Source organism: Tenacibaculum profundicola (genome assembly GCF_057220795.1).
This window is the reverse complement of record NZ_CM170137.1, coordinates 588,872-819,557: the sequence shown is the minus strand read 5'-3', so window position 1 is coordinate 819,557 and position 230,686 is coordinate 588,872. Positions and strand designations below refer to the sequence as shown.

170 protein-coding genes, 2 tRNA genes and 2 pseudogenes (2 of these 174 cut by a window edge) are annotated in these 230,686 nt (G+C 32.0%); 115 read left to right on the top strand and 59 right to left on the bottom strand.

The features are described 5' to 3' along the window. Positions 1-414: the 5' portion of a tyrosine-type recombinase/integrase gene (locus AC2TDS_RS03370; protein ID WP_484737694.1), read on the bottom strand. The gene continues 3 nt to the left of window position 1, outside the view; only the first 414 of its 417 coding nucleotides appear in the window; the start codon lies at positions 412-414; its stop codon lies off the left edge, out of view. A 730-nt stretch (positions 415-1,144) separates the two neighbouring features. Here AC2TDS_RS03370 and ltrA (AC2TDS_RS03365) point away from each other — a divergent pair. The 7 genes from ltrA (AC2TDS_RS03365) (at position 1,145) to AC2TDS_RS03335 (ending at position 7,250) form a co-directional block, all read left to right on the top strand. Then, on the top strand, positions 1,145-2,515 hold the full coding sequence (ltrA, locus tag AC2TDS_RS03365) for a group II intron reverse transcriptase/maturase (RefSeq protein ID WP_484737713.1): 1,371 nt from the start codon (positions 1,145-1,147) through the stop codon (positions 2,513-2,515). A 156-nt stretch (positions 2,516-2,671) separates the two neighbouring features. After that, positions 2,672-3,337 (top strand): DUF7832 domain-containing protein, encoded by a 666-nt coding sequence (locus AC2TDS_RS03360; protein ID WP_484737712.1) that lies wholly within the window; start codon positions 2,672-2,674, stop codon positions 3,335-3,337. Positions 3,338-3,496: 159 nt separating this feature from the next. Beyond that, entirely contained in the window at positions 3,497-5,011 is a 1,515-nt protein-coding gene (locus tag AC2TDS_RS03355) for an IS1182 family transposase (protein ID WP_484737691.1), read from the top strand. Positions 5,012-5,167: 156 nt separating this feature from the next. Next, on the top strand, positions 5,168-5,665 hold the full coding sequence (locus tag AC2TDS_RS03350) for a DUF2975 domain-containing protein (RefSeq protein ID WP_484737711.1): 498 nt from the start codon (positions 5,168-5,170) through the stop codon (positions 5,663-5,665). A 3-nt stretch (positions 5,666-5,668) separates the two neighbouring features. Continuing rightward, entirely contained in the window at positions 5,669-5,878 is a 210-nt protein-coding gene (locus AC2TDS_RS03345) for a helix-turn-helix domain-containing protein (protein WP_484737710.1), read from the top strand. Positions 5,879-5,967: 89 nt separating this feature from the next. Next, a complete protein-coding gene (locus AC2TDS_RS03340) occupies positions 5,968-6,426 on the top strand; it encodes a hypothetical protein (protein WP_484737709.1) in 459 nt (152 codons plus the stop codon). Between the two features lie 152 nt (positions 6,427-6,578). Next, on the top strand, positions 6,579-7,250 hold the full coding sequence (locus AC2TDS_RS03335) for an acyl carrier protein (RefSeq protein WP_484737708.1): 672 nt from the start codon (positions 6,579-6,581) through the stop codon (positions 7,248-7,250). A 54-nt stretch (positions 7,251-7,304) separates the two neighbouring features. Here the strand turns inward: AC2TDS_RS03335 and AC2TDS_RS03330 are convergent, their stop codons facing one another. After that, entirely contained in the window at positions 7,305-8,276 is a 972-nt protein-coding gene (locus tag AC2TDS_RS03330) for an IS110 family RNA-guided transposase (RefSeq protein WP_484737689.1), read from the bottom strand. 1,166 nt (positions 8,277-9,442) lie between these two features. Here AC2TDS_RS03330 and AC2TDS_RS03325 point away from each other — a divergent pair. From AC2TDS_RS03325 to AC2TDS_RS03260, 14 genes are all read left to right on the top strand, one after another. After that, entirely contained in the window at positions 9,443-9,919 is a 477-nt protein-coding gene (locus AC2TDS_RS03325; protein ID WP_484737707.1) for a hypothetical protein, read from the top strand. Positions 9,920-9,925: 6 nt separating this feature from the next. After that, positions 9,926-10,339 carry a hypothetical protein gene (locus tag AC2TDS_RS03320; protein ID WP_484737706.1) on the top strand — a complete coding sequence of 138 codons (414 nt, stop codon included), beginning with the start codon at positions 9,926-9,928 and terminating at the stop codon, positions 10,337-10,339. Between the two features lie 127 nt (positions 10,340-10,466). Next, complete coding sequence (locus AC2TDS_RS03315) at positions 10,467-10,814, top strand: hypothetical protein (RefSeq protein ID WP_484737705.1); 348 nt, start codon at positions 10,467-10,469, stop codon at positions 10,812-10,814. Between the two features lie 46 nt (positions 10,815-10,860). Next, entirely contained in the window at positions 10,861-11,208 is a 348-nt protein-coding gene (locus AC2TDS_RS03310) for a VOC family protein (protein WP_484737704.1), read from the top strand. Positions 11,209-12,084: 876 nt separating this feature from the next. After that, a complete protein-coding gene (locus tag AC2TDS_RS03305) occupies positions 12,085-12,606 on the top strand; it encodes a hypothetical protein (RefSeq protein ID WP_484737703.1) in 522 nt (173 codons plus the stop codon). 157 nt (positions 12,607-12,763) lie between these two features. Continuing rightward, on the top strand, positions 12,764-13,288 hold the full coding sequence (locus AC2TDS_RS03300; protein ID WP_484737702.1) for a hypothetical protein: 525 nt from the start codon (positions 12,764-12,766) through the stop codon (positions 13,286-13,288). Between the two features lie 72 nt (positions 13,289-13,360). Then, entirely contained in the window at positions 13,361-14,332 is a 972-nt protein-coding gene (locus AC2TDS_RS03295; protein ID WP_484737701.1) for a thioredoxin fold domain-containing protein, read from the top strand. Between the two features lie 161 nt (positions 14,333-14,493). Next, complete coding sequence (locus AC2TDS_RS03290) at positions 14,494-15,177, top strand: hypothetical protein (protein WP_484737700.1); 684 nt, start codon at positions 14,494-14,496, stop codon at positions 15,175-15,177. Positions 15,178-15,235: 58 nt separating this feature from the next. Continuing rightward, entirely contained in the window at positions 15,236-15,547 is a 312-nt protein-coding gene (locus AC2TDS_RS03285) for a transposase (protein WP_484735911.1), read from the top strand. A 41-nt stretch (positions 15,548-15,588) separates the two neighbouring features. Continuing rightward, the gene (locus AC2TDS_RS03280; RefSeq protein WP_484738915.1) at positions 15,589-16,443 is read left to right on the top strand and encodes an IS3 family transposase; all 855 of its coding nucleotides are present in this window, start codon (positions 15,589-15,591) and stop codon (positions 16,441-16,443) included. Positions 16,444-16,701: 258 nt separating this feature from the next. Next, the gene (locus AC2TDS_RS03275) at positions 16,702-17,649 is read left to right on the top strand and encodes a hypothetical protein (protein ID WP_484737699.1); all 948 of its coding nucleotides are present in this window, start codon (positions 16,702-16,704) and stop codon (positions 17,647-17,649) included. Positions 17,650-19,487: 1,838 nt separating this feature from the next. Further along, a complete protein-coding gene (locus AC2TDS_RS03270; protein ID WP_484737698.1) occupies positions 19,488-19,844 on the top strand; it encodes a hypothetical protein in 357 nt (118 codons plus the stop codon). Between the two features lie 146 nt (positions 19,845-19,990). Then, on the top strand, positions 19,991-21,505 hold the full coding sequence (locus AC2TDS_RS03265; protein WP_484737691.1) for an IS1182 family transposase: 1,515 nt from the start codon (positions 19,991-19,993) through the stop codon (positions 21,503-21,505). A 95-nt stretch (positions 21,506-21,600) separates the two neighbouring features. After that, a complete protein-coding gene (locus tag AC2TDS_RS03260) occupies positions 21,601-22,377 on the top strand; it encodes a hypothetical protein (RefSeq protein WP_484737697.1) in 777 nt (258 codons plus the stop codon). Positions 22,378-22,664: 287 nt separating this feature from the next. Here AC2TDS_RS03260 and AC2TDS_RS03255 read toward each other — a convergent pair whose 3' ends face one another. Genes AC2TDS_RS03255 through AC2TDS_RS03245 form a run of 3 tightly spaced genes read right to left on the bottom strand, consistent with a single transcriptional unit; the run spans position 22,665 to position 24,579 of the window. Continuing rightward, positions 22,665-23,813: an IS91 family transposase gene (locus AC2TDS_RS03255; protein WP_484737696.1), complete on the bottom strand. Its 1,149-nt coding sequence runs from the start codon at positions 23,811-23,813 to the stop codon at positions 22,665-22,667. Positions 23,814-23,818: 5 nt separating this feature from the next. Then, complete coding sequence (locus AC2TDS_RS03250) at positions 23,819-24,157, bottom strand: tyrosine-type recombinase/integrase (protein ID WP_484737695.1); 339 nt, start codon at positions 24,155-24,157, stop codon at positions 23,819-23,821. Positions 24,158-24,162: 5 nt separating this feature from the next. Further along, on the bottom strand, positions 24,163-24,579 hold the full coding sequence (locus AC2TDS_RS03245) for a tyrosine-type recombinase/integrase (RefSeq protein ID WP_484737694.1): 417 nt from the start codon (positions 24,577-24,579) through the stop codon (positions 24,163-24,165). Positions 24,580-25,309: 730 nt separating this feature from the next. Between AC2TDS_RS03245 and ltrA (AC2TDS_RS03240) the strand changes: the two genes are divergently transcribed. The 5 genes from ltrA (AC2TDS_RS03240) to AC2TDS_RS03220 all read left to right on the top strand — a co-directional run bounded on the left by ltrA (AC2TDS_RS03240) (position 25,310) and on the right by AC2TDS_RS03220 (position 29,990). Continuing rightward, positions 25,310-26,680, top strand: a complete 1,371-nt coding sequence (gene ltrA, locus AC2TDS_RS03240) for a group II intron reverse transcriptase/maturase (RefSeq protein WP_484735906.1) — start codon at positions 25,310-25,312, stop codon at positions 26,678-26,680. A gap of 297 nt (positions 26,681-26,977) precedes the next feature. Further along, positions 26,978-27,415 carry a hypothetical protein gene (locus AC2TDS_RS03235; protein ID WP_484737693.1) on the top strand — a complete coding sequence of 146 codons (438 nt, stop codon included), beginning with the start codon at positions 26,978-26,980 and terminating at the stop codon, positions 27,413-27,415. Further along, a complete protein-coding gene (locus AC2TDS_RS03230) occupies positions 27,415-27,627 on the top strand; it encodes a helix-turn-helix transcriptional regulator (protein WP_484737692.1) in 213 nt (70 codons plus the stop codon). Before AC2TDS_RS03235 ends, AC2TDS_RS03230 begins: the two co-directional genes overlap by 1 nt. A gap of 169 nt (positions 27,628-27,796) precedes the next feature. Then, positions 27,797-29,311, top strand: coding sequence for an IS1182 family transposase (locus AC2TDS_RS03225; RefSeq protein WP_484737691.1), 1,515 nt, complete (start codon positions 27,797-27,799; stop codon positions 29,309-29,311). Between the two features lie 115 nt (positions 29,312-29,426). Next, entirely contained in the window at positions 29,427-29,990 is a 564-nt protein-coding gene (locus AC2TDS_RS03220) for a hypothetical protein (protein ID WP_484737690.1), read from the top strand. Between the two features lie 48 nt (positions 29,991-30,038). Here the strand turns inward: AC2TDS_RS03220 and AC2TDS_RS03215 are convergent, their stop codons facing one another. Next, positions 30,039-31,010 carry an IS110 family RNA-guided transposase gene (locus tag AC2TDS_RS03215; protein WP_484737689.1) on the bottom strand — a complete coding sequence of 324 codons (972 nt, stop codon included), beginning with the start codon at positions 31,008-31,010 and terminating at the stop codon, positions 30,039-30,041. 731 nt (positions 31,011-31,741) lie between these two features. On the opposite strand from AC2TDS_RS03215, the gene ltrA (AC2TDS_RS03210) reads away from it, so the two are divergent. The 8 genes from ltrA (AC2TDS_RS03210) (at position 31,742) to AC2TDS_RS03175 (ending at position 38,940) form a co-directional block, all read left to right on the top strand. Next, positions 31,742-33,112, top strand: coding sequence for a group II intron reverse transcriptase/maturase (gene ltrA / locus AC2TDS_RS03210; protein WP_484737688.1), 1,371 nt, complete (start codon positions 31,742-31,744; stop codon positions 33,110-33,112). Positions 33,113-33,262: 150 nt separating this feature from the next. After that, positions 33,263-33,925 (top strand): hypothetical protein, encoded by a 663-nt coding sequence (locus AC2TDS_RS03205; RefSeq protein WP_484737687.1) that lies wholly within the window; start codon positions 33,263-33,265, stop codon positions 33,923-33,925. A 285-nt stretch (positions 33,926-34,210) separates the two neighbouring features. Beyond that, positions 34,211-35,314 carry a serine hydrolase domain-containing protein gene (locus tag AC2TDS_RS03200; RefSeq protein ID WP_484737686.1) on the top strand — a complete coding sequence of 368 codons (1,104 nt, stop codon included), beginning with the start codon at positions 34,211-34,213 and terminating at the stop codon, positions 35,312-35,314. Between the two features lie 600 nt (positions 35,315-35,914). Then, a complete protein-coding gene (gene ltrA, locus AC2TDS_RS03195; protein ID WP_484737685.1) occupies positions 35,915-37,030 on the top strand; it encodes a group II intron reverse transcriptase/maturase in 1,116 nt (371 codons plus the stop codon). After that, on the top strand, positions 37,031-37,285 hold the full coding sequence (locus AC2TDS_RS03190; protein ID WP_484738914.1) for a group II intron maturase-specific domain-containing protein: 255 nt from the start codon (positions 37,031-37,033) through the stop codon (positions 37,283-37,285). A gap of 153 nt (positions 37,286-37,438) precedes the next feature. Next, complete coding sequence (locus AC2TDS_RS03185; protein WP_484737684.1) at positions 37,439-37,798, top strand: hypothetical protein; 360 nt, start codon at positions 37,439-37,441, stop codon at positions 37,796-37,798. Between the two features lie 68 nt (positions 37,799-37,866). Continuing rightward, positions 37,867-38,187, top strand: a complete 321-nt coding sequence (locus AC2TDS_RS03180) for a hypothetical protein (protein ID WP_484737683.1) — start codon at positions 37,867-37,869, stop codon at positions 38,185-38,187. 84 nt (positions 38,188-38,271) lie between these two features. Further along, positions 38,272-38,940, top strand: a complete 669-nt coding sequence (locus AC2TDS_RS03175; protein WP_484737682.1) for a tetratricopeptide repeat protein — start codon at positions 38,272-38,274, stop codon at positions 38,938-38,940. A gap of 287 nt (positions 38,941-39,227) precedes the next feature. Here the strand turns inward: AC2TDS_RS03175 and AC2TDS_RS03170 are convergent. Further along, positions 39,228-40,034: pseudogene (locus AC2TDS_RS03170) on the bottom strand (IS91 family transposase); the annotation flags it as partial. 260 nt (positions 40,035-40,294) lie between these two features. Between AC2TDS_RS03170 and AC2TDS_RS03165 the strand changes: the two are divergent. The 13 genes from AC2TDS_RS03165 to AC2TDS_RS03105 all read left to right on the top strand — a co-directional run bounded on the left by AC2TDS_RS03165 (position 40,295) and on the right by AC2TDS_RS03105 (position 54,705). Then, positions 40,295-42,844, top strand: a complete 2,550-nt coding sequence (locus tag AC2TDS_RS03165) for a T9SS type A sorting domain-containing protein (protein WP_484737681.1) — start codon at positions 40,295-40,297, stop codon at positions 42,842-42,844. A 2-nt stretch (positions 42,845-42,846) separates the two neighbouring features. Then, a complete protein-coding gene (locus AC2TDS_RS03160; RefSeq protein ID WP_484737680.1) occupies positions 42,847-43,284 on the top strand; it encodes a hypothetical protein in 438 nt (145 codons plus the stop codon). 584 nt (positions 43,285-43,868) lie between these two features. After that, positions 43,869-44,630, top strand: a complete 762-nt coding sequence (locus AC2TDS_RS03155; protein ID WP_484737679.1) for an RDD family protein — start codon at positions 43,869-43,871, stop codon at positions 44,628-44,630. Between the two features lie 375 nt (positions 44,631-45,005). Beyond that, positions 45,006-46,037: an alpha/beta fold hydrolase gene (locus AC2TDS_RS03150; RefSeq protein ID WP_484737678.1), complete on the top strand. Its 1,032-nt coding sequence runs from the start codon at positions 45,006-45,008 to the stop codon at positions 46,035-46,037. A 230-nt stretch (positions 46,038-46,267) separates the two neighbouring features. After that, entirely contained in the window at positions 46,268-46,981 is a 714-nt protein-coding gene (locus AC2TDS_RS03145) for a DNA alkylation repair protein (protein WP_484737677.1), read from the top strand. Positions 46,982-47,411: 430 nt separating this feature from the next. Beyond that, positions 47,412-47,900, top strand: coding sequence for a DUF7000 family protein (locus AC2TDS_RS03140; protein WP_484737676.1), 489 nt, complete (start codon positions 47,412-47,414; stop codon positions 47,898-47,900). A gap of 942 nt (positions 47,901-48,842) precedes the next feature. Beyond that, positions 48,843-49,868 (top strand): T9SS type A sorting domain-containing protein, encoded by a 1,026-nt coding sequence (locus AC2TDS_RS03135; protein WP_484737675.1) that lies wholly within the window; start codon positions 48,843-48,845, stop codon positions 49,866-49,868. A gap of 1,237 nt (positions 49,869-51,105) precedes the next feature. Then, complete coding sequence (locus AC2TDS_RS03130) at positions 51,106-51,504, top strand: hypothetical protein (RefSeq protein ID WP_484737674.1); 399 nt, start codon at positions 51,106-51,108, stop codon at positions 51,502-51,504. A 316-nt stretch (positions 51,505-51,820) separates the two neighbouring features. Next, entirely contained in the window at positions 51,821-52,414 is a 594-nt protein-coding gene (locus AC2TDS_RS03125; RefSeq protein ID WP_484737673.1) for a hypothetical protein, read from the top strand. 131 nt (positions 52,415-52,545) lie between these two features. Further along, a complete protein-coding gene (locus tag AC2TDS_RS03120; protein WP_484737672.1) occupies positions 52,546-52,911 on the top strand; it encodes a SecDF P1 head subdomain-containing protein in 366 nt (121 codons plus the stop codon). A gap of 291 nt (positions 52,912-53,202) precedes the next feature. After that, a complete protein-coding gene (locus tag AC2TDS_RS03115) occupies positions 53,203-53,721 on the top strand; it encodes a hypothetical protein (RefSeq protein ID WP_484737671.1) in 519 nt (172 codons plus the stop codon). Between the two features lie 566 nt (positions 53,722-54,287). Then, a complete protein-coding gene (locus AC2TDS_RS03110; RefSeq protein WP_484737670.1) occupies positions 54,288-54,491 on the top strand; it encodes a hypothetical protein in 204 nt (67 codons plus the stop codon). Between the two features lie 13 nt (positions 54,492-54,504). Continuing rightward, positions 54,505-54,705, top strand: a complete 201-nt coding sequence (locus AC2TDS_RS03105) for a hypothetical protein (RefSeq protein WP_484737669.1) — start codon at positions 54,505-54,507, stop codon at positions 54,703-54,705. Positions 54,706-55,112: 407 nt separating this feature from the next. Here the strand turns inward: AC2TDS_RS03105 and AC2TDS_RS03100 are convergent. Beyond that, a tRNA-Leu gene (locus tag AC2TDS_RS03100) sits at positions 55,113-55,195 on the bottom strand. 37 nt (positions 55,196-55,232) lie between these two features. Further along, positions 55,233-55,305, bottom strand: a tRNA-Lys gene (locus tag AC2TDS_RS03095). 109 nt (positions 55,306-55,414) lie between these two features. On the opposite strand from AC2TDS_RS03095, the gene AC2TDS_RS03090 reads away from it, so the two are divergent. Further along, a complete protein-coding gene (locus AC2TDS_RS03090) occupies positions 55,415-55,933 on the top strand; it encodes a shikimate kinase (RefSeq protein WP_484737668.1) in 519 nt (172 codons plus the stop codon). Here the strand turns inward: AC2TDS_RS03090 and AC2TDS_RS03085 are convergent. Further along, positions 55,925-56,428, bottom strand: a complete 504-nt coding sequence (locus AC2TDS_RS03085) for a phosphoribosyltransferase family protein (RefSeq protein ID WP_484737667.1) — start codon at positions 56,426-56,428, stop codon at positions 55,925-55,927. The genes AC2TDS_RS03090 and AC2TDS_RS03085 overlap by 9 nt on opposite strands. Positions 56,429-56,476: 48 nt before the next feature. Continuing rightward, a complete protein-coding gene (gene hslR / locus AC2TDS_RS03080) occupies positions 56,477-56,848 on the bottom strand; it encodes an Hsp15 family ribosome-associated heat shock protein (RefSeq protein WP_484737666.1) in 372 nt (123 codons plus the stop codon). 81 nt (positions 56,849-56,929) lie between these two features. On the opposite strand from hslR, the gene bamM reads away from it, so the two are divergent. Further along, positions 56,930-57,805, top strand: a complete 876-nt coding sequence (gene bamM / locus AC2TDS_RS03075; RefSeq protein WP_484737665.1) for a beta-barrel assembly machine lipoprotein BamM — start codon at positions 56,930-56,932, stop codon at positions 57,803-57,805. Positions 57,806-58,851: 1,046 nt separating this feature from the next. Further along, positions 58,852-59,952, top strand: coding sequence for an adenylate/guanylate cyclase domain-containing protein (locus AC2TDS_RS03070; protein ID WP_484737664.1), 1,101 nt, complete (start codon positions 58,852-58,854; stop codon positions 59,950-59,952). Between the two features lie 1,921 nt (positions 59,953-61,873). Here AC2TDS_RS03070 and AC2TDS_RS03065 read toward each other — a convergent pair. After that, the gene (locus AC2TDS_RS03065; protein WP_484737663.1) at positions 61,874-62,083 is read right to left on the bottom strand and encodes a hypothetical protein; all 210 of its coding nucleotides are present in this window, start codon (positions 62,081-62,083) and stop codon (positions 61,874-61,876) included. Positions 62,084-62,788: 705 nt separating this feature from the next. On the opposite strand from AC2TDS_RS03065, the gene AC2TDS_RS03060 reads away from it, so the two are divergent. After that, positions 62,789-63,409 carry a hypothetical protein gene (locus tag AC2TDS_RS03060; protein WP_484737662.1) on the top strand — a complete coding sequence of 207 codons (621 nt, stop codon included), beginning with the start codon at positions 62,789-62,791 and terminating at the stop codon, positions 63,407-63,409. Between the two features lie 126 nt (positions 63,410-63,535). Continuing rightward, a complete protein-coding gene (locus AC2TDS_RS03055; protein ID WP_484737661.1) occupies positions 63,536-63,949 on the top strand; it encodes a hypothetical protein in 414 nt (137 codons plus the stop codon). A gap of 431 nt (positions 63,950-64,380) precedes the next feature. Here the strand turns inward: AC2TDS_RS03055 and AC2TDS_RS03050 are convergent, their stop codons facing one another. Beyond that, a complete protein-coding gene (locus tag AC2TDS_RS03050; protein ID WP_484737660.1) occupies positions 64,381-64,554 on the bottom strand; it encodes a hypothetical protein in 174 nt (57 codons plus the stop codon). 1,114 nt (positions 64,555-65,668) lie between these two features. Between AC2TDS_RS03050 and AC2TDS_RS03045 the strand changes: the two genes are divergently transcribed. From AC2TDS_RS03045 to AC2TDS_RS03020, 6 genes are all read left to right on the top strand, one after another. Continuing rightward, positions 65,669-66,244, top strand: a complete 576-nt coding sequence (locus AC2TDS_RS03045; protein WP_484737659.1) for a Crp/Fnr family transcriptional regulator — start codon at positions 65,669-65,671, stop codon at positions 66,242-66,244. A 58-nt stretch (positions 66,245-66,302) separates the two neighbouring features. Further along, on the top strand, positions 66,303-66,731 hold the full coding sequence (locus tag AC2TDS_RS03040; RefSeq protein WP_484737658.1) for an SRPBCC family protein: 429 nt from the start codon (positions 66,303-66,305) through the stop codon (positions 66,729-66,731). 5,192 nt (positions 66,732-71,923) lie between these two features. Further along, positions 71,924-73,312, top strand: a complete 1,389-nt coding sequence (locus AC2TDS_RS03035; protein WP_484737657.1) for a S41 family peptidase — start codon at positions 71,924-71,926, stop codon at positions 73,310-73,312. Positions 73,313-73,654: 342 nt separating this feature from the next. After that, positions 73,655-75,487: an ArnT family glycosyltransferase gene (locus AC2TDS_RS03030; protein WP_484737656.1), complete on the top strand. Its 1,833-nt coding sequence runs from the start codon at positions 73,655-73,657 to the stop codon at positions 75,485-75,487. Beyond that, on the top strand, positions 75,474-76,199 hold the full coding sequence (locus AC2TDS_RS03025; protein WP_484737655.1) for a glycosyltransferase family 2 protein: 726 nt from the start codon (positions 75,474-75,476) through the stop codon (positions 76,197-76,199). Before AC2TDS_RS03030 ends, AC2TDS_RS03025 begins: the two co-directional genes overlap by 14 nt. Before the next feature lie 733 nt (positions 76,200-76,932). Then, a complete protein-coding gene (locus AC2TDS_RS03020) occupies positions 76,933-77,484 on the top strand; it encodes a hypothetical protein (protein ID WP_484737654.1) in 552 nt (183 codons plus the stop codon). Between the two features lie 723 nt (positions 77,485-78,207). On the opposite strand, the gene AC2TDS_RS03015 is transcribed toward AC2TDS_RS03020, so the two are convergent. Next, positions 78,208-79,350, bottom strand: coding sequence for a N(5)-(carboxyethyl)ornithine synthase (locus AC2TDS_RS03015; RefSeq protein WP_484737653.1), 1,143 nt, complete (start codon positions 79,348-79,350; stop codon positions 78,208-78,210). 630 nt (positions 79,351-79,980) lie between these two features. Here AC2TDS_RS03015 and AC2TDS_RS03010 point away from each other — a divergent pair. The 3 genes from AC2TDS_RS03010 to AC2TDS_RS03000 all read left to right on the top strand — a co-directional run bounded on the left by AC2TDS_RS03010 (position 79,981) and on the right by AC2TDS_RS03000 (position 82,229). Beyond that, positions 79,981-80,412: a hypothetical protein gene (locus AC2TDS_RS03010; protein ID WP_484737652.1), complete on the top strand. Its 432-nt coding sequence runs from the start codon at positions 79,981-79,983 to the stop codon at positions 80,410-80,412. A gap of 516 nt (positions 80,413-80,928) precedes the next feature. Continuing rightward, a complete protein-coding gene (locus AC2TDS_RS03005) occupies positions 80,929-81,420 on the top strand; it encodes a glycine-rich domain-containing protein (protein ID WP_484737651.1) in 492 nt (163 codons plus the stop codon). Continuing rightward, positions 81,420-82,229 carry a hypothetical protein gene (locus AC2TDS_RS03000; RefSeq protein ID WP_484737650.1) on the top strand — a complete coding sequence of 270 codons (810 nt, stop codon included), beginning with the start codon at positions 81,420-81,422 and terminating at the stop codon, positions 82,227-82,229. Before AC2TDS_RS03005 ends, AC2TDS_RS03000 begins: the two co-directional genes overlap by 1 nt. Before the next feature lie 430 nt (positions 82,230-82,659). On the opposite strand, the gene AC2TDS_RS02995 is transcribed toward AC2TDS_RS03000, so the two are convergent. Both AC2TDS_RS02995 and AC2TDS_RS02990 read right to left on the bottom strand, forming a co-directional pair. After that, complete coding sequence (locus tag AC2TDS_RS02995; RefSeq protein ID WP_484737649.1) at positions 82,660-83,202, bottom strand: acyl-CoA thioesterase; 543 nt, start codon at positions 83,200-83,202, stop codon at positions 82,660-82,662. Then, positions 83,195-83,584, bottom strand: coding sequence for a DUF8785 domain-containing protein (locus AC2TDS_RS02990; RefSeq protein ID WP_484737648.1), 390 nt, complete (start codon positions 83,582-83,584; stop codon positions 83,195-83,197). The genes AC2TDS_RS02995 and AC2TDS_RS02990 overlap by 8 nt, the downstream gene beginning before the upstream one ends. Before the next feature lie 99 nt (positions 83,585-83,683). Here AC2TDS_RS02990 and AC2TDS_RS02985 point away from each other — a divergent pair, with 99 nt between their 5' ends. Further along, on the top strand, positions 83,684-84,859 hold the full coding sequence (locus AC2TDS_RS02985) for a GlmU family protein (protein ID WP_484737647.1): 1,176 nt from the start codon (positions 83,684-83,686) through the stop codon (positions 84,857-84,859). Between the two features lie 27 nt (positions 84,860-84,886). Here AC2TDS_RS02985 and AC2TDS_RS02980 read toward each other — a convergent pair whose 3' ends face one another. After that, positions 84,887-85,663 (bottom strand): class I SAM-dependent methyltransferase, encoded by a 777-nt coding sequence (locus tag AC2TDS_RS02980; protein ID WP_484737646.1) that lies wholly within the window; start codon positions 85,661-85,663, stop codon positions 84,887-84,889. A 5-nt stretch (positions 85,664-85,668) separates the two neighbouring features. Beyond that, a complete protein-coding gene (locus tag AC2TDS_RS02975; protein ID WP_484737645.1) occupies positions 85,669-88,698 on the bottom strand; it encodes a protein O-mannosyl-transferase family in 3,030 nt (1,009 codons plus the stop codon). An 865-nt stretch (positions 88,699-89,563) separates the two neighbouring features. On the opposite strand from AC2TDS_RS02975, the gene AC2TDS_RS02970 reads away from it, so the two are divergent. The 4 genes from AC2TDS_RS02970 to AC2TDS_RS02955 all read left to right on the top strand — a co-directional run bounded on the left by AC2TDS_RS02970 (position 89,564) and on the right by AC2TDS_RS02955 (position 103,316). Further along, the gene (locus AC2TDS_RS02970; RefSeq protein WP_484737644.1) at positions 89,564-94,873 is read left to right on the top strand and encodes a phage tail-like protein; all 5,310 of its coding nucleotides are present in this window, start codon (positions 89,564-89,566) and stop codon (positions 94,871-94,873) included. A gap of 799 nt (positions 94,874-95,672) precedes the next feature. Beyond that, complete coding sequence (locus AC2TDS_RS02965; protein WP_484737643.1) at positions 95,673-99,674, top strand: phage tail-like protein; 4,002 nt, start codon at positions 95,673-95,675, stop codon at positions 99,672-99,674. Between the two features lie 438 nt (positions 99,675-100,112). Next, entirely contained in the window at positions 100,113-101,135 is a 1,023-nt protein-coding gene (locus AC2TDS_RS02960) for a hypothetical protein (protein ID WP_484737642.1), read from the top strand. A 600-nt stretch (positions 101,136-101,735) separates the two neighbouring features. After that, entirely contained in the window at positions 101,736-103,316 is a 1,581-nt protein-coding gene (locus AC2TDS_RS02955) for a hypothetical protein (protein ID WP_484737641.1), read from the top strand. A gap of 937 nt (positions 103,317-104,253) precedes the next feature. Here AC2TDS_RS02955 and AC2TDS_RS02950 read toward each other — a convergent pair. The 7 genes from AC2TDS_RS02950 to AC2TDS_RS02920 all read right to left on the bottom strand — a co-directional run bounded on the left by AC2TDS_RS02950 (position 104,254) and on the right by AC2TDS_RS02920 (position 113,535). Beyond that, complete coding sequence (locus AC2TDS_RS02950) at positions 104,254-104,781, bottom strand: lipocalin-like domain-containing protein (RefSeq protein WP_484737640.1); 528 nt, start codon at positions 104,779-104,781, stop codon at positions 104,254-104,256. A 612-nt stretch (positions 104,782-105,393) separates the two neighbouring features. After that, positions 105,394-106,047 (bottom strand): DUF2306 domain-containing protein, encoded by a 654-nt coding sequence (locus tag AC2TDS_RS02945; RefSeq protein WP_484737639.1) that lies wholly within the window; start codon positions 106,045-106,047, stop codon positions 105,394-105,396. 387 nt (positions 106,048-106,434) lie between these two features. Further along, a complete protein-coding gene (locus tag AC2TDS_RS02940; protein ID WP_484737638.1) occupies positions 106,435-106,992 on the bottom strand; it encodes a DUF3575 domain-containing protein in 558 nt (185 codons plus the stop codon). A gap of 543 nt (positions 106,993-107,535) precedes the next feature. Then, positions 107,536-108,252: a YebC/PmpR family DNA-binding transcriptional regulator gene (locus AC2TDS_RS02935; RefSeq protein ID WP_484737637.1), complete on the bottom strand. Its 717-nt coding sequence runs from the start codon at positions 108,250-108,252 to the stop codon at positions 107,536-107,538. 57 nt (positions 108,253-108,309) lie between these two features. Next, entirely contained in the window at positions 108,310-110,310 is a 2,001-nt protein-coding gene (locus tag AC2TDS_RS02930) for a toxin-antitoxin system YwqK family antitoxin (protein ID WP_484737636.1), read from the bottom strand. A gap of 29 nt (positions 110,311-110,339) precedes the next feature. After that, positions 110,340-111,968 carry an acyl-CoA carboxylase subunit beta gene (locus AC2TDS_RS02925; RefSeq protein WP_484737635.1) on the bottom strand — a complete coding sequence of 543 codons (1,629 nt, stop codon included), beginning with the start codon at positions 111,966-111,968 and terminating at the stop codon, positions 110,340-110,342. Positions 111,969-112,053: 85 nt separating this feature from the next. Beyond that, the gene (locus AC2TDS_RS02920) at positions 112,054-113,535 is read right to left on the bottom strand and encodes a helix-turn-helix domain-containing protein (RefSeq protein WP_484737634.1); all 1,482 of its coding nucleotides are present in this window, start codon (positions 113,533-113,535) and stop codon (positions 112,054-112,056) included. A gap of 127 nt (positions 113,536-113,662) precedes the next feature. Between AC2TDS_RS02920 and aceB the strand changes: the two genes are divergently transcribed. Together aceB and aceA are read left to right on the top strand one after the other, a co-directional pair. Further along, positions 113,663-115,258, top strand: a complete 1,596-nt coding sequence (gene aceB / locus AC2TDS_RS02915; RefSeq protein ID WP_484737633.1) for a malate synthase A — start codon at positions 113,663-113,665, stop codon at positions 115,256-115,258. Between the two features lie 80 nt (positions 115,259-115,338). After that, positions 115,339-116,616 (top strand): isocitrate lyase, encoded by a 1,278-nt coding sequence (aceA, locus tag AC2TDS_RS02910; protein WP_484737632.1) that lies wholly within the window; start codon positions 115,339-115,341, stop codon positions 116,614-116,616. A gap of 125 nt (positions 116,617-116,741) precedes the next feature. Here the strand turns inward: aceA and AC2TDS_RS02905 are convergent, their stop codons facing one another. The 3 genes from AC2TDS_RS02905 to AC2TDS_RS02895 all read right to left on the bottom strand — a co-directional run bounded on the left by AC2TDS_RS02905 (position 116,742) and on the right by AC2TDS_RS02895 (position 121,641). Beyond that, entirely contained in the window at positions 116,742-120,638 is a 3,897-nt protein-coding gene (locus AC2TDS_RS02905; RefSeq protein ID WP_484737631.1) for a T9SS type B sorting domain-containing protein, read from the bottom strand. A gap of 51 nt (positions 120,639-120,689) precedes the next feature. After that, entirely contained in the window at positions 120,690-121,163 is a 474-nt protein-coding gene (locus AC2TDS_RS02900) for a GNAT family N-acetyltransferase (RefSeq protein WP_484737630.1), read from the bottom strand. Positions 121,164-121,449: 286 nt separating this feature from the next. Further along, positions 121,450-121,641: a hypothetical protein gene (locus tag AC2TDS_RS02895; protein WP_484737629.1), complete on the bottom strand. Its 192-nt coding sequence runs from the start codon at positions 121,639-121,641 to the stop codon at positions 121,450-121,452. A 162-nt stretch (positions 121,642-121,803) separates the two neighbouring features. Here AC2TDS_RS02895 and AC2TDS_RS02890 point away from each other — a divergent pair, with 162 nt between their 5' ends. The 13 genes from AC2TDS_RS02890 (at position 121,804) to AC2TDS_RS02830 (ending at position 154,536) form a co-directional block, all read left to right on the top strand. Then, positions 121,804-122,160 carry a DoxX family protein gene (locus AC2TDS_RS02890; RefSeq protein WP_484737628.1) on the top strand — a complete coding sequence of 119 codons (357 nt, stop codon included), beginning with the start codon at positions 121,804-121,806 and terminating at the stop codon, positions 122,158-122,160. Then, complete coding sequence (locus AC2TDS_RS02885; RefSeq protein WP_484737627.1) at positions 122,153-122,560, top strand: OsmC family protein; 408 nt, start codon at positions 122,153-122,155, stop codon at positions 122,558-122,560. Before AC2TDS_RS02890 ends, AC2TDS_RS02885 begins: the two co-directional genes overlap by 8 nt. Before the next feature lie 28 nt (positions 122,561-122,588). Beyond that, positions 122,589-123,119 carry an NADPH-dependent FMN reductase gene (locus tag AC2TDS_RS02880; protein WP_484737626.1) on the top strand — a complete coding sequence of 177 codons (531 nt, stop codon included), beginning with the start codon at positions 122,589-122,591 and terminating at the stop codon, positions 123,117-123,119. A gap of 247 nt (positions 123,120-123,366) precedes the next feature. Next, positions 123,367-123,618: a glutaredoxin family protein gene (locus tag AC2TDS_RS02875; protein WP_484737625.1), complete on the top strand. Its 252-nt coding sequence runs from the start codon at positions 123,367-123,369 to the stop codon at positions 123,616-123,618. Between the two features lie 25 nt (positions 123,619-123,643). Continuing rightward, positions 123,644-124,081 carry a MarR family winged helix-turn-helix transcriptional regulator gene (locus AC2TDS_RS02870; RefSeq protein ID WP_484737624.1) on the top strand — a complete coding sequence of 146 codons (438 nt, stop codon included), beginning with the start codon at positions 123,644-123,646 and terminating at the stop codon, positions 124,079-124,081. A gap of 53 nt (positions 124,082-124,134) precedes the next feature. Beyond that, on the top strand, positions 124,135-125,013 hold the full coding sequence (locus AC2TDS_RS02865) for a pirin family protein (protein ID WP_484737623.1): 879 nt from the start codon (positions 124,135-124,137) through the stop codon (positions 125,011-125,013). Positions 125,014-126,726: 1,713 nt separating this feature from the next. Next, entirely contained in the window at positions 126,727-133,266 is a 6,540-nt protein-coding gene (locus tag AC2TDS_RS02860) for a hypothetical protein (protein ID WP_484737622.1), read from the top strand. A gap of 67 nt (positions 133,267-133,333) precedes the next feature. Then, entirely contained in the window at positions 133,334-139,336 is a 6,003-nt protein-coding gene (locus tag AC2TDS_RS02855; RefSeq protein ID WP_484737621.1) for a leucine-rich repeat domain-containing protein, read from the top strand. Then, positions 139,323-140,063 (top strand): LolA3 family protein, encoded by a 741-nt coding sequence (locus tag AC2TDS_RS02850; RefSeq protein ID WP_484737620.1) that lies wholly within the window; start codon positions 139,323-139,325, stop codon positions 140,061-140,063. The genes AC2TDS_RS02855 and AC2TDS_RS02850 overlap by 14 nt, the downstream gene beginning before the upstream one ends. 10 nt (positions 140,064-140,073) lie before the next feature. Then, positions 140,074-150,570: a DUF6443 domain-containing protein gene (locus tag AC2TDS_RS02845; RefSeq protein WP_484737619.1), complete on the top strand. Its 10,497-nt coding sequence runs from the start codon at positions 140,074-140,076 to the stop codon at positions 150,568-150,570. 556 nt (positions 150,571-151,126) lie between these two features. Further along, positions 151,127-151,888 (top strand): RHS repeat-associated core domain-containing protein, encoded by a 762-nt coding sequence (locus tag AC2TDS_RS02840; RefSeq protein ID WP_484737618.1) that lies wholly within the window; start codon positions 151,127-151,129, stop codon positions 151,886-151,888. Positions 151,889-152,196: 308 nt separating this feature from the next. Then, positions 152,197-154,140: an RHS repeat domain-containing protein gene (locus AC2TDS_RS02835; protein WP_484737617.1), complete on the top strand. Its 1,944-nt coding sequence runs from the start codon at positions 152,197-152,199 to the stop codon at positions 154,138-154,140. A gap of 12 nt (positions 154,141-154,152) precedes the next feature. Beyond that, positions 154,153-154,536: a hypothetical protein gene (locus tag AC2TDS_RS02830; protein WP_484737616.1), complete on the top strand. Its 384-nt coding sequence runs from the start codon at positions 154,153-154,155 to the stop codon at positions 154,534-154,536. Positions 154,537-154,829: 293 nt separating this feature from the next. On the opposite strand, the gene AC2TDS_RS02825 is transcribed toward AC2TDS_RS02830, so the two are convergent. From AC2TDS_RS02825 to argS, 9 genes and pseudogenes are all read right to left on the bottom strand, one after another. After that, positions 154,830-155,024, bottom strand: a complete 195-nt coding sequence (locus AC2TDS_RS02825) for a hypothetical protein (protein ID WP_484735489.1) — start codon at positions 155,022-155,024, stop codon at positions 154,830-154,832. Next, positions 155,025-155,096, bottom strand: a pseudogene (locus AC2TDS_RS02820) (helix-turn-helix domain-containing protein); the annotation flags it as partial. It abuts the gene before it with no gap. 815 nt (positions 155,097-155,911) lie between these two features. Beyond that, entirely contained in the window at positions 155,912-156,358 is a 447-nt protein-coding gene (locus AC2TDS_RS02815) for an RDD family protein (protein ID WP_484737615.1), read from the bottom strand. Continuing rightward, positions 156,355-156,744, bottom strand: coding sequence for a thiol-disulfide oxidoreductase DCC family protein (locus AC2TDS_RS02810; RefSeq protein ID WP_484737614.1), 390 nt, complete (start codon positions 156,742-156,744; stop codon positions 156,355-156,357). The genes AC2TDS_RS02815 and AC2TDS_RS02810 overlap by 4 nt, the downstream gene beginning before the upstream one ends. 126 nt (positions 156,745-156,870) lie before the next feature. Further along, positions 156,871-157,773: an HTTM domain-containing protein gene (locus tag AC2TDS_RS02805; protein ID WP_484737613.1), complete on the bottom strand. Its 903-nt coding sequence runs from the start codon at positions 157,771-157,773 to the stop codon at positions 156,871-156,873. Continuing rightward, positions 157,761-158,402 carry a hypothetical protein gene (locus tag AC2TDS_RS02800; RefSeq protein WP_484737612.1) on the bottom strand — a complete coding sequence of 214 codons (642 nt, stop codon included), beginning with the start codon at positions 158,400-158,402 and terminating at the stop codon, positions 157,761-157,763. Before AC2TDS_RS02800 ends, AC2TDS_RS02805 begins: the two co-directional genes overlap by 13 nt. 60 nt (positions 158,403-158,462) lie before the next feature. Beyond that, entirely contained in the window at positions 158,463-158,801 is a 339-nt protein-coding gene (locus AC2TDS_RS02795; protein WP_484737611.1) for a hypothetical protein, read from the bottom strand. A gap of 462 nt (positions 158,802-159,263) precedes the next feature. Further along, entirely contained in the window at positions 159,264-160,652 is a 1,389-nt protein-coding gene (gene lpdA / locus AC2TDS_RS02790; protein WP_484737610.1) for a dihydrolipoyl dehydrogenase, read from the bottom strand. Between the two features lie 116 nt (positions 160,653-160,768). Next, positions 160,769-162,544 (bottom strand): arginine--tRNA ligase, encoded by a 1,776-nt coding sequence (gene argS / locus AC2TDS_RS02785; RefSeq protein WP_484737609.1) that lies wholly within the window; start codon positions 162,542-162,544, stop codon positions 160,769-160,771. 175 nt (positions 162,545-162,719) lie between these two features. Between argS and AC2TDS_RS02780 the strand changes: the two genes are divergently transcribed. From AC2TDS_RS02780 to AC2TDS_RS02770, 3 genes are all read left to right on the top strand, one after another. After that, a complete protein-coding gene (locus tag AC2TDS_RS02780; protein ID WP_484737608.1) occupies positions 162,720-163,220 on the top strand; it encodes a YkgJ family cysteine cluster protein in 501 nt (166 codons plus the stop codon). 83 nt (positions 163,221-163,303) lie between these two features. Beyond that, positions 163,304-164,149, top strand: coding sequence for a sterol desaturase family protein (locus AC2TDS_RS02775; RefSeq protein WP_484738913.1), 846 nt, complete (start codon positions 163,304-163,306; stop codon positions 164,147-164,149). Positions 164,150-164,392: 243 nt separating this feature from the next. Further along, positions 164,393-164,797 carry a response regulator gene (locus tag AC2TDS_RS02770; protein ID WP_484737607.1) on the top strand — a complete coding sequence of 135 codons (405 nt, stop codon included), beginning with the start codon at positions 164,393-164,395 and terminating at the stop codon, positions 164,795-164,797. A 1,596-nt stretch (positions 164,798-166,393) separates the two neighbouring features. On the opposite strand, the gene AC2TDS_RS02765 is transcribed toward AC2TDS_RS02770, so the two are convergent. From AC2TDS_RS02765 to AC2TDS_RS02745, 5 genes are all read right to left on the bottom strand, one after another. Next, positions 166,394-167,161, bottom strand: coding sequence for a GLPGLI family protein (locus tag AC2TDS_RS02765; RefSeq protein ID WP_484737606.1), 768 nt, complete (start codon positions 167,159-167,161; stop codon positions 166,394-166,396). 225 nt (positions 167,162-167,386) lie between these two features. Next, positions 167,387-167,533, bottom strand: coding sequence for a hypothetical protein (locus AC2TDS_RS02760; protein ID WP_484737605.1), 147 nt, complete (start codon positions 167,531-167,533; stop codon positions 167,387-167,389). A 945-nt stretch (positions 167,534-168,478) separates the two neighbouring features. After that, positions 168,479-169,207 carry a hypothetical protein gene (locus tag AC2TDS_RS02755; protein WP_484737604.1) on the bottom strand — a complete coding sequence of 243 codons (729 nt, stop codon included), beginning with the start codon at positions 169,205-169,207 and terminating at the stop codon, positions 168,479-168,481. 346 nt (positions 169,208-169,553) lie between these two features. Next, entirely contained in the window at positions 169,554-170,138 is a 585-nt protein-coding gene (locus AC2TDS_RS02750; RefSeq protein WP_484737603.1) for a hypothetical protein, read from the bottom strand. A 129-nt stretch (positions 170,139-170,267) separates the two neighbouring features. Then, entirely contained in the window at positions 170,268-170,591 is a 324-nt protein-coding gene (locus AC2TDS_RS02745; protein ID WP_484737602.1) for a helix-turn-helix domain-containing protein, read from the bottom strand. Positions 170,592-171,153: 562 nt separating this feature from the next. Between AC2TDS_RS02745 and AC2TDS_RS02740 the strand changes: the two genes are divergently transcribed. From AC2TDS_RS02740 to AC2TDS_RS02730, 3 genes are all read left to right on the top strand, one after another. Beyond that, on the top strand, positions 171,154-173,676 hold the full coding sequence (locus AC2TDS_RS02740; RefSeq protein WP_484737601.1) for an XrtN-dependent VIT domain-containing protein: 2,523 nt from the start codon (positions 171,154-171,156) through the stop codon (positions 173,674-173,676). Continuing rightward, positions 173,592-175,007, top strand: a complete 1,416-nt coding sequence (gene xrtN / locus AC2TDS_RS02735; RefSeq protein WP_484737600.1) for an exosortase N — start codon at positions 173,592-173,594, stop codon at positions 175,005-175,007. The genes AC2TDS_RS02740 and xrtN overlap by 85 nt, the downstream gene beginning before the upstream one ends. Positions 175,008-175,514: 507 nt before the next feature. Continuing rightward, entirely contained in the window at positions 175,515-177,119 is a 1,605-nt protein-coding gene (locus tag AC2TDS_RS02730) for an alpha/beta hydrolase (protein ID WP_484737599.1), read from the top strand. Positions 177,120-177,121: 2 nt separating this feature from the next. On the opposite strand, the gene AC2TDS_RS02725 is transcribed toward AC2TDS_RS02730, so the two are convergent. Continuing rightward, the gene (locus tag AC2TDS_RS02725; RefSeq protein WP_484737598.1) at positions 177,122-177,691 is read right to left on the bottom strand and encodes an adenylosuccinate lyase; all 570 of its coding nucleotides are present in this window, start codon (positions 177,689-177,691) and stop codon (positions 177,122-177,124) included. 47 nt (positions 177,692-177,738) lie between these two features. Here AC2TDS_RS02725 and AC2TDS_RS02720 point away from each other — a divergent pair, with 47 nt between their 5' ends. The 5 genes from AC2TDS_RS02720 to AC2TDS_RS02700 all read left to right on the top strand — a co-directional run bounded on the left by AC2TDS_RS02720 (position 177,739) and on the right by AC2TDS_RS02700 (position 183,283). After that, positions 177,739-178,437, top strand: a complete 699-nt coding sequence (locus AC2TDS_RS02720; protein WP_484737597.1) for a toxin-antitoxin system YwqK family antitoxin — start codon at positions 177,739-177,741, stop codon at positions 178,435-178,437. A 90-nt stretch (positions 178,438-178,527) separates the two neighbouring features. Next, on the top strand, positions 178,528-179,730 hold the full coding sequence (gene mnmA, locus AC2TDS_RS02715) for a tRNA 2-thiouridine(34) synthase MnmA (RefSeq protein WP_484738912.1): 1,203 nt from the start codon (positions 178,528-178,530) through the stop codon (positions 179,728-179,730). Between the two features lie 38 nt (positions 179,731-179,768). After that, entirely contained in the window at positions 179,769-181,376 is a 1,608-nt protein-coding gene (locus tag AC2TDS_RS02710; RefSeq protein WP_484737596.1) for a S8 family serine peptidase, read from the top strand. A 180-nt stretch (positions 181,377-181,556) separates the two neighbouring features. Further along, on the top strand, positions 181,557-182,498 hold the full coding sequence (locus AC2TDS_RS02705) for an NAD(P)H-dependent flavin oxidoreductase (protein WP_484737595.1): 942 nt from the start codon (positions 181,557-181,559) through the stop codon (positions 182,496-182,498). A gap of 374 nt (positions 182,499-182,872) precedes the next feature. Continuing rightward, a complete protein-coding gene (locus AC2TDS_RS02700) occupies positions 182,873-183,283 on the top strand; it encodes a hypothetical protein (RefSeq protein ID WP_484737594.1) in 411 nt (136 codons plus the stop codon). A 394-nt stretch (positions 183,284-183,677) separates the two neighbouring features. On the opposite strand, the gene AC2TDS_RS02695 is transcribed toward AC2TDS_RS02700, so the two are convergent. Then, positions 183,678-183,902 carry a hypothetical protein gene (locus tag AC2TDS_RS02695; RefSeq protein WP_484737593.1) on the bottom strand — a complete coding sequence of 75 codons (225 nt, stop codon included), beginning with the start codon at positions 183,900-183,902 and terminating at the stop codon, positions 183,678-183,680. A gap of 529 nt (positions 183,903-184,431) precedes the next feature. Between AC2TDS_RS02695 and AC2TDS_RS02690 the strand changes: the two genes are divergently transcribed. Next, positions 184,432-185,766 carry a receptor L domain-containing protein gene (locus tag AC2TDS_RS02690; RefSeq protein ID WP_484737592.1) on the top strand — a complete coding sequence of 445 codons (1,335 nt, stop codon included), beginning with the start codon at positions 184,432-184,434 and terminating at the stop codon, positions 185,764-185,766. A gap of 368 nt (positions 185,767-186,134) precedes the next feature. Here AC2TDS_RS02690 and AC2TDS_RS02685 read toward each other — a convergent pair whose 3' ends face one another. Continuing rightward, on the bottom strand, positions 186,135-186,839 hold the full coding sequence (locus AC2TDS_RS02685; RefSeq protein ID WP_484737591.1) for a LytR/AlgR family response regulator transcription factor: 705 nt from the start codon (positions 186,837-186,839) through the stop codon (positions 186,135-186,137). Next, positions 186,836-187,960: a sensor histidine kinase gene (locus AC2TDS_RS02680; RefSeq protein ID WP_484737590.1), complete on the bottom strand. Its 1,125-nt coding sequence runs from the start codon at positions 187,958-187,960 to the stop codon at positions 186,836-186,838. The genes AC2TDS_RS02685 and AC2TDS_RS02680 overlap by 4 nt, the downstream gene beginning before the upstream one ends. Before the next feature lie 214 nt (positions 187,961-188,174). Between AC2TDS_RS02680 and AC2TDS_RS02675 the strand changes: the two genes are divergently transcribed. From AC2TDS_RS02675 to AC2TDS_RS02665, 3 genes are all read left to right on the top strand, one after another. Next, positions 188,175-189,437: a S41 family peptidase gene (locus AC2TDS_RS02675; protein ID WP_484737589.1), complete on the top strand. Its 1,263-nt coding sequence runs from the start codon at positions 188,175-188,177 to the stop codon at positions 189,435-189,437. Position 189,438: 1 nt separating this feature from the next. Further along, positions 189,439-190,482, top strand: a complete 1,044-nt coding sequence (locus AC2TDS_RS02670) for a WD40 repeat domain-containing protein (protein ID WP_484737588.1) — start codon at positions 189,439-189,441, stop codon at positions 190,480-190,482. Positions 190,483-190,710: 228 nt separating this feature from the next. After that, a complete protein-coding gene (locus tag AC2TDS_RS02665; RefSeq protein WP_484737587.1) occupies positions 190,711-191,604 on the top strand; it encodes an SMP-30/gluconolactonase/LRE family protein in 894 nt (297 codons plus the stop codon). A gap of 521 nt (positions 191,605-192,125) precedes the next feature. Here AC2TDS_RS02665 and AC2TDS_RS02660 read toward each other — a convergent pair. Next, entirely contained in the window at positions 192,126-192,923 is a 798-nt protein-coding gene (locus AC2TDS_RS02660) for a hypothetical protein (protein ID WP_484737586.1), read from the bottom strand. Continuing rightward, the gene (locus AC2TDS_RS02655; protein WP_484737585.1) at positions 192,920-193,474 is read right to left on the bottom strand and encodes an RNA polymerase sigma factor; all 555 of its coding nucleotides are present in this window, start codon (positions 193,472-193,474) and stop codon (positions 192,920-192,922) included. Before AC2TDS_RS02655 ends, AC2TDS_RS02660 begins: the two co-directional genes overlap by 4 nt. A 146-nt stretch (positions 193,475-193,620) precedes the next feature. Here AC2TDS_RS02655 and AC2TDS_RS02650 point away from each other — a divergent pair, with 146 nt between their 5' ends. Then, complete coding sequence (locus AC2TDS_RS02650; RefSeq protein ID WP_484737584.1) at positions 193,621-194,889, top strand: S8 family peptidase; 1,269 nt, start codon at positions 193,621-193,623, stop codon at positions 194,887-194,889. A 198-nt stretch (positions 194,890-195,087) separates the two neighbouring features. Further along, positions 195,088-197,601, top strand: coding sequence for a CHAT domain-containing protein (locus AC2TDS_RS02645; protein ID WP_484737583.1), 2,514 nt, complete (start codon positions 195,088-195,090; stop codon positions 197,599-197,601). Positions 197,602-197,832: 231 nt separating this feature from the next. Here the strand turns inward: AC2TDS_RS02645 and ribB are convergent, their stop codons facing one another. From ribB to tpx, 6 genes are all read right to left on the bottom strand, one after another. After that, positions 197,833-198,975 (bottom strand): 3,4-dihydroxy-2-butanone-4-phosphate synthase, encoded by a 1,143-nt coding sequence (gene ribB / locus AC2TDS_RS02640; RefSeq protein ID WP_484737582.1) that lies wholly within the window; start codon positions 198,973-198,975, stop codon positions 197,833-197,835. After that, positions 198,972-200,426 carry an LptF/LptG family permease gene (locus tag AC2TDS_RS02635; protein WP_484737581.1) on the bottom strand — a complete coding sequence of 485 codons (1,455 nt, stop codon included), beginning with the start codon at positions 200,424-200,426 and terminating at the stop codon, positions 198,972-198,974. The genes ribB and AC2TDS_RS02635 overlap by 4 nt, the downstream gene beginning before the upstream one ends. 80 nt (positions 200,427-200,506) lie before the next feature. Further along, the gene (gene lolA1, locus AC2TDS_RS02630; RefSeq protein WP_484737580.1) at positions 200,507-201,160 is read right to left on the bottom strand and encodes an outer membrane lipoprotein periplasmic chaperone LolA1; all 654 of its coding nucleotides are present in this window, start codon (positions 201,158-201,160) and stop codon (positions 200,507-200,509) included. Between the two features lie 31 nt (positions 201,161-201,191). After that, positions 201,192-203,615, bottom strand: a complete 2,424-nt coding sequence (locus AC2TDS_RS02625) for a DNA translocase FtsK (protein ID WP_484737579.1) — start codon at positions 203,613-203,615, stop codon at positions 201,192-201,194. Positions 203,616-203,642: 27 nt separating this feature from the next. Next, the gene (locus AC2TDS_RS02620) at positions 203,643-204,023 is read right to left on the bottom strand and encodes a diacylglycerol kinase family protein (protein ID WP_484737578.1); all 381 of its coding nucleotides are present in this window, start codon (positions 204,021-204,023) and stop codon (positions 203,643-203,645) included. A 5-nt stretch (positions 204,024-204,028) separates the two neighbouring features. Then, the gene (tpx, locus tag AC2TDS_RS02615; protein WP_484737577.1) at positions 204,029-204,526 is read right to left on the bottom strand and encodes a thiol peroxidase; all 498 of its coding nucleotides are present in this window, start codon (positions 204,524-204,526) and stop codon (positions 204,029-204,031) included. 118 nt (positions 204,527-204,644) lie between these two features. Here tpx and AC2TDS_RS02610 point away from each other — a divergent pair, with 118 nt between their 5' ends. Then, positions 204,645-206,033: an MATE family efflux transporter gene (locus AC2TDS_RS02610; protein WP_484737576.1), complete on the top strand. Its 1,389-nt coding sequence runs from the start codon at positions 204,645-204,647 to the stop codon at positions 206,031-206,033. Continuing rightward, positions 206,020-206,244 carry a DUF8828 family protein gene (locus AC2TDS_RS02605; RefSeq protein ID WP_484737575.1) on the top strand — a complete coding sequence of 75 codons (225 nt, stop codon included), beginning with the start codon at positions 206,020-206,022 and terminating at the stop codon, positions 206,242-206,244. The genes AC2TDS_RS02610 and AC2TDS_RS02605 overlap by 14 nt, the downstream gene beginning before the upstream one ends. Positions 206,245-206,270: 26 nt before the next feature. On the opposite strand, the gene AC2TDS_RS02600 is transcribed toward AC2TDS_RS02605, so the two are convergent. Both AC2TDS_RS02600 and AC2TDS_RS02595 read right to left on the bottom strand, forming a co-directional pair. Continuing rightward, the gene (locus AC2TDS_RS02600; RefSeq protein WP_484737574.1) at positions 206,271-206,762 is read right to left on the bottom strand and encodes a helix-hairpin-helix domain-containing protein; all 492 of its coding nucleotides are present in this window, start codon (positions 206,760-206,762) and stop codon (positions 206,271-206,273) included. 21 nt (positions 206,763-206,783) lie between these two features. Further along, a complete protein-coding gene (locus tag AC2TDS_RS02595) occupies positions 206,784-207,707 on the bottom strand; it encodes an OmpA family protein (RefSeq protein ID WP_484737573.1) in 924 nt (307 codons plus the stop codon). 551 nt (positions 207,708-208,258) lie between these two features. On the opposite strand from AC2TDS_RS02595, the gene ppsA reads away from it, so the two are divergent. Beyond that, on the top strand, positions 208,259-210,781 hold the full coding sequence (gene ppsA / locus AC2TDS_RS02590) for a phosphoenolpyruvate synthase (RefSeq protein ID WP_484737572.1): 2,523 nt from the start codon (positions 208,259-208,261) through the stop codon (positions 210,779-210,781). A gap of 553 nt (positions 210,782-211,334) precedes the next feature. On the opposite strand, the gene htpG is transcribed toward ppsA, so the two are convergent. After that, positions 211,335-213,242: a molecular chaperone HtpG gene (gene htpG, locus AC2TDS_RS02585; protein WP_484737571.1), complete on the bottom strand. Its 1,908-nt coding sequence runs from the start codon at positions 213,240-213,242 to the stop codon at positions 211,335-211,337. A 180-nt stretch (positions 213,243-213,422) separates the two neighbouring features. Between htpG and AC2TDS_RS02580 the strand changes: the two genes are divergently transcribed. Continuing rightward, positions 213,423-214,430, top strand: a complete 1,008-nt coding sequence (locus tag AC2TDS_RS02580) for a 3-oxoacyl-ACP synthase III family protein (RefSeq protein ID WP_484737570.1) — start codon at positions 213,423-213,425, stop codon at positions 214,428-214,430. Positions 214,431-214,490: 60 nt separating this feature from the next. Here AC2TDS_RS02580 and AC2TDS_RS02575 read toward each other — a convergent pair whose 3' ends face one another. Together AC2TDS_RS02575 and AC2TDS_RS02570 are read right to left on the bottom strand one after the other, a co-directional pair. After that, on the bottom strand, positions 214,491-216,884 hold the full coding sequence (locus AC2TDS_RS02575; protein WP_484737569.1) for a TonB-dependent receptor: 2,394 nt from the start codon (positions 216,882-216,884) through the stop codon (positions 214,491-214,493). 193 nt (positions 216,885-217,077) lie between these two features. Then, a complete protein-coding gene (locus AC2TDS_RS02570) occupies positions 217,078-219,483 on the bottom strand; it encodes a TonB-dependent receptor (protein WP_484737568.1) in 2,406 nt (801 codons plus the stop codon). Between the two features lie 323 nt (positions 219,484-219,806). On the opposite strand from AC2TDS_RS02570, the gene AC2TDS_RS02565 reads away from it, so the two are divergent. The 13 genes from AC2TDS_RS02565 to AC2TDS_RS02505 form a co-directional block, all read left to right on the top strand. Then, positions 219,807-220,730, top strand: coding sequence for a hypothetical protein (locus AC2TDS_RS02565; RefSeq protein ID WP_484737567.1), 924 nt, complete (start codon positions 219,807-219,809; stop codon positions 220,728-220,730). A 277-nt stretch (positions 220,731-221,007) separates the two neighbouring features. Further along, a complete protein-coding gene (locus tag AC2TDS_RS02560) occupies positions 221,008-221,517 on the top strand; it encodes a GNAT family N-acetyltransferase (protein WP_484737566.1) in 510 nt (169 codons plus the stop codon). A gap of 131 nt (positions 221,518-221,648) precedes the next feature. After that, positions 221,649-222,767, top strand: coding sequence for a ligand-binding sensor domain-containing protein (locus tag AC2TDS_RS02555; protein ID WP_484737565.1), 1,119 nt, complete (start codon positions 221,649-221,651; stop codon positions 222,765-222,767). A gap of 762 nt (positions 222,768-223,529) precedes the next feature. Continuing rightward, on the top strand, positions 223,530-223,709 hold the full coding sequence (locus tag AC2TDS_RS02550) for a hypothetical protein (protein ID WP_484737564.1): 180 nt from the start codon (positions 223,530-223,532) through the stop codon (positions 223,707-223,709). A gap of 58 nt (positions 223,710-223,767) precedes the next feature. Continuing rightward, positions 223,768-224,079 carry a transposase gene (locus AC2TDS_RS02545; RefSeq protein ID WP_484735911.1) on the top strand — a complete coding sequence of 104 codons (312 nt, stop codon included), beginning with the start codon at positions 223,768-223,770 and terminating at the stop codon, positions 224,077-224,079. A 3-nt stretch (positions 224,080-224,082) separates the two neighbouring features. Then, the gene (locus tag AC2TDS_RS02540; RefSeq protein ID WP_484738911.1) at positions 224,083-224,976 is read left to right on the top strand and encodes an IS3 family transposase; all 894 of its coding nucleotides are present in this window, start codon (positions 224,083-224,085) and stop codon (positions 224,974-224,976) included. A gap of 423 nt (positions 224,977-225,399) precedes the next feature. Continuing rightward, complete coding sequence (locus AC2TDS_RS02535) at positions 225,400-225,987, top strand: porin family protein (RefSeq protein WP_484737563.1); 588 nt, start codon at positions 225,400-225,402, stop codon at positions 225,985-225,987. A gap of 317 nt (positions 225,988-226,304) precedes the next feature. Continuing rightward, positions 226,305-226,670, top strand: coding sequence for an ankyrin repeat domain-containing protein (locus tag AC2TDS_RS02530; RefSeq protein ID WP_484738910.1), 366 nt, complete (start codon positions 226,305-226,307; stop codon positions 226,668-226,670). Between the two features lie 396 nt (positions 226,671-227,066). Beyond that, positions 227,067-227,639, top strand: a complete 573-nt coding sequence (locus tag AC2TDS_RS02525) for a hypothetical protein (protein WP_484737562.1) — start codon at positions 227,067-227,069, stop codon at positions 227,637-227,639. 55 nt (positions 227,640-227,694) lie between these two features. Continuing rightward, positions 227,695-228,273 (top strand): hypothetical protein, encoded by a 579-nt coding sequence (locus tag AC2TDS_RS02520; RefSeq protein WP_484737561.1) that lies wholly within the window; start codon positions 227,695-227,697, stop codon positions 228,271-228,273. Positions 228,274-228,768: 495 nt separating this feature from the next. After that, entirely contained in the window at positions 228,769-228,963 is a 195-nt protein-coding gene (locus AC2TDS_RS02515; protein WP_484737560.1) for a cold-shock protein, read from the top strand. 385 nt (positions 228,964-229,348) lie between these two features. Then, positions 229,349-229,795, top strand: a complete 447-nt coding sequence (locus AC2TDS_RS02510) for a hypothetical protein (RefSeq protein WP_484737559.1) — start codon at positions 229,349-229,351, stop codon at positions 229,793-229,795. 190 nt (positions 229,796-229,985) lie between these two features. After that, positions 229,986-230,686: the 5' portion of a ligand-binding sensor domain-containing protein gene (locus tag AC2TDS_RS02505; RefSeq protein ID WP_484737558.1), read on the top strand. It continues 352 nt past the right edge of the window; the window shows 701 of its 1,053 coding nt (coding positions 1-701); the start codon lies at positions 229,986-229,988; the stop codon falls past the right edge of the window.

The window sequence follows — 230,686 nt, the reverse complement described above, 5'->3', positions numbered from 1 at the left end:
AAGGAAGATATCGATCTGTTTTTCCTTTTTTTTTCTAACAAATAATGTTTGACGATTAAAATCAACATCCGATAGGAGTAAATCACAGAGTTCATAGCTTCGTAAACCACAACCATAGATAAGTCCAAGCATAAGACGATGTTTTAAAAACTTAGGTGCTTTTAATAGTTCACGTACTTCTTGTTTGTTAAGTACTATGGGTAGGCCTTTTTGTTTTTTAATTTGTGGTAGTTGTACTCTTTTTTGTTCCATCCCCATGACCTTGTAAGCCGCACGAAGTCCGAAAATGGTATGCTTAAAAAAACTCTCAGAAGGCGATTTGTGAAGGTTTTGACAATAAAAAAGATAATCGTTAATCTGTTCGATATCTAAAATCTCAGGACTGGATTTGTAGTATATAGACAGATGTGCCAAACACCTTAGGTAATTGTTTAAAGTACTAGTGGATTTACCGTTAATAGCAAAGCTTTTTGTTAATCGAGTTACTAAATTTGAAAAGGTTGGAGTTTGCTCTACAGCAGTTTCTAAAATGGTTTTACTTTTTTTTATACATAATATTTAATTTTGATTGATAAATTTAAGTATTTTTAGATTGTTGAAAAAAGCTTCCGAGGTACGAGGATTAGTTCAACACCACCTAAACTGCATTAAAACGCAGCTTAGCCAAACCGTTGGTGTGCCACGAAGTTGTGTAAATCCAGTGGGTGTAAATCCCACCAGAGTAATTGGCTGTTCACTCTGAAGGAATCTAGACAGTTGCATCCGTGAGGGTGTTGCTGAAGCTCTAGAGGACAAATAATCAAGCCGTAATGTGTAATACGTGAACCCATAGTAGCTTCGATAGGTGTACTCGCAATTTGGGGAGAGTTTTGACGGTCTTCGAACCCTGTCACTTCCATAGGATAAACAGTCGCGAGACTATGGAAGAGTTGCCGGAGTCATAGGGATGGCGTGATTATAGATGGATTTATACGGAACGTGGGAGGTCTCTTATAATAAGCATTGGCAAGGCAAAACATGCTGGTATAAGTATTACGAAATCCAGCAATGGTTATAAGAGAAGTCGGAGGAGCTCATAGTACCGATAATTATAGGGACAACATAACCCTATTTAGGAAAGGGGCTCTACTTTAGAGAAGCTTATATGAAAAACAGAACGACCTATATTGATGAAAATCTATTAGTAAGTCCATCGCAATGCGATGAGAAAGTTCGTGTTTTTCAAAGGAAGCTATACATTACAGCCAAGAGAGATAGCAGTTTTGTAGCACATAGTTTGTATGATAAAATATGTTTAGACTATTTTCTAATCACTGCATTCTATCGAGTTAAACAAAACTACACAAAAGGAAGGGGAGTAGATGGTGTTAGTATTGCTAGTATCGAGCAATCAGGTCTACAGACTTACTTAACAAACTTACAAAATGAATTAAGGGAGAAACGGTATCGAAGTAATTTAATTAAACGAGTTTTGATACCAAAAGAAGAGAAAGGATCTTTTCGGTCATTAGGAATACCTACCATAAAAGATAGGATAGTTCAAATGGCAGTAAAAATGGCCATAGAACCGCTATGGGAAACTGAATTTATAGCTACGTCTTATGGATTCAGGCCCAAGCGAAGTGCCAAAGACGCAATAAAGCAGGTAAAGACAAATATCTACGAAGGGTATCAATTTGTACTGGACGCCGATTTATCGAAGTACTTTGATAGTATCCCTCATGACCGCCTGTTTATTTGCTTAAAGCGAAAGATTTCAGATACTTCGATACTTGGATTAATTCACCAATGGGTAAGAGCTCCTATACAATTAGAAACAAAGGAGTTGTTAAAGAGTAAACAAGGAAGCCCACAAGGAGGGGTAATCTCTCCACTACTATCAAACATCTACTTGCATGAATTAGACAAAATAGTAACAAATCCAAAAGGTAAATTTGCCCACTCACAAATTCGTATAGTACGTTTTGCAGATGATTTTCTTCTAATGGGGAAATGGTATTTCAGTAAAGATATACTAAGTTATCTAGGTAAAATAGTATCGAATATGGGATTAAGATTAAACCCGAATAAAACCAAGTTATTACATACGAGCAAGAGCAGTCTCTACTTTCTAGGATTTGAAATTAGGAGTATACGCTCGAAATTTAGTTGGAACAAAAAGAAGTATACCAATATTCGTCCTAGTAATAAATCACGGAGTAAACTATTCCGAAAGCTTCGGGATACATTATATAAACGACGGCATTGGACTATACCCTGGATTGTATGGAAACTAAATAAGGTAATTCTAGGTTGGTTGAATTATTACTCAATAAGTAAAACGACCCATATTTGGGAAACGATCAAGGTTATAAAGAAACAATTGGATTACCAACTGTTTAAATGGATGAAAAGAAAAGGTCGAAAAGCACATCGGAAGCTTCGCCAGCGTCCCTATGAGACATTAGTTAGATTGTATAATCTTCTAGACATAGAAAAGTATGCTCGCTTAAAGACACTCTCGAAAGCGGAATGAAGAACTCTATTCGGTAAGCCGTATGAGGGAAAACTTCATGTACGGTTTGATGAAGGGGGCACTGATAGCTATTTTGTTTTTGTATATTTGGTAAAACAAGTAATACAAAAATATAGAGATAGCTATCAGGCTCTACTCTACTAGCCAATTTGAAAAATGAAAATCCGATTAGAAAAGAAAAATAGAATAAGTACTGATTTTATTCAGATAGAAATTGATGGACATCTATTGAAAATTCAATCTGGAAAAATAGGGAAAAGTGGAATTTGTGATTCTACTAAACATTGTGGAACTCATGAAAAAGCAATAAATGAATTGAATAAATTAAAACAAGAATATATTGTCAAAAAATATATTGAAATAGAAACCCAAAAGCGACCTATTGATTTTAAAGGAGTTTATGATAAAGCAAAATGGCATTTTGGGGGAGAATTTCCGAAAGAATTAAACAGTTCCCAAGGTTATGTTCATACAGGATTTTACTTAACTTGGATTATAGAAAAAGGATTTTTCAAATATGAAAATAACGAATTATTAATAGATGAAATTGAAAAAGTAAAGAACAGAGAAATTACTGGAGCGGAATTTTTTGAGAAAAACCTTGATGGTGTTTTAATTGACGAAGATTTAAACAAAAAAGGAAATGAATTTACTTTTGAATATTATGAAAAAGGAGGTTTTTTAGAAGACTACTCTGAAAAATTGGGAAAGGATTTACCAACTTTGTATCACATAAAAGATAGTTGGGAAAACTACGATGAACTGAAACCTATTTTGGAAAAAAGATTTAATAATTGGGAGAAATTTAACAATCGAAAATAGTGGAAATATAGCTGTTAAAAACTAGCTACAACAACACCTAAACTGCATTAAAACGCAGCTTAGCCAAACCGTCAGACTGCGCAAAAACTCTTACTATAAAGGTTTTAAATTTGATTAACTATTCGTATTTTAATAGTGTAATTAAACACTAATTTTTATATGGATTTTATTCAAGGATTTGACCGAAATCAATTACAAATGATATCGTTTGATGAATTTGTAAAACAAGACTCTTGGGCTAGAATAGTTGATTTGTTTGTAGCGTGTTTACCAATAGATACTTTAGGTTTTAAGCATGAACATGCAAGTCAGGGACGTCCACCATATGCCACAACAGACTTATTGAAACTATTGTTGTACGGCTACAAAAATCATTTACGATCATCACGCAAGTTAGCACATGCCTGTCAGGTTAATATGGAAGTGATTTGGCTAATCAAAGGACTCAAACCATCAGCTCGTAAAATTGCTTACTTTAGAAAAGATAATTCAAAAGCATTTAAACAGGCCTTTAGATATTTTGTACTAATGCTTAAAGACATGGAGCTTATTGATGGTCAAACTATAGCAATAGATTCATTTAAAATTAGAGCTCAGAATGCACTCAAAAACAATTTTAACCAAAAGAAAATTGACAGGCATATCAAGTATATTGATGATAAAATAAATGAATACCTAAGTCAATTAGAACAAGAAGATGAGCTCGATAAACAAGAAAAAATCAAACATAAAATAGAGTATCAGCATAATAAAAAACTTAATTATATAAACATAGAAAAGCAACTTATTGATAGTGAACAAACACAAATAAGTTTAAGCGATCCAGATGCCAGAAGTGTGGTGCTACACCGAAACATCATCAATGTAGGTTATTGTATACAGGCTGGATGTGATAGTAAACACAACCTATTTATTAATAACGATACGGGAACAGTAAACGACACTCATGCGCTGTCTCCAATGGCTTTAGATGCAAAAAAAATACTAAAATTGAAACAGATGAATGTTTTGACAGATAAAGGTTATACAACAGGGAAGCACATTGATATTTGCACCAAAAATAACATTACAACATTTTCATCACCAAAGGCACATTCTTCTCAAAACAACGGCTTGTATGATATGCAAATTTTTAAATACAATCCACAACAAGACTATTATACCTGTCCTGCTAATAAACTACTTAAAACCAACGGAACTATTTACAATAAAAACAAGCATAAAGTAAAACATTATAAAAACCGACAAGCCTGTAAAAATTGTGACCTTAGAGCACAATGTACCACCAATAAAAACGGACGATTTATTGAACGATCCATTTACCAAGAAGCCCTTGAGAATAATAAAAAAAGAGTAGATTCAAATCCAGACTATTATAGGTTAAGGCAACAAGTAACCGAACATCAATTCGGCACTTTAAAACGACAATGGGGATTTACCTTTACACTTATGAAAGGCAAAGAAAACGTACTTTCAGAAGTTAATTTGATGATGATGGTTTACAACCTTAGAAGACTTATGTCTATTTTTACTCCAAACGATCTAAAAAACAAGCTAAAAGCGCTTGACCGACATATTTTGCACCTATACAAGCTATTTTTAGACTTTACAAGACCCTATTTATTTAAAAGTAACTTCCTCGTTGTAAATCCACTAATAATTAAGCACCCTTAGAACAAGCTAAAAAAGAAATAATAGCTACTTTTACAATAATAATCAGAGTTTGTGCGCAAACTCCCGTTAGCCACAAGTCAAAAAAACATTGTTAATCATAAATATATTATTGTTTATCAATAATTATTGTATATTTGAATAATTAAATCTTCAAATATGAAAAAAGCAATATTATTTAAAACACTGGTTGATATACTTTACATTCTACATTTTATTGGACTAATTGGAATAATATTTATAATACCTTTTGGAACTGTCAATATTAACCAAATAAATATGAGTGTAGAAGATTGGAGTTTATTTTATTGGTCAATATTTATTGTAAGTCTATTTGCTTATATAATATTTTTAAGAGGTCTGTATTTTTTGAGAAAAATGGCAAGGTTCTTATTAACGAACAAATATTTTTCCGATTACACCATAGTAAACTTAAAAAAATCTGGAAATAATTTTCTTTACACAGGAATTATATCATTTGCTCTTATTGTTGTTTTATGGATAAGCAAACTAACTGGAGGAAAGTTTGAATTGATATATGATAACAATCTATTAATTCCTTTGTTTTTGTCCATAATTGGAATGTTTTTTATCATTCAAAGCAATGCTCTGAATTTGGCAAAAGGAATTAAAGAAGAAAATGAACTAACAGTTTAATTTATGGCAATTGTAATAAATCTTGATGTTATGCTAGCCAAGAGGAAAATGAAAAGTAAAGAACTTGCCGAAATAATTGGAATTACAACAGCTAATATTTCGATATTAAAATCTGGAAAAGCAAAAGCAATTCGATTTTCGACATTAGAATCTATATGTAAGGCTCTTGAATGTCAACCTGCTGATATACTGGAATACAATGAAACTGAATAAAAATCTGTGGCTAACACCACCTAAACTGCATTAAAACGCAGCTTAGCCAAAACGTTGGCCATAATAAAATCACAGACAATAAAATTAATATGAAAATAAACTTAATACTTCTGATTTTTCTTATTTCAACTTTCACTTTATCAGGACAAGAACAAGCTAAAATCAATAAGGGTAAAATAATTATTCCTATAAAAAAGGAATTGAATTTAAATGCGAAAATTAAAAAAGATAGAATAGTTAAATTTAAAATTATAGAGGAAAAGAATATAATTGAACCATCGGAATTTATGAGTTCTATGGAGGAAAAACCCGAAAATTTTGATGACATCTATATTAAATTCAATAAATCAGATTTCGGAATACTTTTAACAGTGATTCACAAACTTGAAAAGCCAATTATTTATAAAGCAAAAATCAAAATAATAGGGCGGCACGATTTAATTGAAACATCCATACATCCGTGCTATCCAAATGTTATTTCGGTTGAACAATGGAGAGATGACATTGAAAAAATAGAATTATATGATTTCAAATATCATAAAGATTAAATAACTATGGCTAACAAGAGGGTATAATTTATTGTTATTAAAGTGCTAATTTTAGAACGTAATTGCTTAACCAAAGTCTAGGTTTTTATTTACTAACTTAGAGCCAAAACACAACAACAAACCATACCCCAAACGTTGGCGTGCATTAAAAGATGAAAGAATTTGAACTAAAAAATATCGACCCAGAGGATATTGAGGACTTACTCGTAAAAGTGGAGGACTCGTTTGACATCAAATTTGCCGACAACGAGCTTGCTCACGTTCAGACTTTCGGTGAGATGTGCGACCACATCAAGAACAAAATACAACTTGACCATACAGACGACTGTACAACACAACAAGCCTTTTACAAATTGCGGAGCTCATTGATTTCTGCATTGCAAGTTGACAAAGAACAAATAACTCCAGATTCTTTACTCGCAGACCTCTTACCAAGGCAAATAAGAAAATCAAAGACAAAGCAAATAGAACAAGGTTTAGGATTTAGGTTATCACTCTTAAGACCACCTCATTATGTGACAGGATTTCTTGTTCTGCTCCTTTTATCCTCTTTGGTTGGACTTGCATTTGCTTGGCAATTTGCACTTGCTGGACTTGGCCTTTCAATTGGTGGTCTATGGCTTACCACTAAGACCGGAAATGAACTTGACTTAAAAACAGTCGGACAACTTGCAGAGAAAATGACAAGAGAGAATTACATAAAGTCCAGACGCAATCCAAAGACATATAATGACAATGAAATAGAAAAAGTTATCACTGACTGGTTCAGCAACGACTTGGTAATTGATAAGTCCAAATTAACCCGTGAAGCAAGATTGACTTAAAAAGAAAAACGACACGCCAACAAAGAACTGAGGTAAAAACCAAGTAAAAATACTTTAATTTACAACTACAGTACTTTTATATTCTCCATTGTATGGGATACCATTTTTAACGATAGAAAATGCTTGTTTTAATAGTTTATTACACACTGCTATTAAAGCAAGTTTTTTGCTTTTCCCTTTAGCAACAATTCTATCATAAAGTGCCTTACAAGCACTGTTGTATTTACAAGCATTAAAACTGCACATAAATAGTAAATTTCTCAGTTTAGGATTCCCCATTTTACTAATTCTTGGACGTCCTTTAACACTGGTTCCACTTTGTCTTATTATTGGCGTTAGCCCAGCATAACTACATAGTTCTTTTGCACTGTGAAAACGCTCAAATCCATCGGTAAAAACCAGTAACATTAAAGCTGTTTTATTTCCTATTCCAGGGATACTTTTTAATAACGTTAACGATTCTTGGTACTCTTTTTTTACATTTTCTAGCAGTTCTATTTCTAATAATTCCATCTCCTTTTCTAGATTTTTCAGACTTCTTTTAATAGATCTTACTACCGCTTTTGAGGGATATCCTAAGACTTCTTCTCCATGTATTTTGTTTTTTAGCTGTGTGCTTTGTTTAATATAAACACTGAGTATACGAGTTATTTGCAGGTTTTCTTGTTGGGTTTTTGATTGCCCTGTCCAAAGTTTAGGAGTACAATCCTCTGCGTATTGCTGAATCATTTTAGCATCACTCTTATCGGTTTTTATTTTTGATAGATTCATTTGGATATAGCGTTTAATCTTTAATGGATTAACCACGCAAACACCGATACCTGCATCTAGTAAAAAGTATGCCAAACGACTGTGATAATATCCAGTGGCTTCCATCACACAAATGGTATTTGGATCTAACAATTTTACAAACTTTTTAAAGCCTGAAATACTATTGGTAAACTGATAATGTGTTTTGTTATTATCGTATACATCAAAGACATCTTTACTAATGTCTATTCCTAAATATTTTATATCTTTATTCATAAGAAAAAAGGATTGTAAAGAGCCACTCTATTGTGAATTCAACAACTTAAAATCGAAGTCTAAAAGCTTCATAGAACTGAACGAATTTGACATAGAAAAGAGTAGGGATTATCAATGTTGACGAAATCAAAGTCTCTGCGTGTATCATAACCTTATTCCACTCTTTGGTTCTTTATGATTAACTAACTAATATAATAAAATGCTAACTTAAGAGGTGTATAGCCAATAGGGCAATTAAGAATAAATTGAAAGTCCTGTTCTTTGAGCAGGCAACGCCAAAACAAAGTTTTGACGTTTAACAAAAAGAAAATTAAAAGTAAAAACGTTTGTTTTGGCTTAGTGGTAAACCGATAGTGAAGTGCTTCGAATCTGCCCTACTGTCCATACACAGAACGTTATGTATGACCGCTCTGAATGGTTTTGAAAACAAATAAATTCCAATTTGGGTGGATAAAATTGCTTACTCGGGTGAAAAGAAGATTCACCATGATAGCGGACGCAATATGATGATGGATTTTTATAAAACCAAACTAAATAAAAATAATTTACTATCTTTGAGGTGCTAAAGTTTTGCATTTTAACAGTTTAGGCTTAATACAGTGTAGAGTTTTAATTGCAAATAAAAAGAAATTGACGTGTGTATTTGCCACAAAGTAGAACGTGTCGCTTTACATACATAACAGCGTGTAAAATCAATGCCTGCCTTTGCGCGCTAAGTTCCAGCCGCATTTCACGGCACTGTTATTACACAAACGTTATGTATGACCGCTCTGAATGGTTTTGAAAACAAATAAATTCCAATTTGGGTGGATAGAGGATAAGAACAAAAACTAAAAATTGCTTACTATAATGAATGAGAATAAGACTGTGATTTTGTAAGCATTTATACAGATTTTAGGATTGATATTAAACGATAAAAATTAAGGTCAGAATTATAAAACCTATTTTTTATCTTTGGTTGAGTTAGTTTTGTATAAAACAAGTGTAGGCTTCGGCTTTTGTACAAAGCTTCTTTAAAAATAAATTAAAAGTTATGTGTGTATTTGTCGCCAATCAATACGTGTCGCTATTCATACATAACAACATGTAAAACCAATGCCTGCCTTTGCGCGCTAAGTTCCAGCCGCATTTCACGGCACTGTTATTACACAAACGTTGTAAACAATATGAGACAAATAATATTTTTAGTGTTATCGCTATTGATTTTCCAAATTGGGATTGCACAAAACCTGACTGAATCTGATTTAATAGGAGAATGGGAGTTTATAGAATTGCAAGATGGTAATGGAGAAAAGCAGACAAAAATCCCTCTGATTAGATTTGGGAGAGATATGGGAATTGAAAATGTAAATAGAGATAATTATGTGTTTAATGATGACGGAACTTATAAAAGTTTTAACCCTTTAAACACTTCATATGGTACTTGGTTTCTTGACAAGAAAACTAATGAAATAAATCTGGAATTAAGAATTGAACCTGATAGTCCATATTTGCCTTCTCTAAAAAAAGTAAAAATTGTAAAAAAAAGAAAGGACGGATTTTACTATCAAAAACCAGTACAGAAAAAAATATTGATTTTTTCGAAAGAGGGAATGACTATAGCGGATAGAGAAAAATACGTGTTAATTTACAAAAGAAAATAAACAATTATGAATAAAACATTTAGCTTATTATTTTTTATTACGATTAGTTTTACTTCTTTGGGACAAAGTTTTGATAAAGAACAAATAAATGGAACTTGGAAAGTAATATCGATAACAGAAAAACCAACAAGCCCTCAATTTAAACCATTAATTGAAGGGTTTAAAAATTCAATTTTTGATTTTAATGAGAGTGAGAATTTTAAATTAAGTACTTCTTCTAAATCTGAGTTATTTGGAATGATAACACAAATGACAAATGGAACTAAATGGTTATTTGAACATAATAAGCAATTTATAAAAATTGGGAACAAAGATGATAGCTATTCAATTATGGGTATTTCTATAAGGCTAACCAACGGAAAGAAATTATTTCATCTTGATGAAAGTGGAATGACACTTGAAATGGAAAAAATAAAATAAAGTTTACAACAATTTGTATAATGCATATGCACCCTGCGGGATGCAAACGCACCATACAAGAGACGTTGTATGTCATTAAAGCCAATTCATAAATTAAAGAAAACAAGTAATATTAAATAAATTAAGCATGATTTTACCATTGAGATTAATAGGAGGATTCGATCCATTTCTTGATCCTGATCCAAACTTAGTAAATGAAATGAATTTTCCGATTATATTAATTTGTATACTTTGTCTTTTTATTGCTTATTATAAAGCTAAGACAATAAAATATGATTTTAGTGATGACGGTATAAATCAAGACTCAAAGGAAAAACTTCGTTTTCAGTCATATGATGTTTTGATGCAACCAAAAGGAGATTATGATAACTTCTCTCTTATTAACAAAGGAATTAAATATTTTTCTTACAAAAAAGCTGTTGTGGGGTTTCTAATATTCTTATTCTATTATTTGCTTTTTACTGGAAAAATCTAAGTTTTAAAAAGCATTAATAATAAACTAAATAATTATTGGAAGTTAAATGAATATTAACCTAATAGTAATAAGAACTGAAAAACCAATACTTTTAAAGGAACAATACGAATTACTTGGTTTTGAATTTGATTATCATAGACATGGGAAAGGTCCTTATCATTACGCTTCTGAACAGAATGGTTTTGTTTTTGAGATTTATCCATTGACTAAATCAATGACAAAAGCTGACGGAAACCTTAGGCTCGGATTTGATATCTCTGGTTTAAACCTAGTTATTGATAAATTAAAAAATACTGATTGGATTATAAAAGCTGATATTAAAGAAACTGAATGGGGAATTATCGCTGTTGTGCAGGACATAGATGGACGGATAATAGAACTAAAAAACAAGTGAAACGCCATACAACACCACCTAAACTGCATTAAAACGCAGCTTAGCCAAAACGTTATGTATGACCGCTCTGAATGGTTTTGAAAACAAATAAATTCCAATTTGGGTGGATAGAGGATAAGAACAAACACTAAAAATTGCTTACTATAATGAATGAGAATAAGACTGTGATTTGGTAAGCATTTATAAAGATTTTAGGATTGATATTAAACGATAAAAATTATAGGTCAGAATTATAAAACCTATTTTTTATCTTTGGTTGAGTTAGTTTTGTATAAGCCAAGTGTAAGCTTCGGCTTTTGTACAAAGCTTCTTTAAAAATAAATTAAAAGTTATGTGTGTATTTGTCGCCAAGCAATACGTGTCGCTATTCATACATAACAACATGTAAAACCAATGCCTGCCTTTGCGCGCTAAGTTCCAGCCGCATTTCACGGCACTGTTATTACACAAACGTTATGTATGACCGCTCTGAATGGTTTTGAAAACAAATAAATTCCAATTTGGGTGGATAGAGGATAAGAACAAAAACTAAAAATTGCTTACTATAATGAATGAGAATAAGACTGTGATTTTGTAAGCATTTATAAAGATTTTAGGATTGATATTAAACGATAAAAATTAAGGTCAGAATTATAAAACCTATTTTTTATCTTTGGTTGAGTTAGTTTTGTATAAGCCAAGTGTAAGCTTCGTCTTTTGTACAAAGCTTCTTTAAAAATAAATTAAAAGTTATGTGTGTATTTGTCGCCAAGCAATACGTGTCGCTATCCATACATAACAACATGTAAAACCAATGCCTGCCTTTGCGCGCTAAGTTCCAGCCGCATTTCACGGCACTGTTATTACACAAACGTTGTGCTTCATGCAGAGAAAAATATGAACAAGAAAAATAAATACGGATTTCTGATTATTTCTTTCATCTTGCTGATTGGTTGTTCTAAAAATGACAATCAAATAATAGTAGAGACAAATGATGGTCTATCAATAGACAAAGTTGAAATTAGAAAAGGATTTACTTCAATTAATAGAGAAAATGACCTTGAACTATTTTCGACAAACTTAAAAACAGTTTTTAACGGAAATGACAAAGGAAATCTTGAAACCGACTTTGGGGAAAATGATTTCTTGGTCATTTATGATGACTCATACTATTACTCATTTAGACATTTTATTTATACTGACTTCAAAAGTTCATATCCTGAAGGACATGCATATAATTTTGAGTTTTTTAGGCGAAATGACTCTATATTTATGGCTGTGGATATTAAAGGAGAACAACCAATGGAGTTTACAAGACCTTTAATAAATAAAAAGTATGCTGAAAAATTTGTATGTAATACGCCTATTGATGAAGCAGGAGTAATGTTCAATATGAAAGAAATGGAAAAAAAAGAATAAGCACGAAAGCACAACAAAGGCTATACCCAATAAGGGTTTTAGTAGTAATTTGAAAGTAAATGCCAGTAATGAAAACTAGTAATAAATTGAAACGGAAGTGCTTTGAAATCCCTTACTGGGCATAGCCAAACCGTTGTAAAACATTTAACAAAAAAAAATGAAAACAGATAAATCAAACCAATTTTCTCATATTAAATTTGGTTCTCGTGGAGAGGAAATTTATTACAATCTGAACGGAAAGGAATATGGTTTTGATTCAACTTTGTTTGGTGGAAGAAATATTTGTTTGAGAGATTTAAGCGACACTAATTTGAATGAAAACCAAAAGACTAAAATGTTCATGGAAATTATTCAATATGTGAATGAAATAGAAAATGAAAAACCAACAATCTCTTACAATACTGACGAAAAAGATTCAGAATTGTGGAAGAAACTAACAATTGAATTTGAATCACAAATAAAGGGAGTTGTAATAACAAATAATGAAGAGGCAAATGAAGCTTGGTATAGAAGTATGAAAGCTGATTTAGAAACTGGATTGACTGAAATCAATATCAAAGGTCTGAAAATTAAAACAGTTAAGGATTTAGATAAACATTGGAATAAAATAAAATTTACGAAAAATGACGAACCAAACGAAAGAGTCACTTTTTGGGATAAACTAAAAGCAAAACTGAATTAAAAAACGTTTTACAACAAAGTGTAAAATTGCATTAAAACGCATTTTACACGAAACGTTACCACAAATAGAAGAATGAAAAAACTACTCTTAATAATAATACTTTTAAACACTCACCTTATTTTTTGTCAAAATGATTGTAATAGTGAAATTCTGAATGAAAAAGTTCAACTTAACCCTAATGATAAAGAAAGCTTATTAAGATTTGCTCAAAAACTGAATTCACTTGAAGAGTGTGGATTAGATAAAACAGATTTAGATATTTTTAATAATAGTCCCATTATGACTAACATTATTATAGACATATTGGCTAAAGAAAATACTGAGCCTTATACTTACAATACTATTTTAGAAAAACTATTATTAATTACAGAAACAGAAAACTATCAAAATAATATCAAGCCTAAATATAAAATGTTAATTGATTTTACTAAAAAAGAGGCTAATATTAAAAACTGGGAATCAGACAAATTAATACTTAAGAAGTTAGAAATACCAGATAAATACATAGAAGAAATATTCATTGAGTTAAAAAGCAACTCTAATAAAGACGAAATCTATAAACAAATACTAGAAAGAATTGAGAAAAATAACACTTCTAAAAACAATATAAAAATTCAACCCATAGAATATAGCCAAAACAAAATTTTTGAAAATTATGGTGAAATAGACTATGAAAAACTGTTAGAAAAAAGTAAAAAAAATAAAAAACCACTATTAATGTATTTCACAGGTTATGCGTGTGTAAATGCTGTAAAAATGGAACAAAGGGTATTATCAAAAAGGGATATAATTGATAAGTTAAAAACTGACTTTAACTTTGTTAGTGTGTATGTGGATGATGATACACCTCTACCTGAAAAGGAATGGATTAAATCAAGAAGAGGCAGAGTTATAAAAACTGTTGGTAGAAAAAACTATGAATTACAAGTAACTAAATTTAAATCAGGATTTCAACCTTACTTTGTTATCATAGATGAAAACGGAGAAATTATAAAGAAACAAGGATATTCTGATTTAGATACTTTTACTAAATTTATTGAATAACTACTTGTGGCAACAATGGGTATAGTTTATTGTTGTTGAAGTGCTTTTTTGGAAAAATAACAGTTTAACCAAAGTCTAGATTTTATTTGCTAAATTAGAACCAAAACACCACAACAAACCATACCCCAACCGTTGCCAGTAATCAATAAATTGCACCTAAAATGAATAAAAATATAGTACTTATTTTCATCCTTTTTTCAAATTTTCAATTTTTATTAGGACAAAATATTTATTCTGCATTACATCACGATGATAGATTAGATTTAAAAAAAATTAAGAGTGTAAAAAAAATTATCAAACACATTACATTTTTTAACAAGAATGATACAGAAATTGAAACATCTACAATAATATTAAATGATAGTAGTCGAGTTATTAAAGAAGATAGGTTTAATGAAAAATATAATCGTAAAACTCGTTTTACAATTACTTATGATTCAACTCAAACTCACTCATTAACAAGAAGAGTTCAAATGAGTCAACCTTATGTTAGAAATACAACAACGACTTATTATGAATATGATGGAAATACATTTTTAACTAAAATAATAAACAAAAGAAATAACAAAATTTATAGAATTACAAATATTAAAAATAATGAAAGAGGGCATCCAATAGAACTGAAACTTATTGAAAACTCAATATCTTATGGAAAGGAAACAGCAGAATATGATTATGAAAATAATTTAACGAAAAGAACTGTTTATAACGAATTTGGAGAAGTTAAATCAGTCAGTTCTGGGAAAATTGATTTTTCGAAATCAGATAATAATGACTTAAGGAATGAATATGGAGATTTATTACAATCTAAACTTTTTAAATTTGAGTACAAGTATGACAAATAATTTAGCCCCCAATAAGTTCGGAGTGTTCTTTTAAATTTCAAACTAATATATTTGAGATATGAAATACAAGAAATGGAGTTTAGCTCAGAAGTTGGAAATACTATCTAGTTCAGAAGAGATAGGTATAGTAGAAGCTTGTCGAAAGTATGGAGTTAGTACAGGTACTTTTTATAGTTGGAGAAAGAAGTTTGACCACCAAGGAGAAGCAGGTTTAAAAGTTACTTATGAGACTAAGAGTAAAGAATTAAGAGCTGCAGAAGAAGAGAATCGAGTACTCCGTAAATTACTTAGCGATAGAGAGATTGAACTAGAAGTGCAACGAGAACTTTTAAAAAAAAAGTTTGGGACGTCAGATCCAAGAAAGATTTAGTAGATCTTACTTATAAAAAGCATAAGTGTAGTAAAACTAAAATCATTAAAATGGTTGGTATGGTAGAGAGTAGTTATTATAGAGCATCTAGTGGTGGTAAGAAAGGAAATAAACCTTCTAAACTTACTTATCATAACACTAAAGGGCTGGTAGACCAAGCAGACGTTATAACTTCAATTAAAAATATTTTAAGTCATGAATTTATAGACTGTGGATATCGATTAATGTGTTCTTATTTAAAGAAAGAAGGCTATATAATAAATCATAAAAAGCTGTATCGAATAATGAAACAAGCTAATATGTTAAAATTAGAACACAGAATAAACAGAAGTGGTTCTGGTCGGAAGTTTGTGAAATATAGAAAAGTAATGACCTCACGTCCAATGGAGTGTTTAGAAATGGATATAAAGATGGTATGGATTCCTAGTGTAGGTAAAAATGCTTATTTACTCTCGATAATTGATGTACATACTCGTAGAATCTTAAAAGACTATTTTTCTTTTTCTATAAAACAACAACAAGTAATAACACTCCTTTCCCTTATGCTTGAGCAACACCAATATCCTGAAAATATTGTTATTAGAAGTGATAATGGAAGTCAATTTATAGCTAAAAGTGTTCGTGAGTACTTAGAATTAATAGGTGTGAGCCAGGAGTTTACTCATGTAGCTACACCAGAAGAAAATGCACATGTAGAAGCGTATCATGGAATACTGAAAAAAGAAGTCTTTCAACGATTTGAGTATAGAACTTTCGGAGAAATAGAACAAATACTAAAAAGGTACGTGATTTTCTATAACAACACAAGGCACCATGGGTTATTAGGAAGAATAACTCCTATGGAAAAATGGAACCAAGACAAACGCTTAATTTTAATGCAAAAAACAGTAGCTTAATTAATAATCGAAATTTAAAAGATTACTCTTGTTTTATAGGGGTCAAAACAACAAATTTGGTAATTGGAAAAGAAAAAAACGATATATGTTGAAAAATGGGAAATGGGTGAAAAATGCCATATTTAAAAGAACAATAATTTATAGGAGATAAAATAACTACTGGCAACACCACCTAAACTGCATTAAAACGCAGCTTAGCCAAAACGTTACCACACATTTGAACAACACAACTTGAGATTAATAATTTACATATCGATTTTGACTTTTTTACTTCTTGGATGTTCAAATCCAAAACAGAATTTAGTTGTTGTGGAAAACGATTATGAAATTGATTTGACCGAATTAGATTCTGTACGTGAAAATCTAAACGGATTTTGGATTCCCGAAAATCACATTGAATCTGAAAATATACTTTGGTTGGATTTTCATAAAAAGAAAAATTTTGCAACTTGGGAAACAATCCCATTTACTGAAGAAATTAAACGAACTGAATCATTACCAATAAAATCTTGTCCAACTTTAGCTGGATTGATAAAATTGAATGGTAAAGTACAAATGGAATTTGTTAGTTTGGGAGGTTCTGACACAACCGAAATCGAATCTTTAACCAAAACAAAATTCAAAATAGACGGAATAACCTATTTAAAACATAAAGGTTACGATTTTCTAAAAACTTGGAATGTTCACGGATATGAATCTGAAAATGATTTAAACTCTAATTTAGTTGAGTTTCTTGATAATCCAATTGACCTTTTAGATTTTAAGAAAAAGAAAGGAATGGAATTTACAACAAGCGTAACCAAAGGAACTGAATACTATTTTCAACCGAGAATTAAAGATTCAATTTTCTATGTTTATTATTATCCTGACTTTAAAAAGGAGTCAATTAAAATAGATCAATTTATTGTTTTTAAACACGGAAAAAATAAACACACTTACGAAAACCAAACAGAAACTTTAATTGAATTTAGAATTTTTAATCCAGATTCTGATTTAGGAAAAGCCAATCTTTACGGATTAACAAAATCGGAATTGGAATCGGAATTTGGAACTGATTATCTGAATTTTGATAACGGAATTGTGTACTCGAATAAAAATAAGGTTTTGATTATTGAACTTAACAACTCAAAAGTAAAATCATTTAGATATATAAAACTGAATACGGAAATTGTTGACCAAGAATTAATTCGACAAATAGTGGAATAAAAACGTGTGGTAACATCGTATATAATTTATTGCTAGTTCTAGCCTACTTACGAAAATCCTCGCAGATTTTCTATTCGGTTTTTATTTGCTAAATTACGTGCTAAACCACGCAACAAACCATATACAAAAACGTTATGTATGACCGCTCTGAATGGTTTTGAAAACAAATAAATTCCAATTTGGGTGGATAAAAGATAAGAACAAAAACTAAAAATTGCTTACTATAATGAATGATAATAAGACTGTGATTTTGTAAGCATTTATAAAGATTTTAGGTTTGATATTAAACGATAAAAATTAAGGTCAGAATTATAAAACCTATTTTTTATCTTTGGTTGAGTTAGTTTTGTATAAGCCAAGTGTAGGCTTCGGCTTTTGTAGAAAGCTTCTTTTAAAAAAAATAAAAGTTATGTGTGTATTTGTCGCCAATCAATACGTGTCGCTATTCATACATAACAACATGTAAAACCAATGCCTGCCTTTGCGCGCTAAGTTCCAGCCGCATTTTACGGCACTGTTATTACACAAACGTTATGTATGACCGCTCTGAATGGTTTTGAAAACAAATAAATTCCAATTTGGGTGGATAGAGGATAAGAACAAAAACTAAAAATTGCTTACTATAATGAATGAGAATAAGACTGTGATTTTGTAAGCATTTATAAAGATTTTAGGATTGATATTAAACGATAAAAATTAAGGTCAGAATTATAAAGCCTATTTTTTATCTTTGGTTGAGTTAGTTTTGTATAAGCCAAGTGTAGGCTTCGTCTTTTGTACAAAGCTTCTTTAAAAAAAAATAAAAGTTATGTGTGTATTTGTCGCCAAGCAATACGTGTCGCTATCCATACATAACAACATGTAAAACCAATGCCTGCCTTTGCGCGCTAAGTTCCAGCCGCATTTCACGGCACTGTTATTACACAAACGTTATGTATGACCGCTCTGAATGGTTTTGAAAACAAATAAATTCCAATTTGGGTGGATAGAGGATAAGAACAAAAACTAAAAATTGCTTACTATAATGAATGAGAATAAGACTGTAATTTTGTAAGCATTTATACAGATTTTAGGATTGATATTAAACGATAAAAATTAAGGTCAGAATTATAAAACCTATTTTTTATCTTTGGTTGAGTTAGTTTTGTATAAAACAAGTGTAGGTTTCGGCTTTGTACAAAGCTTCTTTAAAAAAAAATAAAAGTTATGTGTGTATTTGTCGCCAAGCAATACGTGTCGCTATCCATACATAACAACATGTAAAACCAATGCCTGCCTTTGCGCGCTAAGTTCCAGCCGCATTTCACGGCACTGTTATTACACAAACGTTATGTATGACCGCTCTGAATGGTTTTGAAAACAAATAAATTCCAATTTGGGTGGATAGAGGATAAGAACAAAAACTAAAAATTGCTTACTATAATGAATGAGAATAAGACTGTGATTTTGTAAGCATTTATAAAGATTTTAGGATTGATATTAAACGATAAAAATTAAGGTCAGAATTATAAAACCTATTTTTTATCTTTGGTTGAGTTAGTTTTGTATAAGCCAAGTGTAAGCTTCGTCTTTTGTACAAAGCTTCTTTAAAAATAAATTAAAAGTTATGTGTGTATTTGTCGCCAATCAATACGTGTCGCTATCCATACATAACAACATGTAAAACCAATGCCTGCCTTTGCGCGCTAAGTTCCAGCCGCATTTCACGGCACTGTTATTACACAAACGTTAGCAAATATTGGAGGAAGCATCATACATTTGAAAATTTGTAATCTATTAGGTGTGAAGTTCACAAACAGGGAAAAATAGAAATTGAAGAATCTATAAAAGGGAAAAAAATGATTTGGAGCATTTTAATAATATTGATAATTATAATCTTATTTTTAACCAACTCTAAAATTGAGCACATCAAATTGAGGAATGGTTCAAAAAAAATTAGTGCAGAAGTTGTAGATTATAGAAAAGAAAAAGGACCTATGAGAAACGATTACACCCTTCTAAATTATCCATATGTAAAAATTGAATTAGATGATGGAGATTACATAATCAGAAAATTAAGATATGCCAACAGTACAAATAAACCTTTTAAAATTGGAAAAAAAATATTTGTTTTTTGGAACGTAAGTGATTTATTATATTGGAATGCTTACGACAGAGGCTTGTATAAATATTTACCAAAAAGTTGGAAAATCTAAATAATAAACATTTGCTAACACCACCTAAACTGCATTAAAACGCAGCTTAGCCAAACCGTCAGACTGCGCAAAAACTCTTACTATAAAGGTTTTAAATTTGATTAACTATTCGTATTTTAATAGTGTAATTAAACACTAATTTTTATATGGATTTTATTCAAGGATTTGACCGAAATCAATTACAAATGATATCGTTTGATGAATTTGTAAAACAAGACTCTTGGGCTAGAATAGTTGATTTGTTTGTAGCGTGTTTACCAATAGATACTTTAGGTTTTAAGCATGAACATGCAAGTCAGGGACGTCCACCATATGCCACAACAGACTTATTGAAACTATTGTTGTACGGCTACAAAAATCATTTACGATCATCACGCAAGTTAGCACATGCCTGTCAGGTTAATATGGAAGTGATTTGGCTAATCAAAGGACTCAAACCATCAGCTCGTAAAATTGCTTACTTTAGAAAAGATAATTCAAAAGCATTTAAACAGGCCTTTAGATATTTTGTACTAATGCTTAAAGACATGGAGCTTATTGATGGTCAAACTATAGCAATAGATTCATTTAAAATTAGAGCTCAGAATGCACTCAAAAACAATTTTAACCAAAAGAAAATTGACAGGCATATCAAGTATATTGATGATAAAATAAATGAATACCTAAGTCAATTAGAACAAGAAGATGAGCTCGATAAACAAGAAAAAATCAAACATAAAATAGAGTATCAGCATAATAAAAAACTTAATTATATAAACATAGAAAAGCAACTTATTGATAGTGAACAAACACAAATAAGTTTAAGCGATCCAGATGCCAGAAGTGTGGTGCTACACCGAAACATCATCAATGTAGGTTATTGTATACAGGCTGGATGTGATAGTAAACACAACCTATTTATTAATAACGATACGGGAACAGTAAACGACACTCATGCGCTGTCTCCAATGGCTTTAGATGCAAAAAAAATACTAAAATTGAAACAGATGAATGTTTTGACAGATAAAGGTTATACAACAGGGAAGCACATTGATATTTGCACCAAAAATAACATTACAACATTTTCATCACCAAAGGCACATTCTTCTCAAAACAACGGCTTGTATGATATGCAAATTTTTAAATACAATCCACAACAAGACTATTATACCTGTCCTGCTAATAAACTACTTAAAACCAACGGAACTATTTACAATAAAAACAAGCATAAAGTAAAACATTATAAAAACCGACAAGCCTGTAAAAATTGTGACCTTAGAGCACAATGTACCACCAATAAAAACGGACGATTTATTGAACGATCCATTTACCAAGAAGCCCTTGAGAATAATAAAAAAAGAGTAGATTCAAATCCAGACTATTATAGGTTAAGGCAACAAGTAACCGAACATCAATTCGGCACTTTAAAACGACAATGGGGATTTACCTTTACACTTATGAAAGGCAAAGAAAACGTACTTTCAGAAGTTAATTTGATGATGATGGTTTACAACCTTAGAAGACTTATGTCTATTTTTACTCCAAACGATCTAAAAAACAAGCTAAAAGCGCTTGACCGACATATTTTGCACCTATACAAGCTATTTTTAGACTTTACAAGACCCTATTTATTTAAAAGTAACTTCCTCGTTGTAAATCCACTAATAATTAAGCACCCTTAGAACAAGCTAAAAAAGAAATAATAGCTACTTTTACAATAATAATCAGAGTTTGTGCGCAAACTCCCGTTGCCAGTAATCAATAAATTGCACCTAAAATGAATAAAAATATAGTACTTATTTTCATCCTTTTTTCAAATTTTCAATTTTTATTAGGACAAAATATTTATTCTGCATTACATCACGATGATAGATTAGATTTAAAAAAAATTAAGAGTGTAAAAAAAATTATCAAACACATTACATTTTTTAACAAGAATGATACAGAAATTGAAACATCTACAATAATATTAAATGATAGTAGTCGAGTTATTAAAGAAGATAGGTTTAATGAAAAATATAATCGTAAAACTCGTTTTACAATTACTTATGATTCAACTCAAACTCACTCATTAACAAGAAGAGTTCAAATGAGTCAACCTTATGTTAGAAATACAACAACGACTTATTATGAATATGATGGAAATACATTTTTAACTAAAATAATAAACAAAAGAAATAACAAAATTTATAGAATTACAAATATTAAAAATAATGAAAGAGGGCATCCAATAGAACTGAAACTTATTGAAAACTCAATATCTTATGGAAAGGAAACAGCAGAATATGATTATGAAAATAATTTAACGAAAAGAACTGTTTATAACGAATTTGGAGAAGTTAAATCAGTCAGTTCTGGGAAAATTGATTTTTCGAAATCAGATAATAATGACTTAAGGAATGAATATGGAGATTTATTACAATCTAAACTTTTTAAATTTGAGTACAAGTATGACAAATTTGGTAATTGGAAAAGAAAAAAACGATATATGTTGAAAAATGGGAAATGGGTGAAAAATGCCATATTTAAAAGAACAATAATTTATAGGAGATAAAATAACTACTGGCAATAACTAAGCATATGGCGTGCCGATAGGCTAACGCTATATGCCCTGTTGACTGATCCGTTGACAGTAAGGGGTAAAACGATAATTTTGTATTATTTTAGTAATTGAAGATTCGTTATTTTCTAAGAGAAGTTTAGCTATTTTTATGTGTCTTAGTTTATAATTTGTTACTTTTTCTTTCTGATTGTAAAATTCATAGCTTAATCTGCTTGTTTATTTGGTTTTTTCTTAAATATAGGCATTAATTGTCTAGGACACTTTTTTAATGTCATTTTTTAAGTCATGTATTTTTTAATTTTATGTTTAGCTATTTTTAGATAGTTTTTTGGAGGTCCTCTAGAGTCAAAAGTTAGCAATGTAATTAAGCTTGCTTTTTTACAACTCGGGCAACATCTGTGTACACTTTTCTCAGTAGGGATAAATAGGTCAATAGTATCTAGCTCTTTATCTGCTAATAGCAATTGTAATCTTGGTAACTTTACTTTTTTCCAACTACTACTTAAAATTCCATAATGTCTAATTCTGGTAAATCCTTTGGGTAGAATATGCAATTGAAACCGTCGAATAAACTCTTTAATCTTTAAAGTTAGGATGGTTTTTTGTCCATTTTTACGATAGTCTTTGATACGAAAAGCCACTGTTTTCTCTTCTTTATTAATAGCTATTATTCGGTGATTACTAATGGCTATTTTATGAGTATATCTCCCTAAATATTCTATTACATTTTCTGGTTTTCCAAAGGGAGGCTTTGCATAAACAACCCATTTGTTTTTAAACAAATCATCATATAATGATTGGTCTACATCTGGAATTACTTTACGTAGTTTAGCCACAAAGACACCTCTAAATTTTATACTTATTGCCTTTACACTGAATAGGAAATCGTCTTTGTGGTTCCCTTTTTTCCAATATCCTGCTTTAGTAACACCTCCTTTGGGAACAATACAATGCAAATGTGGGTGTAAACTCAGATTTTGCCCCCAAGTATGTAATACGGCTATCATTCCCATTTTAGCACCAAGATGTTTGGGGTTATCACCAAAAGCAGTTAAAGTTTCCCAAGCGGCATCAAATAGCATTTTATAGATCTGTTTAGGATATTGAACAGCTACTGGATTTAGAGTATCGGGTAAGGTAAACACCACATGAAAATAGGGCACCGGTAATAGTTCTTTGGTTCTAGCTTGAATCCATAGTTGTTGTTTATGTCCTTGGCAAGTGGTACAATGCCTATTACGACAGGAGTTGAATTGTAAATGTAATTTGTTACAGGCTTTACACCAATCTAAATGTCCGCCAAGGGCTTTGGTACGGCATTTTCTAATGGCGTGTAAGGTTCTTTCATGCCAGCTACTGCTGGTTAATTCTTTTAGATGCTCTACTTGTATATTCAATACATCCGCTACGGTATGTTTAGGGAACATTACCTTTAGTATAAGGTGTCTAAGGGACTAAATTTTCTGGAACTTCCTGTATTGGCAACATGCAGATAGATGATAGTGGTTTGTATATGAGCGTGGCCTAGGAGTTCCTTAACACTCATGATATTAAGACCATCTTCTAATAAGTGTGTAGCAAAGGAATGACGTAGGGTGTGGGCTGTGAATTTTTTTTTGGTATTGACCTTAGCGCTACTTTCTTTAATAACCCATTGTATGGCTCTGACAGATATAGGTTGAGGGAGTCCATTTTTAGTGACTTGACTGTTAAAAAGGTATTTAACAGGTTTTTCTGTTTCGAGGTAATTCTGTAATCCTCTAATTAGCATTTTACTTAAAGGAAGATATCGATCTGTTTTTCCTTTTTTTTTCTAACAAATAATGTTTGACGATTAAAATCAACATCCGATAGGAGTAAATCACAGAGTTCATAGCTTCGTAAACCACAACCATAGATAAGTCCAAGCATAAGACGATGTTTTAAAAACTTAGGTGCTTTTAATAGTTCACGTACTTCTTGTTTGTTAAGTACTATGGGTAGGCCTTTTTGTTTTTTAATTTGTGGTAGTTGTACTCTTTTTTGTTCCATCCCCATGACCTTGTAAGCCGCACGAAGTCCGAAAATGGTATGCTTAAAAAAACTCTCAGAAGGCGATTTGTGAAGGTTTTGACAATAAAAAAGATAATCGTTAATCTGTTCGATATCTAAAATCTCAGGACTGGATTTGTAGTATATAGACAGATGTGCCAAACACCTTAGGTAATTGTTTAAAGTACTAGTGGATTTACCGTTAATAGCAAAGCTTTTTGTTAATCGAGTTACTAAATTTGAAAAGGTTGGAGTTTGCTCTACAGCAGTTTCTAAAATGGTTTTACTTTTTTTTATACATAATATTTAATTTTGATTGATAAATTTAAGTATTTTTAGATTGTTGAAAAAAGCTTCCGAGGTACGAGGATTAGTTCAACACCACCTAAACTGCATTAAAACGCAGCTTAGCCAAAACGTTAGTGTGCCACGAAGTTGTGTAAATCCAGTGGGTGTAAATCCCACCAGAGTAATTGGCTGTTCACTCTGAAGGAATCTAGACAGTTAGACTCGTGAGGGTTTTGCTGAAGCTCTAGAGGACAAATAATCAAGCCGTAATGTGTAATACGTGAACCCATAGTAGCTTCGATAGGTGTACTCGCAATTTGGGGAGAGTTTTGACGGTCTTCGAACCCTGTCACTTCCATAGGATAAACAGTCGCGAGACTATGGAAGAGTTGCCGGAGTCATAGGGATGGCGTGATTATAGATGGATTTATACGGAACGTGGGAGGTCTCTTATAATAAGCATTGGCAAGGCAAAACATGCTGGTATAAGTATTACGAAATCCAGCAATGGTTATAAGAGAAGTCGGAGGAGCTCATAGTACCGATAATTATAGGGACAACATAACCCTATTTAGGAAAGGGGCTCTACTTTAGAGAAGCTTATATGAAAAACAGAACGACCTATATTGATGAAAATCTATTAGTAAGTCCATCGTTATGCGATGAGAAAGTTCGTGTTTTTCAAAGGAAGCTATACATTACAGCCAAGAGAGATAGCAGTTTTGTAGCACATAGTTTGTATGATAAAATATGTTTAGACTATTTTCTAATCACTGCATTCTATCGAGTTAAACAAAACTACACAAAAGGAATGGGAGTAGATGGTGTTAGTATTGCTAGTATCGAGCAATCAGGTCTACAGACTTACTTAACAAACTTACAAAATGAATTAAGGGAGAAACGGTACCGAAGCAATTTAATTAAACGAGTTTTGATACCAAAAGAAGAGAAAGGATCTTTTCGGTCATTAGGAATACCTACCATAAAAGATAGGATAGTTCAAATGGCAGTAAAAATGGCCATAGAACCGCTATGGGAAACTGAATTTATAGCTACGTCTTATGGGTTCAGGCCCAAGCGAAGTGCCAAAGACGCAATAAAGCAGGTAAAGACAAATATCTACGAAGGGTATCAATTTGTACTGGATGCCGATTTATCGAAGTACTTTGATAGTATCCCTCATGACCGCCTGTTTATTTGCTTAAAGCGAAAGATTTCAGATACTTCGATACTTGGATTAATTCACCAATGGGTAAGAGCTCCTATTCAATTAGAAACAAAGGAGTTATTAAAGAGTAAACAAGGAAGCCCACAAGGAGGGGTAATCTCTCCATTACTATCAAACATCTACTTGCATGAATTAGACAAAATAGTAACAAATCCAAAAGGTAAATTTGCCCACTCACAAATTCGTATAGTACGTTTTGCAGATGATTTTCTTCTAATGGGGAAATGGTATTTCAGTAAAGATATACTAAGTTATCTAGGTAAAATAGTATCGAATATGGGATTAAGATTAAACGCGAATAAAACCAAGTTATTACATACGAGCAAGAGCAGTCTTTACTTTCTAGGATTTGAAATTAGGAGTATACGCTCGAAATTTAGTTGGAACAAAAAGAAGTATACCAATATTCGTCCTAGTAATAAGTCACGGAGTAAACTATTCCGAAAGCTTCGGGATACATTATATAAACGACGGCATTGGACTATACCCTGGATTGTATGGAAACTAAATAAGGTAATTCTAGGTTGGTTAAATTATTACTCAATAAGTAAAACGACCCATATTTGGGAAACGATCAAGGTTATAAAGAAACAATTGGATTACCAACTGTTTAAATGGATGAAAAGAAAAGGTCGAAAAGCACATCGGAAGCTTCGCCAGCGTCCCTATGAGACATTAGTAAGATTGTATAATCTTCTGGACATAGAAAAGTATGCTCGCTTAAAGACACTCTCGAAAGCGGAATGAAGAACTCTATTCGGTAAGCCGTATGAGGGAAAACTTCATGTACGGTTTGATGAAGGGGGCACTGATAGCTATTTTGTTTTTGTATATTTGGTAAAACAAGTAATACAAAAAATATAGAGATAGCTATCAGGCTCTACTCTACTGCATAAGCAGAAAAAACGCAACTCTAATTTAATAATAAGTAAAAAAATAAGTGAGAAAACATTTTTTTTACTGTAAAATGTAAAGTATATTTGTCATTAACAATAGCACACTTTCCATTAAGGAAAGAAAACTTACTACAAAATACTTAAAATTATGAATGTAAAATCAATTATGGAGTGCGAAAGAAAGAATATTGACAAACTAAAAAAATATCAATTGTCGAATCAATTTAAAAAAGTTGGTTGGATAATATTTGGAATTGCGTTTGTCGCCCTATTTTTAACAACAAAAGACACTAATCTTAAATTAATTGCAAAGTATTCTATATTAATTGGGTTATTAATAGTCTCAATCTCAAAAGAAAAAATTGAAGACGAATTAGTCAAAAACTTAAGAATGCACTCTTTTACTTTTGCTTTTATCTTTGCTGTATTTATTGCGATAACCAATCCTTTATTTTCGTATTTAGCAAATTTTGTATTTACAGAAAAACAAGAACCATTTAGTGGAATTGGTGATTGGATGATACTTTGGCTATTACTGAGCATTCAAGTATTCTATTTTGAATATTTAAAAAAAATGCATAGATAATGAAAAATCGACTAAAGATTGAAAGAGCAATATTAAACTTAACCCAAGAAGAACTTGCAAATAAAATTGGAGTATCACGTCAAACTATAAGTTCAATTGAAAAAAACAGATATGTACCTTCAACAGTTCTTTCATTAAGACTTTCGAACTTATTTAAAAAACCAGTTAATGACTTCTTTGAGTTGGACGAAAATGAGAAAGCCAATGCATAACAAAATATAAAAATAATAAGGGCTAAGTGCTAAACCGAAAAGTAAGTGCATTTTAATCCCTTACTATTCTTATACAAATCGTCAGACTGCGCAAAAACTCTTACTATAAAGGTTTTAAATTTGATTAACTATTCGTATTTTAATAGTGTAATTAAACACTAATTTTTATATGGATTTTATTCAAGGATTTGACCGAAATCAATTACAAATGATATCGTTTGATGAATTTGTAAAACAAGACTCTTGGGCTAGAATAGTTGATTTGTTTGTAGCGTGTTTACCAATAGATACTTTAGGTTTTAAGCATGAACATGCAAGTCAGGGACGTCCACCATATGCCACAACAGACTTATTGAAACTATTGTTGTACGGCTACAAAAATCATTTACGATCATCACGCAAGTTAGCACATGCCTGTCAGGTTAATATGGAAGTGATTTGGCTAATCAAAGGACTCAAACCATCAGCTCGTAAAATTGCTTACTTTAGAAAAGATAATTCAAAAGCATTTAAACAGGCCTTTAGATATTTTGTACTAATGCTTAAAGACATGGAGCTTATTGATGGTCAAACTATAGCAATAGATTCATTTAAAATTAGAGCTCAGAATGCACTCAAAAACAATTTTAACCAAAAGAAAATTGACAGGCATATCAAGTATATTGATGATAAAATAAATGAATACCTAAGTCAATTAGAACAAGAAGATGAGCTCGATAAACAAGAAAAAATCAAACATAAAATAGAGTATCAGCATAATAAAAAACTTAATTATATAAACATAGAAAAGCAACTTATTGATAGTGAACAAACACAAATAAGTTTAAGCGATCCAGATGCCAGAAGTGTGGTGCTACACCGAAACATCATCAATGTAGGTTATTGTATACAGGCTGGATGTGATAGTAAACACAACCTATTTATTAATAACGATACGGGAACAGTAAACGACACTCATGCGCTGTCTCCAATGGCTTTAGATGCAAAAAAAATACTAAAATTGAAACAGATGAATGTTTTGACAGATAAAGGTTATACAACAGGGAAGCACATTGATATTTGCACCAAAAATAACATTACAACATTTTCATCACCAAAGGCACATTCTTCTCAAAACAACGGCTTGTATGATATGCAAATTTTTAAATACAATCCACAACAAGACTATTATACCTGTCCTGCTAATAAACTACTTAAAACCAACGGAACTATTTACAATAAAAACAAGCATAAAGTAAAACATTATAAAAACCGACAAGCCTGTAAAAATTGTGACCTTAGAGCACAATGTACCACCAATAAAAACGGACGATTTATTGAACGATCCATTTACCAAGAAGCCCTTGAGAATAATAAAAAAAGAGTAGATTCAAATCCAGACTATTATAGGTTAAGGCAACAAGTAACCGAACATCAATTCGGCACTTTAAAACGACAATGGGGATTTACCTTTACACTTATGAAAGGCAAAGAAAACGTACTTTCAGAAGTTAATTTGATGATGATGGTTTACAACCTTAGAAGACTTATGTCTATTTTTACTCCAAACGATCTAAAAAACAAGCTAAAAGCGCTTGACCGACATATTTTGCACCTATACAAGCTATTTTTAGACTTTACAAGACCCTATTTATTTAAAAGTAACTTCCTCGTTGTAAATCCACTAATAATTAAGCACCCTTAGAACAAGCTAAAAAAGAAATAATAGCTACTTTTACAATAATAATCAGAGTTTGTGCGCAAACTCTCGTTGGCAAGCATAAAATAACAGCATGAAAAAAATTATTAGTATTTTAACTTTGATCCTATTTTTTAGTATCAGTTATGGACAAAATCAATTGACACTCTCAGAATTTGAAACTATATGTGATTCTTCAGGTTTGCAGTTTACCATGCCAGAAGGTTATAATACCATAGATGTAAAAGAGAATCGTGATTTAGGATATTCATTCGCAGTGATAAACTCTGATTCAACAATGGAAATTAGATATACGATTTGGTCATTAAAACCTGCACTTGAACAGTATGAAGAATCACTCAAAGACAGCAACACAATTATGATTCCACCAAATAATATTTATAAAGGACGAATACAAGCAAATGTGTTAAATATGACTGGTGGACAAATGTATGATATCGGACCTTTTCCTCCTCAAGCGGTAAAGAAAGAATTTAATGCTGATGCTGGTGGTTCTTGTTTCTTCGAATTCAATTGCGAATTTGGTAAAGGATATAAATATGGTCAGTTTATGTACTTACATAAAGATGATATTGCTGACGTTATTGTGACGTTTATGAGTAATAATAAGGAAACACATTCTGACTTAATGATGGTTGGATTTCACTCATTAAAATTTAAATAAATACGACTTGCCAACAAAGAACTGAGGTAAAAACCAAGTAAAAATACTTTAATTTACAACTACAGTACTTTTATATTCTCCATTGTATGGGATACCATTTTTAACGATAGAAAATGCTTGTTTTAATAGTTTATTACACACTGCTATTAAAGCAAGTTTTTTGCTTTTCCCTTTAGCAACAATTCTATCATAAAGTGCCTTACAAGCACTGTTGTATTTACAAGCATTAAAACTGCACATAAATAGTAAATTTCTCAGTTTAGGATTCCCCATTTTACTAATTCTTGGACGTCCTTTAACACTGGTTCCACTTTGTCTTATTATTGGCGTTAGCCCAGCATAACTACATAGTTCTTTTGCACTGTGAAAACGCTCAAATCCATCGGTAAAAACCAGTAACATTAAAGCTGTTTTATTTCCTATTCCAGGGATACTTTTTAATAACGTTAACGATTCTTGGTACTCTTTTTTTACATTTTCTAGCAGTTCTATTTCTAATAATTCCATCTCCTTTTCTAGATTTTTCAGACTTCTTTTAATAGATCTTACTACCGCTTTTGAGGGATATCCTAAGACTTCTTCTCCATGTATTTTGTTTTTTAGCTGTGTGCTTTGTTTAATATAAACACTGAGTATACGAGTTATTTGCAGGTTTTCTTGTTGGGTTTTTGATTGCCCTGTCCAAAGTTTAGGAGTACAATCCTCTGCGTATTGCTGAATCATTTTAGCATCACTCTTATCGGTTTTTATTTTTGATAGATTCATTTGGATATAGCGTTTAATCTTTAATGGATTAACCACGCAAACACCGATACCTGCATCTAGTAAAAAGTATGCCAAACGACTGTGATAATATCCAGTGGCTTCCATCACACAAATGGTATTTGGATCTAACAATTTTACAAACTTTTTAAAGCCTGAAATACTATTGGTAAACTGATAATGTGTTTTGTTATTATCGTATACATCAAAGACATCTTTACTAATGTCTATTCCTAAATATTTTATATCTTTATTCATAAGAAAAAAGGATTGTAAAGAGCCACTCTATTGTGAATTCAACAACTTAAAATCGAAGTCTAAAAGCTTCATAGAACTGAACGAATTTGACATAGAAAAGAGTAGGGATTATCAATGTTGACGAAATCAAAGTCTCTGCGTGTATCATAACCTTATTCCACTCTTTGGTTCTTTATGATTAACTAACTAATATAATAAAATGCTAACTTAAGAGGTGTATAATGCATACCCTTCGGGATACGCATCATACACAAAACGTTAGTGTGCCACGAAGTTGTGTAAATCCAGTGGGTGTAAATCCCACCAGAGTAATTGGCTGTTCACTCTGAAGGAATCTAGACAGTTAGACTCGTGAGGGTTTTGCTGAAGCTCTAGAGGACAAATAATCAAGCCGTAATGTGTAATACGTGAACCCATAGTAGCTTCGATAGGTGTACTCGCAATTTGGGGAGAGTTTTGACGGTCTTCGAACCCTGTCACTTCCATAGGATAAACAGTCGCGAGACTATGGAAGAGTTGCCGGAGTCATAGGGATGGCGTGATTATAGATGGATTTATACGGAACGTGGGAGGTCTCTTATAATAAGCATTGGCAAGGCAAAACATGCTGGTATAAGTATTACGAAATCCAGCAATGGTTATAAGAGAAGTCGGAGGAGCTCATAGTACCGATAATTATAGGGACAACATAACCCTATTTAGGAAAGGGGCTCTACTTTAGAGAAGCTTATATGAAAAACAGAACGACCTATATTGATGAAAATCTATTAGTAAGTCCATCGTTATGCGATGAGAAAGTTCGTGTTTTTCAAAGGAAGCTATACATTACAGCCAAGAGAGATAGCAGTTTTGTAGCACATAGTTTGTATGATAAAATATGTTTAGACTATTTTCTAATCACTGCATTCTATCGAGTTAAACAAAACTACACAAAAGGAATGGGAGTAGATGGTGTTAGTATTGCTAGTATCGAGCAATCAGGTCTACAGACTTACTTAACAAACTTACAAAATGAATTAAGGGAGAAACGGTACCGAAGCAATTTAATTAAACGAGTTTTGATACCAAAAGAAGAGAAAGGATCTTTTCGGTCATTAGGAATACCTACCATAAAAGATAGGATAGTTCAAATGGCAGTAAAAATGGCCATAGAACCGCTATGGGAAACTGAATTTATAGCTACGTCTTATGGGTTCAGGCCCAAGCGAAGTGCCAAAGACGCAATAAAGCAGGTAAAGACAAATATCTACGAAGGGTATCAATTTGTACTGGATGCCGATTTATCGAAGTACTTTGATAGTATCCCTCATGACCGCCTGTTTATTTGCTTAAAGCGAAAGATTTCAGATACTTCGATACTTGGATTAATTCACCAATGGGTAAGAGCTCCTATTCAATTAGAAACAAAGGAGTTATTAAAGAGTAAACAAGGAAGCCCACAAGGAGGGGTAATCTCTCCACTACTATCAAACATCTACTTGCATGAATTAGACAAAATAGTAACAAATCCAAAAGGTAAATTTGCCCACTCACAAATTAGTATAGTACGTTTTGCAGATGATTTTCTTCTAATGGGGAAATGGTATTTCAGTAAAGATATACTAAGTTATCTAGGTAAAATAGTATCGAATATGGGACTAAGATTAAACCCGAATAAAACCAAGTTATTACATACGAGCAAGAGCAGTCTCTACTTTCTAGGATTTGAAATTAGGAGTATACGCTCGAAATTTAGTTGGAACAAAAAGAAGTATACCAATATTCGTCCTAGTAATAAATCACGGAGTAAACTATTCCGAAAGCTTCGGGATACATTATATAAACGACGGCATTGGACTATACCCTGGATTGTATGGAAACTAAATAAGGTAATTCTAGGTTGGTTGAATTATTACTCAATAAGTAAAACGACCCATATTTGGGAAACGATCAAGGTTATAAAGAAACAATTGGATTACCAACTGTTTAAATGGATGAAAAGAAAAGGTCGAAAAGCACATCGGAAGCTTCGCCAGCGTCCCTATGAGACATTAGTTAGATTGTATAATCTTCTAGACATAGAAAAGTATGCTCGCTTAAAGACACTCTCGAAAGCGGAATGAAGAACTCTATTCGGTAAGCCGTATGAGGGAAAACTTCATGTACGGTTTGATGAAGGGGGCACTGATAGCTATTTTGTTTTTGTATATTTGGTAAAACAAGTAATACAAAAATATAGAGATAGCTATCAGGCTCTACTCTACGCAATAATTATGAGAAACAGAATTACACTAATTTTAATTTTATCGCTTCTATTAAATAGTTGCGAATTTACAATCAATACAAATGGTTCAAAAAATGTTGCTTTAGGGCAAATGCCAGAGGTTAAGGCTAAGACATTTGAAAACCTTTATGTAGCTGACGAAAAAACCTGTAAATCAAAAGAATTGCCAATCACTCGATTTGCTATTGAATATCCAAATGGTTATGATGTCGAAACGCCAAATGACAAAGAAAATCATATCATAATGAAAAAGTCAATCGATAATATAATAGTAGAGGAACTCTCGATTGGCAACTCGACAATTACACTAAAAAATAAAAGTCTCACATTATCATTAATAGAAAATGTAGTAGATAACTTTAAAAAACAGTTTCCTGAAATGGAAATACAAACTGTTGGAAAGAAAGAATTTAATGGCGAAATGAATTATTTATGTGAGGGTAAAGTAGATTACTCCGACTTTATTGACCAAGGTTATAATGGTGTTTATAAACTTATGCTCATAATTCCGTTGCCAAAAGAAAATGAGGAATTAAAAGCGGTTATGATTTCTATGATTGCAAATGAGCAATCTGAAATTAAAACTTTTGCTGACTTTGCTGAGAAAGGTATGATTGGAAAAGTTTATGAAACCTTTAGATATATTGAATAAATAACTATTGCTAACAATGGCTATAATTCATTGTGGCTTTGTGCCACACCAAAGTAAAAGTATAAATTAATGGCTGCCTTCACAGCGGCATAATCTTGCGGATAATTCCACAACGAAATCATAGCCTAGACCGTTGTAACCAATTCCTTCCATTTCGGAAAAAAATTAATCTCTTTAAGCTAACGTTTTGCGAAGGAAAAAGGAGAAAAAATACATCCGAAAACCAGAATCTTTAACCACTGGTTTTCAAAGCATTATAAAAACGTTAGTCAGAATTAAAAACTTATGAGAAACCTACTTTACATCTTTTTTCTTTTAATATTATTGAATTCTTGTGCTAATAAACAACAGAAGAACACAGCAGGTAATGATCTTATCAGTAAGTTATTTACAAGAATTGAAAATGGAGATTACCCAAAGACCAATGCTATACTCATTTCTCAAAACGACAGTCTTCTTTTTGAAAAATATTTTAATGGATACGGAAAAGACAGTTTACAGGATGTTAGGTCGACTACTAAATCAATAACCGCTTTATTGGCAGGGATAGCTTTTGATAAAGAAATTTTAGAAGTAAATGAACCTTTTTTAACCTACCTTCCTCAATACAATAAAGAAAATATTGAAAACTGGGACAATAGAAAATCTCTGATAACAGTAGAAGATTTATTGACGATGCGAACAGGAATTGGTTGCGAGCAGTTTTTTGGAGATATGGGATTTCCTGATTGTGAAGAAAAAATGTTTGATCAAAAAGACTGGGTAAAATATGGACTCGATCAAAAAATGGCTTTTGCTCCAAAAGAAAAATGGTTATACACTGGAACAGCACCAATGATTATGGGAGCTGTGATTAGTGAATCATCTAATACTAATATTGCTGAATTTGCATCTAAACATTTATTTACGCCATTGAAAATTACAGACAATTATCAATGGACAAAAAACAGAATGACTGGGAGATACTTTACCGCAGGTCTTCTGAGAATATCACCTAGAGATATGCTTAAAATAGGTAATATGGTTATCTACAAAGGAAAATATAATGGGCAGCAAATTATTTCAGAAAAAATGATAGGCGAAATTCTAAGCGAAAAAGTAGAGTTACCGCAAAACTATTCGTTTTTTGATGTTGCTGGCAATTCCTGGGAAGGGCAAAAATCAGCTACTTATGGTTATTACTGGTATACCGAAAAAGCAAAAATAGATGACCGAGAAATTACTTTAAAGTTTACTTTTGGAAATGGTGGAAATTATATCCTACTTATTCCTGAGTTAAAAAATTTAGTTATTGTTTTTACAGGTAGTAATTATGGTAAGCCCATTTTAAATAAACAACCTTTTGATATGATGTACAAATATATATTACCCTATTTCCTTTCAAAATAAACTGGTTACAACAATTTATAAAAATAATAGCGGTCTAATCGCTAAAGCGAAAGAAGGTAAATATTAAAAATCTAGGGATAACCGAAAAATTAGTGTGTAAAACCCGCTACTATTCTTATACTAGACGTTGGTGTGCCACGAAGTTGTGTAAATCCAGTGGGTGTAAATCCCACCAGAGTAATTGGCTGTTCACTCTGAAGGAATCTAGACAGTTAGACTCGTGAGGGTTTTGCTGAAGCTCTAGAGGACAAATAATCAAGCCGTAATGTGTAATACGTGAACCCATAGTAGCTTCGATAGGTGTACTCGCAATTTGGGGAGAGTTTTGACGGTCTTCGAACCCTGTCACTTCCATAGGATAAACAGTCGCGAGACTATGGAAGAGTTGCCGGAGTCATAGGGATGGCGTGATTATAGATGGATTTATACGGAACGTGGGAGGTCTCTTATAATAAGCATTGGCAAGGCAAAACATGCTGGTATAAGTATTACGAAATCCAGCAATGGTTATAAGAGAAGTCGGAGGAGCTCATAGTACCGATAATTATAGGGACAACATAACCCTATTTAGGAAAGGGGCTCTACTTTAGAGAAGCTTATATGAAAAACAGAACGACCTATATTGATGAAAATCTATTAGTAAGTCCATCGTTATGCGATGAGAAAGTTCGTGTTTTTCAAAGGAAGCTATACATTACAGCCAAGAGAGATAGCAGTTTTGTAGCACATAGTTTGTATGATAAAATATGTTTAGACTATTTTCTAATCACTGCATTCTATCGAGTTAAACAAAACTACACAAAAGGAAGGGGAGTAGATGGTGTTAGTATTGCTAGTATTGAGCAATCAGGTCTACAGACTTACTTAACAAACTTACAAAATGAATTAAGGGAGAAACGGTACCGAAGCAATTTAATTAAACGAGTTTTGATACCAAAAGAAGAGAAAGGATCTTTTCGGTCATTAGGAATACCTACCATAAAAGATAGGATAGTTCAAATGGCAGTAAAAATGGCCATAGAACCGCTATGGGAAACTGAATTTATAGCTACGTCTTATGGGTTCAGGCCCAAGCGAAGTGCCAAAGACGCAATAAAGCAGGTAAAGACAAATATCTACGAAGGGTATCAATTTGTACTGGATGCAGATTTATCGAAGTACTTTGATAGTATCCCTCATGACCGCCTGTTTATTTGCTTAAAGCGAAAGATTTCAGATACTTCGATACTTGGATTAATTCACCAATGGGTAAGAGCTCCTATTCAATTAGAAACAAAGGAGTTATTAAAGAGTAAACAAGGAAGCCCACAAGGAGGGGTAATCTCTCCACTACTATCAAACATCTACTTGCATGAATTAGACAAAATAGTAACAAATCCAAAAGGTAAATTTGCCCACTCACAAATTCGTATAGTACGTTTTGCAGATGATTTTCTTCTAATGGGGAAATGGTATTTCAGTAAAGATATACTAAGTTATCTAGGTAAAATAGTATCGAATATGGGACTAAGATTAAACGCGAATAAAACCAAGTTATTACATACGAGCAAGAGCAGTCTTTACTTTCTAGGATTTGAAATTAGGAGTATACGCTCGAAATTTAGTTGGAACAAAAAGAAGTATACCAATATTCGTCCTAGTAATAAGTCACGGAGTAAACTATTCCGAAAGCTTCGGGATACATTATATAAACGACGGCATTGGACTATACCCTGAATTGTATGGAAACTAAATAAGGTAATTCTAGGTTGGTTAAATTATTACTCAATAAGTAAAACGACCCATATTTGGGAAACGATCAAGGTTATAAAGAAACAATTGGATTACCAACTGTTTAAATGGATGAAAAGAAAAGGTCGAAAAGCACATCGGAAGCTTCGCCAGCGTCCCTATGAGACATTAGTTAGATTGTATAATCTTCTAGACATAGAAAAGTATGCTCGCTTAAAGACACTCTCGAAAGCGGAATGAAGAACTCTATTCGGTAAGCCGTATGAGGGAAAACTTCATGTACGGTTTGATGAAGGGGGCACTGATAGCTATTTTGTTTTTGTATATTTGGTAAAACAAGTAATACAAAAATATAGAGATAGCTATCAGGCTCTACTCTACTACAACATTTAAATGAACATCGAGAATTTAAAAGAACGATATCTCAAATTGACAAAAATCTGTGCTGAAACAGATTATGCCAACAAAAAATCCGTTCGGAAAAACAACTCTGCTGTTAATGAAATGTATAAGATTTTGGAATCAATTTCTGAATTCGAAAATCAAGCTTATATTCAAAAGTTTGCGGAATTGCTGAATATTGAGGAAAACCGAACAAATCTTTGGGTTGCAACTCAAATGTTGGAAAAATTAAGCGTAGATAAAAAGACTGAACAAAAGGCTTTAAAGTTAATTAAAAAAGTTGCCAATGGAAACGGAACAGAAGCAATGGGATTTCAAAGCTGGTTATCTGAATATCGAATAAAGAACTAAACAGAAATCTAAAATTGGACGAAAGAGCTTTTAAAACACTAATAGAATACCTTGAAAAAATTCCATCAATGACAAAACCGATTTCATTCGGTTCAGATGATGACGGATTTTGGTGGATTAAGTTTCAACTTGATATAACGAATGAATTAGCTTGGAATGTAGTTCAGGAATTAGGTTGTGTGGTGAATTATCTTTCAATTAATGAAAGACTACCGACAGTTTTTTACCCAGTATCACCTGCACCATATATGAATGGAGGTCCTGAAGACTTTTTATCTTGGGTAATTGAAACAAAGGACAAGGAATTTAAACCAGGAACATTAATGAAATGGTTAGATGGTAGATTACCAAACCCAGTAGATGACTTGGAACAATGGGAAATAGAATAAAAAACGTTGTACAACAATTTGTATATTGCATATGCTCCCTTCGGGAAGCAAACGCAACATACAGTTGTCGTTAGCTTTCATTCAATGAAACAGATATTAATCATATTGAGCATCTTGACTTTCACTTCTTGTGATTTCAAATCATCGGCTGACTACAACGCTGAGGCGGAGAAATTAGAAAGGGAAGGAAGATATGAAGAAGCTATTCTTCTCTTGGACAAAGCGATTGAAAAAGACCCAGAGAATATTTATGCCTTAATCAATAGAGGTGTTGACAAATCAATTTTGGAAGATTATGAAGGCGCAATTAACGATTATACTAGAATCATTGAAATTGACTCGAACAATGCTCTTGCCTTTTTAAATAGAGGAAAGAATAAAAAGAGATTAGAGGAATATCAAGGAGCAATTGACGACTTTGAAAAAGCAATCAAAACTAAAGGAGGTGAAATGATTTATATGGACAAAGTTGAGAACTCATTTATTGCAACAGGATTCGAATTTGACGTTGCTATGGAAGAAATTCGATTTGAACGAGGAATTGCCAGATATAACATTGATAGTCTAAAACTTGCTTTTGATGATTTTAACTTTTGTTTAGAGAAGAATTATGAAAAGCTTACAAGCCTTTATTGGAGAGGAATAATTTATGTCGCTTATGGGATGAACCAAGAAGGGTGTACTGACCTGCAGGAAGCCCACAAATTAGGAGATTCTGATGCTCAAGAAATGATTGACAAATACTGTAAATAAAAAACGAAAAGCTAATAACTAAGCATATGGCGTGCCGATAGGCTAACGCTATATGCCCTGTTGACTGATCCGTTGACAGTAAGGGGTAAAACGATAATTTTGTATTATTTTAGTAATTGAAGATTCGTTATTTTCTAAGAGAAGTTTAGCTATTTTTATGTGTCTTAGTTTATAATTTGTTACTTTTTCTTTCTGATTGTAAAATTCATAGCTTAATCTGCTTGTTTATTTGGTTTTTTCTTAAATATAGGCATTAATTGTCTAGGACACTTTTTTAATGTCATTTTTTAAGTCATGTATTTTTTAATTTTATGTTTAGCTATTTTTAGATAGTTTTTTGGAGGTCCTCTAGAGTCAAAAGTTAGCAATGTAATTAAGCTTGCTTTTTTACAACTCGGGCAACATCTGTGTACACTTTTCTCAGTAGGGATAAATAGGTCAATAGTATCTAGCTCTTTATCTGCTAATAGCAATTGTAATCTTGGTAACTTTACTTTTTTCCAACTACTACTTAAAATTCCATAATGTCTAATTCTGGTAAATCCTTTGGGTAGAATATGCAATTGAAACCGTCGAATAAACTCTTTAATCTTTAAAGTTAGGATGGTTTTTTGTCCATTTTTACGATAGTCTTTGATACGAAAAGCCACTGTTTTCTCTTCTTTATTAATAGCTATTATTCGGTGATTACTAATGGCTATTTTATGAGTATATCTCCCTAAATATTCTATTACATTTTCTGGTTTTCCAAAGGGAGGCTTTGCATAAACAACCCATTTATTTTTAAACAAATCATCATATAATGATTGATCTACATCTGGAATTACTTTACGTAGTTTAGCCACAAAGACACCTCTAAACTTTGTGCTTATTGCCTTTACACTGAATAGGAAATCGTCTTTGTAGTTCCCTTTTTTCCAATATCCTACTTTAGTAACACCTCCTTTGGGAACAATACAATGCAAATGTGGGTGTAAACTCAGATTTTGCCCCCAAGTATGTAATACGGCTATCATTCCCATTTTAGCACCAAGATGTTTGGGGTTATCACCAAAAGCAGTCAAAGTTTCCCAGGCGGCATCAAATAGGATTTTCTAGGTTGGTTGAATTATTACTCAATAAGTAAAACGACCCATATTTGGGAAACGATCAAGATTATAAAGAAACAATTGGATTACAAACTGTTTAAATGGATGAAAAGAAAAGGTCGAAATAGTTCATTTATACCTACTATTAAGTATTGTATTGTATTGATTTAAGTTAAAATTTAGTTTTGTTTTTGAATATAAACGTTACATTTGAAGTTTTAACCAAAAATTAACTAAAAATTAACTTCTAATTAAAACTAAATATGATGAATAAATTACTTTTAATATTCTTTGTAGGAATTACAATTACTTGTTTTTCTCAAGTATCAAAAAACTACAAAGAGTTATCAAGGACAGATAATGCAAATTACTATGAAATTATCTCTAAAGCAAGAGCAGAGTTCGAAACAAAAGACCTTACAGTTTTAAAAAATAAAAAAGAAAAAAAACAATTTGAAAGGTGGGCTTTTTATTGGGAAAATAGAGTTAATGCTAATGGTACATTTCCAAATGAAAATGCTGATTATTTTAATGCAGGTATTTTAGATGCAAAAGGTAAAATAATAAACCAAAATAATACTTATGCCAAAAGCAGTACCACTCAAAATTGGACTAATATTGGACCTGAGCAATCAGATTTAGACAATAATGGATATTCAAATTTTCCACAAATGGGAAGATTAAATGCTTTTTTACGTATTAAACATGCAACAGATTCTAATCAAGATGTTTTGTTTGTTGGAGCACCAAATGGAGGAATTTGGAAATCTACTGATGGAGGAGCAAATTGGTCTCCGAAGTTAGATATGGTTGCAGGTATAGGAGTAACAGATATTGAAACTGTTCCCGGAACTACTATAGCTAATTATACTACACAACCTATTTATGTGTCTACTGGAGATTATGATGGTAGTAATGTAAAATCTATTGGTGTATTAAAATCTACAGATGGGGGAGAAACTTTTAATTCTACTGGTTTGTCTTTTGATTTATCGGCAGAAGCAACTCTTGGAGATTTAATTGTTATTGATGCTAATACTGTTTTTGTAGGTGAGTATAGATATATAAAAAAGACTACTGACGGAGGAACTACTTGGACAAATGCTTTTGATCCTGGATATAGCTCTGATATCGGAAGAGCTGTTAGAAACGGAAATGAAATTATGTATACTAGTTTATTTGATGTTTATTATACATCAGATTATACTACAGATGCAAACTGGTCTACAGTTTATGAAAGTAGTTCTGCTAACAAAAGTGTAGTAGCTGTAGATGAAAATGGAGACTTTTTTATTCAAGAACAAAATGGTCAGGTAAAAAAGTTTAATAAAACCAATTCTACGTTTTCTGATGTTGGAAATATCCCTGCAGGTTATAATTCTCAATATGGATATAATCAAGCTTTAATTGTTACAAATAATCTTATGATTACAGGTGAGTTTAATGGGCAATCTTCTTCAGATAATGGCGCAAATTGGACAACTTCATTAAATGGTTATTGGAATAATGCTGGTGATCCTGGTACTTATATTCATTCAGATCATCATAGAATGGGTAAATTGGATGGAGCGTTAGAGTTTTGGAGTGTAAATGATGGAGGTTTGTCATATGTAAATTATCCGTCTTCTACAAGTACAGTACCAACAATTACATACAAATCAAGTAAAGTTAAGGTAACACAATCTTATACTGTTGCAATTAACCCTAGTGCAAATGATGATGCTTTAATTATGGCAAATCAAGATAATGATGCATTTAGTAAAAGAAATGGAACTTGGTATGCTGTTGCCATGGGAGATGGTATTCAATCTGCCATAAATTATAATAATCCTGATATTAGATATGCAGGTAATCAAAGTGGTTCTGTATCTCAAACTGATACTGGCTTTGAAGGACAATTATATGGTAATGGTAACTCTGTTGATGTTCCAGGAGCAAGTTTTTATTTTCCTTTAGAAATGCATAAAACGAATCCTAATATTTTATATGGAGGCGGTAATGAGGTATATAAGTTAGACGCTTCTACTGGTTTAACAATAGCTACAACAAACTCTGGTTTAACAGATACAGTTAAAAGTATTGCAACGCATGGGAATTCTGTGATTGCATGTAATGATAATAGTATTAAATTTTCTGGTGACCAAGGAGGTACTTGGTCTTCAATTCCAGTACCAAGTGGACAGACTACAAAAATAACTTCTTTAGATTACGATGCGTCAAATAACAATATAATTTATGCTACGTATTCTGGATATTCAGCAGGGAATAAAGTTTTTAAAACAACAGATGGCGGTGCAAATTGGACTAATATTTCTGGTAACTTACCTAATATAGTTGTTAATGAAGTAATGTTAAAGCAAGGTCAGTCTATAGAATATTTGTTTGCTGCAACTGCATTAGGAGTTTATTTTACTCAAAATGGTGGTACAAGTTGGAGTAAATTAGGACAAGGATTTCCTAATGTAGATGTTAAAGATATTGAAATACACTATACTGCAGATAAATTAGTAGCTGGAACTTTTGGTAGAGGTCTATGGGAGATTTCTATAGCAAATAGTACTTTAGGAATTGATGATTCAGTTTCTTTAGAAGACAAATTTGTATTTTACCCTAATCCTGTAAAGAATAATTTATTTATTAAAATAGCAAATGATAATTCTTATAATTATATGATTTATAATGTGGTTGGTGGAATTGTAAAAAAAGGTAAAGTAAATAGTGCTGGTATCGATTTGTCTGATTTAGCTAAAAATATTTATATTGTTCGTGTTTTTAATAGTAAAACTAGTTTAACCAAAAAAGTTATTATTGAATAATTATGATAAAGAGGTTCAGTAAAGTTTTCGCATTAATTATAGCAGTTATGTGTTTAAGTTCTTGTAAAAGTTTAAGCGTAGTAAATTCTTTTAAAAAGATTCATGTAAGTGGTTTACCTAATGTAGATAGTTATAAAGAATACACAATTCAGGTTAAAGCTACATCATCTTTTAAAGTGAATACTATTACTTTAGCTTTAGACGATTCTAATTTAATAATAGATAAGTATTCATTTATAAATCTAAAAGATAATACAGGACATATGGTTAAAGATGATTCTAAATCTTTTGAAAAAGGAGACTATGAGTTTAGCTTTAGGTTAAGTACTAAAAAACATAAACTTACAAACGAATACATAGAGGTTAAGTATGTTGTAAATGAAAAGTTAATGTCTTTAAAAACAACACCTGTGGAAAAGGCAAAAGGGTTTAATAAATAGCCAATTTTTATCAAAAAAAAGCCACGTTAGTTTTAAACTTTTGTGGCTTTTTTAATAATTTAAAAAGTTGCTTTTATTTTAAGTCATTCAATTAATTCACAAACAACAATAGTGTTTAGACTCAAAAAAATTAAAGGAAAACGAAGAATTCAGGTTTTTGATATCGGAAATATTATGGTTTAGAATATATAAAATTAATGATCACCAACTTTCAATAATCAACGTTGAGGAAATATTAAAATTAATCGAAACTGAATACCCAAGAACTATTTCCAACAACTAAGCATATGGCGTGCCGATAGTAACACTATAGGTCTTGTTGACTGATCCGTTGACCTTAATAAGGGGTAAAAGGTTAAAAAAGAAGCTGAAAAGGTCTTGTTTTGAAATTAAGAGCGATAATGTGCTCATTTTTAGTTGTTTTAAATAAATTGTAGCTAGGAACAGAAAATAACAAATAACCAGAATCCATTTTTTAGGTACCTAAAATGGTATATATTTCTACCCTATGTGCTATAGTTATGAAGAAAATGGAGTTTTTGTGCAGACTCATGTTAACACCAATACAAACCAACCATCAACTAATGAACGAAAATTTAGAAAAAGAATATATTTTATCAAGTAGAAAAAGACGAATAGCAGCATTTATAATTGACCATTTCATATGTACATTTCTGATAGTAGGAATTGTATTCTTGTCACTTGGAACAGATTTTATGGGTGAAAATATCTTTAATAACCTGACAAATAAAATGTTGCCGACAATGGTTATTGGTTTTATATTATATTTTGCGAAAGATTCAATAAAGGGAACCAGCCCAGGAAAATGGATTATGGGGATTATGGTTCGTGATGAAAATAATCCATCTGAAGTTCCTTCTTTTGGTAGATTATTAATTCGAAATTTATTTTTAATAATTTGGCCAATAGAATTTATTGTTCTTGCTTCAAGCCAAGAGAAAAAAAGACTTGGAGACAAGACTGCAAAAGTAATTGTAGTTAAGAATCCGAACAAGTCAACAAATCTTCCAAGGATTTTAGCATTAGTAGGTATTGGAATTGCTTTTTTTACATTTACATCATTGTTTGTCGGTTCGGCAATGAAAAATTCAGATGCTTATAAAGTAGCTATTTCGGAAATTGAACAAAATGAAGAAATTATATTGGAAATAGGTGGGATAAAAGGTTACGGAATGATGCCGATTGGAAATGTGAGCATTTCAAACGGAAACGGACAGGCACAATTGGAAATAAAAGTCCTCGGAAATAAAAAGGATTTGAATGTTGGTGTTTACCTGACTAAAGAACCGAATGGGGAATGGAAATTAATAGAACTGAGCAAATAAATACTTTTGCTAATAACTAAGTATATGACGTGCCGATAGGTTAATGCTATATCTCTTGTTGACTGCTCTGCGACAGTAAATGGAAAAACGATAAGCTCGTACTGTTTTGTGAATGGATCTTCGATAACGTCCCTATGAAACATTCGTTAGATTCTATAATCTTCTTGACATAGAAAAGTATGCTCGCTCAAAGACACTCTCGAAAGAAGTATGGAGAACTCTATTTGATAAGCTATATGAGGGAAAACTTCACGTACGGTTTGACGAAAGGGGGTATTGATAGCTGTGTTGTTTTTGTATATTTGGTAAAACAAGTAGTACAAAAACAAAATAATTATCAGGCTCTACGCTACTATAACTTTTATGAAAATTACGATGAAAATAAGTTTAAAAATACTCAAGTGGATTGGTAAATTTTTAACACTGATTATTATACTACTAATAGTATCGGGAGCAGGCTACCGTTTGTTTAGTTCAAAACTAATTCCACCTGGAAAATTAGTGGATGTGAATGGAACTAAACTTCATATAAGAGCAGAAGGTCAAAAAAATGAGTTACCAACCCTTATTCTTGAAGCAGGCGCATATAGTAGTACAGATATGTTGCATTGGATTGCGGAAGGATTGAAGAAAAATATGAGAGTTGTACGTTATGATAGGGAAGGGAAATGGTTTAGCGAATCGAGTAAAGACAGTATTACATCAGAATTTTATGCCCATCAATTACACGAATTACTTGAAAAAAGTGGTGAAAAACCTCCTTACATATTAGCAGGTCACTCTATGGGGGGACCCTATAATCGAATATTCAGAGATCTATATCCAAATGAAATAAAAGGACTTGTGTTTCTGGATTCGAGTCATCCTGAACAGTGGGAACGATTAGCCCAAAAAGAATTGATTCCAAAAAAATACATTAACTTAATAAAATTTAGTTCAATACTTGCCGATATGGGAATAATGGGAATCTACAATAAAATAAGTAATCCAGAATCTTTGAATGATGGTTTACCAAAAGATTGCCATACGCGTTCGCGTAATCTTACTTCTTATTCAGGGAAGATATATCATAGGTGTCTAAAAGAGAATAATATAAATGATGATATTCTTTTACGGTCAGGACAAACGAGTAGTTTAGATTCATTACCTGTTTTAGTTTTTACCGCAACTGAACAGTATAGAAAATCTCAAAAAGAAACATATAGAAGTGAAGGCATTGATCCAGATGAACAGGTGCAATTGTGGTTCGAAATGCAAAAAGAACTGAAAGAACTATCGACTAACGGGAAGCAATTTGTTATGGATGCAAATCATGGTTCTATAATCACAAAAAAGGAAAATGCTGAAATAATTAACAAAGAAATACTTTCAATGGTTGAATCAATTAATAAGAAAAATCATAAATAAACGTTGTACAATTACTAAACATATGGAGTGTCGATAGGCTAACGCAAATGCTTTGTTGACTGATCCGTTGATAGTAGGAGCAGGGGAGAAACGATAAGTTCGTGCTATTTTTGAAAGTGAAGCTTCGTTAGTTTTTAAAAGAAGTTTAGCTTATAGCTCGCAGCTTTTCTTTTTAATGTGGTATAAACTTTACTATCTTAGGACACTTCTAATTCTAAAAAAAAACACTAGTGACATATTCCGAAATTATCGCATGTCTTTACGATTTACAAGATCCCGAAAAGGTAATTCTTAAGGAAAAAAAGTTTGGCGTTAAATCAAACAAAGCTTTGGGAATTTACCATCAGAAATTAAAAATGATTGCCAAAGATATTGGGAGAGACAATGAACTTGCGGTTCAACTTTTTGACAGTGGAATATATGAAGCACGACTTTTATGTAGCAAAATGTTTCAACCGATGGATGTTACAGAACAACTGATGGAAAAATGGGTAAAAACATTTGAAAATTGGGAAATTTGCGACAGTTTCTGCATGGGTTTATTCTCTAAAAGTGAGTTTGCACTTGCAAAAATATTGGAATGGACAAAAAGACACCCTGAATTTGAAAAAAGAGCAGGGTTCGCGATTTTAGCTTCTTATTGTATGGCAGATAAAAAGTGCGATAATGAACTATTTGAACAGTTTTTACCAATAATTAAAAGAGAGGCGAATGATGAAAGATTATATGTGAAAAAAGCAGTAAATTGGGCTTTAAGAAATATTGGAAAACGCAATATAGACTTGAATAAAAAAGCGATTGAAACGGCAAATGAAATATTAAAATTTGAGAGTACATCAGCGCAATGGATTGCAAAAGATGCTATTCGAAAATTGGAAGGAAAAAAGGTGAATATATTGGATTATCCAAGGTCTATATATAGAATTTCTGTAAACAATAATTAAAAATATAGGAAGCGGATAGGGAACGTGTATACCTTGTTGAATGGTCTACTCAAAGTATATAAGGAAATGAAGAGCTTGCTTGAGTTTGATAAGAGAAAGTTGAGTGTTTTTGGTAAGAAATGAAGCTGTTTTTATCTTATATATTAGATAAAGCAAAAAAGAGTAGGTGACTTCAGGCACTAAACTATACCTGTATTTGAAAAGCCATGAGAAAGACGATAATAGTCATGAGTATAATACTGTTTACAAGTTGTAAAGGTGGCTAAAAAAGGAATGATTGAGAATTGACGTATAAACAGGAAAAAGCGACAAAAAAATTTATCAAGCTAAAAAACATGTAAAAAACACTAAAATATTGAATCACAAGAAGAGGTTTTAGAGGCAATACAATTAACTAAAAACTAAGTTACGGTAAGTAGAACAAACTCATATGAAAAATTTGAATCATTATGTAGCGATTTATAAGCAAGAACTTGATAAAGGAGACATATTAATAGCCTATAATCAATTAGTGAAATTTGTTATGAACTTGAGAGTAGACTTTATGAAATGTTTGTCTGAACAATATTCATTTACGGGGATTCTTCATGGATATATGGACTACACTTATTTCTATTATTCCAATGAATTTTTGAAAAGTAAAAAGCTAAAACTAGGATTGGTTTTAAATCACTTGGAAATGAGGTTTGAGGTTTGGCTTTTAGGGAATACGATAAGTGTTCAAAAAAAATATTGGGGCCTATTAAGGGAGTCAAAATGGAATAAAGACCGGAAAGAAATGCCTAAATATTCGATTTTAGAAGCAGTAATTAATAAGGGTCCTGATTTTGACAATTTATCCCTATTATCTGAAAATATTAAACAAAAATTAATAGAAGAGTCTAACGAAATTGTGAGTATCATAAGAACGTTAGATTAAATAAACAAACTCTACATTAATATCGTTCTGCCAATTATTAGCCGATTATATGTTTATGATAACAGCGGATCTATAGGTAAAACGTAAGTACGATTACGAGGAAATAATACCATCCTACTATTAATTTACCGACCATAATTGTTATGGTAAATGCAGATTTATAGGTGATGCATTGTACGCTGAATTTTATCTATTATTTTGATGGTATAAAACATAGACATGACTGTAAGGAAATGATTGTGTAACAAATCTACATATCTATAAATCGACTTCTGAATTAATTGTTGTGGAAATTCAATTTTATTCCAAGAGTTCTCTGGATAAGGATTATTTAGAAAAAGTAAAGGACAACCTACAATGTTGCACTTCAAAGTTGCTACGCTTCCATATTCAAATGACGATACATCTGAATATAATATTAACTTGGAATTAGGAGAATTTTGATATAGTTGGAAAACGTATTAGAGGAGAACAGAATGAAAAGAGAATTAAATAAAAGAAAAACGGTCGCAAATAACTAAATATATGGCGTGCCGATAGGCTAACGCTATATGACTTATTAAATACATCGCTTTTTAGTATGATTTTTCATGTCATATATTTTTGAATTTTATGTTTAGGCAATTACTTATAGTTTTTAGCAGGTTCTCTAGACTCAAAAGTTAAGAGAGTAATCATAAAGATTTCCCAAACAATCTGGTTTTAGAGTATAGCATTAAATAAGCACGCGATGTAACTTCTTCTTCGCTTGATGAGTTAAACACCATAATTTTTATAGTACCTAAAAATACTGATTGAGTATTTTTTTAAGTAAATTGGATGTTAACATGTTAGTACTATATTTTTGTTACGACTAATGTCCAGTGTTCAGTTAACTAAATACTAGAAAAGATGATGAAAAACTGTTTTTTTGTTTCAATTTTTACGCTTACTATAATGTGTATGAATGCACAAGTAACGACTGTTTTAAACAATGTGCAAAACCCCTCTGGCTTGATCACCAATGGTAATGATCTTTATATTGTAGAATACGGTAGCTCTGTCGTTTCTAAAATAGATTTAACGCAATCAAATCCAATAAAAACAACCTTGGTAGGTGGGTTGATCTCACCTTCAGAAATAGCATACAGTGGTAACGATTTATTTGTTTCAGAATTTACAATTGGACGGATTTCAAGATTTGATTTATCACAAAATAATCCAGAAAGAACAACATTTTTAACGGGTTTTAATACGCCTACAGGCTTAGCAGTTTATGAAAATTATTTATATGTTGTAGACTCTGGAAATAATACCCTTTCCAAGATAGACTTTACAGCTACAACTCCAAATGTTGAAGTAGTTTTATCCGATTTATTGAGTCCTATTGGTCTTAATGTTTATAATAATGATCTTTATATTGCAGAAGATGAGGGAGACAGGGTTTCTAAAATTAATTTAACAGAAACATCACCTGAACGTATCACAGTTGCAACAGAACTTGACGGATCATTCGATATTACATTTTCTGAGGACGGTCAAATTATGTATAGTGTAAATAGTGATAATGGCACTGTTACCGCGACAGATATAACAACAATACCTTCTACTGAAACTACCATATTGCATGGTGGGTTCGATTTCCCTACAAGAGCAGAAAGAGTAAATAATGAAATATATGTTTCTATATTTAATGAAAATAGATTAGTCAAATTTACTGATGAAACTTTAAGGATTCCTGATCAAAATATCACGGATAACAAAATTTTATTATGGCCAAATCCTGTAAGAAACCTCTTGAGTGTTACATCAAATACTGAGATTGGGAATTATAAGATTTACAATACTTTAGGTGCTTTAATCCTTCAAGGAAGTTTTGAAAAATCACCGCAATATTCAATTAATATAGAGGGTTTGGAGAGTAATGTTTATCTACTTCATATACATGGGGTATCTACTTTTAAAGCAATACCATTTATAAAAGAGTAAATAAACGTTAAGAAGAAAATGGAATAAGAGCTGATCAAAATGAAAATGATGGATAGATTTATCATGCGTATTGGAATGTCTAGTGTTAACCAAATAAAGTTTCAACTATTTCTAAATGATTATTAATGAACCAACATAAGTTTTTAATAAATTAGATGTTATCGCAAAGTAAATATAGATACTCTTATGATTGAAGGTGATTCGGGTTCATTCCGTATTTGAGAGCACAATTTATATAGTATTCAGATTATACTACTAATATAAAAAAAACCCGCTCAAAGATTGAACGGGAAAATTGCTATGAAAAAGAACTTAAGAGGGTAAAATCTTAAGCTTAGCAAACTTATGGAATTAAACATTGTTAAAATATGACATATACGTCATTAATAATTGCAAATTATAGTTTCTTAGTATAACCGTGATTTTATGATAGTAATTTCCCTTTTGTGTTGAAGTAAAATTATCGAATTAAAGTATTAAAAAAAATAGGTGATAACACCATTGGCTAGTATCCAGTACTTTTTAGTTTTCAGATTTACTATATGTAATTTTTACTTAAAAACAAATACCATAAAAAAAGCCCGTTCAAAGATTGAACGGGAAAATTGCAATGAAAAAGAACTTAAGAGGGTAAAATCTTAAGCTTTGCAAAACTATGGAATTCAATACTGCCAAAATATGACGTATATGTCATTAAAAAAACCACAAATTATATTTCGCCAATACAACTATGAATGCTCATGGTAACTTCCTTTTTTTTGTTAGTTTTTCTTATTCAGACTAAGGAAAATTTTTGGTAAACCACCACAATTATTTTTGTTTCTAGAAAATTATAACTAAAACACTTACACCTAAATACTCTTTGCTAGGAGGAGGTAAGCTCAACACTTCAACTGATTTCAATAAAACCTCGTTTGAGTTAAGCACAGGACTTCAAAATAAAACAGGCAATATTTTGAGTTAGGCTACAATACTGCCAAACAGTTTACAGTAGGCTATAAATGGAATATATTAAGAAAGTATTAAAAAGATGTGGGATCATACTCATGTTCATTTCATATAGAATTATGAACTGGGGAAATCAATGAAATTTTAGTAATTAGAGGTTAAACTTAAAACTAGATATACAACCAAACTTAAAAAACACTTTTAATCTCAGCGCTATTTACTTATATTTGAAAGGTAAATATGCGCAATTGTGTATATACACTAGTTAGCAAATATAAAAAGAGACATTATGAAAAAAATTGCATTAATAATTTTACTCTTTTCATTTTTTAATGGAATTTCTCAAAGTTTATCTGAAAAAGAAATAAAAAACCTAAATAATTTGAGAGTTAATACTGAAAATTTTAACTTAAACGATGTAAATATTCAAAAAGACTTGAATGAAATTCTAAAACTTGAAAGAAAAAGAAAGACAAACAAAACTTTTGGAATAATTCTTACGTCATTGTCTATAGCTACCTTAACATCTGCAATTATTCATGTTTCTGGAAAAAATGATTTAAAGCAAGCATTTGGTTATGCAGGAATAGTCGTAGGAGCTATTGAAGGAGGAATTTCAATTCCTTTATGGAGCGCATCCAAAAAGAGGAAAAAAGAAAGAGACGAACTATTGAAAAAATTTCAATAATTATATTTATAGGAATTTACTCAGCCTAAAAAAAATAGGAATTTCCAATCAAACATGAGATTGAGCAAGTTTTCGCAATTGAACTGAAAACTAAAAACATAAATTACGGAATCATTACTCAAATTCTGAGTTCAGGAATTAAATAACAAACAGTCGAAAAGAAAAAACAACATTTGCTAACACCGTATAAAATTAATTGCTAGTTCTAGCTTACTTACGAAAGTCCTCGCGGACTTTCTATCTGTGATTTATTTGCTAACTTTAGTGCTTAAAACACGCAACTAATCTTATACAATCACGTTGCCAGTAATTAAAAATGAACTACGGAATTTACATAATAATCGGATTTATAATTGTTCCACTTGGAATATTATTTGCCTATTATAAAGATTATAAACAGAATAAAATTGAATTTAAAAACTCAATAAAAACAGTTGGAAAAGGACTAATTAATGGCATTATTCTACTTGTTATAATCGGAGGTTTAATAATGGCTTCCGAATTTATAATTCCATTTAACAAAGATCATGGAATTGAATTCAACTCAGAACGAGAAAAGCTTGGAATCCCAACTATTGCCTCTAATTGGAAAATTGACAACCATTATTCTGGGCAATTTGAGACGCAATGGTGGAAACCGAACCCAAGAAATGGTCATTTTAAGAAAATCATAGAATACGGAATATTGAATATCAAATCTGAAACTGATTATTATCAAAACGAGAATATAAAGGGAACATTTGCTTGGTCTAAATATGATTTTGAAAAGAATACAATTCAATACTTTCTGGAAAAACCTAATGAAAAAGAAATCTCAGTAACTGAAAGTGGAAAATTAAAATATGGAAAACCGACTATAATTGTAAATATCAATAAAGATGAATTTAATAATTATATAACTGAAAAATAACTACTGGCAACAAAATGTATAATTAATTGCTAAGTTCACGCTATTTTAGAAAGTTTTCGCTGAAACCGAAAATCTTATTAATAATATTAACACTAACCTTTTTAAATATTTATTCTCAACAGGAAGTAAAGTTGAAAAACGGTTGGTATGAAATAAATAAATCTGAAAGTGGAGTTCTAAAAATAGACGGTAAATCTGGAGATAAATATTTTTTGAAAACAAAACCTGTTGTAACGCCTGAAAACTTTGAATCTCATAAAGAATTTGAAAATTATAATGGAGATAAGGGAATATCAATTACACTTGATAAAATCGTAACTGAAATTTGGCGAATTGCAACGAAAAATTCAGTTGGCTCTAAATTAGTCTTTATTCTTGATAATGAAATATTCTGTATTCAAATTGTGAATTCTGAAATTACAGGTGGAATATGTGCTTTTTGGAAAGTTCAACAAAACGAAAATGAATGGGGAAAATTGAAGAAAATTTTTAACTAAAACTATTTACAATAACTAAGCATATGGTGTGCCGATAGGCTAACGTCCCTATGAGACATTAGTTAGATTGTATAATCTTCTAGACATAGAAAAGTATGCTCGCTTAAAGACACTCTCGAAAGGAGTATGAAGAACTCTATTCGGTAAGCCGTATGAGGGAAAACTTCATGTACGGTTTGATGAAGGGGGTACTGATAGCTATTTTGTTTTTGTATATTTGGTAAAACAAGTAATACAAAAAAATATAGAGATAGCTATCGGGCTCTACTCTACGAAAATATTCTCAAAAAAATGAAAAAGAGCCTAGTAATACTTATTTTAATTGTATTGAATAGTTGTAAACCTTCTCCTACCTATAATGCTTTTGATGAAAGCTTTGATATTTCAATTAGAGATGTTAAAAATGATGGATATGACAAAATAACTGTAGGTTGTGGTTATTATAATTTACAACAGAGAAAAGGTCGATTAAGGAATTATTATCAAGTCTATGTTGATGACTTAAATGATGTTGTGGCTAAGGGATTTGTTTATTTTTTAGACACTTTAAAAGTGAAAGGAAATACAGAATCTAAAGAACTACGTTCAATTGTAATCGATAACGAAAACATCATTGATTTAAATCGTAACCTGAAAAAATATGGTTATAAATTTAGTAGACAAGTGAAATATGAATATGGAAGTTTTGTTGAGATAATAGATCAGAAATTGAAAGACACTATCAAATTGAATCTTAGTTTAAACAGATCAAATGAAATGAACTCAATAATATCGAGAGAATTAGATTATTTCATTGGTAAACCAAAATAACATTTGCTAATAACTAAGCATATGGCGTGCCGATAGGCTAACGCTATATGTCCTGTTGACTGATCCGTTGACAGTAAGGGGTAAAACGATAATTTTGTATTATTTTAGTAAGTGAAGATTCGTTATTTTCTAAGAGAAGTTTAGCTATTTTTATGTGTCTTAGTTTATAATTTGTTACTTTTTCTTTCTGATTGTAAAATTCATAGCTTAATCTGCTTGTTTATTTGGTTTTTTCATAAGTATCGGCATTAATTGTCTAGGACACTTTTTTAATGTCATTTTTTTAAGGTGTTTTTTCATGTCAAAAGTTTAAGTAAATTAACTATGAATCAATCTATCAGTTAAGAGCATTTTGATTTTTAACTAGCAGTTAAATTATTGAATGGTGAACTGAGTTTATTGAAATAACGGTATAAAAGACCCACTCAATAAATTGAGCGGGAATATTGCTATGCAAAAGAACCTAATACGTTTATTAGTAAATACCAATATACAAAAGAGATGGTGACTTTGTTTTTTGTCGAGTTAGTAAGTTGTATATTAGTGTTTTAATTAAAACATACTTTATGGAAACTCTAAATTTGAAGTATGCTGAGTTATATAAGAATTTAGATTCTCAAACTAGAGGTTGGAGATGCGCTCTGGCGTCAGTTGGTTTAGTTGCCGCAACATTAAGTTTGGCTGGTTGTGCTACAGGAGTAGGGTGTGTTTTATCAACTACTTTAGTTATTGCGGCTATTTTAGCTGTACATGATAATTGTATGAATTAATAATAATTATAAAATGATAAAATATTCAAAAAAAACGTTATTCTTTATGACTCTTTTAATGGTTATGCTCTTTGGAATTGCGTTAGCAGATGTGAAATGGGATCTCTTATTAAATGAAAGAAACTATAAAGAATTATTATTACCTCTTTTATTTTTAGGGTTGGCCGTTAGTTTTTTACTTCCTTATATAAAGGAAGTAAAAAAAGACACCTAAATTATCAATTATTGAAAATATTAACCCTCAACTCAATAGTTTGGGGGGGTATTTAAGCACTTTTTTCCGGGCTTGAGTTGTCGTTTCTAATATTCCATTAATTAAACCACATAATTTTCTAGGTTGTATTATTTTATAAATAAATGCTATTTATACCCGCCCGTAAACCGTTTAGTTTGTTGTATCAAGTAGGATAATTTAATGAAATTAAACTATTTTAAAATTATAATTTTCTGACCAATCCGCAGGAAGTTGACCTATTATTAAAAACTAAGAGTATAATCACTGGAATAGTCATCAGGTAAAGAGGCGCCAATATCTCGCAAATAATTTTCTATAAAATAGCAACGATTGTGGTAACCAAATTAAAAAACCCTTATAAAATCTATGTTTATAAGGGTTTTTAGTGCACGTAACAGGAGTCGAACCTGCACTCACGTTGTGAACAAGCCCCTCAAGCCTGCGCGTCTACCAATTCCGCCATACGTGCGTAAACTAAAAAAGCTAAGCAAGTAGCTTAACTTTTGTGACCGGGCTGGGGCTCGAACCCAGGACCCTCTCCTTAAAAGGGAGATGCTCTACCAACTGAGCTACCCGGTCATTGCTTATTTGTGAAAGCGGTTGCAAATATACAATGGTTTTTTAAAGATCAAAACCTTTTTTTTGTTTTTTTTTGCAGATATTTGTAACCTTTTAATTTTCAATAAATATGAAGATTGTTTTATTAGGATACATGGCCAGTGGAAAATCTACTATAGGCAAAGAAATAGCTAAAAAGTATAATTCTAGATTTATTGATTTGGATCATTATATTGAAGGAGAAGAACAGAAAACAATTTCTCGAATTTTTGATGAAGATGGAGAAATTTATTTCAGAAAAAAAGAAAATCAATACTTGAAGGATTTATTGGAGAAGGAGAGGGATTTCATATTATCATTAGGAGGAGGAACACCCTGCTATGGGAATAATATGGAAATACTAGAAAAATCGAAAGAAACTATAACTATTTACTTAAAAGGTACTATAGATACAATTGTTAATAGGTTAAAAAACGAAAAAGAACAGCGTCCTTTGGTCGCTACCTTAAACGATGATGCTTTGCAGGAGTTTGTAGCCAAGCACTTGTTTGAACGTAACAACTTCTACTATAAAGCTGATTATAAAGTTACGATTGATGATAAAAGTATGGAGGATATTTGTGACGAAATTTACAGCTTATTAATTTAAATAAGCAATTGTTTCATCGTCGTTAAATTCAACTACAACATGTTCTTTTATTGAAGTAGATAAAGAAATACCTTTAAAATCGGCTTTTACCGGATATTTTTTGTGATTTCTGTTTACCAGTACCGCTGTTTTAAACTTTTTGAGTGGTACGTCTAAAAAGTGCTTCACGCCATAGATTAATGTAGTCCCTGAATTTAGAACATCATCTACAAGAACAAGAGCTTTGTCTTTATACTCGTCAGAAGTTAATGAAGTAGTAACCGAGTCAATAGGTTTTTTCTTATTAATAAACACTTCGCAAAGCAATACTTCAAGAGGGGAAATATTCGCAATAATATAAGCAAGTTTTTTAGCTAAAAAAAAACCATTACTAGAAATACCCGCAATTACAATTTCTTTCTCATTACTGTTAGCTTCATAAATTTGATAAGCTATTCTTTTAAGCTTTTGCTCTATTTGAGTAGTATTTAAAATTATAGTATTCTGTGTATTCATTTTTTAAAATAATATTATTTATAAATGTAGCTTATAAAAGCGAAATTACTATTCATTATCGTCGTAATAATCGTCAATATCCCTGCGGTCTTTTTTGGTTGGGCGACCCGTGCCTTTTTTACGATAATAATCTTTAGCGTATTTTAAAAGTTCAGTTTTTTCAAATTCTTCTTTTGGGGTAATGTCTTTGCGATATAAGTCTACCAATTTTGCACCGACTCTGTTTTTAGGAATGTCTATAACCTTTACTTTGTAATTGATCTGATTTTTTCTAACAGTTATTTCTTCATTACCAAATATAACTTTTGAAGGTTTCAGGTTAGTACCATCTATTTTCACATGTCCTTTTTTACAAGCATCTGTAGCTATACTTCGTGTTTTAAATAGCCTAATACACCACAAATATTTGTCAATTCTCATTTAAAAAATTAAAAATTAGTAATTCATTTTTTACAAAGGTATAAAAATGGTAAATTGCGCACTAAAATTATTATATATTAAATGATAAAATTTAAACATTTTTTTTACACACTTTTAATAAGTGTTGTATTGTATGCATGTGGGGGTAGTGAAAATTCAACGGTTGAGGACTTTGATCATGAGGCTCAGGCTGTAATTGATAATGATTCAATTGTAGAATTTTTGAAAAATAATTATTATAATGCTATTAACGATGAAGTAGAACCGTTGATAGATGGAGAAACTCCATTATATGATGATGATAAATTGGTTACCAAAGAAGTGGAAGAAAATGATATAGACTATACACTATATTATTATGTGAATAGAGTAGGGGATGATATTGAAAATAAAGGATATCCTACAAATATGGATTCTATATTTATAAAATATGATGGAAGACAAATTACTGATAGTAAAACCTTGAGTTCTTCTTTTGATAGTAGAACAACTTGGATAACCTTATCAAATAATATAATTCAAGGATGGAGACATGGACTAACTGAATTTAAAGGAGGTGAAAATACAACGGCTCCTAATGAGCCTTTAAGTTATGAAAACGGAGGAAAGGGAATTTTATTTATTCCTTCTGGGTTGGCTTATAGTAATACTGGAAATGCAGGTATCCCGGGAAATGCAAACTTAGTATTCTATATTAATTTATGGGACATTGTGGTAGACACAGATCATGATAATGATACGATACCAGGAATTGATGAAGATCTAGATGGAGATGGTGACCCTTTCAATGATGATACCGATGAAGATAGAATTGCTAATTGTTTTGATAGCGATGATGATGGAGATGGTGTATTGACGAAAGATGAAGACGCAAATAATGATGGGGACCCTAGAAATGATTTCAGTGATCCAGATAATCCTGATCTTCCTGATTATTTGAACAGAAACATTAGATAATTAAGTACATATATTTTTTAAAAAACTCACCCCATAGGGGTGAGTTTTTCTTTTATGACTTATTCATCTATATTATTGAAAGAATAAATAATAGTATAAAGTTATGTTCACTTTTACAATGGGAGTAGGGAAAATAATATTGTAATTTTATAATATAAGATGATCTTTTGATAAACAGTTAAAGGTTTTCTCCAATATTCTAGATAGGGGCTTTAATTCGTTGTATGCACTGCTACAAATATATACAAGTACTAGGGGTTTTGAGAAGGTTTTAAGGGTTATACCTTAGTCAATTACTAGGGATTCTACTAGTTGCAGGGAAGCTTATTTAGTGTTAATCTTGTAAGTAATAACAGTCGTTATAGTAATCCATGTGTTGGGAGAAATTTCAGACTTTAAAAAGAGAGAGAAAGATTAGATTTAATGATATTAAATTTAGTTTTAAATGTTCCTGCTTACTTGGATTGTGAGTGGGAATGTTTTTTGTCAAATACAAATTGGGGTTTTGAATATTTTTGCACCGAATTTACAATGGGCATAGCCTTTGATACTATCAGATGAATATTCTCTGTTGTTCTTTTTTTTTGATTTTAATTATGGTTAGAACGTAAGCGATATCTGTTTTATAGAAAAGGTATTGTGCCGTTAAGTGAATTAAGAAACATAATTCTAAAGGGTTTAATGCATAGAGGCGATAAGTCATAAAGACTTTTGAAATTTGCTATATGAGGGCAGAAGTAGTCATGCTTGAGGAACTATTTTTTGAATTGTTAGATTTTTTAGTGTCTTTATCACACTTACTTAATGTTTGGAGCTAAGATTAAGTAAAGAAGAAGATAGTGAGGTACCTCTACATGGATTTCTTTTGTTGATGAGATAAATACTTAAATGAAAATAAAATATTTTATATCGAGAGAGTTTCTATAGTTGTTTGTCGTTTAAAAATAAAGTAGGGAGGAAGGATATTGTCACTGATAGTATTTTCGATGACGATAAAAATGTTTTTTTTTGTATACTTGTTTCCCGAAGTTTCAAAAACAAGATCTATGAATAAAAACATTAAAATGTTTGTGCAAATGTTATGGAAATCCATGTTGTATTGGTGGTTTGCTATGAGTTGTTTTGCTTTCTTTCGTTTTTATGGTATAGAAAACGAGTATTTTTACCCTATGCCCAAAGAACAGTTTACCGGAACTGGATTTACAACAGTATTGTTATTTCTAGGAGGCCTTGGTGCTGGTTTAGGGGGGCTATTTGCTTTAGTAGAATTTGTTTTTGATATTTTTATTTCGAAAAAAATGGCATTAGGACTAAATTTATTGTTAAAGTCATTGATTTATTTTATGGTAACTGTTTTTTCAGTGTCTTTGCTACTTTTAATTGCTTCTACTGTATTTAACGCTGAAGTTGACCTTAGTAGAGGGTGGTGGAGAGGTGATAAGAGGTTTTGGGTTGCTCTTTTTTATATAATACTAGCTTCAATAGTTAATTCGTTTATAAAAATAGCAAGCCAGCGATTTGGTAAAGATATTTTTATTAAGATGTTGATGGGGAAGTATAAAAACCCAAAAGAAGAGGAGCGTATTTTTATGTTTTTAGATTTAAAAAAGTCTACTTCAATAGCAGAAAAACTAGGATATACTTTGTACAGTCAGTTTATTCAAGACTGTTTTTATGACTTGAATATGATTGTTACAGCTTACCATGCAGAAATTTACCAATATGTGGGAGATGAAGCTGTGTTGAGCTGGCCTTATAAAAAAGGAATTGAAAATAATAATTGCTTAGGGGTTTTTTTTGCATTTGAAGAGCAACGAAAAAAAAGAAATGAGTATTATAAGAAGAAGTATGGAGTTTTTCCAGAGTTTAAAGCAGGAGTTCACGGAGGGACTTTAATGGCTGCTGAAGTAGGTTTTATAAAAAAGGAACTGGCATATCACGGAGATGTCATTAATACGTCCGCAAGAATTCAGGCGGCCTGTAATGAGTATAAAGCAACATTATTATTATCTGAAAAAATATTGAATGACCTAGAAGTTAAGATGTCTTCGGAGTCGAAATCTCTTGGAAATGTTTTGTTAAGAGGAAAACAAGAGGTTGTGAAAATTTATACTCTAGGTACGTATATTCATACTGCGCGTAAATGATAAATAGTTCTAACCTATTTTAATGATACGTGAATTTACACCTGATTTTTTGAAAAGCATTTTACTTATTTTTTTTAGTATGTTTATAGATAGCAGAAGTAGAAGAAAAAAGGGTAAGAAGATTCCCCTTTGTAATTAGCTTCTTACCCTGAAAATGACTTTATGTCAAGACAAAAATATTAGAAATTAATAAAAAGGAATTTATTTTATAGATGAATGGAAATATTTAAAAGATATGATGCGTATAAGTATAGATGAACTGTAAAAGTGTACCAAACTCATGCTGGTTAGACGGAAAAATATATTTAAGTCATAAAATGAATCTTACAGAAAACATATTTTAAGTCTCGATAGAGAGTGTTATAATGGTTATTGGTTGAGAAGATACAACCTCCCCTGAAAAGGGAAAGAGAAAAGGCCTTCTATAAAAGTAAACCTTTTCTCCTAACTTACATGTATGATTTTTAATTCATACACTGGCAAACTAATTTTTTTAGGTTTAGTTTATCAGAAAATTAGACCGTTGATAGTTTTATGGGGATAAATGGAACATATGTATAGATAAACAGTAATATGTATTAAAAGTTAAAATACGCTACGTTTTACGCTATTCTATTCAAAATAAACAAATATTAATAGCTTTTAATCAGTGTGGAAATTGATTTTAACAAGAGAAAGGAACTTATATAAGTTCCTTTCAAAATAAGAATAATAATGGTCCCTATAAATATCTATTTAAACTATTATTCTCATGTATAAAAATACTATGAAAGTTAGCGAAACTATAAAATATTAGTTGAACAGATTAAACTTCTTGATGAATTGCAGTTACTTAAGTATCAGAGAAAAGGAGATATTGCTAAAGCATAGCGACAAAAAGCCCCCGAAGGAGCTTTTCATATATATTCACTTATATAATGTCATGAATGATTCTCCCAAATCACTCATGTAGGTATAAAACAAATAAAAACTAAATAACCCTAAAAAAGAAAGTGATAATTTTAGTAGATATGGATATGATGAATTACCTAATTAATATCATTTCTTATATTAATTAGGAGACGATAATTACTTATGGTAAATACCTTCGATAGGTGAGACTATTGTGTCTTGAATTCCCTCTGTTACTTTGAGGGTATAAAACATCAACATGACTCCAAGGAAAGGGTTACGTAACTTTACTTAAGATATGATACTACTTGGAAAAAAAGAAGAATATTCTGGCTATAAGTATGGTCAATATTAAGGTAGTGTAAAGAATTTGAAGAAGCGAAAGTAACTGTGTATTTCTAAAACATAAAGAATATTGAAATATACAGTTAATTTAAGAAATTTGTGTGAAACTAAATAATTATGAGGGTTTTATGGTTTGATTAAACTAAAAAAATAAAAAGAAGGAAGAGGTAACTATAGTTAATAGTTGATAAGTCGTTAGCATTGGAATAATATCAATATGGCAAACCTAAAATACATTCTTTCAAAAAAAAGCCTACCGAAAAGATAGGCTCCCTAACGTTTTAAGAACGTCCCCATGTCGTTTTTGTCAGATCAAAAAACTAAAACGGAACGAGCAAATATATTAAAACAATAATTTCAGTTAAGTACTTATAAGTCATTTTGTTATCCTGTGTTTTGTCACCCCTTTCTTCATTAACTATAGAAATAAATTAAAAAGCAATGAAAGCATGTCGTTTTTGCTTGCCAGACCTGCTGGTGTCAAACTAAGATTATATACGGGATATATATACCCATCACGTCTCTAATTTTTAAAGTATACAAAGTTGGTTCGTTTCTCTAATACAAGTCTTTTATTATACTAACTATAGAAGCATCAGTTACCTCTTTTAGACTAAGAATAATTATATTTATTTTGATGTTTCTGTTAAAGAGATAACATCCATATTTAAAGCAACAGCTTTCATTAAGACTGTATGTGTATTTCCAATACCGTTTCATTGATAACAAATTTATATTCTGGCATATCTAAGACATAATACAAACTATTTGCAGTGGTATCACCATCAAAATAACGTACTTCTATGTCATTTTCTCTGGATTTATCGATTACAACTTCTTCATAGCAAATAGATAGTAGCCCGAAGTAGCCAATATCAGGTTTATTTTGTTTCATAGTTACCCTTGTCCTTTCAGTACATTCATTTTGAGTGCTCTATGAAAATGAAAAAACAAAATTGTTTGTGAAGTGAGAAATAATAATTATGTTTGCCTCAGAAAAGCTATGATTTCTATCCCAAAGTAATATAAGTTTCCTTACGAGTCGTTTAGAAATGAATGAAGAATTAGTGTGTGTTTCCTTTAGATCTTTTATTTTTAGAATTGATTAATTTTTAAAATGGAAAAAAGAGAGGGACAGGTTATTTATAGGTAGTAACATAAAACTATACCTAAAAATTGAATTGCTAAATTACAAGTTAACATAAATAGAAATGAGATTTACCCAATGGTGAAAGAATACCATTCGTAACTTAAAATAGTATCAATTGTTCTAGCAGAAGTGTAAAACTGCGTTATACGATTTACAGATACATATATCGTATATAGGTATTGGATTATTTTAAGTTAGTTTAAGGCATAAAACTTTAGCATAGCCAAGCTATGGTTAAGTTTTATAACTCAAAAATAGCTGCAAAAGAAATAATAGATATGCGGAATAGTTATCTGTAAATCGTATTAAATAGGTTTTTATAGAAAACCTTATTGCAGGATTAAAGCTAAAAGAAAGAAAAGTGGAGTTCAGACCCACTTAAAAAACGGGGTGATACCGAAAAACCTTACGAGTAGGAAAAGAAATAAAAATAACTAATAAATTGAACTAATGAAAATTATTAAAATAGTGCTTTTACTTATTGTAACCTTAACCCTGACAAATTGCGCATCTGGGTATAAACTAATCGAACCTAAAACTATAGATTATATATCGGTCAATGAAAGTAATGGAGTTAGACTTGAATATAGGTACGGTCTTTTAGGTCAGAAATATGAAAAAAAGGAATTAAATAGTGGAGTCAGATTAGTTGCTGTGAAAATTATTAATAATTCTGGGAAGGATTTGATTTTTGGAAGAAATGCAAAATTGACCTATACAAATGGAACAGAGGTGTATATAATGGAAAATGAAAAAGTTTTTAAAACATTAAAGCAAAGTCCGGCTTCCTATTTATGGTATTTGCTTCTTACGCCTCTTAATTTATATACCGTAAAAACTAATTCTTATGGAATTCAAGAGCAAACAAGTTCTACGCCAATCGGATTGGTTTTAGGTCCTGGTTTAGCTGGAGGAAATATGATTGCAGCTGGTACAGCAAATAAAAAGTTTAAAGATGAGTTGTTAGCGTATAACATACAAGGAATGACAATTAAAAATGGTGAAGTAAAATTTGGGTTGATTGGAATTAAATCAAATTCACCTAATTCATTAAAATTGGAAATAGAATAAAACATTTTACTCAATGACCTTAAAACAAAAAAGTTTTTTTACAAAGCAGTGTTCATTCTAGGTTTAATATTTCTTTATTGGGAAATAACACTTTATCGCCAAACTGTAATCGATTTTAAAATACTATTGGTAATAATACTATTTGTTGGAATAGCTTCAACAAAATTTGTAATTAAAGATTTTCAAAAACTATTTGGTTATGATAATAAATTAATACTTTTTTTTTGGTCATTTATTCAAAGTGCCGCCAGTTGGGGGTTTATTGCATGTGCAATTTTTATGATGTCTAATTACTATTTGGCTTCAAACGAGGTAAAGAAAGAAACCTACAAAATTGAGGAACGCTCATCAATAACAGGTCGAAAATACCATCAAGATGAAAGAAAACCTACATTCAAAATTATGTATGAAGGTAAATTAAAAGAGTTGGTTTTTTCTCACAAGTATTATGAAAATATGGATTCATATGATAAAATTGAACTTTTGATAAAAGAAGGCTTTTTAGGGTATGACTTACTATTGGAAAGAAAATTGAAATAAAAATATTTGCCAATAACTAATCATATGGCGTGCCGATAGGCTAACGCTATATGATTTGTTGGGCACATAAGGAATAAAACATATAATACACTTACCACAAACACCTTAATTAAGGTGTTTTTTTATGTTCAAGATTTAGTAAACGAATTATAAATAGTAGTTTTTAGGTAAGTAAAAAGTTTAGCCACCTCAGGATAATGAGAAAAATAACAATATAGGAGGAATAATTAAAAAATAATCTAAGTAGATCAAATAGGTGTTCTTTATTGGCTAGTCTTGTTTTGTTCTTTTTGTGAAATTGTTGAATCTTATTTACCATAAAATTTCCAACTATTCTGATAAAGAAGAATCCAACTACGAAAAAAAGAGTATCTGCAATTATTTCAGTCATGAGCTAAAAATAGTAAAAACAAAATAAAGTTAAACAGTAGTTATCCATCAATTATTTTAACCATTAACATTATGAAACCAGAGAACATTAAACCTATTCCTAGTAACATAAAGAAAGCGCCAAAAGGTAAATAGTTTATCCATGCAAGAGCGTTAACAATATAACCTAATAGCATTAGAATAAGCCATAAGAGTTCTTTAACGATTTTTTTCATAATAAAGTAAAAGTAAGAAATGAAAAACAAAGTAAAACAGTAGGTTAAAGGGTGCAAAAGTGCAGTTAGTTCAATATTATAATTATCAATCCTGTTATAAGTAGTAATGAACCCCAAGCGAAGTTGTAGATTTTCTTCGAGTTTTTGTCTTCAAATGTTTTGCTCATTAATGTGTCTTGATTAGTAAAACATGAAATGAAAAAGTAAATACTAAGAATGAAAAACAGAAACTCAATTAACAAGATCATACACATTGTTTTCCTTATTAGTTGAATTTACATCAAAAACGTTACAATAAAAAAACAGTAGTTATAATAGAATATGAAAAAACCGAGAAATCAAGAACGAGTAGAGACAGGTATATTTAAATCAATTGACATTGTTTTAATTCCTCGATAACTCGGTTTTTTGTTAGTTTACTTATTGTGATACGATGTATCCTGTTTAACGATCTCTCGTATAAAGAACTACTACTTTCGCAATATGTATATTATGATTCATATCATACGTGATGTTTTTTTGGTTTCTAACGAATTTCTATTTTAGAAAGACCAAAGAAATAGGCAACATATGACTAGCAGTATAAAAAAAGAAAGTCTGTATGTTTTGTTATGTTTACCCCTCATTTTCTTTAAATTTTAAATTAGCAATATTCAAAAGTATGTATAAGTTTTTGAAAAGTGGTAAGGGTAAGCCTTACTAAAAGTAAGGCTTACCCTTACTTGTTGATTTGCAGGGTTATATATCGATAGTGTTACCGTTAAATTTCATAAAAGAGAGGTAGATACTAATCTATCAGGTTAGAATTAGGTATGACATATAAATGCTAATTACGAATAATTCAGAGCTTATTATGAGTTTGTGCTCATCGAGGGAAATCGATCATATTATGCCATCAACCTATGAAAATTAGGGGAACGAAATTTGTTTTTAATATATTTGACACATAAAGTTTTTGATACCTGATTTTTAAGATATAAGTAACATATATGGTTATAAAATACTTGAGTAATAGGTAGAACTACTCTATAATATCTTGTAAGAAGCTCTAAAATAGAGTCATGTGTAACTCTTCTAGAACTTACTAAAAACAATTATTTCAAATTCAAACAAATTGACAGAATTACAAAAACAAATTAGTGTTTATTTCGGGATAGCACCTGAGAATATTGATAAGGTATCATCGTTATTTACGGAATCCGAGCTTTTAAAAGGAGAATATTTCTTGAAATCAGGTCAATATTGTGAAAAGTTAAGCTTTGTACAAAGCGGTTATATTCGCATTTTTGCTAGTGCAAAGAATAGAGATAAAGAGATTACCCAATGGGTTTCTTCAAAAGGTCATTTTTTAACTGATCTTTATAGTTTTATTTTTAAACAAAGAGCTAGGTGGAATATGCAAGCGTTAACGGATTGCAAGCTGTATACAATTCACAAAGAAAATTACATTGTTTTAAAACAGATGATACCAAATTGGGTGGAAGTGGAAAAACATTTCATAGCAGAATGTTTCGTTACCCTTGAAGATCGGGTTTTTAATCACCTTTCTTTGAGTTCAGAAGAGCGCTACGACCAGTTTTTTGAAAATAATAAAGAATTATTTAACCAAGTTCCGTTACAATACTTGGCTTCGATGCTTGGTATGTCTCCAGAAACATTTAGTAGAATACGACGTAAAAAAAATACTTGATTTTTGTCAAGAGGAACAATAGTAATACTATCGAACTTTGCCAAATAGATTGATTAGTATGACAAAACAAATTAAAACTTCTATCGAAATAGATGCCAGTAGAGAAACCGTATGGGGAATACTAACGGACTTTGAAAAGTATCCAGAATGGAATCCATTCATTAAGTCAATTTCGGGAGAATTAAAAGTAGGGAACAATATAAAGGTAAAACTTGAGAACATGACGTTCAAGCCTGTAATATTAAAGTTAGAGAAAACTTCTAAACTAACATGGAAGGGAAGTTTTTTGTTTAAAGGCTTGTTTGATGGAGAACATAGGTTTTCTTTAACTGATAAAGACAATGGGTCTACGAATTTTGAACACAGTGAGAATTTCAGTGGAATTTTAGTGAAATTGTTCTCTAAAAGTCTGGACCAAGATACGAGACAAGGATTTGAACAGATGAATAGAGTGTTAAAACAACGTGCAGAAAATATTGATTTTTAAGTAGAGGTATGCTTTCGGAGTAGCTTGTTATACGATTTACAAATAAATAGTATTGAATTATTTTAAGTTAGTTTTATAGCGCAAAAATAGCTACAAAAGAAATAATAGATATGCGAAATATTTATTTGTAAATCGTATTAGACAACAAGAAGAAGCTCAAAACTTTTAGGTAGAGGGTTTTTTTAGAGAAACTCATGTTGTAAGCACCGAAAGCGATATTTCATCTTGTCATTTACTATAGTTACGAACTTCGTTTATAACTATTAGAAGCGTTGGTTCGATAATTAAATTTAAATTATAGATATCGTTTTTAGTTACATAGATACCACATTTTATGATCGTGTTAAAATTTAGAAATTGAATTAAATGAAAAAATAAACATATAAAAGCTTACAAAAGTGTTTAGTCAATATTAAAATACACGGAAACTAACATTTTTACAAATGGTTTTTTAATATGATCCCCTTGAAATGAGAATTGAAAATCTAGTAGTTTAAATTTGATAAAACCTCTTAACCGAGGTTTTTTGTTGTAAGAGCTTATTCCATTTCGAGTATTTGTTTTTTATTAAAATCCACGATAAGGTAGTGAATGGATGAATGAATATAGTATGTCTAGAACTCGAAACGAAACTAGGGTTGCTTCAGAATATGTAACAACATATTATTTAGGTGAGCTCATAACAATATATTATAGTGACATATTGATTTAAAGTAAAATAAAAGTTGGATTGATGTTTAAAAGGAGCAAAATTTAAGAAATTATTTTCTCTAAGAAAAAAGACTGCGTAACTCTATGGGGGGGTAATAAAAAATTAGACATTACGCAGCTAGTTACTACTAATTTGGTTAGAAATTATTAGTAATGCAACAAATGTAAAAAAAATAAATTAAAAACAAACAAGTATAAAAGGAAAATTAACCTTTTTTTAGAGAAAAAAAAGATAAATACTTATAGCAAAAGCTTATTGCGATTTTTTTTGTGAAAAAAACTAATTTTAGGCAATAACTAATCTAAATATGATATAAGTGTTGTTTTTTATCCTATCGAAGAACAAGAAATTTTCCGGGACCATTTCTAAAGATAACAATGATTATCTAGTTAAATAAAAATATTGATAAAGAAACTAAAAAAGAAAGCTCCATAATGGAGCTTTCTTTCGTCGGGGTGCTATCATCTATAAATAAGCGTAGTAGTAGTTCGTTTATTATACCTGATAATCGACAATACAAATTTATATAAGAGGATTGTATTCTCATTATTTATTTACGACAGTTAATTAACTATACCCGTCATAATTGTTTGAAAATCGACAAAGAATGTTTCTTTTTCGTAAACCTAAAAAAATCCTTGGTTTAATGTTGAAAATAGTAGTGAAAGAAGAAAGGAACTATTATGGAAGTTCCTTTCAAAAGAATAATTATTAAACCCTTCTAAAAACTAATAATACTCTTTAATAAACGATTAATTGTTTACATACCCACAAAGTAAATAATTATGATTTGGAATTAAACATAAAATGTATAGTTGACCGTTTTTTATTGATGCATTGCAGAAATGAAGTTGTTAGATGGGGCTTTTTTTAATATTTGTGTCTTTCAAAAAGAAGTGAGTGTATAATCAGAGCAGGGGATTTGATGGTAATAATTGTATAACGGTCTAGAAAATCAGTATGTAATGCTGTTACTTGGTAAGTGTAATTGACTATTAGTTAAGGTTATAGGTAAGAGTTAACTGCGTATTAAAAATGAGGTTCCGAAAAGTGAGTTTAATACGCAGTTTTATGTTGGTTGGATTTTATTAAAACAATTGAAATCAAAATAACCCTATGTATAATTTCTTAAAATTATTATTGTAAGAAATAAATAACCTCCTGAAAGAACTACTAATAGTTATAATTTATTGAAAATGTTATACTATTTTAAATGTTAATTTACTGATTACAGCTATTTATGGTAAAGGCCATTTTATAGGTAAAAGAAAGTATGAGTGTGAGAAATGATTGTGAAATGATACCTAAGAATTGGAAACACTTTTATACCATCTTCGTAACAGATTTAGATACAGTAGAACCTAATTTGAATAAGATCCTATCCTAAATGAAAATTTGAAACTATTGTTTTATTAATGTGGTAGATATATGAAATGAGGATGTGTTAAAAGTATAGTAATAAAAATGCTCCCGAAGGAGCATTGTAAAGAAGGGTTAATGTGTTGCTAGTTTGGTTAGCAAACACTACAAATATAGATTATTTATACATACCATCAGATAGGTAGTATCCCTGAAATGTTGGTAAGGGAAAACCATTAGAAGGAAGGGAGGTGAAGTAGATGTAATGAAATTGAAATTAAGTAATGAAACTGTTTAAAAAATGGTTTACAGAATTAGTACTTTTTATGATAAGAAATTTGTGGAAATCCATGTGTTCCAAAAATAATTAGTCACCATCATAAAATCACTAATTATTTAAAACAGGAAGGGGAATAATTTATTCCAAGTTTTGATAAATCCTAAAGATTGACTGTATTTTACTTGATAATGAGGTTGTTGGGTTGGGTTTTTGAGTGGGATTATTTAGTGATGAAAAATGAATAAGTAATTAAAGAAGTAAAAATGAAAGCTCCCAAAGGAGCTAACATTTCTATTCTTCCGAATTGTATTCAGGTTCCCTATAAACAATAAATACTTCTTAAAAGTAGATAAATTTACAGGAGTAAAAAATAGGCACAAACCCTAAAAAAACACTAGGTATAAACCATTAGTCAAATAATTTAGTGAAGTAATAATGATGAGGGTGTAAAAGAAATTAGGAAGATTAAAAAAAATAATTTGGTAAGAAGGCTACCATCGCGTTATTATTGGGTATTGTTTATTACTGTGTTTTTTATGGTTATGATTACTGAATAAAGTCGAAGAAACAAAGTATCCGAAAAAAATGAAAGCTCCCGAAGGAGCAATCAAAATTTAATAGGAAATACAATACAATAAAGTAAACAGGAAAACTAGGAATAACCCTACTTGAATAATGTTAAATAATTAAAAATCATGAATAAAATATAGTAAGAACAAGGTTTAATTATATTTAGATAAACAAAAAGGTAATGATTAAACTCATTACTGGTGAAGTATATGTTAATAGATAGTTGTTTAAAAAAGTTAGATGATAAGAAAACTTAATATTCTTTGAAACAATAATGAGATGTATAGTTGGAAATTAGTATCAATAGGTTGTTTTTTTATATAGCGGAGAGACTTGAAGGAATTGTAAAGTTATAGAATTGGTCACGATTCAATCAAAAAGTAAGTTATAATAAATATAGAATACTTATCCACGTATTGGATCGTCTATGTATTCCGAATACCCTACTATGAACAATGTATACAAAGAATACGATGGTTCTTATAGAAATTAATTAGAACCATTCCTGAAAATACACAAGCGTCATTCAAAAATTTTTAATAGCTAAAGTTGCGTATGAAAAATTATGGCTAGTTCTGTACTTATTATTAATCAGCTTTGGGTAAAATATACAATTGCTTTAAGGTTTTTCTTTGGAAAGGCCTATGTATTTGAGTATAGCTCCCTATAAATTATAAAACTCAAAAAAGTTCCCGAAAGGAAAATTTAATACGAGGTCTATTATATTAAGTTTATATAATAGCAGTTATTGTTTAGATTTACTGTAAAAGAAAAATGAGTATTTTTTTCTTTATATAAGATGGGAAAATCAATAATAGGAGCAGGTATGATTTCTTTTTATATTGAAAAGGAAAGGGAAAAGGACGTTTTATTACGGTAAATTCAAATGGTAAATGGTATAATTATTTTAAATACAGTTGGTTGAATATGTGAGGGCCTGATAAGAAGAACCTTCGTATGAACGCGCTGTAGAAATAAAATACCTTAGAGGAAGTCTTCAATATGGTAAAGGTATAATATAGAACACTGTGATTTACTCGTCTGCCTAAGGGAGAAAACATAGTTTAAAAAGTAAAACATATAATTCTTGAGCTAAAACTAGCCTAACTGCGCATTAAACAATTGCTAATATGTAAGGGGAATTTAACACGCAGTCTGTAGTAGGTAGTTAAGACGAAATTACTTAAAAAAGTATAATATCCCAAATAAGATTTAAATTATAATAGGAACGTCCATATTAGTTTACGTTTTAGCAATGCAATGTTAAAATGATAAATGAAAAACAAGAATGTTAGTTCAGGTTTGATCATCAGATCTTTTAAAATAATACAAATGAAAAATAACGATGTTAAAAATAATAATTGATTCTAAAGGATTAAAAAGGGAATTGTGATTAAAAAAGCTAAAACAAATTTGATGGTTCTAACAAAAAAGAAACCCACTCATTGACTGAGTGGGTTTCTACTACTACTACTACTACTACTACTATATATTCTACTTAAAATATATGTTCAAATGTATTCAATGTAACTGTTTAGTATAGTCTATGTAGTATATATGACGTGTTGAAAATAATGTACTTGCGTGATTAATAGGTTGTTAATAGGTTTAAACGAAATAATTAAACAGGTGATGTATACTGCTAAATGATATATAGATTGCTTTATACTATTCAGTTAACATAATAATTAAGGGTATGTAACTAATCGTAACAAGAATTAAAGAAGGAAAAGGAATTGTAAAAGGCATAAATAGATAGGCACAGTGCTAATTAGTATTCGAGTAGGGATTAGTAGTTAAAAGTAGCCTACTCGAATATAATATAGTTGAGTAGGCATTTCTTTTACTTAAATAACAATCAATCCCCTATAGACGTTATTTGGTTCAAAATTGAAAAATTAAGCCAAATATTACAACAGGAAAAACACTGATATTTGAATATTCAGTATGAGTAGGTATTGTTAGCGAGAGGTAAAATGGTAATGTATTTCAAACATATAGAGGTTGATACCAGTTATTGTTTGAATTTATTGTAGAAAGAAATGAGTGTTTTTTCTTTATGTAATAGTTTAGCTCCCAATAAGTTCGAAGTGTTCTGTTAAATGTCAAACTAGTATATTTAGAGAAATGAATTTGTAAATAAATGGAAATTTGATTTTTTGTTAAAATGAATATCACAAAAATATAGAGATGGTTATCGGGCTATACGCTACTATGCAGTGCCCGCCTGTAACTTTTTTTAAGTTATTTCGTCTTGAATAAAAACAAACAATGAAAACTCTTTATTTACTCTCAGTTTTAGGATCATTATTCTTACTTCAAAATTTAGTAGCTCAACAACCAAATATTAAATTTGGGCAAAAAGAAATTCTTATCGATTTAGACTATTTATATAGTTCACTAATAGATACCCATTATAATATATATGCATATGTAAGTGAAGAAGAGTTTTTGAAAAATTATAAAAACGTAAAAAAATCAATTCGTAAGGATTCTATTTCTTTATTACAGGCAACTACCATTTTTCAAAAAGTAATATCAGCTGCTAATAACGGTCATACGGAAATAGATTTCCCTGGGGTCTCTTATGGAAAATACGCTTATAATACTGGAACTATATTTCCTTTAGAAATTGCGTTTGAAAATAACAAAAGTTTAATTCGAAAAAACTTTTCAGGTAGTGCTGAAATTAAAATTGGTTCGGAAATTATAAGTATCAATGGAGTGTCAATGAACAAGATATTGGCTAAAATTTATCCACAAATTTCTGCAGAAAGAACGTATTTTAAAAATGCGAAAATTGAAATGTATTCCTTCCCAAGATATTACTGGCAAGTATTTGGAAAACAAGATAAATTTGAAGTAGAAATACTTTCAAATGGAAAAATTAAAACATATTCTATAAAAGCGGTAAATCTCATAGAGGGATATGAAATGAAAAGAACCGAGGTGCTCAACGCTCAAATGAAGTTAAAACGTTATGGTAGTTCTACTTATCTAAATCCTGGTAATTTTTCGGGTGATGAATATAAATACCGTCAGTTTATTGATTCAGCTTTTACAGAAATAAAAAAGAATAATACTAAAAACCTAATAATTGATCTGAGAAATAATTCAGGTGGCAATGATTCTTTCAGTGATTATTTAGTATCTTATATTGCGGATAGACCTTTTAAATGGAACGCAAAATTTACACTAAAAACAAGTCAATTTCTTAAAGAACATACCAGACAGCATAACGACACAACAAAAGCTTATTTTCATAATATACTTACACATAAAAACGGAGAGATATACGATTTTAAATTTGAGTCATACAAACCACAACAATATAGATTTTCAGGGAAAGTATTTGTATTGGTTAATAGGCAATCACACTCGCAGTCAGCTGTAACTGCTGCTCAAATACAGGACTATAGCTTCGGAATCATTGTTGGTGAAGAAACAGGGGATTTTCCTTCGTTATACGCTTCTCAATTTGATTATTCACTTCCGAATACTAAAATCTCTGTTAAGGTTGCAAAAGGATATATTGTTCGTGTAAATGGAAGCGCTAAGGAAGAAGGAGTAATACCAGATGTGTTTATCAAAGATCATTTATTGGATGAAAAAGATGAAATATTAATTGAACTTTTGTCTAGATTGAATGAAAAATACTAAGCATAATTATAGCAATCATTGGAAAAGAGGTGAAAACATTAAATGAAGAAGAATGAAACAAGATTTCTAAGAAATTGTTTTAATTTTTTTACACATATAAGGGGATTTACGAATGGTGTGGCATTTCCTGTGTTAGTTTATCTGCCATAATTGTTTATGGTAAATCCCTATCTATAGAAAACACACAAGCATAACTGCAAGGAAATAGTTGTGTAACTTTACCTAAGAATCGGTTGAATAGATGTTCTATTGCAGAATTCGGGTTAAAGTAGTATTGTTTTTCGAAATATTTTTATATTTATGATAATCTAAAATAAAGATATTTGAAATACCAAAACAGCAATGATCAAACTCGTTAACTCTAATCAGAGGCTTATTAGAATTGTTTATTTTTTAGTTCTGTTATGTGCTTTTTTAAAAATATACAATAACATTTTTGACAAAAAAGTAAGTTTAGTTGGAGATAATGCGAGTTATTATATCTTAGGAAACGCCATTGCGAATGGGAATGGCTATAAGAATATTCAACATTTCGAAAAAGAAGCACATTATCATTATCCACCGGGTTATCCAATACTAATAGGAGGTGTTATAAAACTATTTTCAAATGAGATAGTAAATATTAAAATATTAAATGGGGTTTTATTTTTTGGAGCTGTATTATTCCTGTTTTTACTAATAAAAGATCTTACACAAAATGATCATCTAGCTTTTGGAGTTAGTATTATAACACTTCTAAATTATCACCTTTTAGTATATTCCACTATTATGATGAGTGAAATTCCTTTTTTGTTTTTCTCAATGTTATGCTTATGGTTATTTATAAAACTAGATTTCTCTAAACCTGTTTTCAAAAATCCGCTTTTTTTTGTCTTACTGATTTGCTTGTCTTTTTCATTTTATATCCGTTCGGTAGCTTTAGCTCTGTTTATTAGCCTAGTGTGTTTTTTATTTCTAAAAAAACAATGGAATTATTTATATAGCTTAATAGGTGGTTTTATACTGTTATATCTGCCATGGATGATTAGAAACAGGCATTCAAAAGGAAATTCCTATTTATATCAGTTATCTTTAAAAAATCCATATCAACCTGAGTTAGGAAGGATCGGGTTTGCTGATATTTGGGAAAGAGTTTTACATAATATAGAAAGGTATCTAACCAAAGAAATCCCTTCGAGTATGATACATTCTAAAGACCTTGTTTATACAGAAGCATCTGCGTCTGTGATCGAATGGAGTTTAGGGGTTTTCATTGTAGGGCTTGTTTTATTTGGAATATTTAGACTTGCAAAATTCAGGCTTTTTATTCTGTTGTATGTACTTTCTTTCTTATCATTATTAATGATATGGCCTAATGTATGGTATGGAACACGTTTTCTATTACCACTCGTTCCTATATTTATTTTTTTGTTTATTTTAGGAGTGATAGAAATGATTAAATGGTTAAACGCTAGAGTTTTTCCAAAAACTGAAAAATACCTTACACCAATACTCATGGTATTGATTTTTAGTTCTTGGACTTTTATTTACGGGAATGAGTCAATACAGAAATTACAAAACCGAGCCAAGGGCACTTACGCAAGCAATTATAAAAATTATTTTGCCTTAGCTGACTGGGTAAACAAAAATACCCCTAAAAATTCTGTAACCTGTGCACGAAAGGAAGGGTTGTTTCATTTATTTTCCAAAAAACATGTAACTAGTTATCAAAAAAACCTAGATAAAGAAGCACAAATTGAATATTTTAAAAGTAAAAATGTGGATTATGTGGTGGTTGAGCAACTTGGGTATTCTTCTACTTATAAGTATTTAGTGCCGGTAATAGACCGATACCCCAAAAAGTTTAAGATTATCAAAGAACTAAAAAAACCTAATACCTATATCATGCAATTTTTACCTGAATTAGGATATTCGGGGGCCTGGAAAAATGAAAAGAGAAATGGTTTGGGTACCTATGTTTGGGAAGATGGTCAAAAATACATAGGGTATTGGAAAAACAACCTAAGGCATGGTCAAGGAACTGTTTATTTTGAAAATGGTGAGTACCTTACTGGAGTTTGGGAAGAAGGTAAGCTAAATGGGAAGGTTGTGAAAAAATCTAAAAACAATAAAACCATTGAAATAAGTATATATAAAAACAATTTAAAAGTGAAAGAAATCAATGAATCTAACTAAACTTTCTATCATAATTCCTGTCTATAATGAAGCTCCTACAGTGAGGTTCATTTTGGATAAGATTAAAGCAGTACAATTAACTAATAATATTCAAAAAGAATTTGTAATTGTTGATGATTATTCACAAGATGATTCTAAGAAATTGGTGTTAGAATTTATGGAAGAGAATCCATCATTGAACATAAAATTTAACGAACATTCAAGAAATAGAGGTAAAGGAGCCTCAATACAAACAGGTGTCTCTCAAGCCACAGGAGAGTATCTTATAATTCAAGATGCTGATTTAGAGTACGATCCAGAAGAGTATAATTTACTTTTGAAACCTGTAATAAAAGGTGTTGCGGATGTGGTTTATGGTTCAAGATTTATAGGAAGGCAACCGCATCGTATTTTGTATTTCTGGCATTATGCAGGAAATAAATTTTTGACGTTTCTATCGAACATATTTTCAAATTTGAATCTGTCAGATATGGAAACATGCTATAAGGTGTTTAATACAAAGATGATACAATCGATTAAACTCACTGAAAAACGCTTTGGCTTTGAGCCAGAGATCTCAGCCAAAATTTCAAGAATCAAAGGTATCCGTATATATGAAGTTGGTATTTCTTATTACGGGCGTCTCTATGATGAAGGGAAAAAAATTGGATGGAAAGATGGTGTTAGGGCTATTTATTGTATCGTAAAATATGGGTTGTTTAGGATGAATTGAATTTTACTTCTGCAATTAATTCAATTCTGATGTTAATTTGCCAATCATACTTGTTTATGGTAAATACTGATCGATAGATTATACTATTGTACACTGAATTTTTTCTGTTATTTTGAAGATATAGAAAGCAAGCATGACTGCAAGGAAATAATACCAATTCTGATATTAATTTATCGATCGTAATTATTTGTGGTAAATACCGATCTATAGGTAAGACATAGGCATGACTCCAAGGAAATGATTGCGTAACTTTACCTAATAACCGGTATAAATTTGTGGAGATTTTAGAACTTTATATACTTAACATCGTAAATTGCCCATATGTATTAAACCATAAAAGAATCAGTCTTAATTTCTGATCAAGAATAAAACTAATTATTATTTAATAAATACAAGCCAATTAATGTTGGAATTATGGTTTACTAATATTTGAATACTTAAAAAACACGCTCTACTATTAAAAGCTGTCCAAAAATGCTAAATAGTAAAAAAGTGTCTTAATGATATTATTTCCATCATGCTCATAAATTTAGTTCTAAAATAGATCGATGTTTTGTTAATGTTTTACTGCAAAACCTGGACGATCAAGACGCTATTTTTAGTATTTTTTTTTCACTGTTTTGAAAATAATTGAAAATATATTAAATTGATTGTAAGGGTTTTATGTGGAGTGCGTCCAATAAATAAATAAAAACATTAAAGAGTGTTCATAAAATCAAAATATCAATATATCATGAAAAAATTAACATTAATTTTATTTAGCATTATTATCGCAAGTTGTACAAGTGAGGATCTAAAAATTGACGAAATTGAAAATAATGAAGTTGAGGTAGTAGTACCAGATACCGATACTACAGGTGGGGTAGATGTAACAACACCTTCTGAAACAAGTGTTGTTGGAACTTGGCAAAGAATAGTACAAGATGAGTACGGATCACAAGATTCAAGAACAATAATCATAAATGAAGACGGGGTTGGAAGTCAAATAGAAGTAAAGCCTCTATGGTATGATCCTTGTGTGTATGTAAGTTGCCCTTACTATATTCCAGAAACAACTTGGCATTTAAGCTTTACTTATACGGTTAATGAAGATAATACTAAGATTTCTTTAGACTATCCAGGTTATTATGATTATGTTAATGTCAATGGTCAAGAGTGTAATTACTGCACAACAACTTATTCTACGCATGACGATCTTGTTGATGTTGAATTAAATTTGGAACAAGGATTTATTAGATATATAGATTATGATGGGACAGAAATTAAGTATATAAAGATTAATTAAGGAAAAGGAAAAGGAAAAGGAAAAGATTCGTTCGTTGTTGTTTTGTTCTTAATTGTTTTAAATATAAAGAGATATATTAAATAAATTAAAAACCGTAATTAAAACCATAAATAAGTGTCTTTAGTTAATATTTAACTATTTTTCTAAAGTGCTTGTTTCGGTTTTGTAACTATACTTTTGAGTCTATTGTATCCTTTCCCTCGTCCCCTCCCATTTTTAAAAACAATCAATAATACACTAGTTCAATAACATTAGAAATGCCATTTTAAAGCATAGATAAAAGGATTTAAATAATACCTATGTTTTTTGGAGTCAATTGAGATCAGAAGAAAAATGTTAGAATTTCAGAATAAATATCTGTGGTAATTATAAAACAAACAACACACGTATCTTTGCTAGTGAAGCAAATTTGCATGCTAAAGAAGGAATAAGTAGATGAGATATTCAAAGTTATTGATTTGATCTCACAATCAATAGATAGTATCGTTTTTTAAGGAGTTAAGTTGTAAATTATCAAGCAGCAGTTTTAATAATTATATCGGTTATTTCGCTATGGTTCAACTGAAAAAGGTTAGTACTGCAAAAAGTATAAGAATTAAACGTTGATTTGAAATTTGATATCAAGTTTTAGTAAAATATTCCAACCTGTATTACAAACATAGTCGCTACTAGGCGACTATGTTTGTATATAGTATATATAAGGTTAGCTAAGAATGCGAAAGATTAATAGACTAAATGAGGGTATTCTGCTTTTCTACTTTGAAATTTAAGAATGTTATTTTTAACAACAATACCTTCATCAATATTTATCGCTTTGTGAATGGTTTTATTTGCCATCCAACTTGCCCGCCCTTTAATTACTGAAGGTACGTGTACAATTAATGCTGCAGAAATAGATCTTGATGCGCTTTCCCAAAAATAGCTAGGAGTATGGTCTACCGCATAGTAATCAATATTATCGATTGATAATAAAGGGTGTTTAAATGTGGTAGGCTTCGCAAAATAAAACCCCATTGCCTCGTCACAGCTAACATCTATAATAAGAGTACCTGGCTTTAAATAATGTTTTTCATCTTCATTTACAAAGTTGATAGGGTTGTTGGTGTCTTGAAAAGTACCATTAATAATGATTTCAGATTCACTAATCAAGTTTAATAATGGGCGTTCAGTACCATCATGTTCAACTACAATTAATCGAGGTTCGTACTCTTCACCTCTTCTAATTCGAAGGTAGTGAACATCTAATACTTCTTCTCTTACCTCATGATCTGGTCTTTGAATACAAATAGTTATATCTCGAAATCCATGAGCCTTCAACGCATAAATAGCACCTCTGCTTACTGCCCCAAAACTAAAGATAACAACCTTTCTTTGATTGCCATAATGACCATCAATTCCCTTAAGCTGAAGAGCGTGAATAACAGCACTATAACCTGCCATTTCGTTATTTTTATAAAAGGTATGTCTACCAATTTGACCACTTGGTTGCCAAGCATACATATCTTCAAAAGCTATTAATGTTAGTTTTTTGTCAATAGCTTTTTGAGTAATTTCATTTTGTTGTGCGCAGTGAGGATAACCCCAAATCAATCCACCTTCTTTTATTTGTTCCAAATCTGACAATACAGGTTTAGCAATAATTGCAGACCCAATATCGGTGAGTATTTCGTCACGTGAAGCAACGCCACCTGTTAGTTCACAAATTTGCTCATCATCTATATTAAAGCGCCTACCATATCCTTTTTCGAAAATCAGTTGTTTTCGAATATGCTCGGGCAATCGATTTAAATGTTCAGGATGTATAGGTACACGTCTTTCGTCTTCTTTTTTGGATGTACCAATTACACCCATTTTTAATAAAGTCATATTAATTCTTTTTTAAGTATAGAGACGGATTGCAGATTGATGAAGTAGGCAAAACGTCAGTATGAAACTCTTGATGTAGGTTAGTATCTAGAAGTCATACATCTAATGACAACTATGGTTTCATTAATCAAATTTGGTTATGAAATGTGTACGTAACGTACGCTCTCTCGTGATATGAGATTTTTGATTAAGATCAACGGATAAATAATCCTGACATAAAGATAGTCTTTATAACCGAGATTATAGTCTCTTATCATATATATGTTAGCTTGCAATTAAAATTCAATACGCTGTAACATATTAATGCCATTTATGAGGTTAATTTACACAGTATAATTAATTATGGTCAATGCCGATTTATAGGTGATAGTCTTTATAAGGTTAAATTTTATTTATGGCCTTTTTTTGAGGAAACAAAAACAATACAAGTTGGAATACACCATTTTCAATTCCCTAAAATTATTTATAGTAGTGTCCTAATATGCTATAGTTATGAAAAAAAAGGAGTTTTGATGGAGGATTTAATTATTAATTCCTTGAAAATAAACCTTATAGATAAAAATTATATAGTTAAACATAGATTTATCAAATTTCTTGGAGTACTTGGAGTATTTTATTTTTCTTTTAAAAATGACATCTTTTCGAGTTGATAATTCATTTGAAAAATACCATGATTTAATAGGGATAATATCTAGCTCTCTATCTTTTATTTTTATAGTACTTTGGTTTTTAAACAGTTTTATGTATTCAAAAAATGGGTACGTCATTCTAGAATTTGACAAAATACTAATTCAAAAGAATGGCTGGAGTAAAACACTTGAACTAAAAGATTTTAAACGAATAAAGATTACGCAAATTAGGGGAAAAGAATACACCATAAGATTGGATAACTCTGTTTACCATATTGAACTAAATCCCTCCGAATTAACATCGTTAAAAATCTTAAAAACAATAATTCCATTACATTTTCCAAAGAAGCACCTTATCGATAGAATTAAATATAGTATATATAAATTTTCGAAAAAGAATAGAGCTTTTATTGATCATGTAAATCGATCATGAAATCGGCTTTACAACGGTATATATGAAATCAAAACAATTTAATGCCAAATCTAAAGATCGTTTCCTTTTTATATCGGCACTAAATTTTATAAATCAATGAAGAAATTAACATGTGTGGATACATCGATTGGATCGAGTATACCTGACTTGTTCTAATTCCTGTATTTGAAGTTAATTTTTATTAAAAATATAAGTTAAAATATTGGTATATAAACAATTGAAAAAAACGGGAGTTGTTTTTTTACTGAGAATCGCTGTAAGGCTGATGTTATTCAGATGGTAAGAAAAAGGCATAAGCAATATAAAATCAGCATTAGGAAGGCATAGAGAGGGGATGTAAAGAAACAACCTTCTACTTTATTTTTCCATTAGAGCTTTTTTCAAATTAACGTAATTGCTTAGATTTGTAGTATAAGAGCCGTTTGAGGGAAGGTTATCAAATACGGTTCTGTGAGAGGATTTGGGTGAAACTCGCTTTATCTACTTGAAAACAAATTGTTATCCCTAATGTAAGAAATGACTGAAGAAGAAAATAAAATATGGACAAAAGTTAAAAATTTTGAAATTGATAATATAGATTCTTCTTTTACATTTACAGATAGACTTGCCAGAGAAAATGATTGGTCTATAGAATATTCATTAAGAACAATATTTGAATACAAAAAGTTTATATTTTTAATCACCATTTCGGATTTTCCACAAACGCCTTCTGATCAAATTGACCAAGTTTGGCATCTTCATTTACTGTATACAGAGTCTTATTGGATTGAACTTTGCAAAAACACCATAAATAAGAGTATTCATCACGGCCCAACTAAAGGCATGGAAGAAAGAGCTTTGTTTAAAGATCAATACATTAAAACCCTTGAGTTTTACGAATCAATATTTAACGAAAAACCACCGAAAGATATTTGGACTGACGTTAACACAAGATTTAAAGAAATTCACTTTACAAGAGTTAATAGAAAAAGAAATTGGGTAATCCCTAAAATACTCTTTAAAAACTAATGAAAATATTATCTCAGATATCACCAGCAGAAACAATGTTAATTAAAGATTGTAATGCTGCTCAACTAAAGGATTTAATGAAATATACTTTTATGGATTTACTTCTAAAAAAAGTTATTGAAATAAAAGAAGTCAATAAAAAATCTCACGCCAGAGATAAATACATAAGAAGATATACATACGTAGTTTCTGGTAAAAACTTTCGAAAATATAAACCTAAAAAACACGAATTAATCTATTTAAGCCCATTTATAAAAAGTCAGTCAATTCAAATATTATTTAAGAATTTTATTAAGATGGTTTACGATTCTTCAAATGGTAAATGGAGTTTTAAAAAGTCAATAAGAAACAATCAAGAAATTAATCAATATTTTAAACAAACATTTTTTTTAAATCTTTTTAGACAAAGTAAATTAGGAGGTGATGGAAATAAATTAAAAAAAGAAATTTCAAATTATTTGTCTGAGATAGACAAAAATATTGATTACCTCCTTCATAATGACCCTAAAAAAGGGGTAGAACTATTGTTGAAGATTGGAGGGAATATCTTTTTGCTTAAAAATTTAAATTTTCAACTTTTAAAAAAAATAGACAAAGAATTCATAAACCAACAAAGAGTATGGCATGCTGAAAATTATGATGCTGATAGTGGTTGGTGGCTGTACATAGACTTTTTTGAAGATAATTTTATGTTTGATTCATACTTTGACAGTTTTGATGATACTTTAGATTCTTTTGACTCCGAATTTGATGCATCTGGTTGTTCGTCTTGTGATAGTGGATGTAGTAGTTGTGGTGGATGCGATTAAAAAGATGGAAGTAAATAAGTAAAAATGGCAAGAGTGAATACCAAACCCAAAGTTGGTATATATTAACAAAGTTGGTCAAATAAAATATAAAAGTAAACTATGATGAGTAACAAAGTGATGTCATCGAAATTAGCATTGAATTAAAATAGAGTATTCCGGTAAGCCAATGCTTTATGATTTGTTGACTGATCAGTTCCATAGCATTGGGAAAAGGGACAAGCTTGGTTTATGTTATACGATTTACCATTTTCTTTTACAGTAAATTCAAACAATAATTGGTGATAAAAAGAAGGCTTAGTTGTTTTACTAATAAAACCTAGGGTAGTAGTAATGGTTTTTAGAAAAGGGTGAAAATAAAATTTTACAATTAGATCTTGCCCCGAAATACCTTGGCATATCAAGTGTTGGGCTCACTAATTTCAGCCTTTTATTATAAGGCTATTTTTACGTTATATTTCTCTAAATTTTTGAGGTAATTGGAAGAAGAAAAATGATCACTATCAAACTCATCTTTTCGATTCTTTTTCATCTCAATACGTTTAATAGCTACTAAAAAACGTCGCATTTCAGTATCGTTATGAACAATAATACCAGGTACCGTTACCCCTTGCCCTTCTTTATTGACGGCAACCATCGTAAAATATGAAGAATTACAATGGTTTATATGGCCTGTTTGAATATTTTGTGATTCTACTCGGATACCAACCACCATTGACGTTTTACCCACGTAATTAATGGATGCCTTTAAGGTAACCAATTCACCCACCTCAATGGGGTTGAGAAAGTCAACCGTATCAACAGAGGCGGTAACACAATAATTCCCTGAATGTTTTGACGCACAAGCAAAAGCAATTTGATCCATTAAGCTTAAGATGTAACCTCCGTGAATTTTACCACTAAAATTCGCATGAGAAGGTAACATTAGCTCTGATATAGTAATACGAGTATCTTTAATCTTCTTAAAACTATTCATCCTTTTCATCTTTAATAACCCCTCTAAAATGAGGTGACGATTCTTCTTCTACTTTGGTGATAAAATATTTAGTATCGCCTAACCAGAAAAACGTACCAAAGCGTTCTTTATAATGAACCTTGACATATCTTCCTTGATATTTTTGAAGGTCGTTGATGACTTGTTGGTCTCTATCTTCCACAGAAAATGAAAAAATCTGAGCACCAGAAATCCCTTGACTTATTTCTCCTTCCCAAGTTTTAACGGCGACTCCTTTATAGCTAATTTTTATGAGCTCTCCAGAACGAACCCCTTCACTGTAAGGAATAAAATAGATAAATGCATAATACAATGCAGCTATTAGTGTAATGATAATCAGTAGTAAGGCTAAGATTTTTTTCATGGAGTAATGTTGTTATCGCTATACAAAAGTAAGGTTAAAATTTTGACTTGTAAAATGAATTGAAATTGCTAAGTTTGTATAGCTTCAAAAAATACAGAAATGAATTATATTTTATTTGATGGTGATGTTCGAAATGCCTTGTTACCACTGACATATACAAGACCTGTTGCAGATATTAGAATCGGTATTTTAACTATTCGTGAAAAATGGGAGAAGTTTTTAGGATTTACAACAACGACCCTAACAGAGGAATATTTAGAAGAAAAATATCCCATGGTTGAAATGGAAGAAAACATTTTATTAAATGCTTCTTTTTTGCCAACGAAACATTTGGTTGAAATGATCAAAAACCTGGCGCCTAATCAGGCGATCTTTAAAGGAGAGGATGTCATTGCTTTTTATACAGAAGATACCCAAGAAGAAGTTGATTTTTCAAATTATGAACAATTAGAATTCGAAGATGAAATAATACAAATTAGGAATACATGGGATTTATTTTCGTTAAATGGCACAGCAATAAGAGCCGACTTTGATTTAATAACAGAAGGAAGAAAGTCACAACCTATACCAGAAACCGTTAATTGTATCCATAGAGAGGATATTTTTATTGAAGAAGGTGCAACCATAACCTTCGCTACTTTAAATGCCACGAATGGCCCGATTTATATTGGAAAAAATGCACTGGTAATGGAAGGATGCCTTGTCAGAGGAGCTTTGGCAATGTGTGAGAATTCGGTTTTAAAAATGGGGGCTAAAATATATGGAGCTACCACGTTAGGACCTCACAGTAAAATAGGAGGAGAGGTAAATAATTCCTTATTTCTAGGCTACGCTAACAAAGGACACGATGGGTATTTAGGCAATTCTGTAATAGGAGAGTGGTGTAATTTAGGCGCTGACACTAACAATTCCAATTTAAAAAATAATTATGCAGAAGTTAAATTATGGAGTTATGAAACGAATAGGTTTGTAAAAACAGGATTACAATTTTGTGGTTTGATAATGGGTGATCATTCTAAATGTGGTATCAATACCATGTTTAATACTGGTACAGTGATAGGAGTGTCTGCCAATATTTTTGGAAGTGGATTTCCACGTAATTTTGTGCCATCATATACTTGGGGTGGTGCTGCTGGATTTACTGAATATAAAACCAACAAAGTTTTTGAAGTTGCTGAAGTAGTTATGAAACGAAGGAATATCGAGTTCGACGATCGAGAAAAAAAAATTCTTGAACATGTTTTTGAAGAAACAAAAAAATATAGGAATTATTAAGAAAAGGCTTGCTTTAGCAAGCCTTTTTTATTTCTTGATACTACAGAAAAAATCCAACGTGTCTTTATCACAGTTTTCGGTTAAAGTATAATCGTTAGATGAAATTTTATAAACCAGTTCTTGGTGATTTTTCATTAATTTTTTTCTGGTTATTCTATTCATAATTTCATACGGAAATTTTAATAAAAACGAAGGAGCCATTTTTTCTAACCTAAGGATATCCCATTGTAATATTTTTTGAACTCTTAATTTATTTTGAAGGTAATATTTGTTGGAGATATGGTTGCCTTTAATTCCTTTTATGCTAACAGAACTAAAAACTGATTTCAATAAACTTTGTAGCTCTTGGTGCTCATACTCTCTATAATGCCATGGGTTTCTAGCATTAGATTGTGTTTTGTTAGGGGTTGTTAAAAATAAGGTACCTCCAGGTTTCAGTACCCTGTGTATCTCTTTCAAAAAAACATGGTCATCTTTTATATGTTCAATAACTTGAAAACTTACAACATAATCTAAGCTATTGCTTTCTATTTTTGTTAGAGGAGGCACTTTTTGTTGATATAGTATGGCGTCAGGAAACTTTACAGATAATTGTTTTATGGCATAGTGAGATTTATCTACCGCATAGATTTTATCGCAATTTGGAGCAATCAAACTAAGTCCATAACCTTCACCAGGACCGATTTCAAGCAAAGAACCCTGTACTTTATTTTGTATCAATTCATAGGCCTTTTTTGTACGTTGATATAAAGGGGAATCTGACGTTATTTTTGAAGATGTTACTTCAGTAGAGAAAAAGAACATATATATTAGTTTGGTAAAATTGTTTCTTGCCAATCAGTGAACTGTTGTTTAAAACGAGATAAACTTAAAACGTTAGTTTCATAATATGGCAAATTATAAGTTTTTATTTGAGTCATCATTTGATCGTAGAATCGTAGTAATCTAGTCGCATATTTAATGTTAATAATTTTTCTAGGAGGATTAAACGAAAGGATCCATTGTAGCTCATTTTTGATGTTTTCTATTGCGCTTATACAAACTTGATTGCCTTTATCAGTGTTGTGCAAACGATAGTATAGCTTACCTAATGCAAATCCGAATTCCTGAAAAGGAATAGATTCATTAGGAGCTATTTTTATCGCATAATCAATGATATTTTCTGCTTCTTTTAGGCGATTTTGTTCAATAAAAGCTTGGGCTAAAAAGTAGTACGACCTTCGTAAAATACTTCTTGAAATACCAACAGATTCATCAGTAATTTTTGAATCTCTGTTATTGAGTATACTAAAAGGGTTGGACAAAACCATATTTTCCAAAGATGTTTGTGTATCAACTATTTTAGGATTTAATTCTTTGTTTGATCGAACATAAGGAAGCAATTGAGAAACAAGACCTTTTTGAACTAGAAATTGATCCAGGCCTATAACATGTTTTTTATCACCTATTTCAGTAAAGCAAATGGGTCTACTTTCTAAATTATTTCCAATAATATCCAACAGAACAATATCATTTTTAAGATAAATTTTCTTTTCATAACTCCATTTCAAGGTATCTAGAGGAAGCGCTGCATTATCTAGTAATGATTTATTTTGTTTAATAGGAACTAAAAATTTTTCTGTAGGGATTCTGTAAAATTTATGGCCCTCTAGGGTCATTTGATTACGTGGATTGTTCAAGAAAGTGCCTATTTTGTTAAGATTAAGGTATTTGTTGGTTAATTTTTGCAAAGGTATTTCAGTGGTATGTTTCGAATATATAAAATCGTTGTTTAGTGAAATATCAATAGGAGCGGATTGATTTAGTGGTATCTTTAATCGCTGTATGTACCAATCAAAAAGTAACTGGTCATAGTTTATGATTCGTATATCAGTTCTATAATTTTCAACCTCTTGTAAATAATAAAAAGGAAAAGTCGTATTGTCATAATTAGTAATGAGAATGGCCTGCTTCGGGCAAGCATCCAGATACGCTTTGCCCATTTCATAAGCAAAAACTTCCTGTTTTCTGTGATGATTATCAAAACCTTTGGCGAACAACTGAAAGGGTGCTATACAAAAGGTTGTAACTGTAATGGTAATCATTCTAATTTTTTCATTTTTTATAAAGGTTGAAAAAGTATAGAGGGCATTGACAGATAAGCCTATCCAAATACAGAAAAACAGAAACGAACCAGTAAAAATATAATCCCTTTCCCTAATTAAAATACTCTGAGGTACGGGGTTTACATAGAGTATAATGCCGATACCAAAAGATAGAAAAAGAAGTAGTGTTGTTAAAAAGTAAACCTTGTGCTTTCGCAGATGGTAAAGACCAAGTAAAGCTAATAAAAACGGAAGTGCGTAAAAGTGATCATTGCTATCTTGATCACTGTAAAATTGAGGTATTTCGGTTTTCTCTCCAATGTATGATCGATCTATAAAATTCAATCCTGAAGCCCAATTTCCTTTGGTAATATTTCCTGTTCCTTTAAAGGTGTTTTGCGTACCTATAAAATTTTGAAACAAGTATCGTAAATACAACCAGTTTATTTGATAATTATAAAAGAAAGATAGATTTTCCAAAAACGTAGGTTTGTAAATGGTTTCTTTCGAATGTGCTAAAGTAATGGGTTTACCTTTTATTTTTGTCCAGTTTTTATATCCCTTTTTATTGATATCACTTTTATGGTACATTCTAGGAAACAACATATCAAACCTTTTGTCATAATTCAGGGCATTGTTTTTTCCATCGTCAATAATTCTATACTTTTTAGTAATAGCATCGTATTTAAAAGTAGGTTTGCCATCTACAAAAGGTTTTTTATAATCTACCACAGCATTAAAGGAACTTCCCTTTAATAATGGGATATGGGTAACACCAAATTGTTCTGCTTTCACATAGCTCAACAAGTCAGTAGGGGTTACGACAAGGGTAGATATACCTGTGTTTACTTGCGATCGTAGTAATGGGAAAATATAAGAAGAAGATCCTACGTAAAACATGAATAGGCACAACAAAGAAAAGTGAAGTGTGTTTTTTTGAAGTTTTAAGGTAATAAAAATACCAATGAGAAGACTACATATAATTACTGCAAAAGTGAAAAGAGCACCGTAATTTAAAGGTAATGATAAATTGTTCACAGTATAAATATCTACCGATGCTAACAAAGAAATAGTACCCTGAAATACGATATTTAACAAAAAGAAAAACAACAACAAACCACAACCTAGCGAAAGTAGAATATGATAAAAAGTAAAACCTATTTTTTTATAAAAAAAAAACACGCACAGCGGTATGATAATAGCAATATTTATGCTGTGAACACCTATGGAAACTCCAAGTATTAGAACAAAAAGAAGCATTCGTTTTTTTTCTTGAATTTTACAGGTAGCGCTTTCCCATTTTAACGCTAACCAAAAAAGCAAAACGAGTAGAAAAAAAGATAGGGAATATACCTCCGTTTCTGTTGATGAAGTCCAAAAACTATGGCAAAAAGCAAAAGATAACGAACCAATTATACCCGCTACTATAGAAATGAGTTGATGGGATTCTTTAGAAATTTGGTCAGAAATATAAACGATTACATGAAATAAGAATTTGATAGTCAATGCTCCAAAAAAAGAAGAAATTAAGTTAGAAACAATTACTGGCTTAATAAAAAAGAAGATTCCAATAACAGTATTGCATAAAAGTGTATACAATGGAGCACCTGCCGGATGCGTTGTCTGAAGCCTATAATTTGAAGCAATAAACTCAGGGCTATCCCAAAAAGAAATAGTTAAAGGAATACAAGTAGCATAGACAACAAAGGAAACTAAAAAGAGCCCCCAGCCAATAGTAGTTTGGTTAAATTTCACAATACTCAAATATATAATAATCATCAATTATATGAAAATAATGATGTTTTTTTGATTTTTTTTGAATTATTTTTTCTTTATTAAGAAAAAAAATAATAATTTAGTATTGTTAAAACTTTAAAGCCCTAAGTTTAAATCTAATAGTTTAGTAAATTTACGTTCTTTTGTTTAGTAAAAAAATATGATAACTATCGTCTGTTAAGAAGTTTTCCCCAAAACGCATTGATATTTATGATGTAGAATCTACCAATGGGTAGTTTTAACTTTCGCTTTCCCAAGTGTTATACGATTTACAAATACATATTTAGTATATAGGTATTGAATTATTTTAAGTTAGTTTAAGGCATAAAACTTTAGCATAGCCCAAGCTATGGTTAAGTTTTATAACGCAAAAATAGCTACAAAAGAAATAATAGATATGCGAAATATGTATTATACCATTTCTGATGTTAATTTACCGAACATGATTGTTTATGGTAAATGCTGATATATAGAATAATATACAAGCATGACTGGAAGTAAATGCTTGTGTAACTTTTACCTAAGCAAGGGTATTAAGCAATCCCGTTAAATACTCCATTGGATCCTTTGATTTTTATAATAAGAAAATTGAATAGCTCGCGCACTATCGCGTGTGCTGTTTTTTCAGATCCTAATAGGAATGCAATCATCAAGAAAAACTTCGAATTTATTAAGCAAAACAATATTTTTTAAAGAAATATAGGTGAAAAAACCTGGTACATATATAGTACTAAGGATATAAAAAAACAATAAAATTAATTTTTTAAACACAAAAACAATAGCTACGTAGATAAACTACTGCGTAACACAAAACAACAACTAATTAATATAAAACCTACTACTTATGGACACAAAAAAAACAGTACTACTAGGGGTCTTGCTTCTTAGCTTTATAGGAGTGCATGTGCATGCCCAAACACTTAATGAAACTTCCGGAACAGGTTCTGGGGTAAGTATAACCTCAGGAGACTACAACACCATGTATGGAGACAGCACTGGTTCTAATATTACATCAGGACATTGGAATACATTTTTAGGCTATCAAGCAGGTCGTTCCTGGACAACTAGTGAAGGGGTAGCCATTGGCTATCAGGCAGGATATAGCAATACCACAGGATTCGATAATATTTTTATTGGCGCGCAAGCTGGGTATTCTAATATTAATGGTGGTGACAATACGTTTATTGGTACAGAATCTGGGGAGTTCAATACAACGGGTTACGACAATACCTTTGTTGGAGAAGAATCTGGAACTAGCAATACCACAGGGTATGAAAACACATTTATAGGGGAGGATGCTGGTATGTCTAATACTACAGGGTATAAAAATGTTTTTATAGGTAATGAGGCAGGAATTAGTGCTGATGTAGGGTATAGAAATGTAGCAGTAGGTAGTGAATCAATGAGTGATGTAGATGACGGTCATCATAACACGGCTTTGGGAGATTCTTCAGGGATAGATGTAGGAGATGGTATTTATAATACGTTTATTGGGGCAGCAGCAGGGCCAGCTACTGAATGGGCAGATTATAATACTTTTGTGGGCGCGATGTCTGGTTGGGACAATAACAGAACCAACTCGACAACCAACGCAAACAGAAATACCTATGTTGGTTATTATACAGGGTTTACCAATAGAGAAGGGCAAGATAATGTAGGTATGGGAGCTTTATCTAATTATACCAATACCAACCGAAGTAGAACTGTTTTTATAGGGGCAGACATGACAGTTGGTAATAATGATGTTATTATGATGGGGTATCTTGGTTATAATAACGGTCAGTATAGTATTTCCGTTGGTCAGTTACATGATATGCGAGGAACAAGAGCTGTTGGTATAGGAAATGATTTTAATATGAACGCAGATGCCGACTATTCTGTGGGTCTTGGAGATCAAATAAACATTTCACAATCGTATGCAGTGGGTATAGGAAATAGTGTCGATATAGATAATACGCAAGCTGTAGCGGTTGGTTCCGGATCTGTTGTGCAAAATGACGGTGCCATTGTAATAGGTTATGGAGCAGCTTCCAATGATACAGGAGGTACGGCAACCAATAATATCGCTATAGGCTACAATGCTGTGGTAACTGGTAATAATGCTATAGCAATAGGGAATGCAGCTACTGCAGCGAATGAAAACACCATGGTTTTAGGAGGTGAAACTAATCCGTTAAGTGTGGGTATTGGAACGAATACTCCTAATTCCAATGCGTCTTTAGATTTAACAGGGACCAACAAAGGCTTACTGCTAAATAGATTAACCACAGCGGAAAGAACAACTTTGCAAACAAGTTTAGCAGCTTCAGAAAAAGGGTTGTTTGTATATGATGTAGATTTAAATTCTCCTTTTTCATGGGATGGTACTCAGTGGATTGCTTCTGAAGCAGATACGGATGCGCAAGATTTAGATTTAACGGGAAATACGTTAAGTTTAACGAACGATGGTACTACGGTTGATTTATCAGGGTATTTAGACAATACCGATGCGCAAGATTTATCTTTAAGTAGTCATGTTTTAAGCTTAACCAATGATGGTACTACGGTTGATTTATCGGGGTATTTAGACAATACGGATGCGCAAGATTTAGATTTAAGTGGAAATACCTTAAGCTTAACAAATGATGGTACTACGGTTGATTTATCAGGGTATTTAGATAATACGGATGCGCAAGATTTAGATTTAAGTGGAAACACCTTAAGCTTAACCAACGATGGTACTACGGTTGATTTATCAGGGTATTTGGATAATACTGATGCGCAGAATTTAACTTTTACTGGAACGAGTTTAAGCATCGCTAACGGAAATAGTGTTGACTTATCAAGCTTACAAGATGGTACGGGAACGGATAATCAGGATTTAGATTTGAGTGGAAATACCTTAAGCTTAACCAATGATGGTACTACGGTTGATTTATCAGGGTATTTAGATAATACGGATGCGCAAGATTTAGATTTAAGTGGAAACACCTTAAGCTTAACCAACGATGGTACTACGGTTGATTTATCAGGGTATTTGGATAATACTGATGCGCAGAATTTAACTTTTACTGGAACGAGTTTAAGCATCGCTAACGGAAATAGTGTTGACTTATCAAGCTTACAAGATGGTACGGGAACGGATAATCAGGATTTAGATTTGAGTGGAAATACCTTAAGCTTAACCAATGATGGTACTACGGTTGATTTATCAGGGTATTTAGATAATACGGATGCGCAAGATTTAGATTTAAGTGGAAACACCTTAAGCTTAACCAACGATGGTACTACGGTTGATTTATCAGGGTATTTGGATAATACTGATGCGCAGAATTTAACTTTTACTGGAACGAGTTTAAGCATCGCTAACGGAAATAGTGTTGATTTATCGAGCTTACAAGATGGTACGGGAACGGATGCGCAAGATTTAGATTTAAGTGGAAACACCTTAAGCTTGACCAACGATGGTACTACGGTTGATTTATCAGGGTATTTAGATAATACGGATGCGCAAGATTTAGATTTAAGTGGAAACACCTTAAGCTTAACCAACGATGGTACTACGGTTGATTTATCAGGGTATTTAGATAATACCGATGCGCAGAATTTAACTTTTACCGGAACTAGTTTAAGCATCGCTAACGGAAATAGTGTTGACTTATCAAGCTTACAAGATGGTACGGGAACGGATGCGCAAGATTTAGATTTAAGTGGAAACACCTTAAGCTTAACCAATGACGGTACTACGGTTGATTTATCAGGGTATTTAGATAATACGGATGCGCAAGATTTAGATTTAAGTGGAAACACCTTAAGCTTAACCAACGATGGTACTACGGTTGATTTATCTGGGTATTTGGATAATACTGATGCGCAGAATTTAACGTTTACCGGAACGAGTTTAAGCATCGCTAACGGAAATAGTGTTGATTTATCGAGCTTACAAGATGGTACGGGAACGGATGCGCAAGATTTAGATTTAAGTGGAAACACCTTAAGCTTGACCAACGATGGTACTACGGTTGATTTATCAGGGTATTTAGATAATACGGATGCGCAAGATTTAGATTTAAGTGGAAACACCTTAAGCTTAACCAACGATGGTACTACGGTTGATTTATCAGGGTATTTAGATAATACCGATGCGCAGAATTTAACTTTTACCGGAACTAGTTTAAGCATCGCTAACGGAAATAGTGTTGATTTATCGAGCTTACAAGATGGTACGGGAACAGATGCGCAAGATTTAGATTTAAGTGGAAACACCTTAAGCTTAACCAATGATGGTACTACGGTTGATTTATCAGGATACCTAGACAATACTGATGCGCAGAATTTAACTTTTACTGGAACTAGTTTAAGTATTGCTAACGGAAACAGTGTTGATTTATCAAGTTTGCAAGATGGTACGGGAACGGATAATCAGGATTTAGATTTAAGTGGAAATACCTTAAGCTTAACCAATGACGGTACTACGGTTGATTTATCTGGGTATTTAGATAATACGGATGCGCAAGATTTAGATTTAACCGGAAATACGCTAAGCTTAACCAACGATGGTACTACGGTTGATTTATCTGGGTATTTGGATAATACTGATGCGCAGAATTTAACTTTTACTGGAACTAACTTAAGCATTGCTAACGGAAACAGTGTTGATTTATCAAGCTTACAAGATGGTATAGGAACGGATGCGCAAGATTTAGATTTAAGTGGAAATACCTTAAGCTTAACCAACGACGGTACTACGGTTGATTTATCTGGGTATTTGGATAATACCGATGCGCAGAATTTAACTTTTACTGGAACTAACTTAAGCATTGCTAACGGAAACAGTGTTGATTTATCAAGCTTACAAGATGGTATAGGAACGGATGCGCAAGATTTAGATTTAAGTGGAAATACCTTAAGCTTAACCAACGACGGTACTACGGTTGATTTATCTGGGTATTTGGATAATACGGATGCGCAGAATTTAACTTTTACTGGAACTAGTTTAAGCATCGCTAACGGAAACAGTGTTGATTTATCAAGTTTGCAAGATGGTACGGGAACGGATAATCAGGATTTAGATTTAAGTGGAAATACCTTAAGCTTAACCAATGATGGTACTACGGTTGATTTATCAGGATACCTAGATAATACGGATGCACAAAACCTAAGCTTAGCAGGAACTAGTTTAAGCATTGCTAACGGAAACAGTGTTGATTTATCAAGCTTACAAGATGGTACGGGAACGGATAATCAGGATTTAGATTTAAGTGGAAATACCTTAAGCTTAACCAATGATGGTACTACGGTTGATTTATCAGGATACCTAGATAATACGGATGCACAAAACCTAAGCTTAACAGGAACTAGTTTAAGCATCGCTAACGGAAACAGTGTTGATTTATCAAGTTTACAAGATGGTACAGGAACGGATAACCAAGATTTAGATTTAAGTGGAAATACCTTGAGTTTAACCAACGATGGTACTACGGTTGATTTGTCGGGGTATTTGGATAATACAGATGCACAAAACCTAAGTTTAACAGGAACTAGTTTAAGCATTGCTAACGGAAACAGTGTTGATTTATCGAGCTTACAAGACGGTACAGGAACGGATAATCAAACATTAGCATTATCTGGTGATAATCTGACCATTACAAACGGTAATACGATAGATTTATCGGCCTATGCAAATTCTGACAATCAGAGTTTAACTTCGGCAACACTTTCTGGGAATACTTTAACCATAGCTATTGAAAATGGAGGATCAGTTAATGTTGATTTATCGTCTATTTTAACAAGTGTAGAATCTCAAACTTCAGCTCAGCAGTCACAAATAGACGATTTGATTTCTAGAGTAGGAGCAATAGAAGCCTGTGCTTGTGAAGGTACTTTAAATACGAGTGGCGAAGTTCCTAAAAATGAACGACCAATTTTATACCAAAACATACCGAATCCATTTAACGGAACAACGTCTATTAAGTATTATGTGCCAGTGGACTATGAAAAAGCAGCCATTGTATTTAGCAATACGTCGGGTCAAATAATAGATACGGTACATTTAACTGAACTAGGCGAGCAAGAGTTGTATTTTAACAGCGCATCATTAGCTTCAGGGGTTTACTATTATACACTTTATATTAACAGTCATAAGGTAGCGACCAAAAAAATGATTATAGAATAATAGGAAATAATACTTTTTATGATTTGAAAATAGCGTTTTTATTACGGGAATTTTAATAGGTAAATGGTATTATAAATGTATTTAAAAGCTTTATCAATTTGTATTGATGAAGCTTTTTTATTACGGTAAATTAAAATGGTAAATGATATAAATCATTTCCTAATGCATAATTCTGGTTTAATCAAGCTTTAAAAATAGATGGTACTGTTTCATAGTATAGGTAGAATAATATTTTTAGTACTTAAGGTACAGTTATAAACGCTTATGGTTTATTTTTCAACGCTTAAAGTATATTTGATCTCAAAAAAGCAAATATGGTTTATTTTTCTTTCGAATTAATCCAAGAACAAATCTACTACTATGAAACTATTTATAGAACGAATTACATTATTTGTAGACAATTTACCCAATTACAGTGATGTTTGTGCTTTAGAACTTACTGTTAATGGAGGTTGTTTTTAAATTACGTTTTCCCAAGTGTTAAAGGCTTCGGTTAAGTGCTTTATAGAATCCTTTGTTTTTTTGTAATAAGAAAACTGAATAATTTACAAATTTAGTATGCTGTTTTTTAGCTACTAAAATTAATGTAATCACTTAGAAAAACGTCCAGTCTATTAGACAAAACAAGCATTTTTTTAAAATCTAAAGGAGATATAGGTAGGAAAAGTTAGGATAAGCTTAATACTAGCAATGTAAAAAAAATAGCAAGAAGATTTTTTTTAACACGAAAATAATGACTGCGTAGATAAACTACTGCGTAACACAAAACAACAACTAATTAATATAAAACCTACTACTTATGAATACAATAAAAAGAGTACTACTGGGTATTTTACTGCTTAGCTTTATAGGAGTGCATGCACAAACACTTAATGAAACTTCCGGAACAGGTTCTGGGGTAAGTATAACCTCAGGAGACTACAACACCATGTATGGAGACAGCACTGGTTCTAATATTACATCAGGACATTATAATACATTTTTAGGCTATCAAGCAGGTCGTTCCTGGACAACTAGTGAAGGGGTAGCCATTGGCTATCAGGCAGGATATAGCAATACCACAGGATTCGATAATACTTTTATTGGCTCGCAAGCTGGGTATTCTAATTATGGTGGTGACAATACGTTTATTGGTACAGAATCTGGGGAGTTCAATACAACGGGTTACGACAATACCTTTGTTGGAGAAGAATCTGGAACTCTGAATACCACAGGTTATGAAAATACATTTATAGGAGAGGATGCTGGTTTTAGTAATACCACTGGGTATAGAAATACATTTATAGGTAATGAGGCAGGAATTAGTGCTGGTGTAGGGTATAGAAATACAGCAGTAGGTAGTGAATCAATGAGTGATGTAGATGAGGGTCATCATAACACGGCTTTGGGAGATTCTTCAGGGATAGATGTAGGAGATGGTATTTATAATACGTTTATAGGAGCAGCAGCAGGGCCAGCTACTGAATATGCAGATTATAATACTTTTGTGGGTGCGATGTCTGGTTGGGACAATAACAGAACCAACTCGACAACCAACGCAAACAGAAATACCTATGTTGGTTATTATACAGGGTTTACCAATAGAGAGGGGCAAGATAATGTAGGTATGGGAGCTTTATCTAATTATACCAATAACAACCGAAGTAGAACTGTTTTTATAGGGGCAGACATGACAGTTGGTAATAATGATGTGATTATGATGGGGTATCTTGGTTATAATACAGGCCAGTATAGTATTTCCGTTGGTCAGTTACATGATATGCGAGGAACAAGAGCTGTTGGTATAGGAAATGATTTTAATATGAACGCAGCTGCCGACTATTCTGTGGGTCTTGGAGATCAAATAAACATATCACAATCGTATGCAGTGGGTATAGGAAATAGTGTTGATATAGATAATACGCAAGCTGTAGCAGTTGGTTCTGGATCTGTTGTACAAAATGACGGTGCCATCGTAATAGGCTATGGAGCGGCTTCCAATGATACAGGGGGTACGGCAACCAATAATATCGCCATAGGCTACAATGCTGTGGTAACTGGTAATAATGCTATAGCAATAGGGAATGCGGCTACAGCAGCGAATGAAAACACCATGGTTTTAGGAGGTGAAACTAATCCGTTAAGTGTGGGTATTGGAACGAATACTCCTAATTCCAATGCGTCTTTAGATTTAACAGGTGCCAACAAAGGCTTACTGCTAAATAGATTAACTACAGCGGAAAGAACAACTTTGCAAACAAGTTTAGCAGCTTCAGAAAAAGGGTTGTTTGTATATGATGTAGATTTAAATTCTCCTTTTTCATGGGATGGTACTCAATGGATTGCCTCTGAGGCAGATACGGATGCGCAAGATTTAGATTTAACGGGAAACACCTTAAGTTTAACGAATGATGGTACTACGGTTGATTTATCGGGGTATTTAGACAATACGGATGCTCAAAACTTAACGTTTACCGGAACGAGTTTAAGCATCGCTAACGGAAACAGTGTTGATTTATCGAGTTTACAAGATGGTACAGGAACGGATAATCAGGATTTAGATTTAACTGTAAACACCTTAAGTTTAACGAATGATGGTACTACGGTTGATTTATCGGGGTATTTGGACAATACGGATGCGCAAGATTTAGATTTAAGTGGAAATACCTTGAGTTTAACGAATGATGGTAGTACGGTTGATTTATCAGGATACCTAGACAATACGGATGCACAAAGTTTAAGTTTTACCGGAACGAGTTTAAGTATCGCTAACGGGAACAGTGTTGATTTATCGAGCTTACAAGATGGTACGGGAACGGATAATCAGGACTTAGATTTAACTGTAAATATCTTGAGTTTAACGAATGATGGTACTACGGTTGATTTATCGGGGTATTTGGATAATACGGATAATCAGGATTTAGATTTAACTGTAAACACCTTAAGTTTAACCAATGATGGTACTACGGTTGATTTATCAGGATACCTAGACAATACGGATGCTCAAAGTTTAAACTTCACAGGAACTAGCTTAAGCATTGCTAACGGAAACAGTGTTGATTTATCAAGTTTGCAAGATGGTACGGGAACGGATAATCAGGATTTAGATTTAAGTGGAAATACCTTAAGCTTAACCAATGATGGTACTACGGTTGATTTATCAGGATATTTGGACAATACGGATGCGCAAGACTTAGATTTAACCGGAAATACGCTAAGCTTAACCAACGACGGTACTACGGTTGATTTATCTGGGTATTTGGATAATACGGATGCACAAAGTTTAAGTTTTACGGGAACTAACTTAAGCATTGCTAACGGAAACAGTGTTGATTTATCAAGTTTGCAAGATGGTATAGGAACGGATAATCAGGATTTAGATTTAAGTGGAAATACCTTAAGCTTAACGAACGATGGTACTACGGTTGATTTATCAGGATACCTAGACAATACGGATGCACAAAGTTTAAACTTAACAGGAACGAGTTTAAGCATCGTTAACGGAAACAGTGTTGACTTATCAAGTTTACAAGATGGTACAGGAACGGATAATCAGGATTTAGATTTGAGTGTAAATACATTAAGCTTAACCAACGACGGTACTACGGTTGATTTATCGGGGTATTTGGATAATACGGATGCGCAGAATTTAACGTTTACAGGAACTAACTTAAGCATTGCTAACGGAAACAGTGTTGATTTATCAAGTTTGCAAGATGGTATAGGAACGGATAATCAGGATTTAGATTTAAGTGGAAATACCTTAAGCTTAACGAACGATGGTACTACGGTTGATTTATCAGGATACTTAGACAATACGGATGCGCAGAATTTAACGTTTACTGGAACTAACTTAAGCATTGCTAACGGAAACAGTGTTGATTTATCAAGCTTACAAGATGGTATAGGAACGGATAATCAGGATTTAGATTTAAGTGGAAATACCTTAAGCTTAACCAACGATGGTACTACGGTTGATTTATCAGGCTATTTAGACAATACGGATGCACAAAATTTAAACTTAACAGGAACGAGTTTAAGTATTGCTAACGGAAATAGTGTTGACTTATCAAGCTTACAAGACGGTACAGGAACGGATAATCAGGATTTAGACTTGTCAGGGAACACCTTAAGCTTAACGAATGATGGTACTGCGGTTGATTTATCAGGATACCTAGACAATACGGATGCACAAAATTTAAACTTAACAGGAACGAGTTTAAGCATCGCTAACGGAAATAGTGTTGATTTATCGGGATACTTAGACAATACGGATAGCCAAGCATTATCCTTAGCAGGAAGTACGTTAAGTATTAGTAATGGGAATATGGTAGATCTTTCTAGTTTTATAAATTCAGACAGTCAAGATCTGACTTCAGCTACTTTATCGGGTCAAAACTTAATTATTGAGATAGAAAATGGAGCTTCAGTTAGTGTTGATTTGTCGCCATTAGTAGCAACGATTGTATCACAAATGACAAGTGTGTTAGATCGTTTAGATATTGTGGAGAGTTGTGCTTGTGAAGGCACTTTAAATACGAGTGGAGAAGCTCCTAAAAATGAAAGACCAATTTTATACCAAAACATACCGAATCCATTTAACGGAACAACGTCTATTAAGTACTATGTACCAGTGACCTATGAAAAAGCAGCCATTGTATTTAGCAATACGTCGGGTCAAATAATAGATACGGTACATTTAACTGAACTAGGTGAGCAAGAGTTGTATTTTAACAGCGCATCACTAGCTTCAGGGGTTTACTATTATACACTTTATATTAACAGTCATAAAGTAGCGACCAAAAAAATGATTATAGAATAATAGCAAATAATACTTTTTATGATTTGAAAATGGCGTTTTTATTACGGTAATTTTAATATGTAAATGGTATTATAAATGTATTAAAAAGCCTCATCAATGCAAATTGATGAGGCTTTTTTTATAGGGTAAAAACATAGTGGCATTATATAATTATACCAGTTATTGTTTGAATTTATTGTAAAAGAAAATGAATATTTTTTTCTTTATATAAGATAGAAAAAGCAATAATAGCAGTAGCTATGATTTCTATTTATATGGAAATAGAAAAGGAAAAATGACGTTTTATTACGGTAAATTCAAATGGTAAATGGTATTACTTTCACAATATAAAGCACAGGTATGGACGTAAGAAAATGATGTATTCATATCAAATCATTCATAGTATAAAAAAAAGGTTTTTCAAATAAAGACAAATAGAAAATTATTATTTTTACCATAATGAAAAGTATAGATAGATTAAATACATTACTACTCGCAATTTCTTTAGGCTTAGCGTATATATTACCTTTTGAATTGTTTTTGATTTCATATGCTATTTTAGGGCCACTACACTACTTAACAGAAATTAATTGGATAAAAGATAAATCGTTCTTTTTAAAAGAAAAGAGATGGCTTACTCTGTGTGTAATTCTAACCTTAGTAATAACAATACCCGCTTTATTAAAACTAGATTTCATTCATTCGTTATGCAAAGAAACCTTATTAGAAAAAGGACTGAAATTAATTCAAGACTATTCAAATATAGCCGTTTTTACTGCTTTAATGCTTGCCGTAGCACTTCTCACATTTAAAAAACCAAAACAAAAAATAATTTCATTTGTATCGATACTTGCATTAGGATTTTTATTAGTAAAACAAGAGCAGTTTAATTTAATTTTTGGAGTGCTGTTACCAACCATAATTCATGTATATATTTTTACACTCATTTTTATGTGGTATGGCAGTATTAAAAGTAATTCTAAAATAGGGTTTTTAAATGTAGGGTTATTATTTAGTATTCCGTTTTTAATTTTGTGTATACCTTTTAATCTGCCTTTATCTTTGACTCATTATATTAAAGATGTGTATGTAGAAAACAAATTTTATGTATTGAATGTTACCATATCCAAACTCTTGAATTTCTCCGACGGTACAACTTTTAACTTTTCTGATACAACAGTACACAAAATTCAAATGTTCATTTCTTTTGCCTATACCTACCATTATTTAAACTGGTTTTCCAAGACAAAAATAATTGGATGGAACAAAGGATTGGGATATAAAAAGATAATAGTGCTGTTGTTGCTTTGGAGTACTTCTGTCAGTTTGTTTTTTATAGATTATAAATTAGGAGTGGTAGGGTTACTTTTTTTGAGTTTTATGCACGTATTTTTGGAGTTCCCCATTAATGTTATTTCAGTAAAAGGAGTGGCAGCTTTTTATAAAAATAAGCTTGTTGATTTTTTACAAGAAAAAAAATAGCCTAGCTAGTCATAGATTTCTAGAGAACAGTTAATAGCTGTTATTGTTTGAATTTATTACAATAAATTCAAATGGTAAATAGTATCACTTTAGATAATACTATTATGATGTTAATGTACCGATCATAACTCTTTATCTTCAATGCCTATTTACAGCCAGAAAGAAATGATGAAGTATAATAAATATAGATGTGTTTTGGGCAACGAAATATAATGCAAAACGACATATTCTATGAAGTGAACTTCAGGTGTAAACGGTATTCAAGGCCCTTTTTTCTAAAAATTTGTGGTAATGTAAAAATTATATAAGATTCACCTTGTTTATCTTCTTGAGAAACCATTTTATATAGTGGTGTTAAAAAACTTTTTAAACCCGAATATTTCACTACTTTAGCCCTCTAAAATCAACTGGTAAAAGCAATTTTTTAAATTAACGGTTGACGTATTCGTTTTTCAGAAAATACCAAATAAGGCATGTTTTTTGAAAAACTAAAAAATCAAATTTTATACCAGTTATTGTTTGAATTTTCTTTTACGGTAAATTCAAATGGTAAATGATATTAGTTTCTCTTAAAATATTGATATTTTAAATATAAATGCTATGAAAAAAATCACAATACTCGTTTTATTGTTAGTGAATACCATTGCTTTTGCTCAGAATTTTAATCTTACCAAAAGTGGTATTTTTAAAGATAAGAAAAAACATAGTTTTTTAACCTTTGCCTTAGATGATGAGCAAGGAGGTTTAATTACTGTTAGAGAATACTGGGGAGGCTTTGCTGTAAAGAGAATTAAAGGATATTATATCCAACATTTTGATGCCAATCTTTCTTTAAAAAATGAATACAATTATGAGGTGAAGAAAAGACGTTTAGAAAACGCTTTCGTTAAAAATGGTACACTGAATTTAATAGAATTTGAACATGCAAGTAAGGAAGATAAAATTATATACCGTGTATTAACGTTGAAACTTAATGATTTTAAGTTCAGTAGTAAAGAAATCTTATCGATCTCAGAAGATAATGTGAAAACATATTTTGGGGCACTAGTATTCCCTTTCCTTAAACATATTGGTATGACTCAACCAGGTCGTGATCATATGGGAGAAGTTGTAATGTCGAAAAACAATAAATTTTTTGCTATTAATTTTGATTTTAAAAACAAGAAAAAAGAGACCCATAAGATATTTGTCTTTAATGATAAGCTTGAAATGGTTTACGATAAGCTTATTGTTAAAGATATAAAAGATCGATTATTTGACTATAATGATATTGAAGTGGATGATGAAAATGGAGCCGTATATTTCTTAGGGAAATCTTTCGAAAATAATTCTAAAAGAACTAAGAAAAAAGGAAAATCTAATTACCATTTTGAGTTAAACAGGATAGACAGCAACGGGGAAAAAGTAATTAGTTTTAAAAACCCAGATAAATTTGTTGGTTCATTAGCTCTAGTTAGAAATGGAGATCAATTGTCTTGTGTAGGGTTTTATGGTACTAAAAATGAAAATAAGTATCATGGCGTATGCGTTTTTAATTTAGATCGTGCTTCTTTAAAAATGGAAACCAAAAAATTCAACCCTTTTTCAGATACTTTTTTATCAGATAAATATGGAAATAAAGAAGGAAGGAAAAAACGCAAAAAGAAAAAAGGATTAGAAGGCATAGTATTTAAACATATTCAAGTGATGTCTAATGGTGATTTGGTTATATCTGCTGAAGAAGACTATATAACAATGCATACCACCACATATGGGCAAAATGGATCAATGCGAATGTATACCGTTCATCATTATGATGATATTATGGCTTTCAGAATTAACCATCAGGGAAATTTAATATGGGCAAGAAATATCAATAAAGCCCAAATAGGAAATGAGAACAGTTCATTTACTCCTGTTTCTGTTAATGAAAGAACCCACTTCTTTATAAACTGCTCCGATAAATTGAAAAAATTACGAGATGATAGAATTCAATTTAAACAAACCTCTGCTAAAAAATCAAACTTATATGTAATATCAATTGATGGGAATGGAAAGTTTGATTTCAAAAAGTTAGTGGATAGAAAAGATTCTGAAGTTTTTTATAAAGTGAATAAAGGAATCAAACCTAAATCAAAAAATCAAGTCATTCTTTTAGGTAAAAGAAAGAAGAAATCTCAAATTCTTAAAATCGAAATTTAACTGTTAATGCTGCTATTATAGCATTTAACTTAACGATTATATATCGTTTGTGGAGAATGGCACTTGATTAGTGATCGTATTTTATACTGAATCATCTCTATTACTGTCATCGTATAATACCGATGGTTATTTGAAATCTTCTAATGAGTGAAGCGATATTAAGGAGAGATTTCACCTAATAATCTGTATAACTGTCATTTTCGTGGATACCACTAGATTCAAACCTACCGTAATGGCAAACGTCAGTATTTAATTAAGAGTAGTTAACTTCAAGACATAATACGATTTATAGATAAATATTTCGTGTATAGGTATTGAATTATTTTAAGTTAGTTTAAGGCATAAAACTTTAGCATAGCCAAGCTATGGTTAAGTTTTATAACGCAAAAATAGCTACAAAAGAAATAATAGATATGCGAAATATTTATTTGTAAATCGTATAATACCATTTCTGATGTTGATCTACGGCTTGTATATTGTTCATTTTGAATGGTATATATCGGTGGTACTAATTTAATTTTCTCTAGTTTTTTTAGGGTATATTGCCAATGGTAAATTCAAGGCTTCTAATATATGAAATGAGGTTAAAGGGTGCTTTCAAATTCCAATAGGTATAAAGCACAGGTGTGTGTATAGGGAAATGACATAATAAGACCCGTTCGTAGCAAAACGGAGTTCTCTTTATAATTTTTATTTTTTGCAACGAATATTTAGAGAATTAAAGTATTTCTTGTTCGTTTTTCGCAATTATCTCGGGGCTCCGGTACAAATTATAACAAATGGTTTCCGTTAGGTTTTGAGTGTGCATATTAACTATTCCTTTATATTCTTTGAAAGGGGCTAGTTAATTCAAAACCTAACTGAGAAACTATTTTAACTATTAGTAGCTATTAGTATTCCTCATGTGGTTAAGATGTTCTCGAATGCAAGTTATGTTCTATTGCCTCTTTTTATATACAAGATTTTCTGCAAAAGAAACACGTATTTCTATATTGTTATCTTGATTAATTGAAATATTATGAGTATATATTACAACTGGACTGTATGGATTAGATGATGTTTGTGTCCAACTCCCTGTTGTTGTTTCTATTACGTAATTATTATTTTCAAAACGCCATCTAGCGTTATATTCAGATCTAAGTACACAGTTACCATCTCTTAAATAATACCTATAATATTTACCTGTCCCATTTTCATTAAGTTGAAAATATGTCTCGCTTTTACAATCATCCCAAAGAATTTCAGTTCCGTTTACTATGGAACTATAGAGATACCAGTCACCAACAATATTGAATTCTTCTTCTTCTTCTACTATTATTGATGAATCATTAGTTGAGCAACACCCGTCACTAACAATATTTAATTCTTCTTGCTCTTGTTCTTGTTCTATTATTGGTGAATCATTAGTTGAACAACCAATGAATACCGTGATAAATAATAAAAATATAAATGAATTAACTTTCATAAGTATATGTTTTTAGTTATTAAAGTAAATTAAACTTATGGCTTAATCACTTCGTTGGTATACTAGTCGTAAAAAATAAATTAATCATACAAAAAAATAAAAATAAAAATAAAAATAAACAAACAAATTGATATACAGGGCCTTTACAAGAGTATGTATAGTGGTAAGAAGTATGTAGTAAGACGATTGAGCGTGGGTTAATTATAGGCTAACTAAGGTATATTGAGCAAAGGCTCTAACGCTTTTATTTTGCTAATATGTAAAGCTGATCTATAGGTAATGCCATTGTACGTTGAATTTCCTCTATTATTTTTAGTGTATCATGCCGATGGTTATTTGAACCTTTTAATGCGTGAAAATAAATTATGAGGTAGCTTCAAATTCCAATCGGTATAAAACACAAGCATGACTGCAAGCAAAAGGTTGTGTAACTTTACCGAAGCTCCATTATGATTGAGGAATGTTGCCTAAGAATCGGTATGACATGGAATTTATGAGTTCCTTTTAAGCATATAAGGTAAAGTGATGTAATTAAGTGTTATCATATATTGGAATTGGTCTAATGATATGTTTAACCTATACATTGAATTAAAGCTACTAATACTACTAGAATTAGGAATCAATTTTAAATGGTATTACTAATTTTTTGTTGATTTTTTTCATCCAATAGGCTATTATAAAACCACCGATTATGCCCGGTATAAACCAACCATAAAAACTTGGAAAAAAATTATTCACTACTACAAAAGCTGTAGTAGCAGAAATATAACCTGCAATCATTTTGCCTAAGTGCAACTTTAGCCATCCCTTTTGCAGTCGCTCAGGGTGTTTAAACAAACTGAAATCTCGTATAGCGAAAACGATACCAATAATAGCAAAGACAACAAGAACGATGTTTATATTTTGGGTAAACACTATTGGGAGTGTAATCATTAAAAACCCAGTTAAAATCATAATTATTGAAATGCATTTGTCAGCTCTCAAATCTGGATTTCTTCTTTTAAATCGTAGTGCTCTTTTACCTGTTAGAACAAAATACAAACTAAAAACTCCGACGGCAAAAAGAAAAGGGTTTTCATGTTTTGGCAACAATGCCACAATCATGGCAATGATACCAGACGACATCATTGAATAAAAAAACATCAATCCAAATTTCTTATGGATTGTTTTTCCTTTTGTAGCAATTAGAGAGACCAAGCCTGTACATAAAGCAATTCCACCAAAACCTGCGTGGACGTATATTAATATTTGTATTGTTTTTTCCATTTTCTGGTTAGATAAGTTAACAATACGAAATTCAGGTAATTAGTTCATGTAATTTATTTTTAATGACTGAGTTGTTATTATTTAATGATGAGTTGCTCTAATATAATAAGCAATTCAATTGATAATTATTTCGAAAAATAATGTGTCCTATTTATAGAATATTCCTAATACTGTTCGTGGTTTTAATATCATTTCGGATGCTAATCTACCGATCATAATCGTTTATGGCAAGTACCAGACTATAGTTAACATACAAGCATGACTGTAAGGAAATGGTTGTGTAACTTTATCTAAGATGCGGTATGATTGAGTAACTTTTCCTAAGAATTGATATTAGTACACTTCTACATTACAAAAAGGCGAGAAAATTAATTTATCAACTCGCTTTTAGAATCTATATCCAATAGAAACACCACCTCTTCCAACAATGTCTAGAGAATACTCATCACCCCCTAAATTCCTACCTATTCCCAAATAAACTTCAGTAATAAACCCTCCTTTACTTATAAATTTACCACCAATAGACATACCTAAAGCAAATTCTGTCTTATCTTCAGTAACTATTCGATAATTATATGGGTCACTATCATAATAAATATAATTAAAGTTTTCATATGAGTGTAACATACCGAAGCCTTCTATAAAAAAACCTCTAGCATATTTACTTGAAAAGTAACGTCTATAATAAGGAGTTAAAGAGAATTTCTTATATATATCTAGGATATGATCATTTGAACTAAAGCTAAATAAAGTCCCTATACCTACTGATGATTCTTCGTCAATTAAATATTCATAAGAAAAGTCAATCCATTCTAAAGCAATTAAACTAAAGAAATTCGCTTTTATTTCATGGTTTTTTTCAAAATCTTGAGGGTATTCTTTTTTTTCTTGAGCTACTAAAAGAGTAGAAAATACTAGGCAAAATACTAATGTTGCTTTTTTCATTTTTTTTCATAGAATTAATTAGGAGCAATATTACACATTTTAAAATTAAAATCGTCCAATATTGAGTTGGAAGTTAAGGTGATACCATTTGTGATGTTAATTTACTGACCATAATTGTTATGACAAAGCCGATCTATAGGCAAAATACAAGCATGACTACCAAGAAATGATTGAATAATTTTACCTACGAATCGGTATGACATAGAACTTCAGAGTCCCTTAAAGCTCATTAGGCTATATCGGTTGTAAAGTTATGGAATTGAATGTTGTGAAAATATGACATAAACGTCAGTTAAGAATCGCAAATTATAGTAGTTGGAGTGACTATTTAATACCGTTTATGATTTGAAATTAGGGAAAAAGAAAATGATGATTTTTTTTCTAATGAAGAAGAAACGAGAAAAGGGTGTTTTATTACGGTAGCATAGCAGTTAAAATTCATTGGTTCATTTTTAACTAATGAATATACATTTAGAAACTCCATTAAAAAACAAAACCCCTATAAAATATGGGGTTTTGTTTTTTAATGGAATTTATTGAGGTTTACATTTGCATACTGTGGTACACATTGTTTACATCGTCATCTTCTTCTAGCTTTTCCAATAATTTTTCTACTTCTTCTTGCTGTTCTGTAGTTAATTTTGTGGTGGTAGTTGGTATTCTTTCAAACTCAGAAGAAAGGATTTCAAATGTATTTTCTTCTAAATATTTTTGTATCGCACCAAATTGCTCAAAAGGCGCATAAATTAAGATATCATCTTCATCTTTAAATACTTCTTCAACTTCGAACTCAATCATCTCAAGCTCAAACTCCTCCAGATCTCTTTGAAGTGAAGCCTCGCTAACTCTAAAGTTAACCGTATGGTCAAACATAAAGGCTACTGAGCCAGATGTACCTAGGTTACCGTTACATTTATTAAAAGCCGCACGTACATTAGCAACAGTACGATTATTATTGTTAGTGGCAGTTTCAACTAATACCGCAACACCATGAGGAGCATAGCCTTCAAAAAGAACTTCTTTAAAATTTTCTGTATTCTTATCTGAAGCTTTTTTTATCGCACGTTCAATATTGTCCTTTGGCATATTAGCAGCCTTGGCATTTTGAATAATCACACGTAAACGGGAGTTCGTTTCAGGGTTAGGACCACCCTCTTTTACAGCCATAACGATATCTTTACCGATACGGGTAAAGGTTTTCGCCATAGCGGCCCAACGTTTCATTTTTCTAGCTTTCCTAAATTCAAATGCTCTTCCCATTTATAAATAATTATGTTTATTCTTGCAAAAGTAATTATTGCATTAAAATATTACAATTTAAAATCGTTTTTTGAATAAGAGTTCTTCCTCTTTTTCACTATAAGCTTTCCAAGTACCCGTTTGAACTCCATTTTTAAACTTACCTTTTAGCTTTAAATGACCATTCTTATAGTACTCTTTATAATCCCCATGCTTAAGTCCACCTTTTAATTCAACTTCGAATTTGATCTTTCCATTATCGTATTTTGTTACGAATTTTGAAGAACTCAAATCGTTAGGGAATATTTCGGGAAGATTAAAAACAGTATCCTCTGTGAATACTTGCGTGGTATCTTTGTGTTGTTTTATTTTTTGGAGCAACTCCTTCTTTAATAGATTATCAGCCGCCAATTGTTGTTGTATTGAAGCTGGGTCTTCGTAAGAAGCAATTAAATAGTTTTCAAAATGAGTTCCTTTAGAGATTAATTGTAGACCTATCTGAGAAAAACACGTGATATACTTTTTGTTTTTATGTATTTGTCGTTGTGTTTTTCTATCAGCAAAACCAACGAGGTCTTCGTAAATATAAGGAGTGTTGATATAAGCGAACATACTTGATTTTTCATCAAACTGATCATTGAAATCTAAAAACTTTTGATTGGAAGCCAGTGTATACCCAATACGCTGCATATTGATAATTTCTTTTAAGGTATTCGGGCTATTACTAAAGATGACACAATCATCAATAATAGTGAAGTATGGTTTTTCCATTTTTTCAAAAATCTTACCCGCAACCATTTTAAAGAAGCCTTTCAAATCTAAAAAATTAATAGTATAGCCCTTATAGTTAAGCTGTTTAAACTTTAAAGGAGTTTTTTCTTTAATTTTTGTTACAATAAAATCGAGGTTCTCAGTAGCTTTATCAATATCATTGGTTTGTAAAACTGCCGCTACATCTGTCTGTTTCTTTGAAATCGCGTCATTGATATGAAGTAGCGCAATTTCATTACCAATCCAACTATATACATGTTCTTTAACATTGATGTCAAGAAGGTTTTCAACATCCGTTATTTGTTGGTTATACGATTTAAAATCTTCTTCATTTTCTTCTTTTATGGCCTCAAAGTTTTCATGAAACTCTTCAAAACTATCAAAGGCAAAACTTACATAAAGCGCTGTGTTTTTAGGCGCTATTTTTGCAATAGATCTTTTTCCTTTACCAGATTTTTGTAATGCTCGCAAATAACTTTCAGAAGTTAAATCAAAATTAGTAAACCCTTCAGCCTGAATCGTAGTACTCTCTTTGAGCCCTATGTTAAAACCAGAATACAACCATGATTTTTGCATGGTTTGTAAGATATCAGAATCAGATACATCATTCGAGAAACAAGAAAGGTATTGATTGAGGTATTTATATTGAACAAACAATTTAAAGAAACCATCTTCAGGTGTTTCTTTATTAATTTCAATAAAATTAAGATCCCTGCCAATAACAGGTTCCGTATACTGATCAATAGATTTTTCTATTAATACGTGTGTATACGACGCTATCAATTGGTTTTTTATAAAAGAAAGATAGAGAGTTTCCCTATCTTTTTGATTGTATAGCTCCGTTATTTCGTGGTTTTTATAAGTTCTTTTCGTAACTTCAAAATGTTCTCCAGCAAGTTTAGCTATTGAGCCTTGTAAAAAGCGAATTTTAGATAATTTTTGCAGATCTACAGTATAAAAAAGCCCATAACTCTTAGGTTTGTATACATGAACAGAAATTAATAAGTCTCGTTCACCAAAAAGATCAACTAACTGCTTTTGTTCTTTGAAGGTTTTGTCAAGGTTATTAAGATTTTCAGTAACAGTATTAAAATAATCGTTTGTTTGAAGATGACTCCAAATATCACTATGACTAATTTCATCCCAAGTATCGATAGGACGCTGGGTATCTATAATAAACACGGCATCATCGGGAATTAAATATATCGGATTTATATTGTCTTCACTAGCAGAGGTAAATACATATACCTGGTATGCAACAAAAATTAAAAGAGCAATAACAATACCTGCGATGAGTTTATTTTTCATAACTGTGATGTATTTTAACATTAAAACTATTAAACCTGAATAACCCCCAAATTAAAAGGCTTCTCAATAGGAGCATGATTAGCAGCCTCAATGCCCATTGAAACCCAAGTTCTGGTATCTAATGGATTGATAATAGCATCTGTCCAAATTCTAGCAGCTGCATAGTATGGAGAAATTTGTTTGTCGTAGCGAGATTTAATTTTATCAAATAATTCCTTTTCTTTTTCAGGGGTGATTTCTTCTCCTTTTTTCTTTAAAGAGGCTGTTTCAATTTGCAACAAAACCTTTGCAGCAGAAGCTCCGCTCATAACAGCCAGTTCTGCACTTGGCCAAGCAGCAATGAGCCTAGGATCATAAGCCTTACCACACATGGCGTAATTTCCAGCACCATAAGAATTACCAATCACAATAGTGAATTTAGGAACAACAGAATTACTCACCGCATTTACCATTTTAGCACCATCCTTAATAATACCCCCATGTTCCGATTTACTCCCTACCATAAAACCAGTAACATCCTGTAAGAACAACAAAGGAATTTTCTTTTGATTGCAATTCGCAATAAATCGAGTAGCCTTATCAGCAGAATCATTATAAATCACACCACCAAACTGCATTTCACCCTTTTTAGTTTTAACCAAAGTACGCTGATTGGCAACAATACCAACTGCCCAACCATCAATGCGAGCATAGCCCGTAATAATAGTTTTTCCATAACCTTCTTTGTATTGATCAAACTCAGAATTGTCAACCAAACGTTTGATAATTTCAAGCATGTCATATTGCCCATGACGCGCCTTTGGAAGAATTCCAAAAATATCATTTTCATCTTCTTTCGGAGGCAATGGCTCTTTTCTATTAAACCCTGCCTTCTCATAATCACCAATTTTATCGATAATACCCTTAATAGTATCTAGAGCATCTTTATCATCTTTAGCTTTGTAATCGGTAACCCCTGATACTTCGCAATGAGTTGTAGCGCCACCTAAAGTTTCATTATCAATGGTTTCACCAATAGCAGCCTTTACTAAATAACTTCCAGCTAAAAAGATACTTCCTGTTTTATCTACAATTAAAGCTTCGTCACTCATTATAGGTAAGTAAGCACCCCCTGCGACGCAACTCCCCATAACGGCGGCTATCTGTGTAATACCCATACTACTCATAATCGCATTATTTCTGAAAATTCGTCCAAAATGCTCTTTATCAGGAAAAATTTCATCTTGCATAGGTAGGTATACACCGGCAGAATCAACTAAATAAATAATAGGAAGTTTATTTTCGATGGCTATTTCTTGAGCTCTTAAATTTTTCTTTGCAGTGATCGGAAACCAAGCTCCGGCCTTTACGGTTGCATCATTAGCGACTACAATACATTGTTTTCCTTGTACATAGCCCATTTTTACAACTACGCCACCTCCAGGGCAACCACCATGTTCTTGGTACATGTCTTCACCAGCAAAAGCGCCAATTTCGATAGACTTTTGCTCATCATCTAAAAGGTAGTCAATACGCTCGCGAGCTGTCATCTTTCCCTTTTCATGATGTTTGTCAATACGCTTTTGACCACCGCCAAGTTTAACAATAGCAAGTCTTCGACGTAATTCTGATAACAAAAGTTTGTTGTGATCTTCGTTCTTATTAAAGGTAAGGTTCATAATAATAATAATATCGTTGTTTGTAAGCGACTGCTAAAGTAAGAAATTAGATAATAAGGTTCAATTGATTCAGACAAGGATTATGTTACGTATACGAATTCAATATGTTTGCAACAGTTTGATCGATATCTTCATAATGACGATTTTTTTGCAATACCCAAGGTTCAGATATTCTTTCATCACATTTAGGAACAGAGCAAGTCTCACAAGTAATACCAACTTCCTTTGTTACGATGCGATCGTCTTTTATAAACTTTAATTTTTTCTTTAAATGTGGTGAAATTAATAATCCGACAGAGACACTTCTATTTAAATCCTTTCTAAAAGGGTCAGGGGTAGCAGATGATAATACCAAGTAGTCACTTTCTGAATTATCATATGAAGAGATTTGGATACCAAAAGAAGATTTTTCCGACGATTTTTCCAATTCTTTTATAGCGTTGATAGAAACCCATCTCCTGCAATAATGCTCATTATTTCTATTGGCATGGGGTTCTTGTTGTTGTGTAATATGAAGTTCTTTCGAGAGCTTATATTTAGGAGAGTTTACTTTATGAGTAAACCGTAAAAAGAACAAATTTCTAAGATTAAAATGCTTTGGCAGTATGTTGGTTAACCGTTGATAAAAAGTCTCGGCAGAGCAATTGTATTTTTCCATGATTTTATGAAACCCCTCAGAATCCCAAGCTGTATTTTGGAAAAAAGCCTTTAATTCGGTGACCAAATTTTGCTTTGGTATAATTAAGGCACCTGCAAAATAAGAAGCAATAAAATTGTTAAGTACTTGGTCAAAGCTATCAAACTTTACCCAAGGAAAAGTAAACAATCGGTTTTCAATTTTTAAAAAGTTATAGGCAATTTCTTTAGCGTAAATAAAAGCCTTTTGGGCTTCTGAAATATCATTGCTTATTAAGAGTATTTTTTTTGAGGGAATGTAAATATTACGAAGTTCAGTTAAATTTTGATACTTCACAAGTTCTTTGCTATCAATAGTATAGTTGAATTCTTCTAGTAAGATCTCTTCTAAGTCGCCTGATTTTATTTTGGTATTTAAATTAATGTGATAGGCCTTGGCAAAAGCCTCAACATGGTCTTCAATATCATCAAAATAATTGTTGTGAGCTTCTTGATATGATCGCAAAGAAGCGAGAAAAAAACTTTCTCTTGTTAGATTGTAGTTTTGAGCAATTTTAATAATAGTACTTATAAAGGCGTTTACTTTGGCAGGAGCACTTGCAATAATATCAATTAAGTTTTTCTCTTGAATACCGAAAAGATTTAGGGGGATTTCCTTTAATATTTTTGATTTAAGAATTTCTCCAATAGGAGCCAAGTTTTTATCTAGTTTTAGAGAAACCAAATCATCATACGGAACTTCTAAACTTTCTGATAACAACAGAATTTTATCGGTTTTAGGATATTTTTTTCCTTTTTCAATTTCATTTAAATATGATTTTGATAGACCCGTAAGTTTGGCTAACCCAAATAAAGAAAGCTTTTTTTCAGTCCGTATTTGTTTTAGTTTAAGCCCAAAAATCAGTCGAATGTATTCATCTTCTATATGCATAAAATCAAATATAGGAATAAATAGCGAATTATAGTGTTTAATATTTTTTATTGATTTAGCGAACGTTCGCTTGCAGAGTTTAAAAATATTTTATATCATTGTGGTATCAATTTAAAAAATGATAATCATGAACATAGAAACGATTACAAAAGATGTTAGTTTAATAGGTTTTAATTCAGTTGAATATAAAAGTGTTTTAACGGAGGAAGCACTGAGTTTTTTGGTCGAATTACACAAGAGGTTCAATGGAAAACGATTGTCATTATTAGAAGAAAGAAAGATCTATCAGGCATATTTTGATAACGGAAATCACCCTAATTTCCCTGATGAGACCAAAGAAATTAGAGAAAGTGATTGGGTATGTGCTCCGTTACCAGAAGATTTATTGGATAGGAGGGTTGAAATTACAGGGCCAGTGAATAGAAAAATGATTATCAATGCATTGAATTCTGGGGCGAAAACGTTTATGGCAGATTTTGAAGATAGCAATTCTCCAACGATTCAAAATGTGTTAGATGGTCAAGTTAATTTGATGGATGCCGTAAACAAGAGTATTTCTTTTTACGATGAGAAAAAAAGCAAAGAGTATCGTTTAAATGAAAATACAGCCGTGTTATTAGTACGACCAAGAGGGTTGCACTTAGATGAAAAACACCTTGAAGTAAATGGGGTGTTGATGAGTGCTTCATTAGTAGATTTTGGACTGTACTTTTTTCACAATATTAAAAACTTGTTAGCGCAAAAATCATCGACCTATTTTTATTTGCCAAAATTAGAGCACTATATGGAAGCCCGTTGGTGGAATGAAGTTTTTGTTTTTGCACAAGAGTATCTTGCTATTCCGCAACAAACTATTAAAGCTACGGTTTTAGTTGAAACAATAACAGCTAGTTTTCAGTTAGACGAAATTCTATATGAATTAAAAGAGCATATGGCAGGATTGAATTGTGGACGTTGGGATTATATTTTTTCCTACATAAAAAAGTTTAGAAACCATAAAAACTTTTTAGTACCCAATAGAGGTCAGGTTACGATGCAAACACCATTTATGGAAGCTTATTCACTGAAGGTAATTCAACGATGTCATAAAAGAGGAGTACATGCCATGGGAGGAATGGCAGCGCAAATCCCGGTAAAAAATGATAAAGAAGCCAACGATGCAGCCTTTGCAAAAGTAAAAAAAGACAAAGAGCAAGAAGTTAAAAATGGGCATGATGGTACCTGGGTGGCGCATCCAGGATTGGTTGAGGTGGCGATGAATGTTTTTAATGAACACATGCCTACTAAAAATCAAATAGATAAAAAATTAGCATCGTTAGATATTACTGAAGAAGCATTGGTAGAACTTCCTCAAGGTACAATTACAGAAGAAGGAGTTCGACAAAATATAAATGTTGGAATTTTATACATAGAAAGTTGGTTAGTCGGCAATGGTGCAGCTGCACTATATAATTTAATGGAAGACGCAGCAACGGCTGAAATATCAAGAACCCAGGTTTGGCAATGGTTACAAAATGAAGTTAAACTAGAAGATCAAAAAGTGTTTGATAAAGAACAATACCAAACATTCAAACAAGAAGAAGTTGAAAAAATAAAGAAATTAGTTGGAACAGAGAGGTATACGGCAGGTAAGTTTGAACTAGCCTGTGAATTATTTGATGCTTTGGTTTTATCAGATGACTTTGTTGAATTTTTAACATTACCAGCATATAAATACTTATAAAATAAAGCCCTGAAATGCGGCAACATTTACAGGGCTTAACTATCAAATTAAATTAATAATTTATAATCACTCGCAAAATTATGAAAACCCAAGAAAGAATTCAAGAATTAATTACTGATTGGTCAACCAACTCAAGATGGAAAGGAATTGAACGTCCTTATACAGCAGAAGAAGTTGTAAAATTACAAGGACAGTATAAAATTGAATATAGTATTGCTAAATTAGGAGCAACAAAATTATGGAACAAGCTAAATTCTCAGGATTGGGTCGCTGGTTTAGGAGCTCTTACAGGCAATCAAGCAGTGCAAGAGGTTGAAGCTGGTTTAGAAGCAATTTATTTAAGTGGATGGCAAGTGGCGGCTGATGCCAACTTATCTGGAGAGATGTATCCAGATCAATCATTATATCCGGCAAATAGTGTTCCGATGGTTGTAAAGCGAATTAACAATGCTTTGTTGAGAAGAGATCAAATACAATCAGTGAATGGTTCTGAAAGAAAAATTGATTACTTGGTGCCAATTGTAGCAGATGCGGAAGCTGGCTTTGGGGGGAATCTTAATGCTTTTGAATTAATGAAGGGAATGATTGCTGCTGGTGCGGCTGGAGTGCATTTTGAAGATCAATTGAGTTCTGCTAAAAAATGTGGTCATTTAGGAGGGAAGGTGTTAGTACCAACTCAGGAGGCTATTAATAAGCTTGTAGCTGCTCGTTTGGCTGCCGATGTAATGGGCGTACCGAGTATTATCGTGGCACGTACCGATGCGGATGCTGCAAATTTATTAACCAGTGATGTGGATGAGAGAGATAGAATATTTTTGACAGGAGAACGTACTTCTGAAGGTTTTTTTCATGTAAATAATGGAATTGAACAAGGTATTGATAGAGGTTTGAGCTATGCGCCTTATGCCGATTTAATTTGGATGGAAACTTCTACGCCTGATTTAGAACAAGCGAGAAAGTTTGCAGATGCAATTCATGCAAAGTACCCAGGGAAAATGTTAGCTTATAACTGTTCACCATCATTTAATTGGGCATCGAAGCTAAGCGTTCCTGAAATGGAAACATTTAGAGAAGAATTAGCGAAAATGGGATATAAATTTCAGTTTATAACCTTGGCAGGTTTTCACGCCTTGAATACATCAATGTTTGAACTTTCTAAAGCCTATAAAGAAAGAGGAATGGCTGGTTACTCAGAATTACAAGAGCGTGAATTCGCATTACAAAAAGAAGGATTTAATGCTGTTAAACATCAAGGATTTGTAGGAACAACCTATTTTGATGCCATACAGAATACGGTTACGGGTGGAGTTGCTAGTACAGTAGCGATGAAAGACTCTACTGAAGTAGCGCAATTTTAAATAGTTAGTTAATGCCTTATAAAAGTTATTATTAGAATATAAGTAATAGTTTTTATATTATTTTGAAGTAGAAAAGACTGTCAATACTATTGACAGTCTTTTTGTATTAATATAAAGTATACTTATTATCTTCTTATGAGAGAAAAATGACCAAATTTAACAAAACTGTTGTTGTTTTTATCAATTAAATTGACCTTAAACCAGTAATCATTGGAAGGTAAAACATTACCATTATAACGCCCATCCCATCCTATATCTTTACGGATTGGTAATTTAACCAAAGGTTTTCCAAAACGATCATAAATAGTCAGTTCACTCACGGGGAAAAAAGTAGTGTTAACTCCTTTGATAACCCAGCTATCGTTATATCCGTCATTATTTGGCGTAAAGAACTTAGGAAATTGAACTACGGCAATATCGATGCTTACCAAACCACAATCATTTTTGTCTTGTACAAGAATCGTATAAATACCACCTTCTAGGTTCTCAAAAATAGGTTCGTCCTGAAAAGGAGTTTGGTTTTCGTTTTCATCTCTTAATGCAAATTCATAATCGCCAATACCAAGGTTGCTGTTTGTAGTATTAATGATAATAGAATGCCTATCGCTATTATTGTTGTTGGTTGCGTCTATAACGGTAATATCCTCTTCTTGAATTGAAGCAATTATAGATGGTTCTACTTGTATTTCTAAGGTTCTTTCGCAACCTGTGACAATATCTATGGCAGTAACGTTATAGTTTCCTTCACCATAAACATCCAATGTTATGTTGTTACTGATAATATGGTCGGGGTTATTGGGACTAAACCATTGATAATTGTAATCACTTTCTTCAGGGTTTTCGGCCGAAAGGGTTAGTGGAGTATCGTTTAAACAAACAATTTGTGGGGTAGTGACTTCAAATTCTGGAAGCTCATTAATAATGATATTAAAAGACAAATCAGTACTGGTACAACCAGACCTTTTATCTTCTACGCGAACGTATATAGGTTGATTATTAGCTGTATTCGTATAGACGTCTCCATCTATAGGGTTATCTCCGGAGATCGCATCAGGTTCGGTTGTATAAAAAGTAACCTCAAAAGTATTTTGTTCACTTGAAGCATAATTGGCTAAAATTTGTTGAATATGACTGTTCAAGTTTATCGTTTCAATAATTCCATCGGTATCATTTCCTTGCCCATCGTTATCATCGTCACAACTGACATAATCATTTATAGTTGTAGGGATATCAGGTTCAGGGAAGGCTATAACTAGTAATTGACTGTTTCCTGAGATACACCCAGTTGTCAGATCTGTTATGCTTACCCATAAAGTTTCTGTACCGATATTATCAGTAATAACCGTATTGGAAACATCCATATCGTAAATTAGAGGTAAAGGGTTGGTTGCCGTCAAAGATTCCAAGGCTGTTTTATGATAGGCTACACTAAAAAGCGAAGGATCTCTATCTGCTAAAACCTCCATAGTTCTTTGACTTAGATCGATATTTTGTTCTAGACCATTTTTTGTAGTACCATCTTCAATACCAGAATCACAAACTTCTATATTTGGTAAACTTAAGGTTAACTCAGGTAAAGGCGTAATTTCTATGTTGAACGTTGTATTAGTGTTCGCACAGTTGGTGGTATTATCCATGACACGAACATAAATTGTTTGCTCACTAACGGCACCTGGAACAAAATCTAAAGGAGCATTGTTTTGGTAAGAACTATCATTAGGAATGGCATTATTTCCAGAAATAACATCCTCAAAACTTGTATGAAATGTTACTGTGAAGTCACTAGAGTTTTGTGGAAGTAAAATTTCATCTACTTTACTTCTTAAATCAATATTTATATTTTCTCCATCAACAGAAGACCCGCTATCATGATCGTCACAAAGAACTATGGGATCGATTTCGTTAGCCATAGGAATTCCCGTTAAAATGGTAAATTCACCAATACCAACACAATCATTATTTACCATGTTGACAATTTTAATATACAGCGGTTGTGGCGTAAGAGCAGGGATGTTTTTATTTCGGTAATTTGATAGATCAGCAATGGTATTTTCAACGTTGTTTCTATCCTCAATAGTTTCGAAAACTAAAATGTTTAGGTTCGGTTGAATTCCTATAGGGAACAAGGATTTGACATCGGAAACAACTGAGCTGAGATTATAGTTGGTAACACCATCTAAATTATTGTTGTTCTCAGGTACATCATTACCGTCAATATCTAAAAAATCATCACATGCATAAAATTGTTTGTTATACGATACATTACTGGCGTGTCCAATAATAATATTGATAGACGATATACGATAGCATCCTTTGTCTGTTATGGTTCTAACCCAAATAATATCACCATTTGATACTAGATGCCCCGTTTCATCGGTTATTATATTCGTGTTGTTAATGGCGTCGTTTTCAGTCGGATAATAAGCGAAGGTTTCATTGATGTAGTTTGCAGATACGTTTTGTTCGGCCGTGGTAAGGTTAACTGTTGTACTAAGATCGGTATCCGTATCACATTGTCTTATGTCGACTACGCTAGAAACCACGGGTAATGGGTTAACCATTAAATTAAAAGGTTTAAAGCTCACAGAACTAGGATCAGAAACAGCATTACACACTGAATTGCTAATATTTTCAACACGAACATAAATAGTTTGTAGGTTAGGATTCGTATTGGTATAAGGATTATTTTTATCAATTACATCGGTTGTTGAGCTTGTTTGTGCACCAGCTAATGAAGTGTGGTAAGAAACCGTGTATTGGGTAGGAGAGAGGGCTCCTAATATTTCTGTGTCTTTTGATGCTAAATCAAAATTATTGAATATTCCATCAGTGTCACTTCCGCTAGTAGCATCATCACATACGTTATAGTCGGAAGGTTGCGTAGGTTGGGGTGAAGATATAACTACAAGTTCAAATTGAGTGATATCGTAACAGGCTGCAGGTGCTTCTTTATTATGAATACGTACATAAATATCTTGAGGGCTAAAGGCGGTTGGATTTGTATGATTGTTTGGAAGTGCATTCGCAGATATGTTTGCGTTTGCATCAGATACCGATAAGTAATAAACAACGTCAAATTGATCTGGGTCTTGACTACCGAGAATTTGAGGTGTAATTAGCGCTGCAAAATCAAACGTATGAAATCCATCACTATCAAAATCGCAATAAACTTCATCGTTAATACTGTTAGCCACAGGAACCGGGAAGTAAGTAATGTTTATTTCGTCTTCTATAATATTTCCTGTGTCATCGGTAACTTCGACTTTATAGATACCCGAGAGGTCGTTATTAATCACTAAAGTAGCACTAGTTTCTCCTGCCATTTCATTAAACCCAGTTCCAGTATCTAAAAACCATCTATACGAGGAGGCGATACCAATGCTAGGAGTTGCGTCTAAGGTAATAGGGGTACCATTACATAATTTTTGATCCATACCAAGTGTGGAAGAAAGTATAGAACAATCAGTAGTAGCACTGTTTAAACCGGAAGGATTGGTACTTTCCATTTCGATGGTTCCTGGCTGCCCCTCGAAGTTAGTAACTAAAATAACATAGAATTCATTTTGTGTTACTGAATCAACATTTAAAAACTCAATAGCGTCAGGCAGGAAGCTACAATCTCTAATGCTAGCAGTGTTTAAAAGACTATAATCTCCCCCTCTAATATTGTCTATTTGCACATCAGAATAAGGGCCCCAAATGATAAAATCTACATCGATAGGAGATCCTGTTAAATTAGTCTGTTCAATAGTCAATTTTAGGTCTCCGGGGTTCTCTATTTTTATAAAAAACCACGAAGGAAATGGTTGCTCTATTAAACAGCCATAATTGGGTCCAGCAGCTGCAGTACTAGCAGGATTTGTACTTCCGTCTGCCAAAGAGTTACAGAAAGTAACGCCCGTATCCGAGCAAAATGCTGCCGTACCAGTTATTTCACTATTATTTAACGTTTCTCCTTCACAATCCTGTGAATAAGAGTTTATTGACAAGAGGGTAATTAAAACTACTACAAGTTTTTTCATGGAACAGGGGTAATTTAGTATATAACAAAGCTAAGTATAATATTCTCGTAATTAAAATGTTAGAATCATTTTTATGTTGCATCGCTCATACGGACAGTTTTTTTCGACAGGAATTTCTACGAACCCATATTTTTGATAAATATGAATGGCATTTTCAAGTTTTTTATTTGAATAGAGTATTAAGTTTTTAAAACTGTGCTCTTTAGCAAATTGAATACAATGAAGCATTAGTTTTTGACCGATTTTAGCACTTCTATGGCCAGGAGAAACGGCCATTTTTGTTAGCTCATAGGTGTTGTCTTTGGGCATTAGAGCAACAGTACCAACAATTTCTTGCTCTTTTTTTGCAAAGAAAATATAGCCCCCTTTACCTAGTATGTATTTTTCCGGATTGCTTAAAACTTCTTTGTCATAGGGTTCTGTGTAAAAAAATGTTTGTAACCATTCAATGTTTAATGTGTAAAAGTGATGGGCATATTCATTTTTGTAGGGTACAATTTCTATAGTTTTAGTTTCTCTATGCATTTCTATATGTTCAATTATTGTGTACTAAATTTTTTTCGAGCGAAATTTTTCTTCCAAAACCTTTAAATGCTCAATTAATGAAGAAGAATTTAGTATTGTATATTCTTTGATGGTATTTTTAATACTGTTCCAAATAGGAGTGATTTTGAGTAAAAGCTCTTTACCTTTAATAGATAGGTAAACAATTTTTCTAGGTTTATCATTTTCGTCTTCTTTTAAAACAATAAGTTTCTTTTTTACAAATTTGTGCAAGGTATGAGAGGTGGCGAATTTTGATATGCTTAGGCTATGATTGATTTTGGTATTCGTAACTCCGCTTTTTTTGTCTAATAATGTTAAAAGCAAGCGAAAGATACGGATCGAAATCTATATTAAAATGAGCATACACTAATTGGGTTTCTCGCATCATAAAGTCACTCATTCTTTTTAACCTTGAGCCTATTCCAATGGCTCCCATTGCTGTTAAATGATTGTTCATAAAGGCTGATTTAAAAAGCACATAAGTACTTGTGCAATTATACTAAATAAAGTTAAAAGTGTATAAAATTTTCCAATAAATTAATTTCCATAAAAGTATTTACCATGGTAAATAAAAAAATAATACCTATCTTTGTCTAGAAATTAAAAAACCAATTTAATTATGAAAAGAGACAATATTGTTTTTTATGTGTCCACTGGGTTGCTAACCGTAATGCTATTAATGTCTGTAGGGATGTATTTTTTTGATTACCCAGAAATAGCCAAAGGTTTTGAGACATATGGCTATCCAACCTATATTATATACCCATACGGAGTAGCTAAGCTTTTAGGGTTAGTTGCCTTATGGTTTTTGCGAGGTTCATTTTTAAATGAATGGGCATATGCAGGTTTTTTCTTTGGTTTTGTATTGGCATTTTTTGCCCATATCATGATTGGTGATGGTCAGCAATGGGGTGCTTTGTTAGCTATTATACTATTAGTAACTTCGTACATTTTTAATAAAAAAACACATGGATAAAAAGGTGAATTCATTGGTTAGCTTAGGCAATAAGAAGTATTTGGCCGAAGCGAAAATGCGTCAACATTTTGCCGTTATTGATGAACCTTTAGATATTGGAGGTGGTGATACTGCACCAACACCTACAGAGTATTTGTTAACAGCTATTGGCGCTTGTGTGTCAATTACCTTGAGAATGTATTCAGAACGAAAAGGTTGGGATGTAGGTGAAATAACGGTGAATGTTAGCCAAGAAGAAGTAGAAACTTCGGAAGGAATGACCACATCTTTGGTTGAAGAAATTTCCTTTGAAAAGGAAATAACTACCGAGCAAAAGAAGAGATTATTAGAAATTGCAGGAAAATGTCCGGTTGCAAAAATAGTAAAAGGAGCAACACCAATAGTAGGTAAAATAAATTAGAATTAGCAGATAAAATAAATACATAAATATGAAGAAAATTGCAGCATTTGCTGGTAGTAACAGTAGCCAATCAATCAATAAGAAGTTAGCTACCTACGCAGCGCAACAATTAAAAAATGTAGCCTATGACGTGCTTGATTTGAATGATTATCAAGTACCAATTTTTAGTGAAGATATAGAACGAACAGAAGAATACCCAGCAGGAGCGGCTTCGTTCAATGAAGTTTTAGATAACTATGATGGTTTTATTGTTTCACTAGCAGAGCATAACGGATCGTATGCAGCGTCATTTAAAAACTTATTCGATTGGGTTTCTCGTAAAAATAGAGAAGTTTTTAGAAATAAACCAGTATTAGTAATGGCCACTTCACCTGGTGGAAGGGGAGGAGCCAGTGTGTTAGCCGCAGCAACAGGAACATTTCCTCATATGGGGGGTGATGTTGTAGGGCATTTTTCACTGTCTAAGTTTTATGATAATTTCAAAGAAGGAAAGGTAATTGCAGAAGAGAAAGTAAGTGAATTAAAAGAGGTGGTAAGTAATTTGGAACAATCGTTGTAAGCTAATATCGATTGTTTTGGTAAATGGTATTACCTATAAAACATAAAGATTATGGTTTGGTTACCAAGCCATAATTTAAAATAATACCATTTGTCATTTCAAGTATAAATGATAGTTTTTATAAGTGAAGATAGAGGATCTCATCTCAACAAATAGGGTTCATGCATGCAGAGTAATGAATATTTTGGTTTTAAAATAGATGGCATATCGCAGAGTAGAAGTTTAAAGAATTAAAAACCTTGTTAACATGATGAAAATTATACTATATGGAAAAAAGGGAAACGCGCACACAGTTGCTTATAAAAACTTTTTAAAATCTGCTGAGGTACCTTTTGAGTATAAAGATATAACCGAAGATTTTGAAGCAAAGGAACATTCAAAAAAGTTGTATGATGGAGCTGTAAAATACCCAACGTTATTCGTAGGTGATGAGGTATATTTGACGCCTACCTCAGACACCTTTAATAAGGTAATGAAAAATTTAAAGTTGAGAGGATAAAAAATATAAAAGGAAACAATGTAAAATGGGAGACATTTCAAAAGATATAAACTCAACATTTGTAAATAATAAGGTGAAAGCTTTTATCAATATTAAATACACTGCAAATTGGATAAACAGTAAAGAAAATGAGTTTTTTAAACCGTATGGTATATCGCCTCAACAATACAATATACTTAGAATTTTACGTGGAGCAAAAGAACCGATAAAGGTTCAGGTGATTAAAGATAGAATGATTGAACGTGCTCCCAATGCTACCCGTTTAATGGATAAATTGCACGATAAGAAATTGATTGATAGGGTTCGTTGCGAACATGATAGAAGGGTGGTTTATATTAGTATTACAAATCAAGGTTTAGCTATGCTTAATGAAATTGATAACAACCTTAATTTTGATTTTATAGAAAAACTTTCGGAAGAAGAGGCGGAACAGTTAAGCATGCTATTAGATAAAATCAGATAAAATTATACGCTTCATTGTTCCGATAATGCTAAAACTATAATCAAATAATTTCCATGGAAAATAAAAAACAATTTAAAAGTATACAATATAGAATAGGGAGTCCTTTGGTAAATATGGGACCTGTAACTTTAAGGCAGCCCTTGCCAACAGAGGATATACCAATGGTAGATCCATTTTTATTAGTACATCATTACGGCCCTTATGCTATAAGCCAATTTAACAATCCATTTGACCTAGGTCCACATCCTCATAGAGGGTTTGAGCCAATTACGTTGCTGTTTAAAGGTGAACAATTACATCGAGATTCCCTAGGAAATGAAATGTTGGTAAAGGCTGGAGATGTTCAATGGACTACGGCGGGTAGGGGAATTATCCATGCGGAAGCTCCTTCAAAAGAGTTTGTTGAAAGAGGAGGAACCCTAGAAGGAATTCAATTGTGGTTAAATCTTCCTGCAGCAAAGAAGATGATACCCCCAAACTATCAACATTTAAAAAGTGAAGACATACCTGTTGTGGTGAATGAGGATCATACTATTGAACTTAAAATAGTAGCAGGAGAACAAAAAGGTAAACAGGGATTCATTAAAACACAAACAGCAGTGAATGTTTTTACGTTAAAGATTAAAGAACAAGGTCATATAGATGTACAAATTGCGAATACACATAATTCCTTAGTGTATTTGCTAGATGGAGAGGTAATGGTTAATGAGGAGATGATGCTTAAAAAAGGAGCAACTCAAATGGTAGTGTTTCACCAAGATGGAGATACGATTGCATTAGAAGGAAGAAAAGAGAGTACATTGTTGATTCTCTCTGGAGAACCGATTAAAGAAAAAGTAGCTTCATGGGGGCCCTATGTGATGAATTCGCAAACAGAAATCATGGAAGCCTTGCGTGATTATAAACAGGGGAAAATGGGTTTTTTGTATTAGTTGTCAGTAGTCAATGAGCATTTTTCAGTGATCAATTGTTAATGATTAGGTGTCACCAATTACTAGCGGAACGTGAACGCATAAAAAAAACATCTCGTTAGTCTTGGGGGAGAGGTTTAGAGATGCTTTTCAGGGGGGAATCAAAATATTTTCAAGGAATTTGATAGCAATATGATAATAGAAATTGATATAATTAACTTTTTTAGTTGAAATGCACTTTTTAATAGACGAATAGCATATATGTTTCTTTTAGCTGTTAAATTGGTCTTTACGATAAACGATTTATAGACTGATCTACCGAGGAAAATTAACAAGTTTTAATAGGATTACTTCTTCAAAACGTCTCCCTAGCTTCGTAAAACTCCCTGATTTCGTGGATAGCCTTCCGAGTGAGTAATAACAATGATCAATTATCAGTTTTCAATTATCAGTTGTCAGTTTTCAATTATCAGTTTTCAATTATCAGTTATCAGTTATCAGTTTTCAATTATCAGTTTTTAATTATCAGTTATCAGTTATCAGTTACCAGTTTTTAGTATTTAAGTAGTTAATTTTTCAAACCGTCATTACGAGGAGTGTATACGACCTAATTTACCCACCATAATTGTTTAAGGTAAATTCCAATCGGTATAAAACACAAACATGACTGCAAGGAAATGATTGGATAATTTTACCTAAGAACCGGCATAACCTTCTTATAGAGGGTTAGAATTAATAAATTGCTTCATGTCATTCGCAACGATATAGAGTATTAATTGTGAATTATCAATTATAGTTATACAATGAGTAATGTTAAAAAGAAGCCATGTTGTAGAGTACAATGTAGTTAATGATGAATGAATCATATAGGGTTGTAAATTGCTGTCATAAGGGGTAAGTTGTAGCCCATATTGAATGTAAAATTTAAATAAATATGTTTATAATTACCGAAAAAGGGTAAACTATTTAATCAAATAGATTTTTTTTTGAACTGAATTTTAAGCTAGTCTCCGATAAAAGGGGGGTATGATATTTCACATTCCCACAAGAGCAAAGTTGGCTAAAGTTAATTGACAGCAGTCAATTAACTGACAGGTAATTAGTTAATTTTCATTGAGATAGATGGCTGATTGTGTCGTTTTTTTCAAAGAGCAGAAATAATGTTAAAGTTTACTAAAAACAAAATATATGTTGTACTTTCGTTATGTATACTTTTGGTTGCTAAGGGTTTATGGATTTGATTGCTAGAGGATAGATATATTTAGAAGATGATAGGCTAAGATTACTGCAGATAGTTTTAAGATCGCTTTTAAATAATGAAGTTGAAATTGGATATAGATAAATTGCTTAGGTATAAATAAAAAAGTATTTTGAAATTTTACAGACTATTGGCGTTGCCATGGTTCTGCTGGGGGGCATCTTATTAAAAAGATTTAATACAAGGGATATATAAATTCCTTGGGTATAATTGCTAAAAAACAAATAGAAAGTATTTTGAAATTTCACAGACGATTAGCAGTATTGCTATGGTTCTGTCGTGGGGTTCTTTTAAAAAGAGTTGCTGGAGGAATTGAACAAATTGCTTAGATATAAATAACAGAGTATTTTGAAATTTTACAGATTGTTAGCGTTGCCGCTATGGTTCTGTTGTGGGATTCTTTTAAAAAGAGTTGCTGGAGGAATTGAATAAATTGCTTGATTACAAATTGCTTAAATATAAATAAAAACCACATTATGAATTTTTATCGAACGAGTAGAATTATGAAGGTTCTATCGGTATACATTGCATTAAGTTTGATTTTTCCACAAACTTTCTTTAGTTCAGTTTATGCAATGACCGGAGGCCCGTCACAACCTGAGTTTAATTCCTTTACCCCTATTGGCACTACAGATATGGTTGATTTAACCTCTGGAGACTTCAAATATAATATTCCTATTATGGATGTTGGAGGCTATCCGCTAAATCTTGCGTATACCTCAGGAGTGAATATGGACCAAGAAGCATCTTGGGTAGGTTTAGGGTGGAACTTGAACGTAGGTAACATAAAGAGGAGCGTTCGGGGCTTACCTGATGATTTTGATGGGAGCCAAGAAAATGGCGATAAGATGGTGTATGAAAATAATTTTAAACCAAATAAAACTTTTGGTGGGCACTTTAATGTAGGACCATCTTTTTTTGGAAAGGGTGAAATTGGCGGTCCAAGTATTGGGTTAGGAATACAGTATAATAACTACAGTGGATTTTCGGCAACACCTTCTATAGGAATGTCTTTTAAACTGGGTTCTAAGGTTCGTTTAGGGATGGATGTCTCGGGCTCTGTCACCGACGGTCCAACAGTATCTCCTTCAGTTTCTATTTCCAAAAAAGTAGGAAAGGAAGAAGATATTAGTGTAGGTGGAAGTATAGGGCTTTCTATAAATTCCAGAAAGGCTTTGACTTCACTTAACTTGAGTGGGAGTGTTGGAAGGACTAATAATAAAGGAAAGTTAACATATAAAGGTGGTTCAATAGGAACCAGTATCCCTTTAAATGACCATATGCTATTTACCCCAACCAAAAGAGTGAGAACGACCACAGCACATTCAACCTATAGTGCAGCTATTGGACCCAAAGCATTTGGTATTAGAGGAGAGTTGAAAGTTACGGGCTTTGGTTCGGTTCAAGAAATTCATGATTCTGAGAAAAACAAATCAGTTGCAGCTTTCGGCTATGAGCATACAGATAAAAATGAAAAACCCAATAGCAACGGTATATTGGATTTTGTACGAGAGAAAGACCGAAATTTTAGCAAACATACCACGGTGCTGCCCATAACCAATTACACCTATGATAACTATATAGTTAATGGACAGGGGGTTTCAGGTAGTTTTAGGCCTTACAGAGGTCAAGTAGGTTTTGTTAACGATACTCAAGTTATTGATTCAGGAGATGGATACAGTTTTGGAGCGGAAGCACAAGGAGGATGGGTTTTTGCTTTTGGTATTGATTATAAAGAATCAAGTTCTTATTCAAGGTCAGGAATTTGGGATAAAGCCAGAAGAAACTACGCCATCGATAAGTTTAAAAATGTAGACCACCCCAACCCATTGTATGAAAATGTTTTTTTTAAAGATGATGGTGATATGAACGTTGATAGTGAGCAACAGGGTACAGGTATGTATGCTTACAATAGCTTAGGGGCAGAGGAACCCATAAGATTTGTTATTTCAGGAGAGAGTAAAAAAAGAAGTTTAAGTAGTACATATAAAATAAAAGATACTACCTCAAATAGTACCTCAAATATATTTAATGGTACACTCAATGCTGATATATTGAAACCAATAAGAGGATCGAAGATTAGAAATAAGAGATTGTTGAGAAATCAGGTTATTCAAAAGGTTACCAAAGACGAAGCTCAAAAATATGGCAGCGGTTTTTTTACATCAAATGTCAATGCAAAAAGTCACCATACAGCAGGTTTTAATATTATAAAACCAGACGGAAGCCGCTATGTTTATGGTTATCCGGCGTATAATATCACTAAAAAGGAAGTAACTTTTGCCGTTTCAGGAAGGTCAAATAAAGTAGATTGTGATACAGGTTTAGTTACTTATGATTCTGGTGATAATAGTGTTACAAATGATAAAGGAGTTGATAATTATTTCAACCGAACTACCACACCAGCACATGCACATTCGTATTTAATTACTTCTGTTTTGTCTGCTGATTATGAAGATGTCAAGGGAGATGGGCCAACAGATGATGATTTTGGGGCGTACACGAAATTTAACTATACGACACCTTATAATTATAAGTGGAGAGTGCCATTTAAAAAAGATAAAGCTACTTTAAATAGAGGGCTATACTCACATATCAATGATCAAAAAGGGAATTATATATACGGTGAACGTCAACAGATTTATATAAAAACGATAGAAACGAAAACACATATAGCGGTTTTTGGTTTATCAGATAGAAAAGATGGTTTAGGAGTTAAAGATGAAAATGGCGGTAGAGATACCAATGCAACTACACAGAGGATAGATAAAATTTCATTATACTCCAAAAAGGAGTATGAAGAGCAAAAGGAAGCAGCGATTCCTATTAAAGTAGCTCATTTTGAGTATGATTATTCGTTGTGTAGAGATATTCCGAATAATATTAGAATCAGTACACCCGGAGAGCTCAATCAAGGAGGGAAGTTGACCCTAAAAAAAATCCACTTTACCTATAGAGATTCAAACATGGGTGCCTATATGCCTTATAAGTTTAAGTATGGTCAGATAGATACTGATAATGATGGAGTTTTTGATGAGATTATAAACCCATCATACCACATAAAAGGATATGATATTTGGGGAAATTATAAGGAAAATAAAGGAGATGGATGTAATGTAGATGCAATACCATCAAATTCGGAATTTCCTTATACAGAGCAAACAGATCAGTTGACCGCAGATAAAAACATCACGGCATGGTCATTAACCTCAGTTGAACTACCATCAGGAGGTGATTTGAACTTACATTATGAGTCAGATGATTACCAATTTGTACAAGACAAAAAGGTGATGCAGCTTTATCAGGTAGTGGGCGCTGGTGAAACAAGTGATCCTTCGAGCGATGAAATACACAATATACGTTTGTACAGTCCTAATTTTGATAACAAATACTTGTATGTAAAAATACCAGAACTTTATAAAAACAAGGAGGCTCATTATTTTAGTGAAGGTCTGGAAGGAGAGCCTATTTTCTTTAAGTTTTTACTCAATATGACGAATAAGCATCATTATCAGTACGACTATGTAAGTGGATATTTACATCTTGATGGAGAGGTAGAAAAATTTACAGAGGGTAATGATGAGTTTTTAAGTATTCCAATGAAATTATTACCACTTGATAAAGAAGGAAATCGATTGATAAATCCGATTTCAAAAGCAGGGATGTATTTTGGTCGTACCAACATGAATCGTATAGTATATCATGACGATGGTCAATATGCGTCTGGTGCTCGTTTTATAGATGTTATAAAAGAAATAGTAGCGTCAATTGGTACGTATGCAGATATCGGAAAAGGCCCTAATAAGGTGCTTCGGGAGAAGAGTTGCGCTGATAGATTTAAACCTAATAAATCATGGATTCGTTTATATAACCCAATACAAAAAAAATATGGTGGAGGCTTACGAGTAAAGAAGTTACAAATGACGGATAATTGGGATGTCATGACAGGTAAGCAAGATAACCCTCTCTATAAAAAGAACTATGGTCAAGAATACTATTATCAAAATATAGATAGCACTAGTAGTGGGGTAGCAACCTTTGAGCCTAATGGAAGTAGAGAAAATCCGTTTGTTATTCCTATGTATGATAGAGAAACCTCAGGAGCAGACGCTGTAATAGCCCCGATGGAATCGAATTATGTAGAAAAGCCGATAGGAGAGTCGTTTTTTCCAGCGCCCACGGTAACCTATGGCAGAGTTCTCGTTAAAAATTTAGCGCATGAAAACATTGGTAAACATGCAACCGGAAGGGTAGAGCATAAATTTTATACGTCAAAAGATTTTCCTACCAAAACGGATTATACCGCATTAACACCTGAAAAAGCAGTGTGGGTTGATGAACCAGGGGTTATAAGTAATTTTTTTAATTTCAGTGTTAAATACCACATAACGGCGTCACAAGGCTTTGTTGTAGAAACCAACAACATGAACGGGAAGCCTAAAGAGCAATGGGTCTATACAGAAAACGGAATTTCACCTATTTCTGGTGTAAAATACCAATACGATTTAAACGACGATGGTTCATTGAATAATATTCAAAAAACCATTAATAATAGCGGAGAAATTTACGATGCCTCTATCGGGGTAACCTTCGATGTGGTGAATGATTTTAGAGATAATTATAGTAGACAGGTAACACAGGGTGTAAACACCAATGTTGCAGGGTTTTTTGCTGGTTTTTGGCCAGCTTTGGTTCCTCTTCCTTTACCAGACTTCGAAAGACACGAGAATGTTTTTCGCTCGGCGGTAACCACAAAAGTAATTAAGAAAAAGGGTATTTTAAAAAAGAAAATAGCCTACGATTTAGGCGCGCAGGTGTCAACTGAAAACTTAGCATGGGATGCTGAGTCAGGGGAAGTCTTAGTGACCCAAACAAAAAATGCATATGGCGATCAGTATTACAATATGAATTATCCGGCATATTGGAAGAATGATGGAATGGCATCAGCATCTAGAAACCTTGGGGTTTCAGGTAAACTGACTGTTGGTGAAACAGAGGGGGATTTCGTAATAGCTGATTCACAATTGGTAAATTCTTTACAGATTGGCGATGAGCTAAATGCTATGGTAAGAGGGACACTAGAAATTAATTTTATTTTATTAGAAACAATTCTCATACCATTTGTTAACTATCAAAAACTTTGGGTGGTGGGTAAAACAGGAAATAGAGTTGTGTTAATGAATAGGTATGGTAGAATATTCAATGAATGCCAGGATTCAGAAGGGTCAAAAAAATATGTTAATTATATCGATTTTAAAGTTAGTCGCTCTGCACACCGTAACCTACAGTCTGCATCAATGGCGAGCATTACAACAAAAATAAACCCGATTGTTAATACTGATAATAGCTATAGAGATAAGATCCCTTCTTTTGAGGCGATCAATCCACAAGAATCAAAAATTATAAATGCGAGTGCCGTAGAATACAGTGATTTCTGGAAACCCGTAAATCAAAATGGCAATAAGTATTTTGTAACCGATGGAAGTGTTTATAAAAATCAAAGTACAGGTGAACTCGATGAAACTAAATTACTTGATTTATATAAAGACTACAGTATAAATCCGTATGTATATAATATTAGAGGAAGTTGGAAAGCTAAAAAATCGTGGGCCTATTTAACGGGTAGGTATCATTCGCAGGATGTCAATACGAGAAATGATGGGTATTTTACAAGTTTTACCCCATTTTACAAATATGACAACGGATGGGAAATTAACGAGCAGGCAATTAGTGTGTTGTCTGAGACGAAATGGACCTTTGCCAGTGAAGTTACGCAGTATGCTCCTCAAGGAGTTGAATTAGAGAATAAAGATGCGTTGAATAGGTATTCTTCTGCACAATATGGATATGTATATACTTTACCTACGTCGGTAGCCTCAAATACCCAGTATAAGGAATTAGGGTTTGATGGTTTTGAAGACTATGAGAACCTTGCTGTTTCGGAAGCGACTTCCGTTGAGCACTTTAGCTTTACAGATGCCTACGATAAGGATAAAGCGGCAGTCATTGCTACCAATGAATCACACACAGGAAGAAAAAGTATTGAAGTAGGTCCTGAAAAATCCGTTAGCCTGATTAAAAAACTAAACGATGTAAACCCTGAAAAGGTGGAATATTGTGTGAAGGAGGAACCTGAACCTGAACCTGAACCAGTGGAAGGTACAGGCGGTTTTGAAGAATGTTGCAATAAGGAAGGTTGGCTTCAGTCGAGACCTGGAATAATTGAAATAGAAAAAGGGCTTCCTAATCAGTCTCTTACCTATAGGATTAACATAACAACGGATAGAAGAAATGGTGATGGAAACCTTTGTTTTTTCATTGGTGAAGAGGCGAGGTATAATGATTATGTTGCGGCACGGAAGGAAGAAGATGGAACGATTAGTCAATCGCCAGAAAATGGAATTGAAGGGCAATTTACTTTAGATGAAAATGGAAATGCTCCTCCGATTAATGTTAAGCTTTGTATGAGACCATGTTCGGGTAGGGTATCTCGTTCAATTCGTGCCGAGGTGACTATTTTAAAAAATGGTATTGAGATAAGTAGAACTGGCGTTTCAGTATATGATGTAGATGACTGCGTGGGTAAACCTGTTTCTACGGCTCCCATAATAGTTGGTGGGGGTACTGGAATTGTATCAAACAATTGTGGTTTGACAAATGATGGAAGAGTTTTTAAATTTAAAGTTACAGGATTGCCAGGAGAACAAGTTCCTTTTAAGGTTTATGGGAATAGCAATGCCCTAGAAGGAGATGAAAATATAGGTGTAACCCTTTTAATTAAACACTCTAATAGCCAAGAATTATACAATGTGAATGGATCTCTAAGTCCATCAATAACGGATGTTGTAACATTGAATTCGAAAGGATTTTCGGAAGTTTTATTTGAAATATGTCCTCAGCCATGTATTCGTGACATTGTAAAAATTAGAACCAATTTGACTTTTAAATTGACTAAGAATAATTCTGATAATGGGCGTCGAACGATTCAAACCGAATTTGATTGTGCGCACAGATAAAAGGAATAATTAAACATTGATATTCTAACAAGTGAGAAGAATAATGAAACAGTTGAAAAATTTTGAAATGAAAAACAACATACAACAATACATAGTTATCTGTTTTCTTTTACTTGGCTATACTCAGGTAATAGGACAAGATGCGCCATCATTGCCTTGTAAACATGCTTTGGTGGATCAGGTGAATACAATGGAAGTAGGTGATCATTATGCAGTAATTCACTGGTATGATACAGACATAGCGGAACAAGAATATGTGGTAAAAGTAGGGAAACAAGGATTTAGCCCTACTAATAGAAGTCAGGTAGTTTACGAAGCACAAACTAAAACAGCTATTGTTTTTGCGGGTGGTTTGAAAGCCAATACGACTTATGAAGTATATGTTAAACTTCGTTGTCAAGAAGATCGATTTTATAAAAAACTATCTTTTACAACTGCCATGGGCAAACCCCAGCGTCGATCTTTGGTCACTGCGCGCGCACCACAGGAAGAAATAGATGCTTTGTGGGACTTGTACAATAGTACCAATGGCTCGCAATGGAAAAATACACTAGCAAATAATAAGCCCTGGTCTCTTGATACCCCAGTATCGGAGTGGTACGGGGTTACAGTGGATACCGAAGGGAAGGTAATTAGATTAATTTTAACAAATAATGATTTGGCAGGCACCATTCCTGAATCTTTGGGTGATCTTACTAGATTACAATATATCAGTTTACAAAATAATCAATTAACAAGCAGTATCCCTCTTTCCTTCGGAAACCTTACCAACTTAAGACATTTATATTTATATAATAATCAATTCACAGGCAGTATTCCTAGTTTTTTAGGAAACCTTACCAATTTAACAAGTTTATTATTACATGGTAATCAATTCACAGGCAGTATCCCTAGCTTTTTAGGAAATCTTACCAATTTAAAATATTTAGATTTAAATAATAATCAATTTACAGGCAGTATCCCTGCTTCCTTAGGAAACCTTACCAACTTAACAAGTTTATATTTATATTCTAATCAATTCACAAGTATTCCTAGTTCTTTAGGAAACCTTACCAATTTAACAAATTTATTATTACATGGTAATCAATTCACAGGCAGTATCCCTAGCTCTTTAGGAAACCTTACCAACTTAGGACATTTATATTTATATAATAATCAATTCACAGGCATTATTCCTGCTTCCTTCGGAAACCTTACCAACTTAAGAACTTTATATTTATATAATAATCAATTAACAGGAGATATCCCTGCTTCCTTAGGAAATCTTATCAATTTAAATACTTTGCATTTATATAATAATCAATTAACAGGAGATATCCCTGACTCTTTCGGTAGCCTTATCAATTTAATAAGTTTAAGGATGCAAAACAATCAATTAACAGGAGATATCCCTGCTTCCTTAGGAAATCTTATCAAGTTAACAGATATATATTTATATAATAATCAACTCTCAGGCAGTATCCCTAGTTCTTTAGGAAACCTTACCAATTTAAGGAATTTACTTTTAGCTGGCAATCAATTATCGGGTCGTATTCCTTCTGAGCTGGTATCTTTAACCGATCAAAACTTGAATTATTTTTCGATCCAAAACAATGCTTTTGTGTTCAAAGATTTTGAACAAGAGTTCAACACATATCAGTCGAATATTATTAGTACTTTTTCGTATGCTCCGCAAGCTAAGGTAGATACTCAAGAAAATATAACCGTTGCTTCGGGAGGGTCAGTAACACTCACTAGTCTTATTTTAACCAGTCCCAACAATACTTATCAGTGGAATAAAGATGGAGTTCCGGTTCCGGGAGCAATCAATAAGGATTTGGTCTTGGAAAATGTCACGGATGATGCGGCGGGTGTATATGTTTTAAAAGCAAAAAATACAACATTCCCTGAAAGCCCTGAATTTATTATTGAAAGAGAGCCAATTACTCTTGAGGTAACTGAAGCATTATGTGGTGTGTCAGTTGCAGAGAAGAATGCTTTATGGGATTTGTATACGGCCAGTAATGGGGTAGATTGGAAGAACACCCTAGCAGGCAATAAATCTTGGAATCTTGATGCGCCAGTATGTGATTGGTACGGGGTTACAGTGGATGCCGAAGGGAAGGTAATTGAATTAGATTTAGCAAATAATGACCTAGCAGGTACCATTCCTGAATCTTTAGGCAATCTTACCAATTTAACAGTTTTGAGTTTGGCTAATAACCAATTCACGGGCAGCATCCCTGCTTCCTTTGGAAATCTTACCAATTTAACAGGTTTATATTTATACAATAATCAATTGACAGATGGTATTCCTAGCTCTTTAGATAACCTTACCAAGTTAACATATTTATATTTACACACTAATCAACTCTCAGGTGACATTCCTAGTTTTTTAGGAGAACTCTCCAGTTTAAGAAACTTATCATTGAGAGCCAATCAATTTTCAGGTAGTATCCCCTCTTCCTTAGGAAATCTCACTAATTTAAGTAAATTATTGTTATCTAGCAATCAACTCTCAGGCAGTATCCCTAGTTCATTAGGGAACCTTATTAACTTAGTATCTTTAGAGTTGTATCAAAATCAACTCTCAGGTAGTATTCCTAGTTCTTTAGGAGAGCTTACTAATTTACGAGACTTAAAGTTGTACTATAATCAATTAACAGGCAGTATTCCCAGTTCTTTAGGGGGTCTCACAAATTTAACACTTTTATATTTATATAATAATCAATTAACAGGCAGTATCCCTAGTTCTTTAGGTAATCTTACCAATTTAACACATTTCTATTTACAGAGTAACCAATTAACAGGCCCTATTCCTTCTGAGTTGGCATCTTTAGCCGATCAAAACTTGAATTATTTTTCAATCCAACATAATAATTTTGTATTCAAAGATTTTGAACAAGAGTTTGACACATATCAGTCGAATTTTGATGCTTTTAGGTATGTTCCACAAGCCAAGGTAGATACTCAAGAAAATATAGTTGTTGCGTCGGGAGGATCAGTAACACTCACTAGTTTTGTTTTAACCAGCGCCAACAATACATATCAGTGGTATAAAGACAGAGTTCCGATTCCGGGAGCAATCAATAAGGATTTGGTCTTGGAAAATATCACAGATGATGCGGCGGGTGTATATACTTTACAAGCAAAAAACACAGCATTCCCTGAAAGCCCTCAATTTATTATTGAAAGAGAGCCAATTACTCTTGAGGTAACTGAAGCATTATGTGGTGTGTCAGTTGCAGAGAAGAATGCTTTATGGGATTTGTATACAGCCAGTAATGGGGTACATTGGAAGAACACCCTAGCAGGCAATAAATCTTGGAGTCTTGATGCGCCAGTATGTGATTGGTACGGGGTTACAGTGGATGCCGAAGGGAAGGTAATTGAATTACATTTAACAAATAATGGTCTGACAGGCACCATTCCTGAATCTTTGGGCGATCTTATCAATTTAACAGATTTATCATTGTATGGTAATCAATTAACAGGCAGTATTCCTGAGTCTTTGGGGGGGCTTACCAATCTAACAAAGTTACATTTTTATAATAATAAGCTGTCAGGCAGTATTCCTAATTCTTTCGGCAACCTTACCAATGTAAAAGCTTTAATATTGGGAGAGAACCAACTCTCAGGTAGTATCCCTAGCTCATTAGGAAACCTTAGTAAATTAGAGTCTTTAATATTGTCTGGTAACCAATTAACAGGCAGTATTCCTGAATCTTTGGGGAGCTTTACCAATTTAAAAAGCTTATCATTACACGGTAATCAATTAACAGGCAATATCCCCGCTTCCTTAGGAAACCTTACCAATTTAACGGATTTAAATTTGTACGGTAATCAACTTTCAGGTAGTATTCCTGATTCATTTGGGAATCTTGACCGTTTAAGTATCTTGAATTTAGGGAGTAATCTACTTTCAGGTAGTATCCCTAGTTCTTTAGGGAACCTTACGAATTTAAAAAATTTACTTTTAAATAACAATCAATTATCGGGACGTATTCCTTCTGAGCTGGCATCTTTAGCCGAGCATAACTTGAGTAGTTTTAGGATCGAAAACAATGCTTTTGTATTCAAAGATTTTGAACAAGAATTCGATAGGTATACATCAAATTTAGATGTTTTTAATTATGTGCCGCAAGCCAAGGTAGATACTCAAGAAAATATAACCGTTACCTCGGGAGGGTCAGTAACACTGACTAGTCTTGATTTAACCAGTCCAAACAATACTTATCAATGGTATAAAGACGGAGTAGCCATTCCGGGAGCAATCAATAAGGATTTGGTCTTGGAAAATGTCACGGATGATGCGGCGGATGTATATGTTTTAAAAGCAAAAAACACAACATTTCCTGAAAGCCCTGAATTTATTATTGAAAGAGAGCCAATTACTCTTGAGGTAACTGAAGCATTATGTGGTGTGTCAGTTGCAGAGAAGAATGCTTTATGGGATTTGTATACGTCTAGCAATGGCTCGCAATGGAAAAACACCCTAGCAGGCAATAAATCTTGGAGTCTTGATACGCCAGTATGTGATTGGTACGGGGTTACAGTGGATACCGAAGGGAAGGTAATTGAATTAGATTTAGCAAATAATCGTCTGGCAGGCACTATTCCTGAATCTTTGGGCGATCTTATCAATTTAACAGATTTATTATTGCATGATAATCGATTAACAGGTAGTATTCCTGGGTCTTTGGGGGAACTCACCAAGTTATCTAATTTATTGTTGTATGCTAACCAACTTTCAGGTAGTATTCCTGTTTCCTTAGGAAACCTTACCAACTTAGCAGCTTTATATTTATATAATAATCAATTAACAGGCGATATCCCTAGCTCTTTAGGAAACCTTACCAATTTAATAGGTTTGAGTATGCAAAACAATCAGCTCTCAGGCAGTATCCCTGCTTCCTTCAGGAATCTGATCCATTTACGCACCTTAAATTTAAGAAACAATAAACTATCAGGCGGTATACCTGATTTCTTTGGAAATTTTATCAAGTTAACGGATTTATATTTATACGACAATCAATTCACAGGCAGTATCCCTAGCTCTTTAGGAAACCTTATCAATTTAAAATATTTAGTTTTAAATAACAATCAATTATCGGGACGTATTCCTTCTGAGCTGGTATCTTTAGCTGAGCAAAACTTGAATTATTTTTCAATCCAACATAATAATTTTGTATTCAAAGATTTTGAACAAGAGTTCGATAGGTATACATCAAATTTAGATGTTTTTAATTATGTGCCGCAAGCCAAGGTAGATATAGTTTCAAATAAGCGTGTTCAATTAGGAAAATCGATAACATTTACCAGTAATGTTTTAACCAGCTCTAACAATACATATCAGTGGTATAAAGACGGTGTTGCTATTTTAGGAGCGACAGATAAAGTTTTAGTGTTGAGTGATGTATCTCGTTCTGAAGCAGGTGTTTATCATTTTTTTGCTACCAATACTGTTGTTGATGGTTTAACCCTAACACGTAATTCTATTACGCTTGAAGTTGTTGATGATCCTGTGATTGATCCAGTTTCAATAGAAGCAGTAGAGAGCACCAAAGGAGGGTCTTTCCGTCCCTTATACGAGAAAAAATATATGGTTAGTGGTTGGGTAAAAGAGAATGCATCAGATGGTTTACGATCACCGACGTATACTAACTCTGCAATTCGGCTTTATACAGTTGCCCTAGAATCAGGAAGCTTATCCGAGCCTATTCATATAGGAGATTTTTATCCACAAGGAAATATCATTGATGGTTGGCAGCGAATAGAAGGAGTTTTTACCATTGCAAGTTATGAAAATAGTGATGAGACAGCGGTTAATAATTTGGTAATAGAATTAAAAAATACCTCACCAGCAATTACGAGTTATTTCGACGACATTAGAATTTATCCATTCAATGGGAGCATGAAGAGTTTTGTGTATGATAATCAGACGAAAAAATTGATGGCAGAATTAGACGAGAATAACTATGCTACCTATTATGAGTATGATAAAGAAGGGGGTTTGGTTCGGGTAAAAAAAGAAACAGTAAAAGGAATTTTCACTATTCAAGAAACCAGATCAAGTAATGCGAAGGACTAAACATAAAATTAAAATAAGCACTGGTTTACTAACAACGGTTGTTGTTTTGTTGGTAACCATGGGTGTAAGCTCTCAGAATTCAAAGGCGCTTGATATTATGCATACCTATGCAGAGCGTTTAAAGAAGAATCAAGAGTATCAGGTTGATATTACCTATAAAATATATAAAGGACTTGAATCTAAAGAGGCTCACGAGACTATGTCAGGAGTTCTTTATAAGAAACAAGGGAATACGTATAGTAAAATAGGGGAATCAGAAATTGTAAGTACCTCTTCGAAGTATTTGAAGATCAATCATAAAGAAAAGGCGATGTTAATCACGGATTCAGTACAGCAATTAAATCAATTCGATATTGATTTGACTGAGCTATACAAATATGTTGATGTAAAGATTTTGGAAGAAACCGACAGGTATTTTAAGTTAGAATTCACGCCCAAAGGAGCAATTACGCAACTTCCATTTAGTTCATTAATCATTAGCATGAATCGAGATTCATATTTAATAACAAGACAGACGTTTCATTATTATTCAAACATAAACTTTTCGAAAGATTACAGAAATCCAGATCTATCAAAATTTAAACTTGAAGTAAGTTATAACAATTATAAAACACGCGGTTTTACAGTGTCTAATAAAGTTTTTAACATCAATAGATACGTAAGAGAATCAAAAGAAGAAATAATTGTTTCTCCCCAATACAAGGGTTACGAGTTAGTTAACATGTAAAAAAAATACTATGACAAAAATAAATAAATTAAAACTACTGTATTTTCTACCCTTATTTTTAATTGGAGTAGAACTGTTTTCACAAGAACTAGTTGAAAAAGATAAATTATACACCAGTGTTTCACCGTACCTAACTAGTAGCAATTCTAGAGTTGTTTCATTTGTTACCTATGTTGAAATAGGCATTTTAAACAACCAAGCACCGTATGAAGAGATTACTACTACGGTAGCCCTAGAGGTAAACAAGCTCAATGAATTCGGCGTAGAAGTACCCGGTTCAGGATCTTATACAAAAACTTTAGAGGTCACCAATAATCAAGTAGATATAGGAGCGTCTTATATAGATAAGGTTGTTCATAAAATAGCATCATTCGGTGCAGCGGTTACCGTTACAGATATAAGTTATGATAGCAATGGAGACATCACCACGGGTAATCCCGGTAATGTTTACATCAAGGTTTGGTCGGTAAATGATGTTATTGATCCGATACCTCAGAGTCCAAATTACTCGTTAGAAGTATCCAAAATAGAGAATGATACAAGCATACGGTTTAACTGGTTGCCAGTAACAGGGGCAGAAGAATACCATTTAGAATGGACATGGGTTGACAATTACAAGGAAGATGTTTCGTCGGATGGAGTAATAGAGAAAGAAGATCTTCCATTTACCGAGAGAGAATTTGCCCATAATAACACCCGTATTCAAACTTCTGATACGAGTTATACAATACCGAATATTTATGATTCAGGATATGTATTGGCTCGAGTAAGGGCAGTGGGTCGTTTTTTAGAGAAACCAGAAGTTACGTATACCGGAAAATGGAGCCATCATGATATAGTAAAAGAAAAAGTAGCTGATTGGCCAAACACGGTAGTTGCTTCACATGAAGAATCGAAAAAGAATTGGCAATTACAAATGTCATTTGCAGAAGAGGGGAAGAAAAAAGAAGTTGTGAGTTATTTTGACGGAACACTAAGAAACCGTCAAACCGTTACAAAGATAAATAGTAGCGATAAAGCTATCATAGGAGAGGTTATTTATGATTTCCAAGGGCGTCCGGCAGTAGAGATTTTACCAGTACCTACCGATAATACGATTGTTAAATTTTATGATGATTTTAATTTAAATGCAGCAGACGCAATTTATACCTATCGTGATTTTGATTTAGATGGAGGTAATTGTGATTCTCAGTTATCACCGATGTCAACAGCCATTGGTGCAGGGAAGTATTATTCAGCCAATGTAGAAGAGAATCAGGATAAAAACTGGCAAAACTTAGTAGCAACGGCCAAGGGATATCCTTTTTCACAAATAGAATATACCCCAGATAATACGGGAAGAATACGAAGAAAAGGAGGAGTTGGATACCGACATCAATTAGATACTGGTCATGAGATGAAGTATTTTTATGAAACTCCTAACAGCAGGGAAGAATTAACGCGTTTATTTGGAGAAATCAATGTTGGTGATGTAAAGCATTATAAAAAAAATAGTGTAATAGACCCCAATAAACAAGTTAGCGTAAGTTATATTGATGCTCAAGGACGTACAATAGCCACAGCACTAAGAGGGGCTTCCCCATCATCATTAACCCCATTAAAAGATGAAGTTGATGCCGAGGGAGAGCTACATAATAGTTTAACAACAGATATTTTAAATAACCGATGGTCGAGTACTTATAGTCCAGCCAATTTAGATGATACACTACTGTCAACCAGAGAAATAATAGCAGTTGAAGATAACAGTGTTTTTACCTTTGACTATAGTTTTACCAAGGAAAAAGATTATGTAATCGATTGTGGAGCTGAGGATTCTAGTACCTATAAGTTTGTGTACAATTTAAATTTTTCAGTATTAGATGAGTGTGGTGTTGAATATGTAGATGGAGGTGAAGACACATTAACAGAGCCAGGGTTTGTTAGGCAATATTCAGTAAACGACTTAAAGATAGGGAGTTATTCGGTAACTAAGAGTTTAAAGGTTAATAAAGACTCATTAAACTATTTTGCCGATCAATATATCGGAAAGCTACAAGACACAACGAGTACTTGTTATGTAGATCCGAATGCCTTTGCACCTAATATTTCGATAAAAGGTTGTTTAGACATCTGTCAACAGTGCATATTTGATTATGGGGTTAAAATGACAATTTTTCATAAAGATTCAAACGATCATTTTGTTGCCTATCCGGTAGATTCATATGACCATTATATAGCTGCTCAAAATGAGTTTGTATTAGGTGAGCTAGAAGATTTGTATCCTGATGATATTATTAGTTATCAAGACGGTGAGTTGAAGTGGGATAATTTAAGTTTAAATGTTTTCGGCCTTAAACAGAATGAGTTATGGATCATAGAAGACTTTAATCAGAACATTACCTATGAGTATACACAAGAGGCTTATGATGAAGCACAACTCGAATATATTACCGAGCAGTTGCGTTTGTACTTTGACAAGGAGGGGTATGAAGATTATTTTGATTATGTAGATGGGGTTTTACAATTACCTACTGATTTACCAGAGAATCAAAAAACCTTAGCAGCCAATCTTGCAAAAACCTATAAACAAGATTTTGTTGAGGGTGTAGCCGCCTGTGAGGTGTCTTGTAATACAACAGTGATGTCATTTGATAGCTGTGATATTAACGAATCCCTTTTATTATTAGATATTAGCCCTGGGGGTCAATATGGAGCAACAGGGCCTGACCCTGATCTTGACCCTGAGCAAGATGCCTGGATACTTAGTGTGTTTAATGAGGGAGATGACAATCAATTGCCTTTACCAGGAGGTTGGCGTTCTCCTAAAATTATTGATTTTGATGAAGGATCAGCCCAATTACCAAGATTGTATTTAGATGAATATGGAGAGCCTTCTATAATTGAAGTAAATGAAAACAATGAGCCTGAGGCTATTAGTGAGGATGCCTATTTTATAAGAGATGGTAAAAAATGGGTCTATCCACATAAATTAAAACATCTATCTGATTTTCTTGGGTATTGGCAAGATTCATGGGCAAAATCATTACTGGTGTATCATCCTGAATTTCGTTACTATTTCTATGCAGCAATTACTTGTAAGTATGTTACTGAGATGAATGTTTATAATACGTCTAAGGGTAGATTTGATCCGGGGTTAAGAAAGCTAAATTCTGATGAATATGATTCATACTTAAGCCAGATAGAAACATACGAACTTGCCAAAAAAGAAGGGATAGAGTTTTTAAGTGATGACCCTCTAGCCATAAAGAAGAATGACCCTTATTTTAAATGGCGTATAAGAGATGATATAGAAGAAAAGGAAGCCATTTTTAACAAGCGAAATAATATTATGGATACTGCTTTGGAGAGTAGTTATGATGATGATAAACCAGACGATAACTATCAGGTAAATATGCTAAAAATGGCCTATATAACAGTTGTTCAAAATGGTCTTAGCAACTATGTTCCATCGGGTGGTTCTAATATAAGTTTAAGTGAAATAGAAGCATTGCCTGAATCTCAAAGAAATAAGGTATGGCAAACTTACCGTAATTTTTATATAAGTTTAAAAAAGAGAATTCAATACGTATTTATAAATAATTATGCGGCGCCTAAAGAATTATATAATGGGTGTATTGGCAATACGAATACCGAAGAAAATCCTAATGATCATGATTACCGCCAAGTTTTATGGCAGTATAGTGAATTTCTACCAAATTGGATTGAGGGGATTACTTCTTATTGTGAAGGAAGTCGTGACTTATGGGGAACCAGGGTAAAAAGATTTATTCCTATCGATAATTTATACGATTCGGGAAATCCAGAGGGCACTTTCAAAGAACATGGAGCCGAAGTTGCTTATAACCAATATGTACAAACGGGTAAATGCCCGTTAGCTCATGATTTAGAATATACTTTAGATGGTATAGTAAACGATAAAATTAGCTCAGGTACAGATCAAGTATTAGCCTTAGATGATTTTGAAGAAAGGTATCAAGGTCAGTATGTAACCAATAGTGTTTTTGAAGCACTAGGAGGCCAGCCAAGTGAAGATATTAACATATCTAGTGAGGTAAATGGATCTGTAATTTCATTGCGTATCCAAGGCAAAGAAATTTGTAAATTAAATATTACAGGTACGGGTCTTTCCTGGAATGACTACAATATCGAGGCAGCAAGTTCAGGATGGTCCATACAAAACTTCAAAAATGTTTTTTATCAAGGATATGAAGAACAACCAAATAACAGTATTGTATATAAATTTAAGGTATTAGCAAAAACAATTGAAAATCAAAATCCTAGAGATGTGGTGTTCACGGGTACGACAACCTTGGCCATTGGAGAATGTAGGTTTGTTGATGAGCATGATACGGTAGATGGTGACCCGGCTGTTGGTGATGTTATCACTGTAAAAGACGGAGGTCTTCTCAATGTTACCCCTTGTGATCGCTGTGAAAATGAAAGCGGATTAGATAATGATGAAGATGGAGTTGATAATGCCTGCGACAATTGTCCTGATAAATACAATCCAAGTCAGAATGATACCGATGGCGATGGAACAGGAAATGCCTGTGATTTAGGCAATCCATGCCCTGAAAGCCGTGATACTGATAAAGACAATGTAGGAAATGCGTGTGATAATTGCCCTAAAAGAGCCAACCCGGGTCAAGAAGATTATGATAATGATGGTGTAGGAGATGTTTGTGATAACTGTCCCAAAGTGATCAATCCTGATCAAGCCGATGATAATCATAACGGTATAGGAAATGCTTGTGAGTCACCAATACCTGATTGTATTGATAATCCAGATAATCTCTTAGAATTTGAAAGTGATTTGATAGGGGTATTTAATGAAATAATTGAATCGAATTATATAAGTATTCCTGAGGGATGGAACTATTCAGCACTTAATAATTCTTTCTCGCATAAAGATATTACGTTAAATAAATATTCCGATTTTACAAGTAAATTTCAAAATAGTTCTCATGATGAAAATTTTGATATAACTGTAAATGTTCAAAAACTTGAATCTGAACTAAATATAGTAGGTTTCTATATAGTTTCAAAGTTAGGAAATTATGAAACAGTCTATAAAATGTATTTTCAAAATTATAACAGCTTTAATTTTTTAGATATTTCTAAGATTATAAGTGTTAAAAGCTCTAAATTTTATTCATTATATGGTGCCCCAGATCATTTGAGATTTGAGATTTTATATCAAGACACTCAAGGAGATGAGCAATCCACTTATATTTTCATAAATTTTTCAAGGGATATAGAAGATAGTGAAAATAATGCTTTTAGTTTTGGGAATTTATGTGCAATTATAAACAAAGAGGGTATCGATGCCGTATACAATAATAGCCATTCTCGATATGCTCAAACTGCTCGAAGTTTATTAAATCGAGCAAATTTATTAGACGAACGAACAGTTATTAGTGAGGAGGAAACTAACCCCGATATAATTACGATCAATAATGGTTGTGATTGTATACCACAGCCTGTAGAACCGGTAAGTTGTGATACTGCGTATGCTGTTTTTAAAGACAAGTTAGAGGTACAAAAAGAAGAGCTGGTAGATCCATATGGCACTGAGACCTTACAAATAACAACCAATATAGAAGGCTATGTTTTAGGCGATGATTTTAGAGATCTTGATTTAGAGGGAAGAAACTATTTCTGTGCCATGAATTTTGGTTATATCGTAAACGATTATATCGAATACTTAGAAAAGATACTACCTCTAGATCAAGAGCACGGAAGAACAACAGAAAACAAATACTTTGTATCCTTAAATCAGTTTGGGAATACCTATTTAAATTACGGGTACGAAAAGATGTCGTCAGTAATAGCTGAATACAAAGTTTATTTAGAAGATACGTCGATTACAGAAAAAAGAAGATGGGTTAACTACGTTAATATAGAATACCGTAAAAACAACCCAGATGTATGTCCACCGAAAGCTCTAACACCAACCGGTATAGAGGTGCCTGTACCAAGACCCATTTGTGTCGACTTAGCAGAAAATCTATTAAATACCTATACCAGTGATAATTACCTAAACTATTTAGCAGAAGAAAGAGATCGTTTTATACGTACCTATACAAAACAAGCGTTAGAAGCTGCCGATGAGTCTTTACAAATGGAGTATAAAGATAAAGAATATCAATATACCTTATATTATTACGATCAGGCGGGTAATTTAGTACAAACCGTACCGCCAGAAGGAGTAGATAGAGTTGATCAAAACCATACATTTAAAACCCAGTACCGTTATAACTCACTAAATCAATTAGTGTGGCAAAATACACCTGACGGAGGAGAGACTAAATTTGCGTATGATCATTTAGGGCGTATTATAGCGTCTCAAAATGCAAAACAAGCTGCTTCTGAGACAGCAGGAGGTGCGTTTAGTTATACAGAATACGATGTTTTAGGAAGAATTGTTGAGGCAGGAGAATTAAGTCCCAATAATTTGGGAGATGGGGTTTCGTACGGCATTAATCAATTAGGGAAGCTAGAAAAAACATTACATGGTTCAACAGAACAAGTGGAGAACTTTGATAAAACAATAGTTTCTAAAAGAGAAGTAAGCAAAACTATTTACGATTATTTACCAGAGAGTGCTGAATCGCCTATCGTGCAGAGAAATCTACGTAATAGGGTAGTAGCAATTGCTCACTATGATACATATTATGAAGATCCTAATTTTTCAAATTATGAAAATGCTATTTTTTATAGCTATGATGTACATGGGAATGTAGAAAAAGTAGCGATTAAAATTAACGATAAAGCGCTTAGTAAACTGAATCAATCAGTAAAAATTACTGAGTACGATTATGATTTAATTAGTGGTAATGTGAATAAGGTAATTTACCAAAAAGATCAGAAAGATCAATTTATTCATCAATACCAATACGATGCCGACAATAGAATCGTGAGTGTTCAAACCTCGAAAGATGGTGTTATTTGGGATAATGAAGCGGCGTATACCTACTATGACCATGGTCCGTTGGCAAGAACCATAATTGGCGATAAGCAAGTACAAGGAGTTGATTATACCTATACACTACAAGGATGGTTAAAAAGCGTAAACGGAGAAACGTTACACCCTGAAAAAGATTTCGGTAAAGATGGTGCAGGTTCTAATAAAGTAGCTGAAGATGCTTATAACTATTCACTAGCGTATTATGCAGAAGATTATGAACCTCGTAAGGCAAGTATCAATGATTATTTCGAGGTAACCACCAGTAGTGAGTTAACACACAATCCAAACAACCTGTATAATGGTAACATAAAATCAATGGTTACCAACATGCAAAACCTTGAAAACACCCCTTTAGCAACGGCCTATAACCAATATCAATACGATCAGTTAAACCGTATCAAACAAATGGATGCGTATTTTGTAGAAGGGAATGCTGTTGAAAACCTTGAGAGTCTTCAAACGAAATATAGTTACGACCGCAATGGAAACTTAAAAAAGCTAAAAAGAGAAGCTTTTGGTAGTGATGGGGTACATGAGATGGATAAGTTCACCTATGAGTATGATCAAGATGCAGTTACTGGAGTTAAAAACAACCAATTAACGCTGGTAAGAGACGCGGGTAATTCAAATAACTTTAGCTCAGATATAGATGATCAAGCAGAACAATTAGAAGAATTAGGAATAACGTATGCCTCAAGTGAAAGGGATTCACATAACTATATATACGATGAAATAGGTCAGTTAATAAAAGATCAAACCGAAGGTATTGAACATATTGATTGGACGGTTAGCGGAAAGGTAAAATCAATTCGAAAAAGAGTAGACGATTATGTTCAAAACATAAGTTTTACGTACGATGGTTTAGGCAATAGATTGTCTAAAAAAGTTGAAGGATTAGGTAAGGGTAGCCCCACGGTAACTACCTATTACATGCGAGATGCTCAAGGCAATGTGTTAGCTGTTTATAAAAATACGGCTAGAGAGAGCGATGAGAAATTTACGCTAGAAGAACAGCATTTATACGGTAGCTCTCGATTAGGAATCGTTAACAATAATATTGAATTTGAAGGAGGAAAAGAAACGGTTACACGAGAAGACTATTCGAGAGAAGTAGGAAATAAGCGTTACGAGTTAAGCAATCATTTAGGAAACGTTATCAATGTAATTTCAGATCGTAAATTTGTTTCAGGCGCTCGTCGAGTTATACAGAATTACACAACGGTAACCGATGATTTTAGCGAGTTCCGTTGGGAAGGCGCCGAGGTAGAAGACGCACAGTTAGTTATAAACACAGAAGGTCAGAAAATGACAATTGGGTCATATGACTATGCCCCTGGTAATTATCGTATTAGGTTCAATGTTTCTGAACTCTCAACAGTAGAAGATGGTGAAGTTTTTATGGCACTCACATCCGATCGAGATCTTAGTAATGATGAAGGAATTAAGTACGAAACCAGTGTAAGAAATGACAAACAGCAAATAGAATTTGAGGTAACAGAAAATAAGGTATTACACCTAATTTTCTACTCACCTGATGTTGACTTTACAGGGTTAGCGAGCAATTTAGTAATTGAAAAAGTAAGTAAAATTGCAAAAGCCAGTGCTGTATACACCACTACATTTTCAAACCCTGAAGATATTTCGTTTTGGGAAGCCTCAACAAAAACCCAAAGTATCAGTATAGAAAATGAACGCTTAAAAGTGGTAACCGCCAAGCATCACAATGGTGTAACAGGATACTACCAACTTGAAGCTAATAAAGAGTATACCATAACGGTTCCTGTTGATATTAGTCAACTTACAGTACCATTAGAGTTTCGTATATGGCGACCGCGTAAAAAACCAGATTTCAGCACTATAGTAGCTGAAGATGGATTGATAAAAACCACTTTTGTACCAACCAAAACAAGTGTATATCGTTTTACATTCAGAATTAAAAAGAAAAAATATAAAGGAGAAGCACAAACCTTCTATATTAATGAAGTTGCGGTAACCAAACAAGGAAGTGAGGACCATGAAAATGAAATATACGCCACTTCATTTGATAATAATGATAAAGCCCTTTGGAAACCCACCAGTAAAAAGGAAAAAGTAGTTATAAAAAATGGGCGATTGAAAATAGATGTAGCCAAACATTCAAGAGGAGCTAAGGGGGCGTATCAATTAGAAGGAGGCAGAGACTATGCCATTAGTATTGCGGTAGATAAAACAAAATTTTCAGTACCTTTGGAATTCGGTATCTGGAAAGGAAATAGTAAAGAGTTTGGAACGTTCGTTACCGAAAGCGGAGTAGTCAGTACCATATTTACACCAAAAAGCACGGACAGCTACAGCTTTATCTTTAAATTGAGTAGCCCTGGATATAAAGGAGCAATACAAACCTTGTATATTGATGATGTTCTTATACAAGCAATAGAAGCCCCTGTAGAAGATCCAAGTTTTATTCCTGAAATTGTAGCCTATAATGACTACTATCCTTTTGGGATGCTCGTGCCTAATAGGCATGGACAGGCGGATAGTTATAGGTATGGCTTCCAGGGACAGGAGAAAGATGATGAAGTTAAAGGAGAAGGTAATAGCATCAACTACAAGTTTAGAATTCATGATCCACGTGTGGGGAGGTTCTTTGCAGAAGACCCTTTGATTGCTTCTTACCCTTGGAATAGTCCTTATGCATTTAGCGAGAATAGAGTTGTTGATGCTATTGAATTAGAAGGATTGGAGTCAAAAAAATTGAATTTCTTTGATACTATGAAAATGAGAATTGAAATAGGAATTAATAGTGTATTTGGGTTTGCTAGGTCAAGTATAAACGAGTATGAAGAAAAAGCGATGAGTACAGGAGATGATAAAGCTATTATGGAAGCTCAAAACTTTAGAGATATAAATAGTAAGAATCTTGATAAAACGATACAAGGAACGAGAATAATTGCTGCAGCAACAGGTGTTGGAGCAGTTGGTCCTTACGTAGTAGTAGGAGGTATTGTAGCAACCCCTGCAGCAATGGGATTTGCAGCTAGCGAATTGTCTATGTTAGCTAACTCAGGACCAGTTTGGGCTTCTTATTTTAGCTCAGGGTTTTTAGTTACGAATAGTTGGAAAGATGGATTAATAAATGCTGGAGCTAATATTGCAGGACAGCTAGTTACAAACGGAGGAGATATTAGAGCTGTTGATTACGCTGATCCTTTATTCAGTGGAATGTTTTCTGGTTTTGGGTCTATTTTAGGAGAATCTTTTATATCAATAAATATAGAAAAAGGGGTTAGTTTTGAGCCAGTTAATCAGGTTTTTACGAATGTAGTTACAAATACTTTAGGAGATAAAGTTTTTGGAAAGTGGAAAGGTTTTACCAAACCTGATTGGAAATTGAGTAGTTTTGAAAAAGTACTTACTGAAACTGCTTATGGAGTTACAAATGCTTCTGTTGAGGCTTTTGAAAATATTTTAGGAGATGAAATAAATGGTCTTTCTAAAGAATTAGATAAATCAATTAATGATTTTGTAAAAAAACATAGTAAAGATGATAAAAATCCATAAAAGTGGGTTTAGATAAATTTGATTTCATGAAGTTATTAAAGGAAGATATTACGTTTATCATGTTTGTGATTTTCTCACTTGTTTTAGGAGTTATAATATATGTTTATAATAATGATATAACAAATAATAAAGTTTTTACTGTAGGGAAAGTTATTAGAGTGAAGCATGTAAGGACTAGATGTTATATAGAATATAGCTATAAATTTAAATCTAATATATACAAGAATACAAGTCAGATTAATTGTGATTTCGAAGAAGAATGTTTGAAAAGTAAATATTATAAAGTAGAATTATCATCAAAAAACCCGAAAAGATCAAGGATGATTTTAAAAGAAGAGATTAAGAATAAAAATATTATAGACACTCTTTCATTATGAAAAATATAATTTATTATTTTTTGAAGTATGGTTTGTTTACTGGCTATTTCATTTACAGATATTTTACTTTTTATCGTTTTATTGGTACTATTGTGTGGTACGATATTATTATATCATTTTTCCTAGGAGTAATGGGAGATAAAATGGCTAATAGATTTATAAGCAAAGATTAATCCGCAATGGGTGGACGTATTGTGAACTCCCGCTACGGCTTCCAAGGGCAAGAGAAGGATGATGAAGTAAAAGGGGAAGGGAACTCGGTTAATTACAAGTTTAGAATGCATGACCCTAGAGTGGGGAGGTTCTTTGCGGTAGATCCTTTATCAGGGAAATACCCATATTATAGTCCGTATTCATTCAGTGGAAATAGAGTTATTGATATGATAGAGTTAGAAGGTTTGGAGCCTCAAATACCAAAATATCAGTGGTCATCAAATGAAGGTTATGATTCTTTTGGAGATTTTTATCAAAATGGTTCACATTTAGCAAAAGTACAAGGATGGTGGGTATTGAGTGATTCGGATAGTGAAGGAGTAGATAGGCATAGGTATTTTAATCCAGGTAAAGGAAAGTGGATTAGATTTGATCCGATACCACCAAGATCAACTTCAGAAGATATTAGAGCAATGGGTCGACATATTGTGAACTCTGTTGTAGATAACACTTCAACTGAATTAAAGTATACATTATCTGTAGGTAAAGGTGAAGCAGACTATTCAAGGATATTAGGTAGTGCTTCAGGTGCAAAAGCTGTAACCAGTAGTGTTAAAGTTTTAGAGCTTAATGGTATTGAAGCTCTGAAAGCATACTATAAAAGTGATGAAATTTCAGGTATATCTGATATTGGAATTCATATTTTTGATAAAGCATCAATAGTCTCAAAATCCCCCGCTCCCGCTAGTTTACAACTAGTGGCGGTTATGAGTGAGCGGTTACAATGATCAGTTTTCCCCCGCTCGCGCTCGTTTGTAACGAGTGCCGAGTATGAGTAAGCAGGGTATAATATAAAAGAACTACTTTACATTAAAGTGTGAGGTAGTTTTTCTGTGTTTTAAGAGTATGCCCCGATGGCGCGCGAATGCCAAAGTAAGTACTCCCGCGAGAATCTTTCTCGTGGCGTATATAAGTAAGTAATAAGAATTAATAGATATAAAAGCTACCTTACATTGGTTTTTGAGGTAGTTTTTTTGTTGTTTCTTAGGAGTAAGCTTTTTTAGCGTTAAAATCTCTAATAAGCGCATCAATAGTAATGTATATATGCTCTTTTTCTTTAGGAGTAAGTTTAGAAACTAGCTCAATACGTTTAAGGAGTTCAGTATCTAACGCCAAGCATCACAATGGTGTAACAGGATACTACCAACTTGAAGCTAATAAAGAGTATACCATAACGGTTCCTGTTGATATTAGTCAACTTACAGTACCATTAGAGTTTCGTATATGGCGACCGCGTAAAAAACCAGATTTCAGCACTATAGTAGCTGAAGATGGATTGATAAAAACCACTTTTGTACCAACCAAAACAAGTGTATATCGTTTTACATTCAGAATTAAAAAGAAAAAATATAAAGGAGAAGCACAAACCTTCTATATTAATGAAGTTGCGGTAACCAAACAAGGCAGTGAGGACCATGAAAATGAAATATACGCCACTTCATTTGATAATAATGATAAAGCCCTTTGGAAACCCACCAGTAAAAAGGAAAAAGTAGTTGTAAAAAATGGGCGATTGAAAATAGATGTAGCCAAACATTCAAGAGGAGCTAAGGGGTCGTATCAATTAGAAGGAGGCAGAGACTATGCCATTAGTATTGCGGTAGATAAAACAAAATTTTCAGTACCTTTGGAATTCGGTATCTGGAAAGGAAATAGTAAAGAGTTTGGAACGTTCGTTACCGAAAGCGGAGTAGTAAGTACCATATTTACACCAAAAAGCACGGATAGCTACAGCTTTATCTTTAAATTGAGTAGCCCTGGATATAAAGGAGCAATACAAACCTTGTATATTGATGATGTTCTTATACAAGCAATAGAAGCCCCTGTAGAAGATCCAAGTTTTATTCCTGAAATTGTAGCCTATAATGACTACTATCCTTTTGGTATGCTCGTACCTAACAGGCATGGGCAAGCAGATTCTTATAGATATGGCTTCCAAGGGCAAGAGAAAGACGATGAAGTTAAGGGTGAAGGAAACTCGATTAACTATAAGTTTAGAATGCATGACCCGAGAGTTGGGCGTTTCTTAAGTATTGATCCGTTGTTTGCTAAATATGCACATAACTCGGTTTATGCTTTTTCAGAAAATAGAGTAATTGATGGTATTGAGCTAGAAGGTTTAGAATTTACACCTTACAAGACTAAATATAAAACTAATAAACCTGTATTTATAAAAGGCGGTGGTTCTGTATCGCAGAGGTTTAATAATGCAGTAGATAATATTTTTGGTTTTGTTGCTAATAACACTTTAATTGCGGGATATAATGCTAGTTCTGACGCAATTAATACAGCAGGTAAATTAATTACAGGAGAGTATAATGATGTTACTTTAGGCGAAGTAATTACTAATACTTCTGTATTACTTGATAAAACAAAGGACGAAGTAATTGATTATCATACTACAACTCCAGCAAGTCAACAGCTTAGTGATACATTTGATAAAATAACTACTCTTGATTTTTATGATGCCCCAGCTCAATTACTAATAGCTAAAAAGGTAAATGTTGGTACAAGTAATAGTAAGTTAAGTCCTAGTGGGCGAGCCCAAGGGCTGGCTGCGACAACAGAAAAAACGGTTGAAACTGCTAGTGCTAATGCTAAAAAACCAATCATTTTATTTTCAGTAGTAAAAAACCCAAAAAGAATAATTGGTTTAGGAACAAAGGCAGATCTTTATAAGCATAAGGGTAAGGCAACTACATATTATAACGATGCTTGGTTTAAAAATGGATTAACGAGTGTAGAAAATTATAATGCCGGTGGTGAGATAAAATTCTTTCAAGCGTTTTTCGACGCAGCCAAAAATGCAGATGGAATTAGATTTGATTTGTCTAATTTTAGTTCTAAAAGAAATCTAATAACAGCACGAGAGTTACGTATAATTAAGGACAATAAAGATTTAATGGACAAGACTACTTTTTGGTTAGATGATATTGAGCATGTTTTTAAAGAAGGTGTACTTGTGCCTAAGTCCAAGTAAAATATTAGAAAAATGGAAACAATTATAAATGATGTTGAAAAAGCAAATGCTGTATTAGCTGAATATAAAGGAGCAAAAGTAGTAATGTGGTCTTTCAATAGGTTTCATGAAAAAATAGAATTACTGATAGATTTTGCTAATAATGAATATGTTGTATTTGTAACTCTGATTAGTTGCAAGTGCTATAATGGTGATTTATATTGGTTAGATTCAGAGCTTAGAATATCTACACAGAATGAGTCAGATGATGAATGGATGATTACAAAAATTAGTGATTTAAAATCAGGTTTCTATATTGAATGTTTAGGAGGGTTTGTTTTAAAGAAAGGGTTAGAAAGTGAATTTTCTTTTGATAATCCAGAACTACCAGAATTTCCTCCACACCTTGACGTTTAGTGCTAGCTAGCATAATGGCAAGTTTTAAAGTAAAGGTTAAAAAAGAAACGAGATTATTAGTAGCCCCCCGCTCCCGCTAGTTTACAACTAGTGGCGGTTATGAGTGAGCGGTTACAATGATCAGTTTTCAATTATCAGTTGTCAGTTGTCGGTGATCCCCTGCTCCCCCGCTCCCGCTAGTTTTTAACTAGTGGCGATTGCGAGTAAGCGATATTAGAAGTATAAATATTAAGTTATAAAAAGGAGAAAGCTTTTACAGAGATGTAAAGGTTTTTTTTTGAGTTAGTTTTAAGTTAATCAATATCGTTAAGAACTGTTTTTAAAGAGCTTTTAAGCTTGCGTTTAGAAATAAAGGCATCAAGTATAGTGAAAATAGTTTTTTGTTCTTCTTTGTTAAGGCTATCAATTAAAGAGACTCTTTCCATTAGTGTTTTGTTTAAAGAATGGACTTCTTTTAAATCATTAGAACTGGTAAATAGTTCAGCCATAGTAATACCAAGAGCTTTAGTAATTTTTTCTACAGTAGAAACAGAAGGGTCTGTTTTGCCATTTTCAATACGAGAATATTGAGCAGCCCCCCCGCTCCCGCTAGTTTACAACTAGTGGCGGTTATGAGTGAGCGGTTACAATGATCAGTTTTCAATGATCAGTTTTCAATTATCAGTTGTCAGTTGTCGGTGATCCCCCGAAATTTCATCATCACCATTATGTTTTTATTTTAAGTAATTATTTCTATTTACTAATCTAAAGGCTCCCGCGAGAATGAGCGATAAAGAGTGATGCTACCGCGAGAATCCTTTCTCGTGGCGGGTATGAGTAAGCGGTTACAATGATCAGTTTTCAATTATCAGTTGTCAGTTGTCGGTGATCCCCCGAAATTTCATCATCACCATTATGTTTTTATTTTAAGTAATTATTTCTATTTGCTAATCTAAAGGCTCCCGCGAGAATGAGCGATAAAGAGTGATGCTACCGCGAGAATCCTTTCTCGTGGCGTATATAAGTAAGTAATAAGAATTAATAGATATAAAAGCTACCTTACATTGGTTTTGTGAGGTAGTTTTTTTATGTGATAGATTTAAGTTTTACATTTTTGATAAGAGCATCAAGAGTGTATTGTGAAATGAAACTAACCTTAAGAAGAAAGCATAAAAAACGAATTTTATAAAGAGTTAAGCATCCTTTTCTTTTACTCTAATTTCAAATCATAAAAGACATCCCGGATTGCAAATTTGGGCTGTTTTAGTTATAAAATTTTGGATACGATACTATCTAAACATGCATGTAGTGCGGTGGTTAAATGTTTAAAGGAAAAAAACAATTACCTACGAACGTTTTTTTCCTTTAAAGCTGCAAAATAAATATCGTATTTGGATTATGTTTTTTTGTTTTCGACCACATAAGTTTTGGTAACTTTATCGTAAATATTTTGATTTTTGACATCAAAAAGTAACCATATTACAGGCAGGATAAAATTAGATAAAAAGTTTTTTAGGAATTCTCGTAAGGCACCTTCAAAAAAGTTAGAAAAGTCTTTTCCAGTTGTAGCATCTATAACTTTTATGTTGAGTATTTTATGACCAATGTTACCTGAGAAAAAAGGATAGAAAATTGCTCCTAAACCAAAAGCCACTATACTGTTAAGCAGAACGCTATACAAATTGGTTGGAGCATCTAAAAAAGTATCTACATCTTCACCATATAAAAGATAGTTCAGAAGAAATAATACTACTAAAGAGAATATAAGTTCCAGTAAAAATGCATAGAATCGCTTCTTTTTGGTGGCGATAGTATAATTATAAACTTGTTTTTGATCACTCATAATTGAAATTTTTTTCTAACTTGCTCACTCGGAACTTTACAAGTATTATTGATTATTTTTCTTCTATTTTCTGAAATGATATCATACACCCAATCTTTTAATTGAAGGGGAATGATGGATAGAATAAATCGTATCACTGGATACCGTTTCGTCGTTTTTAAGAACTGATATATTGCGGTAGACTTTAGGTAAACTTGATTGTCAACCATTAAAATAATTGTTTTTTTATTCAGTGCAGTTAGGTTATTTCTAATAATTAAATCGCTACCTATTTCTGATTGGTCAGATATAAATTTGAAATGATTTTTAGTATCTAAGTATGCTAAATAAACGACTGTTTTACTACAAAATCCGCATAGCCCATCGTATATTATGATATTTTTCATTTTTTAAAGTAGTTTACAATACCATCAATCCAAAAAAGAAAGAAAAACAGTTTGAATAATTTAACATAACTAGGAACTTCCATAAAATAAGGGATGAAGCCTAGTAGACCTAAAAAGCCAAGATATTTAAGCATTTTGAACATAGTATTTTGTTTTTAAATTAAACATAAAGCGATTTATTTTTTCGGCTAATTTTTTAAATAAATCATTAGGTAAGAAAAATCCGTATAAAGAGATAAAGAAGATTTCAAAGTCGTAAATCATCATAAAAAAGTAGATCCCTGAATGCAGTAGTATTCCTGAAATTAAAAAAATTATTTTATATCTTTTATCCCATACTAGGAATATAAAAAGTAATTCAAACAATAGTGTAAAATACGTACCCAATGTAGTAATTATGGCATTATCTGAAAGTAAATGACTCACAGGACTTCTAAACCGATCTAAATTCATGATGTAATACAAAGCGGTGCCGTTGAACCAAACATCCGAATGAATTTTATGAATAGAGGAGATGAAATATACATACCCAAGGTGAATACAAATAGAATAAACAGCTAAGTTGGATGCTAAATATGATGTATTGGGTTTGAGATGTTGTTTGTATAAGGTTAGGTGTTCGAAAGACCTTGCAAAACATAAATACAACAAAACAAAAATCATCAAATTATCACCACCATTCAGAATAGGGTAGGTTAAATCTTGTAATATTTTAATAAATAGATATAGAATAAAAACAGTAAGGTTTCTTCCGATACCTAGTATCATAAAAATACAGAGAACAACAATAGACAATAGTAAGATGTGGCTATTGGCAAGAATTATTTCGGAATTGATACCAAAATAATCAAGAAAGATATCTCTGTGTTCAAATAATACTCCGTTACTTAAAAGTATTGACTGACTGCCCCAAATTAGGTATAGTTTTTTGATAATATGCAATCCAAGAAATACTCTAAAAATAGAAAGATACCATGAAAATTGATTGGTACTAGATAAGTTTTGTACTAAATGCTTTAGTTTTCCCATGATGATGTTTTTAAGTTGTAATAGTCTGTTTCAAAAATAAATTGCTCATCTTCGCTATTGTTTTTGTCATTTCTTTTAGAAAAGTTAGGAACAGGAACGGTGGCGTAGATAAACTTCATATTGTAATTTTCGCTTAAGTTTCTATGGCTAGCCAAACTCTTACCGTAGTTGATAATAGTTTTAACCTCATTTAGTTCATGAAGCTCTTTTTTAAAGCCCTTTATAAAGTTATTAAAACAAGTTTCCTCTTTGATTTCATTGCAATTCACATATTTATAATTTCCGTATTGCTCTCTAATCATATCAGCAATATTATTTAAAGAATTTGATAAAATATAGTCAATTACAGAGATGTCATTATTGAATAAATACTGTTCTTTTCTCATTTGATGAATAGGTCCTATAGCTTCCATGACAATGGTGTCTTTGGGACTGGCGAATTTATAGTACAACCTATCATTGAACTTCGGAGGAGGGGCAAAAAACGACCATTTTTGATAGAATACGGAAGAAAACAATTTTTCAAACCGCATGGCTTTTATTTGGAGATAATTTTCAGGAACGGTGAAAAAAATTGTAGTAGCCCAATAAATTATAAAAACAGAAATGATAATGATACTTTTTTTCATAATAGTATATTTACGTAAAACCTACCTGCGAAATGCAGGTAGGAAAGAACTAATTATAAATTATAGTCTGCTAAGCTTGTAATTCATTTCATCAGCTAAACTATCCTGAATATCATCTTCAGCAGATAATATCCAATCTACACCTCTTAAAACCACCTCATAAGCAACAAATTTAGCAGCTTCTTTACCACTTTTATCCCATGCTTTTTTTGCTAATTTTCCAACTGTAGTAATACGAGCAACTTGGGCATTTTCATTCAAAGAGAAGTTAGAAGAATCAAACTGTACAGCAGCAACATTTAAATTTTTTTGGTTTGCGTTAGGTGATTTAAATGAAAACAACGTAAACGATAAGGCAACTGCACAAATTGGGACTAAGATTTTTTTTGATAATTTCATGATTTTTAATTTTAATAGCTCATTTTAGAGGTCTGGAGCGGTTAGTTTTCGACCTAAACTCTTATATTTATTTCAACACATGCTGTACTCATATCGATCTATTATCTTTAATAGTGATTGACTTTTATCGAAATATTTCAGCGATACATTATAAATTTTAATCGATAGTTTCTTACGAGTGTTTCCATTAAAATAAGAGCAACAATGATGAACGCGTATCGGTACCATGTCAACGTTAATCATTGAAAGTTTGATAGACCAAACCTACTACGCTTTGCTAAAATTTTCTCAGAGAAAAATCCTTTTTTAATTCTGTTATTTCCATCAAATTTTTTTAGGGTTTCTCATGATAAAAAGAGGTGAAATCCTTTTATTAGAAGGGTGTTTTTTCGTAATGATGGTAAATAAAAAACCCCGCTAAAAGCGAGGTTTTGTTATGTGTTTATAAATTGTAGAACTCTTTTACAAGTGTATTACTTCATCATATGCATCTGCTACAGCTTCCATAACAGCTTCACTCATGGTTGGGTGTGGATGTATGGCTTTTAATACTTCGTGCCCTGTAGTTTCTAATTTACGTCCTAATACAGCTTCTGCAATCATATCAGTAACACCAGCGCCAATCATATGACAACCTAACCACTCACCATATTTAGCATCAAAAATAACTTTTACAAATCCGTCAGGAGTACCTGCCGCCTTAGCTTTACCAGATGCTGAGAACGGGAATTTTCCTACTTTGATATCATATCCTTGTTCTTTTGCTTTTTCTTCTGTTAGTCCTACAGATGCTATTTCTGGGGTTGCATAGGTACAACCTGGAATGTTTCCGTAATCGATCGCTTCTGTATGCAATCCAGCTAATTTTTCAACGCAAGTAATTCCTTCTGCCGAAGCAACATGTGCTAAAGCAGGACCAGGGGTTACATCACCAATAGCATAGTAACCAGGAATATTAGTTTCATAATAATCTTTTACTAAAATCTTATCTCTATCTGTAATGATACCCACATCTTCTAAACCAATATTTTCGATGTTTGTTTTAATTCCAACAGCAGATAAAACGATATCAGCCTCTAATACAACTTCTCCTTTTTTAGTTTTTACTGTTGCTTTCACTCCTTTACCTGAAGTGTCAACAGATTCAACAGAAGAACTAGTCATTACTTTAATCCCTGCTTTTTTGAAAGAACGCTCCATTTGTTTTGAAACATCTTTATCTTCAATAGGAACGATATTTGGCATGAATTCAACGATGGTTACCTCAGTACCCATAGAATTATAGAAGTGCGCAAATTCTACTCCAATAGCCCCAGAACCAACCACAATCATCGATTTTGGTTGTGTAGGTAAAGTCATTGCCTCGCGGTAACCAATTACTTTTTTTCCATCTTGAGGTAAACTCGGCAATTCACGAGAACGTGCTCCGGTAGCGATGATAATATGATCTGCGGTATATTCAGTTGTTGTACCATTGTTATCGGTAACATCTACCTTTTTACCAGGCTTTATCTTACCAAAACCATTGATCACGTCAATCTTGTTCTTTTTCATTAAAAACTGAACACCTTTGCTCATACCATCGGCAACTCCACGGCTACGTTTAATAACGGCATTGAAATCTTTATCAATAGCTTCCGCTTTTAATCCGTACTCATCAACATGTTTTAGATAGTCATAAACTTGGGCAGACTTTAATAAAGCTTTGGTAGGGATACATCCCCAGTTTAAGCAAATTCCACCTAGACTTTCTTTTTCAACTACAGCGGTTTTAAATCCTAATTGCGATGCTCTAATGGCCGTTACATAACCACCAGGGCCACTTCCAATTACTAGTACGTCGTATTTCATATTGTTGTTTGTTTTACTATTTATAAGATGAAATTTTCCAATATCCCTAGGAAAAACCCCAAGCTTTCAAATTATTTATTTAATAGATTCTCAACTGCGCTCGAACTATTAGTTATTTACATTCGTTCTGGAACTTGAATTCCAAGCAAACGAAATGCTGATTTTATAGTGTCAGCTACCTTTTTAGACAACTGAACTCTAAACACTTTTTTGTCGTTATTTTCTTCTCCTAAAATAGATACGTTTTGATAAAAAGAATTGAACTCTTTTACCAAATCATACGTATAATTAGCAACTATTGCAGGTGAATAGTTGTTGGCTGCTTGCTGAATTACTTCAGGATACAATTCGAGTTGTTTAATTAACTCTTTTTCCTTCTCATGTAATTCAATACCTGTTATTTCTATAGAACAATCGAATTGAGCTTTACGCAATATCGACTGAATTCTAGCATAGGTATATTGTACGAAAGGACCTGTATTTCCTTGAAAGTCTACAGAGGCCTGCGGATCAAACAAAATTCTTTTTTTAGGATCTACTTTTAAAATAAAATATTTTAAAGCACCTAATCCGATAGTTTTATAAAGCACCTCTTTCTCTTCAACTGAGTAGCCTTCTAGTTTTCCTAATTCTTGTGATATTTCACGCGCCGTATTGGTCATTTCGGTCATCAATTCATCCGCATCAACCACGGTACCCTCACGTGATTTCATTTTTCCAGAAGGTAAATCAACCATTCCATAACTTAAATGGTGCAACTGATCAGCCCAAGAATAGCCTAACTTCTTTAAAATTAAAAACAATACCTTAAAGTGATAATCTTGTTCATTTCCTACGGTATATACCATTCCATTCAAATTGGTAAAATCTTTCGAACGTTGAATAGCTGTACCAATGTCTTGTGTCATATATACAGCGGTACCATCAGAGCGTAATACGAGCTTCTCATCTAAGCCGTCATCGGTTAAATCACACCAAACAGAACCATCTTCTTTTTTAAAGAAAACTTTGTTTTTTAAGCCTTCGTCAATAATGTCTTTACCAAGAAGGTAGGTGTCACTTTCATAGTACAATTTATCAAAATCAACACCGATGTTTTCATAAGTTGTGTCGAAACCTTTATAAACCCATCCGTTCATCATTTCCCAAAGACTTACAATGGCTGCATCACCAGCTTCCCATTTGCGTAACATTTGTTGTGCTTCTACAAATAATGGTGCTTGTTTTTTTGCCTCATCCTCAGACATACCCGTAGCCACGAGTTCTTTGATTTCTTCTTTGTATTTCTGATCAAATTTCACATAGTAATTACCTACCAATTTATCTCCTTTTAATCCAGTAGACTCAGGAGTTTCTCCATTTCCATAACGTTGCCATGCTAGCATAGATTTACAGATATGGATACCTCGGTCATTAACAATTTGTGTTTTATAAACTGTATGACCAGCGGCTTTTAAAATTTCAGAAACAGCATACCCTAACAACACATTTCTAACATGACCTAAATGTAGTGGCTTATTCGTATTGGGTGATGAATATTCAACCATGCGAGCATCAATACTGTCTTGAGGAGCGAAACCATAAGTTGCGTTCGATGAAATTTGATTGAAAAAGTTAAGGTAAAAACGGTCATCTACAACCAAGTTTAAAAAGCCTTTAACAACGTTATAACTTCTTATTTCCTCGATATGTTCAACTAAGTATTTCCCTAAATCTTCACCAATTTGAACAGGATTTCCTTTTTTGTACCGTAGCAAAGGGAAAACAACAACTGTTATGTCTCCTTCAAAATCTTTACGAGTTGCTTGAAATTCTACATGCGGAATTTCTACATCATACAAGGCTAAAAAACCCTCTTTTATTTTAGTTTCTATTAAGGTTTGAATATTCATTAATTAGGTAAATTGATGTGCAAAATTACATAAATTATTTGGATGATATTTAAACTCATTATAACAATTTATATAGGTACTTTTGCAATGTGAAAAACTTTTAAAGTTAAATTAGCTAAACACAATTTATAGCAGGCTAATTGGTTGAAAAATAATAGTTTTATATGGTATTCAAATGAAGGATAAAGATTTAGATAATTTACCTAAACTGGCAAAGGAGGCTCTTAAAGAGAATAAAAAGTATTTTCAAAGATTAAAAAAGCGTACCCCAAAAAGACTGGATTTATTGGTGCAAGAAATCCATGAGGAAGAATTTAATCGTACCGATTGTTTGACTTGTGCTAACTGTTGTAAAACAACAAGTCCGATGTTTACTTATAAAGATATAGAACGAATAGCTAAACATTTAAGGATGAAAGTTGCCGATTTTAAAGCGCAATACTTGCAGGTAGATGAAGATGATTTTCACGTGCTTAAAACGGCTCCTTGTTCTTTTTTAGATGAAAGTGATAATACTTGTTTTATTTATGATGTGCGTCCGAAAGCATGTTCTGAATACCCTCATACCAATAGAAAGAAGTTTATTCAATTAGCAAACATTACGATTAAAAATACAGAGGTGTGTCCTGCTACTTATAGAATAGTTGAAGAATTAAAAAAACGTTTACCTCAATAAATCGTTTGATTTTTAACAGGCTGTATCATGATAATAACCACATACTAATATTTTTTTTTATCTTTAGAAAAATTTAGTGTGTGTTGGAAAACCTTGTGAATTATTTTGAAACGATCCCCTCTAGTCATCGTAGTTTAATCTTAGTTGGAGGAATTACCTTTTTCTGGTTATTGGAAAGTGCGGTGCCGTTGTTTAATTTTAAGTATAATAAATGGAAGCACGCCTTCCCTAATTTATTCTTTACAGGAACAACGATAATCATCAATTTTGTATTAGCTTTTTTATTGTTAAAGACCGCAGATTGGGTAGTGGCCAATGATTTTGGACTGATTAATTGGTTGCCTGAAATGTCCTTGTGGTTGTATGTTATTTTAGGAGTGCTTTTTTTAGATTTTTTTGGGGCCTATTTGGCACATTTAGTAGAACATAAAGTAAAACCACTTTGGATGGTTCATTTGGTACACCATTCAGATCATAAAGTAGACACGACTACAGCCAATAGACATCATCCACTAGAGAGCCTGATACGATTTACCTTTACCTTAGCTGGTGTGTTTTTAATAGGTACTCCTATAGCAATTGTTATGTTGTACCAATCTATGTCGTTAGTATTTACGCAACTAACACATGCCAATATTAAAATGCCCAAAAAAATTGACAAGATCCTTAGTTATATTCTAGTGTCTCCGGATATGCATAAAGTGCATCATCACAATCTATTGCCCTATACAGATAGCAATTATGGAAATATATTCTCTATTTGGGATCGCATCTTCGGAACGTACCTAGAACTTGATAGAGAACAGATTATATACGGAGTAGATACTTTTCCTGATGAAACCAAAAACTCCGATTTACTTGAGCTGCTAAAACAGCCATTTCAAGGATACAAAAAACCTACAAACTTAGAAGAAATACAAATAAAATAGAGGTAAAGGCAAGAATCGATTATAGGCTTTATTATTTTTTCATAACTATCGAGAACATCTAGTTGTAGGTTCATATTGTAAATAAGCAATTTATACGATTCCAAAGGATGGTTTTTTTATAAGTTAAGTGATTACAATCAGAAGTATTACTTTTTACCATCGTAGAACTCATAGCTACCGAGCTTATACCTCCATTTAACCAATAGCTTTAATAAGACTTTTCTAAAATGCTAACTTCTATATATGAAATATATAGAGCTTGTGTTGGTTGAAGATAATAAAATATTGATAGAAGGGTATTTATCATTATTTAGATCAGAGAATATAGTAATTAAAAAGGTTTTTTCTAATGAGTTGGATTTTCTTAAATGGATAAAAAGAAATACATCCGATGTAGTACTTCTCGATAATGAAATGCCCAATAGTAACGGGGTAGATGTGTTAAGCTACCTCGTAAAGAATAAAATTTCACAAAAAGTGCTTATCATAAGTGGGTTTTCACCTCGTGAGTATGTTGAAAAAACAAAACAGTTGGGCTGTAAAGGTTACGTGTTAAAAAACCATTTAGATGATATTATAGTAGCGATTAAAACAATTGCAAAAGGAGGGAAGTTCTTTCAGAAAAAAAACAAGAAAGATCCATTGTGAAGGAAGCAGCAGAAAACTAAAAAGAGGGAAAATAAATTTTTATAGCCTGTGCTATTGTGGTATCCTCTGAATAAGAAGATTTGATAAAAAGTAAATTATCTAATAGCATTTGCCATTTTCTTTTACAGTAAATTAAAACAATAACTGGTATAACGAGGAATCTAAGTTGTCACAAATAGTATTAAATAAAATGAATGTTATTTATGAACGAGTACGTATCTGTTAAATCCAAATTATGCAATAGAACTTCATCATGAGAACGGTAAGCCAAATAAAAGCAAATACTTTTTCGCTACGGTTAAATTTAAAAGAACAATGAAGTGGGTGATTTTACAGTGGCTTTATCGTGTAATAGGTTTTCTATTGTGTAATCTGGGATAAAAACTGTCAGTCCGATTTTTTCTTGGTGGATGCCTGCAAAAGCTTTTACTAGAGAAACCATAAAGCTCAACAATGAACTTTTTTCTGCTGAACATCTCCTATAGCATTACCTCAGATTTTTTTATCCGTTTACCCCATAAAACATGTAAAAAAGAAAGCCTCCGAAGAGGCTAACGCTTTTGAACTGAGTATTTATATCGTCTTGCAGACAAATATGTCTAAAGTTAAAAAAATCAAGCTAAAATAATACAGGAAAAATCCTGAAATTCGATGCTGGTAGAAAAAGAGGAAAATAGTAAATAAAATATGCTCCCGTAGGAGCACAAATTATTAACTTTTCTGTAAGACTTCATTATAAAGTCAAACAGAAGGCAAAATTACGAAAAAAGAGGAGAGAGATTAATAGGAAAAATCCTGAAATACAGTTCGATGGCATCTATAAAGAACAATTGCAAAGGGAAGTATTAGCAGAATCAAAGTTGTTTTTGCAATTAGAGTGTTTGTAATTTAGTTCAAAAACGTATTCAAAGCCCTTACTTATGTCTAAGAGTTATCCTCTTAGTATCTAGTTGAATTGTTGCTTAAAAAGTTAAGGAAGGAGAGTGAAAATAGTAGTGATATGGGTGAGTTAAAAGCGTGGTTTTTCATAAATTAAAGTAGAAAAAAAACAATTTATGATAAGTTATATGAAGTGATATAGAAAGTATGCTCCCGAAGGAGCATACAATACTAAATTCCCTATGCTTAAAGCTTTGTAAGCTAACAAACGTGATAAAATTAAAATATTTTTTAGTGAAATTAAACAGGAAAAATCCTGAAATTGAACGTCCATAAACAAATTTATAACAAGTAGTTATTGGGCTGCTAAAAAGGACGATAATTTCCCGTTAAGTTGTATGAGGAAAATGTGTCAAAAAAACATAAACTATTGGTTATATTCCTGTTATAATTAGTGTATTTATATGCTAGTAATAGCGCATGATAAATTTTGAATAAACAAAAACTATTGTGTCGGGTGTAGAACTACCATGGACTATTTATTAGGAAGAATAACTCCTATGGAAAAATGGCACCAAGACAAACGCTTAATTTTCATGCAAAAAATAGTAGCTTAATTAATAATCGAAATTTAAAAGATTACTCTTGTTTTATAGGGGTCAAAACACTAATGTTATCTTAATTTTCTGTTTATTCATTTTTTTCTGAAAATACGATTTAATTTCTCATATAATGTTCTTTTTCTAATCTGTCTTTTCTCTCTCTCATAATTTTATAAATTGAGTCATATTCTTTAACAGAAACTTCTTTGCCAATTTTTGGTTTATTTACTATTTTTTCATCTTGTTTTGGTAGGTTAAATGTTATTTTTTTTAATGTATAAATGAAAACATCGTCTTTTAGTACTATTACTAGGCCAGGAAGACCACAATACCCCAAAGGACCAACTCTATGTGGTAATTTAGGTGAATACCAAGCTATTGTTTCGTTTTTTTTGTTACCCTTACTTTTAAGGATTGCTTTATAACAAGTATAGTTACCAATCTTAATTGTCTCTTTTGTTAATATCCATTCATGATTATTTAAGTTGCTCTTTATATTAAAAACTTCTCCAAATTTTTCTTTATGTTGTACTATTTCTTTTGTTATTAGGTTTACGTATGTTTTTCCTAGAATTTTCGCCTTTATACTTACAAAATCAATTTTTTTACTTTCTCTTTTCAATGCTTTTTCAGCAAAAAATAATGATTTTTCATTTTTGAAAAAGAGTTTAAAATTTATACTGCTTTCTTTTCCGGAATCTTCAAAGATTTTATTTAATGCTTCTTTTTCATTTATTTTTTCAATGTTGTCAAAAGCATAACTTGTCTTTGCCTTATATGTTGCAATTCCTTCATTTTTTTGCGAAAAACAATTGGCACTCGAAATTAAAATAATAAAGAATAATAGATGTTTAGTAATTTTAAATTTTATGAATGTAACCATAACTAATAATGTTTTATGTATTTGTTTATTCTTTTTAAATACTAATTAAATGAGGCTATTTTAAAATATAAAACAGCCTCATAAATCATTTTAATCAATCCAACCCCAATCTAGCGCTATTTCACACAAATCATATATCGCATCTCCAATTTCGTCAATTAATTCATCATTATCGCTTACTTCACGACACTTCATTTTAACCCATTGTTTAGCAGCCCAACATTTTTAGGAAACAATATCCTCTGAAGAACCATTTATCTCTAAAATTCCTTCTAGTAATTCAATTTTTGACATTTCATTCAATGAAACAACATTTTCTTCAGTTATTGATTTTTCAACGTTATCTGCAAATGCAAATGATGTAACTAGCATTAACGCTAGTGTGAAAAATAACTTTTCATAATTTTAAGTTTTTATGAAATTAGCCAACTTTTAAAAAGTTGGGATGGGAAATTTTCGCTTTTTAGGTAATCATTCAATTTTTGATATTTTGTTTATTCTTCTCCATTCAATCGCTTTATAGTGCGTGACTTTTGTTGTTTCCAATTTCAACTTTATTTTTCTGAACCGATGATTATTTTCGCAATATCCCTGTCAAATGGCTACCAACTAGTGTATATACGAAATTGCGCATATTTATCTTTCAAATATAAGTAAATAAGGCTGAGATTAAAAGTGTTTTTAGGGTGGGTTGTATACCTGGTTTTAAGTGTATAATACGATTTACATATACATATTTCGTATATAGGTATTGAATTATTTTAAGTTAGTTTAAGGCATAAAACTTTAGCATAGCCAAGCTATGGTCAAGTTTTATAACGCAAAAATAGCTACAAAAGAAATAATAGATATGCGAAATATTTATTTGTAAATCGTATAACATCTAATTACTGAAATTTCATTGATTTCCCCTTTGTTTATGCTTCTATATGAAATAAGCATGAGTATAATCCCAAAGAATTTATCATGCTAAAAGATAATAATATGTTTACGGATAACCGTTTTATAAACGATTATTGTATTTTACTTACCACAAGTATGTCAAAAAACTTTTCCGCTTTTGGGGAAGGCTACAAAATTTATGACATAAAAAAACACCTTTTTTCAAGGTGTTTTTTGGTAAGTTTATATTTTTGTTTTCTTTTATGAGTTATATTTTTTTGTGCAAATGGATTTCATCAAGAAAATCGATGACTTAGACCTTCTGATTGAACTAACCTAATATGCGAGAAACATAGGTGTTTGGAAAGACAACCTTGAGTCATTTCAGGCTGGACCCATTAATCAATTGGTAAAAGTGTTTAATTCAGAATAAAATTAATTTCTTAAATAAAAAACATCATCTCCTGCATAATTATTAAAGCTTAATAACCCTGATTCATTAATCCGTAAATACAAATTATTTGGATTAACAAAATTACCAGGGTGACTTTCATTATTAGGTTTTATATTAATGAAATCAAGATAATTTCCGTTATGTTTCATTTTGAAATTTAAAACAAGTTCGGTGCTATTGTATGTTTCATGTGAATTTACAGTAAAATCCTTGTTTATTGATAAAATAGTTTTATTCGTTCTCTCTGAGTTATTAGGATTAATATACTCATAATCGTAAAAAGTCCAATTGCCTAAAAGTTTTCTATAATCTTTAATGTCGACAGTATGAAAAAAATCAATAGAACTATCTGCTGGATAGAAAATAATAAGATTTGAACTACCAACAAAATCTAAGTCAGTAGGAGCCCAATTACTTAAAATGTTATCTTCAGTAAAAACATCAACATAATAAGTGGTGTCTTCTAAATTGTCTGATATAGAAATTTTACCAGTACTATCAAAACTACCTGAAAATATTGAGTTGACTTCATTTAAATAATCTTCTTTACTGGAATATACTTTAATTTTAAAGTCTGAAAAATTATAATCATCTGTATACTCTTCACCTAGGTTAAGTTGAATTTTTATAGATTTTTGTTTATTTAGTTCTTCATTATTTGAACAACTGAATAAACAAAAAATTAGGGTGTAAAAAATAATGTTTTTCATTGATGTAATAGTTTTTTTATATTTATAGTAAGGTATCTGTTAATAATTGTAATGAATAGAATAAAATTTTCTTTTCTATCTCGCCAATTTTTGGCGAATATAGCTAAAACTAAAACCACCCTTTGTCTAAAGAATATATTTTTTACTTAACACAAGTATGTCAAAAAACTTTTCTGCTTTTTTAGGTATAAGAGACCTACTCTTATTTTATAATTCGTTTACTTAAATCTTGGAAATAAAGAAACACCTTGAAAAAGGTGCTTGTGATAAGTGTATTATTTTATATACAACAATCATATAGCGTTAGCCTACCGACACGCTATATGCTTAGTTATTGTAACCTGTTTTAATTCAGTTTAAATGTCAATCCAAATGTTGGTCCTATTCCAGAATAAATATTATTAGACTGTTCAGAAGTGATATTATTTGTTGTTATATAAGGAATGATAAATTCAATCCCGAATTTTTCATTAAAGTAATAGTTTCCACCAACCCCAATATTTAGTACTGAAATTCCCCCACTTAGTTCATCGTGTTGATTATTTCTAAAATTGTTATTGTCAGCGTTGTATTTTATTGTACCAAGTCCAAATCCAAATTCAGTAAAAACTCTTAACTTTTTTTTGTTCACAAGATTGTTTCTTAAAGTAGGAATAAAAGAGTATGAATTATAGTAAGAATTAATATTTCCAACAATTAAATCATTCATTGTTGCATAAGAAAAATTTAATTCAATCGAAGTTTTATCTGAAATATAATATCCAATAGTTGGTTTAATAACAAAACCATTTAATCCTGAAGTAAAATCTTGTGAAGATCCAAATAATGGAAGCCCAGAGATTGTTAATTTTAAATCATTTTTTTTGGATTGGCTAAATCCATTTAAAATTCCCAAAGAAATAAATGCGAGTACAAGTAAAGTCTTATTCATTTGTTTTTTTATGTTAAAATAGTTTTACAGATTTGAATCAAGAACTATGCCGTTCATTGTCGAATTGGTTACAACGGGAGTCTTCGCAATAAACTTGTTTTTTTTCATAATCATACAGTGTTTTTTGTTTTATGAATTGGCTTTTTTGGTTTTAGTATCATGTGAAAAGGTATCTAATAAAGCAAATAAAAGGCTCTTGTTTTCTTCGCTTAAAAGGTCAAAACCTTGGAGTCGTTTTGTTATATGTTGGTGAAAAGAAAGTTTCAAAATATCTCTTACTAAATAATCTAATGAAACTTCAAATACATCTTCAATGTTTTTTACGGTATCTATAGAAGAATTCGTTTCGTTATGCGCGTATTTACTAATAACTTCATAAGAATCACTAACCTTTTTAGCTAACTCACTTTGTGATAAGTCTTTTGGTTTGAGTAGCTCTGTTACTTTAATCATGATTAATTACAAAAACATACAACGATACATTGATTTTGCAAATATAAGGCGGAAAATAAGTGAAAAATGATGATAATTGTTGTTCAAAGTTTTGTGATTTCAAAAGAATTTTCGGTCTAATTGGAGTAAAACTACTGAGAACGAAGTTAGTGAACCTAGTTTTGATTATATTTGGCTCTAAAAGTTGTTTTAAAGGGTATTTAGACTTGATTATTGAAAATTTTAGAAAAATAAAATTGCGTTATGTTCAGAAGTATTTTCTGAAATCCATCAAGAAACACATAAGCTGTTATTTAATTATAAATAGAGTTGGTACGCAGGTTCATATCAGGCATAAACTTGGAAACAATAGTGTAACGAGAAAAATAAAATATATAAATTAATCTATATGATTGCCAACCTATAAACCTAAAATGTTCTAACTATTCCAGTAACTATCTCTTCTACAACATGTATTTGTTTTCTTTTTTAATGCAGAGGTGTTTTTTATGGAGTTAGGTTAATGAATTGATTGAGTATTGAATGTGAATACATGGGCGTGGTGATTTGAAAATAATAAATAATGAAAAACTCTAGACTTACATCAATTAACAGGTTATTAAATACAGGAGTAATATTGATTCTTACAGCGCTTGTAGTACTCGTTTTTGCGAGTTTAGAACGAAGTGTTAATGGCGATTTTTTTGAGGATAGTGGAGCCTTTTTCATTAATTATATTTTGAGTGTTTTATATTTTCTAGTTGTACTGATTAATAATAGACCGTTTTTTAAATTCGGACAAATCGATAAGAGATTAATTATCATTTGCTTGATTCTTTTTTCTATTAGTTCTTTTACATTAAATAATTCCGTGGTAATATTTGCTCAATTTACACTTTGGGTTAAAGTATACTTAGTTCTTTTTTACAGTGCTTTTTTAGGAATAATCTATATAGAAAAGATACCTAAAGTACTTAGATACTGTGTGTATTTCTTTCTTGGGGCAGGAATAGTAATGACAACATATTTTGCAGCTTATTTGGCTCCTATGTGTCATATTGGAATAATCGGTTTGATATTTTTTGGTTTATCGATTCATTTATTAGTGCCTTTCTTGACAACAATGGCAGTGATTATTATATACTTTAAATTACATAAATCGAAGACAGAGAAAGCATTATTTTTTTCAGGGTTGTTTATTCCAGTTATAATAGCGGTTATTTTTTTATTTCAATGGAGTAATTTCAAAAATGAAATTCATAAATCAACTTCATCAGTAATAACAAGACCCGATAATACTTTACCTGAATGGGTGTTACTTTGTCAAGATATGCCAACAGATAAGTTTTCTCAGAAGATAATTAAAGGGAATCTTACCTATGATACATTTAAAGACTTTTGGAGAGGGTGGGACAATACAATGTTTGATGATGTAAAGAGACATGATCCATTAGTAAACATAGGAATAGCATTTTTAGGAGATATAAATTTAGATAGAAAGACTAGAGTAAAAATATTAAAATCGCAATTTAATGCAAGGCATTTGGCTCAGAGAAAATTATGGTCAGGAAGAGATTTAGGTACAATTGAGGTGTTAAATAACATCAAAGTTTTCCCTGATTATCGATTGGCTTATTCCGAAAAAATTATAACAGTAAAGAATTTCAGTCAATGGGAAAACAATCAACAAGAAGCCGCTTTTACTTTTTATTTACCCGATGGTTCTGTAGCTACTTCTTTGTCTCTTTGGATTGATGGAAAAGAAGAAAAATCACGTTTAACGACAAAATCTAAAGCTGATAGTGCCTATGTAAGAATTGTTGGTGTTGAAAGAAAAGATCCCGCTTTGTTACATTGGCAAGAAGGAAATACTTTAACAGTAACGGTTTTTCCTTGTACCCCTAAAGAAAATAGAAGGTTTAAAATAGGAATAACAACACCGCTTGAAAAGGTTGATGACATTTTAAAACTAAAAAATGTTTATTTTGACGGTCCAGTTGCTCATGACATTATAGAAACAAGTCAGGTTGTATTTGAATCAGAAAATGATATTGAAAATATCATGATTCCTAAAGGATTCAAAAAAGGATTAGAGAACAGTTTTACATACAATGGAAAGTTCAAACCTTATTGGGAAGTATCATGTAAAACGACTGAACTTTCGAAAAATAAATTCTCTTTTAAACAGTATTCATATTCCATAAAGGAAGGTGATAAACAATTCTATGATTTCGATCCCGATATCATATATTTAGATATTAATAAAAGCTGGTCGGAAAAAGAATTTAACAATATTCTTACGCTGTTACCGGAAAAGCAATTTTATGTATATCATGATAAACTGATAAAGGTTAATAAGGTTAATGCGTCTGAGTTGTTTAAAATTATTGGTAAAAAGAACTTTAGTTTATTTCCATTTAACGAAATACCCGATTGGAGAAATTCTCTCGTAATATCAAAATCTACTGAACTTTCTCCAAATTTAGCTGATTTAGAAGGTTCTAAGTTTTTAGATAAACTTATTGCAAAAATAAACGAAATTGATGAAAAGGTTAACCTATATCAAATAGGTAAAGTAACATCACCATACCTTAAGTCATTAAAGGAGTTCCAAATAATAAATTTTCATTCTGGAAAACTGTCTGAATTAAAAGAGATAATCAATAAAAAACACTTTTATCAATATAATACTGATACGTCAAAGATAAACCTTGATATAGCTGGGATAAGTATCAGTAAGGATACAACCCAAGCTCAATCAAAAGCGCCAGAACACTTGTTAAGGCTTTTTGCATACAATGCATTAATGAAACAAATGGGACGAAATTATTTTAATAAAAACAACGATAATATTAATAATTTGGTAGAGCTTGCCAATGAAGCTTTTATTGTTAGCCCAGTTTCAAGTTTAATTGTATTGGAAACCAAAAGAGATTATGAGAGATTTGATATTCCTGAAAATGAAAATAGTCTTAAAAATGCATCTCTAAAGTCTTCTGGGGCTGTTCCTGAGCCTGAGGAATGGCTACTCATAGTTTTATTTGTTGGAATTCTAACATTCTTATTTCTCAAGAAAAAGAAATTACACGTTGTAAAATGGAAATAAGTTTTAAAACGTTACTTAAGAATAGAGTATTTGTAACGATTGCTTTAGTTTTCATTTTTATTCTGTTAACATTTCAAAAGCTTGTTTTTTATGTGAAATTTGATTTTAATTTTCTTTTATTACTGATGGTTTTACCGTTTGTAATGAAGCAACAAAATAATGAAAAGTCAATACGCTATGGTATTATAGCGGTTGTTTTGTTGCTTTTGTTTCCATTCCTGAAGCTTAGTTCCATATATTTTTTTGCACTTATTTGCACCTTATTCTTTATTTATGAATATCAATTTGGTAAATTAGATTCCGTCCCATTATTTTTTGTAATTATAATTTCACCAGTGGCAATTTTCTTGTCTGAAGTAGTTGGCTTTGAAATACGGTTGTGGTTAACAAAAATAGCAGCTAATATGCTACAGTATTTTAATAATGACTATGGCTATTCGGGTAACATTATTCTAATTGGGGAAAATGAATTTCACGTTGATACAGAATGTATGGGGTTGAAAATGGTTTTATTATCAATGTTTATAACACTCATATTTATATCCTATCAACAACAAAAAAATAAAGGTCAGATACATATATTTTTTCTGGTATTGTCTTTGTTAATTTCTAATGCTCTGGTGGTGATTTCAAATTTAGTTAGGATTGTATTAATTACTTTGTTTCAATCATCAACTGAAGCATTTTCACATGAACTAATTGGTGTCATTTGTTTCATAGTGTATGTTGTTTTACCATTATGGTTTATGATAAGGGCAATTCCTCTTAAGTATGCAGTGAATACTTACAAAACCTATTCAGGTTCAAATAAGGTTGTCTTTATATCATTTGTACTTGTATTAATGTTTCTTTTTGCTCTTTATCGTTTTACCAGTATTGGTTCAAATAATAAGGTTAAACCCGATACAGCTTTACATCATAATTTCACTAAAGATTTCACTAGCTCAATAGAGGAGCACAATGTTTTAAAACTAACAAATGAAAATTATTTGATTTACATAAAACCAGGAACAAGCTTTTATTCAGCTGACCATTCGCCTATAATTTGTTGGAGAGGGAGTGGGTATGAGGTGATAAAGGAGCAGATAATTTGTACTCCAAACAATAAAGTATATTATGGTGAACTTAAAAAAGATAATGATCTTTTGTATTCAACTTGGTGGTATGATTCAGGAAATGATAAAACGATCTCACAATATAAATGGCGTGTAGAAAATTTAATAAATGGCCATCGTTATCACCTAATAAATGTGATAAGTGATCATCGAGAGAATTTGCTTATAAAAACGGATGAATTATTGTCAGAAAATATTTTTCATGAAATAGAGTAATTGGCAAATCATAGAATTTATAGTACGTTGGTCTCTAAAACAGGTGTATTGTTTTATATATGATTCCTTGTATTATTAATAAAATCAACTATTTCTAGTTCGTCAAAAACAGTATTCAAAGGAGAATTTTGTCAAAATTGAATAAAATTAAAGACTATGATCAGCCTAGTCTTTGGTTTGTGCTTGTAAAGTAACTTACTTAGATTGTAGAAATTATACCACACCAAACATCTTAGTTATTAGGAAAATAGTAATTTTTGGAAATCGACAAAAACAAAATACTTTGAACTAGCAATGGAGAAAGTAACAGGTTTCAACTTAGATGAATTCTTTAATAAGTGGGGTTACAAAAAAGAAAGACAACAAACATATCCTCCGTTAGATCACTAGGTCATTTGCAAAGGTAGATACAATGAGGTAATTTTGTAGCAATTCCAGAGTATGGCTTAATGATGATTCTACATCGTTAGGTACAAGTCTAATTAAACAACATAGAAATAACAATAAATGAATCAGTCTTTTAAATTTATATTTCCAATCGTATCATTATTTGTTTTAAAATTTAATCATTTAACAGTAGCACAAATAGATAGAGAAAAAGAACTATTCACAGGAAAAAAAATAGAAGAAAGCATCGTTGCATTGGAAAATCACGTGTATACTGTTGATTTAAACAATGGAAAGGCGATAGTTGGACAAGTTTTCCAAAAAGGAATAGACCTTGTAATTGATGTATATAAACCTAATGGCAAACTTCTAAAACAAATTGACAGCCCTAACGGTGTAAATGGGATAGAGCCAATAGACGTTACCTCCAATGAATCGGGTAAATATAAATTCGTAGTTCATTCCCTCGATAACAAATCAAAAATAGGTACTTATACCTTAGAAATTGGGCAAATTTTGAGTTTGTCAGATAACGCGAAACGTATTACAAAAAAGGAACTTCCTACAAAAACACTATACGACTTATGGGAATCTTCACTTATTGATGATAATGCAATTGATACCTTTATAGCTAAACAACGAGAACAACATATTATCGAACCACTTGAAGGGAATGATACAGATATGTTGGTAACGTATTTTTGTGTACCTAATGAGAATACAGAATATGTAATGTTAAGTGGTGGGCCAGATTTTTTGGGATTGCGTTTTCAACGATTAGGTAACACAAAACTATTTTTTGTGACTCAACGAGTTCCAATGGATGCTCGATTTAATTATGGTTTTAATTATTTTAATTTAGATAAAGCGGGTCCAAATGGTGAAATTGAATCCAGAAATGTTGAACACTCTTATGATGGAACTGTCGAAATGCCAAACGCACCCAAACAGATTTACATTTCTGAAAGAGAGAATGTAGCAAAAGGAACCTTACTTTCAACATCAATTAAAAGTAACAAGTTAAAGGAAGAAAGAAAGCTAACCATTCATATACCATCTAATTATAAGTCGAATAAAGCGCATAACCTATTAATAGTTTTTGATGGAGAATCGTATGGAGCAAGACAAAACCGCAGAGCAAGGGTACCGACACCAACTATAATGGACAATCTTATGGCTGATGAAAAAATCGCTCCGACGATTACAATTTTGGTATGGGCAATGGGTAAAAGAAGTAAAGATTTGATTAGTGAAAAATTCGGAGACTTTATCGCAGATGAACTTATTCCTTGGGCACGTTCAAAATACAATATTCATGCTAATGCGAAGAAAGTTGTTCTAGCAGGCTCAAGTCGAGGAGGTTTTGCGGCTAGTTTTATAGCATTAAATCATTCAGATATCATAGGAAATGTTCTTTCTCAATCGGGTGCATACTATATTAAAGGAACAAAGGATGAAAACCATTGGATATACCCAGAAGATGATGGAAAACTTATAACTGATTATAGGAATAGTAGGCAATTACCAATAAAATTCTATATGGATATAGGGCTTTATGATGCAGGTGCTTCTATGCTTGGAATGAATAGACAGTTTCGGGATATTCTTATAGTAAAAGGCTATAATGTGGATTATCGCGAATTTAAAGGTGGGCATAATTATGTGAATTGGCGAGGAACACTTTCAGAGGGGCTTATTTCACTAATTGGAATAAAATCAGAATAGAATTATGGGTTGATCAAAGCTAATATTTTACGACCTCTCGATTCACATCCTTTACTTTCATGTATAACTTTTGTAGCGATCAAATGTGCTAATTCATCATGAATCCAATCCATGTGCAAACCGAACAGATATAAAGTCGTCATTGTATAAGCTCTTACCGCAATTTTTTGATCAGTAATGAGCCAATCGAAACCAGTTTCAACAATTGAAGTCAGATGTGTCTGTTTGAGCATAAGTTTTGTGTTGGTTGCATTTTTAGAAGTATAAGCTACCGCCAGATGTTCGCATATTTTAGCACATGGTCTAATGCTACTATCAAATTTAAGAGTTGAAATATTTTTGGTAAAAGTATCAAGATAAGGATGAATATAAGCGATACTGTGATGCGTGCATATCCATTCTAAAACCCAGGCAGCCTTAATAGAAATTTTATGATCAACCTCAAAAACAAGTGCTACCAGATAATCGAGAAATTCAGGACGCTCTAAGAGTCTATTTGCGGCATAACTACGATTAAGTTTTGAGGCATTGTCAATGTTTTTTAGCGTAGAAATTACAAAATCAGTACTCATATTGGTGTGGTTTGTGTAAATTTGAAATGTAAAATAGGAATAACAAAATGATAAATATAAATAGGATTTCAATAATTACTACCATATTGATGATGTTTTTAGTGTTAGATACAAACGCTCAAGAAACAAACGCAGTCAATGCAGCAGGAAAGAGAGAAGGGGTTTGGAAGAAATATTATGAAGATGGTAAGATTCGATATGAAGGGCAATTTAAAAACGGGAAAGAAGTAGGCGTGTTTAAGTTTTATACTAGACTTTCTTCCAAGCAACCTTCTATAGTAAAAGAGTTTTCTAACATAGACGCCAGTGCAACTGTAAAGTTTTATACCCCGAACGGTAAGGTGAAAAGTAAAGGGAAAATGCTTGGGAAGAAAAGAATAGGTAAGTGGCGGTATTATTTTACGAATGGCAAAATCATTTCTGAAGAAAATTATGTAGATGGTTATTTAGATGGAGCGTTAAGAAACTATTATCACAATGGTAAACTAACGGAAGAAACGTATTATAGGTTGGGAAAAAAACATGGAAACTCTAAAATATATACCGAAGACGGAATTTTAATAGAAGATATAAATTACGTGGAAGGAAAAAAACATGGTGAAGGAAAATACTACGATCTAAAAGGACAATTAAAGGAGAAAGGGATGTATAAAAATGGTAAGAGAGATGGAAAGTGGGAGTTTTATATGGACGGAGAGATTGCCAAAAAAAAGAAAAAGAATCGATCTGAACTAAAATCAAAATAGCATTATTGTAAGAGGTATGTATTACTTTAATTTATAATAGCATTGATTTTTTCCATACTAAAAACAGAAACTAATTCGTAAATTTGCAACATTCAAAATGTAAGGATGAAAAGAGTAGTTGTAGGACTTTCTGGAGGAGTAGATAGCAGTGTAACTGCATATCTTCTAAAAGAACAAGGATATGAGGTTATAGGGTTGTTTATGAAAAACTGGCATGATGATTCTGTAACAATATCTGATGAGTGTCCGTGGTTAGAAGATAGTAACGATGCGATGATTGTTGCAGAAAAGTTGGAAATTCCATTTCAAACCGTTGACCTTAGTGAACAGTATAAAGAACGTATTGTTGATTATATGTTTAGCGAATATGAAAAAGGACGTACTCCAAACCCTGATGTGCTGTGTAACCGTGAAATTAAATTTGATGTGTTCATGGATATTGCATTGAGTTTAGGTGCAGATTATGTTGCCACTGGTCATTATTGCAGAAAGGGAGAAGAAATGATTGACGGCCAACCCGTATATAAATTATTAGCTGGAAAAGATAGCAATAAAGACCAATCGTATTTTCTTTGTCAGTTATCACAAGAACAATTGTCAAAAGCCTTGTTTCCGATAGGAGAGTTAACCAAACCTGAGGTTAGAGAAATTGCCAAAGAAGCGGGTTTGATCACGGCTGATAAAAAAGATTCCCAAGGCTTGTGTTTTATCGGCAAAGTTCGTTTGCCAGATTTTTTACAACAAAAATTACAGCCAAAAGAGGGTGAAATTATCCAGATTTCTGCTGATTTTGATGCGTATAAAAAAACAATTCCACAGTTTGATTCTAAAGAGGTTGAGTTAGCTTATTTCGCAGCAAAATTTTTGTATAACAAAGAAGACGGCAAAGTTGTAGGTAAGCATCGAGGTGCTCACTATTTTACCAAGGGTCAGCGAAAAGGATTAGCAGTTGGAGGAACCAAAGAACCACTATTTGTTATTGAAACCGATGTTAATGAAAATGTGATTTATACAGGTGAAGGAAAGAATCATCCTGGGCTGTACAGAAACACATTATTTGTTTCGAACAAAGAGTTACATTGGGTACGAGAAGATAAAGCCCTAAACACCAATGAACACCTTGAAGTTGAGGCTCGAATACGCTATCGACAACCTCTTGAAAAAGCCACCGTATATAAAGTGGAAAGCGGTGTGTATGTTGAGTTTGAAAATAAACAGTCAGCCATTCAAGAAGGTCAATTCGTTGCATGGTATGCTAATGATGAACTTTTAGGCTCTGGAGTGATCAGTTAGTCCTTGGCTTTTAATAAAAAAATGGTAATTTTGTGTACATGAACAAACTACAATTCTTTTGTCTTTTATTGTCTAGCTTTTGTGCTTTTTCTCAAGAAGACGCTTGGGTGTTTTTTAAAGATAAACCCGATGCTAGTAATTATTTGTCCAATCCTATAACCATGTTGACGCAACGCTCTATTGATAGAAGGGCAAAACAAAATATAGCACTCGATATAAATGATGTGCCCATTAATACTGGGTATTATAGTCAAATTAAAAATGCACAGGGTATTACCGTATTAGCGAAATCGAAATGGTTAAACTGTGTGGCCGTAAGAGGAACAGAGGAAGATATAGATGCCCTAAAAAGTGATTTTTCTTTTGTAGAACGAATTGAATTTGCGGATAATTCGTTAAATTCAAAACAGGAAACTAGCAAAGAAAAACAGAAAATAGTATACAAAAACAAATTTGCAGGATTAGCGACAGACTTCAACTACGGTGTTACTTCGGATCAAGTAGAGATGATCAAAGCTGATTTTTTACATAAAGAAGGTTTTACAGGAGAAGGTATGCTAATGGCCGTTATTGATGCTGGTTTTCCAAACGTTGATAACTTAGAGGCTTTCAGTCGCTTACGAAATAACGGTAAAATTCTAGGTGGTTACGATTTCGTCAATAGAAGTGATGATTTTTATACAGGGCATAATCATGGAACCAATGTACTATCTGATATTGCAGGGTACTTGGAAGATCAATTTGTAGGTACTGCGCCAGACGCATCATTTTATTTGTTTATCTCTGAAGATGTTTCTCAAGAAAGCCCTCATGAAGAAAGTCTTTGGGTAGAAGCTGCAGAAAAATCAGATAGTTTAGGAGTTGATATTATAAACACATCTTTAGGCTATACGGTATTTGATAATGACAAGTATAACCATACATATAACGATATGGATGGAAATACAACATTTATTTCTCGTGGTGCCGAAATAGGTGCGTCAAGAGGAATGGTCTTAGTAACGTCTGCAGGTAATAGTGGAAGTAGTTCTTGGAAGTATATTTCGGCACCTGCCGATGCAGCTTCTGTTTTTTCAGTAGGAGCGGTCAATGCCTCTGGTAATATAGCCTCTTTTAGCTCCTTTGGTCCGACAGTAGACCAGAGAATAAAGCCAGATGTTTTAGCACACGGACAAAGTGTTTACGTTATTAATCATAATAGTGGATTGCCTGCTACATCCAATGGAACTTCTTTTGCAGCGCCAGTTATGGCGGGTGCTGTTGCTTGTTTTTGGCAAGCATTTCCGTCGTTGACGTACACAGAAATTATGCAAAAAATCAGAGAATCAGCCGATAGGTATAATAACCCTAGCGATCAGCATGGTTATGGAATTCCTAATTTTGAACAGGCTTATGCTATATTGTCAAATGACAGTAACGAAGAGGATCTTTTTAATATACACCCGAATCCAGTGAGTGAACTGTTGAACATACAACTTAGAGATGATGAGATTAATGTTGTTATTTATAACTTGTTAGGAGAGCGTGTTTTTAGTGAATTAACAACATCAAAATCAATTAATGTAGTTGAGCTTTCTGCAGGCATGTATGTCATGAAAATTGAAAAAGAAAACCAAATTCAAACTCAAAAGTTTATTAAAAGGTAAGTAAAGAGGTAGTACAATATTTAATACCTATTGTAGGTTTTAAATATTGTTAAGTAGGAGCCTTTCACTAGAAAATAAGACTAAATAGACAAAATGTATGCTGAATGATGCATTTTTTCTAAATATAACAGATATCTAAAATAGATGGATATACGATTTCTTAAATTTTAAAAAAGAATAATGAATAGAATTATAGAACTTTTCAATGTAAAATATCCGATAGTTCAAGGAGGGATGATTTGGGTTTCTGGTTGGAGGTTGGCCTCAGCGGTTTCTAATGCTGGTGGCTTAGGATTAATAGGAGCAGGGTCAATGTATCCAGATGTTCTCAGAGAACATATTCAGAAATGTAAAAAAGCTACAGACAAGCCTTTCGGAGTGAATGTGCCAATGTTATATCCAGATATTGAAAAGATTATGGATATTATTGTAGAAGAAGGAGTAAAAATAGTATTTACATCAGCAGGGAATCCTAAAACATGGACCGCATTTTTAAAAGAAAAGGGAATCACAGTAGTACATGTAGTAAGCTCCGTGAAATTTGCATTAAAAGCTCAGGCGGCAGGAGTTGATGCGGTAGTTTGTGAAGGTTTTGAGGCTGGAGGACATAATGGTAGGGAAGAAACTACAACCTTTACGTTAATCCCTATGGTAAAAGAAAAGGTTACTATTCCTGTGATTGCAGCTGGTGGAATTGGATCGGGGAGAGGAATGCTTGCAGCAATGGTATTGGGTGCAGATGGGGTTCAAATAGGAAGTCGTTTTGCAGCAACGATTGAATCTTCAGCACATGATAATTTTAAGAAGACCATCGTAGAAGTAAAAGATGGAGATACTCATCTTACATTAAAAGAATTAGCTCCAGTTCGTTTGGTGAAAAATAAATTCTATAAAGAGGTGCAAGAGTTGTATCAAAAGAATCCTAGCCTAGAAGAAATTAAAGAGCTTTTAGGACGAGCACGTGCTAAAAGAGGAATGTTTGAGGGAGATTTAGAAGAAGGAGAACTAGAGATTGGGCAGATAGCTGGATTGATACACGACATAAAACCAGCGAAACAGGTATTAGAACAAATCATAGAAGAATATACCAAAGTAAAAGAAGATATGTTAGTATGTCTTTAATTTGAAAATCTTAGGTATTAGTACTTCAAAATGAGGCTGTAAATAATAGTATAAACAAGTGCTTTTGGGTTCAGTGTAGTACGCTTTATGGTGAGATTTTATATACTAGCGAAGCCTTGGTTTTGAAATTGTAGTTTCTTCGATGCTCAAATGACATATGAAAGGCTAATGGTTGCTTAAGTTGTTAAATAATTTTATTGTTATAAAAGTTTAGCAACATATGCAATTTATTTGAATGTTGTACTGATTCCTCCTTTTTTCGAAAAATAATTTCTTTGAGTAAACGTTTAGACAGGAGAGTTAATAAATGGAAAGCACTAACGATGGATTTTGAGAGATGTAAATAAATATTGCTTAAACTTAAAGAAAGAGCTATGAGATTAAAAAATCACCTAATAATATTAATCAGTTTTCTGTTTTTCGGATGCAATTCGACTGAAACAGAAATGACGGAAACGGAGCAATTTTTAGCTAATAAATATAAGGCAGAAAGAATAAGTCTTAACTTTAAAACTGTACAAACAAAAACTAATGGAGAATTGACAGAAGAAAGAAAATTTATATCTGTTGAAATTGAAAATCCGATAGATATTGAAAAAATTATGTCTGACAATGAATACTATGATAAACTTGGGGTATCAATCGCTAAATTTGTAATAGATTCTCTACAATTTGAGGAAATACCATTTCAACCAAAAGAAATTCAAATTGACTTTGTTAATAGAAGCGGATTTTTTCTTTTAAATAGTGAAAATAAAAAGTCAATTAATTACAATTTGCACTAAAAACGAATAAAAAGTGTACTACAATAACTAAACATATGGCGTGCCGATAGGCTAATGCTATATGATTGTTGTACACATAAAACAAAACATATAATACACTTACCACAAACACCTTAATTAAGGTGTTTTTTTATGCCCAAGATTTAGTAAACGAAATATAAATAAAGAATAGATTTTTTAAACTTTCAAAAATACAATATAGAAGAAATAAATAGTAAGAATAAGTAAAATAGAAATTCTAATTCGATTATACTTTTTATTTCTTTTATCTGGATAAAAATAAAAGTATAAGACATAAATTAAATTAATAATAACACCTCCTAAAATAAGATAATCACGTAACACCATATTAAGCAAATATATAATTTTAATAAAACAGTAGTTATTCCTTTGGCTAAAGTTCTCTAAATTGTAAAGGATGTAAATTGAAGTCATGACCGACAATACAGGTTGTTATTGGTACTGATTCAATGCGGTTGTAATCAAATTCATTGACAAGTTCAGCTAATGGAATAAAAGCAAAAATAAAAGCAAAGAAAATAGCAGTGTATTTAATAATGGGAGAAACTTTTCGAGTTTCTACATATTCGGTGTTAAGTTGTTCATAGCTGTTTTTCATAGGGTAAAAATAGTAAAAACTAAATAAAGTAAAAGAGTAGAAATAATGGACGAAGAGTTTATTCAATTCGTAAATGAGGAAACAGGGCAGCCAAAAAGGTGTAATTGATACTTGGATTTTAGGTCAATGGTATGACTTAATTGAAAAGTTTATTGATCAAGAATTAGGAAATCATTAAAAGGGTAGACAAAATGGATTTGATAAAACAGCATTAAAAGATTACTCTAGTTTTATAGGGGTAAAAACATTAAGTTTGTGTGGTTAAAAGTTGCTTAATTAAACGGAAAAGAATAAAAATTGATTATGGACGCTTAAGCAGAGGTTTTATAAATAGAAATATAGATAGCTAATTATTCAAAGATGTGTATTTACTTTTTGATTTTAGATCTAATTTGTTTTGCATTTTACGAAGGTTATAGACTTACATTTTGCAAAACGATAATTTAAAAATAATGAAACTAATTGTGTATTTGTTGTCCAGCATTACGTGTCGCGTCAAATATATAACAAGATATAATATTTAAAAAAAATGAGAAGAATAAAATTTATTTTACCGATTATATTAATGTTAATTTCTTGCGGAAAAGAGGACGAAATATTAACTACGGAAGTTGAGCAAATTACCATTACACCGGGAGATGTTTATATTCGTGATATGGGCGATTTATGGTTTTTTATAAAAAATTACAAAAATTGTAATATAATCAATGGAAACCTCATGATTTCTCAATTTCATAATAGCCATACTCAACTTAATAATTTAGATTTCCTTCAAAATATTGAAGAAATCAAAGGAGACTTAATTATTTATGATGTAAAAAATCTTATAAATTTAAACGGATTATCAAAATTAAAATCGATTGAAGGGAGTTTAAGAATTGAGGAGAATCCTAACTTAAAAACTATTGATGGATTTCAATCATTAAACAGTCTAACTAATTTAAATATTTACAATAATAATTCATTAGAAACCTTAAATGGTTTTGTAGAGTTAAATTCAATTCAGGGAGATTTGAATATTGAAGAAAACAATTTACTCAACAAAATAAATGGACTTATTAAACTTGTTTTGATAAATGGAAACACTAATATAGCTTGGAATAACGAATTAAAAATTATTAATGGTTTTCTGGAATTAAGTGAAATAGAGAAGTCTCTTTATCTTTTACATAATCCTCTTTTAACCTCAATTGATGGATTTAATAAATTAGAAACAGTTGGAGGTGATTTCATGATATATGGAGGGACTATTAATTTTGAAAATAATTCATTGGCTAATTTGTTAACTGTTAATGGTAATTTGTCGATTAGGAATAGCAATAATAATCAACCAATGAATAGTTTTAATAAATTAGAAACAGTTGGGGATATTTTAAGTGTATCCACAATTGGTAATCCAGAATATATTGATGGTTTTGAAAGTCTTAATTATCTAAAAACAGGAATGGTGTTAAATGGTTCAGGATTTAAGTCAATAACCGGATTTGAAAATTTAACTACTGTAGATGGGGTATTAAGTATAAGTTTTACAGATGATTTAGAGTTTTTGATTGGTTTTGAAAATTTAAAAAGTGTTAATAGACTTATTTTTATGAAAAATAATAACCTAAATAATCTTATTGGTTTTACCAGCTTAGAGTACGTAAATGAATTAGGTTTGTATAAAAATTCTTCCTTAGAAAGTTTTTCAGGTTTAGATAACTTAAAGCAAATAAATACTAAGTTTTCAGCTCATCTTAACCCAAAGCTTAGTGATTATTGTTCTTTATCCAAGGCATTTGAAAATTTTACAGGGATTTATGATATATATATAAATTTATATAACCCAACAAGTGAAGATTTAAAAGATGGAAATTGTAATTAAACTATTTCGACATGGCTCAAAAACAACAAGGATTAACTATCACAACCAAAGTTGATGTATATTAACTAAGTCCGCTAAATTGTAAATTTGGCTAAGAGCTAAACTAAATGATACTTATGTTTTAGTCCCATACTATTCTTTTAACGACCAGTCATTAGTAATTTAATTAAAAAATCATAATCTTAGACATACTTGTGTTTTTGTATATTTGGTAAAAGAGGTACTACAAAAATATAGAGGAGGCTATCAGGTTCTATGCTACACAGTCAATTTGAATAAACTCATGAAAATTATAAGGGCTATTGAATAAATCAAAGAGTTTTTTAGTTATATTTTTTATTTGGGAGTGAAAGTAAAAATAATTAATTTTATAAAAGCTTATTGATATTCCCTCTATAAGTCTGTCCAATGGGTATTTTATGGTCATTAATTGTTATTCTATTGCCTTCTATATGGTTGATTTTATTTTTGGCGATAATAAAGGATTTATGAATTCTAATAAAATTTGATTTTGGTAGTAAGGTATCAAAATCTGAAATTTTTTGTTTGCTAACAATCATCTCATCCTTTAAATACACTTTGGTATAATGCCCGTAAGCTTCTATAAACAATATATCACCAAAATGAATTTGATGATGTTTTTTATCACTTTTTAAGAAAAAACTAATAGAGTTTGGTTCAGTCTCAGTGTTTGATAATGTATGTGTGCTTTTCGAGTTTTCGGTAGTAGTAATTGTTTTGTTAATAGCTTTAATAAAGCGTTCAAAGCTAAAAGGTTTCAGTAAAAAATCAGAAACATGAAGCTCATAACCTTCTAATGCAAATTCTTTGTATGCTGTGGTTACAATTATTTTTGGAGGATTGGATATAGTTTTTAAAAAATCGAAGCCAGATAATTTCGGCATATTTATATCAAGAAACAGTAAGTTGACAGTATTTTCATTTAAAAATTGCATAGCTTCGAATGCATTATAACAGTTGCCCTTCTTTTCTAAATGTGGCAGATTTTCACAATATTTTTCAATTATACGATGTGCAATGGGTTCGTCATCTATGATTAAATAATGAATCATTTCGTTTCAATTTTAAGTGATAATTTATAAACCTTTCCTGTAATGTCGATATCTGTAGTATGCTTACTAGGATATAACAATTTTAAGCGTTGTTTTAAATTGTCTAATCCAATACCAATATTTTTGTTGACTTCTATTGTACCAAAATTATTTTCAATATTAAACTGAATCATGTCATTATCCGTTGTTATATTAATATGAATATAGGCGTCTTCTGTCAAACACTCAACACCATGTTTAAAAGCATTTTCTAAAGGAATTATAAATAATAAAGGTGCGATTTGATAATCTAATTCATGTGAATGATTAAAAGTAATATCAACGGTTTTGTGATATCTAATTTTATGCAATTCAATGTAGTTTTTTAAATATTCAATTTCATCTTTTAATGGTACAAAATCTTCTTTTCCCATATAGATGGTGTAACGCATCATGTCAGATAATTTCAAAACAACATTTGGTGCATCGTCAGATTTCTCAACGGTTAAGCCATATAAATTATTTAATGTATTAAAAAAAAAGTGAGGATTTATCTGGCTTTTTAATAGTGCTAATTCTGCTTTGGATTTTTTAGACTCTATTGTTTTTAACCACTTCCATTGTTGATAAAACCAACTTAATAACAACACAAAAAAGGGAGTCGTCAAAATGATTTTTATCTCTTTCTCTTGCTGTAAGTAAATATTTATATCATCAAAATAAACACGTATATAAAAAAAATAGCCTAAAGCAAGGGTGTAAAACCCGATGATAAGCAATACATATTTTCTAAAATAAGAAGGCGTAATAATTGAGAAAAAACTTAACCCAACACCTGTTAATCCAACAAAAGTTATGGGGTTGTCAACAATTTTGGCATTGAGATCATTGATAATGATAACTAAAAAAATAAAAATCAATAGCACAAGCCTTATACTAGTAGTTTTATGCTGCTTTAGAAATGGAAAATAATGTATAGGTAATGAGATTATTAACCAACCAAAAATAAAACTCAAGATATTTGCCAATATTTCTGAATTGTCAATCAGAATAAAATCAAAGTATGATAAAACGAACACTATAAGTCTAAAAAGTAAGAGTCCGTATATAAAAGCTTTGTATTTTTTTAGAAACCCAATCATATGCCAAAATTAATGAATATTGTCTCTTTTCTATTATAATATGCACCAATTCACTCAAAAGTAGCATAAACGCTATTTTTTTCTGCTTCAAATGGATTTGAGTGCACGAATCAGTTTTATGTGTTGAATTATTCCAGCTTTATGAAAATTACTTTATAGGCTTTTAGTTTCCCTATACGTTTGTTGAAAATAATAACGAATAAACTTACTTATCATGAAAATCTATTTGAAAATTATGCTTTTAGTAGTAACATTTGTAGTGATACAAAATGGTTATGCTCAAGACAAAGACACTAAAAAAATAGTAACAAATAAAGAGAAAAACACCATTGTGTCATCAATACAAACACATTTAAATAAGACCTATGTCGATGTAGAAATATCAGAAAAAATTATAATTGAATTAAATACCAATTTAAAATCAAAAAGGTATAAAGAAATTATTGACCCTTCCGAATTTTCTAGAGTCTTAACCAGGGATTTACAACGTGTTAGTAAAGATTTCCATCTTAAGGTTCGATTTGAACCCAAGCGTATTGCTCAAAAAAAGCGTGTGATTTCTGATGAGATGCAATTAGAAATGGAGAAAAGGACGGCCAGGCAAATGGCAGAAATTAATTATGGTTTTACGGAAACGAAAATACTAAATGGGAATATTGGTTATTTAAACCTACGTATGTTTGCTGATACTAAATATGCTGAAGAAGCTGCAACAGCTGCTATGAATTTTTTAAGTAATACCAATGCAATCATTATCGATTTACGTACAAATGGAGGAGGGGTTCCAAGTATGGTGCAATTATTATCCAGTTATTTCTTCGATAAAACACCCGTATTATTAAGTGATTTCTATGAGCGAGAAACTGGTGAAAAAACACAGTTGTATTCATATGCAAATATTGATGGGAAAAGAAGCACGAACAAACATGTTTATATTTTAACAAGTAAAAATACGTTTTCTGCAGCAGAAGCATTTACCTATACCATGAAGCATTTAGGCAAAGCTACTGTTGTTGGTGAAGTTACAAAAGGAGGAGCAAATAGGACTAAACGAATTAATTTAAATGATGACTTTACAATTTCGGTTCCATATATTGAATCAATTCATCCTATTACAAAAACCAATTGGGAAGGAAAAGGTGTGCAACCAAACATTAAAACAAGAGAAAAAGACGCTTTTGTAACGGCTTATATAGATGCTGTTAAAAAAACTGTTAAGAGAAATATGAATAAGGTTTTAAACAAAATTGGCTACACGTTCTTACAAGAAAAGTCAGTGGATAATGCGATAATTGTATTTCAAGAGAATGTAAAATTGTTTCCAAACGAAGCTAATTCTTGGGATAGTTTAGGCGAAGCGTATTTCACAAAACGAGACAAAGGAAATGCATTAAAATCATATACCAAAGCGTTGGCGTTAGATCCAAATTCAAAATCAGCAAAAGCAATGATTCATAAGTTAGAAAACATCAAATAACATGAGGAAAATAACGGTATTGGTTACACTTATAATTGTCATCGGTTTAGTATTTTTAATAACCTCTCAATTGTTTGTTCAACCTACATTGGTAAATGGGAATCAAATACAGCTAAAAAAAACCTTTACACATCATTCTAATGATGTTTGGGAAGTTAAATTTAGTCCAAATGATTCATTGATGGTAAGTGGTGGGATTGAGAAAAACGTAATGATTTGGTCAAGAATAACAGGAGATGTTTTGTGTAATCTACCACATGAAATTGGCACGCCAGCAGTTGATTTTAGCCCAAATGGAAAACAAATTGCAACTGGAGCTTATGATGGTAAAGTTAGAACTTGGGATGTTGACACTGGAAATTTACAACAGGTTTTTGAAGGGAATGAAGGAACTATTTGGTCTGTAGATTTTAGCCCGAACGGAAAATTAATTGCTGCTGGAGGAAATGATGATAATGTGTTGGTTTGGAATGTTAAAACTGGTGATTTAGTTTATAACTTTAAAAATTCAGAAAAAAATATTTGGGAAGTCGTTTTCAATCCTTCTGGAGAGTTATTATTATCATCTGGAAGTGATAATGTGATTAGAGTTTATGAAGTAAAAACGGGGAAGTTACTGAACACCATTATAGGACATTCTATGGTTCCTTTATCAATGTCTTTTAGCCCAAACGGAAAATTATTAGCAAGCGCTGGTGACGATAAAACAGTGAAAATTTGGGATACTTCAAATTGGAATTTATTACACACCTTAAAAGGAGATAATGAAGCAATTCATTCCGTTGTATTTATAGATAATAATAGATTACTAGCAGGAGGAACTGATAAAACAATGATAGGAGAATTATTAGAGTACCACTTTAAGTTTAAAGGTGTGGTAAAGCCAATTGTTGCTACTTTGTGGGATGTACGAAATGAAAAAATTCTACAAACAATTTCTGAACACACAGATGATATTGGTCTAGGAATGGATGTTAGCTCTGATGGAAAACTACTAGCAACACCCAGTAAAGATAAAACAGTTAAAATTTGGAGGCTCAATTAGTTTTCCAAGAAAATTAAAAACAAGTTACAAATAACTAAGCATATGGCGTGCCGATAGGCTAACGCTATATGTCTTGTTGACTGATCCGTTGATAGTAGAGGGGCTTATAGCTATTTTGTTTTTGTATATTTGGTAAAACAAGTAATACAAAAATATAGAGATGGCTATCAGGCTCTACTTTACCCACAGTATAATATAACCAAGCATTAATATTCTGAAATAAAAGATATGAAACACATCATCTACACTTTATTTGCAATATTATTTATTATAATAGGTTGCAAGAAAATCAAATCAACTAAAGTAGTATTAACCGAAGGTGTTTCTACAACCGCCCCCTCTAAAATACCAATAGCTACTTTTATTACTGAAACCTTAGGGTTAATACATTGTGAATCTGTAGTTTATGATTATGGTAATAATATTATTTATGCATCGTTAATTGGTAATCGCGAATATGGTGATGGATCTATTGCTACAATAAACACAGATGGGAAACTTATTAATTTAAAGTATATTGATGGGCTTAATGATCCAAAGGGAATTGCAATTACAAAAGATAGACTTTACGTTTCTGATGTCACAGAACTTGTAGAGGCTGATTTGAGCACAGGGAAAATAATTAAAAAACACACCATTGACGGTATTCAGTTTTTAAACGATGTAGCTATTGATAATGAAGGAAACGTTTTTGTTTCAGACACAAGTACTTCTGAGATATATAAACTCGACAAAGAAGGTGGCTTTAACTTATGGCTAGCAGATTCAGCATTAGACAACCCAAATGGGTTGTTGATACAAGACAAAATTATGTATGTTGCATCTTGGGGAAGTAAGCCAAATGGTGGTCGTGTATCCAGAATAGATATGGAGACAAAATCTATTCATTCTATATCTTCCATCATTGGTAATTTAGATGGGATTAGGCCTTATGATAAAAACCACATGATTATCTCGGATTGGAATAGCGGAAACATTCATTTAATCGATCATAATGGGAATACCCAACAAGTACTTCAAGCGGGACAAAGTGTAGGAGATATTGCATATATAAAAGAGAAAGACCTTCTCTTATTACCAATGAATAAACAAAGTCGTTTACTGTTTTATAAATTAAAGTAAATAACGATATACTTGTCTTATACTGAAGTAATACGATTTACAAATAAATATTTCGCATATCTATTATTTCTTTTGTAGCTATTTTTGCGTTATAAAACTTAACCATAGCTTGGCTATGCTAAAGTTTTATGCCTTAAACTAACTTAAAATAATTCAATACCTATACACGAAATATTTATCTATAAATCGTATAATACCCGTTATTGTTTGAATTTACTGTAAAAGAAAATGAGCGTTTTATTACGGTAAACTCAAATGGTAAATGTGTATAATTATAGAATAAAAACGATTTGCTAATAACTAAGTATATGACGTGTCGATAGGCTAACGCTATATCATTGTTACATATCCCAATCATAATTCAGGTTTATGGTAAATAGCGATAAAACCAAAGCATTAGTAAAAAAATCAGGAACTAACTTTAGCCAAAAACAGTAGGGTTGGCGTTTTAACCACACCCATACCAATACTAAGATTTAGAATAGGTATGTTTACTGTGTTTGTTTTTAGTGAACTAAATATTAACGATTTAATTTATGATATAACTCCAACGCTTTTTTGTGATTATAATTATCTTTATCGCTGATGATGGTTTCCAATATACCTTTAGTAGCATCCATGTTATTTTGATGCAAATACACCAATAGTTTATACCAATATCCTCTTGAGCTTTCTAAGGTGTTAGTATTAATTAATTCATCAAAAACGTTAACAGCATCCACATAGTTATCCAATTTTACATACGAAACACCTTTGTAAATTAATTGATAGGGGTCATTAGTAGTATCATTGACAAGTTCGATAATACTATTGTATTTTTCTGAATTGTATAACAATTCCAGTCGTGTAATCAACGTGTTATTATCATTACCTTTTTCAATTAATGAAGGTAAACTATCCCAATCGGCATAGGTTTTATAGTAAGATTCACTGGAAGAAGAATTAAAATTATACTTGAACAAAAAAACAACTAAACCAACCATGGCAATACTTGCCACGTATTTCGTAAATAATTTAAAGGTGGTTTTACGCCTATTTTTATAAGATAAAGTACTTTTTCGTATAAACGTAGAAGTGTTCTTTAGCTCATCAGTTCTTAATTGTTGCTTAATTTCATTAATCAATTCTGGATTATAAATGTTTTGCGTATAATTGATATTTTTATTTTCAAAAACATCATGAATTGATAACTCAAGCAAAACATCTTCTTTAAGCTGTGCGTCAATGTCCATTCGTTGTTCAAATAGCGCACGCTCATATTCACTCATCTCATTGTGAATGTAGCGTTCAATTTCCTCTTGTCTTTTTTCTTCCATCATTGTAACTTTTTGTAAAGACGGTCTTTTTTTATTAGTACTATTAATTTAGACTTGCATTTAAAAACACGCTGTCTAATTGTATTTATCGTACCATAAGAAAATTCATCTTTTAACTCTTGGTAACTCATACCATTAAAGTAATTACTTAAAATTTCTTTACAATTCAAGGAGAGCTTACGAAAGGCATTTTGATATAAATCTCTTCTTTCTTGTTGAACAATAAATAAACTTAAATCGGTCTCTTTATCTACAAGAGTCAAAACACGTTCGTTTGTTACCTCTTTATTTTTGTTTTTTAACGAAGTTTTCCAAATATTTTTGCAAATAGTGAAAAAATAGCCTTCAAAAGAGTCGATTTTTAAAGCCTGCCTTTTATGAGCTATAATGAGACAGATGAGCGCATCGTGAAATACATCTTCAACATCTTCTTTTTTGCCTTTATTAGTTAAAATAAATTTACTGACTTTACCGTAAAACCTAGTATATATTTCTGAAGTAACCCTTTCATCTCCCCGAAGTAAAGCATTTAAATATTTATCACTTTCTGTCATAAATTAAAAATATAATTCAAAAATAAATTAAATTAATAAAATAGATGGGTAATAATTTTACTAATTTTAAACCTTTAGATAAAGTAATATACGTTAAACAATGATAAATATTGCTAATTAACCTACTAACTAATACAAAATACAATATGATGAATTTTTTTAAATTATTACTGTTTCTACTTATAAATTTAGTTTTTGCGGGGTGTTCACTAAACGATCTAGAGGTTTCTGCAAATGATACAATACCCGAAAATAGCTTACATAGAAGAATAAAAAAACAAAAATATCTTTTAAATAAACCAAAATTCTCTAAAAACGAGTTGATCATTAAATTTAATAAAAAAGTCGATGTAAGGAAACGACAAATATTACGAGAACAATACGGCGTGGTAAAATATAAGTTATGTGATCTGTGTACTGACGGATTAATTGAAAAATGGGAGTTTGAACAAGGGGCTAATGTAGAAGATAAAAAGTTATCCATAGAATCAGGAAGTGGTGGCCCAGAAGGTGATATCTCAAACGTAGACAACGAATTCGTATTTAAGTTAGAAAATGAGAATGACGGTAGCCTATTAGATTCTGAAACGACCAACTATACTAGTCAAATAGTAACGGGTAACGAAGGGGTAACCATTGCAGTGCTCGACACAGGGATTGATGCGAACTACCCATTGTTCACAACACCTTTTTTATATAATTCTTCTGGAACTGCTATCGCTGGAGAATTGTCTGGATGGGATTTTGTAAACCATGATGCAAATACTTATGATGATTACTACTTAATTCATGGAACAAAAGTTAGTTATATTGTTAATAATAGATTAAAAGAACAAGGCGTACCACATCAATTATTACCGGTTAAAGTTTGTGATGAAAATGGAATAGCTAGTTATTTTAATATTTTATGCGGCCTTAAATATGCATTGCCAAGGGTAGATATTGTACAAATGAGTTTGGGGTGGTATGATGATAATGTATATGTCAATACAATTTTTAATGATTTAGTTGATCAGTATATAAACAAAGTACTAATTGTTACTTCTGCAGGAAATCACGCCCTTAATAATGATGTTGTAAGTCATTACCCATCATCTTACCCACAAACTAATATTTTAGCGATAGCGGCGTCAAATGTAGAAAATACAAATATTGCTTATTTTTCAAATTATGGATTGTATAATGTGGATTTCTATGCTCCCGGAGAAAATGTTTGGTTTCAAGATATTTTAGGGAATACAGTCCACATTTCAGGAACATCTTATGCAGCGCCATTGGTAACAGCTATTTCTGCTAAAATATTGTATGATTCAGGGATGTTGTTTACGCCAAATCAAATAGTAAATGAGTTAAATGTAATAGGACTAAGCCAATCATATACAAAACCGGTAAAGTATAATAAACTGTTAAACTAAAAATTTAATTAAATCAGAATTATGTATTAGAACTTCCAAATGAGGTTTGAAATAACAAGAAAAACAGATGCTTTATTGGTTTTAGTAAGCCTATGATAGCACCATAAATAATGCGACGAAGCATTTTATATTGAAGCTTTTTTAGGTTGATACAGATTATTATATCTAATACATAATTCGGTTTAAACGTATAAATAAATGAGAAATCTTTTTTTACTAGTACCCATTTTTTTATTGTGTAGACTATCGTTTAGTCAAGAAGGTAGCTCACAAACTAGAAAAATAGACTCTTTGTATACGTTGGATGAAAATACAGATGCCAAAATTCAGCTTTTAAATGAGTTTGCCAAACAGAAACCTTTATTGGCCAAAGATGATATTTCTTATGTATATCATAAACTAGGAATCCTGCATTCTAAGAACAGGGCATTTAAGAAAGCTATCGAGTTAACTGAAAAATCAATACAAATAAGAAAGGCTACCAACTCTATAAACTATTACAAACTAAACAATAGCTCATATAACCTTTATTACTACTATCAGTGTTTGGGTCACGAAAAGAAAAAGAGAGCTTTAATTGATGAAATATTAAATAGACCTGTGAAAAATAAATTCACCTACAAGGCGTATATTGATTTGAGTTATATTTTGGGTAGAGGAGGTGATTATTTTAAAGCATTAGAACATTTAAAAGAAGTGGTGAGCTCATTTAATATTGAATACAGCGATGTTAAAACGTTGTTGAAGGCTCATGAAGCTGCAATTTGGGTGTATAGTGAGATCGATGAAACGAGTAGGTATTTAAAAGAAATAGAATATCACAAAGAGTGTATAAATTTGATGTTAACAGAAAATACAAACCTCTATAAAAATCCATCTGTAAATAATAATTTGGCGAATATTTATGAAAGCCTCGACTTAAACGAAAAAGTAATTAGTCAATACAAAGAAGCCTTAAATGTTTACATCAAAAGCAAAGATTCTGTAAAAATTGGACTAGTATACTGTAATATTGGAAGAATATATAGTAAGCTAAATCTACAAAAGAAGGCTAATCAATACTTTGCAGAAGGTCTAAAAACAACAAATTCACCAAAAGTTAAAGCAGCTATTTATAGTAATAAAGGAGATGGTTTGCATTATTTAAAAAAGATTGATTATAAAGAAAAAGCGATAGAAATCCTTTTACAAAAATCACTTCGTAAGAAATTACCAACCTTTGAAGAAATTAAAAGCTCCACCTATAAACTAGATATTTTAGATTATTTATTGGAAATAGTAGAAAGTAGTGTTGAATATTATGAAATAACAAAACAAAAGCAACTTTTAGATAAAACGATAGAGACAAGTATACTGGTTGATAAATTGATTTCGTTTGTGCGATTAGAGAGTTTGGTAGATACCTCTAAGCTGTTTTGGATACGAAAAGCAGCCGGATTTTATATGTTAGGTGTCAGGTTATCGTATTATAAAAATAACGCGTCTCAGGCCTTCTATTTTATGGAAAAGAATAAAGCTCTGTTACTTTTGGAAGGATTGCACAAAAAGGAAGAAAAACGTAAAATTAACCCCCATATAATTAGTTTGGATGAAAGTATCAAAAACCATGTAGGGGAGAAAAGGAGTTTTATAGAATACATTTTAAATGAAAAAGAAGGTTTTGGGATTTTTTGCAACAGTAAAGAACGTATATTTTTTAAATTAGAGAACGTACCTGAGTTATTAAAAGAAATAGATTCTGTTAGAAATAATATGGCAAAGTATTTTGTTTTTAAACAAGAAAAAGAAGCGTATAATATTCTTGCCCATAAAGTATTTAAAAAACTATTCCCTTTTAAAAAATCAATTGAAAAAATTAAAGATAAAGAACTAGTAATTATTCCAGATTATAAGCTTCAGTATATAAATTTTGAAGCGTTAATAACCAATGATCTCACTGGAGAATTTGTTGTACAGAATACAGAAATAAAGTATTTATTGTCTGCGTCAGTTTTCCAAAAATTGAATGAAACTAATGAGGAAAAACAAAGTAAAATTTTAGCACTCGCACCCGTGCATTTTCAAATTGATTCTCTTTTATCATTACAGAGAAGTAAAAGTGCTATTGAGCAAATTGCGGCCGTGTATCCAAGTGATGTATATATGGAAGAGAGAGCCAAAAGGGAAACCTTTTTAAAGAAAATAAACAAGTATAAAATAATACACCTTAATACGCATGCGGGAACTGATGGAAATATCGGTGAACCTTGGATTGCTTTTCACAAGAAAAAATTATACTTATCACAATTAACAGGAGTCTCAAATAATGCTGAACTTGTGGTTTTAGATGCCTGTAATGGTGCTACGGGAAAACAGGAAATAGGTGAGGGAATCATGAGTTTGTCAAGAGCTTTTTTTAGCGGTGGGGCAAAAAGTGTAATTGCTACGCAATGGAAGGCGAATGAAAAAGCCACTAATGAAATTTTAAATACATTTTATCAGGAGTTAAGAAAGGGGAAAACAAAGTTGAAAGCACTACATCTTGCTAAGAAAAAATATTTGAGTACGCATCAATTAAGTGAAATATCACCGTATTATTGGGCTTCCCTAATTTTAACGGGGAATTCTGATAGCGTCAAAATGACAAGTACGGTTAGTTATAAATGGCTGTTATTGTGCTTTTCAGCTTTAGCAGGAGTACTGTTTTTTATAAGAAGAAATAAAATAGGTTGATTGATCTCTAATACCAGTTATTGTTTGAATTTACTGTAAAAGAAAATGAGTATTTTTTTCTTTGTATAAGATGGAAAAATAGCAGTAGCTATGATTTCTTATTATATTGAAATAGAAAGGGAAAAAGGACGTTTTATTACGGTAAATTCAAATGGCAAATGGTATAAATAAAAGAATACGGTATGCTATAATAGTTCACAACATACCGTATTCTTTTCTAGTTATATGATATTAATAATTAACGTAGTCAACAATTTCTAAACCATAGCCTATCATACCAACACGTTTAGTTTGCTGGGTGTTAGAGACTAAGCGTAATTTATGTATATGTAAATCATGTAAAATTTGGGCTCCGATTCCAAAGTCTTTATTATCCATCACGATACTAGGAGCTTTCATTTCTCCTTTCGCTTGATTTTCCTTTAACGTACGAAGTCTGTTCAAAAGGTTTAACGATTGTGATTGCTGATTTATAAATAAAATAGCGCCTTTGCCTTCTTCATTAATAACCTTAAACATTTTATCAAGTTTTTTATCGGCATTATTGGTCAAAGTTCCTAAAATGTCGTTATTAACTAAGGTAGAGTTAACTCTTGTTAATATGGGTTCATCTTGATTCCAACTTCCTTTTGTCAATGCAATATGAATTTGATTATTGGTTGTTTGTTGGTATGCGCGCAGACGAAAATCACCAAAACGTGTTTGAATATTGAAATCTTCCTTTTTTTCAATTAATGAATCATGTTCCATTCTATAGGCAACCAAATCTTCAATTGAAACTATTTTTAGCTGAAATTTTTTAGCTACCTCTAATAGTTGAGGTAGTCGAGCCATAGTACCATCTTCATTCATTATTTCAACAATAACTCCAGCAGGTTTTAATCCCGCTAAACGAGCAAAGTCGATAGCTGCTTCTGTATGGCCTGTTCTTCTTAGTACCCCTCCGTTTTTTGCTTTTAACGGAAAAATATGCCCAGGTCTAGCCAGTTCAAAAGATTTAGTGTCAGGGTTAATAAGAGCCTCAATTGTTTTGGCTCTATCAGCAGCAGAAATACCGGTGGTTACACCATTCCCTTTTAAATCTACAGATACGGTAAAGGCCGTTTCCATAGGGTCTGTATTATTGCTAACCATCATTCCTAGTTCCAGTTCTTTACATCTGTTTTCTGTAAGAGGAGTACAAATTAATCCTCGTCCGTGCATAGCCATGAAATTAATCATTTCTGGAGAAATTTTTTCAGCAGCAGCGACAAAATCACCTTCATTTTCACGATCTTCATCATCTACTACTATAATAACTTTGCCATTTTTAATGTCTTCTATGGCTTCTTCAATTGAATTCAATTGAATTTTTTGAGCTGTTTGTGTTGTCATTTTATGTTGTTTTCCCTTTTTTCGGGGAGTATTTTTTTGAAAAAAGTAGCCACTTGCGTTATTGACGTACTTATACTAAATAAACCTTTGTCTTTTGCCGCTCTAACCGTTAGTGTTATGGCCAAAGGTAACATTAAAACCACAGCTAACCAAGAACCAGCCAGTGCAGTAACACTACTTTCTTCAGCCATGTTTCTTCCAAAGGTATTCGTGAAATAGTACAATACATACACCGATATGGCGAGTATCATAGGAAGTCCCATGCCTCCTTTCCTTATAATGGAACCTAAAGGCGCACCAATAAAAAATAATACCAAACAAGAAAGTGAAAAAGCGACTCTATTGTAATATTCAATATCGTGATGATTTAGCCATTTCCTTCTGTTTTTTAAATTTTCTTTGTACGATTTATTGTTGTTTAATGTTCTTTCTATTTTTGATACTGCCGTGTTTAGAATACGCGTTTTTTCATTTAAATTGAAATTACTTAAAATATCGTTAGATAATTCTTTATTGAGCAGTGAGTCAGGGTACTTATGCAGATTTTTCACATCAATGGTCAAAAATAAGTTCTTAGCTCTACTGCTAATATAATCATCATAGTTTTTCTTAAGAACAGGTATAGTATCTTTTAGCTGACCTAAACTAAGCATATTAAAATTTTTAGTATACTTTAATTCATCTAAGTCTGTACCATCAAGAGAAGAAATATCAATGTTTATGGTATATTCTTCAAAATTCGCATAAGAAGCAGGCATTCTAAATCGATCTTTGTAGGATGCTCCCATTTTTTTATGATGCTCAAAATAATAACCATCTCTCAGAACCAAGGTCATATAACGACTTCCTTGTTCCGAAACAATTTCCCCTTTATTTGCAGTTATAATTTTGTTGTTTCCCCTTCTAGCAGATAAATCATAGATTAAAATCTTTTTCAAAAGATTTTTCTTTTCTCCGTATTTTTCCTCAAACTTAATTTGGTAATTTGGAATTTCACAATTAAATCCCCCAGGAACCAATGCCAGTGCTGGTTGCTTTTTTTTAATATTTGCTTTTAGGTTTAATTGTTTTAAAATAGCATACGGGTATACATTATTTGAAAAAAAGAAATTTACAATACTTAGCAACAACGTTAATAGCACTAAAGGGCGAACGATTCTTTGAAGAGAAACTCCAGCTGATTTTGCCGCTGCAAATTCATAATTCTCAGACAAACTCCCTAGGGTCATGATAGAAGATAATAAAACACCTATGGGTAATGCCTGCGGTGCAGCAATTAATGTAGAGTACCACAAGAATTTAAAAATAATTACAATTCCTATTCCCTTACCAGCAAAACTATCGAAAGCCAACCATAGCATTTGCATTACTAATACAAATAATATAACTAGGAACGTAGTTAAAAAAGGAACTAGGAAACTTTTTAATATATACCTGTCGAGTGTTTTCACAAATGCAAAGGTAGTTGGTTAGATTTATATAAGATTAAAAGTTTTGTTAATGATTAAAAACAATACCGAAGTTTTAATAATTAATCAATTAAATATCCTTCACTGGTGTATTTATCCTTGTTAAAATAGAAAAACTTTTCAGCAATTGGTTGATTGCTCTTAAATTTAGTAATTGTAAAGGTCGTTTCCGCACCATTTGAACCAATTTGTGTTAATTGATAAATATGTTTCGTTCTAGCATCGATACAAAGTAGCACTTTTACGATATCAGAATTACTATCAATTGGAATGAGATTAACATATTGAACTTTTCGTCCTTTTACATTTTTTAGCTTTCCTAAGGAGTAGTTATAGCCTTCTTTATAGAAGGTAAGTAATTTGGAAGGGTAGATAAAACCATCTTCTTCTTCCAAATCACCATTTGTAAGGTTAACTTCCTTTTCATCATGATTGATTACAGCTAGTTTTTTACCATCAAAAAGAAAGCTATTTCCCAAGTACTCTAAATGGTATTTCTCTCCAGAGATAGTAATATTTCCTCGAATAGGAACATCATCGGTAATACCGGCTTCTTTATTGATTAAAGTAGAGTTAAAGCCAATAATCATGTTTTTATAACTACCCATCTTCGTTGAAACTTCATCTAACAATTGTTTTGCCTGTTGAGATGAATTTTGAGAAATACAGTTAAAACTTATAAATAATGCTATAAAAAATATATTTAATTTTTTCATTTAATAAATAATTTCCGTTTTTCGGATTTAGTTAATTCTTTTCATTTTCTATTAACTGATCTAAAGAAGTTAAATCAGGAATTAAAACTTGTCTCGCTTTACTACCTTCAAAAGGGCCTACTATACCTGCTGCTTCTAATTGATCAATTAATCGACCAGCTCTATTATAACCTAATTTTAATTTACGCTGCAATAGTGATGCTGATCCTTGCTGTGCTGTTACAATAATTTCCGCTGCTTCTTTAAATAGCTTATCGCGATCTGAAATATCTATATCAACATTTGTGCCACCTTCTTCACCAACATATTCTGGAAGTATATGTGCTTCAGGATATGCCCGTTGAGATCCAATAAAATCAGTGATTTTTTCAACTTCAGGAGTGTCCACAAAAGCACATTGAATTCGGATAATATCGTTCACACCAGAATAAAGCATATCACCACGCCCTATTAACTGATCGGCACCAGGAGCGTCTAAAATAGTTCTACTGTCAATTTTAGAGGTTACCCTAAAGGCTATTCGAGAAGGGAAGTTGGCTTTTATAATACCCGTAATTACATTTACAGAAGGTCGCTGAGTTGCTACGATTAAATGAATACCAATGGCTCTAGCCAATTGAGCTAGCCTGGCAATAGGAGTTTCTACTTCTTTCCCTGCTGTCATAATTAAATCAGCAAACTCGTCAATTACCAAAACAATATACGGTAGAAATTGATGCCCATGCTCAGGATTTAATTTTCGTGCTTTAAATTTTGTATTGTATTCCTTAATATTCCGAACTAGAGCATTTTTAAGCAAGTCATATCTAGCATCCATTTCAATACACAATGAATTCAAGGTGTTTACTACTTTAGCAGTATCTGTTATAATGGCTTCTTCCTCTTCTGGAAGTTTTGCTAAATAATGGCGTTCTATTTTGTTGAAAAGTGTAAGTTCTACCTTTTTAGGATCTACTAGAACAAACTTTACTTCTGCAGGGTGCTTTTTATAGAGCAAAGAAGTTAAAATAGCATTCAATCCAACCGATTTACCTTGCCCTGTAGCCCCTGCCATTAATAAATGTGGCATTTTAGCCAAATCAACAACAAAGGTTTCATTTGAAATTGTTTTTCCTAAAGCAATAGGAAGCTCCATAGGAGACTCTTGAAACTTCTTTGACGAAATCACTGAGTGCATGGATACTATGGTCGACTTTTTATTTGGTACCTCAATTCCGATAGTGCCTTTTCCTGGTATGGGAGCAACAATACGAATGCCAAGCGCAGAGAGGGATAGAGCGATGTCGTCTTCTAAGTTTTTAATTTTAGAAATTCTAACACCCGCTTCTGGAACTATTTCATACAACGTTATCGTTGGTCCTACCGTGGCTTTTATTTGATCAATACCAATTTTATAATTTTTAAGAGTTTCTACAATTTGAATTTTATTAGCTTCTAATTCACTTGGATCAATAGAAATACTTTCGTTGTATTCTTTTAATAAGTTGAAGGTTGGAAATTTAAAATTTCCTAATTCTAATTTAGGATCAAATTCCCCAAAATCTTTTAACAGTTTATCTGACAAATTTTCAGATACGCTTTTTTCCTCAGCAATTTTCTCTATAGCTACTTCTACCTCTTTAATAGAGTCTTCAGAAATTTTTAACGTAGGTTCTGAAGTATTACTTATTTCTAATTCAACATTTTTATCCTTACTGGTACTTGCTTGTTGAACGTTAGAGTGGTTTGTAATTGTTGGTTGTAAGTCTTCAACAGACAATTCAAAGTCAGATTTATGAACACTTTCATCTTCTTTATTACTTGGTAGGATGGGAGATGTATTGGTTGATTTATCAGAAGATAGTTGCTGCTTTTTCTTCTTATTTTCCATATTTTCAACAATAGTATTGGGGTCAATACTAAATCGAATAATTAAATAAGAAATCAGGAAGAAAAGAAGTAAAATTATAAGTCCTGTTTTTCCAATAAAGGTTTGAAGGTATTCATTAAGTTCAAAACCTATAATACCCGATAAAATCGCATAATTACTTTCTACGAAACCGAGGCAAATAGACATCCAAAGCATGCCTAATATTCCCCAGTTCCATGAGGTAATAATTCTTTTCAAATTGGTTTGAAGTACAATTCTAGCACCTGTAAAGAACAGCACAATACTTAATATAAAGGCACCTAAACCAAATCCTTGAAATACTAAAAAGTTACTTAGGCTAGCACCCACTTTTCCGAGTAAATTTTGGGTAGGTAAGTTTCTGTTACCGAATTGTTCTAAAGAGCTTTGATCTTCTTGCCATGAATAGAAGAACGAGATAAAAGAAACGGTTAGAAATATTGAAAATAAGATTAAAAACGCACCAAATATTGCTTGATTTTGCCTGTTTCCTGTAAATGTTTTTACTTTCGAAAAGAATGAAATCTTACTCTTAGCATTTTTAATAGTTGTTTTCTTTTTTGCCATATAGATAAATTAACAATACTTTAAACGCTAAAATATAACTATAATTTTAGGAACGTAAATAAGACCTGCTATAATTAGTGAAATAATGGCAGCAAAAGCAGGAGCTCCTGCTGCGATATCTTTAATAAAACCTATTCTTTCATGATAATCAGGATGTATAAAATCCGCTACTTTTTCAATAGCGGTATTCAATGCCTCAGCAACTAAAACAAGACCTATTATTAATAATTGAATCATCCATTCTGTCGTTGATATCGAAAAGTAAAATCCCATAAATGTAACGAGGATAGCAATAAAAGATTGCGTCTTAATACTGTCTTCTGTGGATAACAAAAGCCACATTCCTTTCAAGGCAAATTTAATACTTCGTAATCGTCCTTTTACAAATCCGTCATTAGGGTTTTTCATATAATTTAAAGCGCTTTTAAAGCTTCTTCATAATTTGGTTCATCAACAATTTCACTAACTTGCTCTGTATAACTTACGTTACCTTCTTCATTAATAATTACGATAGAACGAGAATGTAGTCCCTTTAATGGACCAGTAGTGATTTCTAAACCATATTTTTTCCCAAAATCGCCTGAAGGGAAATCAGATAACATAACTACGTTTTCAATACCTTCAGCACCGCAAAAACGACTTTGAGCAAACGGTAAATCTCTTGAAATACACAAAACTTTGGTGTTTTCTAAACCAGCCACTTTTTTGTTAAATTCTCGAACAGAAGTAGCACAAGTACCAGTATCTACACTTGGAAAAATATTCAGTATTAACTTGCTGCCTGCGAAGTCACTTAATTTTTTTTCAGTCAAGTCTCCGGCTACTAAATTGAAATTAGGAGCCTCTTTATTTACTTCAGGAAGATTTCCTATTGTTTCTATAGGATTTCCTTGCAATGTTACGTTTGCCATTTTTTTATTTAATTTGGACCTCAAAGGTAGGTAAATAATTTAAAAAATGAGCGTAATATGGAGATAATAGGCTTGAAAAATAAGTATCTTTGCACTCGAAAAAACGTAAAAAAACAAATTGAATATACAACAGTATACATCAGAGTTCAGCTATAATTGGAAACTTGCGGCACCTGTAATGTTAGGAATGTTGGGGCACACTTTTGTGAGCTTTGTAGATAATATAATGGTAGGGCAGTTAGGTACAGCAGAATTGGCAGCGGTATCCTTAGGAAATAGTTTTATGTTTATAGCAATGTCAATAGGGATTGGGTTTTCTACGGCCATTACCCCGTTAATTGCAGAAGCAGATGCAGCAAAGAATTTTGCTCAGGCAAAATCAACTTTTAAACATGGTTTGTTTCTTTGTTTTAGTATAGGAATATTCATGTTTTTGGGTGTTTATTTTTCTAAGCCATTGTTGTATTTAATTGACCAGCCTGAAGAAGTTGTTGAGCTGGCCATACCTTATTTAGATTTAGTGGCTTTTTCACTGATTCCTATGATTGTTTTTCAGGCTTTTAAACAGTTTAGTGATGGGTTATCAATGACGAAGTATCCTATGTATGCTACCTTATTAGCGAATATTACCAATGTGATTTTAAACTATTTATTGATTTTCGGGAAGTTTGGATTTCCAGAAATGGGTATTGTAGGAGCGGCATATGGGACGCTAATTTCTAGATTCATTATGGTATGGTTCTTATGGTGGATCTTATCTAAAAAAGAACGTTCTAAAAAATTGGTTACCAACATAAAAATCTTTTTGTTGGATACGTTAATGTTACGAAAGATTATTAATTTAGGTGCTCCAAGTGCTATGCAAATGTTGTTTGAAGTAGCTATTTTTACCTCTGCGATTTGGTTGAGTGGGTTATTAGGTAAAAACCCTCAAGCAGCAAATCAAATAGCGTTAAATCTTTCATCAATGACGTTTATGGTGGCTATGGGGTTAGGAGTAACATCCATGATTAGGGTTGGGAATCAAAAAGGATTACAGAATTATAAAGAACTTAGAAGAATTGCTTTTTCGATATTTTTTATGGGCACTATTTTGGCAGTAATATTTTGTTTATTGTTTTTTGTGTTGCATGATTATTTGCCACATCTATACATTGATTTAAATGATGCTACTAATTATGAAGATAATATGAAGGTGTTGGAAATTGCGTCAAAGTTACTGATTGCAGCTGCGATATTTCAAATAAGTGATAGTATACAAGTTATGGTATTAGGTGCGTTGAGAGGTTTACAAGATGTGAAAATACCAACGATTATTACTTTCATTTCATACTGGGTGGTAGGTTTTCCTATTAGTTTTTTCTTTGGGAAAGAATACAGGTATGGTAGTTTTGGAATTTGGTTAGGTTTGTTGGCAGGTTTAACTACGGCATCGATTCTATTATATTTACGATTTAATTATTTAACTTTAAAATTGATTAAAACAAAACATAATGAACTTACCTAAATTTTTACTAGCTGATAATAGCAGTCATCCAGAAGATATTTTTGTGTTGCATACAGATTATCCTAGATTTTTAATCAATTTAAAAGATGATGAAATAGAATGGTTTGAAGATTTATCAGAAGAAAACGAAGATGATTTGGCTAATGAGTTGGAAAAACTGATTGAGTTGGCTGGTTTATTTTATGATGAAGAGATGAAAAAGTACGAATAGTATATAGAAAACAAAGAAGTGTTAAACTACACTTCTTCGTTTTTATCTACATCTAATAATTTTTTTGCTTGTCCTTTCCAGTCGTCACGAACAATTCTACCAGGAAAGAATTGAATTAAATCAGTAACGGTTTCAGCATCTTCTTTAGTTAGTTTACTTATTTGTTGAAAATTATAAATCCCAATACTGTTAAGTTTTTTTTCAATAAAGTTACCGATGCCGTTAATTCGCGTTAGATCATTTTTATCTTCTTCCTTTGCAACACCAATACTATCAAAATTTAACGCTTTGGGTTGTTTTATTTCGATACCACCTCGTTCAACTGTTTTCTTAGCGCGAATTGTTGATTGCATCTCACTTCTTAATTCGGATATAGTTTCTGAATTCTCTGCTAGTTGAAGTTTATACTTGTTCTTAAAATAGAACCAAGAAAATATATAACCAATTAAAAAAGAGCTTAGCATCAAAAAGAATAATTCGAGTAAGTGTATTACTTTAGGGGTTAATAATAGGATCATAATATTTAAGGGAATTTGTGTTTAGTTGATTATTACTTCTATACGTCGGTTTTTTGCTCTGTTTTCACTTGTATTGTTTTTTACATTTGGACTTGTTTCTCCTTTAGATATTAACTTTATTTTGGTTGTATCAATACCTGTTTTTATAAAGTAATTTGCAACATTTTTTGCTCTTTCCAAACCTAAGGAATAGTTGGTTTCTTTTTCTCCGACATTATCTGTATGTCCAATAATTGTTAATTTCTTTGACGGATATTGTTCCAAGTAGCTTTTTACCTCCATGGCATACCCCATTAAAGTTCTGTCTGGCTTAAAATTATTTTTATCAAAATAGGCGTAAAGGAGTTTATGTGTTATTTCCTTTTCAAGTGTTATTTGTTTCTCCTTTGGTATATTTTTGTAGCTTATGGCTATGCCATCAGCATAGTAACCTTCTTTATCGTATTTGTATTCTTTGGCAATAGCCTTTGTGAGAATTCTATCGGGGTTTATTCCGTATTTACGTAGTTGATTTTTTAAGTGGTTAGCTCTAGCTAAACCATAATTGTTTTTATTGGCTAACAATTCGTTGGGTAAATAAAGAGCCGTAATAATAATCTCTTTTTCAATATTGGTACTTAAGAAGTTGAAAATAGAGTCTTTAAAATAATTAAATTTTCTGGGTAGTAGTACACGAGTGTGGTTCTCATTAGTTATGAGTTTATGATTAAAAATCAATGGTTTCGGGGTTTGATCTGGTTTTACGGTAGTACCAGACCTAGGGCTGCTTTTTGAAACGGTAATTTTCTCTTTTTGTATGCTGTCCGTCTTTTTTTCGGAGACTTTCGGTTGTATAGTAGCTTCTTTAGCCAAAGACGTGGCGTAATTTATATTACGACTGTGCATGAAGAGCGCCAAAGCTGCCCAACACAAAAAAACGAGAAAAGCTTTTGAAAAGTTTCTCATACTTTAAAATGGGGTAGGTTAATTGATGTCATAAATTTATAAAAAACTTTTATAAAACCAAATAGAATTTAAATAGTTTTAAATTAATTTGATAATTAGTGAATGTTTATTTTTTAAATAGCATTTCTATTGTATTGGTATCTAGGTTTTTAGACGCGTAATAGTTGAAGGGTTTTGAATAAAAACTAAAATTCTTCAATAGGGTTTGTTTTTGTCAAACAATAATTAGCTAAATATACTTGAATAAATACTAACATTAACATTTATTTGTGAAGATCTTTGAAATTCTTAAAACTCATCTTTGTTTTCGTGTTTTATTGGAGATTTAAAAGCTAGGAAATGTCTATCCGTAAGTTATAAAAAAGTATATCGAATTTATCAATTTGTGAAATTGATTTCAGGTTTTGCGATTTTACCATTGGTAGTTTTATTATGTCATTTAATCTATCGTTTAAGTCAATTCATTGACTTTTAACTGATGTTATCTAATCTGATAAGTACATTTATATAGTTCGAATATAAAGTTTCTCGTAACTTTAAAAATGAATATCATGAAAAAAAAGAACTTATCAGAGGTACATAATTTAGATAATGATTACTCCAAAATATACACTCCAAAAGCGGACATAACTTCATCTATAAATGGTTTTTTAAATCCTTACACAGTTAAATTAGAGAGTGTTAGTTTAAGTGATACCTCACATGTAGGAGGTAAAAATGCTTCGCTAGGAACATTGATCAAACACTTGAAACCTCTGGGGGTTAATATACCAAATGGTTTTGCGGTTACTGTTGAAGCTTATAAGGAGTTTCTTCGTTATAATAATTTTAATAGTAAAATAAACGATTTATTAAGTGAAATTCCAAAAGGAAATATCAGGACTTTATACACCAAAGGAACGGCCATTAGAAGATTAATAAAAAGTGGTAGTTGGCCGAAGGCAATTAAAAAAGAAATTCAAGACGCTTATGTTGAGTTATCACAGTTATATAATTGTAAAAATGTGGATGTTGCTGTTCGGTCTTCGGCTACCTGTGAAGATTTACCTGAAGCTTCTTTTGCTGGGCAACAAGAATCCTATTTAAATGTGACGAGTGTTGACTCGGTTCTAAAATCGATTGTAGACTGTTTTGCTTCTCTTTTTAATAACAGTGCAATATCCTACCGACAATCATTGTCTGATAACCTTACGGACATTGGAATCTCCGTGTGTGTTCAAAAAATGGTTCGTTCTGATTTAGGATCTTCAGGGGTTGCCTTTTCCATTGATACAGAGAGTGGATTTAAAGATTTAGTATTGATTAATGGCGCTTTTGGTTTAGGAGAAAGTATTGTTCAAGGGAGTATTTCTACAGATGAATTTTTAGTGTATAAGCCATTATTAAAAAAAGGATATCCTGCAATCATAGAAAAAAAGATTGGAAAGAAAGAAAAAAAAGTAATATGTAGTCATAGTAAAGTAAATAAAATAGAAGAGCAAAGAGTTTCTAAAGCCAAGCAAAATGAATTTTGTTTGTCAAATGAAGTTATAATTCAGTTGTCTGAATGGGTTTGTTTGATCGAAGAGTATTACTCAAACTATTACGAAAGATGGTGTCCAATGGATATTGAATGGGCGTTGGATGGATTATCAAATACGTTGTATATCGTTCAAGCAAGGCCAGAAACAGTGCATTCCAATAAGACAAAAGAAAGTCTAACCACGTATTCAATAAATGCTAGTGAAAAAGATGAGATTCTTATAACGGGTATTGCCGTAGGTGACAAAATAGGTTATGGAAGAATAAGAAAGTTAGTAAGTATGGAATCTTACTACAATGAATCTGAAAGGAACCCTTTCAAAGAAGGAGACATTTTAGTTACAGATATGACAGACCCCAATTGGGAACCACTGATGAAAATAGCAGGAGGTATAATTACAAACCGTGGAGGAAGAACATGCCATGCTGCAATAGTAGCAAGAGAGATTGGAATTCCAGCTATTGTTGGAACTATTAGTGGAACAAGGGTTTTGAGTAATAAGTTGAACGTTACAGTGTCATGCTCACAGGGTAGTGTTGGAAATGTTTATAGAGGAAAGGTTGAGTATGCTATAAAGGAAACAAATATCTCTAAATTACCAAAGATAAAAACTGAATTAATGCTTAATATTGGGAGTCCAGATTTAGCATTTAAATTTTGTCAAATTCCGAACTCAGGAGTTGGTTTAGCAAGGCAAGAATTCATTATTAATAATTACATTCAGGCACACCCAATGGCGTTGTTAAAGCATAAAAAATTAGGTGACAGAGGCTTGTCAAAAAAAATAAAAACTCTGATCCGAGGGTATAAAGACGAAGAAGAATTTTTCATAGAAAAGCTTTCCTACGGAATTAGTAAAATTGCGGCAGCTTTTTATCCTAAAAATGTTATTGTAAGGCTCTCGGATTTTAAAACTAATGAATATAAGAATTTGTTAGGAGGTGAATTTTTCGAACCCAATGAAGAAAATCCTATGATAGGTTGGCGAGGAGCAAGTAGGTACTATTCAGAGTATTATAAAATGGCTTTTGGGTTGGAGTGTAAAGCGATAAAAAAAGTTAGAGAAAAATTAGGATTGTCAAATGTTACTATTATGATTCCTTTTTGCAGAACTGTAGAGGAGCTATTAAAAGTATATGAAACGATGACGCTTTTTGGTTTAAAAAGAGGGGAATCTGATCTTAAAATATATCTGATGGCTGAGTTACCTTCTAATATTTTAATGGCTAGGGAGTTTTCAAATCATATTGACGGTTTTTCAATCGGATCAAATGATTTAACTCAGTTAATACTAGGAGTAGATAGAGATTCAGAATTAGTTGCCCATGTCTATGATGAGCGATCACAACCTGTTAAAAGAGCTATTGCTAGCCTAATTGAAACAGCAAAAGAAAAGAATATTAAAGTAGGTATTTGTGGGCAAGCTCCTTCTGATTATCCGGAGTTTACTGAATTCCTCGTTAAGGAAGGGATAAACTCAATATCGGTAACCACAGATTCCGTTTTAAAAACATTAGAATCAATCGTAAAAATTGAAAAGAAGTATGAATAACTCAAGTTTGATTTAATTTACTTCCACAGAAGCTTAGTAATAGCGAGATTTGATTTAACCCGAATCATGTAATAGAACATCGTAATGAGAGGGATAAGCGTAATAAAGACAAGTATTTTCTAAATTTTAGCATAGTATCGTTATGGTTAAATTTACAAGTACGTTGATTTTCCTCTATTCCTTTGAAAGGTATAATACCAACGGTTCTTAGAATCCTTTTAATGAGTAAAGCTAATTATAGGAGGTGATTTCAAATTTCAATAGATATCAAAAGACGTAATTTAAGTCTTTAATTCAAGGCTTATTCGAGTAAATATTCCTGTTTAGCAGATTAATCGAATTTAGGGTATACCATTTATCATTTGAAAAGAGGGTAAAAGAAAATGATGGTTTTTTCTTCATCTTAGTTTTACTACGGGGCTCTATAGTGTGAAAGAAAGTGCAAAAAAGCACAAGAAAGTAAAATTAGTGCAGTAATGGCACTATTTTTCTTTCAAGCTTAAGATATAGTTAAAAAAAAGACCCACCGAAGTGAGTCTCTTTTTTGGGTTTATTATTTAATTAGAGAATAACTACGTTTAATAAAATTAGTTAAATCTTCACCATGTAACAGGTTTTGAGATAATTTCGCTAAATCAAATGCTTGTGAGATTAATTGTGTTTGTTTTTCTTCATCAGCATTCAGTATTTCTGAAATTAATTCATGATTTGTGTTCACTACTAAATTGTACATTTCTGGTAAATTCCCCATGCCCATCATTCCACCTCCAGAGGCATTCATTTCTTTCATACGACGCATAAATTCAGGAACCGTAATTAAAAATGGAGAGGCATCTGAATCCATTGCTTCCAATTGAACAGTATAAGTTTCTTTAGGAATAGCACCTTCTATTGCTGGTTTCAATTTGTCTTTTTCTTCGTCAGTAAGTTTAGAAATTACAGTGTCATCTTTTTTGATTAAATTATCAACATGATCTGCATCTACACGAGTAAACTGTACTTTGGTATCACCAGAAGTTTCTAATTTTTGCATCAAATGAGAAACAATAGGAGAGTCTAATAATAAAACCTCATATCCTTTGTTTTTCGCAGCTTCGATATAACTGTGTTGCGCATCCTTATTGGCAGCATATAACACAATATGATTTCCGTCTTTATCGGTTTGCGCATCTTTTGTTTTCTCAATGAATTCATCAAATGTGAAATACTCATTATTTACAGTAGGGTATAAGGCAAACTTTTTAGCTTTATCAAAGAATTTATCTTCTGATAACATTCCGTATTCGATAATTACTTTGATATCGTTCCATTTTTGTTCAAAATCTTCACGATTATTTTTGAATAATGAACTTAGTTTATCGGCTACTTTTTTAGTAATATAACCAGATATTTTCTTTACAGCACCATCAGCTTGCAAGTACGAGCGAGAAACATTTAAAGGAATGTCTGGAGAATCAATTACTCCTTTAAGCATTTGTAAAAAGTCAGGCACAATTCCTTCTACATTATCAGTAACAAAAACTTGGTTTTGATATAATTGAATTCTGTCTTTTTGAGTGTCTAAGTTTTGACTTAACTTAGGGAAGAATAAAATACCCGTTAAGTTAAATGGGTAGTCAACATTTAAGTGAATGTGAAACAAAGACTCCTCAAATTGCATAGGATACAATTCACGGTAGAAATTTTTGTAATCCTCAGTTTCTAAATCTGCAGGTTTTTTGGTCCAAGCAGGCGCAGTGTTGTTAATGATATCATCAACTTCAATTTGTTTGTGAGGCTCTGTAGTTTCTTTTCCGTCTTTATCAGTAGCGGTTTGTGGTGTAAAATCAGGGTCGTTAATTTTTTTAGTCCCAAACTTAATTGGCACCTGGTTAAAACGATTGTATTTTGTAAGTAAACCTCTGATTTTTCCTTCCTCTAAAAACTCCGTAGAATCATCAGCGATATGTAAAATAATTTCTGTACCTCTCTCTGCTTTATCATGTGCTACCAATGTGTATTCAGGAGATCCGTCACAGGTCCAATGAGCAGCGGGTTCTTCTTTGTGCGATTTAGTAATAATTTCAACTTTATCGGCAACCATAAAAGCAGAATAAAAGCCTAAACCAAAATGACCGATAACACCAGTTTCATTTTTATCATCTTTATATTTTTCTAAAAATTCTTCTGCACCAGAAAAGGCAATTTGGTTAATGTATTTTTCTACCTCCTCGGCTGTCATACCTAACCCATGATCTTTAATAGCTAATGTCTTATTGTCTTTATCTATTTTTACTTCTATTTGAGCGTTTTCATAATCAACATTAGCCTCACCAATAGAAATTAAATGATTCAATTTCGTACTTGCATCTGTAGCGTTTGAAATAAGCTCACGTAAAAATATTTCGTGATCAGAATACAAGAACTTTTTAATCAGGGGAAAAATATTCTCTACTGATACATTAATATTTCCTTTACTCATAATATAAATATTTAAGTTTATGTTTTTTTAATGCAAATCATCTTTCAAAAAAAGTACCAAATGTAGTTAAATGACAATTTGACATATACTAGTTTTATTTAGGGTTCTTTCCTTTAGTTTTAAATTAGTATTTTTGGTAGCTGAAAATTTGCATACAACTAAAAATTAACATAAAAAACTATGTATAGTTCAAAAATTACAGGATTAGGGTATTTTGTGCCTGATAACGTGGTTACTAATGACGATTTAACCCAGTGGATGGAAACGAGTGATGAATGGATACAAGAGCGAACTGGTATTAAAGAGCGTCGTTGGATAGACCCTAAAACAGGAGAAACCACCTCTTCAATGGGAGCGAAAGCAGCGGAAATAGCGATTAAAAGAGCTGGTTTAACCAAAGATGATATTGATTTCATCATTTTTGCAACACTAAGCCCTGATATGTATTTTCCTGGAGGTGGAGTTCGAGTACAAGATATGTTAGATATGCCTACTATTGGTGCATTGGATATTCGTAATCAGTGCTCTGGTTTTATTTACTCACTTTCAGTTGCAGATCAATTCATTAAAACAGGAATGTATAAAAACATTTTGGTGATCGGTGCTGAAAACCACTCTGGAGGTTTAGAGAGATCAACTAGGGGTAGAGGAGTGACTGTCATTTTTGGTGATGGTGCAGGAGCAGCAGTTTTATCTCGCTCTGAAGAAGAGGGTAAAGGTATTTTATCTTCTCATTTACATTCTGAAGGTAAGCATGCCAAAGAGTTAGCGTTAGAAGGTCCCTCAACAGGACGTTGGGTTCCGGAAATTCTAGAAGCCAATGACCCAGAAGATGTTTCTTATTATCCATATATGAATGGTCAGTTTGTATTTAAGCATGCTGTTGTTCGTTTTTCTGAGGCTATTGTTGAAGGTTTAGAAGCCAATAACTTACAGAAAGAAGATATTAATATGTTAATTCCGCATCAGGCGAATTTACGAATAGCACAGTTCATTCAGAAAAAATTTCAATTATCAGATGATCGCGTGTATAATAATATTCAAAAATATGGAAATACAACGGCTGCATCTGTCATTATTGCTTTAACAGAAGCTTGGGAGAAAGGCAAAATAAATGAAGGTGACCTTGTGGTTTTAGCTGCTTTTGGTAGTGGATTTACGTGGGGATCTGTAGTAATTCGATGGTAAACATTCGTTTCAAGTAATACAATATAAAAAGCCCGAAGTGACTATCACTTCGGGCTTTTTTTAGAATAAACCTCCGTTAGTTTCGTTAAGGTCTCTTTGTTTACGATCTCGCGATTTATTTTTTGAACTTCCAAAGCTATAACTAAAGCCGAGATAAACAGAATCGTATTCTAAAATATATTTTCCTTCTTGAGGAAAAGGGTTTTCGGCAAAATACTCATAATTAAGCCCATTAAAAACATCCGTACCACGCAATGTTATAGTGCCTTGTTCGTCTAAAATGGTTAAACTTACTCCGATGTTTATTATGGTATAAGGTTGTACTTCAAATTGAATATTTTCACTTTTGCCTCTATAAATAGCTCTTAGTTGAGCTCTTAGTTTTTTACCAACCTTAAAATTATTACCTATACTCGCTCTAAACAATGTGTTTTTTACTATTTCTACTTGTTCATTAATAATGCCTTGAGAATCTTGAATATAGGTTTCTATTGCAGGCCTTATTTTCCACCATGAAAATATTTTATGACTTCCAGAACATTCAACTCCGTAACTATTGGCAGTTGTATAATTGCCATAGGAGATAATTTGTTTGTCAGGATTGGCAATGTCTTTTTGGATGGTCCTACCAATTTTATTGGAAATTTTACGATAAAATGTTCCAAAACTAAGGTTGGTTTTTTTTCCAGATCTAGAATAGTTTAATTCAATTGAGTTGGTGAATTGAGGTACTAGATTTTGATTTCCTTCAGAGGTGGTTAACGGTGATACCCATTCTTGTATGGGAGTTACTTGGAATAGAGAGGGTCTATCTACCCGTCTGCTATATGCAAATTGTAAACTGTTCTTATCAGAAATGTTATAGGTTATAAATGCAGAAGGGTATACGCTGAAAATTTTATCTGAGTAGTTTAAAATTTCAGGTTGCTCCGTATTAGAGAAAACACCATCTACTGTGTATTGCTCAAACCTTAACCCAGCTTGCATAGCGATTTTTTTATAATCTTTATTCAAATTGATGTAGCTAGAATACATAGCCCTATCGTAGTTAAAGGTTGTATTTCCTTTGGCTTGGATATTTGGTGGAAATCCTGCTTCAATGAATTGATCGGTTAGGATGGTACTGAATGAAGTTTGAGAACGATACTCTAGTCCAAGTTCGAGTTCAATATCTTCAAAAATAATGTTTTCATAATCCAGATTAATCAACCATAATTTTCTAGTATCTGTTATGGTGTTGGTGTAATTCAATAGTTGGTCGTTTACGTCTTGAAGGAGCTTGTTTGCTGATTCTTCAGGGTTTTTATGAATACTATAATTAATTTCGAGTTCAATACTTTCGCCTTTATCATCTAGAAGTAGTTTGTAATCAGTATTGTATACTTGTTCTGATTCATTGTAGTCTGATAAGTTTGGCGTATCTAAGCGACTGTTTTCCGTTTGCGTGCTTGCGTCAGTTAGTAAAGTTGAGTTACTGGTATTTTGAGAGGTGTAAAATGATAGCGTATTCTTTTTGTCAATATAGATATCAGTCCCTATTTTTAGTGAGTGGTCTGTATAATCGTGTAAAAAATTAAAATACTGCCTTAAACTTTTATCCGTTCTATTTAGTTGTTGAATAGTTACAAGATCACCAAAATTGGTGCTGTAATTAGCATAAAAGTTTGCGTTACCCGTATTGTAATTCATGCTAAAAGAACCGTCTGTTCTTGTATTCATACTGTGTTCAAGACCTAATGATACGTTTCCATTGAAACCGACTTCTGTATTTTTCTTTAAAATAAAGTTGATAATACCACTCATTCCTTCTGGATTGTATTTTGCAGAAGGTGTTGTGATAATTTCGATTTGTTTGATTAATGAAGTTGGTGTTTGCTTTAATAATTTTGCAGTATCCATGTTAGAAGGTTTTCCGTTAATTAAAACACTAACATTTTCATTTCCTCTTAAACTAATTGTACCAGTTTGAAAGTCGACATTTACAGAAGGCAGGTTGTGAAGTAGTTGTAAAGAATTACTCCCAGTAGCCATTAAGTCTTTTCCTACATTGATGATTTTTCTATCCACTCGATGGATGATACTACTCTCTTCTGCGGTTATTTCAACGTCGTTTAAACGGTTGGAGACTTCTTGTAAATATAATTTTTTAAGATTTAGTTTAGGGTTGGATTTGCTCAGTGTTACTTCTTTTTTTAGCTTGGAAAAACCCATAAACTGAATTTCAAGATAGAACGTACTCAAAGGAATTTTTTTTATGATAAACTTTCCCTCTTTGTCCGTGATAGTTCCCGTAAGTATTTTATGCTCTAAAGTTTTACAAACTACAGAAGCATAAGGAATAGGGGAGTTGTTATTTTCTTCAAATACAATTCCGGATAGTTCTCCATGTAATTTTTTTTGAGAAAAAAATTCCGATGTATTTATACATAAAAGGATTAGTAATAATTTTTTCATTTTCGTTGATTAGCAAGGGGTATAGTTATACATGTCCGATATCATAAGATACCAGATCGCGTTTATAATGAAATAGAGAGAGTAATAAATATAGCCTGCGTTTACATTGTATTAACATAAACACAATGCAATGATAAAAAAAAAACTTCAGATAAATAAATATCTGAAGCTTAAGTGTTAAAAAAAAATAATTTTACATGAATCCACCGCCACTTTGCTTTTCATTACTATCTCTTTGTCTACGTGATTTAGCCTTATTTTTACCTCCGCCAAATCTGTAGTTAAATCCGAGATAAGTGGTTCTACTTTCCCATTTGAAACGACCATTTTGAGCAAAAGGATTATCTGCATTAAATTGAAACTTCATGGTATTGAAAATATCGTTAACTCTAAAAGTAATATTTCCTTTTCCTTTTAATACACTATAGTTTGCTCCTAAATTCACCATTGCCATCGGATCAACCTTCCATTGGATATCTTCATTAGCACCTCTATACATGGCAAATAATTGTAAACGGAGTTTTTCAGAAACAGTAAAACTGTTGCTAATTCTGGCATTAAACACTTCGTTTTTAACTTCAATTCTAGGAGCATTATCACTGCTTAGATCGGTTATTCCGAATTGTGTTTGAGAATAGAAATCCATACTGGTGTTAGTTCGCCACCATTTTGCTATTTTGTAATTAACCGATAGTTCTAACCCATAGGCATCAGTGTTTTCAAAGTTTTGGAATGTTAATAGCTGTTTTACATTACTTGGGTCGTTAGGGTCTTTGTAAGTAACTCTCGATATTACATCGTTAATATTTCGGTAAAAACTTCCTAAAGTAATTGACCCTCCTTTAATTTTCCTAGTGTAGTTAAATTCTATAGAATTTGTAAATTGAGGAAGTAAATCGGCATTTCCTACGGAAGTGATTAATGGAGTACTCCATTCTCGAATGGGATTTACTTGTTGAATATTGGGTCTGTCAACTCTTTTACTATAACTCAATTGAAACTGATTTTTATCTGATGGATTATATGTGAAAAAAGCAGAAGGATATACAGTAAAAATATCATCAGTCACGGTAGCACTTGGTAAGGTTTCTCTATTGAATACCCCAATAATATCGTATTGTTCTAAACGAGCTCCTAATTGCATGGTCACTTTTCCAAATTTATGACCATAGTTTATGTACCCCGAATATATTTTCCTATCGTAGGTAAATGATGAGTTAGTAAACCCTGTTTGGTTGGTAATGTTTGTATTATCGGTATTGTTTTCACGGTATTCTAAACCTAACTCTAATTTTCCGTTTTTTGATATAGGATTGGTATAATCTAAGTTTACTAAGGTATTATTTCTATCATTGGAAATGTGGTTGAAATAGTTTAAAGTACCATCATTAGGATTTATAAGATCACTATTATTAAGAATTTGTGGTGAATCATTTTCAGAGTAAGTAACTTCAAATTCAATATTATGATCTTTTTTAGCAAAATCATGTTTATAGTTAATATTGTAGGTTTGATTTTTACTTTCAGAAATTTGCTCATTAGGCGCATTACTAGTTAGCACACCTGTATTATCGGAAATATGAACCCTACCGTTAGCATTACTATCAAACCAGTTTTGTGTTGTGTAAAATGATAAGGTATTCTTATCGTCTAAATATATATCAGCCCCCAATTTTAATAAATGAGATTGATTATCATTTATAAAAATAAAGTCTTGGTAATTTACACCTGTACGATTAACAAAACCAAAGTTATATCGATCGCCACCATTAAACCCATAATTACCAAAAAAATTCACTTTTCCTGTTTTATAGTTCATATTGGTAGAAGCATTGTATCGAACATAGTGTCCTGCTTCAATACCTGAATTCATAGAACCATTAAAGCCCATATTTGCATTTTTATTTAAGATGATATTGATTATACCACTCATGCCTTCTGGGTTGTATTTTGCAGACGGGTTTGTGATTAGTTCTACACTTTTAATAGATGTAGAAGGTAGTTGTTTTAATAATTGTGACGCGGGAATATTTGTTGGTTTCCCGTCTACTAATACACGAACATTTTCGTTACCACGTAAACTGATATTCCCTGTTTGACTATCAACGCTTACTGACTGTACGTTGTTTAATAATTCAGAGGCTGTGGCACCTGCAGAAGTTAAATCTTTACCTACATTGATCACTTTTCTATCGACCTTTTGTGTAACGGTAGACGTTTCTGCTCTTATTTCAACTACATCTAAAGTAGTAGCGTCTTCCTGTAACCCAATGGTGCCTAAGTTTATTTTTCTTCTTTTTCCTATAATTTTTAAAGGCTTTTTAAATGTTTTATATCCTATAAATTGAACTTCAACAATGATATTGCCTTCAGGTATATCTTTTACAGTAAATGAACCATTATCATTGGTAATACCACCTGTTATAATTTCTTTCGCACTAGTTTTGATAATTATATTTACGTATGGTAAAGGTTCATTATTTACCTGATCTATGACTTTTCCATATACAATTCCTGGTTTCGGTAAATTCTCTTTGGGCATTTGTGCATACAAACACAGATTTACCATCGTTAACATCCCTAGTATTAATTTTTTCATCTATTCTTTTTAATTTATTTGACACTAGATAGACGTCTCTTACAATTGATTTGTTACTGAGTTTAACGTATTCTTAACAGTTATAGTGAAAATAATTTCGGGTGTGTTTACGCGGTAGTTATTGTTATGTTTGATGTTTTTTGTAATTCTTAGTAAAATAACTTGTTGTTTTTCAGGTTCTAAAAATTGAAAAAAGTTCATTGACATAATAGTGGTAAGTTGAAAAATCCTTGAGAACTCTTTTTTTATATATTTGAAAAATCGAACGACCACAAAAATATAGAGATGGCTATCCGGCTCTATATTACTAAACAATTTTACAAATGAACAAACTTTTAGGAATTTTATTGATACTTATAGTTTTTATTTCTTGCAAAAACGTAAAAAGAGAAAGAACGATGAGATCCTTAAACTATGAATATCAAGAAAAAACGACCGACAATTACGAATTAAGCAAACCGACTGAAAACATAAAAAAGGTTTTAGTACTTTTCGGAGGTTTTCCGGAAAAACCTAAAGATATTAAGCGGGAATTTAAAATATTTGAGATCGCAAAGAGAAATAGTATTGCAGTAATTTATATGAATTACAATCGAAAATTGTGGCTTGAAAAACATGAAAAACACCAACTTGCAGAACAATTACAAAACATATTTCTTGAAAATAAACTACCTATAAATGACGTCTATATTGGTGGGTTTTCGAGTGGAGGAAACGTGACTTTATTAATTAGTTCATTTCTAATTGAAAATAAGAATTTTAGATTAGAACCTAAAGGTGTCTTTATTGCAGATTCGCCCATTGACCTAGAGGCACTTTATAGAAGCTCTGAAAAGAATTTAGCACGAAATTTTTCAGAAATATCAGTTCAAGAAAGCACCTGGATAATTGAAACTTTAGGAAAGCAATTAGGGAATCCAAGTGACGATATTACAAAATATGAGGAACATTCAATATACACTTCAAAAACGAATAATATTGACAATTTAAAAAGCTTGAGAAATGTAAAAATACGACTTTATACAGAGCCTGATATAATGTGGTGGAAGGAGAATAGAAAGGCTGATTATGATCAAATGAACGCCTGTTATATTAAAAAACTTTCTGAAAGCTTAAAAGAATCAGGATTTAATCAAGTAGCATATATACCAACAGAAAATAAAGGTTATCGAGCAAACGGAGATAGACACCCGCATAGTTGGTCTATAATAGATAAAAGTGAATTAGTTAAATGGATTATGGAATAAAAACTATTTACAATAACTAAGCTAGCGCTATATCATTTTTGTGCACAAAAGAATACACTTACCACAAAGCACCTTTTCCGAGGTGTTTTTTTATGTTTAAGGTTTAGTAAGCGAATTATAAATTAATAGTAGGTTTTCAGGTCCTCAAAACCGAAAGGTTATTTGACATAATTGTAAGAAGTGGAAAATATACTAGTACATATATTTCCCTATATTTGAAAGGTAAATATGCGCAATTGCACATATATACTAGTTATAGCCAATTAACCCCAATACAATGATATTCGAGACAGACCGACTAATTGTAAGACAATTGCAAGAAAGCGATCAAAGTGCCTATTTTGATATGATGGGCAACCCAAATGTTATGAGTCCTATCCCCAGAGATGTAATGACCAAAAAACAAAGTAATAATCACTTAAATAAGATCCTTAATACTGAATCCACTACATCAGACACAAAGGTTTGGGCAATCGAACTAAAAGCAGAAAATGAGTTTATCGGACTTTGTGCATTCTTAAAGAATAATGAAAATGAAGATGAAATAGGTTATCGCCTGAGAGAAAAGTTCTGGGGAGTTGGATACGGCACGGAAATCACTAAGGGATTAATTGATTTTGGATTTAAGTACCTTAATACAGACCTAATTACTGCAGATGTTTATGTAGAAAATTCACGATCTGTCAAAATACTTGAAAAATTCTTCAATAGAGGCAGTGAATTCTTTAACCCCGAAGATGAATGCATAGATCGCAGGTATAAATTAACTCGAAAGGAATGGCTATAACACAGCTAAACTTTATACCGCAAAAGAATTATGTTTGAGAAGCGGCATAAAAGCTTAGCCCAAACCGTTAGTGTGCCATTTGAAAACCAAATTGTAGAAATGAACGAATTATCAAAAAAACTTAAGTAAGTATGAAAATAAAATGGTTTCAATCAAAAACATCGCTATTCTTTGTTCTAATTTTTTCATTTCTCATAATTTCTTGTAACGGACAAAAGAAAACAAATACACCAAAAAACAAGACTATTCAGACAAATACCTCTTCTAAAAATACATTGGTAAAATCAACCCAACCTATTAATCAAGAATATGGTATTCCTTTTATGAATCCTTCAACTAACAAACAAATAAGCCGATTTGTACGTAAGATATTTCAAGATAAAAGTGGAAATCTATGGTTTGGAACCAATGGAGATGGAGTTATAAGATATAATGGAGTAATTCTTGAGTATTTCTCTGTTAATGAGGGTTTTGGGGGTGGTGCGGTAAGGGGAATTGTAGAAGATAAAGAAGGAAATATTTGGTTTGGGACAAATGGCGGTTTAACCAAATATAATGGAAATTCTTTCACTAATTTCACAAAAAAAAATGGACTTGTTAACAATGATGTTTGGAGTCTTGCAATAGATAGAAAAGGGATAATTTGGATTGGAACTTTACAAGGTGTATGTCGATTTGATGGAAACATGTTTACTCCATTTATCATTCCTGATTCAAAATCAGACCCTTTAAGAGGAGTTTCAACAGCTAAAATGGTAAACTTTATTATGCAAGACAGTAAAGAGAATATGTGGTTTGGAACTTCTGGAGGCGCATACATCTACGACGGAAAATCCTTAACCAATATTTCAGAAAAAAATGGTTTATGCGACAACTCGGTAAATAGTATTCTAGAAGATAAGGATGGAAATATTTGGTTTGCAACACACCATAAAGGTATAAGTCGTTTCAACGGAAAATCTTTCACCAATTTTACAGTAGAAGGCGTTATTGACGGTAATGAAGTCTGGACTATTTATGAAGATAAAAATGGAGATTTATGGTTTCCTGCTGAAAATTATGGAGTCTACCGTTACGATGGAAATTCATTTACAAATTATTATAAAAAAGACGGACTTATTACAAATGCAATACAATGTTTCTATAGAGATAGAGAAGGACGGTTTTGGCTAGGTGGTTGGATGGGATTATTTCGTTATGATAACAATTCATTTGTCAGTGTCACCAATAATGGCCCTTGGGAAAAATAAAAAACGAACGCATAATCGAGTAGACGGCTCTCCTTGTTAAGGAGAGAGTGGGCCTCTCACACCACCGTACATACGGGTCTCGTATATGTCGGTTCATTATATCAGAACTTTACTTTATGGTAATACTCTTTCTTCTGAACGTTAGTATGATGTGCTACCTTATCCAAATACTACTACCAATTTAATTTTTTGATAACGTAAAATTAAATTGAGTTATTTTTTTCAAGATTAAGGCAAAATAGTTTAGCATAGCCTTAGTTATGGTCAACTATTTTAACAAAAAGATGGAGAAAAAGAAACAATTTAATGCGTCATTAGAAAGTTAAATTGGTAGTAGCCTCTGTATACGATTCCTGTTCGTCAGTACCGAGTTTTGCAGTCTCGCTTCCTTCAGATAAATCCTCACGGATTTCACCCTTGCGACTTGCTAATGGTTATGGGCGTTACCCCAACCCATAAGGGACTTGCCCCCTCTAGATTAATATTTTATCTTGCGATAAAATAAAGACGCCCAAGCTGGGCACACACAATAGGTAAAACCAATGCCTGCCTTTGCGCGCTAAGTTGCAGCCGCATTTCATGGCACTTTTATTACACAAACGGCAGCTACAATTCCTTCCATTTCGGAAAAAAATTAATCTCTTTAAGCTAACGTTTTGCGAAGGAAAAAGGAGAAAAAATACATCCGAAAACCAGAATCTTTAACCACTGGTTTTCAAAGCATTATAAAAAAGTTAGTCAGAACAATTTAAAATTAGAAAAATGAAAAAACACTTGTTATTATTCTTCATAGGAATTTCAACTCTAGGTTACTCTCAAAAGTTATATAGAGCTGTAGAAAAAGGAAATATAAAAAAAGTGAAGTATCTTTTAAAAAAAGGTTCTGATATTTCAGAGTATAGTAAAAACGGATTATTCCCTCTATGGAGAGCAACAGCCTAATTTAGCCCCCAATAAGTTCGGAGTGTTCTTTTAAATTTCAAACTAATATATTTGAGATATAAAATACAAGAAATGGAGTTTAGCTCAGAAGTTGGAAATACTATCTAGTTCAGAAGAGATAGGTATAGTAGAAGCTTGTCGAAAGTATGGAGTTAGTACAGGTACTTTTTATAGTTGGAGAAAGAAGTTTGACCACCAAGGAGAAGCAGGTTTAAAAGTTACTTATGAGACTAAGAGTAAAGAATTAAGAGCTGCAGAAGAAGAGAATCGAGTACTCCGTAAATTACTTAGCGATAGAGAGATTGAACTAGAAGTGCAACGAGAACTTTTAAAAAAAAAGTTTGGGACGTCAGATCCAAGAAAGATTTAGTAGATCTTAACTTATAAAAAGCATAAGTGTAGTAAAACTAAAATCATTAAAATGGTTGGTATGGTAGAGAGTAGTTATTATAGAGCACCTAGTGGTGGTAAGAAAGGAAATAAACCTTCTAAACTTACTTATCATAACACTAAAGGGCTGGTAGACCAAGCAGACGTTATAACTTCAATTAAAAATATTTTAAGTCATGAATTTATAGACTGTGGATATCGATTAATGTGTTCTTATTTAAAGAAAGAAGGTTATATGATAAATCATAAAAAGCTGTATCGAATAATGAAACAAGCTAATATGTTGAAATTAGAACACAGAATAAACAGAAGTGGTTCTGGTCGGAAGTTTGTGAAATATAGAAAAGTAATCACCTCACGTCCAATGGAGTGTTTAGAAATGGATATAAAGATGGTATGGATTCCTAGTGTAGGTAAAAATGCTTATTTACTCTCGATAATTGATGTACATACTCGTAGAATCTTAAAAGACTATTTTTCTTTTTCTATAAAACAACAACAAGTAATAACACTCCTTTCCCTTATGCTTAAACAATACCAATATCCTGAAAACATTGTTATTAGAAGTGATAATGGAAGTCAATTTATAGCTAAAAGTGTTCGTGAGTACTTAGAATTAATAGGTGTGAGCCAGGAGTTTACTCATGTAGCTACACCAGAAGAAAATGCACATGTAGAAGCGTATCATGGAATACTGAAAAAAGAAGTCTTTCAACGATTTGAGTATAGAACTTTCGGAGAAATAGAACAAATACTAAAAAGGTACGTGATTTTCTATAACAACACAAGGCACCATGGGCTATTAGGAAGAATAACTCCTATGGAAAAATGGAACCAAGACAAACGCTTAATTTTAATGCAAAAAACAGTAGCTTAATTAATAATCGAAATTTAAAAGATTACTCTTGTTTTATAGGGGTCAAAACAAGTTAATGGTTAGTTTTTTAACTACCTTTTATGCATACTTGGTTTATTAAATTTTGAAAAAAAATAACGTACAAAGTGCTTTGTGGTACATTTATGAAATATCTTAATCCATCACTGAGACAGCATCTCTATGAATTGTATTTTTCACACTTTTTCAAATCAAAATAGGCGTATGGTTTTCAGTGTTTTAATTCGCTTTATACCATAGGAATCTCACCTATGTACGGCCTTGTTTTGGTTGTGTATTGTCATGTTTTTACACAAAGGATAATTACGGTTAGTTCGGTAGTTCGTTTTTTTAATAATTTTATTTTTTATCATTTTTTGGCATAGTAGTTGGTTAATGAACTCCTGAAAACTAAAAACTACTAATATGAAAAAAACAGTATTAGCAATCGTATGTATGGTTGCATTTGCAGTAACAAAAGCACAAAGTATTAAATTTGGAGTGAAATCAGGATTGAACGTAGCATTTGTTCATATCGATGACTCGGAAACAGAAGGCCTAGATTTTAATTCTCGTTTAGGTTTTCATGGGGGAATAACTCTGGAAGCAAAATTATCCGATTCTTTTTCTATACAACCAGAAATTCTGTATACCCAACGTGGGGCTACTATTAAAAATGATATGTTTTCGTCAGGTTCTGCGCAAGAAGCGACGTTTAGTGCAGATTATATCTCCGTACCGGTAATGGCGAAATATTACTTAGTAAAAGGATTTTTTGTAGAGGCTGGTCCTGAAGTTTCTTTTTTGGTCGACGATGAAATTAAGGGTTCTAGTTTTATCATTGAAGATACTAAAATTGATAGCTATGATGTAGGTGCTAATTTAGGTTTTGGTTACCAATTTGATAATGGATTGTTTGTGCAATCACGTTATACATTGGGACTTTTGAATATGCAAGAATCTCCTGAAATGAAAAATGGAGTTTTCCAGTTTTCTTTAGGATATCAATTCTAACGAATACTTATAAAATAACAGAACCGTTGAAGATGTCTTCAACGGTTTTTTATTACTAAGAATCCTAGCGGTTTTTTCGTATCGTTGGGTTTTTGCGAAAAGGATAATTGCGATAAGCTAGGCTGTTAATTTAGCCCCCAATAAGTTCGGAGTGTTCTTTTAAATTTCAAACTAATATATTTGAGATATGAAATACAAGAAATGGAGTTTAGCTCAGAAGTTGGAAATACTATCTAGTTCAGAAGAGATAGGTATAGTAGAAGCTTGTCGAAAATGGAGCTAATGTTAATTTTAAGGGATTTCGAGATTTTACACCAATAAGGATTGCATCAAGAAATGGTCATTTGGAAATTGTCAAATATTTAGCAGATAATGGAGCCGAAATAGATATTAAAGCAATGGACGGAGCCACTCCTCTTGAACATGCTGCTTCGAAAGGTCATTACGAAATATCAAAATATTTAATTGAGAAAGGAGCAAATGTAAATAATAAAGATAAAGATGGTGATTTTTCTCTTGGTGAAGCCTCAAAAAGAGGATATTTGGATATTATTCAACTTCTAATTGATAATGGGGCAGACCTAACTTTAAAGAATAAAGAAAATAAGAATGCATATGATTTAGCCAAGGAGCGAGGTCAAAAAAAAGCAGCTAATTTGATTAAAATATATATGGATAAATAACTGTAGTTAATAACTAAGCATATGGCGTGCTGATAGGCCATCGCTATATACCCTGTTGACTGATCTGTACTTTAATAAGGGGGAAACGGTAAATATGCCTGTTATTTGAAAACAGAAGAGAAAATTTTTCCTTTGATTTTACCTTCTTTAGGAATATCCAATATAGTATTTTTTTTTAATATCTAATATTAAGTACATGACAAAACCAACGATGCGTTGGTAAAATATCTATAAATCAATCATAATTGGGGTTCGATTTGACATTGAAAATAGATTTGAAGATTTTTGTCTTGAACTAAAAAATTAGTAGTCATAAAATTAATGTATTTTTATCTTGTTGAAGAAAGGTTTCGAGGTACGAGGATTAGTTCTACATAATCTAAAAAATAAATTGCAATGACAATAAATTTGCTTAACGAAAAAATGGGTAGAATAGCACAAAGAACAGACTGTGTACTATCTAGTAATCAAGGAAAATTTGACTTAACTTATGATATTCGAAATTTGAATTTTTCAAAATATAAATTAAAACAGCAAACAAACGATTATAATATAATGGCGATTTGCGAATTGTTAGAAGGGACATCTGATAAACCATCATACTTTTCTGGAAATACTGCTGTTCAAAATAGATACTCCATATTCTGTAAGTATAAAACAGAAAATTTCATCCCAAGTTTTTCAATTTACGAAAGTGGGATATTCGGAAAACTTTTCTCAAAAAAAACAATTGAAATCAAGTGTAAAGAAGCGGGTTTTAAAGACTATTTGAGCGGATTAAATGAAGTAGCACTACTAAAAGATCGGATAAAAAACTCAGCAGATATTTCACCTGCAATCAATTATAAAAAAGTAAAGAAACAAAATGAATTATCAATATTATTTCAGTCTTACACAATTGAACTAGAGTTGTTTGAGGCAATGATTGAGCTTGTCAAAAAAATAAACAAAGAGTATAGTAATATGTAAAACGTATTAAAAAAGTAAGATACAAAGAACGATAGCCATAATCAGAAGAAACCAATTGAAAGCAAAACAAACATACTTAAAAGGAAAATCAGTTTTTATAGTTTCATTACTCGTAATTGGAATAACAATTTTGACTGTTTTTCTGAATGGTGAAAACTATAACCGAACAGTAACATCGAATTTATATTTGTCACTATCCGTAATCGGAATAGTACTTTTTCTGTTTATGACTTACGGTCTTTACAAAGGAATTGGATTGACAGACAATTTCCCAAAATTTAGAGAATTTAAAACAGGTGATTTAATTGCTCAATCTGGAACTGCGTCTGATTTACCAAGTATTGATTTTGGAGACGGAATAGGAGGGCTTATAATGTCGGTTTTGCTTTGGATTGGAATGACAATCTTGATATTTGTGCTTCTGATTTTGTTAGAAGTATTTTTTTGGATTTCAATTTTCATTATTTTAGCAATGCTTTATTGGGTGTTTTTTCGCGCTTTAAAATTTGTTTTTTCAAAATCAAAAGAGACTAAAGAAGACATCGGAATTTCAGTCGTTTATTCGTTTGCATATACCATAATGTATTTAGCATGGATTTTTGGAATTGTGTATTTGACTGAAATACTCCGTTAAAAAAAGCTAACAGATAATAACTAAGCATATGTCGTGCCGGTGGGCTAATGCTATATGCCTTGTTGGACACATTAAGGAATAAAACATATAAGAAAACTTACCACAAAGCACTTTTTTCAAGGTGTTTTTTTATGCCCAAAATTTAGTAAACGAATTATAAAATAAGAGTAGGTTCTCTGATACCTCAAAAACGGAAACGTTCTTAAACATAATTGCGGTAAGTGGAAAGATAATTCTTTAATTTTAAACCAAGTTATAGACTTTAATAAAAATTATGTACATTTGCACTGTTCAAGTGGAACACATTTCAATTTTAAGGTAGTATATATCAATTAGTTTTTCGAGTTTTACTCTTCATTTCTGTTTTTATTTCAATAAATCTTTTTTTTTAAGTGTACATAAATCACCGGTATTTTGTGACTTTTTTTTACAATAATATATATGATTGTTCTTCTTAAACTTATATAATATTTAATAATTTTAAATTTAAAACAGATGCAAGAAGGCACAGTAAAATTTTTCAATAGCTCAAAAGGATTTGGGTTTATTACACAATCAGAATCAGGACAAGATATTTTTGTTCATAATACAGGTTTAATTGATGACATTAAAGAAAACGATAAGGTACAGTTTGAAACTGAAAGAGGACAGAAAGGAATGAATGCTTACAATGTAGAAGTAATCAATTAAATATTTTACTTAAAATATTTAATATTTACATAAAGTAGTAGAAAGGAATTGTTGAAAATGACATTCTTTTTATTAAACATACTTACCACAAAGCACCTTTTACGAGGTGTTTTTTTATGCCCAAAATTTAGTGAACGAATGATAAAATAAGAGTAGGTTCTCCGACACCTTAAAAGCGGAAAATGTCTTTGACATAATTGTGGTAAGTGGAAAATATACGAATACTTATATTTCCCTATATTTGAAAGGTAAATATGCGCAATTACACATATTCAATAGTTGTAAAACATTTGTAACAATGAATCGCATCCTTTCAATTTTGGGAATTTTAATAATACTGATTAGTTGTAAATCAACTAAAGTTGTTAGGGAGTCAGAATTTAAAATGAAAAATGATTCTGTTAATCTTTATGCGTTTATTGGAAAGAAGATATCTTTAACGGAATTTGATCCAGATGAAAATAATACTAGAATCGAAATTGATTCTATCACTGGCGACACAATTAAACATATTACTATTTCAATGGATTTAGGTTTTAAAGTCAAGTATAAAGTATTGAAAAATATTTTCAACAATTTGAAAAAAGATACTGTTGAATTTGTAGCCTATGACCATTACGGAAGACCCAAGTTTGAAGATTACGAGAATGTTATTTTATACATTTCTAGAGATAAGAATGGGAAAGAATACTATCATCAAAAATATCAATTTGACTCTCTGATAATTAACAAAGGCGGAATCTGGAAAGGATTAGATGGAGAGAGTATTGAAGAGTTATTTAATAAAAAGAAAAATGGAGTTTTTAAAGCTCGAGGATTGTTTGATGAATAAAACGTTTCACAATAACTAACCATATGGCGTGCTGATAGGCCATCGCTATATACCCTGTTGACTGATCCGTTGACAGCAAGGGTGCCTGACAGCTATTTTGTTTTTGTATATTTGGTAAAACCAGTAATACAAAAATATAGAGATAGCTATCAGGCTCTACTCTATTGCGTCATATAACAGGAATCTGAAAATGAAATATATTTACCTAATACTAGCATCTTTTTTAGTGATTTCTTGCAACTCACAAGAAACGAAATCAAAGACCATCAAAATTGAAAATATTGACGAACAGAATAACGCTGTTCAAATTGGAAAATATGTAATAGGTATATATGAAGATTCTAAAAGTAATTTATGGTTTGGAACTCTTGAGAAAGGAATTGCAAAATATGACGGAGATAGATTAAGATATTATACGAAAGAAGATGGATTGCCATCAAATAGAGTCACCAGTGTAAAGGAAGATATTGATGGAGTTTTGTGGTTTAGCACAGGTGATGGAATCTCAAAATATGATGGGCTGAAATTTACTAATTTCACTGTCAGAGAAAATGATTTTAACAGTAATCTGATTAGTCAATTTTTCATTGACAGTAAAGGTGGTTTCTGGATAGGAACTTGGGGCGGTGTATATAGATTTGACGGGGAAACATTTACTCATTTCCCGATTCCTTATCCCAAAGTAGATACCAAAATTAATGAAGACACCAAAGATTGGGTAACTGAAATAAATGAAGATCCACAAGGAAATATTTGGTTTGCTCGAGGCGGTTATGGTGCTTGTAAGTACGATGGGAAATCGTTTACTCATTTTTTAAAAAAAGATGGACTACACTCAAACAATGTAACCGAAATTGAATTTGATAAAGACGGTAATATTTGGTTTGGAAC

What these genes read in the sequence shown, in the direction of transcription:
- AC2TDS_RS02960 (WP_484737642.1), top strand. Translation starts at nt 100,113, where the DNA reads ATGAAAAGTATAGATAGATTAAATACATTACTACTCGCAATTTCTTTA.
- ltrA (WP_484737688.1), top strand. Translation starts at nt 31,742, where the DNA reads ATGAAAAACAGAACGACCTATATTGATGAAAATCTATTAGTAAGTCCA.
- ltrA (WP_484737713.1), top strand. Translation starts at nt 1,145, where the DNA reads ATGAAAAACAGAACGACCTATATTGATGAAAATCTATTAGTAAGTCCA.
- AC2TDS_RS03270 (WP_484737698.1), top strand. Translation starts at nt 19,488, where the DNA reads ATGATTTGGAGCATTTTAATAATATTGATAATTATAATCTTATTTTTA.
- AC2TDS_RS03025 (WP_484737655.1), top strand. Translation starts at nt 75,474, where the DNA reads ATGAATCTAACTAAACTTTCTATCATAATTCCTGTCTATAATGAAGCT.
- AC2TDS_RS02925 (WP_484737635.1), bottom strand. Translation starts at nt 111,968, where the DNA reads ATGAACCTTACCTTTAATAAGAACGAAGATCACAACAAACTTTTGTTA.
- AC2TDS_RS03305 (WP_484737703.1), top strand. Translation starts at nt 12,085, where the DNA reads ATGAACAAGAAAAATAAATACGGATTTCTGATTATTTCTTTCATCTTG.
- AC2TDS_RS02850 (WP_484737620.1), top strand. Translation starts at nt 139,323, where the DNA reads ATGCGAAGGACTAAACATAAAATTAAAATAAGCACTGGTTTACTAACA.
- AC2TDS_RS02595 (WP_484737573.1), bottom strand. Translation starts at nt 207,707, where the DNA reads ATGAGAAACTTTTCAAAAGCTTTTCTCGTTTTTTTGTGTTGGGCAGCT.
- AC2TDS_RS03260 (WP_484737697.1), top strand. Translation starts at nt 21,601, where the DNA reads ATGAATAAAAATATAGTACTTATTTTCATCCTTTTTTCAAATTTTCAA.
- AC2TDS_RS03000 (WP_484737650.1), top strand. Translation starts at nt 81,420, where the DNA reads ATGAAAATATTATCTCAGATATCACCAGCAGAAACAATGTTAATTAAA.
- AC2TDS_RS02770 (WP_484737607.1), top strand. Translation starts at nt 164,393, where the DNA reads ATGAAATATATAGAGCTTGTGTTGGTTGAAGATAATAAAATATTGATA.
- ltrA (WP_484735906.1), top strand. Translation starts at nt 25,310, where the DNA reads ATGAAAAACAGAACGACCTATATTGATGAAAATCTATTAGTAAGTCCA.
- AC2TDS_RS02600 (WP_484737574.1), bottom strand. Translation starts at nt 206,762, where the DNA reads ATGATCCTATTATTAACCCCTAAAGTAATACACTTACTCGAATTATTC.
- AC2TDS_RS02875 (WP_484737625.1), top strand. Translation starts at nt 123,367, where the DNA reads ATGATGAAAATTATACTATATGGAAAAAAGGGAAACGCGCACACAGTT.
- AC2TDS_RS02620 (WP_484737578.1), bottom strand. Translation starts at nt 204,023, where the DNA reads ATGAAAAACCCTAATGACGGATTTGTAAAAGGACGATTACGAAGTATT.
- bamM (WP_484737665.1), top strand. Translation starts at nt 56,930, where the DNA reads ATGATAAAATTTAAACATTTTTTTTACACACTTTTAATAAGTGTTGTA.
- AC2TDS_RS02690 (WP_484737592.1), top strand. Translation starts at nt 184,432, where the DNA reads ATGAGAAGAATAAAATTTATTTTACCGATTATATTAATGTTAATTTCT.
- AC2TDS_RS02720 (WP_484737597.1), top strand. Translation starts at nt 177,739, where the DNA reads ATGATAAATATAAATAGGATTTCAATAATTACTACCATATTGATGATG.
- AC2TDS_RS02890 (WP_484737628.1), top strand. Translation starts at nt 121,804, where the DNA reads ATGAAAAGAGACAATATTGTTTTTTATGTGTCCACTGGGTTGCTAACC.
- AC2TDS_RS03020 (WP_484737654.1), top strand. Translation starts at nt 76,933, where the DNA reads ATGAAAAAATTAACATTAATTTTATTTAGCATTATTATCGCAAGTTGT.
- AC2TDS_RS03005 (WP_484737651.1), top strand. Translation starts at nt 80,929, where the DNA reads ATGACTGAAGAAGAAAATAAAATATGGACAAAAGTTAAAAATTTTGAA.
- AC2TDS_RS03085 (WP_484737667.1), bottom strand. Translation starts at nt 56,428, where the DNA reads ATGAATACACAGAATACTATAATTTTAAATACTACTCAAATAGAGCAA.
- AC2TDS_RS02980 (WP_484737646.1), bottom strand. Translation starts at nt 85,663, where the DNA reads ATGTTCTTTTTCTCTACTGAAGTAACATCTTCAAAAATAACGTCAGAT.
- AC2TDS_RS02920 (WP_484737634.1), bottom strand. Translation starts at nt 113,535, where the DNA reads ATGCATATAGAAGATGAATACATTCGACTGATTTTTGGGCTTAAACTA.
- AC2TDS_RS03040 (WP_484737658.1), top strand. Translation starts at nt 66,303, where the DNA reads ATGACAAAACAAATTAAAACTTCTATCGAAATAGATGCCAGTAGAGAA.
- AC2TDS_RS03265 (WP_484737691.1), top strand. Translation starts at nt 19,991, where the DNA reads ATGGATTTTATTCAAGGATTTGACCGAAATCAATTACAAATGATATCG.
- AC2TDS_RS03225 (WP_484737691.1), top strand. Translation starts at nt 27,797, where the DNA reads ATGGATTTTATTCAAGGATTTGACCGAAATCAATTACAAATGATATCG.
- AC2TDS_RS03215 (WP_484737689.1), bottom strand. Translation starts at nt 31,010, where the DNA reads ATGAATAAAGATATAAAATATTTAGGAATAGACATTAGTAAAGATGTC.
- AC2TDS_RS02855 (WP_484737621.1), top strand. Translation starts at nt 133,334, where the DNA reads ATGAAAAACAACATACAACAATACATAGTTATCTGTTTTCTTTTACTT.
- AC2TDS_RS02645 (WP_484737583.1), top strand. Translation starts at nt 195,088, where the DNA reads ATGAGAAATCTTTTTTTACTAGTACCCATTTTTTTATTGTGTAGACTA.
- AC2TDS_RS02970 (WP_484737644.1), top strand. Translation starts at nt 89,564, where the DNA reads ATGGACACAAAAAAAACAGTACTACTAGGGGTCTTGCTTCTTAGCTTT.
- AC2TDS_RS03300 (WP_484737702.1), top strand. Translation starts at nt 12,764, where the DNA reads ATGAAAACAGATAAATCAAACCAATTTTCTCATATTAAATTTGGTTCT.
- AC2TDS_RS02800 (WP_484737612.1), bottom strand. Translation starts at nt 158,402, where the DNA reads ATGAAAAAAAGTATCATTATCATTTCTGTTTTTATAATTTATTGGGCT.
- AC2TDS_RS02835 (WP_484737617.1), top strand. Translation starts at nt 152,197, where the DNA reads ATGTATATATGCTCTTTTTCTTTAGGAGTAAGTTTAGAAACTAGCTCA.
- AC2TDS_RS03070 (WP_484737664.1), top strand. Translation starts at nt 58,852, where the DNA reads ATGAATAAAAACATTAAAATGTTTGTGCAAATGTTATGGAAATCCATG.
- AC2TDS_RS02710 (WP_484737596.1), top strand. Translation starts at nt 179,769, where the DNA reads ATGAACAAACTACAATTCTTTTGTCTTTTATTGTCTAGCTTTTGTGCT.
- AC2TDS_RS02940 (WP_484737638.1), bottom strand. Translation starts at nt 106,992, where the DNA reads ATGAAAAAAGCAACATTAGTATTTTGCCTAGTATTTTCTACTCTTTTA.
- AC2TDS_RS03250 (WP_484737695.1), bottom strand. Translation starts at nt 24,157, where the DNA reads ATGCTAATTAGAGGATTACAGAATTACCTCGAAACAGAAAAACCTGTT.
- lolA1 (WP_484737580.1), bottom strand. Translation starts at nt 201,160, where the DNA reads ATGAAAAAATTAAATATATTTTTTATAGCATTATTTATAAGTTTTAAC.
- AC2TDS_RS02935 (WP_484737637.1), bottom strand. Translation starts at nt 108,252, where the DNA reads ATGGGAAGAGCATTTGAATTTAGGAAAGCTAGAAAAATGAAACGTTGG.
- aceA (WP_484737632.1), top strand. Translation starts at nt 115,339, where the DNA reads ATGAAAACCCAAGAAAGAATTCAAGAATTAATTACTGATTGGTCAACC.
- AC2TDS_RS02845 (WP_484737619.1), top strand. Translation starts at nt 140,074, where the DNA reads ATGACAAAAATAAATAAATTAAAACTACTGTATTTTCTACCCTTATTT.
- AC2TDS_RS02570 (WP_484737568.1), bottom strand. Translation starts at nt 219,483, where the DNA reads ATGAAAAAATTAATACTAGGGATGTTAACGATGGTAAATCTGTGTTTG.
- AC2TDS_RS03050 (WP_484737660.1), bottom strand. Translation starts at nt 64,554, where the DNA reads ATGAAAAAAATCGTTAAAGAACTCTTATGGCTTATTCTAATGCTATTA.
- AC2TDS_RS03165 (WP_484737681.1), top strand. Translation starts at nt 40,295, where the DNA reads ATGAATAAATTACTTTTAATATTCTTTGTAGGAATTACAATTACTTGT.
- AC2TDS_RS02695 (WP_484737593.1), bottom strand. Translation starts at nt 183,902, where the DNA reads ATGAAAAACAGCTATGAACAACTTAACACCGAATATGTAGAAACTCGA.
- AC2TDS_RS03090 (WP_484737668.1), top strand. Translation starts at nt 55,415, where the DNA reads ATGAAGATTGTTTTATTAGGATACATGGCCAGTGGAAAATCTACTATA.
- AC2TDS_RS03150 (WP_484737678.1), top strand. Translation starts at nt 45,006, where the DNA reads ATGAAAATAAGTTTAAAAATACTCAAGTGGATTGGTAAATTTTTAACA.
- AC2TDS_RS03060 (WP_484737662.1), top strand. Translation starts at nt 62,789, where the DNA reads ATGAAAATTATTAAAATAGTGCTTTTACTTATTGTAACCTTAACCCTG.
- AC2TDS_RS03295 (WP_484737701.1), top strand. Translation starts at nt 13,361, where the DNA reads ATGAAAAAACTACTCTTAATAATAATACTTTTAAACACTCACCTTATT.
- AC2TDS_RS02815 (WP_484737615.1), bottom strand. Translation starts at nt 156,358, where the DNA reads ATGAGTGATCAAAAACAAGTTTATAATTATACTATCGCCACCAAAAAG.
- AC2TDS_RS02865 (WP_484737623.1), top strand. Translation starts at nt 124,135, where the DNA reads ATGGAAAATAAAAAACAATTTAAAAGTATACAATATAGAATAGGGAGT.
- AC2TDS_RS03185 (WP_484737684.1), top strand. Translation starts at nt 37,439, where the DNA reads ATGAACATCGAGAATTTAAAAGAACGATATCTCAAATTGACAAAAATC.
- AC2TDS_RS02550 (WP_484737564.1), top strand. Translation starts at nt 223,530, where the DNA reads ATGAAAAAACACTTGTTATTATTCTTCATAGGAATTTCAACTCTAGGT.
- AC2TDS_RS03335 (WP_484737708.1), top strand. Translation starts at nt 6,579, where the DNA reads ATGAAAGAATTTGAACTAAAAAATATCGACCCAGAGGATATTGAGGAC.
- AC2TDS_RS02905 (WP_484737631.1), bottom strand. Translation starts at nt 120,638, where the DNA reads ATGAAAAAACTTGTAGTAGTTTTAATTACCCTCTTGTCAATAAACTCT.
- AC2TDS_RS03340 (WP_484737709.1), top strand. Translation starts at nt 5,968, where the DNA reads ATGAAAATAAACTTAATACTTCTGATTTTTCTTATTTCAACTTTCACT.
- AC2TDS_RS02625 (WP_484737579.1), bottom strand. Translation starts at nt 203,615, where the DNA reads ATGGCAAAAAAGAAAACAACTATTAAAAATGCTAAGAGTAAGATTTCA.
- AC2TDS_RS03360 (WP_484737712.1), top strand. Translation starts at nt 2,672, where the DNA reads ATGAAAATCCGATTAGAAAAGAAAAATAGAATAAGTACTGATTTTATT.
- AC2TDS_RS03180 (WP_484737683.1), top strand. Translation starts at nt 37,867, where the DNA reads ATGACAAAACCGATTTCATTCGGTTCAGATGATGACGGATTTTGGTGG.
- AC2TDS_RS02795 (WP_484737611.1), bottom strand. Translation starts at nt 158,801, where the DNA reads ATGAAATTATCAAAAAAAATCTTAGTCCCAATTTGTGCAGTTGCCTTA.
- AC2TDS_RS02810 (WP_484737614.1), bottom strand. Translation starts at nt 156,744, where the DNA reads ATGAAAAATATCATAATATACGATGGGCTATGCGGATTTTGTAGTAAA.
- AC2TDS_RS03065 (WP_484737663.1), bottom strand. Translation starts at nt 62,083, where the DNA reads ATGAAACAAAATAAACCTGATATTGGCTACTTCGGGCTACTATCTATT.
- AC2TDS_RS02665 (WP_484737587.1), top strand. Translation starts at nt 190,711, where the DNA reads ATGAAACACATCATCTACACTTTATTTGCAATATTATTTATTATAATA.
- AC2TDS_RS02955 (WP_484737641.1), top strand. Translation starts at nt 101,736, where the DNA reads ATGAAAAAAATCACAATACTCGTTTTATTGTTAGTGAATACCATTGCT.
- AC2TDS_RS03200 (WP_484737686.1), top strand. Translation starts at nt 34,211, where the DNA reads ATGAGAAACCTACTTTACATCTTTTTTCTTTTAATATTATTGAATTCT.
- ppsA (WP_484737572.1), top strand. Translation starts at nt 208,259, where the DNA reads ATGAAAAAAAAGAACTTATCAGAGGTACATAATTTAGATAATGATTAC.
- htpG (WP_484737571.1), bottom strand. Translation starts at nt 213,242, where the DNA reads ATGAGTAAAGGAAATATTAATGTATCAGTAGAGAATATTTTTCCCCTG.
- AC2TDS_RS02575 (WP_484737569.1), bottom strand. Translation starts at nt 216,884, where the DNA reads ATGAAAAAATTATTACTAATCCTTTTATGTATAAATACATCGGAATTT.
- AC2TDS_RS03030 (WP_484737656.1), top strand. Translation starts at nt 73,655, where the DNA reads ATGATCAAACTCGTTAACTCTAATCAGAGGCTTATTAGAATTGTTTAT.
- AC2TDS_RS02510 (WP_484737559.1), top strand. Translation starts at nt 229,349, where the DNA reads ATGAAAAATGATTCTGTTAATCTTTATGCGTTTATTGGAAAGAAGATA.
- AC2TDS_RS02740 (WP_484737601.1), top strand. Translation starts at nt 171,154, where the DNA reads ATGAAAAACTCTAGACTTACATCAATTAACAGGTTATTAAATACAGGA.
- AC2TDS_RS02675 (WP_484737589.1), top strand. Translation starts at nt 188,175, where the DNA reads ATGAAAATCTATTTGAAAATTATGCTTTTAGTAGTAACATTTGTAGTG.
- AC2TDS_RS03230 (WP_484737692.1), top strand. Translation starts at nt 27,415, where the DNA reads ATGAAAAATCGACTAAAGATTGAAAGAGCAATATTAAACTTAACCCAA.
- AC2TDS_RS03115 (WP_484737671.1), top strand. Translation starts at nt 53,203, where the DNA reads ATGAAAAAGAGCCTAGTAATACTTATTTTAATTGTATTGAATAGTTGT.
- AC2TDS_RS03015 (WP_484737653.1), bottom strand. Translation starts at nt 79,350, where the DNA reads ATGACTTTATTAAAAATGGGTGTAATTGGTACATCCAAAAAAGAAGAC.
- AC2TDS_RS02840 (WP_484737618.1), top strand. Translation starts at nt 151,127, where the DNA reads ATGGGTGGACGTATTGTGAACTCCCGCTACGGCTTCCAAGGGCAAGAG.
- AC2TDS_RS02750 (WP_484737603.1), bottom strand. Translation starts at nt 170,138, where the DNA reads ATGAATAAGACTTTACTTGTACTCGCATTTATTTCTTTGGGAATTTTA.
- AC2TDS_RS03235 (WP_484737693.1), top strand. Translation starts at nt 26,978, where the DNA reads ATGAATGTAAAATCAATTATGGAGTGCGAAAGAAAGAATATTGACAAA.
- AC2TDS_RS02525 (WP_484737562.1), top strand. Translation starts at nt 227,067, where the DNA reads ATGACAATAAATTTGCTTAACGAAAAAATGGGTAGAATAGCACAAAGA.
- ribB (WP_484737582.1), bottom strand. Translation starts at nt 198,975, where the DNA reads ATGACAACACAAACAGCTCAAAAAATTCAATTGAATTCAATTGAAGAA.
- AC2TDS_RS03350 (WP_484737711.1), top strand. Translation starts at nt 5,168, where the DNA reads ATGAAAAAAGCAATATTATTTAAAACACTGGTTGATATACTTTACATT.
- AC2TDS_RS02990 (WP_484737648.1), bottom strand. Translation starts at nt 83,584, where the DNA reads ATGAAAAAAATCTTAGCCTTACTACTGATTATCATTACACTAATAGCT.
- AC2TDS_RS02685 (WP_484737591.1), bottom strand. Translation starts at nt 186,839, where the DNA reads ATGATTCATTATTTAATCATAGATGACGAACCCATTGCACATCGTATA.
- AC2TDS_RS02945 (WP_484737639.1), bottom strand. Translation starts at nt 106,047, where the DNA reads ATGGAAAAAACAATACAAATATTAATATACGTCCACGCAGGTTTTGGT.
- AC2TDS_RS03290 (WP_484737700.1), top strand. Translation starts at nt 14,494, where the DNA reads ATGAATAAAAATATAGTACTTATTTTCATCCTTTTTTCAAATTTTCAA.
- AC2TDS_RS02725 (WP_484737598.1), bottom strand. Translation starts at nt 177,691, where the DNA reads ATGAGTACTGATTTTGTAATTTCTACGCTAAAAAACATTGACAATGCC.
- AC2TDS_RS03035 (WP_484737657.1), top strand. Translation starts at nt 71,924, where the DNA reads ATGAAAACTCTTTATTTACTCTCAGTTTTAGGATCATTATTCTTACTT.
- AC2TDS_RS02705 (WP_484737595.1), top strand. Translation starts at nt 181,557, where the DNA reads ATGAATAGAATTATAGAACTTTTCAATGTAAAATATCCGATAGTTCAA.
- AC2TDS_RS03135 (WP_484737675.1), top strand. Translation starts at nt 48,843, where the DNA reads ATGAATGCACAAGTAACGACTGTTTTAAACAATGTGCAAAACCCCTCT.
- AC2TDS_RS02995 (WP_484737649.1), bottom strand. Translation starts at nt 83,202, where the DNA reads ATGAATAGTTTTAAGAAGATTAAAGATACTCGTATTACTATATCAGAG.
- AC2TDS_RS02900 (WP_484737630.1), bottom strand. Translation starts at nt 121,163, where the DNA reads ATGCATAGAGAAACTAAAACTATAGAAATTGTACCCTACAAAAATGAA.
- AC2TDS_RS02565 (WP_484737567.1), top strand. Translation starts at nt 219,807, where the DNA reads ATGAACAAACTTTTAGGAATTTTATTGATACTTATAGTTTTTATTTCT.
- AC2TDS_RS03255 (WP_484737696.1), bottom strand. Translation starts at nt 23,813, where the DNA reads ATGTTCCCTAAACATACCGTAGCGGATGTATTGAATATACAAGTAGAG.
- AC2TDS_RS02830 (WP_484737616.1), top strand. Translation starts at nt 154,153, where the DNA reads ATGGAAACAATTATAAATGATGTTGAAAAAGCAAATGCTGTATTAGCT.
- aceB (WP_484737633.1), top strand. Translation starts at nt 113,663, where the DNA reads ATGAACATAGAAACGATTACAAAAGATGTTAGTTTAATAGGTTTTAAT.
- AC2TDS_RS02880 (WP_484737626.1), top strand. Translation starts at nt 122,589, where the DNA reads ATGAAGAAAATTGCAGCATTTGCTGGTAGTAACAGTAGCCAATCAATC.
- AC2TDS_RS03330 (WP_484737689.1), bottom strand. Translation starts at nt 8,276, where the DNA reads ATGAATAAAGATATAAAATATTTAGGAATAGACATTAGTAAAGATGTC.
- AC2TDS_RS02755 (WP_484737604.1), bottom strand. Translation starts at nt 169,207, where the DNA reads ATGAAAAACATTATTTTTTACACCCTAATTTTTTGTTTATTCAGTTGT.
- AC2TDS_RS03345 (WP_484737710.1), top strand. Translation starts at nt 5,669, where the DNA reads ATGGCAATTGTAATAAATCTTGATGTTATGCTAGCCAAGAGGAAAATG.
- xrtN (WP_484737600.1), top strand. Translation starts at nt 173,592, where the DNA reads ATGGCTACTCATAGTTTTATTTGTTGGAATTCTAACATTCTTATTTCT.
- AC2TDS_RS03155 (WP_484737679.1), top strand. Translation starts at nt 43,869, where the DNA reads ATGAACGAAAATTTAGAAAAAGAATATATTTTATCAAGTAGAAAAAGA.
- AC2TDS_RS02650 (WP_484737584.1), top strand. Translation starts at nt 193,621, where the DNA reads ATGATGAATTTTTTTAAATTATTACTGTTTCTACTTATAAATTTAGTT.
- AC2TDS_RS02765 (WP_484737606.1), bottom strand. Translation starts at nt 167,161, where the DNA reads ATGGTTACATTCATAAAATTTAAAATTACTAAACATCTATTATTCTTT.
- AC2TDS_RS03285 (WP_484735911.1), top strand. Translation starts at nt 15,236, where the DNA reads ATGAAATACAAGAAATGGAGTTTAGCTCAGAAGTTGGAAATACTATCT.
- AC2TDS_RS02535 (WP_484737563.1), top strand. Translation starts at nt 225,400, where the DNA reads ATGAAAAAAACAGTATTAGCAATCGTATGTATGGTTGCATTTGCAGTA.
- AC2TDS_RS02660 (WP_484737586.1), bottom strand. Translation starts at nt 192,923, where the DNA reads ATGATGGAAGAAAAAAGACAAGAGGAAATTGAACGCTACATTCACAAT.
- AC2TDS_RS03110 (WP_484737670.1), top strand. Translation starts at nt 54,288, where the DNA reads ATGGAAACTCTAAATTTGAAGTATGCTGAGTTATATAAGAATTTAGAT.
- AC2TDS_RS02605 (WP_484737575.1), top strand. Translation starts at nt 206,020, where the DNA reads ATGAACTTACCTAAATTTTTACTAGCTGATAATAGCAGTCATCCAGAA.
- AC2TDS_RS02760 (WP_484737605.1), bottom strand. Translation starts at nt 167,533, where the DNA reads ATGCTAGTTACATCATTTGCATTTGCAGATAACGTTGAAAAATCAATA.
- ltrA (WP_484737685.1), top strand. Translation starts at nt 35,915, where the DNA reads ATGAAAAACAGAACGACCTATATTGATGAAAATCTATTAGTAAGTCCA.
- lpdA (WP_484737610.1), bottom strand. Translation starts at nt 160,652, where the DNA reads ATGAAATACGACGTACTAGTAATTGGAAGTGGCCCTGGTGGTTATGTA.
- AC2TDS_RS03205 (WP_484737687.1), top strand. Translation starts at nt 33,263, where the DNA reads ATGAGAAACAGAATTACACTAATTTTAATTTTATCGCTTCTATTAAAT.
- AC2TDS_RS03125 (WP_484737673.1), top strand. Translation starts at nt 51,821, where the DNA reads ATGAACTACGGAATTTACATAATAATCGGATTTATAATTGTTCCACTT.
- AC2TDS_RS02965 (WP_484737643.1), top strand. Translation starts at nt 95,673, where the DNA reads ATGAATACAATAAAAAGAGTACTACTGGGTATTTTACTGCTTAGCTTT.
- AC2TDS_RS02655 (WP_484737585.1), bottom strand. Translation starts at nt 193,474, where the DNA reads ATGACAGAAAGTGATAAATATTTAAATGCTTTACTTCGGGGAGATGAA.
- AC2TDS_RS02805 (WP_484737613.1), bottom strand. Translation starts at nt 157,773, where the DNA reads ATGGGAAAACTAAAGCATTTAGTACAAAACTTATCTAGTACCAATCAA.
- AC2TDS_RS02730 (WP_484737599.1), top strand. Translation starts at nt 175,515, where the DNA reads ATGAATCAGTCTTTTAAATTTATATTTCCAATCGTATCATTATTTGTT.
- AC2TDS_RS03325 (WP_484737707.1), top strand. Translation starts at nt 9,443, where the DNA reads ATGAGACAAATAATATTTTTAGTGTTATCGCTATTGATTTTCCAAATT.
- AC2TDS_RS03320 (WP_484737706.1), top strand. Translation starts at nt 9,926, where the DNA reads ATGAATAAAACATTTAGCTTATTATTTTTTATTACGATTAGTTTTACT.
- AC2TDS_RS02700 (WP_484737594.1), top strand. Translation starts at nt 182,873, where the DNA reads ATGAGATTAAAAAATCACCTAATAATATTAATCAGTTTTCTGTTTTTC.
- AC2TDS_RS02895 (WP_484737629.1), bottom strand. Translation starts at nt 121,641, where the DNA reads ATGAACAATCATTTAACAGCAATGGGAGCCATTGGAATAGGCTCAAGG.
- AC2TDS_RS02860 (WP_484737622.1), top strand. Translation starts at nt 126,727, where the DNA reads ATGAATTTTTATCGAACGAGTAGAATTATGAAGGTTCTATCGGTATAC.
- AC2TDS_RS03175 (WP_484737682.1), top strand. Translation starts at nt 38,272, where the DNA reads ATGAAACAGATATTAATCATATTGAGCATCTTGACTTTCACTTCTTGT.
- AC2TDS_RS03310 (WP_484737704.1), top strand. Translation starts at nt 10,861, where the DNA reads ATGAATATTAACCTAATAGTAATAAGAACTGAAAAACCAATACTTTTA.
- AC2TDS_RS02680 (WP_484737590.1), bottom strand. Translation starts at nt 187,960, where the DNA reads ATGATTGGGTTTCTAAAAAAATACAAAGCTTTTATATACGGACTCTTA.
- AC2TDS_RS03315 (WP_484737705.1), top strand. Translation starts at nt 10,467, where the DNA reads ATGATTTTACCATTGAGATTAATAGGAGGATTCGATCCATTTCTTGAT.
- AC2TDS_RS02780 (WP_484737608.1), top strand. Translation starts at nt 162,720, where the DNA reads ATGAAGGATAAAGATTTAGATAATTTACCTAAACTGGCAAAGGAGGCT.
- tpx (WP_484737577.1), bottom strand. Translation starts at nt 204,526, where the DNA reads ATGGCAAACGTAACATTGCAAGGAAATCCTATAGAAACAATAGGAAAT.
- AC2TDS_RS03010 (WP_484737652.1), top strand. Translation starts at nt 79,981, where the DNA reads ATGACATCTTTTCGAGTTGATAATTCATTTGAAAAATACCATGATTTA.
- hslR (WP_484737666.1), bottom strand. Translation starts at nt 56,848, where the DNA reads ATGAGAATTGACAAATATTTGTGGTGTATTAGGCTATTTAAAACACGA.
- AC2TDS_RS02885 (WP_484737627.1), top strand. Translation starts at nt 122,153, where the DNA reads ATGGATAAAAAGGTGAATTCATTGGTTAGCTTAGGCAATAAGAAGTAT.
- AC2TDS_RS02745 (WP_484737602.1), bottom strand. Translation starts at nt 170,591, where the DNA reads ATGATTAAAGTAACAGAGCTACTCAAACCAAAAGACTTATCACAAAGT.
- AC2TDS_RS02580 (WP_484737570.1), top strand. Translation starts at nt 213,423, where the DNA reads ATGTATAGTTCAAAAATTACAGGATTAGGGTATTTTGTGCCTGATAAC.
- AC2TDS_RS02670 (WP_484737588.1), top strand. Translation starts at nt 189,439, where the DNA reads ATGAGGAAAATAACGGTATTGGTTACACTTATAATTGTCATCGGTTTA.
- argS (WP_484737609.1), bottom strand. Translation starts at nt 162,544, where the DNA reads ATGAATATTCAAACCTTAATAGAAACTAAAATAAAAGAGGGTTTTTTA.
- AC2TDS_RS02515 (WP_484737560.1), top strand. Translation starts at nt 228,769, where the DNA reads ATGCAAGAAGGCACAGTAAAATTTTTCAATAGCTCAAAAGGATTTGGG.
- AC2TDS_RS02555 (WP_484737565.1), top strand. Translation starts at nt 221,649, where the DNA reads ATGAAAATAAAATGGTTTCAATCAAAAACATCGCTATTCTTTGTTCTA.
- AC2TDS_RS03160 (WP_484737680.1), top strand. Translation starts at nt 42,847, where the DNA reads ATGATAAAGAGGTTCAGTAAAGTTTTCGCATTAATTATAGCAGTTATG.
- AC2TDS_RS03105 (WP_484737669.1), top strand. Translation starts at nt 54,505, where the DNA reads ATGATAAAATATTCAAAAAAAACGTTATTCTTTATGACTCTTTTAATG.
- AC2TDS_RS02560 (WP_484737566.1), top strand. Translation starts at nt 221,008, where the DNA reads ATGATATTCGAGACAGACCGACTAATTGTAAGACAATTGCAAGAAAGC.
- AC2TDS_RS03140 (WP_484737676.1), top strand. Translation starts at nt 47,412, where the DNA reads ATGAAAAATTTGAATCATTATGTAGCGATTTATAAGCAAGAACTTGAT.
- AC2TDS_RS02950 (WP_484737640.1), bottom strand. Translation starts at nt 104,781, where the DNA reads ATGAAAGTTAATTCATTTATATTTTTATTATTTATCACGGTATTCATT.
- AC2TDS_RS02930 (WP_484737636.1), bottom strand. Translation starts at nt 110,310, where the DNA reads ATGAAAAATAAACTCATCGCAGGTATTGTTATTGCTCTTTTAATTTTT.
- AC2TDS_RS03130 (WP_484737674.1), top strand. Translation starts at nt 51,106, where the DNA reads ATGAAAAAAATTGCATTAATAATTTTACTCTTTTCATTTTTTAATGGA.
- AC2TDS_RS02985 (WP_484737647.1), top strand. Translation starts at nt 83,684, where the DNA reads ATGAATTATATTTTATTTGATGGTGATGTTCGAAATGCCTTGTTACCA.
- AC2TDS_RS02870 (WP_484737624.1), top strand. Translation starts at nt 123,644, where the DNA reads ATGGGAGACATTTCAAAAGATATAAACTCAACATTTGTAAATAATAAG.
- AC2TDS_RS03355 (WP_484737691.1), top strand. Translation starts at nt 3,497, where the DNA reads ATGGATTTTATTCAAGGATTTGACCGAAATCAATTACAAATGATATCG.
- AC2TDS_RS02825 (WP_484735489.1), bottom strand. Translation starts at nt 155,024, where the DNA reads ATGGCTGAACTATTTACCAGTTCTAATGATTTAAAAGAAGTCCATTCT.